Here is a 217,727-nt window from a genome sequence, read left to right as displayed (position 1 = left end):
CGAGGGGGTCGACTACGTCGTCACCGACGAGACGAGCGGCCGGGAGTACACCGCGGTCGCGACGTTCCCGCTGCCGACCGCCGCCGTCGAGCCGGTCCTCGACCGACTCCGGGAGGCCGGGATCGACGAGAGCACCTACACCGTCATCGTCGCGGCCGAGACGGTCATCTCGCGGCGGTTCGAGGCGCTCGAGGAGCAGTACGAAGAAGACGCCGACCGCGGCGGCGACCGGATCTCCCGCGAGGAGCTTCAGGCGAAGGCGGACGACCTCGCGTCCGGGCTCGGGACCTACGTGCTGATGACCGTCATCTCGGCGGTGATCGCCACGGCGGGGCTCCTGCTCGACTCCCCCGCGACCGTGGTCGGATCGATGGTGATCGCGCCGCTCATCGGGCCGGCGATGTCGGCCGCGATCGGCACCGTGGTCGACGACGAGGCGCTGTTCCGGCGGGGCGTGCGGATGCAGGTCGTCGGCGTCGCGGTCGCGGTCCTCGCGGCGACGCTGTTCGCGCTCGCGCTGCGCTCGCTCGCCTTGGTCCCGCCCGGGCTCGACCCGCTGGAGCTCGCGGAGGTGTCGGAGCGACTCGCGCCGAACGTCCTCGTGTTGGTCGTCGCGGTCGGCGCCGGGGTCGCGGGCATCGTCTCGCTGATGACCGGCGTCTCGGCGACGCTCGTCGGCGTGATGATCGCGGTGGCGCTCATCCCGCCCGCGGCCGCCGTCGGGATCGGGATCGCCTTCCGGATCCCGCGGCTCGTGCTCGGCGCGGGCGTCATCGTCGCCGTGAACGTCCTCTCGATCAACCTCTCGGCGCTCGTAATGTTGTGGTACGAGGGGTACCGCCCCCAGCGGTGGTTCCGCGAGGACGACGCGCGCTCGGCGTTCCTCAAGCGCGTCGCCGTGCTGGCGGTCGCCATCGCGCTGCTCTCGGTGTTCCTCGGCGGCGTCACCTACGAGTCGTACGTCGCCTCGACCACCGAGGCCGACATCCGCGCGGCCGCCACCGACGAGCTGACCGCGGTCGACTCCGAGTTCGAGCTCCTCGAACTGAGCGTCGAGCGGACGGGGACCGTCCCTCCGCTCGAAACGGACCGGGTGGTGGTCACCGTCGGCGTTCCGCCCGGCAGCACCGTCGCGGGGACCGCGCCGGCGCTCGACGACCGGATCGAGTCGGTCGTCGACCGCGAGGTCGACGTGGAGGTCCGCACGGTGACCGTGGAACGCGCCTGAGACCGGCGGCGCGCGGCGGGACGCCGCGGTGGGGCGAAGAGGAACTACTTTTTACGGGGGTGCCGTGAGACCCGCCAGTGACCGACTCACAGCAACCCGACGACGATTCCATGCGGGAGGTCGTCGAGCGGTCCCGGAGCGGGGCGCCCGCGGTCGGCGAGGCCGTCCGGGACCGCTTCTCCTCCGACGAGGTGTTCCAGCGGATCATCGCGGCCGCGGACGAGGAGGTGACCTCGGGGAGCCGTGAGCTGTTCTTCAGCGGGCTCGCCGCCGGGCTGGCGATCACGATCACGTTCATGCTGTACGCGTCGCTGACGGCGGCGACGGACTCGCACCCCATCCTGAGCGTCCTGCTGTACCCGCTCGGGTTCATCTACATCATCATCGGCGGCTACCAGCTGTACACCGAGAACACGCTGCCGCCGGTGGCGCTCACGCTCGAACGGCTCGCGAGCCTCCCGACCCTGCTTCGCCACTGGTCGATCGTCTTGGCGGGCAACTTCGTCGGCGGCGCGATCGGGGCCCTCGTCCTCTCGTACGGCGGCGTCTTCACCGGCGAGACCGTCGACGCGGCCCGGTACATCTCGCAGGGCGGCTTCGCCGTCGACTTCGTACCGCTGTTCTTCAAGGCCGCGATGGCCGGGCTCATCGTCGCCGGCGTCGTCTGGGTCGGCTTCGCCTCCACCGACTCCGTCAGCCGGATGCTCGTCGTCTACCTCGCGTTCCTCGCGATCCCGCTCGGCGACCTCTTCCACGTGGTCGTCTCCTTCACCGAGGTCCTCTTCCTGTTCTTCGAGGACGGTATCCCGCTGTACGGCGCCGAGATCAGCCTCCTCGCAGGGCTCGTCGGGTTCGTCCTCCCAGTGCTGCTCGGGAACACGATCGGCGGGGTCGTGCTCGTCACGCTCGTCAACTACTTCCAGACCAGCGAGGAGCGCCTCGAAGAGGCGCGCTTCGAGGGCATGAGCCGCCGCCTCACCGTCCCGGAGTGGGTGTTCGGCCGCGCGGCCGGGCGCTCGTACGTCCCCATCCTGGACGCGACCGAGGCCACGCTGTTCGCCGGCGAGGGGTACCGGATCATGGTGCCGATCACGAACCCCCGGACCGACGGGCCGATCGTCGAGCTCGCGGCGCGGCTCGCGAGCAGCCACGAGGACGGCGTGGTCCACATCGTCCACGTCGTCCAGGCGCCCGAGCGCATGTCGCTGTCCTCCGGCGACGCCGGGCGTCGCATCGCGGACGTCTCCGCGGAGGGGATGGGGAACCTCCGGTCGACCGCGGCCGACTACGACGTGGACGTGTCGACCTCGACGGTCGTCTCGCACCGCTCGTTCGAGGAGATGTTCAACATGGCGCGCCGGACCCGCCCCGACGCCGTGCTGATGGGCTGGGGCGACGACCAGCTGTGGAGCGCCGCCCGCGCCGAGCGGCCGATCGACGAGCTCACCAACCAGCTCCCCTGCGACTTCCTCATCCTCAACGAGCACGAGCTGGACACCTCGCGGATCCTCATCCCGACCTCCGGGGGCCCCGACTCGGCGCTCAGCGCCGAGGTGGCGCGGGTGCTCGCCGAGACGACCGGCGCCGAGGTGACGCTGCTCCACGTCGTCGACGACCCGAGCGACAGGGCGCGCGGCGAGGCGTTCCTCGCGGGCTGGGCCGACGAACACGGGCTCGACGACGCCGAACTCGTCGTCGACGACGGCGGCGACGTGGAGGACGGGATCTGCCGGGCCGCCGCCGACAAGACGCTCGTCATCATCGGCGCCACGGAGAAGGGGCTGCTCTCGCGGCTCGTCTCGAACTCCCTCCACCTCGACGTGATCCACGACGTCGACGCCTCGGTGCTGCTCACCGAGCGGCCGAGCAGCCGGTCGCTGCGCGAGCGCCTGTTCGGCTCCGGTCGCCGGGCCACCGACCTGTCTCCCGGGGTCGAGCGCGACCCGGAGCGGTCGGCGGGGACCGACGTGCGGTCGATCGAGGACCACGAGGCGGACGCCGGCGACCACGCGGACGCGACCGGGAACGGCGAGGCGGACGGCGCCCTCGCCGATGTCGGCGGGGCGTCCGCCGACGCCGACGGGGCGCCCGCCGACGCCGACGGGACCTCCGCCGCAGACGACGACGGCCCGGAGGACGAGCAGCCGCACCTCGACGACACGTTCGTCGCGGACCACGACGCGGCGGACGAGGAGGCCGCGGAGGAGGCGGACGCCGAGCGCGACGGCGACCGATAGGCAAAACGGCTCTTTGCGTTATCTGCGGTTTATACGTCGTCCGGGCGCGAACGGTCGCGTATGAACAGGCGACTGACGGCACTCATCGGCATCGCGGCGCTCGTCGCGCTGGCCGGCTGTGCGGGGTTCGCGGGCACCGCCACCCCGACCGGCGGCGACGACGCGCAACTGGAGCGGAGCATCGAGGTGACGGCCACCGGCGAGGCGGCGTCCGCCCCGGACCGCGCCACCCTCCGGATCGCGGTCACCGCGACCGGCGGCGACGCCGAGGCGGTCCGCGACGAGCTGGCCGCCGACGAGGCCGACCTCCGCGCGGCCCTGACCGACTGGGGGCTCGACGAGGAGGCGATTCGCACCGAGCGGTACGACGTGCGCGAGAGCTACGAGACCCGGGACGACCCGAACCGGACGCGCTACGAGGGCGTCCACCAGTACGCGATCGAACTCGACGAGGTCGACGCCGTCGGCGAGGTCATCGACGTCGCGATCGACGCGGGCGCCGACCAGGTCCAGCGGATCCGGTTCGGCCTCAGCGAGGAGCGCGAGCGCGAGCTCCGCGAGGAGGCGATCACGGCGGCGATGGCGAACGCCGACGACGACGCCGCCGTCCTCGCGAACGCGAGCGACCTCGAAGTAGTCGGCGTGTACGACGTCTCCACGGCGCAGTCCGGCTCGGCGCCGTTCGTCACGGAGCGGTACGCGGCCGCCGGCGGCGACGCCGGGGGCGCGTCCACGAGCGTCCAGACCGGCGACGTGACCGTGCGCGTCTCGGTGAACGTCGTCTACGAGGCCGTCCCGGCCTGACCGGTTGCGGGCTGCTTTTCAACCGTCCGTCGGAGAAGAGACCGGACTACTCGCCGTCTCGCGTCGGGAGGTCGGGCTCGTAGCCGACCGCGTCGACGGCCATGTCGAGGACGGCCTCGACGTTCTCATCCTCGGTGACGCTCATCGTCGCGTCGACGGACTCCGCCTTCACCGCCTCGAAGCGGTCGTGTTTGTTCGCCACCGTGAGCAGCGGCACGTCGGCGCCGAACAGCTCGCGGACCTCCTCGCGCAGCTCCAACTGGACGTCGAGGGGATAGCCGCAGTCGCCGGCGGGGTCGATGACGAAGACGACCGCGTCCGCGAGGTGTTCGAGGGCGCTCACCGCCTGCCGCTCGATGTCGTTGCGCTCGTCTTCCGGGCGGTCGAGCAGGCCGGGCGTGTCGACGATCTGGTACCGGACGTGGTTCCGGTCGAAGTGGCCGATCTGGACGCCCTTCGTGGTGAACGGGTACTCCGCGATCTGGTTCGACGCGCGGGTGACGCGGTTGACGAACGACGACTTCCCGACGTTCGGGTAGCCCGCGACGACGATGGCGGGCTCGTCGGGGTTAATCTCCGGGAGGACCTTCAGCTGGTCCCGGGAGTCGCCGATGTATCGCAGGTCGTCTTCGATCTGGTCCATTACGTCGGCCATGCGAGCGAACGCCTGCTTCCGGTGTTTCCGCGCGGTGTCGACGTCGGCGTCCCGGATCTTCGTCGTGTACTCGTCGCGGAGGTCCTCGATCTGGCGGCTGGCCCACATCACCTGCGAGAGCGCCTGCCGGAGGCGGTCCACGTCGACGATGGCGTCGGCGAGCTCGTAGTAGAACGGGTCCACGTCGAAGCCGAAGTCGGGCCACGAGGTGACGACGTTCTCTAAGTTGTCGGAGAGCACGTTGCCGGCGGTCCGTAGCATCGACTCCTGCGCCTCGTGGCCGCGCTTCGCGCGCCCGGCCCGCGACGCCCGCGAGAACGCCTTGTCGACGAGTTCCTCCGCGCGCGGAGTCGTCGGGAGGCCCTCAAATATCATTGTTACCCGCGTTTCACCGCCGACGCGTATAAGAGCGTCCGTTCGCGGACCGCCGCGACACGGCGGCACACGGGCGGACGCGGGGTCTGTGGGGACAGCGGGAGCGGCCGGCGCCGAGGGGCCGCGTCTGTGATGAACGATAGTTATCTTCTAAGCTCATATTTCGAGATATATTTATGCTTCAGAGAAATACAACCGCTCATGGCACGCTCGTTCACGCCGACGTCGTACGAGGACCTCGACCCCGACCGTCGCCCGAGCCTGGCGGCGGCGCTGGTCCCGGTCCTCGCCGTCGTGGCGTTCCTCGGAATCGGCTCGGCCCTCCTCGGCCTCGACCCGCACCCGCCGCTCATCTGGAGTATCGCCTTCGTCGGCGCCTTCGGCCTCTGGCTCGGCTACGACTGGGAGGACCTCTTCGACGGCATCGCCAACGGCCTCGTGATGGGCCTCCAGGCGCTGCTCATCATCTTCACCATCTACGGGCTGATCGCCACGTGGGTCAGCGCCGGCACGATCCCCAGCCTGATGTACTACGGGTTGGAGTTCCTCTCGCCGACGATATTCCTCCCCGCGGCCGCGGTGCTCGCCGCGGTCGTCGCGTTCGCGATCGGCTCCTCGTGGACCACGGTCGGGACGCTCGGCGTCGCCTTCGTCGGGATCGGCGCGGGGCTCGGCGTTCCCGCGCCGATGACGGTCGGCGCCGTCCTCTCGGGCGCGTACGCCGGCGACAAGCAGTCGCCGCTCTCCGACACGACGAACCTCGCGGCCGGCGTCACGAACACCGACCTGTACGCGCACATCCGCCGGATGCGGACCGGCACCGCGATCGCCTTCGGCCTCGCGGTCGTCGGCTTCGCCGCCCTCGGCCTCCGCACGAGCGGCGACATACCGACGGGCGAGATCGCGGCGATTCAGGGCGGACTCACGGAGGCGTACGCGATCACCGTCCTCGCGTTCGTCCCCCTCGTCGTCACCTTCGGGCTGGCGCTGCGCGGCTACGCCGCCCTCCCGACCCTCGTCGCCGGCGTGTTCGCCGGCGCGTTCACGACGATGCTCCTCCAGGGAACCGGCTTCGTCGCCGCGTGGGAGATATTCATGTACGGGACCGCGCCGGAGTCCGGGTCCCAGACGGTGAACGACCTCCTCGCCACCGGCGGGCTCACCGGCTCCGCGTGGACGATCACGGTCGTCGTCGCCGCCCTCTCGCTCGGCGGAATCTTAGAGCGGACCGGGGTCCTCGCGGTGATCGCCCACGCGTTCGTCTCCGGCGTGCGGAGCCCGGGCCTGCTCGTCGGGGGGACGGGCGTCTCCGCGATCTTCATCAACGCGCTCACCTCCCAGCAGTACATGAGCATCGTCCTCCCGGGCGTCACGCTCCGAAACGCGTACGACGAGTTCGGGCTCGACACCGACCAGCTCTCCCGCGCGGTCGAGGCCGCCGGCACGCCGACCGGCGCGCTGTTCCCGTGGCACGCCGGCGCCGTCTTCATGGCGAGCGCCACTGGCGTGCCGACGCTGGCGTACGCGCCGTACTACCTGTTCGCGTTCCTCTCGCCGCTCGTGCTGTTCGTCATGGCCGCGACGGGCTACACGCTCGACGCGAGCCCGGCCTCGGCCGACCCCGCCGCGACCGACGCGGCCGCCGCGCCGGGCAGCGACGACTGACTGACGCGCGCACCGACCGGCCCCGCGTTCGACACGTTTACGCGGCCGCCGCGCTGTCCGTCTCACATGAGCCTGGAGGTCGCCGTCGCCGCCCCGTTCAAAACCCGGGCACAGGACCGGCTCGGCCAGGGGGAGTTCGTCGTCGCGCTGTCCTTGGAGCGGGAGTGGTTCTCGCCCGACCAGGCGAAGCGGCTCGTCGACGTCGCCGTCGGTCGGGGGCTGCTGGCGTCCGAGGACGGCGACCTCGTCCCGCAGTTCGACCCGGCGGAGGTAACCGTCCCGGAGGGGTTCGTCCCCGACGAGTCCGTCCTCCGCGAGCAGTCCACCTTCGAGAGCGCGCTCGACGCCATCGTCGCCGCCGGCGTCGAGAAGCAGCGCGCGGTCGCCGCGATCAACGAGCGCCAGCGGGCGCTCGCGGTCACCATCGAGGCCGCCGCGGTCCTCTACGCCCGCGAGCAGGGCGCCGCGGTCGACCGGCTCGCGGCCGACGTGCGCGAGGCACTCGCCGCCGACGCGGGCGACGACGGGACCGCGGAGCCGACCGACGCCGACGACCCGGAGGTCGCGTGAGATGGTCGCCGACCGCCTCGACGACGGCGTCCGGATCGCGCAGCTGCTCGCCTCCGAGGTGACCGGCAACGAGAGTGGGCTCCGCGGGCTGACCGTCGCCGACGCCGACCGCGACGTCGAGCCGACGCCGGACGGCGCGCTGGCGTACCGGATCGCCCGCGAGGCCGGCGACCCCGTCGCCGAGGTGTACGTCCAGCCGGACCGCGCGCGGATCGAGGCGCTCGCGGCCCCGGACGCGGTCGCCGACGCCGCGGCGGCCGCGGGCCTCCGGGTCCGACCGAAGGCGGTCCGCCCGCCGCGGACGCTGGTGTTCGTCGAGGACGGCGCGGCCGTGAAGCGATCGCTCGCGGTCCTCGAAGCGCTTCGAACCGGGCCCGACGCCGAGTGATCCGCGCCGGGTGAGAAATTGTCGCCGACGGGCGGGGGAGCCCGTCTCGGGGGTCGCTACTCGGGCTGTCCGCCGTCGCCGACCGCGACGCTCGGGCCGGGCGCGGCGCCGGGGTCGGCCCCCTCGCCGGAGACGTCGAACTCGCGGACGAGCGCGCCGAGCCGCTCGGCCTGCTCCGCGAGCGACCCCGCCTCCCTCTTCGCCTCGCTCATCGCGCTCAGCTGCTCGTCCGCGGCCTCGGCGACCGCGTCGGCCTCGTCGGCCGTCGACCCGCTGATGTCGGCGACCTCCTCGGCCATCGAGACGGTCTCCTCCGTGCTGGCCGCTTGATCGTCGGTGGCGCGGCTGATCTCGCGGATCCCCTCGCCGGCCTCCGCGGCGTTGTCCGACACCCGCGCGAACGCGTTCGCGGCGTCGTCGACGGCGTCGGCGCCGGCGGCGATGTTCTTCTCGGCGCTCCGGACCGCCTCGACGGTCCCCTCGGTCTGCGACTGCGTGGCGCCGATCAGCTCCTCGATCTCCGTGGCCGCGTCCTGCGTCTCCTCGGCGAGCTGTTTCACCTCGTCGGCGACGACCGCGAAGCCGTCGCTCCCGCCCCCGCCGCCGCCGGCGCGGGCCGCCTCGATGTTCGCGTTCAGGGCGAGCAGGTTCGTCTGCTCGGCGATGTCGCCGATGAGGTCGACGATCTCGCCGATGTCCCCCATCCGCTCGTCGAGCTGCTGGACGGTGTCGGCCGCGCTGTCCAGCGCCTCGCGGGACTCCTCGACGCGCTCGATGGCGGCCTCGGCGGTCTCCTCGCCGTCGTCGGCGATGTCGGCCGTCTGCTCGGCGACGTCCACGACGGTCTCGGTCGAGGAGGCGACCTCCTCGATCGTCGCCGAGAGGTCGTTCATCTCGTCGGACACCTGCCGGAGCATCTCGCGCTGCTCGTCGGCGCCCTCGGCGATCTCCGTGACCGACTGGCTGACGACCTCGCTGCGGTCGGCCGCGGTCTCGACGCCGTCGACCGTGTTCGCGCTCGCGGTCGACACCTCCCCGGCGAACGAGCGGACCTCGCCCATCGCCTCGTCGATGTCGTCCATCATGCCGTTGAACGCCTCGCCGATCTGGGCCATCGCCTCGCTCTCGCTGTCCGCGTCGAGCCGGACGGTCAGGTCGCCGTCGGCCGCCCGGTCCATCGCGGCGCTGTACGCGTCGGCCTTCGTCTCCAGGTGGCTGTTCAGGCGTTCGACCTCCTCGCGGCGCTTCTCGACCTCGGCCTTCGCGGCCTCGACGTCCTGGATCTCGGACTGCTTCTGCTCCGCGAGTTCGAGCTGCTCTCGGGCCGCCTCGCGCGACTTCTCGATCGAGTACCAGTTGACCATCAGCGCGCCGACCAGCCCGAGCACGAAGAAGGCGTGAATGCCCCCCCAGATCACCGGGTTCTCGATCGCCGCGGTGTGGTTGTAGACGAGGCTCGAATCGATGAGGCTGAACGCGCCGTGGCCGACCGCCACGTACAGGACGCCGACGGCGAACGGGAGCCAGTCCTCGTACAGCGCGAGCACGCCGATGAACACGAAGAAGCTGAAGTGCGCCTCGATGTACCCGCCCGACAGCTTCACCATCGCCATCGAGACGGTCATCAGGCTGAACGCCGTGAGCACCGTCCGCTGGCGGCGGTCGAGCTGCGACAGGCTCGCCAGCCCGGCGGTGCCGAGGATGACGGCGACGAACCCGCCGAGCATCCACAGCGGCGTCGCGGGGATCTGCGCCCCGGTGATCGATTCGGTCCCGCTGTACAGCCCCATCGCGACCAGGAACGGCACCTGAATAACGGTGGCTATCAGGATGTTCCGGTGTCGTGGCTTCCACATCTCCGTCGGCATCGAAGTGCCGTCCGGGACGTAGCGGAGCACCTCGCGCACCTTCTCCGTCAGCCCGCCCGATCCCCCCGCGTCGACCCCCGTCGCAGTCTCTGCCATATCCGTCGGTTGTCGTATATCATAAAAGCACATCACCTCCAACTATTATCGCTGATATCGTCGTTTAGGCTCTGAGGGGCCGGAAATTAAGACAATTGGTGGTGTCTAGTTGACACCAGCTACCGGTCGCTATTGCCCCTTCTTCGGCGATAGTCGAACGTGTTCGCGGACGCGAGCGGTGTCGCCCCGGTCGCCTCGTCGCCCTCGGCCGGGTGACGCCGCCGCCGGCGCGGCCGACGGGTTTTACCTTCGGCCGGTCCGCGGTACGGTCGTGACGCTCGATCCGATCCACGTCGAGAACATCGCCCGGCTCGCGTACGGCATCGGCGGCGACGTGGACGCGACGGACCACGACGACCTCGCGGAGCGCGTGTGGCGCGAGTGGCTCCCGGAGCTCCGCGCCGACGGCCGGGTCGTCGTCGAGGCGCTCGGCGACCACGAGCGCCGGCGCGCCGCCATCGACGACGTGGCGCTCGCGGCGCGCCCGTACGAGACGGTCCACGGCCTCGACTCGGGGACGATCAACCCCACGACGTTCAAGAACGGGCTCGTCGTCGACGTCGCGCACGCGGCGATGGCGAGCTCGCCGACCGACCTGGACCTCCACCGCGACCGCACCATCGTCGCCACCGTCCACGCCGGCGACTCGACCGCCGGCTTCGACAGCGAGTGGACCCGCCGCGACGAGGGCCACACCCGCCAGCGCGTGTTTCACGTCCCGCGGGTGAACCGCTACGCGGAGCGGGTCGTCCACGCGCTGGCCCTGTACCTCGCCGAGGGGACCCACGCGCTCGACCACGCCGACGAGGTCGACGAGCTCCTCGTCCTCGACGGCCCCGTCTACCCGAAGGAGCTGTTCACCTGGGCCGACCGCGACCCGGAACTGGGCGCGCTCGCCCGCGAGGCGAAACCCCGCGCGGTGGTCGAGAAGTACGTCCGCCTCGTCGAGCGGTTCGTCGAGCGGGACGTGCCGCTGGCCGGCTTCGTCAAGAACCCCGCGAGCACCACCGCGGTCCGGGCGCTCGCGCGCGCCGGCGTCGAGTCGCCGTGGCCCGACGACACCGCGCTGTTCACCCGCCTGCTGGAGCGGCGCGAGCCGGACGGGGACGGCGTCGGCGGCGCGGGCGCCGCGGGCGACCGCGACGCGGACCGCGGCGCCCGCCTCGACGACGACCTCACCTTCACCACGTGGTTCCGCAGCCGCGGCGGCGCGGACGCGCCGATGGCCGCCGACGGCGACGCGCTCGGCGTCGAGCGCGAGCTCGACCCGGCGCTGTACGAGCCGACGTTCATGGTCGTCTACGACCCCCGGACAGACGTGACGTACAAGCTGGAGGCGCCGTACGCGTTCGCGCGCGATCCGGCGACCCGCGAGCGGCTCACCCGGCAGGTGATCGCGGAGGTGGCCGCGACGCGCGGCCCGCCGGAGCCGGTCGCGAAGGCCGACGAGCTGGCCCGGATCTCGGCCACCGAGAAGGCGGCGCTCCGCCGGAAGTTCGAGGAGCGGCTCGGCAGCGACCAGCAGGCGACCTACGACGACCTGCGCTGGGGGACGGACGGGTACTGAGACGCGGTCGACTTCGTTTAACGGGCTGACTCCGTGACGACGGCGAAACCTCCAAATCCCCAGCCGCGAGGCCGCCGCACACTCGCTGTGCTCCTCGCTCGTTCGCTTCGCTCACTCACTGCGGTGCTTGCGTCGTCTGCGACGGCCTCGCGGCTGCCCCTTTGAGTCCCGCCCCGCACTGCGCCGCACGGCGCCTCACGCCTCCCCAGCCTCGTCGCTGGCGGCGACCGCCGCCAGCGACTCCCTCGCGCGTGCTCCTCGCGGCCGCCGGTGGCGGCCGCTCGCAGGCACGCGCCACCGCGAAGGTGATAGGTGTCCGTAGAAACGTCGCTCCGGCCCTCAGAGCGCCTGCGCGAGCAGCACCACGTAGATGGCGGCGTTGTACACGCCGTGCGCTAACCCCGGGACCACGACGTTGTCCGTCCACTCGTAGAGCGCGCCGAGGACGGACCCGAGCACGACGACGACGCCCACGTACGCCCACCGCTCGGCCGGGGTGCCGGAGACCGAGGGGAGGTGGATCAGGCCGAACGCGAGGCTCGCGATGAGCACCGCGGGGACGGCGTCGAACGCGCGCCGGACGCCCCCTTGGACGACGCCCCGGAACAGCAGCTCCTCGACCGGGCCGACCACCGCGAGCGACACCGCGATCATCGCGAGGTAGTAGGTGACCGGGTCGCCCGCGGGGACGACCGCCTGGTTCTGTCCGGTCGAGAGCCCGACCTGATCGAGCGCGAACAGCGCGCCGTACTGGAACGCGAAGAGGACGGCCCCGCCGCCGACGACGATCGCCGCCTGGCGCGCGTCGGGCCGGGACGCGCGGGCGAGCTCCCACTCGCCCGTGATCGCGAGGTACCCGGCGACCGCGACCGCGAACCCGCCGAACTGGAGCACCGTCCGGAGCAGTTGGTAGCCGGTCGACCCCTCCGCGACCAGCCCGATCGAGACCGCCAACTCCGCCGCCGGGACCGTGATCGCGCTCGCGACGAGGAGGGCGAACACGATCGCGAACAGCGCGCTCGCGACCCGGAGCACTCGCTCGGCGACCGCCGAGCCGGGTGCGTCGTCGCTCATTGGAGGGCGTACGGCGCCCCGAGGCTTAGACGCACCGGATGTCGTTCGGCGGTCGCCGCGCGTCTGACTCGGGAGCGGGCGCGGAAGTCACTCGATCCGCAGTTCGCGCTTCTCGTCGACCGCCTCGGCCTCCGCGAAGTCGCCGCCGCCGAGGAGCCCGCGGGCCGCCTTCTTGCCCCACTCGACCGCGGGCTGCGTGAACGTCGAGACGCTCGCGAGCTCGCCGTACAGCACGCAGGCCGCCTCCATCCCGAACAGCAGCTCGCCGAGCGCGCGCTCGTCGACGCGGTCGACCTCAACGCGCACGTTTGGGACGCCGGCGGCCGCGAGGCTCGCCTCGGTCGCCTCGAACTCCGCGTCGAGCAGGTCGCCGAGCGACGAGCCGCCGAGGTACGCGAGCCCGTCGAGGTCGGTCTCCGGGATCGGCGCGTCGGCGCGCTCGGTCGGGCGCACGAGCGTCACCAGCTTGTCCGGCGGGCCGGCGCGGTACAGCTGGAGCTGGGAGTGCTGGTCGGTCGCGCCGAGCGCGCGGGCGGGCGTCTGCCCGAGCCCGTCCTTCCCGAGGCTCTCGGCCCACAGCTGGGCGAACCACTCCGCGAACGTCTCCAGCGACTCGGCGTACGGCATCACGGCGTTGGTGAGCGCGCCCCGATCCGCGAGCGCGTACGTCGCCGCCCCGTAGGCGTAGGCGGGCGACTCGTACAGCGACCCCGCGAGCGCGTCCATCCCGTCGCGGCCGCCAGCGAGGACGGCCTCCACGTCGTGGCCCTGGAGCGCGGCGACCGCGAGCCCGACCGTCGACAGCGCCGAGAACCGCCCGGGGACCCCGTCGGGGACCGGCAGCGAAGGCAGGTCGTGGCGGTCGGCCAGCTCTCGGAGGTTCCCCGCCTCGCCCGTGGTGACGAAGGTGCGCTCGGTCCAGTCGACGCCCGCGTCCGCCATCGCCTCGCGGACGACGAGGAAGTTCGCGAGCGTCTCCGCCGTCGTCCCCGACTTCGAGACGACGTTGACGACGGTGTCGCCGAGGGGGAGGTCGGCGAGCAGGCGCCGGGCGTCGTCGGGGTCGACGTTGTCGAGGACGTAGGCGTCCACGTCGCTCGCGAGGGCGTTCGACAGCGTCGCCGCGCCGAGCGCGCTCCCGCCGATGCCGACCGTCAGCACCGCCTCGGGCCGGTCGAACCCGTCGACCGCGGCGTAGATCGCGTCCGGGTCCGCTGTCTCGGGGAGGGTCAGGGCGGCGTACCCGAACTCGTCGTCGGCCATCCCGGTCGCGATCCGCTCGTGCGCGGCCGCGACGCGGTCGTCGAGCCTGTCCAACGTCTCCGTCGTGAGCCCCGGGGTCGTCTCCAGGGCGTTACCGAGGTCCACTCGCATACGTGTCCCACCGCGCGAGAGGGACTTAATAACCGCCGGCGGACGGCGGTCGCCCGTCGCCCCGCCGCCGGTCGGCGCGACGCGCGAGCGACGGGGCTCGGTCGGCCCCCGGTCGATCGGCGCTCGATCAGTCGGCGGCCGCGATCGGTTCCTCCTCCTCGCCGAGCGCGGGCCGACCGACCCAGCGGTCGAACGCCAGCGGACCGGAGCCGAGCGTGAACACCGCCGAGGCCATGCCGAACAGCGCCACGTGCGCGAGGACCGGGTCGTCGGGCAGCCCGAACAGCGTCGTCGTGAACAGGGCGAACGAGAGGGCGGCCGCGCCGCGGGTGAAGAAACCCGCGATCAGCGCGAGGCCGACGGCGACCTCGGTCACGCCGGCGCCGACGACCCACAGCCCCGCGTCGACCGGCACGACCGACGTGAGGTCGTACTTCTCGACGACCTGAAGCGCGCTCCCCGGGTCGGCCAGCTTCTGGATCAGCCCGAGGTAGACGAACGAGACGCCCATCCCGACGCGCAGCACGGTCGGCACGTAGCGCCGCAGCGGTCCGGTCGCCTCGTCGAGGAACGACTTCAGGTGGTGAACGGGGTCGACCCGACCGTAGTACGACCCGGGCGTGCTCGCGACCTCCAGGAGCATGTCGTCGGCGCTCGGCCGCCCGCCGCCGAGGATCCCCAGCGCGACGAACACCGGGACGTACTCCACCGCGAGGACGACGAGCGGGTCGACCGCGACGAGCACCCACGCGTACGTCAGCAGGCCGACCGCGGCGGCGATCCGGGTCGCGAGCCCGAAGAGAAGGGCGAAGCCGAGCCCGATGAACAGGAGCCGGAGGAGCGGGCTCGCCGCGGGGTCGAACGACAGCGTCGGCGCGAACAGGTACCCCTGGAAGCCGGCGCCGACGAGGGGGAGCCCGACGGCGAGCCGCAGCATCCACGGGACGAGGTCGCCGTACCCGGCGAGCTTCTCCCGGAGGACGACGACGTCGACGATGGTCGGGCGCACCCGGAGGTACGCGGCCAGCCCGGCGACCGCGACGAGCCCGGACCCGGCGAAGAGGGCCGCGTTGAACGGGTCCGAGAGCACCTCGGCGACGAACGCCGCCGCGTCGAGCGGGTCGCCCGAGTCCTCGGTGACGTAGTCGACGTGGGCGGCGACCGGCCGCGCGACGAGCGTCGCGAGCAGTGCGACCGCGGCGGCGGCGACCGATCGGTGACGAACGGACATGCCCGTGTTACGGGCCGGACGCACCTAACGCTATTTCTTCACGAACGTTTGTCAAAGGGGCTGAGACGGTCGGTTCGTCCCCTCGGCGGCGGGCGTTACGGCGCCCGCGCGACGACGCCGAACGTCTCTGTCCGCGTCGCCGCCGAGGCGACCTCGAAGCCCGCGGCCTCCAGCGCGGCGACCGCGTCGGCGGCGGCGAACCGCTCGTCGACGGGCGGGCCCCGCTCGCCGTCGCCGTCGGCCGACCAGTCGAACGTCGCGACGACGCCGCCCGAGCGCACGACGCGCGCGAGCTCCGCGACCGCCGCGTCGCTCGCGAACTCGTGGTACGTCATCGTCGAGACGGCTCCGTCGAGTTCGCCGTCCGCGAACGGGAGGTCCTCCACGTCGCTCGCGACGAGTTCGACGTTCTCCGGCGTCCCCTTCTCGCGGTACCGGTCGTGCATCTCGCGCTGGACGTCGACGCCGTAGACGGTCTCGACGTGCGGCGCCACGTCGTCCGTGTAGAAGCCGGTGCCGCTGCCGAGGTCGGCGACGACCGCGGCGCCGGCCTCGACCAGCGGCCCGACCAGCTCCTCCGCGGACACCCAGCGGTACCGCCCGGGGCGCTCCAGCCGGTCCGCCTGCTCGGCGTCGAACGTGTGGAATCCCATGCGCGGTCTTGTCCGCGGAGTACTAAAACGCGTCCGGTCGCGCGGTGCGGGACCGCCGGCTTCCGCCGCGACTCACCACTCCGATTCCAGCGCGTCAAGGAGCCGGTCGACCTCCGTCTCCGTCGAGACCGCGTGGACCGACACCCGGACCCCGTTCGGGTGCGGGAGCGAGCGGACGACGACGTCCTCCTCGCCGAGCCGCTCGACGGTCGCATCGGGGTCGTCGACGTCGATCGTGACGAGCCCCGACTCGTAGGCTCGCGGGCTGAGGAGCCGGTCGTCGGGCACGCCCGCCTTCAGTCGGTCGGTGAGCGACTCGATCCGCGACTCGATCGCGTCGAGCCCGACCGCGTCGATCGCGTCGAGCGCCTCGACGAGGCCGACGTGGGCCGCCGCCGTGGTCGTCCCGATCTCGAACCGCCCCGCCGCCGGCTTGAACTCGATCTCGTCGCCGGTCGGGTCCGCGACGCTCCGGTAGCCGACGGCGCGGGGCGCGAGGTCGGCCGCCGCGTCGCGGTCGACGTAGAGGAACCCGGCGCCCCACGGGCCGAGCGTCCACTTGTGGCCGGCGGCCGCGACCGCGTCGGCGCCCCACTCGTGTACGTCCATGCGCATCTGCCCGGGCGACTGGACCGCGTCGACGAGGGTGAACGCGCCGGCGTCGTTCGCGACCTCGACGAGGTCGGCGACCGGGAGTCGGGTGCCGTGCGTCCACGTGATCGCGCTGAAGCAGACGAGGCGGGCGTCCGCGACGGCCGCGGCGTACTCGTCGCGGTCGAGGCGACCGTCCTCCGTCTCCAGGACGCGCACCTCGACGCCCTCGCGTTCGAGACGCCGCCATGGGAGGACGCCGGCGGGGTGTTCGAGGTCGGTCCGGACGACCACGTCGCCCGGCTCCCAGTCGACCGCGCCGGCGACGCGGTTGATCCCGTCGGTCGTGCTTTCGGTGAGCGCTATCTCTTCGGGGTCGGCGCCGACGAACGCGGCGATCCGTTCGCGCACCCGGTCGTACGTTTCGAACGCGCGCTCGTAGGGGTCGGTCGTCGCGGAGCCGTACTCGTGGTCCTCGACGAACGAGGCCGCCGCCTCGACGACGTACTCCGGGCTCGGGCCGTGCGCGCCGAAGTTGAAGTACGCCGCGTCGCCGAGGGCCGGGACGTCCGCGCGGAGCTCTCTGGGGGTCATACCGTCGTCGTCGAGTCGAATCGTTCTCATGGTGTCGGTTTCGGCGACTCGGGCCGCGGCGGATCGGCCGCCGACCGCGCCCCGGCTGCTTCGGCGTGCTGCGCGTCCGGGACGGCTCAGGCGGCGTGCTTCTCGATCGCGTCGGTCAGGGCCTGCTCGGACTGCGCGCCGACCATCCGGTCGACGAGTTCGCCGTCCGCGAACACGAGCAGGGTCGGGATGCCCTGGACCCCGTACTTGCCGGCCAGCGCCTGGTGGACGTCGACGTCGACCTTCAGCACCGCCGCGTCGGTGTCCGCCGCGACCGCCTCGACGGCCGGTTCCATCATCTGACACGGGCCGCACCAGTCGGCGTAGAAGTCCACGAGGACGACATCGTTATCGGCGACGTGCGCCTCGAACGCGTCCGCGTCGGTCAGCTGGATCGGTTCCGCAGGGGCCGCTTCTGTCGAACTCATACCCACGCCTACGCGCCTCGACGTGATAATGGTTTTGGATAGAACTCACAATACTACGAGACACGACCCGCGTCGTCACTCCGGCCGGGTCGCGGTACGAGCCGGCCCGGCCGCTATCGGAGCCGGAAACGACGCTGACCGGGCGACCGCCCGAACGCGGCGCGTCGGAGTGCTGAGAGAGACTGAGAAATGCCGGTCGGCGGCGACGCGGCGCGCGCTTCGATTACTGGATGTGGCCTTCGCGGCGCAGCTGGTCGGCGTCCTCGTCCTCGTACCGCCACTCGACGTTCGCCTTCTCGTCCTGCCAGTCCCACGGCTCGGCGAGGACCACGTCGCCCTCGCTGATCCACGTGCGGTACTTCATGCGGCCGGGGATCCGACCGAGGCGCTCCACGCCGTCGGCGCAGCGCAGCTGAACGTGGTTGCCGCCGAGGTGTTCCGTCACCACGGCGAACACTTCGTCGTCGTTGGGCATGCGGAGGTTCTTCCGCCCGGATTCTTCGCTCATACCACCCGTAGTGCGCTCGCCCGTATAAGTGATGGGAGACGCGTGTGTACCCCCGTCATGCGGTCTGTTCACACGATTGCCGCGTCGCGGGCGGGGCCCTCACTCCGCGTCGGTGACCGCGGCCGAGCGGTCGTCGCCGGCGGCGGAGGCCTCCTCGCTCGGCGCGTCCTCGCCGGGCGCGCGGCCGCCGAACGCGGCGTCGACCTGCGCGAACGTCTCCGCCTGCGTCCCGGAGTTGTCGACGACCACGTGGTCGGTCGCGATCTCGTCGAACAGCTCCTTGAACCGGAGGTGGATGTCGAAGTCCGCGTCGCTGATCCCGTCGCGCCGCTCGATCCGTCGCTCGACGACGGCCTCGTCGCAGGCGACCTCGACCAGGTCGAACTCGGCGGCGGCCGCGGCGGCGGTCTCGCGGGCGTCCGCGCGGAACCGCGCGTCAGCGAACGTCGCGTCGAGGACGACGGCGTCGCCGGCGTCGACGTCGTCGCGGGCGCGCGAGAGGAGTTCGGCGTAGACGGCCGCGGTCTCCGCGTCGGTGTACTCGGGGTCGTCGAACAGCTCCTTGCGGATCACGTCGGTGCGGCGGATCCGGCCGTCGACGCGGTCGGCGACCCGCTCGGCGACGGTCGTCTTGCCGACGCCGGGGAGCCCGCAGACGACGACCAGCCGCCCGGACGGCGACCCGTCGTCGGTAACCGAAGCGGCCGCGGTCGACGCCTCCGAAGCGAGAGAATCGGACGCGTCACGCTTCGAAGTCGGCGATTCGCCCCGGTCCGGTCGTCGGCCGCCTCCGTCGCTCATCTACCCGTACCCTCCGGGGTGACGCTAAAGAAACTTCGCATCGCCCGCCCCCGCGAGCCCCGCCGCGCTCCGCTTCCGGTCCGTGCGGCGCGGCGCGCGCCGACCGCCCGAGCGGTCAGGCGTCCTCGTCGGACGGCGGCCGCTCCGAGAGCCGGTCGAACCGGTCCTGCGCCGCCTCCGAGCGCGCCTCCGTCCGCTCGGGATCGTAGGCGGCGGACTCGATGCGCTCGCCGTCGAGAGTCACCGAGAGGACGGCGTCGGCGCGTCGCCCGTCCGGCGGGAGCCGCGCGGCGTCCACCACCGCGTCTCCCACCTCCTCCCCGTCCCGCTCGAAGAACACGGTCGCGAGCCCGTCCTCGACGGCGTCGACGACCGCGGTGTACTCGCCGTCCGGGAGGTCGACGTCGCTCACTCGTAGCTCACCTCCAGCACGCGGTCCCCCTCGGCGTTCGAGAGTATCACGGTGTCGCCGGCGTTGTTCCAGACCGGCGACCCCGCCCCCCAGTACAGGTCCCTCTCTGTGTCCGCGCCGCTCCCGGTCCGCAGCGTGACCGTCTCCCCGGCGTCGAGCGCGAACCCCTCCGGGAACTCGTAGCTGTGGCCCGCCTCGTCCGCGACGGTCCACCCGGACATGTCGATCGGCTCCCCGCCCGTGTTCTCGAAGACCACGTACTCGTCGTTGAGGTTCTCCCCGTCGGCGCCCTCGGCGTCCGCGTTGATCGCGGCGACCGCCAGCGCGTCCGCGCCGGTCGCCGTCCCGTCGTCCCCGTCGTCGCCCCCGGTCTCGCTGTCGGTCCCGCCCGCGACCGGGTCGCCCCCGAGGCGAGCGCGCTCGACGACCTCGCCCCCCGCGCCGGGCTCGATCGGTTCGGCGTCGCGGAGCGCGAGCGGGTCGGTGGGGGCGTCGCGCTGCGTCCGCACGGAGACGCCGCTCCCGTCGCTCACGAGGACGACCTTCCCGTGCGTCGCGGTCCAGTACGTCGGGATCGACCGCTCCGCGAACCGCCGGAGCACCTCCTCGGTCGGGTGCCCGTACTGCGAGTCGTACGCGCTCGACACCACGACCGCCCGCGGCGCCACCGCGTCGACGAACGGGCCGCTCGACGAGCTCGACGAGCCGTGGTGGCCGGCCTTCAGCACGGTCGACCGCAGCTCCGCGCCGTACGTGTCGATCAGGTACGCTTCCTGGTCGTCTTCGGCGTCGCCGGAGAGCAGGAAGCTCGTCTCGCCGTGCGTGAGCTTCAGCACGATGCTGTTCTCGTTGCGCGCTTCGCCTTCGAGGTACGGCTCGGGCGGCCCGAGCACGTCGACGTCGACCGCGCCGAACGAGATCGCGTCGCCCTCGCGCGTCTCGTACAGCGTCACGTCGTGTTCCTCGACGGCGTCGAGGTACTCGGCGTACGTCTGCGTGCTCGCGGCGATCCCGGGGTCGTAGACGGCTCCGATCCCCTCGGCTTCCGTCTCGTAGTACTCGATGATCGCCGCGTTGCCGCCGATGTGGTCCGCGTCGTTGTGCGAGGTGACGAGGTGGTCGATCCGCGTGACGTCGTGTCGCCGGAGGTACTCCAGCACATACTCCCCGTCGTCGTTGTAATGTCCCGTGTCGACGAGCATCGTCTCGCCCCGCGGCCCGCGGATCAGCGTACTGACCGACTGTCCGACGTTGATGTAGTGGACCTCGACGGTCCCGTTCGCCGTCTCGGCCGCGGTCTCGTCGCCCGTGTCCGGCCCCATCGGCGACTGATCGCCGGGCGCCGCGCCGGCACAGCCCGCGAGGACGACGATCCCCACGATCAGGAGGACTTCGAGCGCACCCCCTGTTCGTTTCATATCTCCTTACTGCGCTACACAGGCAAAGAGGTACGTGTCCGGTACCGCTCCTGACCGGCCGGTCGACGGAGTCGGCGGTGCCGCCTTTCCGACAGTCTACTCGATCGACGGTTCGTGGATTTCATCGGTCGGTGGTCGATCACCGGTCGGTCGGCGGTCACCCCAGCGGTGCCCGTCGCCATCTGAGAACACAGTAATCCGAGTTCCTTCGACGGCACACACGTCTCTCGCCGTCGTGCGGTTTTCGTTTATAAGGGAGTGGGTTGGGGCAGATTTGAACTGCCGGCCTCCTCCATGTCAAGGAGGTGTCATAACCGGACTAGACTACCAACCCGCAGGGGCTTGCTGACACATCTCTTCGTTTCCGAGGGACGTAATTGAACCTTTCGTTTCCGCCCGCCCGCCGACGCGGATCCGAGCGCCGATCGGGAGACGGCGCGGCGACGATTCCAGGTTCGGCCGGGCTCATCCGGCGTCGTCTCGGGCCGTCCGGGGTCGAGCCCCACCGACCTCGCGCGGCGAGCTCTCGGCCGTCGGCGCGGTTCCGACCGGTTTTACCCGTTCGGCGAGAGTCCGTGGGTATGGTCGACCTTGACGCCCGCACGGAGAGGCTCGACGCGTACCTCGCCGAGCGCGGGCTCGAAGCGGTCTGGTTCGCGCGCCCGAACGGGTTCGCGTGGCTCACCGGCGGCGACAACGTCGTCGACGACGACGCGACGACTGGCGTCGCGGCCGCCGGTTACGACGGCGAGCTCCGCGTAATCTCCGACAACATCGAGGCGGAGCGGCTCGCCGCGGAGGAGCTTCCGGACGCGTTCGCGGTCGAGTCGTTCCCGTGGCACGCCGACTCCCTCCCGGAGGCGGTCGCCGAGCGCTCCCCCGCGCCCGCGGCCGCCGACTTCGACGTGCCGGGCTTCGAGGCCGTCGACGGGAGCCGGCTCAGACAGCCCCTCACCGACGACGACGTCGAGCGGTACCGCGAGCTCGGCCGCGAGGTCGCGGCCGCCGTCGAGACGGTCTGCCGGAACCTCGAACCCGAGGACCCCGAGTACGAGGTCGCGGCCGGCATCGACATCTCGCTCGCCTCCCGCGACGTGGACACGCCGGTCGTCCTCGTCGGCGGCGCGGAGCGGGCGCAGTCGTTCCGCCACTACACGCCGACGGACGCGGCGCTCGGCGACTACGCGCTCGTGTCCGTCACCGCCGAACGCGCCGGCCTGTACGCCTCGATGACGCGAACCGTCGCCTTCGACGCCCCGGACCGGTTCGAGGAGCGCCACCGCGCCGCGGCGCGCGTCGCGGCGACCGCGGTCCGCGCTACCGAGGCCGCGGCGGCCGGTGCCCTCTCCGGAGGCGACGAGGCTCCCGACACCGCCGGCGACGTCTTCGGCGTCATCCGGGACGCGTACGACGCGGTCGGCTTCGGCGACGAGTGGGAGAACCACCACCAGGGCGGCGCGGCCGGCTTCGCGGGCCGGGAGTGGTTCGCGACGCCCGGCGGCGACGAGCCGGTCCGGTGGCCGATGGGCTACGCGTGGAACCCGACGGTTCAGGGGACGAAAAGCGAGGACACGCACCTCGTCGCGCCGGAGCTGACCGAGCGGCTCACGAAGACCGGTCGGTGGCCGACCCACGAGGTCGAGCCGGTCGACGTCGGAGGACTCGACGGCGAGCCCGTCGAACTGGCGGCGCCGGTCATCCGATAACGGCGCCTCCAGCGAGGCGCTGGCTCTGGGTATCCCGCTCCGGACCGGGGTGCGCGCCGCGGGTCAGTAGACGTACTCGCTCTCGTCGATGCCGACGTAGTCGCCCTTCACCCGGCGCTTGTTCCACTTGTAGCCGAGCATCAGCTTCAGCGACTCCCAGCCGGACCGGTACGGCTGCGAGAGGAGGTTCCCGCCGGCCTCGGCGGCGAGCATCGCGTCGGCCGCCCCGATGACGCGGTTCCAGTCGTCCGGGCCGTAGTCGGCGACCATGTCGGCCATCGTCACGTTGCGGACGACCTCGTCGCCGATCGCCTCCTTCCAGCGGCGGTTGTAGGCGGCCAGGTCGCCCTCGGCGGCGAGTTCGCCCGCGATGGCGCCGGTGCGGACCGCCACGTGGTCGCCGCCCTCGTGGAACGCCGAGGTCGTCCCCATCGCGCCGCCCGCGACCGCGATGCCGGCGTCTACGGGCGAGTCGATCGGTCGCGTCGACGAGATCGGGTACGTCTCCGTCCCGTTCCGCTTTCCCGCCTCCTCGACCAGCGGGAAGTCCTCCTCGACGTCGTACTCGTCGCCGTACTGCCACTCCAGGAGGCGGCGGACGTACTCGCCGCCCTGCGGGATCGACTCGTCGTCCTCGCGGAGGAGGGCGTACTCCGAGGCGTCCACCTCGTCGATGTCGAGGCCGATCGGCATCGTCAGGCCGACGCGGCAGACCCGGTCCGCGTTCGGGAAGATCCACGGGTACGCGGTCTCTCCGGGCATCACGCCCCACCAGAAGACGATGGCGTCGTTCACCTCCTCGAACACCTCCTCGGGGACGCGCCGGTACTCCTGGTAGGCGATGTGGTTCGCCGTGCGGGAGGCCAACCGCTCGGAGGCCTGCGCGTCCGCCGGCAGGTACTCGTCGAGGACGCGGTTCGTCACCGTCCGCTGCGGGCCGTCGGCGAGGACGACGAAGTCGGCGCCGACGCTCCCCCCGTCCGCGAGGTCGAGCACGTGGCGCGGGCCGTCGTCGACGGGCGCAACCGAGAGGTCGGTGTCGACCCCGCGGACCGAGGTGCCGACGCGGTACTCGGCGCCCGCGTCCTCGGCGCGGTCGCGGAGCCAGTCGTCGAAGCGGGCGCGCTGGAAGGTGTAGCCGAACATGTCGTACGAGGACTCGATACCGGTCGAGGTCAGCGTCGCCGCCTCGTCGGGCCCGCGGAACTCCGCGCGGCTCAGCTCGCGCTGAACGACCCCGTCGTCGAACTCGTCGGGGTGGATCCCCATGATGTCCACCCAGTAGTCCAGGATGCCGGCCGCGTCGGTCGAGTCCGGACCGAGACGGTCGCGGTCGGCCCGTGGGACCCCCTTCTCTACGACCAGGGCGTCCGCGCCGCCGGTCGCGGCCGCGTGCGCCGCGGACGACCCGGCCGGCCCACCGCCCACGATCGCGACGTCTACGCGTTCCATACACCGAGAGGTTCCCGTCCGGCTATTAAATTCACGGTCCCCGGCGCGGCGCGAACCGGCTCGCCGTTCCTGCGCGGCCGCGCGGCGCCGTCCCCCCTCCGCCGACGCCGGTGACCGATTGATCATGTTCGATTATCGGTAGTAAGAGCGCCGGAGAGACACGTTTTTACGGGGGACGGGGATTCATCCGGCACACAAATGGCACGCGAGACGTGGGCGACGCGAGCGGGCTTCATCCTCGCCGCGGTCGGCAGCGCGGTCGGGTTGGGGAACGTCTGGCGGTTCCCGTTCATCACCGGCCAGTACGGCGGATCGTCGTTTCTGATCACCTACTTGGCGTTCGTCGCGCTGATCGGGTTCCCGGCGATCCTCGTGGAGTTCGTCATCGGGCGCCGGACCGACCGGAACCCGGTCGGCGCGCTGCGGGAACTCGGCAGCGGCGTCTGGGGGTCCGCCGGGTGGCTGTTCGTCGTCACCGGGTTCATCATCCTCTCGTACTACAGCGTCGTCGCCGGCTGGTTCCTGCGCTACACGCTCATCGGGATCACCGAGGGGTACACGCTGACCGACCCGGCCGAGGCCGAGGCGCTGTACCAGACGGTCTCGACGGGGCTCGACACGCTCGTCTTCCACGCCCTGTTCATGCTGCTCGTCGTCGGCATCATCGCCGCCGGCGTCAGGCGCGGGATCGAACTGAGCGTGAAGGTGATGATCCCCGCCATCCTCGTGCTCCTCGTCGGCCTGGCCGGATACGGGTTCACGCTCGACGGCGCGAGCGCGGCGTACGCCTACTACCTCTCGCCGGACTTCGGCACGATCGCCGCGAACTGGACGGAGATACTCCCCGCCGCGGCCGGACAGGCGTTCTTCACGCTCTCGCTCGGGATGGGCGTGATGATCACCTACGCCTCCTACCTCGGCGAGGACCGGAACCTCGCTGCCGACGCCGGGATCATCGCGACGATCGACACGCTCGTCGCCGTCCTCGTCGGCTTCGTCGTCTTCCCCGTCCTCTTCACGGTCGGGATCGAACCGGGCTCCGGCGGACCCGGCGCGATCTTCGTCAGTCTCACGGCCGCGTTCGCCGGGATCCCCGGCGGCCGGATCCTCGGGATCGTCTTCTTCGGCATGGTCGGGATCGCCGCGCTCTCGTCGGCGATCAGCATCCTCGAAGTGCTCGTCTCCTACCTCATCGACGAGGTCGGCGTCGCCCGCGTCCCGGCGTCGGCCGCGCTGGGCGCCGCGGTGTTCCTGCTCGGCGTTCCGGTGACGGTCGACTCGATCTTCCTCGGCCTGTACGACGGGCTCGCGTACGGCATCCTGCTCGTCCTCGGATCGCTGCTGCTCGCGCTGTTCGTCGGCTGGGTCGTGCCCGGCGTCGGCCGCGAGGAGCTCCGGAAGGGGATGGGCGACGCCGCCGGCTTCGACGGCGCGTGGATCTGGGTCGTTCGACTCCCCCTCGTCTTCGTCATCTTCGTCTCGTTAGTCCTCGGCGTCACCGACTACGTCGGCTTCCTCACCGGCGGCTTCGCCGACTGGCTGGCCGCGCGGTAACCGCGGGTCGCGGGGGTGTCGCCTTCCCGTCTTAGACGTGTTCCTCGCGCGGCTGGACCACGACGAAGCCGTCGGCGCCGTCGAAGCGCATCTGGTAGCGTTCGCCCGACTCCTGGCCGATCATGTCCGAGAGGCTTCGGTTGACCTCCACGTCCGGCGACGTGCCGCCCCACGCGACGGTCGCGCTCGGGTCGGTCGCCACCGGCGGTTCCAAGACGATCGGATCGCCGTGCGTCGTGATCGCGACGTAGCCCGGGCCTTCGAGGTAGACGTTGCTGAAGCCGCCGGCGAGCGCGCCGGCGAGGCTGTCGATGGTGTTGATCTCGTAGGAGAGCGACTCCTCGAACGCGAGCACGTCCTCGCCGTTGACCGTGATCGACTCGCCGGCGCCGAGTTCGATCACCTGGACCTTCTTGCCGTCGTCCGCGAAGTAGACGTGGCCCTGCCCCTCGACGGCCATGATCGGCGTCCCCTCGCCGGTCGCTGCCTGCTTGAGGAAGCCGGAGATACCGCCCTCCGCGGAGGCCTTCCCGGTGAACGACACGTCGCCGGTGAACGCCACCATCGAGCCGGCCTTCGCCATGACGGTGCCGTCGACGTCGACGTCTAAGGTGTAGCTGTTCTCGCGCTGGAAGGGTTCCGCGCTGTCCGTCGGTGCGTTCGCGGCGGTGAATTCGTCTAGGTTCATGGTACGGGGACCGAACCGCAGCGGTTCGGCTGTACGGGAATTCCGCGCTATCGGTTAAGAAGGTATGGGGCGGCGTGCGAGCGCCTCGCACGTGGCGCCCGCGACGCGCCCGGGCTCAGTACACGACCAGCGCGAGGTAGAGCTGTCCGATCCCCGCGACGACCATCACGGCGCCGGCGATCCGCTTCAGCAGGCCGGCGTGGGCCATCACCCGGTTCGCGTTGCTGACGAGGCCGACGCCGGTCGCGACGGTCGTCGCGGCCATCAGGACCGCGACGGTGCCGGCGTAGATGCCTACGAGCAGTACCGCCGTCTCCAGCGGGAGCGCGATGGCGCGGGCGACGACGCTGAGGAACACCGGCGCCACGCAGCCCGCGCCGGCGAGCGCGTACCCCGCGCCGAACACGCCGAATCCGAGTACGCTCGACCGCCGCTCCGGCAGCGGCACCGACACCGACGGCGCGCGCCCGGCGACCACGAGCAGGCCGAAAGCGATCAGTAGCGCTCCGACGAGCGTCTCGAACACGGTGATGTTCGACAGCGTCGAGTAGCCGACTCGGACAGTCGCGCCGGCGAGCAACGCGAACGTCGCGAGCACGCCGACGGCGGCAGCGATACCTCGAACTCCCGCCCCGACGACGGACGCGGAGTCGGCGTCGACGGAGTTTACGTAGAAGCCGACGTACCCGGGTAAGAGCGGGTATGCGCACGGCGAAAAGAACGTTGTTACGCCCGCAGCCACGGCCAGCGGGACGTTCGTCGCGAGCGAGACGCCGGTCATCGGCGGGCCCATCCGTTCATCGCCCGTCTCGCCCCGTCATCGGTCGATGGCCCGCCGGATCCCCTCAACGAACTCCTCGGTGGTGTGGGTCCCGGAAGTCGCCCAGCGGACGCGTCCGGAGGCGTCGATGGCACGCGCGCTCGGATACCCACCCACGCTGAGCCGCGCCGCGAGTTCCGCCGAGACGTCCGCGGCGACGAGCCAGTCGCCGTCGTTCTCGCGCCACCAGTCGACGACGGTCTCCTCGGAGACCGATCCTCCGACGTCCTCGGGAGTCACCGAGACGAACAGCACCTCGTCGCCGAGACGGTCGTGCGCCTCGTTCAGGTCCGGCATCTGCTCGACACAGGGGCTACACCACGTCGCGAAGAAGTCGACGAAGGTCGGCCGGTCCGGGGCCGGCAGTGTCACCTCACCATCGCGGCTACCCGGCGCGTCGACCGTGTCGAGCGTCACCGGCTCGACCCCGTCGCCGCCGCCGAGCGCGTCGGGTACCACACCCGTCGCGACGGCGCCCGCCCCGCCGAGCACGCCGACGCTCGCGAGCCCCGCCAGCAGGTGTCGTCGCCTCACGCCGTGACCACCCGCTGAACGTCGTCGACGAGCCGTTCGATGTCGGTCCGCGACCCCCTTGGGTACGCCCGCTCGACGATGCCTCGCTTGTTGGCGAGGAGGATGAGCCCGTAGTGCGGGAACGTGTACTCTAACCCCTCGTAGTCGCTGTTCTCGACCTTCTTGATCTTGAGGCCGAAGTGCTCGTCGTGTAACTCCTGCGCCCGCTCGTAGCTCTCCGGACGGAGGAAGTGCCAGTTGCCCGCGTCGAGGTCGACGCCCTGCTGGTCGGCGTACTCGCGGAGGACGTCGGCGGTGTCGCGCTCGGGGTCGAACGTGGTCGGCAGGAAGACGACCTCGTCACTGTATGCCTCCGGGCCGACGATGTCCCGAATCCGCGACGGGAGTATCGGATAGCGGGGGTTCGCCTCCGTCGGATCGGCGGCGACCTCTTGCGCACGCCGCAGTCGGAGGATCAGCGCAGGACAGATGCCGTCGGGACAGTTCGTGTAAAACGATGTCCACAGGACCGCGCGCTCCCCCTCGAACTCCGCCGTCGATATCTCCTCGCCCGCGATCGGATCGGGCACGGTGAACTCTGGCATCTCGTCGCCGTGGATCGGGTGAACCGGATCGCCGCGAGTCTGTTCCGGCGGTCCGAGAACTGTCCCGTCGTCGCCACCGGCGCCGAGGACGCCGGCGCAGCCAGCCGTGGCGGTCACGCCGGCGGCAGTCCCGGTGGCGGCGAGCGTACGGAGGAAGCGGCGGCGGTCCATGTCGTTGCCCGACCTACGTGGTCGCTCGTAAATGAACCCCGCGCCTGGTGGCGCGCGATGAACACGACCGATATCGCCCGGAAAGCGGTCCCAGCCGCCGTGAACGGCCGCTCCGGTGCGATCAGACCGGTGGACAAACGTCCGGAACCCCCGTGGTACCGTGACTCTCGCAAGGGTTATACCCCAACCGGCTGTACGTTTATTCGCAATGGCAAACGGTAAGGTTGATTTCTTCAACGACACTGGCGGCTACGGTTTCATCTCGACTGACGACGGCGACCTCGACGACGACGAAGACGTGTTCTTCCACATGGAAGACGTCGGCGGCCCGGACCTCGAGGAGGGGCAGGAAGTGGAGTTCGACATCGAGTCGTCCCCCAAGGGACCCCGCGCGACGAACCTCGTCCGCAACTAACCCTTCACACCGCGGACGACGCGTCCGCACGAACCACCGGATTTCGGCCGTCGCTCGACGCGATCGGCGCCGTCTCCGTTTCTCTCACACGTATCACGCCTCCGCGAGCGGCGGCTGATCGCTGCCGCGCGACGGCCGGCCCCCGCGGAGCGACGCGATCGACCGTTTAAATACGAGCGCGGGCCAAGTCGGGCCCAGTGAGCGATCCGATCCCGACCGGCTGCCGGCCGGTCGACGAGCTGTTGGGCGGCGGCTTCGAGCGCGGCGTCGTCACGCAGGTGTACGGCCCGCCGGCCGCGGGGAAGACGAACCTCGCGCTCGCCGCGGCGGTCGAGGTCGCGGCCGGCGGCGACCGAGCCCTCTACGTCGACACCGAGGGGCTCTCCATCGACCGGTTCGAGCAGATGGCCGCCGGCCGGCTCGACCGGGGCGACGGCGACGAGGACCTCGAAGCGCTCGCCGCGCGGCTGGTCATCTCGGAGGCGTACGACTTCGACGACCAGCGCGAGGCGGTCCGCGACGCCGAGGAGCTCGCCGAGGAGGTCGAGCTGATCGTGTTAGACTCCGCGACGGGCTTCTACCGGCTGGAGCGCGCCGGCGACACTCAGGGCGGCGAGTCGCTCCGGAAGGTCGCAAAGCAGGTGACCCATCTCCTCTCTCTCGCCCGGCGTCACGATGTCGCCGTGGTGATCACGAACCAGGTGTTCACCGACCCGGAGGGGGACCGGGACCGCGCGCTCGGCGGCAACACCCTCAACCACTGGACCGGCGCGATCCTCCGCGTCGACCGGTTCCGCGGCGGGAACCGCCGCGTGACCCTCGAAAAGCACCGGTCGAAGCCCGCGGGCGACACCGCGACCTTCCGCATCGTCGGCGACGGGCTCGCGGAGGGCGCGGACGGGTAGCCGACGCGGCGAACGGCCGCGGAAGGCGGAGAAGAAGAGGGCGGTCGGTGGACCGGACGGCGGCCTACCGGCTCACAGCTCGCCGAGCTTCCGGAGGAGCTGGCCGCGGTACTCCTCGTCGGCGTTGACGCCCTTGATCTCTAAGACATTCCGCTCTAGCTTGTCGAGCGCGACGTGGAAGGCGTGCTCGGCGCCGTACCCCTCGCCGGAGCCGCCGACCTGCCCCTCGTTGGTGCGGAGGCGGATCTGACACTGGATCAGGGGCGTGCCGCGGAGCTTCTCCTTGTGCGCGTGGAGCCGGACGTGCGCGTGGATGACCTGCATCTCCGCGTACTTGTCCGCGACCTGCTCGATGGACTCGACGATGTGTTCGCGGGAGGTCCCCTCCAGCAGGTCGACGTTCGTGATCTGGACGTCCATCGAGTCCTGCTCGGTGAACGTGAGCGCGCGCAGCACGTCGGTCTTCGTCACCATCCCGGCGACGGTGTCGGCGCCCTCGGGGGTGACGACCAGCCCGGAGACGTCGTTGTCGAACATGCGCTGGACGACCGTCTGCGCGGTCTCGTCGTTCGCCGCCGTGACGACGGGGCTCGACATGATGTCGTAGACGGGGATGTCGAGCATCCGGTCGATGTCGCCGGCGCGGTCGCCGCTGCCCTGCCGCTCCTGGTCGCGGACGACGAACTCCACGATGTCGTTCGTGGTGACGACGCCGACGAGGTCGCCCTCATCGTCGAGGACCGGGAGCCGGGAGACGCCGTTCTCCCGGAGGCGGTTGATCGCGCGGCCGACGCTCTCCGTCTCGCCGATGCCGATCACGTCCTCGGTGGCGATCTGGGCGACGGTGATCGCGTCGAGGCTGTCGATGACGGCCTCGAGGATCTGGTCGACGGTGACGATCCCGTAGAGCTTCTCCCCCTCGTAGACGGGCGCGATCTTCACGTCGCCCTCGACGAGGAGCCGAGCGGTCTCGCGTACGTCCTCGTGTCGGTCGACGGAGGGCGCGGGCTTCATCACCGCCGACACCTTCGTGTCGTCCTCCATGCGCGACCGCACCAGCTGTTTCTCGCCGACGACGCCGGCGTACTCGCCGTCCTCGACGACGACGATCCCCTTGGGGTTCTCTCGCTCGAAGATAGAACGGACCTTGGCGAGCCGCTCGTCGACGTCGACCTCCACGTATTCCGCGACCGCGATATCAGAGATGTTCATAGTCCACTCCGAGGGTTCGACGGGCCGGGTATTGAAAGTGCGGGAGTCGTCGCGCACGCCGACACGTCTCGCCCGTTCGCCGGAATCCGCCTGAAGGTATTTGCGTGTCGCCGACCAAGTCGTCGCGTGAAAATCTCGACCGCCCTGATCGCCGCCGGCGTCGCGCTGATCGTGATCCCGCTGCCGGTTCCGATCCCCTTCGTCGGCGTGATCGCCGGCGCGCTCGCGGTGCTGGGCGGGCTCTTCCTCCGCCTCTTCGGCGTGTGAGGCGCCGTCCACCCGGCGTGTGAAAGCTTTTTGCCCGTTACCCCCGCACGGGGATGCGTGTACGACGCCGTCGTCCTCGACAACGACGGGGTGTTGGTCGGACGGACGCCGTTCGACACGCTCCGCGAGGCCGCGTGGGACGCGTTCGTGAGCCTCGGCGTCGAGGATCCCGACCTCTCGCACGTCGACGACGTGGCCGTCGGCGTCGACCCCGCGACCCTGACCGACATCTGCGAGCGGTACGGGGTCGACCCGACGGAGTTCTGGCGGGTCAGGGACGAGACCGCCGCCGCGGCGCAGATCGACGCGGCCCGGAAAGGGCAGAAGACGCCGTACGACGACGTGGACGCGCTCCGCGCGCTCGACGCCTCGCTCGGCGTCGTCTCCTCGAACCAGCAGGAGACCGTCGACGCCCTCCTCGACCACTTCGGGCTGGCGGGCCACTTCGAAGTCGCGTACGGCCGCGAGCCCTCGGTGGCCAGCCTCTCGCGCAAGAAGCCCTCTCCCTACTACCTCGAACGCGCCCTCGAGGACATGGGCGCCGAGACGGCGCTGTTCGTCGGCGACAACGAGTCCGACGTGCGCGCGGCCGACAACGCGGGGATCGACTCCGCGTTCCTCCGCCGCCCGCACCGCCGGTCGACGGAGCTCGCCTGCCACCCGACCTACGAGATAGACGACCTCCACGACCTCGTCAGCATCTGCGGCCGCGCGCCGACCGACGGTCCGGCCTGACCGCCGGCCCTCGCGGACGACGCCGACCGACCGGGGCCCGACCGCAATCCTGAACTACGCGCCCGACGAGTCAGAGCCGTGTCCGCGCCCTCCGCACGCGTCGGGTCGCGCCGACGCACCGACCGAGACGCACTCGACGACGCGACCGCCCGCTACCGCCGCGCCGAGCGCGCGGTCAGTTGGACGCTCGCGCTGCTCGCCGCCGGCGCCGTCCTCGCGGCCGTCACCGCGCTCTCTCTCTGGCCCGGGGTGGCGGTCGCCGGCCTCCTCTTGCTCGCGCTCCGCGCGCCCGCGTTCCAGCGGCGCGGCACCGCGCGGCTCCGGACGGACGCCCCGCCCGCGACGGTCGTGCGCGAGTTCGCGTCCGGGAGACCGCCGATCCTCGCGTTCCAGTGGGCCGTCGCCGACGAGGTGCGCGAGGTCGACGACGGCCCGACCGACTCCGCCGACGAGGACGCGTCCGGAACGGCCGCGACGTACGAGTTCTCGTACCTCTTGGGACTCAAGACGGTCGAGCTCGACCTCTCCGTCGACGCGAGCGACGGGGACGCGCTCGGCGGCGCGGTCGACGGGGGCGAGCCTGAGCGCCGGCCGGTCGCGACGGTCGAAATCGAGGGGACTGCCGGCGGGAAGCCGTGGGCGTCGTACGCGGTCGCGGTCCGCGGGGCGGCCGACGGCGGGAGCGTGGTCGACGTCGAACTGCGGCCGACGCGGCGGTTCGACCTCCGCCGCCTCCCGCAGGGACGGGTCGCGGAGCGGTACTACGCCGACGTGCTCGCCGCGCAGGGATACGAGGTCGTCGAGCGGTCGGTGTCGATGACGCGGTGACTCACGCGACCGGTTCGGCCTTCGGCGCGTCGACGACGGTCCGGGAGACGCCCTCCGCGTCGGCCGTGCCGCGGACCTCGATCCCGCGCAGTCGGAAGGCCAGCGCCGCGTCGTTCCGGGCCGCTGGCGACCGGGGGCGAAGGACGGTCTCGCCCTCGTCGCCGTCGTCGTCGCGGACGACGACCACGTCGCCGTCCCTGAACGCGACGTACTGGACATCGCGGGTCGACACCTCGACGCGGGCGTTCTGGAGCGCCGTGACGCCGGTCCCGGCGAGCGCCGTCGCGAGCGCGAACCCGGCCACCTCGATCCCCTCCCCGGACCCGGCGGCCAGCTCGATCAGGGCCCCGAGGAGGGCGATCGCGCCCGCGACGGCCGACCAGCCAACCTCGCGTCCGACGGGCGGCGCTCGGCCGCTCGCGAGGCGCCTGACGGTCGTCTCGGCCACGCGAGCGAGCCCCTTCCGAACGCGGATCTCGTCGGGGGCGACCTCGACTCGTCCCACGGTCGTCGCGAACGACCACGTCCCGGTCCGGGTCACGCGGCGCGGGGATCGATCGGCGCTCGTTCGACGGGCGGCGCGGACGGAGCGGGTCCGGCGCGGGGGCCACGCGGAGGGCGGACTGACATCGTCGCCCCGGGCTACGAGCGCCGCCCACCTAAGTGATCCCGTGGCCTCCGGCGCCGCGTCGGATTGCGGTCGCCGACGTGACGGGAGGCTTTTGTCCGCGTCGCCCGGACGCCGGCGCATGGACCTCCCGCCGGTCGGCCTCGGAACGATGGGGATCGATGACCCGGACGCGGTCGCGACCGCGCTCTCGGTCGGCTACCGCCACCTCGACACCGCTCGGATCTACGACAACGAAGCTGTCGTCGGCGACGGGCTCGCCGCGGGGCTGACCGCCGTCGACCTCGATCGCGGCGACGTGACCGTCGCGACGAAGCTGTGGATCGACGACCTCCGGGGCGAGGCGGTCGCGCCCGCGGCCCGCGAGAGCGCGGAGCGACTGGGGGTCGACGCGATCGACCTGCTGTACGTCCACCGACCGCGCGGCGACTACGATCCCGAGACGACGCTGCCGGCGCTCGACCGACTGGTCGAGGAGGGCCTCGTGCGGAACGTCGGCGTCTCGAACTTCGAGCTCGCGGACCTCGACCGCGCGGTCGAGGTCCTCGGCCGCCCGCCCGCCGCCCACCAGACCGAGCTCCACCCGCTGTTCTACCGTCCGGAGCTGCTCGACCACGCCCGCGAGCACGGCTACCCCGTCGTCGCCTACTCGCCGCTCGCCGGCGGGCGGGTGCGCGAGGTCGACGCCGTAACCGAGGTCGCGGACGCGCACGGGACGACGCCCGAGGCGGTCGCGATCGCGTGGGCCACCGCCAAGGAGCCGGTCGTGACGATCCCGAAGGCGTCGAACGAGGCGCACCTCCGGGCGAACCTCGCCGCGGCCGACCTCGACCTCACCGACGCGGAGGTCGCCGCGATCGACGCCGTCGAGCGCGAGGAGGAGCTGTTCCCCGAATAGTCGATCCATAAATTCGGATCAGATCTGATTCAAATCGGGCTAGATACGCACGATCCCGGTTCACTTTTATCTCGGGACCGCCGACGGTCGCGTATGACCGAGATCATCGACGGCAAGTCGGTCGCGGCCGACGTGCGCGGCGCGGTCGCCGACGAGGTGACGCGGCTCTCCGACGCCGGCGCCGCGCCGGGACTCGCCACGGTGCTGATGAGCGACGACCCGGCCAGCGAGACGTACGTCTCGATGAAACAGCGCGACTGCGAGGAGGTCGGCATCGAGAGCTTCCACGTCGAGATCGACGCCGACGCCCCCGCGAGCGAGCTGTACGAGACGATCGACGACCTCAACGACCGCGACGACGTCCACGGGATCTTGGTCCAGCTCCCGCTCCCGGACCACGTGGACAAGCGGACGGTCCTCCGACGGATCGACCCGGAGAAGGACGTGGACGGCTTCCACCCGGAGAACGTCGGCCGCCTCGTCGCGGGCGACGCCCGGTTCAAGCCCTGCACCCCCCACGGCGTCCAGAAGCTGCTCGACGCCTACGACGTGGAGACGGAGGGCGCCGACGCCGTCGTCGTCGGCCGCTCCGACATCGTCGGCAAGCCGATGGCGAACCTGCTGATCCAGAAGTCGCCGACCGGCAACGCGACGACCACGGTCTGCCACTCCCGCACCGAGGACTTGGAGGGGAAGCTGGCGGGGGCCGACATCGTCGTCGCGGCCGCCGGGCTCCCCGAGTTCGTCGACGGCTCGATGCTTAAGGAGGGCGCGACCGTGATCGACGTGGGCATAAACCGGGTCGACGCGGACACCGAGAAGGGGTACGAACTCGTCGGCGACGTTGACTACGAGTCGGCCAGCGAGGTGGCGGGGGCGATCACCCCGGTACCCGGCGGCGTGGGACCGATGACGCGCGCGATGCTCCTCTACAACACGGTGAAGGCGGCCGGGCTCCGGCGCGATGTCGACGTGAACTTACCGTAGCGCTCGCCGCTCAGTCGTCGTCGGCCGCGGCGGCGCGGTTCCGGATCTCGATCCGGCCCTCGATCTCGGGGTCGATCCCCCGCTCGCGGGCGTAGTCGGCCAGCACCTCGTACTGGATGTCCGCCTCGTCGATCCGGTGGCGCTGGGCGAGCGTCGGGTACTCGTGTTCCGAGTGGAGCAGGTACTCGGAGACGGCGACCGTGTAGCGGGCGTCGGGGTCGATCGGCTCACCGCCGACGGTGGCCTCCAAGATCAGTTCCGCGTCGTCGTCCCAGACGACCCGGGCGTTCGAGACGTGGCCGTGCCACCAGTCGTCCTCGCCGAAGTCCACGTCGGGCGCGGCCATCTCGCGGAACACGTCGCCGAGCTCCGCGCCCGTGACCGAGGCGAGCGCGACGGGCTCCTCGAACGGGATCAGACTGATCAGGTCCGCCTTCGTCACGCCGCCAGTCCACGGGTCGCCCTGGCGGAGCCCGCCGGCGTTCGACAGGCCAACGTCGGCGTCGTGGACCCAGCGGAACGCGTCCGCGACGAAGTTGCCGACGCGACACTCCCCGCCGTGGACCACGTCGCCCGTCCGCTCGATCGGCTTCTCTACCGTGTCGACGACCTCGCCGAGGTCGGCCGCGGCCATCCGCTCCGCGAGCGCGGTTTCGAGGCCGGGCGCGGGGTCGGCCCCGTCCGGTTCGTGGAGCGTCGCGGTCGGGGGGTCGGCGTCGAGGTCGATCTCGGCCACCGTCTCCCCGTTGACGCCGGGCCGGACGAGCAGCGTGTCGTCGACGACCTCGTTCCGGCGACTGTGGACGTGGCCGCCGAGGACCGCGTCGACGTCGAGCCCGCGGGCGAGGTCGTCGTCGCCCGCGCCGAGGTGCGAGAGGACGACGACGCGATCGAGGGGGTCGGCGCCGGCGGCCGCGCCCCTCTCGCTCGCCGGCGCCCCCCGGTCCCGGCGCTCGGCGACCGCGGTCCGCATCTCCGCGAGCGCGTCGCGCGCCGCGGCGACGGGGTCGTCGAACGAGAGGTCGGCGGCCATCGGGTTCAGCGAGTCCGTCGCGGGGTCGGTGACGCCGACGAACCCCACCGTCTCGCCGTCGACCTCGCGCGTCGCCCACGGGACGACGCCCTCGGCGCGCCCGAACGGCTCGCCGTCCTCGTCGCGGACGTTCGCGGAGACGAACGTCGCCGGCGAGTCGGCGACGAGGTCGCGGAGCGGGTCGGGCCCGTAGTCGAACTCGTGGTTGCCGAACGTGTCGAGGACGGTGTCGGTCGCCTCGTAGAAGTCGAGGACCTGCCTGCCGGTCGCGACCAGCGAGAGGACGCCCGGCGCGGTCGTGTCGCCGGTGGCGACGACCGCGGCGTCGGGCCCCGAGAGCGCGCGGATCCGGCCGGCCAGGCGGGCCGCCCGCTCGGGGGCGTCGAAGACGTTCTCGATGTCGGAGTAGTGAACGAGGCGGACCATTCGATGTGGGACGGGAGGGGCGAGCGGGGCTTAAAAATCGCGGAGTCGGCCGGCGCCCGCGCGGTCGGGCCGGGGGCGGCTCGCGCGCCGTCCGTTCCCCCGCCCGCGGTTTCGCCCCGTGATCCCCGCTCGCACACGCGCAGGACATTGAAAGCGCTTTTATGGATGTCCGGACTACGACGGGGCACAGCCTCTGTGGGGTCGATGATGTGCCGTTCCGTTAGGGACCGACCACGGGACGGACACGCGAGCCTACACGGAGGATAGGTGAACAACATATGCCCGTTTACGTAGACTACGACACCCCGGCGGACCTCGCGGAGCGATCCCTCGAAGCGCTCGAGGTCGCCCGAGACACCGGCACCGTGAAGAAAGGAACCAACGAGACCACCAAGGCCGTCGAGCGCGGCAACGCCGACCTGGTCATCGTCGCGGAGGACGTCTCCCCCGAGGAGATCGTGATGCACCTCCCCGAGCTCGCCGAGGAGAAGGGGATCCCCGTCGCCTTCGTCGACACCCAGGACGAGGTCGGACAGGCCGCCGGCCTCGAGGTCGGCTCGGCCGCCGCCGCCGTCGTCGACGCCGGCGACGCCGACAACGACGTCGAGGACATCGGCGAGAAGGTCGCGGAGCTCCGATAACCTCCCATGAGCGCAGAAGAGGGCACCGGCGACTCGACGACCGCGGAGGTCATCGAGGTCGTCGGCAAGACCGGGATGCACGGCGAGGCCATGCAGGTCAAGTGCCGCATCCAGGAGGGATCGAACCAGGGCCGGATCATCACCCGGAACGTCCTGGGTCCCGTCCGTCTGGGCGACGTGCTCCAGCTGCGGGAGACCCAGCGCGACGCCGACTCCATCGGAGGCCGATAACCAATGGTCGAGACACGCACCTGCGATTACAGCGGTGAGGAGATCGAGCCCGGCACGGGCACGATGTTCGTCAAGAAGGACGGCACCGTCCTCCACTTCGTCGACTCGAAGGCGGAGAAGAACTACTTCCTCGGCCGCGAGGCGCGCGACGTCGAGTGGACCGAGGAGGGCCACCGAGCCGGAGGCGACGAGCAGTGAGCCACCACGACGAGCGCACGTTCGTGATGGTGAAGCCCGACGGCGTCCAGCGCGGCCTCATCGGCGAGATCGTCTCTCGCTTCGAGGAGCGCGGGCTCAAGCTCGTCGGCGGCAAGTTCGTTCAGCTCGACGAGGAGCTCGCGAAGGAGCACTACGGCGAGCACGAGGATAAGCCGTTCTTCGACGGCCTCGTCGAGTTCATCACCTCCGGCCCCGTCTTCGCGATGGTGTGGGAGGGCGCGGACGCGACCCGACAGGTCCGCGCGATGGTCGGCGAGACCGACCCGACCGAGTCCGCCCCGGGCACGATCCGCGGCGACTTCGGCTTAGACCTCGGCCACAACGTGATCCACGCGTCGGACCACGAGGACGAGGGCGCCAACGAGCGCGAGATCGACCTGTTCTTCGACGACGAGGAACTCGTCGACTACGACCTTGACACCTCGGCGTGGGTGTACGAGGAAGAGGACCACTGACGCCGCTCGCGGATTTCGCTTTTCGCCGCCGCCCCGCCTCCGGAGAGCCATCGCTCGCTCGACACACCGCGTTTCCGGTGAATTCTCCCGGAGAGTTCCGCTCTGTCGTCCGGTTTCTCCCGACGGACCGCACATAAACGACAGCGACGGTCCCCCGCCGGCTCAGGTGTCGACCGCGATCGCGGTCCCGTCGTCGGTGACCACGATCACTTCGTCGCCGCCGTCGCCCGTCACATCGGCGAACAGGGGCCCGCCGTAGACGACGACCTCGGCGGGGCCGCCCCGGGCGAGCACCTCGCCCTGCTGGGTCATCGCGAGCACCTCGCCGGCGCGGTTGACCACGACCGGCGCGCGCTCGCCGTTCCCGTCAACGTCGCCCATCCGCGGCTCGTTGATCCGGGTCGAGGCGCCGTACTGCTGTTTCCAGACCACTTCGCCGTCGAGGAGGTCGACGGCCCAGACGCTCCCGGAGCCGCCGACGTACACCCGACCGGGGTCGGCGTCCCCCACGGCGATCGGGCGGTCCTGGAGCTTCACCTCGTACCGGTCGGAGCCGTCGCTCGTCTCGACGGTCTCGATGTTCCCGTTCGCGCCGCCGAGCGCCAGCACCGGTCCGTCGCGACTGTCCGCCGCGTTCCAACTCAGCGGGTTCACGCTCGGCTCGGTCGTCCAGCGCGTCCCGCCGCTCGCGTCGAGCATGTGGACCGTCGCGGGGTCGCCGGCTGTCGTCAGCACCGCCAGCCCGCCCCGCTCGCCGGCCTCGGCGTCGGGCTCGGCGACGAGCGGTCGCCGGGTCACCTCGCCCGACAGCGAGGCCTCCGCGACCGCGTCGCCCTCGCCGTCGACGACGAGAACGCCCCCGTCGGCCGTGACCGCGGCCACCTCCGCGCTTCCGTCGCCGGTGAGGTCGCCGACGGCGGGGCGGATCCCCGATGGGCCGCCGAGGTCGACCGCGAACCGCCTCGCCCCGTCGGCCGCGTCGACGACGACGAGCCCGCCTGACGCCGTGGTGAGCGCGACGACCGGGTCGCCGCCGAGGGTGCCCGTCGCGAGGCCGCTGACGCCGACGGGACCGTCGCCCGAGCCGTCCCCGTCGTCGCCGCCGCGGCGCTCGGCGTCCGGCCCGGCTATCGGCACCGTCCACGGGGTCTCATCGGTCCCGACGATCGTCGCGCGGACGACCCGCGACCCGTTCTCGACCGCGGGCCGGAGGAGGAGCGGGTCGCCGTCGACGGTCGCGACCACGGCGCCGCTGCCGTCGTCGCCGGCCGCCGGTTCCGACTCCCACACGACCGTCGTCCCCGTGGTGGCGTCGTCGACGCCGACGAACGCGAACAGCGCCACGCCCACGCCGGTCGCCCCGCCGGCAAGCAGGATCAGCGTCGCGAACAGGACGCGTCGGTCCATTTGAACCCCATTCGGGCGTCGCCGTGAAACGGTTGTCGGATGCGGCCCCCCGGCCCGCGTCGCGGGGAGTACTGCCCGGATCCGGCCCTACCGTCCCAGCAGCGTCCCCACGTGGTCGGCGCGCTCCTCGCCGACGAGGTCGCGCAGCGCGGCGGGGTCGCGCTCGCCGTCGGCGTCGACGAGGTAGACGGCGCCGTCGCGGTCGCCGTACGCGCCGTGGAGGTCGTAGACGAAACCGTACACGGTCGCGTCCGCAGCCTCCTCCCGCCCGCGGGCGAACGCGACCTGCTCGTGGACGTTGTGCTCGACGAGGCGGTCGCGGAGCGAGGGGTCGGCGTCGTCGCCCCGGTACTCGCCCGCCGCGTCCCCGCCCGTCTCGTCGGTCGGCCCGCCGACGATCCGCGGATCGCTCAGCCCGTCCTCGACGATCGGCAGCAGCGCCTCGACGTCGGCGCGGACGCCCGGTTCGCTCGGGAACTCGCCCGTGCGGGCCGCCGTGAGCGCGGCGTCGACGGCGCCGCACCCGGTGTGGCCGACCACGACGAGCACCTCGGTGTGGGTGTGTCCGAGCGGATACGCCACGCTCCCGTCGAGGACCCGCTCGCCGTCGACGACGGCGCTGACGCTGTTGCCGATGGCGCCGGAGGTGAAGAGGTACCCCGGTTCGTCGACGGCGAACATCCCCTCCTGCGAGACGCGCGAGTCGGAACAGCAGACGGAGACCACGCCCGGCCGCTGTTCGTCGCGGTGCCGGTCGAAGGAGTCGGGCGACAGCGCAGCGACGTGGTCGTCGTTGCGGTCGAGGAGGTCGGCGAGTATCCGGCCGTCCATACCGTCCCGACCGCCCGCGGGAACAAAAAACGCCGTGCGCGGGGCCTCGCCGAAGCGGACCGCGCTCGCCGCGCGGGCGGCCCTCCTCAGGCGACGAGTCCGACGAGGGAGACCGCGATTCCGACGACGAACACCGCGAGGAGCGCGACCGTCGCGATCACGACCGCCGGGGCGAGGGCCTCCTCGTTCTCGTCGAGGACGATGTCTTCGAGGTTCTGCATGTTCGCCCCCTCGTCGCCGCGGGGTTTGAACGCTTCGACCGAGCCGCCGGACCGCGCGGCGTCGCCTCCGCCGACGTGTTTTAGTGCGTCCGGCGTGGCGGATACGCCAACACGATGCCACGCGAAGAGTACCAGACGAAGTTAGAGGGGCTCCGCGACGACGTACTCTACATGAGCGAAGTGGTCGCCGAGCGCCTCCGCAAGGCGCTCGACGCCCTCGAACGGCAGGACGAGGAGTTAGGCGAGGAAGTGATCGCCGGCGACGCCGAGATCAACGACCGCTACCTGGAGTTGGAGGGGCGGTGTACGGACCTCATCGCGTTACAGCAGCCGGTCGCGGGCGACCTGCGGTTCATCGCCGCCTCGTTCAAGATCATCACGGACCTCGAACGGATCGCGGACCTCGCGACGAACCTCGGGGAGTACGCGAAGCGGGCGGACCGCGAGGCGTTCCCCGACGTCGACGTTCAGCGCATCGGCGACGACACGCTGGCGATGCTGGAGGAGGCGATGGACGCCTACGCGGAGTCGGACCCCGAGCGCTGTTACGCGGTCGCCGAGGCGGACGACGACCTCGACGCCGCCTGCGAGGCCGCGAGCGACCTCGTCGTCCGCGACCTCATCAAGCGCGACGAACTCCACGAGGAGGAGGACGTGGAGGCGACGATGCGGAACGTCTCGCGCCTCCTGCTCACGATCCGCGACCTCGAACGCGTCGGCGACCACGCGGTCAACATCGCGGCCCGGTCGCTGTACATGATCGAGAACGACGACGCTCTGCTGTACTGACCGGCGCCCGGGCCCCTCCGATCTTCCGCCGCGTCGACGGTCCGGCCGCTGTCTCCGTCACCGACCCGGCACAGTCCGCGCCGCCGGCTCGGAACCTGTCACCGAGCCTGACGCTGCCCCCCTGTTATATCCGTCAGACCGGCGATGTCCGACGCATGGTTCTCGGAGCAATCGTCTCGTTCGTCGTCGCGCTGCTGGTCGGCGGCCTGGGCATCTACGTCAGCGGTCGGATCGTCGCGGGCGTCGACGACTACTCGCACGCCGTGGTCACGGCGCTGCTCGGCGCCCTCGCCTGGGCGCTCGGATCGCTGATCCCGCTGATCGGTCCGGTCGTCGCGCTGGTCGCGTGGGTGTGGGTGATCAACTGGCGGTACCCCGGCGGCTGGAGGGACGCGGCGGTCATGGGACTCGTCGCGTGGGCCGCCGCCCTGGTCGTCATCGCCGTGCTGAACGGCGTTCTCGGGCTCGGTATCAGCGCGTTCGGGGTGCCCGGCGTCTGAACCGGCTCTCCCCTTGCGAACGCCGACCCTGGTTCGGGAGGGGCGACCCGGCGTTCAGGTGACGATTTCGATGCGGGCGCCCCCCGCGGCCCCCTCGTCGATGCGTACGTCCCAGCCGTGCGCGTCGACGATGCGCTCGACGATGGCGAGGCCGAACCCGCTCCCGTCCTGTCCTCGTCGTGTGGCCCTTCTCGAAGACGCGCTCGCGCCCGCGCTGCGTCGGCCGGCCTCGATGCTCTCGCTCGCGACCCGATGAGCCGGCGCGGTCCCGGACCGAACGCCGGCCGGAACGGCCGCTCCGGGATCCGCGGAACTCAGTCGGCGGCGGCGGGCGCCGTCAGGGCCTCGGCGCGCGTCAGACCGCGGCCCACCACGCCACGACGACCGCGACGCCGCCGAGGATCGAGCTCAGGACGGCGTGGCGGCGGAGCCGGTCCCGGAGCCGGTGACCGTCGGCGTCGTGGTCCGCGGCGTCGACCGGGCACGTCTCGCTCCCGGTGGTACACTCCGGCAGCAGATCGACGGCGACGTGAAGGAACACGCCGGCGGCGATGCCGAACAGGAGCCCGCGAAGCCCGCTCTCCGGCGAAACCCCGGCGATGCCGACCGGGAGAGCCACGATGCCGACCGCTGCCGCGGGCAACAGCAGGGTGACGACCGACTGCCCCCGCTCGGCGAGGCGACGGGCCGCGGCGTACCCGGCGGGCGCTTTGTGCGAGACGAGCGCGATACCGAGAACGGAGGTGAGCGAGGGCATCGCCGCGTAGATCGCGCCGATGATCGCACCGGCCGAGAGCGCGTGAACCGTCAGTTCAGCCGTCGTTCGATCGACGGGCAGCTCCCGATGTGTGAACAGGTGTCCGACCGTGTGGCCGGCGTACCCGCCGAGGAAACCGATCGCGATGCCGAGGCTGCCGAGCCGGCCGTGCTGACCGAGTGCTTGGGGGATCAAGAAGAGCGCGGCGCTGGTCACCATCGCGCCGCTGGCCAGCCCGTACCCCCAGACCGGCTCCAAGGGGTTGCTGCTCCGCACCGCACGCGCTCCGAGCGGTGCGCCGACGGCCATCGCCGCGAACGCGGTCCAAGAGACCGCCACGAGCTTCCAGTTAACACCGTCGACTATCGCTGCCACCGACAGGAGTATGAGCGCCATTAGTCCCGTCGCTCCGACGGCTCGTTCCCGGACGGCCGTCGATCGATCCGTCGCAACTCGGGAGTGATGGTCTCCGGTCACTATTGTACAGTAATAACTAAACTACCTGAATTAATAAAACTTCGGGACACGTGTCTAAACCGGACGCGGACCCGCACCTACGGACCGCGGAACAGCCGTGATGATGGTTTGAACGGGGTTACACGGCGGATTACACCCAGAGGTAATCGGCGACGCACCCTCGCCGAGCGGGCCGTGATCTCAGTCGTCCGCCACGGCGGGGGCCGTGCTCGGTTCCGCGTCCGCTCCGGCCTCCTCGGGAGTCGGTTCCCACGTCAGTTCACCTTCGTACTCGAAGGCGCGGTGGTCCCGCGTCGGGTCGACGACCGTCAGCGACAGCCAGCCGTTGTCCAAGAGCCCCGCCACCGACTCGTTGTCGGCCAGGATCTCGGTGACGCGGTCGACCGGCGCGTGGACGACCGTCGAGAGCCGGAGAGGCAGGTGGTACGGCTCGTCGTCGGCGGCCATGACCGACTGGAGCGGGAGGCCGGTCATCAGGTCGCCCCCGTTGCCCTGGTAGACCCCGACGTTCCCGACGGGATTGTGCGTCACCTTCGACCCGCTGCCGTACGCCGCGTTGTCGACCGTCGAGAAGTAGTACTGCGCGTTGATCCACTGGGTGACGACCATCGGTCCGGCGAGGATCGCTTCGAGCGCGTCGCCGTCCGGGTCGGTCGCCCAGTCGTACGAGTGGAGGAAGGCGCGCCCGTCGAGGTCGAGGCCGTCCGTCAGATCGCGGGGTCCGACGACGAAGCCGGCGTTGCCGGCCAGCCCCCACTCGGGGCGCGTCTCGGCCCAGTCGCCGGCGCGGCGTTCGGTCTCGCGGACGCCCGCCCCCGCGGCGGCCCCGCCGGTGCGCTCGTCGGCGGCGCGCTCGCGGGCGGCGTCGAGGTCCGCGCGCAGCCGTTCGAGCTCGGCGGCGTGCGAGTCGGGCACGTCGCGGTCGTACAGCGTCACCTCGTCGGTCGTCGTGTTGTGTTCGGCGGCGAGGAAGACGGTGTCGTCGGGCACGTCGATCCCGCGCTCGCGCAGTCCGTCCCTGACCTCGGGGTCGTTACAGATCGCGGCGAGCACGCGGGCGCTCGGCCCGCCCGGGTTGCCGGCGCAGGCGCCGCAGTCGAGGCTGGAGTCGTAGGGGTTGTTCGCCGTCTCGGCCGCGTGGCCCGTGAAGACGACCAGGCGGCCGAACGACTCCCACCCCATCAGCTCGAACGCGGTCGCGGCGTACTCGACCCGCTCGTCGCGGGACAGCCCCGTCGGAAGCCCCTCGGCGTCGGCGTCGTGTCCGTGGACGCCCGGGTCGCAGAACTCGTGGTCGCCCGGAATCGCGCCGCCGGCGCCGCCGAGCAGGTCGCGCACCCGCCCGGGGACGAGCGTGCGCGCGGCGAGCGCGAGCCCGTACCCGCTCCCGGCGCCCTCGACGAAGCTGAACGCGGTGGCGGGGTTCGACCGCAGCGTCTCGACCACCTCGCCGGCGGCCTCCGCGAGGCCGCCCCAGCGGTCGCGGCTCCTGCGCGCGGCGCCGTCCGTCGGGACCTCCTCGACGCGGTGCTGCGGGTCGAGGATCGGCGGACAGGCGTCGACGGACACGTCGGCGCCGTAGCCGCTGTACTCCATCGGGACGCCGAAGAAGCCGGCGTACCCGTGCGTCTCGTAGTCGCCGGTCGCCTCGACGTGCCGGCGGATCACCTCCGAGCGCGTGTCGATACAGAAGACCAGCTGGGCGTCCGGGCGACCCGACGCGCCGCCGTCGGCGCGCGCGCCGCGCTCCTCCCCGCGGGCCTCGCTCTCGGCGGCGACGCGCTCGACGAGCCCGTCGCGGTACGTCGCCTCCCACGCGCTCAGGAACGCGTCGGCGATCTCGTCGCTCGGCTCGACCGCCGGCCCGTCGGTCTCGGGCGGCGAGAGGTCGACCTCGAGGGAGTCCGCCAGCGCGAGCCGCGCCGCGAGGTACCCCGTCAGCGTGATCGGGTACGCGGACTGCCACGCGCCGCCGTCGTCGGCGCGCCGCTTGAGCAGGCCGGTCCACCCGGGGAGCGCGGCGAACTGCGCCTCGAAGACGGCCTCCCACCGTTCGCGGGGATACGGCGCCAGCGCGGCCTCGATCGCCTCGGTCGGCGACGCCGGCAGGTCGGCGACGAGCCCGTCGTCGGGAATTTCGTCGTCGTGGCGGGCCACCGAGCGGAACGCGTCGTAGAACCCCGCCTCGCGGTTCGGCATCGGCCACTCGGCCTGCCCCTCGTCGAGGAACGCCGAGAGCCACTTCGTCAGCACGCGGTCGACGCGGTCGGCGCCCGCGTCCGAGCCGTCCGCCTCGCCGGCGCCGCTCGCCCCGTCCGCGTCCTCGGCCGCCGCCAGCCGCTCCAGCACGGCCTCCGGGTCCATCTCGTACCCCCGGTCGGTCAGCTCCGCGTCGAGGCGCTCCGGGTCGATCCGCCCCTCGTCGAGGGCCGCCCGGAACGTCTCCGCGCGCGGGTAGCCGCGGCCGCCGAGCAGGGTCGCCGCCCGGCTCACGGCCTCGTCGAACGGCAGGTCCTCGAAGCCGGCGAGGGGGTTCGCGGTCACGAACGAGTGGACCGGCCAGACCGAGCCCACCGCGGTCGCGGCCGCGTCGATCTCCGCTTCGATGCCGTCGGCGTCGTCGGTACCGGTCTCAGTTGTCATTGTACTCCTCCGTGGCGGTCAGAACGGTGTTCGAGGCCGGTTGGCCCGCGTTCAGCAGTGCGACGTAGAGGCGCTCGCTCCGCTCGTGGACGCCGGTCTCGACCGCGACGTACGCCGCGAGGAAGGCGACGGCGACGACGGCGTGGACCGCGGTCAGCTCGGTCGGCGCGGAGACGAGCGGGAGCCCGGAGAGGACCCCCGAGACGGCCCGATACGCGAGCGCGTACACGCCGATGGCCGGGAGCGCGACGAGCGGGACCGCCGCGTAGCGGGCCGCCGTCGAGAGGGCGGTCTGCCGGACGGCGCTCCGGGCCGCGTGGAGCGTCGTGAGCGTCACGAACCCGGCGAGCAGCAGCCCGGTGTCGACGCTCGTCCCCTTCCCCGTCAGGAGCGCGAACGTCGCGCCGCCCGCGAGCCCCGTCAGCAGGACGACGACCGCGCCGACGACGCCCGTACCGCCGGCGTCGTGGCCGGTCGCTCCCGGGGCCGCGCGCTCGACCTCGTCGCCCGCGCTCAGGAAGTGGTACGCCTTGTAGAAGCCGTGGAGGATGAGGTGCGTGACGGCGGCGCCGAAGAAGCCGAGCCCGGCCTGGACGATCATGAAGCCCATCTGCCCGACCGTCGAGCAGCCCAGTTCGCCCTTCACGTCGGAGCGAACGGTCTTGAGCAGCTTCCCGCCGAGGGCGCTCGCGGCGCCGACGACCACGATAGTGAGCATCAGCCCGGTCTCGACGGTCACGACGGGCGCGAAGCGGAGCAGCAGGATCCCGCCCGCGTTGACGAACCCGGCGTGCATCAGCGCCGAGGCGGGCGTGGGGGCGGTCATCGAGGAGAGCAGCCAGCCGTGGAACGGGATCAGCGCCGACTGGATCATCGCCGCGAGGACGAGCGCGGCGCCGGCGACGAGCCACGCGGGCCCGCCGAGGGCGTCGGCGCTCGCGGCGACGCCGGATATGGTCGTCTCGCCCGTCGTCCGCCACAGCGCCGTCAGCGCGACGCCGAGCAGCGCGCTGCTGGCGAGGAAGTGACGCCGGGCGACGCTCGCGGCGGCGCGGGCCTGCGGCCAGCCGTCGACCGTGCCGACGAGCCGGGCCATCAGGAGCCCCATCGCCAGCCAGCAGGTCCAGAACAGCGCGACGTGGTCGGCCGCGACGAGCGCCATCACGGCGAGCGTGAACCCGAAGACGCCGAGGAAGAAGTCGGTCTCGTGGGCGCTCCCGGCCATGTAGCGGCGCGAGTAGCTGTGGACGATCCCGCTGAAGAACGTGACCACCACCCACATCAGGACGGTCAGCCCGTCGACGGCGACCGCGCCGGGGACCTCCCACGGTCCGCCGAGTCGGAGTCGGGCGACGAGGACGGCGACGCTCGCGGCGAACAGCGTCCACGCGAGCCGTGTTAGTGCGACGGGAACGGGCGACGCGTTCGCCGTCTCCCGGAGCGCTCCGACCGTCCGTTTCGAGGTGCGTCCTGACATCGTTCGAGCCGTCACGCGACCGCCGCCGGAGTCCGGACCGCGCCCGGATCCGAATTCGGTCGCATCTACCTGCTTCAGAGAACGTAACGTCTATTAAAATTGTCTGTATTCACAATTCGTTCGCAGATCTCAAATTAAAGAACATTATGTTTATCGGCTCGCGACCGCACAGCGGACGAGCCCGGCCTTCGGCCGCGCTCGACTTTCGCCCGCCCGGCGTCGCCACTCAGGAAATCATAACGTCCCCCGGTCCGGAGGGGCGGTATGGAAGAACTCTCGGGGACCGTCCTCGCCGGCGAGTCGTTCGAGCCGGTCCGGGGACGGGTCGTCGTCGAGGACGGGCGGATTGCGGCGGTCGAGGAGACGGCCACGGAGTCGACTGACGTCGTGCTGCCGGCGTTCGTCAACGCGCACACCCACCTCGGGGACTCCGTCGCGAAGGAGGCGGCCGTCGGCCTCTCGCTCCACGAGGCCGTGGCGCCGCCGGACAGCCTGAAACACCGCCGGCTGGCGGCCGCCGACCGCGACGAACTGGTGTCGGCGATGCGCCGCACTCTCCGATACATGCGCCGGACGGGCACCGTCTCCGCGCTGGACTTCCGCGAGTCGGGTCTTCCGGGCGCGCGCGCACTCCGCGAGGCGGCCGAAGACACGGGCGTCGACCCGTTCATCTTCGGCAGCGGCGACCCGGCGGTGCTCGACGTGGCCGACGGCTACGGCGCCTCCGGCGCCAACGACGACGACTTCGCCGCCGAGCGCGCCGCCTGCGAGGAGCGCGGCGTCCCCTTCGCGATCCACGCCGGTGAGCCCGACGCGACCGACATCCACCCGGCGCTCGACCTGGACCCGGACCTGCTCGTCCACATGGTTCACGCCGAAGAGGAGCACCTCGAACGGGTCGCGGACCAGTCCGTTCCGGTCGCGGTCTGCCCGCGCGCGAACGCGGTCCTCGGCGTCGGGACGGCGCCGATGCGCGACCTGGTCGACCACGCGACCGTCGCGCTCGGCACGGACAACGTCATGCTGAACCAGCCGTCGATGTTCCGCGAGATGGCGACCGCCGCGAAGCGGTTCGACGTCACCGACCGGGAGGTGCTGCGGATGGCCACCGCCGCCGGCGCCGAGATCGCCGGACTCGACTGCGGCGTCGTCGAGCCCGGGCGGCGGGCGGCGCTGCTCGTCCTCGACGGCGACTCGGACAACATGTCCGGGACGGCCGACCCGGTCAGCGCGGTCGTTCGGCGCGCCACCGGGCTGGACGTGAAGCGGGTCGTCGGCTGACCGCCCCGGTCAGTCGCCCTCGTGCCGCTCCGCGTCGAACCGCCCGAATGGGGTCGTCTCGTGGGTCCGCACGAGCACCTCGTCGGCGACCGTGACGCCCATGTCGAGGAGCGCCTGCGCCACGGGCGTGATGTCGCTGTCCGATTCGCCGACCACCGTCACGAGCAGGTTCTGCTCGCCCGTCACGAGCTCCTGGACCGACACCACGCCGTCGATCTCCAGGATGTCGGGGATGAGCTCGCCGCGCTCCGGGATCGACGCGGTGCAGTAGAGCAGCATCCGGAGCGGGTACCCCGACCGCTGGTAGTCGACGCTGGCGCTGTACCCCTTGATCACGCCCTCCGACTCGAGCCGCTGGATGCGCTTGCGGACGGTGCTGTCCGAGGTGCCGGTCCGCTCCGCGATGTCCCCGGACGACGTGTTCCGGGCGTCGGCCTGGAGCGCGTAGAGGATCGCCCTGTCGACGTCGTCGATCGCGCCGTTGTCCATACCCCGCCGATAGGCGCGTGTCGTTTTATACGTTGGCGCGCGGCGTCCGGCGGCGCCTCGCTCGCGCCGATCCCGACGCCTACATACGGACTCCGCCAGTGGGTCGGGTATGGCGCCCTACACCGTGGACATCGACGTGCGGTTCCGCGACATCGACGCGCTGGGTCACGTCAACAACGCCGTCTACGCGACGTACGTCGAGCAGGCGCGGACGCGATACTTCCGCGACGTGCTCGACATCGACATCTCGCAGTCGTCGACCGTGCTGGCGTCGCTGTCGGTCGACTTCCGTCGCCCGATCGAGTTACCGGACGAAACCGTGACGGTCACCGTCGAACTGGCCGACTTGGGGCGGTCGAGCGCGACGATGACCCACGAGATCCGCGTCGGCGACGCGGTCGCCGCGGAGGCCGAGGCGACGGTCGTCGCGCTGGACCCGGAGACCGGAGAGCCGGCGCCGATCCCCGAGGAGCACCGGGCCGAGATGGAGTCGTACCACGACCTCTGAGGGGCTCGGGGGACCGGGTCCCGCCGGCCGATCCGCGCCGGACGCACACCTTCTTGACGCCGCGGACGGATCGATCGGTATGAGCGTTCGACTGTACGCCCTCGACGGGTGTCCCTGGTGCGAGACGGCGGCCGACGCCTTGGAGGAGGCTGGCGTCGACTACGAGACGGAGTGGGTGGAGGCGCTCCACTCGCGGCGGAACGAGGTCAGGCGCGTCAGCGGCCAGCGCGGCGTCCCGGTCCTCGTCGACGAGGAGCGCGGCGTGACGATGGCCGAGAGCGCGAACATCGTCGAGTACGTCGAGAGGACCCTCGCATGAGCATCTACACCGGCCGCGGCGACGAGGGCGAGACCGACCTCCGGGACATGAGCCGGGTGTCGAAGTCGAGCCACCGCATCGAGGCGTACGGCTCCGTCGACGAGGCGAACGCCCTCCTCGGCACGGTCCGGCCGACGGGCCACGACGACGTCGACGACCTGCTGGAGACGATACAGAACCACCTCCACATCGTCCAGGCGGACCTCGCGAACCCCGACCCCGACCCGGACGACCCGCAGGTGGAAAGCGATCACACCGCGGAGCTCGAGGACCGCATCGACGCGTTCGACGCGGAGCTGGAGCCGCTCCAGTCGTTCATCCTGCCGGGCGGCGGCGAGGCGGGGGCGGCGCTCCACCACGCGCGCGCCGTGGTGCGGCGCGCGGAGCGGCGCGTCGTCGACCTCGCGCGCTCGGAGCCGATAAACGAGGCCGTCGTCACCTACCTCAACCGGCTCTCCGACCTCCTCTTCACCCTCGGGCGGGTGGTCAACGCGCGCGACGGCGAGCCCGAGGAGTCGCCCACGTACTGAGTCGCCCCGAGCGCGCGATTTTTCCCCGTTCCTCGCGAGGTGGTGGTATGACGCTCGACAGCTACGCGGCGGCGGTTGACGGGCTCGACCCGGGCCCCGGCGAGGTCGAGACGGCGGAGCTACTGGTGACCGACGACGTGCTCGTGAAGGCGTTCGTCCTCGGCCCCGACGCGGCGGTCGACCCGCACGAACACGCCGACGCCACGAACGTGTTCCACGTGCTGGAGGGGGAGCCGACCGTGGTCCGCGACGGCGAGGAGGCGGCGCTCGCGGCGCCCGCGGTGGTGCCGAACGAGCGGGGCGCGGTCCACGGCGCCCGCAACGACACCGACGAGCGAGTCGTGCTCACGGCCAGCATCGCACCCCTCCCCTGATGGACGGCGAAATCGATCCCGAGGCGCTGTCGGCGCTGCTGGACGAGGGCGACGGCTCCCCCGACGAGTCGCTGCGTATCGTCGACATCCGCGATCGGCGCGCGTTCGACCGCGGCCACCTCCCCGACAGCGAGTGTATCCCCTTCCCGGAGCTGACGAGCCGGGTCGCGGAGCTGGAGGGGGCGGACCGGATCGTCACCGTCTGTCCCCACGGCGTCGCCAGCCAGCAGGCGGCCCAGCTCATCGGGACCTACGAGGGCACGCAGGACGCGCGCGTCGAGAGCCTCCGCGGCGGAATCGAGGGGTGGCAGGAAGCGGTCGGCGAGCTGACCGAGTCGCCGGCGCCCGAGGGGAACGACGGCGCCGACGAAGACCCAACGTCGCCCTTCTGACGCGGCCCGACCGCCCCGGGACCGGGCTTCTCAGACCGCGCGAACCCGAACCCGCCAGAAGTCGCGGAACGCGTCGTCGAGCGCCGCCTCCGGCTTCCCGGTGGCGTCGGAGACGTCGGTGACGTCGGCGCGGTCGCGCACCCGCCCGAGGACGCTGCGCTCGCCGACGGCGATCACGCGGTCGAGGTCGTTCGCGTCGGCGACCTCGGAGAGCGCCTCGGTCGCCCGGTCGAGGTGGTCGTCTATCTGTCCCTCGCGGCGGCGCTCGAAGCGCCCCTGCGAGAACCCACCCTTCGAGTGGGCCTCCTTCACGTCGCTGGCGAACCCCTCGAAGGCGACCCGATCGGCGCCCTCGTAGGTGCCCACGGCGAAGGTGTCCGAGCGGACCAGCGCGAACGCGAACCGGCCGGTCGGGCGGAACCACGACTCGTCGAGCCGGAAGCGGTCGCTCCACCGGTCGAACGGGTCGGGCGCTATCGGCGGGGTCAGGGCGACGCTCACCGCGCCGGTGTCGTCGGCGAGGACCACGGCCGGAGCCGCGCGCCGGACGAGCGCCGCGCGCTCGCCGAACCAGTCCGCGACGGTCGCCGGGACGGAGTCGGCGTCGGGGACGAACGCGGTCAACAGCCCCTCGGGGTCGTCGCTCTCGACGGCGCGGAAGCGGTCGAGCGCGTCGGTCAGCTTCGGTCCGCGCAGGTCGCTCACGCGCCGGAACTCGACGGACGCCTCGGTCCCCTCCGCGCGCTCCAGCCGCTCCTCTAGCGACTCGATCCGGTGTTCGAGCTCGTTGACGCGCTCCTCGGCGCGCTGGCGGTCGGCGACGGCGTCGGACCGGCGCTCCTCTTCGGCCTCCGCGCGCCGTTCGAGGTGCCGCTTCTCCTCCTCTAACTCCTCGATGCGCTCCTTCAGCTCGGCGCGCCCGAGCAGCCTGTCGATCATACCGAATCGGCGATCCCCTGCGACCTAAAAGGTGCGCCTGCGGCGGCACCTATTCGTAACCGAACGACGCCGTGGCGCGTGCCTGCGAGCGGCCGCCCTCGGCGGCCGCGAGTCGCACGCGCGAGGGAGTCGCTGGCGGCGCCAGCCGCCAGCGACGAGGCTGGGGAGGTGTGAGGCGCGGTTGCGGTGCCGTGCGGGGCGGGACTCAAAGGAGCAGCCGGGAGGCGGTGTTCACGGCCGAGCTGCTGACGCTTATTATAAGCGAGCGGTTGGTAATTTGGCGGTGTTCGCCGCTCTACCGTCAGCAGTCACTCATAGCTGAGCGGCCGAGGACTCGAGAACGTTCTCCACCCCTCTCTGACCGGCTAGTTATAAACAGCAGCTACGATCGACGGGAAATCCGGAGTCACTTCTCGCGTATCACGCGTTCACGAACGGCTCCCAGCCCTCCCAGCGCAGCAGCTTCTCGGCGCGGTCCGCGTCCGCCAACAGCACGTTCCGGCGGTCCGGGAGCGTCTCGTCGGCGAGCTCCCGGGGAATCGCGAGCGTCCCGCTCGGTACGTCGTCGTCGCCGGCGACCGGAATGTGGCCGCCGCCGACCTTCATGACGAGCGGGGCGTCGAGTCGCTCGACCCCCTCGCCGTCCGCGTACAGCTGCTCGTTGACGTGCTCGTGGTCCGCCCGCTGGATGACGGCGCGCTCGCCGCCGTGGGGTTCCACGTACAGTTCCCCCAGGTAGTAGCCGCTCGAGAATCGCTCGAACATACTATGCGTGCTACTCTCTGCCATGACGGGATATAAGCGTTTCCCGCGACTCGCGCGCGCTGAGATTCGGCGGTGGCGTCCGCTACGGAGCGAGCACGTCGCCGTCGTTCGCTCGGTAGTACGCGGCCAACGGCGTGCCGCGCCCGCGCTCGGCCTCGAACAGGTCGGCGAGCCACGCCACGGCGTCCGGGTCGTCGTTCGCGGCGTACCCGAGGAAGTTGCCCCTATCGCCGTGGATCGCGAGGTACGCCGTCGTCCGCCCCTCGACGGTGCTCAGGTACCACGCGAACGGGAGGTCGGTGACGACGCTCACCTCCACCCCGGCCTCGACGATGGAGCGCGCCTGCTCCGGGCTCTCCGCGGCCAGGTACTCCGCGACCGACTCCGTCAGGACGTACGACAGCTCCAGCGACCCCTCGACGACGGTGCGGCGGTACAGCGTCGAAACGAACCGCTCGTCGTTGGCGGCGATCGATGCCCCTCGGAGCCGGTCGGCCGCCTCGACGACGCGCTGAAGCCGGGACAGCACCGTCGCCGGCGGCGTCCCGGCTATCGTCACCACCTCGGCGTCCGCGAAGAACCGGTGGTTCCGCGGCGACGACGGGAGCTCGTTGAGGACGCCGTTCGCGGTCTCGACGGCCTCCGCGACCGCGACCGCCTCGTCGACGGTGTCTAGGAGGATCCGGCCGGCGTACGTCGCCTCGTAGCCGTCCGCGCCGCGCTCGACGAGCCCGTCCGCTTCGAGGGCCCGGACCGCGCGGTTGACCGTCGACCTGGAGTGCTCGAACGCGTCGACGAGGTCCCGGATCCGCGCGGGCCCGTCTGCGAGGCGGACGAGGTACTGCCGACGACTGAAGGCGAGGTCGAGCACGAGTGAACTATCGGACAGCCTTCAGTAATACGTGTCGTTCGAGGAAGAGGTCTCGCCGCGTGCGGGCACCGGCGCGCGGCGCGGCGCCGCGCGCGCCGGGACGGCTACGCGTCGTCGCGCCGCGCGACCTCGTGGCGGCCGAACCCGTACCGGAGGCGGTTCGCGAGCCGCCGGGAGAACCGCCCCTCGTTCCGCGAGTCGAACCGCTCCGCGAGCGCCTGGTAGATGATCGGGACGGGCACCTCCTGTTCGAGCGCCTCCTCGACCGTCCACGTCCCCGTCGAGCCACCGGCCACGTGGTCGGCCACGTCGCCGAGGTCGGAGCCCTCCTCGCGGAACGCCTCCTCGCAGAGCTCCAGCAGCCACGAGCGGATCACGGCGCCGTTGTTCCAGGTGCGGGCCACTGACTCCATGTCGAGGTCGTAGCGCCCGTCGGTGAGCAGTTCGAACCCCTCGCCGTACGCCTGCATCAGCGCGTACTCGACGCCGTTGTGGACCATCTTCACGTAGTGGCCCGAGCCGGACTCGCCCATGCGGTCGTGGCCGTCCGGGCCGGTGGCCACCGCGTCGAAGACCGGGACCATCGCCTCGTAGGCCCACTCCGGGCCGCCGATCATCAGGGAGAACCCGGCTTCCGCGCTCGCGGGGCCGCCGGAGGTCCCGCAGTCGAGGTAGGCGGCGTCCGTCGCCTCGGCGCGACGGACCGACGCCTCGAAGTGGGAGTTCCCGCCGTCGACGACGACGTCGTCGCCGTCGAGGTGGGGCTCTACGTCCGCCAGGGTGGCGTCGACGGCGTCGCCCGCGGGCACCATCAGCCAGATCCGCTTGCCGTCGGCCTCGCCCGACCCGTCCAGCCGCTCGCAGAGGTCCGCGACCGAGTCGGCCGGCTCCGCGCCGTTCGCCGCCGCCTCGGCGGTCGCCTCCGCCGAGAGGTCGAACGCGACCACGTCGTGGCCCGCCTCCAGCGACCGGTTCGCGACGATCTGCCCCATCCGACCGAGTCCGATGACCCCGAGTTCCATGCGCGAGGGGTGGCGACCGCCCGCCGTAGTGGTTCCGGTTCGGTTCCTCGCCCGTCTGCCCGCCGCGGCGCTATTCGCCCGCCTCGGCCTCTCGCTCCCCGAGGTGCGCGCGGAGCGCGTCCACGTCCTTGTTGCCCGCGCCGGTGTTCAGCAGGACGACGGTGTCGCCGGGGCCGAACTCGCCGGACTCGGCGAGCGCGAACGCCCCGGAGACCGCGGCCGCGCAGGTGGCGCCGACCTCCAGCCCCTCGCTCCGCGCGACCTCGATCGCGGCGTCGAGGATCTCGCGGTCGGTCGTCGCCACCGCCCCGCCGTCGGACTCGCGGACCGCGTCGAGGATCAGGTGGCTCGCGCCCGGGTCGGGGATCGCGATCCCGTTACAGGCCGTGTCGACCTCGTCGTCCGCGAGCGGCTCGTGGCGGTCCGCCCCCGACTCGTAGGCGCGGACGATCGGGGCACAGCCCGCGGCCTGCGCGGCGTACATCGGGACCAGCCCGTCGGTCCAGCCGAGGTCGCGCGCCTCGCGGGCCGCCTTGTGCATCCCCACCAGCCCGACGCCGCCGCCGGTCGGGTAGACGACTGCGTCGGGCGCCTCCCAGTCGAGCTGGGCCAACAGCTCCAGCGCCATCGTCTTCTTCCCCTCGTGGCGGTACGGCGTGACGAACGTCTTCGTCGAGTACCACTCGGGGTGCTCGTCCATCGCCTCGGCGTACGCCCGCCCCGCGTCGCCGATCTGCGAGTTGCCGTCGACGGGGTCGGTGACGGTGAGGTCCGCGCCGTGGACCTCCGTCATCGCCTTCTGGGTGAACCCCGCCCGGGAGGGGAGGAACACGTGCGCGTCGAGGTCCGCGCGGGCCGCGTACGCGGCGGCCGCCTGCCCCGCGTTGCCGGCGCTGTTCAGCGCGACCTCCGCCGCGCCGTGCTCGCGGGCCGCCGTCATCGCGGCCGCCTGCCCGCGGTCCTTGAACGTCCCCGTGGGGTTCGCGCCCTCGTCTTTCAGGAGGACGCGGCCGACCCCCATCGCGTCCGCCAGCGCCGGGCACTCGACGAGCGGCGTGGCGCCCTCGCCGAGCGACACCGCCGCCTCGGCCGGGAACGGGAGCAGTTCGTCGTAGCGCCACATCGACCCGTCCGGTCGGGCGTCGAGCGCCTCCGGCGTCAGGTCGATCCGGTCGTAGTCGTACTCGGGGTCGAGGATACCGTCGCAGTCGGGACAGCGGTGCGTCGCCGTCTCCGCGTCGAACGTCTCGCCGCAGTCGACGCAGGTCAGGCCGATGAACGCGTCTGTCGTCTTCATGCGCTGCGGCTCGCGTGCCGGGGACTTCGGTGCTGTGGTCGCGGCGCGATCCGAGGCATTCGGCGTCGCAGTCGCGGGTACTTATGCTCGAAACGAATGAAGGGGTACGCCGAGGGGGACCGTAGCCGTACCTCCACGGGAGATGCTCGCTCCAGCGACCGCGTTCGATCCGCCGCGGGAAGCGAGGTGGAACCGATGAGCCGAACGGAACTGCGGTTGGGCCTCCCGACCGGATCGTGGCTCGGGGACGTGTCCCGACGCGTCCCCGCGGCGACGCTCCGGGTCGCGGAGACGATCGCGGTCGACGGCTCGGCGGCGACCGACGACGACGGCCTGACGGCGACCGAGGAGGACCTGACGGCGGCCGCGACCGTCCGCGTCGGCGGCACCGACAGGGACCGCGTCGAGGCCGCGCTCCGCGAGCACGACCGGGTCGACCGCGCGACGGCGGTCGAGCGCCGAGGGGACGTTCGCACGCTCCGGGTCGTCGGCCGCGCGCCCGCGTACCTCCCCGCGGCGCGGGCGGTCGGCCTCCCGATAGCGGCGGCGGTCGAGGTCGTCGACGGCCGCGCGGCGGTGAGCGTCGTCGGCGACCGCGACCGGGTCGAGGCGTTCGGTCGACGGCTCGCGGCCGACGGCGTGACGGTCGGCGTCGCCGCCACCGGGAGCGACGAGCCGGAGCGCACGCTCACGGAGGCGCAGCGCGAGTTGGTCTTCGAGGCGGTCAAGAGCGGCTACTACGACACTCCGCGGCGGTGTACCCTCACCGAGCTGGCGGCGGCGAACGACATCGCGAAGTCGACCTGTAGCGAGACGCTCCACCGCGCGGAGGGGCGGGTGATGCGTCGGTTCGTCGACGGCGGAGGGCCGTTCTCGGCGTCGGAGGCCGGAGACGTCGACGGCGGGGCCGGCGAGAACGTTCCCACCGAGACGGCCGCGCTCGACGGCGAGGAGTCCGACGCGGCCGAGCGCGCCGGCGACGAACTCGACGGCGAGGAGTTCGACGCGGCCGAGCGCGCCGGCGACGAACTCGACGGCGAGGAGTTCGACGCGGCCGAGCGCGAGGAGCCGGTTCGGTCCGCGGCGACCGAGCCCTGAGCCCCGCGGTCGTCGCGTCGGTCGCGGCGACTACTCCCCGTCGAGTGCCTGCCACGACAGCCGCGGGTTCCGCGCGGCGCCGACCTGGTCGATCCGGCTCGCGGCGGTCCGGCTCGGCGCCGCGTCGAGCGCCTCGTCGGTGTCGGCGTACGCGAGGTTGAACGCCTCCGCGAGGTCGTCGAGGGAGGACTGCCCCTCTATCTCGGTCGGCTCGGTCAGCATCGCTTCCGGCACCATCTCCGGCCACTTCGTCGTCGGCGGGTGGACGCCGAAGTCGAGCATGCGCTTGGCCACGTCGGCGGCGTCGCGGTCTCCCGCCGTCGCCGCGAACTCGTGGTGGAACGGGCCGAAGGGCACGTCGAGGTCGATCCGCTCGGCGAGGTAGTTGGCGTTGAGGACGGCCTTCGCGGCCGCGTCCGCCAGCCCCTCGTCGCCGAGGCGCGCGATGTACGCGTACGCCTTGATCGCCACGAGCCAGTTCCCGGCGAAGCCGTGGACCTTCCCGATCGTGTGCTCGGGCTGGAACCGCTCGTACCCCTTCCCGCCGTTCGTCTCGCGCACCCGCGGGGCCGGGAGGAACGGCGCCAGCTCGTCGACGACGCCGACCGGCCCGGCGCCCGGGCCGCCGCCGCCGTGGGGGGTCGCGAACGTCTTGTGGACGTTGTAGTGCATCACGTCGAACCCCATGTCGCCGGGGCGGCCCCGCCCGAGCAGCGCGTTGAGGTTCGCGCCGTCGTAGTAGAGCAGCCCGCCGGCGTCGTGGACGATGTCGGCTATCTCCGCGATGTCGCGCTCGAAGAGCCCGACGGTGTTCGGGTTCGTCAGCATGAGCGCGGCGGTGTCCTCGCCGACCGCCGCCTCCAGCGCCTCCAGGTCGACGCGGCCGTCGTCGCCGGAGGGCAGCTCGACCACGTCGTAGCCCGCGGTCGCGGCCGTCGCGAAGTTCGTCCCGTGGGCTGACGCCGGGATCACGACCTCGGAGCGGTCGTTGCCGTGGTGCTCGTGGTACGCCTTCGCGACGAGGATGCCCGTGAGCTCGCCCGCGGCGCCCGCAGGGGGCTGGAGCGTCACGGCGTCCATTCCGCCGATCTCGGCGAGGGCCTCCTGGAGCCGGTACTGGAGCTCCAAGTTCCCCTGCGCGGAGCGCGCGGAGCGGTCGGGGTGGATCGCCGCGTTCGGGTCGGCCGCCACGTCCTCCGTGAACTTGGGGTTGTACTTCATCGTACAGCTCCCGAGCGGGTACGGCCCCGCGTCGATCGCCCAGTTCATCTGCGAGAGCCGGGTGTAGTGGCGCGCCGTCTCCGGCTCCGAGGGGTTCGGCAGCGTCAGCTCCTCGCGGGTGAGGTCGTCGGGGAGCGGGGAGTCCTCGCGCACGTCGACCGTCTCCTGGCCCTTCTCCGAGAGCAGCGGCTCGCGGACGCCCTCCCCCTCTCGCTCGTAGTTCGCCTGGTCGTGGATCATCAGAGCACCTCCTCGAAGGCCGCGACGAGCCCGTCCGTCCGCCCGGCGTTCAGGTCGGTGACGCACACCTGAAGCAGGTGGTCGCCGATCGCGTGGACCGCGAACCCCTCGGTCTCTAAGTCCTCGGCCACGGCCGGCGCCGGCTGGTCGACGCGCACCGCGAACTCCCGGAAGTGGTGGCGGTCGTGGACCGGCGCCTTCGCCCCGGAGAGGCCGTCGATCCGGTCCGCGAGGTCGGCGGCCTCGCGCACGCAGTCGTTCGCGAGGTTGACGAGCCCGTCGGGCCCGAGCGTCGCCGCGTGGATCGCCGCGCGGAGCGCGACCCACGCCTGGTTCGTACAGATGTTCGAGGTGGCCCGCTCCTTGCGGATGTGCTGTTCGCGGGTCTGGAGCGTCAGGGTGTACGCGCGGTCGCCGTCGGCGTCCTCGCTCGCGCCGACGAGCCGGCCGGGGACCTGCCGCAGGAAGTCGTCGCTACACGCGAAGATCCCCAGCCCCATGCCGTAGGCGGTCGGCAGCCCGAGCGACCCCGCCTCGCCGACGACGACGTCGGCGCCGACCGCGGCCGGCGACTCGAGGACCGACAGCGCGACCACGTCCGAGCCGAGGACGAACAGCGCGTCCGTCTCGTCGGCGAGGTCGCCGATCGCCGCGAGCCGCTCCTCGATACAGCCACGGACGGTCGGGCTCTCGGCGTACAGCATCGCCACGTCGTCGCCCGCGCGGTCCGCGAGGGCGTCGACGTCGGCGGTCCCGTCGGCCATCGGGTACGTCTCGACGGTCAGGTCGGCGCCGTCGCAGTAGTTCTCCAGCACCGCCCGCTTCCCGTCGCGGAGCTGTTCGGGGACGAGGACGGTGTCGCCCGAGGTCGACCGGACGCGGTCCGCGAGCGTCGCGGCCTCGCCGAGCGCGGTCGCGGCGTCGTACATCGAGCAGTTCGCGACGTCGAGGCCGGTCAGCTCGACCAGCATCGACTGGTACTCGAAGAGCGCCTGGAGGAACCCCTGGGACACCTCCGGCTGGTACTGGGTGTAGCTCGTGAGGAACTCGGCGCGGTCCGCGAGGTGGTCGACGACGCTCGGGACGTAGTGGCCGTAGTGTCCCCGGCCGAGGAACTCGGTCAGGTCGTCGTTCCGAGCGAACATCCGCGCGCACTCGTCGCGGATCTCGCGTTCCGTCCGGGGTTCGATGCCGAACTCGCCGTCGAAGCCGACGGCGTCGGGAATGTCGAACAGGGCCTCCTCGTCGTCGACGCCGATCTCGGCCAGCATCGCCGCGGTCTCTTCGTCGGTGTGGGGCGCGTACGGCGTGCCGTTCGCCCGGCTCATCGGTGCGTCTCGCCTCGTCCGCGGCGGTTCGGTCGTCCGTCGGCGGCCCGTCCGGGTTCGACTCGTCGGCTCGGGGGTGAAGTGAGGTCGGAAGGTGGCGTGGTCATATTCGTGTGTCGGATGGGTGTGTCGTCCGGTGTCCGCGGTCCGCGCTCCGGGGTGTCCCCGGCGTCACGCGATCTGGTCGTCGTACTCGTCGGCGTCGAGCAGGCCGTCGGCCTCGCCGTCCGCGGCGGGGGCGACCTCCAGCATCCACCCCTCGCCGTACGGGTCCTCGTTGACGAGTTCCGGGCGGTCGAACAGGGCCTCGTTGACCGCGACGACCTCGCCCGAGACGGGCGCGTACAGGTCGGAGACGGCCTTGATAGACTCGACGACGCCGAACGACTCGCCGGCGGCGACTTCGTCGCCGACGTCGGGGAGTTCGACGAACACCACGTCGCCCAGCTCGTCTTGCGCGAAGTCGGAGACGCCGATACGGACCGCGTCGCCGCCGGTCGTCGCCCACTCGTGCGATTCCAGGTACCGTCTGTCGTCGGGAACGTCGAAGCTCATTGGTCAGGGTCGCCGCGGTCCGCTCGGAGGCCTGGCCGCACGGGCGCCGGGCCGTCGGCGCCGTCGCCGGGGGCGACCCGTCGGTCGGCTGCGGGCGGCGTCCGCGATCGGATGGCGGTCCGCGACACGTGTGGATCACCCTTCCGGCGACGAGGAAATAAAAGGTGTGTTCGCGGCGGTCGAGCCGGGGATCGCCGGCCCGAGCCCGCGTCGCGCCGCCCCGTCAGGTCCAGCGGTCGAGCCCGGTCTGGACCTGCGACTCCGCGATGCGCTCGAACCCCCGCTCGACCTCGTCCGCGGCGACGCCCCACTCGTCGACGACGTACTCGCGGGCGGCCTCGACGTCCGGGTTCACGTCGGCGTCGACCGCGACGTCCTCGGCAGGGGGGTCCATGAACAGCTCTCGGACCGCCTCGGCGTTCTGGATCTCGGCGCCGCGCGCCTCCAGGACGCCCCACAGGTCGCCGTGTTCGCGGATCGACTCCACCGCCGTCTTCGGTCCGATCCCGCGGACCCCCTCGTTGAAATCGGTGCCGCAGAGCATCGCGGCGTCGACGAGCTCTTGGCGGTCCAGTCCGAGGTCGTCGAGCGTCGCCGCCAGGTCCATCAGCTCCGGGTCGCCCTTGCTCGTCAGCTGGCGGAGCGTCGTCGGCGCGCCGAACAGGAGGGTGTCGTAGTCCTCGCTGCCGGCGTGGTCGACGGTCCCGGTCGCGGCCATGTGCGCGCACTGCGCTTCCCCCTCCGCGGGCGCCTCGACGACCGGCACGTCGAGCAGTTCGAGCAGCTCGCGGGTCGTCTCCTGGATCGCGTCGGTGAGCCGCTGGGTGCGGGCCTCCAGGCGCGCCGCCTCCACGGCGTCGCCGCGCTCCGCGGCGGCGGCCCTGCGCTCCTCAGCCGCCTCGCGCTTCTCGCGCCGCTCGGCAACCTCGTCCGCCTTCAGGTCCGTGACGGCGCCGTCGAACACCATCACCGGGATCAGGTCGTGCTCGAAGAACTTCGGGAGCCCCTGGACGACCCCGATGAGGTTCGCGACCTCGACGCCGTCGGCCGTCGTGTACTTCTCGTCGCTCGTCCACTTGACCGTGGTCGTGAGGTAGCGGTACAGCCAGTTGTGCGCGTCGACGGCGACGACGCTCCCCTCGATGTCCGCGAAGGGGACGTCGCGGATCGACGCGAGGTCGCGCAGGTCGGCGTTTCCCATCGTCGGTCAGTGGGGCGCGCCGCTATTAAACGCCCTCCGGTCCCGGTCCCGCGCCGCCCGGTCCGTCTCCGCTGCCGTCCGGTCCGCCTTCCACCGGAACTCGCCTGCCGACTTCTGGGCAGTTTATGTGCGTCACGCGCGTACGAGCCCCTGACTGAATGGTCTCCCCGTTCGAGGTGTTGGAGGTCGACGAGGACGCCGACGACGACGCGATCGAACGGGCCTACCGCGAGCGCGTCAAGCGGGCGCACCCGGACCAGGGCGGATCGCTCGACGAGTTCCAGCTCGTGCGTCGCGCCTACCGAGAGCTGTCCGAGCGCGACGGGGACGGCGACGAGGGCGACGACCGGGCCGACCCGGCGGACGTGGACCTCACGAAGGGAGCCGACGCGCGCGAGCCCGCCTCGACCCGCGTCGAGTTCCTCGACTACGAGGCCGTCGTCGACTACGGTTGGTCGCTCGACGACGACGAGCTGTTCCGGAAGGCCGGCCACGCCGACCTCGCCCCCGACGCCCACGGTCGGTTGCTGGTCCACCCCGACGAGAGCCTGCTGGAGGCGGCCGAGCGGAGCGGCTTCGCGTGGCCCTTCTCCTGTCGCGGCGGCGCCTGCGCGAACTGCGCGGTGTACCTCGCGGAGGGCGAGCTCTCGCAGCCGACCGACCACATCATGCCCGACGACCTCGCCGAGCGCGGCTTCCGGCTCTCCTGTAACGGCTACCCGCTGACCGACGAGCTGTCGGTCGTGTTCAACGTGAAGCAGCGGCCGGAGCTCGACGACCTCATCCTCCCGCCCGGTCCGTTCACGCGCCGCTGAGCGCCTGCGGCGCGCCGCAAAAATCTCCGTGGTTGTCCCCGGAACGCCGAACGCCGGCGACCGCGGGCGACGCCCTCTCACTCACCCCAGCAGGTACCGGAGCGCCGGCGTGTTTCGAACCAGCTCCGTCTCCTCTAACGCCCGGTCGATCCCGACGATCCGGCCCGCGCCCCACGCGCCGAGGCCGAACAGGAGCAGCAGGTACACGAGCGAACTGTCGACGAAGTAGCCGTGCGCGACCGGGAACCCGTCCACGAGTCCGCCCTGCCACGCGGCGGTCCAGAACATCGACATCTGGATCGCGCCCATCAGCGCGGCGAACCGGAAGAAGACGCCGAACAGCAGCGCCAGCCCGATCAGGATCTGTCCGAACACGACCATCGGGTCGACGATAGCCGCGTAGTCCGCGAAGAAGAGGAACAGCCCCTGGAGCGGGTTGGCGTCGGCGACGGCGTTCTGGAGGAACCCGACCGAGCTCCACGCGAGCGGGTCGGCGAGGCCGCCCTCGAACAGCTTCGACAGCCCCGCCTGGAGGAACACCCACGCCATCACGACCCGGAGTCCGAGCATCGAGTACGCCAGCCAGGTCTCCGAGTAGTTGAAGTCCACGTTGCGGCCGAGCAGGTCCGCGCGAAGCGTCCGTTCCGACGGTTGTGTTGCCATTGTGTAACACCTCACGTGAGGAAGTTTCATACACCAGCAATAATCTACCGGCGGAGCCGATGCTCGTCGGTTCTACGCGAAGCGTAATTCAAAACCGCCGAACATATTCGCCTCGGGCTGACGGCCGAGAGCGGGGACGCCCGGACCGAACCGGCCCGGCGGCTCAGAACGACTCGGCGACGGCGGCGACGACGGCGTCCTCGACCGCGTCGCGCTCGCCGGAGAGGAACTCGATTTTGCCCTCGCGGACGCCGGCGGTCGCGATGTCGGCGTTCGGCGCGAGCTCGGCCGCGCGCTCGGCCACGTCGCGGACGGAGACGTCCGCGGTCGTGCGCACGTACAGCTCGTCGGTGCCGACGCCGACCGTCGCGAACGGTTCGCCGTCTGCGCGCCGCCGGTGGAGGTCGTCGAGCAGGAGCGGCGTCGGCGGGAAGTCGTAGCGGTGGGTGTAGCCGTCGGTGTCGAGCAGCGCGAACTCGACGCCGTCGACCGCCTCGGTCACGACGTTCGCGTCCGCGGTCTGGATCTCGGTCTCAAGCTTCTCGCGGAACTGCTCGGAGACGTGCGCCGCGAGGTCGCCGCCGTCCGAGAACAGGAGGTCGGCGATGAGCTCCCGCTTGTCCTGGTACGACTGGTAGTACGCCTCCAGCGCGACGGCCTCGCGGAGCTCCGCGACGCGCTCGGCGTCGTAGCCCGCGTCGCGGGCGAGATCGACGTAGCGGTCGGGGGCGTCCGCCCAGTAGCTCACGGCGGGCAGGTGCCGCAGGTCCTCGCGGACCTCGCCGTTGATCGCCGACGCCAGCGACGCGACGAGCGCGCCCGTCGAGAGCGTCTCGTCGCCGCCCACGTCGGACAGCTCCGGCGAGACGAGCGTGTCGACCGCGTCCCGGGTCTCCGGGTCCGCGACCGCGGCGTCGACGACGACCGCGTCGACCCCGTACACCGACAGCAGGTCGATGCCGTCGGCGGACTCGGTCGTCGAGCCCGCGCCGACGAGCAGGAACAGGGGGAGCTTCTCGTCGTGGCGGTCGCGGTCCTGGAGCATCCGCGTCGCGTCGTTGGTGGCCGCGTCCATCCCGTACACCGGCTCGTCGAGCGGGCGACGGGTGAAGTAGTGGTACTCGGCGTCGCTCTTCGCGTGCTCGTCGCGGATCAGCGGGAGCACGGCGCGCTCGACCGCGGCGCCCGCGACGTAGCCGTCGGCGGTGGCCGGGTGGCGGACGACGATCGGCCGCGATTCGAGGACCGCCCGGCGGACCGCCTCGGCCGCGTCGAGGAGGCCGTCGGCGAGTTCGGCGACCGTCTCGTCGCCGGCCAGCGGCTGGAGCCCCTCCGGCCGCGCCTCGTCCGTGAGCGCCTCGGCCAGGCGGCGGCGGACCGCCTCGGCCGCCTCGCCGTCGAGGAGGACGAGCGCCTCGGACTCGACCTGGATGTCGCCGCGGTGGCTCTCGACTTCCCCGTCGACCCGCACCGCGTCGCCGACCTCGACGTCCGGGTGCGCCCGGACGCCCGGCTCGACGAACGCCGCCACGTCGACGGCGCCGGTCTCGTCGCTTACCTCGAACACCGTCGGGCCGCCGGTCTGACGGACGCCGACGACCTCGCCCTCGATCCGGACCACGTCGCCGACGGCGTCCCCCAGCGTCTCGATCGACACGCGCTCCGGTTCCCCGTCGCCCTCGGCCTCCGGCGTCTCCTCGTCGCCGGTGGTCGCGACGTCGTCGGTCTCGGGCTCTGCGGATTCCGTCTCGCCCCCGGCGGGTTCCGTGTCAACCCCTGTCTCGTCGTCGGACTCCGCGGCCTCGTCCGACTCCGTCGCCTCGTCTTCGGGCGCCGCCGTCTTGGTGCCCGTGTCGGCCTCGGCGGGCTCTGCGTCGGTCTCGGCGGACTCCTCGGTCGTCGGCTCGTCGTCCGGGTCCTCGTCGGGGAGGTGTTCCCCGGAGGACTCCTGGACGAGGACGCCGCGGAACTCGCGGTCGGCCTGCCGGATCGACCAGGCGAGGTCGACGTTGCCGTTGTCGCGGACGCCCTTCACCTGGACGAACACGTCGTCGCCCGGCTCCCAGCTGAGGCTGTCGAGCCGGCGGTCGAGTTCGGAGCGGTGGAGCAGCCCGGTGACGCCCGGCGCGAGGTCGACGAACACGCCGAACTCGGCGTACCCGTCGACGACCCCCCGGTAGAACCGGCTCGGAACCAGGTCGTCGGGGGAGTCGCCGCGGAAATCGAACACGACGTCTTCCTGGTGCGAGTCGCAGACGCGACCGCCCCCGACGTCGGTGCCACAGATGATACAGGATCCCATTTGAGTACACCGAGAGTCTCGGGCCTAAAACGGTTGTCGAAAGCCCGCTGGCGGCGGCGCGAGCGCCCGGCGCGTCACGCGCCGAGCAGCGTTCGCGCGGCGGCCACGGCGCGGTAGCCGACCCCGTAGCCGAGCGCGGCCGGCGGCACCGCGGCGACGGCCGTCCGGAGCGGTCCCAGCCCGTGGACTTCGCGGAAGCCGACGAACAGAAGCACCGCCGCGTACGCGCCGCAGGCGACCCTGAGCTCCGGGATCGCTGGACCGGCCAGCGCCATCGGCGAGCTCGCGTACGCCACGGCCTGAACCGTCTCGCTCACGCCCCCGCGGTCCCGCAGGGAGAAATGTCCGTCGGCGATCTCGACGCTCGCGACGACGACGGCGACGGTCGCCGCCGCCGCGGTCAGGTGGAGGCCGACCGGCGCCGCCAGCGCGACCACGACGAGGAAGACCACGGCCTGCGAGAGCAGGGGCGAGGAGGGGACGACGACGGGCATCGCGGCGGGGTCCGACGCGATCCACCCGAGCGTGAACGCCGCGGCGACCGCCACCGCGAACGTCAGCGCGGGCGCCTGGTCGCCGGGCGTGATCCCGTTCGCGAACGCCCGCCGCGGCCGGACGAGCACCTCGGCCCACGTGCGCGCTATCCCCCGCGGGCCGCGAGGCCGACCGCCCGACGAACCGCTCATCCGAGAGGTCACGACGGCAGTTCGACCGCGCGGAATAACCCGTTTCCGGTTCGGTCCCGTCCGCGGAGTCGACCCGTGCGTTCGGGGAGGTCGCCTCCAGACTTATCAGCGCTGATACGCGGCGCGCAAACCCTTATAGCGGCCCCCGCTGACTGTCGCTCGAATGGCCGCGTTCAGCAACGACGAGCGAGGGTTCACCCCGCTGGCGGGGACGGGGCTGCTGGTCGGGGTCGTCGTGCTGCTGCTCGCTCTCGTCGGCGCGGCGGTGTTCGGGCTCATCGACGGCGTCGCCCCGCCGGACGCCGAGTTCGAGGGGCAACAGCAGAACGGCTCCCTCGTCGTCGTCGCGCTCGGCCCCGAGCCGGTGCCGGCCGAGGAGCTGTACGTCCGCGGCGAGGACCCGGACGGCAACGTCCAGTTCGGCGCGTGGCCCGGCGACGGGATCGTCAGACCGGGCGATCAGGTCGTCGTGCCCAACGCGACCGGCAACGAGAACTTCGAGGTCGTCTGGGAGCCCGTGGCGTTCGACACCCGCGAGACGCTCGGCAGCTACAACGGCGAGGACTCCGCGATAGAGGAGTGGAGCGAGGAGAACGGGGGCGCCGCCGCGGGCGGCGCCGTGGGCGTCTGAGGCCGGTCGGCGTTCGACCCCCGGGCGACGCCCGCCCGCGACCGCTCACTCGACCGCGACCCGCTCGCCGCGCTCGTCGGCGCGCTGGATCGCCGCGAGGACTTTCTGGACCTCGTAGCCGTCCTCGAACGACGGCTCGAACGACCGCCCCTCGGCGACCGCAGAGAGGAACTCGTAGCTCTCGTGGACGAACGTGTGCTCCCAGCCGATCACGTGTCCGGGGGGCCACCAGCGGTCGACGTACGGGTCCGACTCCTCGGTGACCAACACCGTCTCGTAGCCGCGGTTCCCCTCGCGGAGGACCTCAAGTTCGTTGAGTCGCTCCAAGGAGAACTTCAGACTCCCCTCCGTCCCGTGGACCGCGACCGTGTGGTCGTTCTTGTGGCCCGCGGCGACGCGGCTTGCCTCGAAGGTCCCGGTCGCGCCCGACTCGTAGCGGACCTGCGCGCCGTACGCGTCGTCGACGGTCACGTCGCGGTACTCGGTCACCTCGCCGTCCTCGTCGTAGACCGGGCGCTCGTCGACGAACGTCGTGAGCCGCCCCGACACGCGCTCGATTTCGCCGACGCGGCCGCCGACGAGGAAATCCGCGAGGTCGATGGTGTGCGCCCCGAGGTCGCCGAGCGCGCCCGACCCCGCCATCTCGGCGTCCATCCGCCACGCCCACGGCGCCTCGGGGTCGACGAGCCAGTCCTGGAGGTACCGCCCGCGGACCTGTCGGATCTCGCCGAGCTCGCCGTCCTCGATCAGCCCCTTCGCGTGCCGGATCGCGGGGACGAACCGGTAGTTGAACGCGGTCCCCGCGGTGACGCCCGTCGCCGCGGCGGCGTCGCGCATCGCCGCCGCCTCCTCGACCGTCGGCGCGAGCGGCTTCTCGCAGAGGACGGGGACCCCGGCTTCGAGGGCCGCGATCGACGGCTCCGCGTGGACGTGGTTCGGCCCGAGGTTGTAGAGGACGTCCACCTCGTCGATCACCGCCTCCCAGTCGGTCGCGGTGTTCGCGAAGCCGAACCGCCCCGCCGCCTCGGCCAGCGCTTCCTCGTCGCGCCCGACGAGCGCGTGCCGCTCGACCTCGGGCGCCTCCGGGAAGAACATCGGGAGCCGCGCCAGCGCGTTCGCGTGCGCCTTGCCCATGAATCGGTACCCCAGTACGCCGATCCGCAGTGGTTCGTCGGTCATTGTCGTGGATTCCTCGGTCGCCGCCTCACTCCGCCCAGTACGCGTCGCCCGGCTCCGTCTCGAAGACGGCGCGGTCGAGCACGTCGACCGCCTTCTCTAACCCCTCGCGCGCCGAGGTGAGCGAGTCCTCGTGTTCGATCGACAGCGCGCCCTCGTAGCCGACCATCCGCAGCGTCGAGACCACGTCCTTCCAGTGCTCCTCGCCGTGGCCGTAGCCGATCGAGCGGAACAGCCACGAGCGGTCGGCCTCCTCGGCGTAGCCCGTCGTGTCGAGGACGCCCTTCACGCGCGAGTTGGCCTCGTACACCCGCGTGTCCTTCGCGTGGACGTGGTGGATCGCGTCGCGCTCGCCTAGGAACCGGATCGCCTCCGTCACGTCGATCCCCTGCCAGTAGAGGTGCGAGGGGTCGAAGTTGGCGCCGATCCGCTCGTTGGTGGCCTCGCGCAGCGCGACCATTCCGGTCGGCTCGTAGACGAGCATGTTCGGGTGCATCTCGATCGCCACGTCGACGCCGTGATGCGCGGCGTGTTTCGCCAGGTCGCGCCAGTACGGGACCGCCGCCTCGTCCCACTGGTAGTCGAGCGCGTCGGCGTGCTCGGTCGGCCACGGCGCAGTCACCCAGTTCGGCGTCGAGTCGCCTGGCGCGCCCGCGGGGAGCCCGGAGAAGCAGGTCACCGTTTCGACGCCGAGCAGGTCGGCCAGCTCGATCGCCTCGCGCAGTTCGCGGTCGGCCGCCGCGGCCCGCTCCTCGTCGGGGTGGAGCGGGTTGTTGTGCGTCGCCAGCGCGGAGATCCGGAGCCCGTGCCCGTCGAGCAGGCCGCGCAGCTCGTCGCGCGCCTCCCCGTCGCCGAGGAGCCGCTCGCGGTCCGCGTGGTCCTCGCCGGGCCAGCCGCCGACGCCGAGTTCGACGGCGTCGACGCCGAGGCCGTCGAGGTACGCGGCCGCGTCTTCGATCGGTTCGCCGCCGAGGGGGACGGTCAGCACGCCGATGTCCATGCGCGAGCCTACACCGACGCCCCCGATAAGTGTTCAGGGGGCGCCGCCGGGCGGGGCCTCCTCCGGTCGACCGGCGGCCGCGCGGCCGTCTCCGTGACCGTGCGTTTCCGCCCCGCACCGCGTCGCTCCGCCGCGAACCGCATGAGGTTTTAACGGGTGGAACGCGTATGACGGGATATGGGAATCCTCTCGCGCGCCTCCTACGTCGTCCGCTCGAAGGTGAACGCCCTCCTCAACCGGGCCGAAGACCCGACGGAGTCGCTCGACTACTCCTACGAACAGATGCGCGACGAGCTCCAGGACGTCAAGCAGGGGATCGCCGACCTGACGACCCAGAAGAAGCGCCTGGAGATTCAAAAGCGCAAGCTCGAAGAGAACGTCGAGAAGCACAACCGCCAGGCCCGCGAGGCGGTCCAGCAGGACCGCGACGACCTCGCGCGGAAGGCCCTCGAGAAGAAGAAGTCGAAGATGAACCAGATCGAGGAGCTGGAGGGCCAGATCGCCGAGCTGAACAACACCCAGGAGCAGCTCGTCGAGAAGAAGAACAAGCTCCAGAACCGCATCGAGGAGTTCCGCACGAAGAAGGAGACGATGAAGGCGCGCTACGAGGCGGCCGAGGCCTCCTCCCGCGTCTCCGAGGCCATGACGGGCGTCGGCGACGAGATGGAGGACGTGAGCCGCTCCATCGAGCGCGCCGAGGAGCGCACCGAGGAGATGGAGGCGCGCGCCGAGGCGATGGACGAGCTGGAGGACTCCGGCGCCTTCGAGGACGCGCTCTCCGACAAGGACAGCATCGACCGCGAGCTGGAGGGCCTCTCGACGGACAGCGAGGTCGACGCCGAGCTGGAGACGCTCAAGGGCGAGCTCGGGAAGAGTGAATCGGCCGACGACGGCGACGCCGTCAGCGACGAGGACGTCGACGCCGAACTGGCGGACATCGAGTCGGAGATCGACGCGGACGAGTTAGAGAGCGATCTCGACGGCGATTCGAGCGCCGGTCTCGACGAGGAGCTCGACGTCGAGCTAGAGGAGTCGGAGTCCGACGCGGACGAGCAGCGGAACTGAGGTCCCGTCCCGCCCGCGGTCCCCGCCTCTCGGTTCTCGTTTCCAAGCCGTTCAGTCCGAGGCCAGGCGCGCGCCGGTCCCCGCGCGGTCCTGGTCCGCGAGTCGGATCTCGCCGTCAGCGAGGTCGACGCCCGCGTACGGGTCCTCGGCGAGCAGCAGCGATCCGTCGAGGTCGGCGTAATCGAGGAGCGGCGCGAGCTGCGCGGCGGCCGCGATGGACGCGTTCGACTCGATCATACAGCCGCACATCACCTCGAGGCCGTGGGCCCGCGCGGCGGCGATCAGTCGCCGGGCCTCCGGGAGGCCGCCGGCCTTCATCAGCTTCAGGTTCGCGATGTCGCAGCGGTCGGCGATCGCGGGCACGTCCGCCGCGGTGACGCAGGACTCGTCGGCGGCGACCGGGAGTTCGGACCGCTCGTAGACGTAGCGGAGCCCCTCGGGGTTCTCGGCGGGGACCGGCTGCTCGACGAACTCCACGTCGCGGTCGGCGAGCCACCCGCTCTTCGCGACCGCCTCCTTCGGCGTCCACGCCTCGTTGGCGTCGACGCGGAGCCGGGCCTCGGGCGCGGCGTCGCGGACCGCGTCGATAAGCTCGCGGTCGCGGTCCGTGCCGAGCTTGATCTTCAACACGTCGTACCCGGCCGCGACGGCGTCTGCCGCCTTCTCGCGCACGCGTTCTGTCTCGTCGAGCCCGACCGTGAACGAGGTCTTCGGCGCGTCGCTCGGGTCGAGGCCCCACAGGCGGTAGAGCGGGACGCCGAGCCGCTTCGCCGCCAGGTCGTGGACGGCGATCGAGACGGCGCAGCGGGCGGCGGGGTTGCCGTTCACCACCTGCCGGAGCTCGGCCTCGATCTCGCGGACCGCGTGGGGGTCGCCGACGCGCTCGACCGCGTCGAGGAGGGCCGGCAGCACCGCCGTCACGGTGTCGGCCGTCTCGCCGTAGTGCGCCGACGGCGCAGCCCCGCCGACCCCGCTCATCCCCGCGTCGTCCGTGATCCGCACGACCACGTTCTCCGCCTCGGTCTGCGTCCCGCGCGCGATGGTGAACGGGTCGTCGAGCGGCAGCGAGACCCGTTCGAACTCGGCGTCGAGGCTCATCGGCCGCCGACCCCCGCGTCGACGATTCCGTCCACGATTCGCTCCGCGCCGTCGCGGACGGGGTCGGCGGCCGGGACCCCGACCGCGTCGCCGAACTCGGTCACCGCCTCGGCGGCGGCCGCGTCGTCGCTCACGTCCTTCGTGTTGAGCGCGCCGGCGACGACCGCGGTCTCGCGGACGGGCGCCGCGAGGTCCTCGTAGAGGTCGACGTAGTCGGCCAGCGGCGGGAGGTCGAACGACTCGTAGCCGTGGACGACCTCGCGGCCCGCGGCGTGACACAGGACGAGGCCGTCCGCCATCGACCCGTGGAGGATGCCGCAGGTGACGGCCGAGTAGGCGGGGTGGACGATGCTCCCCTGTCCCTCGACGACGAGCAGGTCGTGGTCGTCGCCGACCGCGACGAGCATCTCCTCGACGGCGCCCGCGGTGAAGTCGGAGACGACGCGGTCGATGGGGTTCCCCCAGCCGGCGATCATGATCCCGGTCTGCCCGGTGGGGACGAACGCGGCGTCGATCCCGCGCTCGCGGGCGGCGGCGACGATCTCCAGCGAGGCGGTCATCTTCCCGACCGAGCAGTCGGTCCCGACCGTGAGCACCACGTCGGCGTCCACGTCGCCGGACGCCCCGGTCGCCACGCTGAGGTCGTCGTCGGGCCTCCGCACGTCGATCAGGTCGACGCCGTGCTCGGCGGCCAGCGCGGCCAGGTCCTCGTCGTCGTTCAGGAAGTAGTGGAGGCCGCTCACCACGTCGCAGCCGGCCTCGACCGCGGCCTCGACGTCCGCGCGCCACGACTCGTCGAAGCCGCCGCCGATCGGCGCGATGCCGATGTACAGCGCGTCGAGGTCCCCTTCGGCCGCGTCGTGCGCCTCCGCGAACGACGAGACGATCGGCGCGTCGGAGACGTCGGCGACGTGGTCCGCCACGCGGTCGCCGGCGCTGTCGCGGTCGAGGACGGCGCACACCTCCTGGTCGCCGTAGCGTAACACGCCGAGCGCGGTCTTCGCGCGGTCGGGGAACTTCTCGTGGGCGAGGACGGCGATCCGCTCGTGGTCCATGATGGGTCGCTCGCCCCGGGAGTTGTTAAAAGAGTCGAGGGTCGACCGGGCGATCGACTCGACCGCGCCGATTCCGTCCGACGAGATCCGAACGACGGCTGCGACACTTATAACCGAACTGCGGTGGCGCGTGCCGGCGAGCGCCCGGAGCGAAGCGGAGGCCGCGAGGAGCACGCGCGAGGGATGCGGTGAGCGCTCGAAGAGCGCGAACCGCGAGGCTGGGGAGGTGTGAGGCGCGATTGCGGTGCGGAGCGGGGCGGGACTCAAATGGCCCGCCTCCCGGCTGGGGATTTGGAGGCGTTCGCCGCCGATCTACTGCCAGTTACTTATAAACGACCGACCGGTGACTACTCAAAAAGAACGACAGCGGACTCAAAAAATCCGTATCAAGCGCTGCCGTCGACGAACTGCTCGGCGCCCTCGTAGAACCAGTAGCCGTTCTCGCGCATCGCGCGGCCGAGCTCCTGGTGGAACTCGACGAAGTCCGCGAACTCCTCCTTCTCGACGTGCTCGAAGATCTCCTCGACGGAGACGACCGTCTCGAAGTCGATCCGGATCGGGTGGTCGCCGTACTGCTCGACGTACTCCGCCGCCGTCAGCGGGAAGTCCTCCTCCTCGTCGATCTTCTTCGCGAGCACGGCGTGGCCGTACTGCCGCATGCCCTCGCTCCCCTGCTCGCCGTCGGGGTCGTGTGGCCAGTCCATGTGTTGAGGTTCGCCGGATCGGGGATAGTGGTTTCGGATGCGGCGGTGGCGGTCGGCCGCGCTCCGCGCGGCTCCACACCCCGACCGGGCGCATAAGACACTTCACCGCCCCCGGTGTGACTCGCGACATGCGCCGCAGAGCCCTCCTCGCGTCCGCGGCCGCCGCTTCGACCGCCTCCGTCGCGGGTTGTCCCACGCCGCCGTGGACCGACGACCCCACCGAAATCGACGGCGCCGACGTGACGTTCCGGCGCGAGCACGACGGGGAGATCGACGCTTCCGGCGGCGGGAACGACATCGCCGAGGTCCGCCGCCGCCTCGACGAAGACCCGCCGCGGCTGGTCGTGGCGGGCTCGCTCCTCGACGGCCCCCGGAGCTGCTACCGCGTCACGCTGTTTGAGGCCGCGCTCGACGAGGGGACGCTCCGCCTCCGGATCGTCGCCGAGGCCGACCCCGATTCGGACGTCGACCGCTGTTCGGACGTCGCCGAACCCCACCCGTACTCGGTCGCCGTCGCGTTCCCCGAGGCGCCCGTGCCGGAACGCGTCGTCGTCCGACACGGCGACGAGACGGTGCTGGAAGAGCGGGTCTGAAAACTCCGACCCCGCTCAGTCGTCGGCGGACGCGGCGCCGTCGCCCGCGGGCTCGATGTCGACCTCTATCTCCGCCGAGGCGGCCTTGTACTCCGGAATCTTGGCGCGCTCGTCGAGCACGTCGTTGGTGAGTCGGTTCGCGGAGGCGGCCGCGAAGTGCGGCGTGGTCCAGACGACGCCCTCCTTGATGTCCTCGGTCACGTCCGCGCGGACGGTGATCTCGCCGCGCCGGGACTTCAGCGTCACGTGGTCGCCGTCCTCGATGCCGTACCGCTCGGCGTCGTTCGGGTGGACGTCGACGAAGTTCTCCGGGTGCTGCTTCGAGAGCGTCGGCGACCGCCGGCTCATCGTCCCGGTGTTGTAGTGCTCTTCGAGCCGCGCGGTGGTCAACACGAGCGGGTACTCCTCGTCGGGGGTCTCCTTCGGCTCCTGGTGGACGACGCCCTCGATGCGGCCGAGGCCGTCGTCGGTCTCGAACGAGTCCGCGTAGAGGAACGAGTCGCCCTCGTCGCCCTCCTCGTAGCAGGGCCAGTGGATCCCGGTCTCGCCGAGCGCGTCGTAGGTCATCCCGTGCATGATCGGGCACACCTCGCGCAGCTCCTCGAACACGTCCTCGGGCCCCTCGAAGTCGAACTCGTCGCCGTCGAACAATCGCGTACCGACCTCACAGAGGATGTCGAGGTCGTGGCGCGTGTTCTCGTGGACCTTGTGGACGCCGCGCATGCGCTGGACGCGCCGGTCGGTGTTGGTGACGGTGCCGTCGCGCTCGGCCCACGTCGTCGCCGGGAGGACCACGTCCGCGAGCTCGGCGGTTTCGGTCATGAAGATGTCCTGGACCACCATGAAGCCGAGCTCCTCGCGGAACCGGCGCTCCGTCTCGTTGCCGTCGGGCTCGCTCATGATCGGGTTCTCGCCCATGACGTAGAGCCCGTGGACGGTGTCGCCGATCGCGTGGGAGATCTCGACGTTCGTCAGCCCGGGCGCTTCGGGGACCTCGAAGCCCCACACCTCCTCGACGCTCTCGCGCGCCTCGTCGTCGTCGACGAGTTGGTACCCCGGGAGGACGTTCGGCATCGCGCCCACGTCGCAGGTGCCCTGGACGTTGTTCTGCCCGCGCAGGGGGTTGACGCCGGTGCCGGGCCGGCCCAGGTTCCCCGTGACCAGCGCGAGGTTGATCTCGTTCTGGACGTTGTCGACGCCGCAGGTATGCTGGCTCATCCCCATCCCGGTAAAGATGGCGGCGTCGTTCGCCATCGCGTACTTCTCGGCGGCGAGTTCGATGTCCGCCAGCGGGACGCCGCACTCCTCGGCGGCCGCCTCCACGTCGAAGTCCGCCAGCGTCTCCTTCAGGTGGTCGATCCCCTTCGTGCGCTCCTCGACGAACGCCTCGTCGATCCAGCCCGCGTCAGGCTCCGCCTCGTGGCGCTCCAGGATCGTCTTGAGGACGACGTTCAGGAGCGGGATGTCGGTGCCGGGGTTCAGCTGGAGGTGCATGTGCCGGTCGGTCTCGTCGATCTCGAACGACCGGGTGGTCTTGTTCGCGTGCGGGTCGACCTGGATGACGGTCGCGCCCTCCAGGACGGCCTGCCGGAAGTACTGGCTGTTGGCGATCGGGTGCTGCTCGCCGGGGTTCGCGCCCTGGATCCACAGCACGTCCGCCGCGTCCTCCAGGTCGGCCATGCTGTTCGTCATCGCGCCCATGCCCAGGCTGGTGCGCAGCGCCCAGACGGTGGAGGCGTGACACATCCGCGTACAGTTGTCCACCTGGTTGGTGCCGTACCGGCGCGCCAGCTTCTGGATGAGGTAGTTCTCCTCGTTGAACGTCTTCGAGGAGCCGAAGAATCCCATCCCGTCCGGACCGTGCTCCTCGCGGATCGACCTCATCTCGTCGACGACGCGGCCGAGCGCCTCCTCCCAGGTCGCCTCGCGGAACTCGCCGTTTTCCTTGATCAGCGGCTCGGTCAGCCGGTCCTCATGGTCGACGACCTGCGTCGCCGCGCCGCCCTTGATACAGACGCTCCCCTCGTTCACCGGCGCGTCGCCCCACGGCATAAAGCGCATCTCGCCCGGCTCGTCGCCTTCGAGCACGCGGATCCCGCACCCCACGCCGCAGTACGGGCAGATCGTCTTCACCGCGTCGTCCGGTTCACTGGACATCCGTCTCACCGCCCCCGTGTGTGTTCATACCACACGATCTATCGTCGTCGTGCATGAGTGTATCGGTGGTCTGGAGCCCCAGCGTCGCCGAACGCGCGGAGTCCGGTCGCCGCGCCGTCGGCCTCTGCGCGTCCCTAATTAACATTAGTCGTTTCAAAATTGTTAAGCGTAATTATTATGGAAAAACATTTACTACGGATTGTTAACACGTTACAATTGGGATCAACATGAGAGCAGTTGTTTATCAAGGCCCGTACGAGGTGGCCGTCGAGGACGTGGACGAACCGGAGATCGAACACCCGAACGACGTCGTGGTCGACATCACGACCTCCTGTATCTGCGGGTCGGACCTCCACATGTACGAGGGGCGGACCGCGGCCGAAGAGGGGATCGTCTTCGGTCACGAGAACATGGGGACCGTCAGCGAGGTGGGCGACGCCGTATCGACGCTGGAGGAGGGCGACCGCGTCGTCATGCCGTTCAACGTCTCCTGCGGCTTCTGTCAGAACTGCGAGGAGGGGTATACCGGCTTCTGTACCAACGTCAATCCCGGCTTCGCGGGCGGCGCGTACGGCTACGTCGCCATGGGCCCGTACCCGGGCGGACAGGCCGAGAAGCTGCGCGTCCCGTACGCAGACCACAACGCCCTGAAGCTCCCCGAGGGGCGCGAACACGAGGACGCGTTCTCGCTGCTCGCGGACATCTTCCCGACGGGCTGGCACGGCACCGAACTGGCGAACCTCCAGCCCGGCGAGTCGGTCGCCATCTTCGGCGCCGGCCCCGTCGGGCTGATGGCCGCTTACAGCGCGAAGATCAAGGGCGCGGCCGAGATTTACGTCGTCGATCAGGTGCCGAGCCGACTGGAGCTCGCGGAGGAGCACTGCGACGCCCACGCCATCGACTTCTCGGAGGGCGACCCCGTCGACCAGATCATCGAGGAGCACGGCGGCATGGTCGACAAGGGGGTCGACGCAGTCGGCTACCAGGCGACGGACCCCGACGACGTCGACACTGAGACCGAGGACTACTCCTACCAGCCGGCCAAGGAGAATCCCGCAGTCGTGATCAACAACCTGATACGGGTGGTCCGGCCGACCGGCGAACTGGGGATTCCCGGCCTGTACGTCCCGGAGGACCCCGGTGCGCCCGACGACATGGCCGCGCAGGGGCGGCTCGGCATCGACTTCGGGAAGTTCTTCGAGAAGGGGCTCAAGTGCGGCACCGGCCAGTGTAACGTGAAGGAGTACAACCGGTACCTGCGCGACATGATCATCGAGGGCCGCGCCGACCCGAGCTGGGTCGTCTCCCACCGGGTCGACCTCGAGGACGCGCCGGAGATGTACGAGGCGTTCGACGCCCGCGAGGAGGGCGTCACGAAGGTCCTGTTAGAGCCCTGAGACCGAACGCGTCGCGCCCCGAGAACCGCTATTTTTTCGCGCCCGCCGTCACGCCCTGAGCCACGCCTTCGGGTGGTCGCTCCGGAGGTGCGCCTGGTACTCCCGGACGAGCGCCGGATACGAGTCCGCTACGCAGTGCCAGTCGCAGAGGTCGCACTCCCGTTCCACTCCGTCGTCGTCGCCGCGGACGTGGCCGCCGCGTCTGTAGGTCGGCATTTGATGCTCCGTCGGCTCGGGTCGCCTCGCGCCTGAGTCACATACGCACTCACCACGGTTCAGACTGTCGACGACCCGCGCGCGAGACGCGCCGCAGAGGGCGGCGACTGGTCCCGCCCGGCGAAACGGGTATGCTACTCCGGGACGTGGTGACGGCCATGTGTCAGTACTGTAACTGGGCATTCCACGACGGGTGGGGGGAGCTCCTGAAGTACGACGAGACGTACCAGTCGGCGGTCGGCGCGGAGACGGAGTCGACCCACGGGTTCCACGACGAGTGGGACGACCTCCGGAGCGAACTGGGGATCTAAATCGGGAACACCGCGTCGGGGTCCGCCGTCGCCTCGCCCTCGTCCGCCACGAGCCCGCCCAACTCCTCTCGGATCCGTTCCTCGTGGAGGTCCTCGCCGATGAACACCAGCCGCGTCCGCCGGTCGTCGTCGGGGCCCCACTCGCCGATCGGTCCGGCCTGGACCGACGGGCCGGCCTGGCTCACGCCGATCACCTCGTCGGTGTCGGCGACGCGGACCACGCCCTTCGCCCGGACGATCGACCCGTCCCAGTCGTCGAGCCACTCGGCGAGCGCGCCCGGGTCGAGGGGGTCGCTCGACCGGTAGACGAACGATCCGACCCCGTGGGCCGCGGCGGCGCCCTCGGAGTGGACGTGGTCGTGGCCGCCTCCGTCACCGTCATGACCTCCTCCTCCTCCTCCGTCCCCGTCGTGGTCATGGCCGTCCGCCTCCTCGTCGGCGATGGCGCGCTTCCAGCCCGCCGACCCCTTCGCCGCCGCGAAGTCGAACCGGCCGGTGTCGAGCACCTCGTCCGGGTCGACCGCGGAATAGGTGGTCCGGATCCGCTTCGCCCTCGGTCCCAGCCGCTCCGCGACCGACTCGATCCGGTCGAGCACGTCGTCGGGGACCATGTCGGTCTTGTTCACGAGGAGGACGTCGCAGAACTCGATCCCCTCGACGAGCACGTCCGCGAGCGGGCGGTCCGTCTCCGGCTGTGCGCCCCCCGGCAGCGTCTCGCCCGCGTCGAACTCCTTCCAGAAACCGTACGCGTCGAGGACGGTCACCATCGTGTCCAGCCGGAACCGCTCCCGCGGATCGACGTCGCTGTCGTCGGTCCCCTCGGTGAATGCCCGCGCGACCGGTACCGGCTCCGAGATGCCCGACGACTCCACGAGGAGGTAGTCGAACTCCCGGGAGTCGGCCAGCGCCGCGGCCTCCGAGAGGAGGTCGTCCTGGAGCCGACAGCAGATACAGCCGTTCGAGAGGTCGACGACCCCCTCCTCGTCGTTCTCGCGGGCGATCTTCTCGGCGTCGACGTTCACCTCGCCCATGTCGTTCAAGATGACGGCGAGCCGCCGGCCCCCCGGGTTCGAGAGGAGGTGGTTCACGAGCGTCGTCTTCCCGGCGCCGAGGTAACCGCTGAGGACGGTGACCGGGATGCGCGCGTTTGTCATGTATGATACCAATGACCACGTCTGTATGAAACGATCGATCGGGCGGATTAGAGAACGTTCATCCGTCTCACCGCCGTACCGCGAGGCGATGGACCTGAGCGAGTCGACCGTCCGGGACCGCGCCCGGGCGTACGCGGAGACGGAGCCGCTGTACGACGTGGAGCGCCAGCACGTCGAGACGATCCCGAAGACGTTCGCGGGCGACGAGTACGGGCGCCGCGACGCCCAGTGGATCGTCCGGTGGTACTTCCGGCGGTACCTCGGCGAGTATCCGGACCGGGAGCGACGAGAGCGCGAGGACGCCTTCCGCGACAACGACTTCGGCGACGTGATCGACGCGCTCGACGCCGCCGTCGACGCCCTCGGCGCCGGAGACCCCGAGGGAGACGCACACGCCGACGAGGGGCGCGACCTCGACGCTCCGACCGACGAGGACTGCGACCTCGACGCCGCCCTCTCGGCGCTCACCGCGCTCGACGGCGTCGACGTCGCGGTCGCGTCCGCCTTCTGTCAGTTCCTCGCGCCCTCGCGGTTCGTCGCGATCGACCGCCGGACCTGGGCGGTGCTGGCCGCGACCGGCGAGCTCGACGGCGACTATCCGGACCCGCCGTCGGCGGCCGACTACCGGCGGTTCGACGACGCCTGCCGGGCCGTGATGGCCCGGACCGGCGTCGACGCGTGGACGCTGTACCGGGCGCTGTGGCGGTCGTTCGAGGAGGTCTCCGGAGGGAGTCCGTAGCGTTACTCGACGACCTCGACGACCGGGTCGTCCGCGATCAGGCGCGCGAGGAGGACGCGCGGCACGTCGGCGCGGTGGAGGATCTCTCCGGCGACCGCCCGCGCCGCGGCGGCGTCCGCGTCGTCGTCGACCTTGTTCACGACCGGGATCGCGGTCGCGCCGCTCGGCGCGCCCTTCAGCCCGCCGGCCGGGCTCGCGAGGACGGTCGCCACGTCGGCCGGGCGGATCTCGTCGCCCGTCTCGCGGCCGGTGATCGCGGCGACCTCCTCCGGCCGGTGGACGAGGTCGTCGGTGAGCGGCTCGCCGACGACGTGCGCGCTCGCGATCGGGACGACGACGTCCGCGTTCGACGGGATCTGCGGCTCGCGCTCGCCGGGGGCCTTGAACTCGCGGAGGCGCGCCCCGTCGGCCTTCACGAGCGTCGCGCCGGGCGCGGCGTCGGCGACCTCCGCGACGGTCGCGGTGTCGTACCCGAGGTATCGGTCCGACCGATCGCGCTCGGGGACCAGCCCCAGCGGCCAGTCCCCCTCTCCGACCTCGTCGAGCGCGGCCACGGGGTCCTCGGTCACGCGCACCGCGGCGACGCGGTCGTCGAAGATCGGTATCCGGACGCTCGCGGTCACGACCGCCCGGTCGAGTCGGTCGGCGAGCGCGAACAGCGTCGACTTCTTGCCGCCCGCGCCGACGACGCAGACGGTCGCGTCGCGGGCGTCGAGCGCGGTCGTCAGGTCCATGCCCGGCCGTTCGGCCGCCGCCGGGGTCACTCTAACGGTGGGGCTAGCGGGAGGCGGTCGGGCGGGTCTCACCCCGCGCGGCGAACAGATTGATACGTCTCCGCCGCGCAGAGCGCCTGAATGAGTCGGAGCCGAACCCACGTCCTCCGGGTCGACCTCGACGCGGGCGAGACAGTCCGAGAGCGCGTCCCCGAGGGGTGGCGACGCGACTACGTCGGCGGGAAGGGGCTGGGGGCGCGCTACCTCTACGAGGAGCTGTCTCCGGGGACCGACCCGACCGCCCCGGGGAACGCCCTCGCGCTCTTCGTCGGGCCGCTCGCGGGCTACCTCCCCGGCGAGACGCGCTACGCCGCCGTGACGAAGTCGCCGCTCACCGGCGGCTTCCTCGACTCGTACGCCGGCGGCGACTTCGCCGACCGCCTCGCGGGGTCGCTCGGCGACTGTCTCGGCCTGCTCGTGACGGGCGCCGCGGACCGTCCGGTCCGGGTCGAGGTCGAGGGGGGTCGCGCCCGGATCGAGCCGAGCGACGCGTGGGGCGACGACGCCGCCGAGACGGCCGCGCGGTTCCCGGACGCCGGCGTCGCCTGCGTCGGCCCGGCGGGCGAGCGCGAGGCGGCCTACGCGACGGTCGCGAGCGACGGCGGCGACCACCAGGCCGGCCGCGGCGGCGCCGGCGCGGTGATGGGATCGAAGCGGCTGAAGGCGGTCGTCGCCCGCGGCTCGCCTCCGGCTGTCCCGGACGACCTCACCGCGCTCCGCGACCGCGACGCAGCGGCGTACGGCCGCGACCCGACCGGCGAGTGGCAGGCCGCTGGCGAGACGGTCGAGACAGTCGACTACGCCGACGAGGTGGGGATCCTCGCGGCGGAGGGGTGGACGGCGACCGGCTTCGACGGCGCCGACGACATCGGCGTCGAGGCCGCGCTGGAGCGCGCGACGGGACGCGAGGGCGAAGATCAGACCGTCCCCGGCGGCTTCCGGATCGACACCCCGGACGGCGAGGTGGTCCCGCGCGGCGCGGCGCCGATCACGCTCGGCGCCGGCCTCGGAATCGACGACTTCGACCGCGTCGTGGCGCTCTGCGGGGTCTGCGACCGGCTCGGCCTCGACGTGATCGGCGCGGGCAACGCGGTCGCGTGGGCGGTCCGCGCGGGCGAGGCGGGGGTCGTCGACTGTCCCGTCTCGTTCGGCGACGCCGACGGCGCGGAACGGCTGCTGGAGGCGATCGCGGCCCGCGAGCCGGTGCGCGGTCTCGCCGTCGACCCGGATCTGCCGGACGCGCTCGCCGACGGGATCGACGCCGCCGTCGACCGGTTCGGCGGCGCGGACCTCGTGCCCACGGTGAAGTCGATGGCGCTGCCGGGGTTCGACCCCCGCGCCGCCGTCGGGGTCGCGCTCGCGTACGCGACGAGCGACCGCGGCGCGTGCCACCGCCGCGCGCGGCCGCAGGACACCGAACCGCTCGCCCGCCCCGACCGCTCTCCCGCCGATCAGGTGCGAGACGTGGTCGGCGAGCAGAACGCCCGCTCCGTGCTGTGGAGCCTCGTCGTCGACGACTTCGTCGGCGAGGCGGTCGGAGCCGACCTCGGCGCGGAGTGGCTCGCAGCGGTCGACCACCCCGCGGTCGACCCCGCCGCGCGCGGCGACGACGCCGCGGACGGCCCTGTCGACGCGCTCGCGAGGACCGGCGAGCGGATCTGGACGCTCACGCGGCTGTTCAACGCCCGCGAGGGGCTCGACCGCGCGGACGACGCGCTCCCCGAGCCGCTCCGCACGCCGGCCGCGGACGGGACGCCCGGGGTCGACGCCGACGCCTTCGACCGCCTGCTGGACCGCTACTACGCCGCGCGGGGATGGGGCGAGCGCGGGCTCCCGACGCCCGAGACGCTCGCCCGCCTCGGCCTCGCGGGGATCGCCGACGACGCGACCCCGCTCGACGAGGGGCCGATCGACCCCGCGGCGGCCCGTTCGGACGACTAACCGGCGGAGGAGAGCGGGCACCGACCGCCGACCGCGGGCCCGGGCGGCTCAGTGACGCAGCCCGCCTTCCGACTTGATCCGCATGATGTGCCGGACGTTGAGGTATATCTCCTCGGGCGAGGTCTCCTCGCCCGAGTCGTACAGGTCCGAGACCCGGTAGATGATCGCCGAGAGCTGCTTGCTTTCGGAGCTGTCCCCGCGCACATCCTCGGCGACCTCGCGGAGGAACTCACGGACCTCCTCGTCCGCGGCGAACTCGCCGCCTCCGGCGTCGTCCGGCACGACCGGGTCGACCCCCGCGGCCGCGAGGGGGTCCTCGCGGTCGTCGCCGCTCGCGGCCCCGTCGTCCGCGCCGCCGCTTCCCTCGGCGTCGGGGGCGCCCTCGCCCGCGTCGGTCGTCTCGCCGTCCGCCGCGTCGGTCATCGGCCCTCGCTCACCCCGCGGCGGCGCACGACGCCGGCGTTGTTCGCGACGTTCTCGACGAGCACCTTGAACGCGTCCGCGGTCTCGCCGTCCTCCAAGACGACCGGCTCGCCGTCGTCGCCGCCGGTGCGCACGTCGGGGTCGAGCGGGATCCCGCCGAGGAACGGGAGGTCGTGCTCCTGCGCGAGCCCCTTCCCGCCGCCGGAGCCGAATATCTCGTGGAACCCGCCGCAGTCGGGACAGCGGAAGCCGGCCATGTTCTCCGCGATGCCGAGGACGTTCGTGTCGTGCTTGCCGAACATCCGGAGCCCTTTCACCGCGTCGTCGAGCGCCACGTCCTGCGGCGTCGTGACGATCACCGCCCCCGTCAGCGGCAGCGTCTGGAGGATGGTGAGCTGCGTGTCGCCGGTGCCCGGCGGGAGGTCCATCACGAGGTAGTCGAGGTCGCCCCACTCCACGTCCTCGACGAGTTGGGTGATGATCTTGTGGACCATCGGGCCGCGCCAGATGACGGGGTCGTCCTCGCCCGTGAGGAAGTCCATGCTCATCAGCTTCACCCCGAACCGCTCGGGGGGAACGATCGTCTCGCCGTCCGTCTCCGGCCGCTGTTCCGCCGACACCATCCGCGGCACGTTCGGCCCGTACACGTCGGCGTCGAACAGGCCGACGCGGGCGCCGAGCGCCGAGAGCCCGGCCGCGAGGTTCACCGCGACGGTCGACTTCCCGACGCCGCCCTTCCCCGAGGCGACCGCGATCACGTTCTGGACGCCCGGCAGGACCTGCTCGTCGGCCGAGAGGTCGTCGGGGATCGACGCCGACAGCTCCACGTCGAGGCCGGTGTCCGCGAGCGCGTCCCGCACGTCGTCGGCGATCGCCGACTCGGTCGGCGAGAAGGGGGCGCCGAGCGCGAGCGACACGCGGGCCGTCCCGTCCTCGACCGCGACGTCGTTCACCAGCCCGAGCGAGACGATGTCGCCGCCGAGGTCCGGGTCGCGCACGTCCGCGAGCCGCTCCCGCACGTCCGATTCGTTCATGCCCGAGGGGAGGGCCGTGGGTCGAATAAGGGTTCTGTACCCGGGCGCGCCGCCGTTCCCGGCGCGACCGCGGTCGACCGGTCAGTCGATCCGGGTCCCGGCGTCCTCCCCGCGCAGGAACGGCGCCAGCCCCTCCGCGCCGAACACGTGCGCCGGCGCGTCGAGCGCGAGCATCTCGCGCACCTTCGCGGCCATCCCCCCCGACACGTCGGTGGCGTCGCTCGCGCCGAGCGCGTCCGCGACCGCCTCGAACGCGTCGATCGCGTCGATCACGTCGCCGTCGCCGTCGAGGACGCCAGGGACCGTCGAGCAGACGCCGACCCGGCGCGCGCCGAGCCCCGCGGCGAGCTCGACGACCAGCTCGTCGCCCGAGACGACCGTCACCCCGTCGCCCGCCGTCGCCACGCCGTCGCCGTGGAGGACCGGGACGAACCCCTCGCCGAGCAGCGTCGCCGTCGACCCGAGCGGGAGGTTGAGGTTGCCGTCCGTGCCGTCGGACCGCGCCGCGAGCGACAGCGGGTGAACGGGCACCGCGGGCACGCCCCGCTCGCGGAGTCGGTCCAACACGTGCGCGTTCAGCCGCTTCATCGCGCCGTGGACCGCCGCCACCGCGTCCGCGTCGCGCGTGCCCGCCGTCGTCGACACGCCGCGTTCGCTGGCGTGGTGGTGCCCGAAGCTCCCGCCGCCGTGGACGACCGCGAGCCGGTCGACGTCGCCCGCCGCGAGCGCGTCGGCCACCGCGTCGCAGGCGGCGTCGAGCGCGTCGCCGTCGAGGGTCTCGGGCCGGTCCTTCTCGGTGATCAGGCTCCCGCCGAGCTTGAGGACGACCGGCGGCACGCCGGCGGCGGGGTCCGCAGCGCCGTCCGCGCCGTCGCCCGCCGCGCCGGGGCCCGTCACGGCTCCACCACCCGGACGCCCTCGGTCGCCAGCTCGGCGCGGAACGCCTCCTCGCAGCCCTGGGTGAACGAGAGCGCGGTCTCCGTCGCGTCGCTCTCGTCGAGCGCGACGATACAGCCGCCGCCGCCCGCGCCGGTGAGCTTCGCGCCGTGCGCGCCCGCGTCCCGCGCGGCCCACACCATGGCGTCGAGCGACCGGGCGGAGACCCCCAGCGCCGCGAGCAGCCCGTGGTTGAAGTCCATCAGCTCGCCGAGCGCCGCGAGCAGCTCCGGGTCGGGCTCGCTCCCGGGGTCGGCGTCGGCGAGGAGCCGCTCGCCCTCCCGGACCAGGTCGCCGACGGACTCGACGGTGTCGGCCGCGAACTCGTGTTCCGCGCGGAGCGCGCGGACGCCGGCGACCAGCTCGCCCGTGTCGCCCGCGCCGCCGTCGAAGCCGACGACGAACGGGAGGTTGGGGGCGTCGATCGGCTCGCAGTCGTCGCCCTCGACCCGGACCGCGCCGCCCATCGTCGAACAGAAGGTGTCCGCCCTGGAGGCCTGCCCGTCCTGGACCTCGAACTCGGCCTGATACGCCCGCTCGGCGAGTTCTCGGCGGTCGAGCGGCTCGCCGAGCGCGCGCGTCGCGGCGTCGATGCCGGCCACGACCACCGCCGCGGACGACCCCAGCCCCGCGCCCAGCGGGATGTCGCTCTCCACGGTGATGTCGAAGCCGGCGTCGGGGGCGTCGGCCGCGTCCCGCGCCTGCTCGACGGCGGCGTCGACGTACCCCATCGCGGCCTCGACGAGCGGCGTCGGCACGTCCACGTCCGGACGGTCGCTCGTCCCCCCGGAGTACTCCACGGTGAACCCGTCCAAGGAGAGGTCCTCCGCCTCGACGCGCACGTGGTCGTCCTCGCGCGGCTCGGCGGTCACCGCGGCGCGTCGCTCGATGGCCGCCGGCACGGCCGGCTCGCCGTAGACGACGGCGTGTTCGCCGAAGAGGTACACCTTCCCCGGCGCCTCGCAAACGGTCATACGACGACGGTCGCTCCGCGGGCTTACAGTCGTTGCGCTTGCCGGAGCGGCGCGTTCCGCGGTCGCACCCCTACTCCGCGTCGCGTACCGGCTCGCCGGACCGGACCGCCCGCCGGAGCCCGACCTCGGCGACGTCGCCGGCGCGCTCGGCGGTCCGTCGGAGCGCACGCGAGGCCCAACGCAGCTCCGCGGCGCTCGGGCCCGCCTCGTCCAACCACCGGTCGAACGAGTCGATCCGCTCGCGCGCCTCGCGGGCGGCGACGACCGCGTCCCGCGCGGCGGCGACGGGGTCGTCGCCGAGGGTCACGCCCACTCCGTCGACGACGACGTCGCGGACCGTTCGGCCGACCTCGCGGAACGCCTCCAGCGGCGGTCCGTCCGGCGGCTCGTCGAGCGCGGCGGCGGCGGCGCCGATCTCCGACGCGGCGTCCCCGAACCGGCGGAGCTCGCGCATCGCGGTCCACGACTCGAACAGCTCCGGCCGCGTCGCGCCGAGCGCGTCGACCTCGCTCAGGTCCGCCGCCCCCCGAGACACGGACCGCTCGATCATCGCCGCGAGGCGCTCGACCTGGTCGTCTCTGGAGCCGACCGGCGACTCGTCGGGCGCCGCCTCGAGCGACTCGACGGCGTCCGCGTGGATCGAGCGCGCGGTGAACGACAGCTGGCGGAGCGACTGGCTCACGGAGACCTCCTCAGAGTCTAACATGATCCGCACCGTCGTCTCGGTCTCGGACTCCGCGGCCACGGACATCCCGATCCGACCCCGAGCGGTCCGCTCGACGACGCGCCGCTGCGCCGGGGTGAGCGCCCCGTCGCACTCGATCGTGACCTCTCGAAGGCCGGCGGCGTAGGCCGCTCGCAGCGCCCGCGCGATCACCTCGGGCTCGGCCGACTCGATCCGGCCGGCGGCCGGCGCGTCGGCGTCGCAGCCCTCGGGCGTCTGGACCGCCAGCACGCCGTCGATGTGATCGTGGAGGCTGACGGTGTCGCCGGCGGTGACGCCCTGCGACTCGGCCCACTCTTTCGGCAGCGAGACGGTGTACGTTCCGTTTCCGACGGTCTGGACCTTGCGGGTTTCCATGCTCAGTAGAGTAGCTCCGGGTCGTTCTCGACCATGTACAGCGTTCGCGCCGCGATGTTCACCGCGTGGTCACCGACCCGCTCTAAGTCTCGCACGGTCAACAGCAGCCGAGACACGTCGTCCAACAGCCGCTCGGCGGCCCACCCGTCGTCGTCGGTCTCGGCGATCAGTTCGCGGGTGACGCTCTCGCTCGCGCGCTGGCAGAGCGCGTCCACCTCGTCGTCGTCGGCGGACACTGCCCGGCACGCCGCGGGGTCGCCGGTCTCGTACGCCGCGAGGCTCCGTTCGAGGAGGTCGAGCGACGCCGCGCCGATCGCGTCGACCGCCACCTCCGGGGCGACGGTCTCCCGCGCCGCCAGCGAGTAGTTCGCGAGGTTCACCGCGAGGTCGCCGATCCGCTCTAAGTCGGTGATGATCTTGAACGAGGCGGTGACGAACCGGAGGTCGCCGGCGACCGGCTGCTGAAGGGCGAAGAGGTCGACGCAGCGGTCCTCTAACTCGAGGTACGTCTCGTTGACCTCGTCGTCGCCGGCGGCGACCTCCCGCGCCAGCGACTCGTCCCGGTTCTCGACGGCCTCCAGGCTGTCTCCGAGCCGCTCCGTCACGAGGTCGCCCATCGCGAGCACCTCCGAGCGGAGCCCGTCGAGCGACTCCTGGTACCGTTCTCGGGGCACGGAATCACCCGAACTTGCCGGTGATGTAGTCCTCCACGCGCTCGCTGTTGGGGTCCTCGAACACCTGGTCCGTGTCGCCGTACTCGACCAGTTCGCCGCCCGTGAGGAACACCGCGGTCTGGTCGGAGATGCGGGCCGCCTGCTGCATGTTGTGCGTGACGATGATAACGGTGTACTCCTCCGCGAGGTCGTCGATCAGGTCCTCGATCTTCGCGGTGGCGATCGGGTCGAGCGCGGAGGCCGGCTCGTCCATCAGGATGACCTCGGGGTCGACGGAGAGACATCGGGCGATACACAGGCGCTGCTGTTGCCCGCCGGAGAGGCCGAGCGCGTTGTCGTCGAGCCGGTCGCTCACCTCGTCCCACAGCGCCGCGTCGCGGAGGCACCGCTCGACCAGCTCGTCGCGCTCCTCAGCGTCGCTCCGGTTCAGGAGCCGAGCGAGCAGGCCCGTGTCGAGGTCGCCGTGCTTCTCCGGGCCGTAGGCGATGTTCTCGCGGATCGACTTCGGGAACGGGTTCGGCGACTGGAACACCATCCCGACCCGCTTCCGGAGTTCGACGAGGTTGACCCCGTCTTGGTAGATCTCCTGGCCGTCGAGCCTCACTGAGCCGTCGATCCGGGCGGAGCTGACGCGGTCGTTCATCCGGTTCAGACACCGGAGGAACGTCGACTTCCCGCAGCCCGAGGGGCCGATCAGGGCGGTGACGCTCTTTTCGGGAATCTCCATCGAGACGCCCTTCAGCGCGTGGTCATCGCCGTAGTGGACGTGGAGGTCGTCCACGGACATCTTCGCTTCGCCCCGGAACTCGTAGTCGGTCCACTCGGACTGGGTCTGTTCGACAGTCTCGCCGGGAGTCGTCGTGAGCGGCTGGTCGCTGTCCGTCGTCGCGGTGTCGGTCTGAGTCTGTGGGTTGGTGTTTTCGCTCATTGGTAGTTACGTGTGCTTGAGGCGGCGCCGGAAGTAGTAACGCGTGACGATGCCGACCGCGTAGAACGAGAGGACGACGACGAGCAGCACGAACGCCGTCGCCCAGCGGAACTCGTCCGCGTTGCCGACGTTGCTGCTCGCGCCGACGCCGGCCGTGATGAGGGCGTACAGCTGGTACGGCAGCGCCGACGTCGCCTCCATCAGCGCCGGATTCGCCACGAACGGCGGCGCCGACGTGAACTGGAAGCTCCCGAGGACGTCGACCGTCTGTGAGCCGGGAATGAACGTCCCGCCGGCCATCGTCAACAGGATCGGCGCCGTCTCGCCGGCGATCCGGCCGACGCCGAGGATGACGCCGGTGACGACGCCCGGGAGCGCCGCCGGCAGCACGACGCTGCGGATCGTCTGCCACTTCGAGACGCCGAGGGCGGCGCTGGCGTCGCGGTACTCGTCGGGAACGGAGAGCATCGCCTCGCGCGACGTGATGACCACGAGCGGCAACAGCATGAAGCCGAGCGTGATCATCCCGGCGAGCAGCGACTTCCCGTTACCGAACCGTGGGATGAGGAACGCGAACCCGAACAGCCCGAAGACGATACTCGGGGTGCTCCACAGCCCGTTGGTGGCGACCTCGACGACCTGCGTGAACCGGCCGCGCTCGGCGTATTCGGTGAGGAACAGCGCCGCGCCGACGCCGAGCGGGACCGCCAGCACGACCGCGCCGATGACGAGCCAGACAGTGCCGACGATCGCCGGCAGCACACCCTGGAAGTCGTTGAACAGGGCGACGCCGTTCATCACGAACGGCACGGAGACCGGCAGCGCGACCGAAACGCCGAAGACCGACATCGTCGGCCCGCTGCCGAACCCGAACTCGGCGCCGTTCAACAGGCCGGGGATCCCCTGGACGACGACGAAGGCGACGAGGATGAAGAGGAACGCGACGATGGAGAGCGCGTTGAGGTAGACGAGCACGTACGCGCCCATGTGGCGCCCGCGAGCACCGAAGCCGCCGTACGCCTTCGCCGACGCCCAGCCGCCGTACAGGGAGGCGAACAGCGTGGACGCGGGGATGAGGAACTCGGCGGTGATGGCGGCCTGCTGGGCCCAGTCGAGCTCCCACGCCCACTCCGGACCGATGACGCCGGTCAGGAACACGAGCCCCGTCAGCGCGAGGAGGGCCCCGAGCGGGAGCGTCGAGCCGACGTCCTCCCGCGGGAGGACGGTGAGCGCGAACGCGAGGCCGCCGACCGCGACGCCGCCGAGGACGCCGACGGCGGTGCCGAGCCCGAGCGTCTGACTCACGACGCTGCCGCCGATGACGACCCACGGGACGGCGGCGCCGAAGCCCGCGATGAGCCCGGCGCTCGGGTCCGGGTCCGTCTCGACGTAGCCGAGCCGCGACCCGGCGCCGAAGGCGATCACCGCGACGCCGAGCGCGGTCAGGAGGCCGCCGAGCAGCGTCACGGTCTGGACGCCGAGCAGCGACCCGGTGAGGCTGACGCGCTCGAACAGCGCCGCCACGGCGAGCGCGAAGAGGGTCGCAGAGAGACCGACGGCCACGCCGGCGACGGCGTCCGTCTCGGTGGTCTCGGACTCGACGAGCTTCGCGTCGGTCTCGCTGGCACCGGCCATCAGACCTCACCTCCCAGCCGCTTGTACATGCGCCACTCGATGTACTGCGCGCCGATCGAGATGACGAGGACGGTGACGAACAGGATGACGCCCGCGACGAACAGGGCGTCCATCTGGAGCCCGTCCGCCTCGCCGTAGTTCCGCGCGATGATCGAGGTCAGCGTCTCCTGCCCGTAGAAGACGTTGACGAGCGGGTCCGTGAGCCGCGGCACGCCGCGAAGCATCACCGTGGCGGCCATCGTCTCGCCGATGGCGCGGCCGACGCCGAGCAGAACCGCGGCCGACACCCCCGAGAACGCCGCCGGGAGCGTGATCGAGGTCATCGTCTGCCAGTCGGTCGTGCCCATCGCCAGCGAGCCGCTCTTCATCGACTCGGGGACGCTGCTCAGCGCGTCCTCCGCCACGGAGACGACCGTCGGCAGCGCCATCAGGCCGACGACGATCCCGACGAACAGGTACGACCCCTGCCCGGTGGTCTGGAACTGGTCGGAGGCCCACGGGCCGAGCACGGTGAAGCCGATGAACCCGTAGACGATCGAGGGGATCCCGGCGAGGATCTCGACGCCGGGCTTGACGACCTCGCGGACGGTGGGCGGGGCGATCTCGGAGAGGAACAGCGCCGCCGAGACCCCGAGCGGCGCGGCGACGGCCGACGCGATGAGCGTCACCATCACCGTCCCGTGGATCATCGGTACCATCGAGTACCGGATCGGCGGCGAGACGGCGTCCCAGTTCGGCTGGATGAACATCCTGAGCCCGGGGACGGTGACGCCGAACACTGTCGCGCTCTCGTACTGGATGACCGGGACCGACTCCCGGAAGATGAACACGATGATGAGCCCGAGGATGAGAATCGTCGATATGGTCATCATCAGCGCGATGGTGTACGCCGTCTCCTCTTGGTACCGGAACCAGCCGATCCCCGCGGCGCCGAGGAAGACGACGAACGGAACGATCGTGAGGTCCGAGACGGCCAAGAACCCGACGAGCGTTCCGAGCAGCGACATCGCCATCACGAGTATGATCGCGAGCGCGGCCGGTTCCGTGTCCTCGACGAACTCGCGGGTCCGCCGGATCTGGGCGCTTACAGCGCTGTTTATTCGTCCGCTCTGAGGGTCTGTTACCTCTGCCATGAATCTGTTATGAGTGCCATTTGCGTCTTGCGTGTATTATAGAAGTGGTGTTTACGTCGAGAGGGGAGTTTGCGCGTCCCGGAGTCTGCGGACGACGGCCCGGGCGGGCCGCGCCGGATCACGTGGCAGCGCGTGACCGAGCGTCGAGGCGGAACCGGTCTACGGCATCAGCAGGTCTTCCGTGGCCACGGACGAGACCTGCTCTTTCATCGTTTCGAGGTCGCTGGTCGGGAGCGGGATGTAGTTGTTCCCCTCGACGAAGACGGTCTGTCCGAACTCGTTGAGGAACATGTTGACGAACGCCGCCTCGCGCGCGTCGTACCCGCCGCCGTTGGGGTTGTCTTCCTCGATGAGCGTGTACATGTGGAGGTCGCGGTTCAGCGGGTACTCGCTGTCGAAGATGGTGTTCTCCGCGTCCCGGCTGGTCTCGTACAGCGTGCCGTCGAAGTTGATCGCGATGGGCGTCACTTCCGGCCCCGTGAACGCGAGCGCCATGTACGCGATGGCGCCCTCGTTCTGGGCGACGGCCTGCGCGACCTGCTGGTTCTGCCCGAAGCGGGTGTCGACGCCGGACATCGAGGCGTCGGCGCTCCCGAGCATGTTCAGGCGGAACGAGGTGTCCGTCCCCGAGCCCTCGGCGCGGCCGATGGCGTAGATCTCCTGGTCGTAGTCGATGCCGTCGATCTCGCTCCAGTTGGTGATCTCGTCCTGGTAGATGCCGCGGATGACCTCGCCGGACAGCTGCGTGACGCCGGCGTCGGCCACGTCGGAGCTGACGACGACCGGCTGGCCGTCGCGGCCGACGACGTTGTCGACGACCGTGTTCTGGGCCTTCTCCTCGCTCCAGTCGAGCTCGGCCGTGATCGGGCCGGAGGAGTTCCCGATGTCGACGAGCCCCTCGGTGACGGCCTCACAGCCCGTCCCGGAGTGGCTCAGGCCGACCGTCGTCGGGAACGGCGGCGAGGAGCGCTGGTCTGTCGGCTCGAAGCCGAACTTCGCCGCGAAGTAGTCGGCGATCTTCATGTCGCCCGCGCCGTCGGACGAGAGCTGGTCCCAGCCGGGGACCGAGCCCTCGTCGTTCGACCCCCAGTACTCGCCGTCGCTCGGCGGCGCGTTGGAGTTCCAGTAGGAGCTCCCCGTGTTCGAGATGGGGTACACCGTCGAGGAGCCCTCGGCGTTGAGCAGCGCCGTGTTGAGACCGGAGCCGTCGTCGCCGCCGGACCCTCCGTCGCTTCCGTCGCTTCCGTCGCTTCCGTCGCTTCCGTCGCTTCCGTCGCCGCCGGAACCGCCCGAACCGCCGTCACCACCGTCGCTGCTGCCCCCGCAGCCCGCCAATCCGGCGGACCCGAGCGCTCCGGACGTGATGAGAACTTTCCGCCGCGACACGCCTCCGTCAACCCAGTTCCGGTCTGACATCGAGTGGTGACAGGCAGTAGTGTATTAAACTGGTTTATATTTCTGATATGTCGATATCCGTGGCCGGGTAGAGGCGTCTGTAGATCCCATATTAGTAATATTGGGTTCAATAGAATATATAGACAAATATAGCGCTCTGCTGGCCTCTATCGCATAAATACGTATCTGACCGAAGGTATTACTCCGCCGCGTCGAAAACGGACGGGCATGTCTCGACCCGCGACGGAAGACGTTTCAGTCGACGTACTTGTCGACGAGGTCTCCGATCGAGTCGACGCGGATCCGGAGTCGATCCGCCGTCGGCTCGACCCCGTCACCGACGACGGGACCGTGACGGCCGCTGCCTTCGAGTCGACCGTCACGGACGTGTCGCAGATCCTCGCCACCGCCGAGACCCGCGTCGACCTCGCGACGCGCGCTCACGAGGACGCGACCGCGGCCGCCGCCGACGCGCCCGACCTCGACGTCGTCGAGGTCCGCAGACGGGCGTTCGGGGCGCGGCTCGACGACCTCCGGGCGGAGGTCGAGGCGCTCGCCGACGACCTCGGGGCGGCCAGGGCGGACCCCGAGTCGCCGATGGACGTCTACCGCGCCGCGGTCGAGCTTCACGAGGTGACGACCGGCGCACAGGACGTGGTCCGCGTCGCCCACGACCTCGAAACCGAACTCGAGGCGTTCGAGGCGTGGCTCTCTTCCGCGAACCGCCGCCACGACGGGCTCGTCGACGAGGTCGAGGCCGCCGAGGAGTCCGCCGAGTCCTTCGCGGAGACCGTCGGGGCGCTCCGGGCCGCCGAGGAGCCCGACCCGGAGCGACGGTTCGAGGCCGGCGTCCAGGCGCGCGTCCTCGACCTCGTCGTCGCCGACCTCCGCGCCGAGGCCGAGGACCTCCGCGCGTGGGCCGAGCGCGACGGCGTCGCCTTCCCGGACGACGTCGACGCGCGGCTCGACGAGCTTGAGGCCGAGGTGGCCGCACACGGCGCGGCGCTCGCCGACGGCGCGGACCGGGATGACCGGTTCGGCGAGCGGCTCGACGCGCTCGACGCGGAGCTCGCGGCGATCGAGCCGCCCGTCGCGTGGGCGCGGGTGGACGAGACGGTCGCGGAGGCGCGGTCCGCGCTGTCCGACGACGGCGGCGCGCCCGCCGACCGGGCTCGCCAGTAGTTTGCCTACCGCGATGTCGCGAGGAGGCGACGCGTCGAAGCGGGCTCGCGCCGCGACCGCGGTCGCCCTCCTCCTCCTGCTCGCCGGCTGCGGCGGCGTCGTTCCGGGCGGGGCGGCACCGCCCGACGCCTCGCCGCCAGACTCGCCGCCGATCGACTCCGAGCCGAACGAGACCGCAGACGAGCGGCTCGCAGACGTCCCGTTTCCGGCGGGGTTCTCCCGGACGGGGATCGACATCGCGACGGCGCGCGAGCGGTCCGTGACCTTCCTCCGAACGGAGCCGGTGACAGGGGCCGCGGTCGAGCGCTTCCGCGCCGGGGCGTACGCCGACTACGAGTACGACGCAACCTCGGAGCGGACCCGGTTCCGACTCGACGTTCACAACGGGTACGTCGACGTCACGCGCAGCGAGGTGTACGTCGACGGGGGCGTCCGGTACAGCCGGAGCGCCCGGAACAGGGACGTCTCCTTCGAGGCGTCCAACGGCTCGCTGGCGGAGACGCGGTACCGCGCGGCCGACTCCATGTGGGCGGTCGCCTCCCGGATCCTGACCGTGGCGGACTTCCGCGCGGTCCGGACCGTCGACGAGGACGGCGAACGGCTGATCCGCTACGCGCCGACGGACGTCGCGGTCCGAAACGCGACCGACATCCGGGGCTACCTGACCGTCGACCGGAACGGCGTCGTCCGAGAGGCCGCCCTCGCGTACGACCGGGCGGGCGAGTCCAAGCGGTTCGAGTACGCGGTCGCTCCCCGCTCCGCCGACAGCGAGGTCGCGCCGCCCGCGTGGCTCCCCGCGGCGCGAGCGGACGCCTAGGCGCCGGGAAAGCGTTGATTCATCCGCAACGCGACTAAGGAACCGTGCCCCGCCGCACCCTCGCCCTCTGTTGCGTCCTCTTGATCGCGACCGCCGGCTGTACCGCGCCCGGCGGCTCCGCGGCCGACGCGACGGTCGAGAACGTCGAGTCGACGTCGTACCGGATGACCGCATACCTGATCGACGACCCGGTCGCCGCCGGTGACCTCACCGTCCGCGTGACGGACGGCGCCGGGACGCGGGAGACGATCGAACTCGTTCGGCTGGACGCCGCGGGACCGTACTACGACCTGTTGCTCGGTGCGGCGCGGAACGCGACGGTGCGCCGGCTGTCCGCGGAACTCGCTGAGCCACTCCTTCGTGTTTTCCGACGGCCCGGAGAACGGGTACCGGTCGACCTGCTCGTGACCGAGACGCCGCGACGGAACGCGAGCGACCGGTTTAAGTGGATCTGCTGACGGATCGGAACCGATGCCCTCCACGACTCGCCGCGCGTTCGCCGCCGGGCTGTCGACAGTCGTCGCCGCCGGGTGCGTCGGCCGCGACGACGCCGACGCCGCCCCCCACTGGGTGAGCGTCTACCTCGCCGACCGCGAGGCGACGCGCGACGTGACCGTGACGGTCCTCGACGCGAGCGGCGCGACGCTGTTCGAGGAGTCGTACCGGCTCTCCGACGACAACGAGGCCAAGGAGGACGCGACGTTCCCCGGGTCGGCCGAGCCGGAGACGGTCGTCGTGACCGTCGACGACGCCCGGTTCGAGCGCGACTGGCCCGGGTTCGAGCGGGCGTCCCTCCCCTGCGACGGGCCGAACAGAAGCGGCGTCGAGCTCTGGATCGAGTCCGCCCCGGACCAGGGCCCCGACCTGCGGCTGGAGGCCGACTGTCAGCACGTCACCGAGGCGTGAGCCGGGAGCGACGCCGGAGGAAACGGCTTCGGAACGTTATATATCGATATATATGGGTCTTAGCGGCGCTTAATAGGTGCTCAGCCGTATCGATGGGCAATGGGTCGCTTCCACCCGGACGTCGAACCGAACCACCTCGATATCGACATCGACGAGTACGAAGACGCGTACGTCGTCGGTGACGTTCACGGCTGTCCCGAGCCGCTCGACCGGCTGCTGTCGAAGCTACGCGTCACCGACGACGACCTCGTCGTGTTCGTGGGTGACCTGGTCCGGAAGGGCCCCGACAGCGCGGCGGTCGTCGAGCGCGTCCGCGAGGCGGACAACATGTTCACCGTCCGGGGGAACAACGAGGAGAAGCTGCTGCGCGGCGACAAGTCGCTCGACGCGCTGTCCGAAGCGGACCTCGAGTGGATGGCGTCGCTGCCGGTCGCGATCACGATCGGGGACAACCTGATCGTCCACGGCGGCGTCGACCCGCGCGAGCCGCTCGACGCGCACACGATCGATGACCTCCAGACCACCCGGTCGCTGGTCCCGGGCGGCAGCTACGACTCTCCGTACTGGTACGAGGAGTACGAGGGGCCGCCGCGCGTGTTCTTCGGTCATACCGTCCTCGACGACCCGGTCCTCACTGAGGGCGCGGTTGGCCTTGATACCGGCTGCGTCTACGGCGGGTCGCTCACGGCCTACGACCTGCGGAACGAGTCCGTGACCGCCGTACCCGCGCTCCGCGGCGGCGTTGAGCGCAGCGACGCCAAGATCGTCGACGTGGCCGAGCTGGGCTGAGCCGCTCGGCGCCCGCTCGGCCGGCAGCGACCGCGAGAGTCCTCCTCGGAACGCCGCGCTCTCGCCGATACGACGCGCTCGCTCCCGGCATCGACGACCGGCTGGCCGCACGCCTGTCACCTCGACACTCGCGTCGACGGCCGACTGACATGGGCGGCGGTCGACGGGCTCCCGCCGGGCGGCCCGCCCTCTCCCAAAGCTTATCTCTCAGCTACGAAACCAAACTCCTGCTATGTCAACACCAGCCACAGACACCGGGGACGGTCGCGTCGACGGCGACACGACGCTGGCGGCGCTCTCTCACGCGTCGGCGCTGTTCGCCTCCTTCCTCGGGCCGATCCTGTTCCTGATCCTCGCGGACGACGACGACGAACTCGTCACGCAGAACGCGAAGAACTCGCTGAACTTCCAGATCGTCGTCTTCGCCGCGCTCATGCTCGCCGCCGTGCTGAGCTTCGTGTTCGTCGGGCTTCTGCTGTTCCCGATCATCGCGGTTGTCGACCTGGTACTGGTGCTTCTCGCGACCGTGAAGGCCAACGACGGACAGGTCTACTCGTACCCGTTCACGCCGGACATCGTCTGAGGTCGTCGTCCCTTCAGCGCGATGCCGGCGGCTAGCGGGCGGTGACGGAACGAAACGGAAGTTGACTCGAAAACCGACCGCGTTAGAGTTCGTCCTCGAAGTCTTCGAGGGCGAACACGGTGTCGGCCCCGCGGCGGTCGAGCGTCTCGTTGGCGAGGAGCCAGTAGACGACCGACAGCGCGCGGCGGCCCTTGTTGTTCGTCGGGATGACGAGGTCGACGTTCGACAGCTGGTTGTTGGAGTCGCACATCGCGATGACCGGGATGCCGACGGTGATGGCCTCCTTGACGGCCTGCGCGTCACCGATCGGGTCGGTGACGACGACGACGTCCGGCTCGATGTAGCCGGCGTAGTCGGGGTTCGTCAGCGTGCCCGGGATGAAGCGCCCGGTGCGGGCGCGGGCGCCGATGGCGTCCGCGAACTTCTCGGCCGGGAACCGGCCGTACTGCCGCGAGGACGTGACCAGGATCTGCTCCGGGTCGTAGCTCTCGAGGAAGTCCGCGGCCGTGCGGATCCGCTCGTCGGTCAGGCTCACGTCGAGGACATACAGCCCGTCGTCGCGGACGCGGTGGATGAACCGCTCCATGTCCTTCGTCTTCTGCTGGGTCCCGATGTGGACACCGGCGGAGAGGTAGTCCTCGACGGGAATCAGCAGGTCGACGTCGTCGTCGGGCATGACGTCGTCGTCGAACGGGGAGGCCTCCTCTTCGGCCTCCTCTGCGGCCTCGCTCTCGGCGTCGGCAGACGCCCCAGTTTCGGCGTCGGCAGACGCCCCCTCGGCGCCCGCGTCGGCGGTCGGTTCCTCGGTCGTGTCGGCCTCCTCCTCGACCGCCGCGTCGACCGCCTCGGTCTCCGCGTCGTCGTCGAGTTCGACCGCGTCGTTGTCTTCGCTCATGCGTGGTGTGGGCCCGTCATACCGCGTCGTCCGCGATGCGGACCAGTTCGTTCAGCTTGGCGGTGCGCTCGCCGCCGACCGTGCCGGTCTTGATGTAGCCGGCGTCGGTCGCCACGGCGAGGTGTGCGATGGTTGCGTCCTCGGTCTCGCCCGAACGGTGGGAGATGACCGTCTCGTACCCGTTGCGGGCGGCGAGTTCGACCGCGTCGAACGCGTCCGACAGCGTTCCGATCTGGTTCGGCTTGATCAGGATGCTGTTGGCCGCGCCCGCGTCGATCCCGTCCTGAAGTCGCTCGACGTTGGTGACGAACAGGTCGTCGCCGCAGATCAGCGTCCGGTCGCCGACCCGCTCGGTCAGCTCCGCGAACGCCTCGTAGTCGTTCTCGTCGAGCGGGTCCTCGACGTACGCGAGGTCGTACTCGTCGACGAGGCCGGCGACGTACTCGATCTGCTCGTCGGCCGACTTCGTCTCGTCGCCGTAGACGTACGCCTCTCGGTCGTCGTCGTACAGCTCGGCGGCGGCCATGTCGAGCCCGAAGCGGATCTCAAAGCCGACCTCCTCCTCGACCCGGTCGACCGCCTCGTCGACGACCTCGAACGCCTCCGCGTCCGAGATCGGTGGCGCCCACGCGCCCTCGTCGCCCTTCGCCGCGGGCACGCCGCGCTCGTCGAGCACGTCCGCGACAGCCGCGTGGACCGCGGCGTTCGCGAAGACGGCCTCCGAGACGCTCGGCGCCCCGACGGGGGCCGCGAGGAACTCCTGGATGTGGGTCGCCTCCTTGGCGTGCTCCCCGCCGCCGACGACGTTGCCGAGCGGAATCGGGAAGTTCTCGCCGCGGAACGCGCCGCCGAGGTGCTGGTACAGCGGCGCGCCCAGCACGTCGGCCGCCGCCTTCGCCGCCGCCATCGAGATGGCGACCGCGCTGTTGGCGCCGATGGCGGAGAAGTCGTCCGTCCCGTCGGCGGCGCGCAAGGCGTTGTCGACCGCGCGCTGGTCGCCCGCGAAGACGCCTTCGAGGCGCGGCACCGCGTGCTCTCGGGCCTTCGCGATGGACTCGCTCGCGGGCAGTTCGATCGCCTCGTACTCGCCCGTCGAGGCCCCGCTGGGGGCCGCGCCGCGGCCGAAGCCGCCGGACTCGGTGAGCACGTCGGCCTCGACCGTCGGGTTCCCGCGCGAGTCGAGGACGCGGCGGAGCGAGACGCTGGTGATCCGCGTCATCAGCTCTCCCTCCGGACCGTGAACGGGAGCGCGCCCGCGTCGTACTCCTCCGCGGCGACGAGGATCGGCTCCGTCTGGTCGGTGTCGATCAGCACGGGCGCCCCGTAGGACACCTGTAGCGCTCGCGCGCCGAGGATGCGTGCCTTCTCGTATCGATTGTATCGCTGTCCTGACATGGTTACTGGTACGGCGAGACGACGTCGACCAGGTCGCGGTGGCTGACCAGCATGCGCCGGCAGCAGTGCCGGTCGACCCCGAGATCGTCGAGCACCTCGCCGGGGTCCTCGTCGCCCTCGCGAGCCCGCTCTTTGAACTCCTCCCAGTGTTCACCCACGACGTTGCCGCACGTGAAACACCGGACCGGGATCATCATGACTGGATCACCTCAGCGGTAGGACTTCTGGTAGCGAGCGCGCGCGCCGGGTCCGCCCCACTTCTTGGGTTCGGACTGGCGCACGTCGTTGACCAGCAGGGTGCGGTCGAAGTTCATGTACGCGTCGCGCAGCTCGGCGTCGCCGAGGTGCTGGACGAGGCCGCGGGCGATCGCGGTCCGGGCCGCGTCCGCCTGCCCGCTGAAGCCGCCGCCCTCGACGTCGATATCGATGTCGACGCCCTCGCGGAGCTCCTCGCCCGCGATGCGGAACGGCTCCAGCATCTTGAGCCGCGCCTGTTCCGGTTCGACCAGCTCGACTGGCTGGGAGTTGATGCGCACGCGGCCCTCGCCCTCGCGCACGGTGGCGCGGGCGACGGCCGTCTTCTTCTTGCCTGAGGTGTTCGTTACCATGTGACGTTGGCTCCCAGAGACTCGGAGATGTCCCCGAGCGTGGTGAATTTGATGTTCGAGAGGCGGTCGAGCGAGGTGCCGTCGAGGACGACGCTCTCGACGTCCTCGTCGCGCTCGTAGGGGTTCCCGACGTACACGCGCACGTTCGAGAACGCCTCGCGGCCGTCCTCCGACTTGTACGGCAGCATGCCGCGGATGGCGCGCTTGAAGATCCGGTCCGGGCGCTTGGGGTAGTAGGGCCCGCTGTCCGAGCCGAGCTCCGCGCGCTTGTGGTACGTCTCCATCGTCGACTCCTCGTTGCCGGTGATGACGGCGCGCTCGGCGTTGACGACGGCGACGGTCTCCCCGGCGAGGGCGCGCTGCGCGACCTCGGAGGAGACGCGACCGAGGATACAGTCGCGGGCGTCGACGACGACGTCCGCGTCGATCTTCGCGAGACTCATCGGATCACCCGCACGTCGCTCCCTTCGGGGTTCTGTTCGATGAACTGTTCCAGCGTCACCGCTTCGCCGGCCTGGTCGATCTTCGTCCGGGCGGTCCCGGAGAAGTCGACGGCGGCGACGGTGACGTTCGTTTCGAGCACACCGCTGCCCAGCACCTTGCCGGGGACGACGACCGTCTCGTCTTCCTGAGCGTACCGCTCGATGCGGCCCAGGTTGACCTCAGCGTGCGTGCGCCGTGGCTTCTCCAGTCGGTCGGCGACGTCCTGCCACACGTTGGCACCGGAGCCACGCGAGACCGACTTCAGATCGGCGATGAGGTTCTGTAGTTTCGGGTTCGTCTTGCTACTCATAGCTGTCCCTCCTGAACGGAGAGTTCGTGGAAAACGGAGTGCAGGGAGCAGGATTTGAACCTGCGGACCTCTACAGGACAGCGCCCTGAACGCTGCGCCGTTGGCCTGACTTGGCTATCCCTGCGTGCACTCCATCGTATTCCGGCTCCCTTCAAACCACTTTCGGTCCCGCCGTCCGCCGCGTCGGCCACGGGCGCTCCGGCGGTCGGAGCGGGGCCGCGGCTGTCGGCGGGGGCGACGGTCAGGGTGTTGGTTCGAAGGGCCGTCATTTCCTTAGACTGCGACTTTCGTCTGTAGTTCGTCCGCGCGCTCCTCGATGGAGTCGATGGCGCGGAGCAGCAGTTCCTCGACGTCGAACGAGCCGTCCGTCTCGATGTGGAAGACGAACGCGCCCGGCACGTCCTCGACCGCGACCTCCTTCCCGGGGAACCGTTCCGAGAGGTCGTTGTCGAACTCGTCCGTGAGCTCGATGTCGCCCTCGGGCGTCTCGATGACGCCGCGGAGGATGTTCGGCTCGTCGTCGTCGAACTCGCCCCGGTCGCCCTCGACCGTGACGCGCTGGAGGTGGCGGTAGCCGACGGAGACGCCGCCCTGGTGTTTGGCGTGCTCCTTGCCGGTGTCGAGGACCGCGTCGGCCTCGAACTCCAACCGCTGTCCCTCCTTCAGCTCGATGATCGGGACGTTCTCGTCGGCGACCTCGACGAGCGGGTCGCTGCTCTCGATGTCGCCGGAGTACGCCGTCGCCGGGCCTTCGACGTCGAGCGCGAGGGTGACCTCGTCGCCGAGTTCGAAGTCGTCGAGCGGCGTCGTCAGGGGCACGAGCCCCAGACGCAGGCCGATCATCTCGTCGAACATGACCGAGGAGTTCTCGACGAACCGAACGGTGTCGATCGAGAACGTCGGGACGTCGGCGATCATCGCGCGGCGGATGCCGTTTGCGAACGCCGGCGTGAGCCCGCGGATCAGCACCCGCGCGCTGCGTTCGTCCCGTTCGACGTACTGGACGTCGAATTCGTCTTCGGTCATGTCAGACTCGCTTGTTCTTCGGCGCCTTCGTCCCGTCGTGCGGGATCGGCGTGACGTCCTCGATGCGCCCGATCTCGACGCCCGCACGCGAGAGCGCGCGGATCGTCGCCTGCGCACCGGGACCGGTGGACTTGTTGAGGTTGCCGCCGGGGCCGCGCACGCGAACGTGCACGCCCTCCAGACCGGCGTCCTTGACGCGCTCGGCGACGACCTCCGCCATCTGCATGGCGGCGTACGGCGACGCCTCGTCGCGGTTCTGCTTCACCACGGTGCCGCCGGACGACTTGGCGATCGTCTCGGCGCCCGTCTCGTCGGTGACCGTGATGAGCGTGTTGTTGAACGACGCGTACACGTGGGCGATGCCCCACTTTCCGTCCTCGGATTCACTCATGGTTGGTTACTCCTGTGACTCCGCGCGCTCGGGGTGGAGATCGTCCGCGAGCGGGCTCGTCTCGTCGAAGGCGATGGCGCCTTCGTCGTCGACGTCCACCTTCACCGACGGGCGCGTGACGCGGGCGCCGTTGACGGTGATGTGGCCGTGGACGATGAACTGGCGGGCCTGCTGGGTCGAGGAGGCGAAGCCCTGTCGGTAGACGACCGTCTGGAGGCGACGCTCCAAGAGGTCGGTCACGTCGAGCGACAGGACCGTCGAGATGTCGTCGTTGTCGCCGAGGATGCCGATGCGGCGAAGTCGAGTGACGAACTCCGCGCCGGCGTCCTGGGCGGCCTCGACGTCGCCCTGCGCCTCGCCGAGCAGCCGTCGGGCCTCCCGACGCATGTTACGCAGCTCGGACTGGGCACGCCAGAACTCCTCTTTGTTCTTCAGGCCGTACCGCGAGAGGAGATCGGACTCCTCGGCGATGCGCTCGCCCTGGTACGGGTGGTTCGGCGTCTCGTAGCCCTTGGTGTTCTTTCCGGTGCTCATTCGTCGTCACCGCCTTCGTCGTCCGCCATCTCCTCGCGGATCTCCTCGACGTTGACCCCGATGGTCCCCTCCGAGCGACCCGTGGACTTGGTGCGCTGGCCGCGGACCTTCTGCCCGCGCTTATGGCGCACGCCTTTGTACGATTCGATGACCTTCATCCGGTTGATGTCGTGACGGCGCTTCTCGCTGACGTCGGTGCCGACGAGGTGCGTCGTCTCTCCGGTGAAGAAGTCGTTCTGTCGGTTCGTCATCCACGACGGGACGTGGTCTTCGAGGTTCTCGGCGATGTCGACCACCGCGTCGATGTCCTCCTCGTCGAGGAGCCCGAACGTGGCGTTGCGGTCCACGTCGGCCTTCTCGGCGACCAGCCGCGCCGTGCGCGTGCCGATGCCGTCGAGTTCGGACAGGCTTCGCTCGACCGTCTTCGTCCCGTCGAGGTCCGCGCCCCCGATCCGAACGAAGTACTGGAGGTCTTCCTCCTCCTCCGGCGAGTCGTCCTGTGATTCTTCCGTGCTCATGTGTTGGTTGTGGTGAGCCCTACCGACGCGAATCGGCGGTACTCGTCCGTTCGAGCGTTGCGGCGGGGATTCGAACCCCGGAGGCAGTGACGCCACAGAGTTAGCAACCCTGCGCCTTGGGCCAGGCTTGGCTACCGCAACCCGCGTTGTATCATCGCCCTTGCGGACTCGGGGCCCGACGCCCCTGCAGTTCGTGCGTTCGTATGCTCCCGCCTTCGGTACTTAAACATCACGAAACGGTCGAGTCGCTGTGGGGGTCTCGCACGGTCAGTTCGCGCGCAGTCCCGCGGGTTCGCGTCTCCGTTCGCGGGGCCGGTCCCCCGTTTCCGTGAGGCGTAGTGTTTAGTGGGTCCCGCGGGAGGGTCCGAGCATGAAGGCCGTTCAGTTCGCCGACCACGGCGACCGCGACGTGATCGAGTACGGCGAGTTCCCCGACCCCGAACCGGACCGCGGCGAGGTGCTCGTCGACGTGAAGGCGGGCGCGTTGAACCACCTCGACGTCTGGACGCGACGCGGGATGCCCGGCATCGACCTGGAGATGCCGCACGTTCCCGGCAGCGACGCCGCGGGCGTCGTCGAGGCCGTCGGCGACGGCGTGACGCGCTTCGAGCCGGGCGACCGCGTCGCCGTGAGCGCCGGCGTCTCCTGCGGGGACTGCGAGTTCTGTCGCAACGGCGAGGAGTCGCTGTGCGTCTCCTTCCACATCATCGGCGAGCACGTCCGCGGCGTCCACGCGGAGAAGGCGACGGTGCCCGCGGCGAACCTCGTCCCGGTCCCGTCCGGCGTCGACTGGGAGGTCGCCGGCTCCGCGTCGCTCGTCTTCCAGACCGCGTGGCGCATGCTCCAGACGCGCGCCGACATCGAGGCCGGCGAGAAGGTGCTCGTCCTCGGCGCCTCCGGCGGCGTCGGCCACGCCGCGGTCCAGATCGCCGACCACGCGGGCTGTGAGGTGTACGCGACCGCCTCCACCGAGGAGAAGCTCTCGCACGCCGAGGACTGCGGCGCAGACCACGTCATCGACTACGAGGCGAACGACTTCGCCGAAGAGGTCGCCGCGCTCACCGGCAAGCGCGGCGTCGACGTGGTCGTCGACCACGTCGGCGAGGCCACCTACCCGAACTCGCTGAAGTCGATGGCGAAGGGCGGCCGGCTCGTCACCTGCGGCGCCACGACCGGCCCGAACCCCGGCGCCGGGCTCAACCGCATCTTCTGGAACCAACTCTCCGTCATCGGCTCCACGATGGCGACGCCCGGCGAGGTCGACGACGTGCTGGAACTCGTCTGGGACGGCACCTTCGAGCCCCGCGTCCGCGAGGTCCTCCCGATGAGCGAGGCCGCGCGCGCACACGAGATGATCGAAAACCGTGAGGGCTTTGGCAAGGTGGTGCTAAAGCCGGACAGTGAGCTCTGAGACCGACAACGACGACGCGGACGCGACCGCCGACGGTACCACCGACGGCGGCTACGTCCACGTCCCGGGCACCGACGACGGCGCCGACGCGACCGACAGCGCCGGCGCCGGCGGCCCGACCGCCGCCGACGAGCCCGCCGCCGACGGCTTCGGCCGCAAGGGGTGGGCGCTGACGGCGGCGATATTCATCTGCGCGCTCGTCATCCCCGGGATCATCTACGTCTACCCGTACGCCGCGGGCTGGTTCGGTCTCCCCTTCTTCGCGACGTACCTCGCGCTCCCGCTCGTCCCCGCGCTCCTCCTCGGCCTCGTCGCGGTCTGGTCGATGACGGCCGCGACGGCCGACGACGAGCCCTGACCGAGCGGGGCCGGATTGCCCGCGAACGGACGGCCCCGCCGCGGCCGAACGACAACCGTTTTGAACGACACCCGCGCAGTGGTGATATGTTGATCACCGTCTCCGGCCCGCCCGGCAGCGGGAAGAGCACTAACGCCGTCCAACTGGCGGACGCGCTCGGCCTCGGACACGTCTCCGGCGGCGACATCTTCCGCGAGATGGCGGCCGAACGCGACATGACGCCCGTCGAGTTCAACGAGTTCGCCGAGGAGGACCCGCAGATCGACCGCGACCTCGACCGCCGGCTCCGCGAGATCGCCGTCGAGCGCGACGACGTGGTCCTCGAATCGCGGCTCGCCGGGTGGCTCGCGGCCGACCACGCCGACTTCCGGTTCTGGTTCGACGCGCCGCTGTCGGTCCGCGCCGAGCGGATCGCGGCGCGCGAGGCGAAGCCGGTCGACCGCGCGCGAACGGAGACGGAGCGCCGCGAGGCCTCCGAGCGCAAGCGGTACCGGGAGTACTACAACATCGACATCGAGGATCTCTCGATCTACGACGCCGCGTACAACACCGCCCGCTGGGGCCCCGAACCGTTCCTCGACGTCCTCGTCGCGACCGTCGAGGCGTACGACCCCGAGGACGACGAGGGGAAATCGCCCGTCGAGGGCGTCGCGTACGACTTCTGAGTCCCCAACCCGCCTCCACATGACAGACGCCTCAGACTCCGACGCCGACGCACTCGCCGACGGGGAGGACCCGCTCAGGGCGCCGCCGGGCGAGCGCTCGGTGCCGGAACTGCTCCGGTTCGGCGTCGTCAACCTCGACAAGCCCGCCGGCCCCTCATCGCATCAGGTGTCGGCGTGGGTGCGCGACGCGATAGACGAGACGCTCGCCGCGCTCGACCCGGCCGGTCCCCCCACCGGCGGCGTCGCCCACTCCGGCACGCTCGACCCGAAGGTCACCGGCTGCCTGCCCACGCTGACCGGCGACGCGACGCGCATGGCGCAGGTGTTCCTCGAAGGCGCGAAGGAGTACGTCGCGGTGCTGGAGCTCCACGGGGCCCCGCCGGCGGACTTCCGCGAGGTGGTCGCGGAGTTCGAGAGCGAGGTGTACCAGAAGCCGCCCCGAAAGAGCGCCGTGAGCCGTCGCCTCCGCACGCGGACGGTCCACGGCCTCGACGTGCTGGAGGTCGCCGACCGCCGGGCGCTCCTCCGGATCCGCTGCGAGTCGGGGACGTACGTCCGGAAGCTCTGTCACGACATCGGGCTCGCGACGGGGGTCGGCGCGCACATGGGCCACCTCCGCCGCACCGCCACCGACCCGTTCGACGACCGCGACCTCCGCCCGCTCCAGGACCTCGTGGACGCGCTCGCCTGGGCCGAGGAGGGCGACGACGCGCTCCTCCGCGAGGTGGTCCGTCCCGCCGAGGACGCCCTGACGCACCTCCCCGCGGTGGCGGTCGCGCGGTCGGCCGCCCGCAGCGTCGCGACCGGCGCGCCGGTGTACGCGCCCGGCGTGATCGACGCGGACGACGCGGCGGTCCCCGGAACGGTCAGCGGTCGGGAGCCCGACGCCGACGAGGGCGATCCGCCGCTCGTCGCGTGTTTCACCCCGGACGGCACCGCGGTCTGTCTGGGGCGAGTCGTCGGCGACCCGAGCGCGGACGGCGGGAAGGTCGTCGACTTGGAGCGCGTTCTTTTATAGGTCCGCCACCGCGTCGACGCCGGCGGTGCGTTCGACGAGAGCGACGCGCTCGCCGAGGCGGTCGACGCGGCGGGAACGTCACGCGCGACGGTCCGCGCCGAACATGACGGGTACGTCCTCGGCCGGTGCGAGGGGCTAGCCGTCTACGAGGGCGACCCGATCGGGAGTCTCGCCGTCCGGGACGGCGGCGACCCCGTGGCGTCGCGGGACGCCGCCGACGAGTGAAGCGAAGTCCTTAATTACCGGACCGCCGTTCGTCTGCGTGTAGTCAGGGACCGTGGGGTAGTGGTATCCTATGCGGATGGGGTCCGTATGACCTGAGTTCGACTCTCAGCGGTCCCATACGAAATTTTACACGAACCGTCCGAAACCGGCCAGATAGCCCGGTATGACGATGGTTTGGTGCGACAGTGACCTGCCCGGTTCACCCGTCAGTTACGCCCGTTGAGGACGCGGGAGACGACGTTCGGAGTCGGGTCAGACACGCGAGCAGTCAGGCGACCGAGCGCGTCTACGACCACCTCGGTCGAGCGTAACACCCGCTCTCGTCAGGGATCCATCGCACGTGCGGCGTCGAGATCTGGTGGTCCCCCGAGGCCATCGTCAGCTGTCGGCCGTCACGTCGGTCAGGTACCACGCGATAAGCCGCGCCTGTGCCCGGCGGACAATCCCCGACGCGGTCGACTTGTCCACGCCGACCACGTCGGCGAGGTCCGCGAGGGTACACTCTCGCGGGACCTCGAAGTATCCCTCTCTGAGCCCGGCGGCGAGGAGTTCCTCCTGTCGCCGTGTGAGGAGTCGGTCCGACCGCTTCTTTTCCACCTTCGAGAGGAGTTCGTACTCGGTCCCGCTCGATTCCAGCGCCTTCCGGAGCTGGTCGAACTCCTCGCGAGTACCGGTCAGGTCGAACTCGTAGAACCCGTTCCGAACTTCGATCGGAAACTCGGGCGGGAACCCTCCGGACTCGACGAAGGCGTAGAGGTCGACGTCGGTCGTCTCGTACGTCGCGAGGAGCCGGTCGTCGGTGCGTTCCAACACCTCGTACGCGTCGACCGCCCCGTGTTCGCGAAACGCTGCTGCGACCGACCCCGGGGTTCGAGTCAGCACCTCTCCGAGTTCCTTCGCGGTGGCGCCACTGCGGACGCCGGACAGCAGGCGAAAGGTCGCATCGGGGAACGCCTCCGACAGGTCGGCGATGTACAGGTCCGGCGGGAGGCGAATGCGGAATCGGGCGTCGATCATGCTGAGTACTGCCGCCTCGGACAGATACCAACACGTTGGGGTCATTCACACATGAATCGCCCGGCAACACTGTAGTATGAACTCCGAGTCGGCCGGTGCGGCCACGAGCGGACGGGCGACGCTGCGGACGATGGCACGGACGATCACCGGACCGATCGGAGAGCTGTGGCGCCGCGATCCGGTTTTGTCCGCCGTGGCTGCGATCAACGCCGTCCTGTTCGGTGCCTTCGCCGTCGGCACCGTCTTGGACCCAATGGTCGTCAACGGGGAACCGGCGTGGCTCAAGCCAGCGAAGTTCGCCGGCTCGATCGCGCTCGTGTGCGCGACGCTCGGCTGGCTCGGTGTTCACCTCCCGGTCGACCCGGACTTTCGCCGCCGTGTCTCCCGGATCGTCGGCGTCGGTCTCCTCATCGAAATCGTCCTTATCGGCGGACAGGCCGCGCGCGGCGTCGGTTCTCACTTCAATCGGGCGACGGTCATCGACGGGGCGATCGGAGGCGTCATGGGCGTTACAATCGTCATCGTCACCGTCGCGATCGCCGCGCTGGCCGTCCGGGCACGCGGCGACGAGTTCGACGTCCACCCGGCGTTCGCCGCGGGCATCCTCCTCGGGATCGGGTGGTTCGTCGTCGGCGCGTTCGAGGGGGCGGCGATGATCGCGATCCAGTCCCGGGTCGTTGAGACGACGGAGCCGACGGTCCCGGTCGTCGGCTGGCAGCTCGTCGGCGACTTCCGCCTGGCGCACTTCGTCGGCCTCCACGCCCTCCAGCTGTTGCCGCTGACCGGCTACCTCGCGGCAGTTGGACACCGTCGAGGCCTCGTCGACTATCCGCGACGCGTCGTATACCTCGTCGCTGCCGGATACGTCGCGGTCCTTCTCGTGACCGCCGCCCTCGGCGTCGCACCGGTCCTCATCTGACGAGCGATCTCACGAAGCGGGGGCGATAACGCTTACAGCAGCAGATATTGATACCTGAGTAGCAGCCACATCACCACGCGCCGAGAGGAACTGCGGCACATGACGATTTCACGCCAATCGAGACTGAACGTCTCTCCGACGAGATTTCGCGCCCGCGTGTGCGCCAGCCTCCCCACCCCCGCGGGAGATGGAGTCGAAATCCCTGCCGACCGAGGCGACACAAGATCAGTTCTGATTAGGGCCAGAGGGACCGGAGAATCAGATACCAGTTCTCAGAAGCTCGCCAGCGTTTCGTCTCTCGTCTCACCGAGATACTGCCGGATCGCTCCCTCGTCCCAACCGACCGCCGCCAACACGCTCTCGACGGCGCGGACAGCGCCGTCCTCGTACCACGCGGCGTCGTATCGTGGTATCTCTTCGAACTCCAATCTGACCCGCGACGCACCTCGTGCGTCGGCATCAACGACCACGTACCGGACGGTCTGTCCCGGGGCGAGCCCCGCGCCCTCGATTTGCGCCCGCTTCAGGGCCGCGACGGCGAGCGTCTCCATCGAGTACTCGTCTGGGTCCTTCGACACGCGATTGTCGACGACGAGCGCGTTCGGGTCGACGGTCCCCTCTCGTAGGTCCCCGAGGCGCCGCCGGAGTACGTCGCACACCGCCTCCGGAGAGCGCGTCTCGTCGAACACGCGGAGCGCCTCGCTCTGGACCGCTTCGACCCATTCCGGCGTCGAGCGCTGTCGCCCCTCGATGCCTCGCGTCTTGACCGCGTCGCCGAGCCCCGTCTCGGGGTAGTCGTCGCCGCGGCGCTTGCCGAAGTATCGAGTCAGAGCTCCCGACTCGGAGTTCCGCATCGGACAGAACGCGACCCACTCGAACGCGCATTCGTGCTCCAACTCGATGCCCGCCTCTTCGCTGATCTCGGCTGCGACTTCCTCCAAGGGGCGCTGCTCGCGACCGTCGGCCGGAGTCACCCAGATGGAGTCGACGATGCCGTGGACCACGCGCCAGCCGGCCGCTTCGAGCGCGGTCTTCGCGTCCAGGAGGAGTTCGCGGGCGTAGGCGTTGATCGCCTCGTGGCACTCGATGCGCCCGAACTTGGCGTTCGAGAAGCCCTGATACCCGAAGCAGGACACGAGAATCCACTTGATCGCGGAGGAGGCGGCCTCCAATCGCTCCCGTTCGTCGCCGGCGGCGTCGGGAATCCGTTCCTTGATCTCGCTCCGGGCGTCGATCAGCGGGCCGAGCACCTCCGGCAGGTAGCCGTCCCGGTCGCAAACGGAGTAGCCGAGACCCGGCACGTCGTCGGTGTCACAACACCCGCAGCGGACGGTCTCGGGCGAGATGTTCCGGGTCCTGATGACGTTGGGATACAGGGATGCGAAGTCGAGTTCGTGAACGTCCTCGTGGACGCCGACGTCGGGAGCGAACGTCGTGCCGCCGCGGTCGGCGTCGTCGAGCGTCGACGCCCGCTTGAACAGTTCCGGGCGCCACGCGCGCCACGGCACGAGCACGTCTCGGTCCCTCGCTTCGCGGATCTGCATCGCCGTCAGCACTCGCCCGATGGACGCCCACCCGAGTTCCTGTAGCGGGAGCCCGGAGCGCTCGACGAGGTCGAGACAGCCCTCCAGCCCGGACTCGTGGTAGAAGAACGAGTTTGACTCGTCGATGATGGCGCGTCCCGGGACCGAGTACCGAGCCGGCGAGTGCCCCACGTTGCCGTACGAGGCGTACGTCGACTCGCCGGCGAGCTCCGTGTAGCCGTCCCGCCGACCGAGTTCGAGATCGACGCCGTAGGCGTCGGCCGCCTCGAACAGCAGGGGCACGAGGTCCGCCGTCGAGACGACCAGGACGTCGGGATCGCGTTCGTCGAGCGCCGCTTGAACGCCGGCGACGGTCTCGGCGGGCGACGACCAGACTCGGTCACCGTCGACGGCGAGCTGCGGCAGCGACTCGATGCCCGACTCGTGCCGGGGTAAATCGAGGTGGAGCGTCCGCAGGTCGCGCACCGAGCGATCCGGAGCGGCCCGGGTATCTGTTTCGAGACAGAAGCGGAGCTGGCGGGTGAAATCGACGTTGTAGCAGGTGTAGGCGTCGGGCTGTCCGAACTGCTCGGTTCGGCTCGCAATCCTTCGGACCGCGTCGATCGAGGCGGCGTCGACGCGGAGCAGCGGCCGGGCGTCGGTCCGGAACGTCTGCCGGTGGGCCTCGACGCCGAGCCGCTCGACCGCGTCCTGTCCGTCGAGGAAGGACCAGAGATCGCGGAGCGCGTCCGAGAGCCCGTCGCGGGGCGGCGGCGTCGGATCCGGGCCGCCCGATCGACCGTAGAGATCCCCCGCTGAGTCACCGACGAAGAGCGTCGGGTGGTGGTCTTCGTGAACCTCGCGAGCGGCGCCGTCCGGAGTGAGCGTCCATCGGGCGACGCGGCCGTCACCGAGGTACTCCAGCGTGAGCGTCACGGGCTACGCCTCGGTGAGCGCCTCGACCTGGTCTTCCAGTTCGGCGATTCGGCGCTCCTGTTCGAGGGCGATCGCCATCCACATCGGTGCCAGCGGGTCGGCGGGGTTGAGGTTCCCCGCGGCGTCGGCGTGGTCGCGAGCGTACACGAACAGCCGGTCGAATCGAGACTTGTCCTGCCGGCGGAGGACGCGTCGGAACGAGCGCCAGTCGTCTTCGATCGCGCTCAACTGGTCACGGTACGTCGGGTTCGTCCGGCCCATTACCGGATGCTCGGCGCGGCCGCGGCGCGGTCGACGGTCGCTCCCTCGTACATCCGGGCCCGGTGTTCGAGGACCTCCTGCCAGTACGCGAGCGTCGTCTGGAGCCAGCCGTCGTCGGTGTGGTAGACGAGCGTCTCCGTGTCGCCGGCGGCGTCCTCGAAGCGCGGGCCGAAGGGCGTCTTCCGGCAGGTGAGGTGCGTCGCCGCGGCGCGGCGGAGGGGCTTCGAGAACTCGTCGTCGCGGCACCGCGTCACGAGGACCGGCACGTCGTGGACGCGAGCGACGCGGGCGACCGACGCGATCGCGCGGACGAACAGCCGCTCGGCGGTGTCGGCGTCGATGTCGGCGGCGCGGTACATGCCGTCGAGGCCGGTCGCGACGACGACCGAGGGCGACTCGCGGGCGGCGAGCCGCCCGGCCAATCGGTCGAGCAGCGAGGTGTGCTGGTGGGCGGTGAACCCGCGGGCGACCTCGATGCGGTCGAGGACGCGGTCGGCCGGGGCGAGCTCACGGAGGCGCGTCGTGTTGGCCCTGTTCGCGCCGTCGACCCAGAACGCCGGGCCGTCGGCGCCGAGGACGCGGTCGAGCAGGAGCGCCTGGACGGGCGTGACACCGAGTTCGTCGTCGACGTCGACGAGCGTGACGCCGGGCGCGAGCTCCGGGAGGTCGGCGGTCGGTCGTCGGGAACGAGTGGACATGGTAGGGCCGACGGGGAATTACGTAAAAGGGGTGAGCCATGGACGGGCGGTGAAAGTGGAAGTGATGGCGATAGCTGAACCCGTCGAACGCCGGGGACGAACGCGGGACGGATCTCGGGGTTGTACCGAGACAAAGTACCCGGCTGCGTTCCGGATCGCGGACCCGCGGAGCGGGAGGCGGGCCTGCTCGAATACTCCGTACCGACTACCGCTCACCCAGGAGTCAGTTTGCTCTGGAGGTCGGCGATCCCGCCCGCTCCGCAACCACTAAACGCGGCTCGCTCCTTGCTCCGGTAATGGCCGACTGGACGGAGAAGTACCGCCCGAGCACGCTCTCGGAGGTGCGCGGCAACGACAAGGCCCGCGACGCGTTCGCGGAGTGGGCCCGGTCGTGGGACGACCACCGCGAGGCGGTCGTCCTCCACGGGAGCCCGGGCGTCGGGAAGACGAGCGCGGCCCACGCGCTCGCGAACGACATGGGGTGGGAGACCGTGGAGCTCAACGCCTCCGACCAGCGCACCGCCGACGTCATCGAGCGGTTCGCGGGGCGCGCGGCGCGCAACGCCACCCTCGGCGGGAGCGCGGCCGGGGGCGGCGCGGCCGGCGGCGACACCGCCTCGCGCCAGCTCGTCGTCCTCGACGAGGCCGACAACATCCACGGCAACTACGACCGCGGCGGCGCCTCGGCGATCACGAAGCTGGTCAAGGAGTCTGGCCAGCCGATCGTGCTCATCGCCAACGACTACTACGACATGTCGCGCGGGCTCCGGAACGCGACCCAGGAGATCGAGTTCCGCGACGTCTCCGCGCGCTCCATCGTCCCCGTCCTGCGCGACGTCTGTCGCAAGGAGGGGATCGAGTTCGAGTCCGACGCCCTCCAGCGGATCGCGGAGGGGAACCGCGGCGACCTCCGCGGCGCGATAAATGACCTCCAGGCCGCGACGCAGGGACGCGACTCGGTCACGGTCGAGGACGTGGTCACCGGCGACCGGGACAAGGCGCTGGGCCTCTTCCCGTTCCTCGACGCGGTCCTCAAGGAGGAGTCCGCGGAGGAGGCGCTCCAGTCCGCGTACGCCGTCGACGAGACGCCGGACGACATCTCGCGCTGGATCGAGAACAACGTCCTCGACGTGTACGAGCCCGCGGAGGCGGTCCGCGCGTACGACTTCCTCGCGAACGCGGACGTGTGGCTCGGCCGCGTGCGCGCCACGCAGAACTACTCCTACTGGCGGTACGCGACCGACAACGCAGCCGCGGGCGTGGCGGCCGCCCGCGACGGCGAGAAGGGCGGGTGGACGCGGTACGGCCGCCCGCAGTTCTGGTCGTCGTCGGACGCGACCGCGGACGAGGTCGTCGGCAAGATCGCGGCCGCGAGCGGGTGTAGCGTCGCGACGGCTCGCCGCGAGGTGCTGCCGTTCCTCGAGGCCGTCACCCACCACTGTAAGCCCCGCGAGCTGACCGTCGCGGTGGCGGCCGCCTACGACCTCGACGAGGCGGGCGTCGCCTTCGTCACGGGCTCCGGCGAGTCGACGAACAAGGTGGCGTCGATCGTCGAGGACGCGCAGGCCCGCCGCGAGGAGCTGATCGAGGAACACGCCGACGGCGCCTTCGCGGTCGACGGCGCCCGCCGCGGCGACGAGGGCGACGCGGCCGCGGACCGCGACGGCGACGGTTCCGGATCGACTGACCCCGAGAGCGACCCGGCCGACTCGGGGGAGGAGCCGGCGGACGACGAGTCTCCGAACGAGAGCGACGACGACGATCAGGCGGGACTGACCGACTTCATGTGACCCGGCGGCGGTCGCTCACCGGCTCCCGCCGCCGCCGAGCCGGGGCGAGTTCGGATCCGCGTCGCTTCCGCTCGGCGTCGGGGGGTCGACCGCGTCCGCGCAGCGGAACTCGAACCGCGCGCCGCCCTCGCGGCTCTCGGTCACCGAGACGGTCCAGTCGTGCGCCGCCGCGATCCGCTCGACGATGGCCAGTCCGAAGCCGGTGCCGTCGGGGGCGGTCGTGTGGCCCGGCTCGAAGACGGCGTCCCGCTGGTCGGGGTCGATCCCCGGGCCGTCGTCCGCGACGTAGAATCCCCCGTCCGTCCGTCCGACGCGGACGCGGACCGCGGCGGCGTCGGGGTCGCTCGGGTCGGCGTCCGCCGATCCCGAACCCGTCGCGAACGTGCCCGGCGTGACTCCCCCGGCTGAGCCCGCTCCGTCGTTCCCGTGGGCGGGGGCGCCCGCGCCGGCTCTGTCGGGAGCGCCGTGTTCGATCGCGTTCCGGAAGAGGTTCTCGAGGCACTGCCGGAGCCGCTCCGAGTCGCCCGTCACGGTCGGGAGCGGTCCGTCCACGACGAGCGCGGCGTCGGCCGGCTCGCCGACGGTCCGCCACGCGCGGTCCACGACCGACCGCAGGTCGGTCGGCTCGGCGGTCCGGACCGTCTTCCCCTCCTTGGCCAGCGTCAGGAGGTCCGAGATGAGGTCGTCCATGCGGTCGAGCGCGTCGAGGGCGCGGTCCAGCCGCTCGCTCGACGCGTCCCCGTCGAGCTCGGCGGCCAGTTCGACGTTCCCGAACGCGACGGAGAGCGGGTTCCGGAGGTCGTGCGAGACGACGCTCGCGAACTCGTCGAGCCGCTCGCGCTGGCGTTCCAGCCGCTTCCGCCGCTCGACGCGCTCGTCCGCGGGGAACAGGTACCCGACCACGTCGCCGCCCTCCGTCGCCCGGCCGCGCTCGTGGACCCACTGCGGCTCGCCGCCGGAGACGACGCGGTACACCACGTCGACCGGGGCGGCGTCGAGCGCCTCGCGGAGCCGCTCGCGGTCCTCGTCGACCACGCAGTCGAGCCAGCCGCCCTCCGCGCGCTCCGGGACCTCGATCCGAGACTCCCCGGACGCCTCGATCACGAACCGCGACGGATCCCCCACAGGCCGGCGGTAGGCGATTCCGGGGCGTCGTTCCATCGCTGCGGACACGTGTCAACGAGGCTACTCGGCCAGTATAAACCTTACTCGCCTATCACTTGTCATACACTGAGATCAAGTCTGAAAAGTGCGAAAATAACAGGGCAGGCCCCCGCGACGCCGAGAGACCTTTGTCGCGGCCCCCGGTGGATCGCCGTATGCGCGCAGCGATCCTGCGAGAGTACGGCGAGCCGCTCGCGGTCCGCGACCTCCCCGACCCCGACCCCGGCCCGGACGGCGCCGTCGTCAGCGTCGACGCCTGCGGCGTCTGCCGCAGCGACTGGCACGCCTGGGCCGGCCACGGCGAGTGGGCGGCCGACCGCGTCGCGCGCGGCCAGGTCCTCGGCCACGAGCCGGCCGGTGAGGTGGTCGCCGTCGGCGGGGAGGTCGATCGGTTCGAACCTGGCGACCGCGTGGTCGTCCCCTTCTCGCTCGGCGACGGCACCTGCCCGCACTGCCGCCGCGGGGCCGGCAACGTCTGCGAGGACGGCCGGGCGCTGGGGTTCGAGGCCGCCGCGCCGGGCGCGTTCGCGGAGCGCGTGGCGGTTCCGGCGGCCGACTACAACCTCGTCGAGCGCCCCGAGTGGCTCGACGCGACCGCGGCCGCTGCGCTCGGCTGCCGCTACATGACCGCGTACCACGCCCTCGCCGAGCGGGCGACCGTCGGCGGGGGCGACGCCGTCGCGGTCCACGGCTGCGGGGGCGTCGGGCTCTCCGCGGTCCAGATCGCCGCCGCGCTGGGCGCCCGCGTGATCGCGGTCGACCTCGACCCCGACGCCCTCGCGCTCGCGGCCGAGTTCGGCGCGGCCGAGACCGTGAACGCGGGGTCGCTCCCGGGAGACGAGTCCGTCCCCGAGCGGGTCCGCGCCCTCTCCGAGGGCGGCGCCGACACCTCGCTCGACGCCCTGGGGATCGCGGAGACCTGCCGCAACTCCGTCCGGTCGCTGCGCCCGCGCGGCACGCACGTCCAGGTCGGGCTCACCACGGACGCGGAGCGGGGCGAGGTGTCGCTGCCGACCGACTGGATGACGCGCTGGGAGGTCTCCTTCCTCGGCTCCCGCGGGATGCCCCCGACGAGCTACGACGACCTGTTCGCGCTGATCGAGGCGACCGGGATCGACCCCGGCGCGCTGGTCGCCCGGGAGCTGTCGCTGTCGGAGGTGTCGGGCCGGCTCGCCGCCATGGAGGAGTACGACGTGCGGGGCGTCGAGGTTGTCACCGACTTCGAGGGGTGAGCGTCACCGCTCGCGGTCCGCCCCGAGCCCGGGGATCGCGACGCGCTCGTCGACGCGCTCCATGACCTTCGACGCCGTCAACACGAGCGCGAGGTACATCGCGCCGAGCACGAGGAAGACGGTGGTGTACCGGAAGGTGTCGCTCGCGACCTGGTTGGCCAGGTAGTACAGCTCCGGGACTGTGATGAAGCCCGCCAGCGACGAGTACTTGATCAGGTAGACGAACTCGTTCGTCCACGAGGGGATCGCGTAGCGGAGCGCCTGCGGGAGGACCACGTGGTATATCGACTCCAGCTTCGAGAGCCCGATCGCCCGCCCCGCGGTGATCTGGCCGTCGTCGACGCTCTCGACCGCGCCGCGGATGTACTCGGCCTGGTAGGCCGCCCCGTTGAGCGTGAACCCGAGGATCGCCACCCAGACCACCTCGCGCGGGAAGACGCCGGACAGCACCGCCGGGACCGACGCCGCCAGGTTCAGCCCGTAGTAGAGCACGAACAGCTGCGCGAGGAGCGGCGTGCCGCGCAACAGCTCGGTGTAGCCCAAGGAGAGCCACGCGGAGAACCGACCGTACACCCGCGCGACGGCCAGCGGCACGGCGATGAAGAAGCCGCAGACGAGGCTCACGCCGGTGATGACCACGGTGAGCCACGTCCCCTGCGCGAGGACCGGCGTGAGCTCGACCACGAACGCGGCGTCGGCCGCCACCCCGGCGAGCCCCGGCACGCCGGCGAGCGCGGCCTCGACGGCGTCCGGTGCGACGAGCGGCTCGCCGACCGGGGCGATCGCGCCGCCGAGCCACCGGTTGCCCCAGCTGACGACGAGCCAGCCCCAGAACAGCGCGCCGGCGGCGACCAGCAGTAGCCGGCCGGCGGACTCGTCCGCGTCGGCCACGCGCTCGCCGACCGTCCGCGGTCGCGTCGCCCCCGCCATCACTCGTGGCTCGCGATGCGGTCGAGGAACCGGGCGGTCCGGTCCCGCTCGGGTCGTTCGAACAGCTGTTCGGGCGGCCCGCGCTCGACGACCCGGCCGTCGTCCAGGAACACGACCTCGTCGGCGACGGCCCGCGCGAAGCTCATCTCGTGGGTGACGACGAGCATCGTCATCCCGTCGTCGACCAGCCCGCGCATCACTTCCAGCACCTCGCCGATGAGCTCCGGGTCGAGCGCGCTCGTCGGCTCGTCGAACAGCATGAGCTTCGGCTCCATCGCCAGCGCGCGGGCGATCCCGACGCGCTGCTGTTGCCCGCCCGACAGCTCCGCGGGGTACGAGTCCAGCTGGTCGGCCAGCCCGACGCGCTCCAGCTGGTCCGCCGCGCGGTCCCGGGCCGCGTCCTCGGAGAGCCCGAGCACGCGCCGGGGGCCGAGCGCGACGTTGCCGACCGCGGTGAGGTGCGCGAACAGGTTGAAGCTCTGGAACACCATCCCCACCTCGCGCCGGAGCTCGTCGACGTCGGTGTCGGGCGAGAGCACCTCCTCGCCGTCGAGCGTGATCGACCCCTCTTGGGCCTCCGCGAGCCGGTTGACGCAGCGGAGCATCGTCGACTTCCCGGAGCCGGACGGCCCGATCAGGACGGTCACGTCGCCGCGGTCCATCCCGAAGGAGACCTCGTCGAGCACCTGCTCGTCGCCGTACCACTTCGAGACCTCGCTCACGCGGAGGAAGCCGTCGTCAGTCACGCCGACTCACCCTCCGGGATCGCGTAGCGGGTGCCGAGGTAATCGAGCGCGCGGTTCGTCGTGAACGTGAGGACGAAGTAGATGGCACTGATGAACAGGATGACTTCGAGGACCGCGGTCGTCTGCTCCGTGAACAGGTCGTAGCCGCGGGTCAGAAGCTCCGCGAGGCCGATCGCGAAGACGATGCTCGTGTCCTTCAACACGATGGTGAACTCGTTTTGGAACCCCGGGATCGACCGGCGGAGCGCCTGCGGAACGACGACGTAGCGGATCGCCTCGAACCGGGAGAGACCGACGGCCCGCCCCGCCTCCAGTTGCCCGTCGTCGACGCTCGACAGGGACGCGCGGAAGATCTGCGACTGGTACGCCGCGCTCCGCAGTCCGAGCCCCAAGATCCCGGCCGAGATCGCCGGCGAGATCGATCCGACGCCGAGGTTCACCTGCGGGACGCCGAGGACGAAGTACATGACGAGGAGGATGACCACGATGGGGGTCCCGCGGAGGACGACGCCGGCCGTCTCCACGAGGCGCTTCGAGAGCCCGTCCCCGTACACCTCCACCGCGCCGGCCGGGAAGCCGACGAGGAAGCCGAGCAGGATCGACGCGACGGTGAGCCCGACGGTCAACAGGAGCCCGCCGCCGAGGTAGTCGGCGTTCCGGACGACGAACCACCAGTCCGCGGGGTCGCCGACGAGCCACCAGTCGATCGACTCGACGGCCGACAGGAGGGCGCCGCTCGCCGTCGGGTCCGGGGCCCCGAGGCTGGCGGCCGCGGCGAGCGCGAGCGACCCCGAGACCGACATCCTACTCCTGCCCGAACCAGGTGTTGGTGATCTCCTGGTACGTGCCGTCGTCGCGGACGGTCTGGAGGCCGTCGTTGAGCGCGGACTGGAGCTCCGACTCGTTCTGCCGGATGCCGAAGCCGAACTGCTCGCCGGTCTCCTCGACGAACGCGATCGTCACGTCGCGGTTCGCGGCGAAGGTCTCGGCGACGGGGTTGTCGACGACGACGGCGTCGATGTTGCCGTTCGCGAGGTCCTCGACGGCGAGGACGTAGCTGCCGTACGTCGAGAAGTTGTCCGACGAGATGATCCCCTCGTCGACGAGGTTCGTCTCCACCTGGTTCGCGCCGGTGGTGCCGGACTGCGCGCCGACCCGGGTGCCCTCGAAGTCGCTCCACCCGGACGGCTGGAAGTCGCCCCCCTCGCGCACGAGGATCGCCTGGTCGGACTCCCAGTAAGGGTCAGAGAAGGCGATCGTCTGCCGGCGCTCCTCGTTTATCGTCATCGCGGCGGCGATGACGTCGATCTCCTCGTTCTGCGTGAGCGCCGGGATGAGCCCCTCGAACTCGAAGGTCGCCCACTCGCCGATCTCGTAGTCGGTCTCGGCGACGACCGCTTCGAGCAGGTCGACGTCGAACCCGACCAGTTCGCCGTCCTGCCGCATCTCGAACGGCGGGAACCCGGGCGCGGTTCCGGGGGTGATCGTCGTGGCGCTCCCGCTGTCGCCGAGGCAGCCAGCGACGCCGGTCAGTCCGACGGCGGCCGATCCGCCGGTCAGCTTCAGGTACGTCCGACGGCTCACGTGGGAATCGGCGTGGTGTGTCATACCTGTGCGAGTGCGGCGATTGGTTTTAACCTTTCCTCCCGCGGACGGGGTGGTTTTCACGTATCGACGGGGAGACCGGGCTCGGACGGACGGATCTGGCAAAAACTGCGCCGCTCAGTCCCCGCCGATCGGCGCGGCGCCGTCGCGCATCTCGTCGGCCCCGCGGAGGGTCCACGCCGCGCCCGCGGCGAGCGCGACCGCGACGCCCAGCGCGACGAGGTTGACCTGCTGCCAGACGGCGGTGTACAGGACCAGGTCGCGGCCGAGCAGCAGCGTGCCCACGAGCGCGCCCATCGAGCCGACGGCGAGCGCGCGGACGGTCCCGGCGGTGCCGGCGTCGAGCCCGTCGTACCCGACGCGGACGGCCTCCGTGGCGTACGCGACCGTCGCGACGAGCCCGAGGTGACCGGCGAGGCCCGCGATGTAGAACGCCGCCTGCGCGGGCGGCGCGTAGGTGAGGAACGGCACCGCGCGCGAGAAGGCCGCGCTGGCGACGACGCCGGCGACCGCGATCCCCGCCGCCGCCCGGAGGAGCCGCGCGGTCCCGCGCCCGCCGCCCCAGATGGTCGCCAGTCCGAGCAGCGTGAAGATGGTCAGCGCGACGACTAGGTGCGCGGCGTGCGTCGACACCGTGTACCCGCCGGGCACGAGCCCGCTGAGGGTGACGGTGATCGCGCCGACGGTGATCTGGAGCGGGAGGATCGCGACCGCGAGCGTCGCCGCCAGCTTGGTCCGGCGCTCAAACCCCGAGCCGAGCCACGTCCACCCGGCGACCCCGATGATGAGGAAGCCGGTCACCATCGCCCACGCGCGGTGGAACCACTCGATGAAGTCGGGGTTGATCGTCAGCGCGGGGATGAGCTGGTCGGAACACAGCGGCCACTGGGCCTGGCACGCCAGCCCGGATCCCGTCGCCGCGGTGTAGACGCCGAGCGAGAAGAGGACGAGCGTCATCCCCGTCGTCGCCGCCGCGTATCGCCTGAACGTTAGCCACGCGGGCCGAAGACTCATTGGCTGGATTCGGGCGCGCGCGCACTTAGACCGTTCGGCCGCTCCTCGTCGCCGGGAAGCGCTCGCCGCGGGCCGCCGGCTTCCGAACGCTTTTGACTGACCAGTCAGTCAGTATCGGTGTAAACCGAATGGCAGACACGGACCGCCGGAGCCCCGATCCCCCGCACAGTCCCCTCCCCGAACGCGACGGCCCGACCCACGCGGAGGCGATCGCCTGATGGGCCTCCGCGACGCCGTCGGCTCGCTGTTCAAGGGCGCCGACGAGCTCGACCTCACCTCCGGCGACATCGGGTGGCCGCTGTTCTTCCTCTCCCTCCCGATCGTCGTCCAGAACCTCTTTCAGGTGCTGTACAACCTGGCCGACACCTTCTGGCTCGGGCGCTACAGCACCGAGGCGCTGTCCGCGATCACGTTCGCGTTCCCGATCGTCTTCCTGATGATCTCGCTGGCGCTCGGCGTCTCCGTCGCCGGGAGCGTCCTCGTCGCCCAACACACCGGCGCCGGCAACGAGGAGCGCGCCGCCTACGCCGCCTCGCAGACGATGGCGTACGCCGCCGTCATCTCCGTCGTCTTCGGCGTGCTGGGCTACGTCCTCGTCGACGACATCACGGCGCTCCTCGGCGTGAACGAGACCGTCGCGCCGCTCGTCGTCGAGTACATGCGCGTGTACGCGGTGGGCCTCTTCGCCGTGTTCGGCTTCGCGGTGTTCATGTCGCTGATGCGCGGCTACGGCGACACCGTGACGCCGATGTACGTCATGGCCGGCTCGGTCGTCCTCAACATCCTCCTGGACCCGATCTTCATCTTCGGGTTCGACGCTAACCCGCTGTTCGGCGCGCTCGGCCTCGGCGGCGTCGAGGCCGCCGCCCTCGACGCGACCGGGTTCACCGGGTGGGGCATCGGTGGCGCCGCGATCGCGACGGTCGGGTCCCGGGCGCTCGCGCTCCTCGTCGGACTCCGGATCATGGTCCGCGGGGACCGCGGGGTCCAGATCCGGCTCTCGGAGATGCTCCCCGACCCAGAGTTCGGGAAGACGATCCTCGGCATCGGGCTGCCGGCCTCCGCGGAGGGCGCCGCCCGCTCGGTCTCGATCACCGCGCTCCTCCTCGTCGTCGCCAACTTCCCGAACGCGGTGAGCGGGGCGTACGGCATCGGGACGCGGATCTTCTCGGTCATCTTCCTGCCGGCGCTCGCCGTCTCGCAGGGGATCGAGACGATGACGGGGCAGAACATCGGCGCCGGGGAGCCGGACCGCGCCGCCGAGACGAACCACTTCGGCGCCCGCGCCATGCTCGGGCTGCTCACGGTCGGCGGCGGGGTCATCGTCCTCGCCGCGCGGCCGATCGCGGGCGTGTTCTCCCCGGACCCCGCCGTCGTCGACCACGCGACGACGTTCCTCCGAGTGAGCGGTCTCTCCTTCGGGTTCATCGGCGCCATGCGCGCCTACACCGGCGGCTTCCGCGGCGCCGGCCACACGATGATCGCGGCCGTCGTCTCGCTGATCACGCTCGGCTTCGTCCGGCTCCCGGTCGCGTGGGTCGCGGCCGGCTCGCTCGGGGCGATGGGCCTCTGGATCGCGTTCCCGGTCTCCAACGTCGTCGGCGGCGTCGTCGCGTACCTCTGGTTCGAACGCGACACGTGGCGCGACGGGAACCTCACGGAGGACGGCGCGGCCGTCGACGAGATCGGCACCGACGTGACGTCGCCGGACGACGACTGACACCGTGAACTTTCGCGGGCGCGGACCCAGTGAGCGGGCGTGGCGTCGACGGGTCGACTTCGATCCGGTCGCTATCCGGACAGCTCCCGCTTCGCCTTTCGGGCCCGCTCGGACATCTCGCCGTTGCCGTCGACGTCCGCGAGCGTCTCGATCGCCTCCAGCTTGCGGACGGAGTCGTCGAGGAAGGAGAGCACGTCGCCGGTGTACGCGTACACCATGTAGTCGTCGGTCATCACGTCGACGATGGCCTGCGGCCCGAGCCCCTCGGCGCGCAGTTCGAGGACGTAGCGCATGAACTTCTCCTCGGGGCAGCCGCAGTAGGGGTTCGAATCGCAGTCGCAGTCGAGGAAGTCCTCCGCGAAGTCGAGCACGCGGTCGCGGGTCGTCTCGTCGAGCTTCGAGAGCCCGTCGCCGGTGAACAGCAGGTCGAGGGTGGCGCCGGCGAACGCCCCCTTCGGGATGTTCGCCTCCAGCTGGGAGGCGAGCTGCCGGTGGTTTTTCACGTAGATCTTGTCGGTGAAGGCCACGGGTACCCGTCGATACGCCGGCGCGCCTCAAAAGCGACGCGGTGACCGGGGCCGACGACGGCCCGCTCGGTCGTACCGCCTGGGGCGCCACTCGATGCCACGCCCGCCCGGGAGTCGTAACCGTTATTTACCGAAGCGAGGTACGTTTCGACGCGTGTCCGGGTTAGGGTAGTGGACTATCCTTCAGCCTTGTGGAGGCTGAGACGCGGGTTCAATTCTCGCACCCGGACCTTCTTTGAATCGGCGTAAGTCAGAGACCGGAGGTTCCGTCGACCGCGTCGGCGAGTCGATCCAGAAACCCCGCTTCATGTCGCTCGTCAACGTGCGCGATGTTCCACAGTCCCGAGTCGGTTATCTCGTTGCGAGGACTCTCTCGTCCTAACCACTCGTCGCTCCGGGGGTCGACGGAGTCTCGCTCGAAGTTGCTGACGAGCGCGATCGCGTTCCGTTCGACGTACGCGCGGTCGCTCTCGGGGCCCGGCTCGTCCCCGATGTGGACCCACAGAAACGGGAGGGCGCGAATATACTCGCTGACTCGGCGCTCGTGGGCCAGCTCCGCGAGGCGACGCTCGCGGTCGGCGGTCGACCCCTCGCCCCAGCGGGGGTACTCGTCGCCGAGCTCGTCCCGTTCGATCATGGCCCAGCCGACGTGCCTGCGGAACACCGAGCCGCGGTGATTCCCGCCGCCCTCGTAGCTCCCGCGGTTCGCTCCGCGGTGCGCCCGCAGCCGAGTCCACAGCGACGTTCCGGACCCCGTCGAGACGGCGTGCGTGCCGACGCGCGTGACTCGCAGCTGGTCTGTCGCCTCTCGGGCCCCTCCGCTCGCGAAAAAGAAGTAGACCCCTCGCTCGGGCCAGTCCATGCGCCCGGTACACTCCGCGAGACGCCGCTTCCCGCCGACGTTCGCTTCGAGACGATCGAGGAGGTCGTAGAACCGATCGAGGTCCGAAGCGCGGGACATACGACTGCGTACCGGGGTGACACACAAAACCGCCGGGGGTCCGCAGCGCGGGACGGCGTGGCGGTCAGAACCCGATCCGCTCCCCATCTTCCGGGACCAGCACGTCTTCGGTCGCCGCCCGGAGCTCCTCGCGCGAGAGCAGGCAGTGGTTGATCGCCTCCATGTGGACCACGGCGACCGCGGCGTCGGTCGCATCGCGCACGGCCCGCACGTCGTTGACGCCCATCGTGATCGGCTCGTCCCGATTGAACCGCGCCGCGCCGCCGTTGAGGACGACCGCGTCGGGCTCGACCCGCGCGAGCGTCTCCGCCACCGGCTCGTACCAGACCGTGTCGCCGGCGAGGTACAGCGTCTCCGTACCCTCGAAGACGAACCCGGAGACGGGGCCCATCGCCTCGGCCAGTTCCCCGTGTCCGTGGCGGCCGGGCGTCCGGCGGAGCGTGACGCCGTCGAACGACGCCGGCCCCTCGACCGGCCGCACGTCGGTGAAGCCGTCCTCGACGAACGCGTCCGCTTCGGCCGGCTGGCAGAACAGCGGCACGTCCGGGTCGAGCGCTTCGACCGCCGCCTCGTCGATGTGGTCCGGGTGGCGGTGGGTGACGGCCACCGCGTCGTGCGCGAGGTCGACGTCGGGCATCGGCACGAGCGGGTTGTTCCGTTTGTTCGGCGTGTCGTCGATCGGCGGCAGCGCGCCCCGCTCGGCGAACACCGGGTCGACGAGGAACGTCGTCTCGCCCACGGTCGCGAGGACCGTGGCGTTGCGGACGAGGGTGACGTCGAGGGCGGCGTCGGTCGACATACCGCCCCTTCGACGAGCGGCGTGTTGTGGATTGCGGCGGGACCGCCGCCGACCGCGGCGTCCGCGAGTTATTTGTCGGCCGCGGGTCAACCCCTGCGTCATGAACGGACGTGAGTCGACGTGAGCCCGCGCGGTCTGCGCTCCACGAGCGACGGGACCGGTGGCGACCGCGCGACGGGCGTCGGGTCGGGATGAGCGGGTCGTCCGAGGGGTCGTCGAGCGCGAGCGACGACGCGGACGCCGCCGACGCGGGCGAAACGGACACCGCCGACACGATGCGCGAGCGCGCCGGCGAGAACCGGGTGAAGCTCTGGCTGCTGTTGCGCGCGGACCGGCTCGTCGTCGCGGCGGTGCTGACGCTGGCCGTCTTCGTCGCGTTCGTCGCCGTCGCGGTCGCGCTCTCGCCGTCGCTCGCGACGAAGGTCGGATCGAGCGACCCCATCGAGACGCTGTTCGCGTCGATGATCACCGCGATCGTCACGGGGGCGACGCTCGTCGTCACGATCGGACAGCTCGTGCTCACGCAGGAGAACGGCCCGCTCGGCGACCAGCGGGACCGCATGGACGACACGCTCGCCGTCCGGGACGACATCGCGGACCTGACCGGCGGGCCGGCGCCCACGGACCCGGCCGCGTTCCTCGACGCGATCCTCGGCGCGGCGGCGGGGCGCGCTCGGGATCTCCGCGACTCGGTGGAGGGTCAGGGAGACGACGGCGACGGCTCCAGTCGGGACGCGCTCCGAGCGGAGGTCGACGACCTCGCGACCGGACTCACCGGGAACGCCGACGCCGTGCGCGGCCAGCTCGACGGCGCCGAGTTCGGTTCCTTCGACGTCGTCTTCGCCGCGCTCAACTTCGACTACGGGCCGAAGATCGGACAGATAGAGCGCATCGCCACCGAGCACGACGACGCCCTCACCGACGACGAGCGCGGGCTCCTCGGGGAACTGAAAGCGACCGTGTCGCTGTACGGGCCCGCCCGCGAGCACGTCAAGACGCTGTACTTCCAATGGGCGCTGATCGACCTCTCGCGCCTAATCTTGTACGCCGCGGTGCCGGCGCTGGCCGTCGCGGGCCTCATGGTCACGGTCGTCGACGCCGGCACGTTCCCGGGGAGCACGCTCGGCGTCGCCCACGTGACGCTCGCCGTCGGCGGCGCGTTCGCGGTCGCGCTCCTCCCGTTCTCGCTTTTCGTCTCCTACCTGCTCCGCGTGCTCACGCTCGCGAAGCGCACGCTCGCCATCGGGCCGCTGGTGCTGCGCGACTCCGAGTAGCGAGCGCGGTCGCTCTCGGGGAGACCGCGCGCTCGGCGGCGGAAGATGTCGCCCGCGACACTAACGACCGGTCTCATCTCCGGCGGCGTGCCGCGTCGACCGGGAAACCCTCGTGGCGGGCGGTCGCCTGCGCGGCGACGGGCGGGTCGCGTGTGCGACCGATGTCACGCGCCTGGGTTCTCCGCGCTGTCATCGCTCCCATCGGGGAGTACTCGGGCGGGGACTGATGGCGCGCGAGCCGACGTTGCGCCCGGAGGGGCTTAACGGCCCCGCTCGCCGCCGGCCTCGGGCGTCCGGCGGTATCGACGCCTATCCGAACGCACTTACGTCCCTGTCACGGACCCACGCGCAATGTCTGTCCGAGTCGGTATCCTCGGCGCCACCGGCGCCGTGGGCCAGCGATTCATCCAGCTGCTCGACGACCACCCGACCTTCGACCTCGCCGCGGTCACGGCGAGTTCGGAGAGCGCGGGCGAGACGTACCGCGAGGCGGCCAAGTGGCGCGTCGACACGCCGATCCCGGCGGACGCGGCCGAGATGGAAGTCGCGGAGACGACCCCGGAGGGGATCGCCGACGCCGACGTGGACCTCCTCTTCTCCTCGCTCCCCTCGGGCGTCGCCGCGGAGGTCGAGCCCGCGTTCCTGGAGGCCGGCTACGTCGTCTCCTCGAACTCCTCGAACGACCGCATGGCCGCGGACGTGCCGCTCACCATCCCCGAGATCAACCCGGACCACCTCGACCTGATCGAGGTCCAGCGCGACGAGCGCGGCTGGGACGGCGCCTTGGTGAAGAACCCCAACTGCTCGACGATCACGATGGTGCCGACGCTCGCGGCGATCGACGAGTTCGGCCTCGAAAGCGTCCGCGTCTCCACGCTCCAGGCCGTCTCCGGCGCCGGCTACTCCGGCGTCACCTCGATGGAGATCATCGACAACGCCATCCCGCACATCGGCGGCGAGGAGGAGAAGATGGAGACGGAGTCGCGCAAGCTGCTCGGCGAGTTCGACGGCGCCGAGGTCGCGCTCCACGACGCCGACGTGGCCGCCTCCTGTAACCGGATCCCGACGCTCGACGGCCACCTTGAGAACGTCTTCGCGGAGTTCGCCGAGGACCCTTCGGCCGCTGACCTCCGCGAGGCGATGCGCTCGTTCGAGGGCGTCGGCGACCTGCCGAGCTCGCCGGACCAGCTCATCAAGGTGTTCGGCGACGACGAGCCCGAGCGCCCGCAGCCCCGCCTCGACCGCACGTACGCCGACGGGATGGGGATCGTCGCCGGCGGCGTCCAGTCGACCGACGCCGGCGCGAAGTACAACTGCCTCGCGCACAACACGATCCGCGGCGCGGCGGGCGCCTCGCTGCTCAACGGCGAGCTGCTCGTCGAGGAAGGGTACGTCTGAGCGGTCGCCGTCGGATGCGGCGGGCGGCCTCAGCGAAGTATTGAACCGGCCGCCCTCACGTCTCGGATCCATGGTGGACAAAGAGACGGTACGCCGCGGGTACGACCGGCTCGCCGAGGCGTACGCAGCGGACCGCAACGAGACCGGCCGCGGACGCGAGGTGTTGGCCGACTTCCTCGGCGCGCTCCCCGCGTCGGCGCGCGTTCTCGACGCCGGGTGCGGACAGGGTACCCCCGTCCTCAGCGATCTGAGCGCGTCGGCGACCGCGACCGGACTCGACGTCTCCCGCCGGCAGCTGGAGCTGGCCGCGGACCGCGTCCCGGACGCGGCGCTCGCGCAGGGCGACATGGTTCGGCTGCCCTTCGGCGACGGCGCCTTCGACGCGGTGACGGCGTACCACTCGCTGATCCACGTTCCGGCCGAACAGCATCAGGCCGTGGTCGACGAGTTCGCGCGCGTCCTCGTCGACGGCGGGCGACTTCTCTGTTCCGAGGGACCGGAACCGTGGCACGGCGAGAACGCGGACTGGCTAGACACCGACGTCGAGATGCAGTGGGACATCGCGGGGGCGGAAGCGACCCGGCGACACCTCCGGAACGCCGGCTTCGTCGTCGAACGGGAGTCGAGGGCGGGAGACTCGCTCGCGGAGGGCGACGACGCGCGCTGGACGTTCTTCACGGCGCGGTTGGAGGGCTAGACCGCGGTCCGGTGGGAGACCCGCACCGCGGCCGGGTCCGTCGTTACTTCCCTTCGAACTCCGGCTCGCCGTCGCCCATGAACGCCGTGATGCCCTCCATGAGGTCGTCCGTGTTCATCACGTGGCCGAAGCCCATCGCCTCCACTTCGAGGCCGGCCTCGTTGTCGGTGCGACCGGCGTGGATCGCGCGCTTCGTGTACTTCTGGGCGATCGGCGGGCCGCCGGCCAGCTGCTCGGCCAGCTCCCGCGCGCGCTCGTCGAGCTCGTCGTCCGGGACGACCTCGTTGACGAAGTCGTACTCGGCCATCGTCTCGGCGTCGTAGCGGTCGGCGGTGAGGATGATCTCCTTCGCGCGCCCCTCGCCGACGATCCGCGCGAGCCGCTGCGTGCCGCCCCACCCCGGCAGCAGGCCGAGGTCGAGCTCGGGCTGGCCCAGCTCGGAGTGCTCGGAGGCGATCCGCATGTCCGCGGCGGTCGCGAGCTCCATCCCGCCGCCGAGGCAGTAGCCGTCGATGGCGGCGATCACGGGCTTGTCGGACGACTCCAGCTTGCCGAACGTCTGCTGGCCCTGTCGGGAGAGCTCGACCGCGTGGATCGGGTCCGCGCCGCCGGCGGCCATGCTCTGGACGTCGGCGCCCGCGGAGAAGGCGCGGTCGCCCGCGCCCGAGAGCAGGATCGCTCGGACCTCGTCGTCGTCGTCCAGCCGGTCGACCGCGTCGGCGAGCTCGTCGAGGACCTCGCCGCTGATCGTGTTCATCCGGTGCGGGCGGTCGATCTCGACGTGCCCGACCCGGCTCTCGGCGTCGACCTCGACGTTCAGCACCTCGTAGTCGGGGCCGTCGTCCGCGTCGGCGTCGCCGTCGCCGCGGAACCCGCCCTCCTCGGCCGCCTCGCGCAGGTAGTCGGTCGCCTCGTAGCGCGCCTCGCCGGTCTCCTCCGCGAGCGCGTCGAGCGTCTCCACGAGGGCGGCGAGCCCCTCCTCGTCCGCGAGCTTGGCCGGGCCGTCAGGGAAGCCGGCGCCCAGCTTCACCGCCTCGTCGATGTCGTCGGCGTCGGCCACGTCGTCGCCGATGAGGCCGGCCGTCTCGTTGGCCATCACCGCGAGCAGGCGGCGGCGGACGTCGGCGTCGACCGCGTCGGTCGGGATCTGGGCGCCGTCGCCGTCCTCGTAGTCGTAGAACCCCTTGCCGGTCTTCTTGCCGAGGTCCTCCGCCTCGACCTTCTCGCCGAGCAGCGGGCACGGGCGGTAGGCGTCGCCGAGGACCTCGTGCATGTACTCCAACACGTGGTAGCCCACGTCGATGCCGACCTGGTCGGCCAGCTCGAACGAGCCCATCGGGAGGCCCATGTCGAACTTCGTCGTGGAGTCGACGGCCTCCATCGTCGCGTCGCCGGACTCGACGATCCACGCCGCCTCGTTCATCAGCGGGACGAGGATGCGGTTGACAATGAAGCCGGGACTGTCCTTCCGGACGCGGACGGGGGTCTTCCCCATCGACTCCGCGAGCCCCTCGATCAGTTCCAGGGTGTCGTCGCTCGTGTGCTTCCCGGAGATGACCTCGACGAGGTCCATCCGCACCGGCGGGTTGAAGAAGTGCATGCCGCAGAAGCGCTCGGGCCGGTCGGTGACCTCGGACAGTTCGGTGATGGAGAGACTGGAGGTGTTGGTGACGAAGACGGCCTCTTCGGGGGCGTGCTCGACGACCTCGTCGTACACGTCCTTCTTGATCGCCATCTTCTCGGGGACGACCTCGACGACCACGTCGGCGCCGTCGAGCGCGTCTCCGAGGTCGACGAAGGCGTCGACGCGGTCGAGCGCCGCGTCGGCCTCGTCGTCGCCGATCCGGTCCTTCTCGGCGAGCTTGCCGAGCGACCACTCGATCTGGTCGTACCCCTTCTGGACGAGCTCGTCGTTGATGTCCCGGAGCGACACGTCGTAGCCGGCGAGGGCGGCCACTTCCGCGATGCCGTGTCCCATGTTCCCGGCGCCGAGCACTGCCACGCGCTGGACGTCTTCGAGTTGCATACTCGAACGGTCGGAACCGTCATGGTTGAACGTTTCCATCTTCCAAACGCCAAACTCGAAGTAAGTTTATTCGGGCGGGCCGCCCCCGCCGCGGCGGTCCGAACCGAATCGTACTCCCGCGTGCGTCCCCGGGTTCCGACATGGACGACCGAGTCGCGGCCACCCTGCGCGAGGACCCGACGATGGCCGCGCTGATCGACCGTCACGGCCCCCTCGACGTCGCGCCCGCGGGCGACGAGTTCGCGCGGCTCTGTGCCTCGATCGTGAACCAGCAGCTCTCGACCGCCTCCGCGGCGGCCATCCGCGAGCGGTTCGTGGACGCCCTCGGCGGCGACCCGACGCCCGACCGCGTCCTCGCGGCCGACGAGGCGGCGCTGCGCGAGGCCGGGCTCAGCGCCACGAAGGTCGAGTACCTGCGGAACGCCGCCGACGCGTTCCGCGACGGCGAGCGCGACCTCACCCGGGAGGGGCTGGCGGACCTGAGCGACGCGGCCGTCGTCGACCGGCTCACGGAGATCCGCGGGGTGGGCGAGTGGACGGCGCGGATGTACCTGATCTTCGCGCTCGGTCGCGAGGACGTGCTGCCGCTCGGCGACCTCGCGGTGCGGAAGGGAATCGAGCGGATCTACAACGACGGCGAGGAGCTGTCGCGCGCGGAGATGCGCGAAATCGGCGAGGCGTGGCGCCCCTACCGGAGCTACGGCACGCGGTACGTCTGGGCCGAGTACGAGTCGTGAGTCGGCGACGAGCCGGCGGCGGTCGAGCGCGGGGAGTCGGTCGTAGACGTGCGGCTCAGTTGGTCTCGCTGCCCTGTCGCGGGCGCCGCCCCTCGCCCTCGACCGGCGCTGGCTCGTCGCCGGCGGCGTCCTCGCGGTACAGCCGGAGCAGTTCTTCGAGGAGGACGGCGTGCCGGTCGCCCGGGACGTACTGGTGGTCGATGAAGTCCTCGGCGTCGCTGAACCGTCCGCGGAGCGCGAGCTTCCGGACGAACGCCACCGAGTCGAAGAACGGCGGCTCCCCAGTCTCGCCGTCGTCGCCGCCGAGCTTCCGCTCCGTCTCGGGGATCACCTCCGCCTCGATCGCGTCGTAGTCGATCGTCGACGGATCGTACTCGTCGAGCGTCCGCGAGAGCACGTAGTCGGCGGAGAACCGATAGAACTCGGACTTGCTCTCGAACTGCCCCTCGTCGACGAGCGACTCGATCTCCTCGACGACCGGCTCGGGGAATCGAACCGTGCTCTTCACCATATGCCGTCACATTGACACCCCCGGTCTTATACCTTCGCCAGACGGGCCCGACGCTCGAACCGGCGCCGTCCGGGCGGTCTACTCCTCTTCTTCGAGTATCTCGCCCGCCTCGCCGCGCTCGGCCTCGTCGGTGTCGGCGCGCCGGCGCACGTCGACCCGGTAGTCGGTGAGGATGTCGCGGCCGAGCAGCAGCGGGTACTCCATGTGGCCGCGGTCCTCGACGCTCGCGGTGACGGTGTGCTGGTTCCCGCCGATCCCGATGACGAGGTCGACGACCGGGCGGGCCTTGCCGCCCTTCACGCTGCCCGACTTGACGCGGGTCATGCTCTTGATCGGGCCGGCGCCGATCTCGGCGGCCAGCTGGGTGTCGATGCTCGTCCGAGTCGCGCCCGTGTCGGACTTCGCGAGCGCCTGCGTCGAGCCGGAGGTGCCGGTGACGACGACCTCCTCGATGTAGCCGATGTCGGGCTGCTCGGTCGTGCTCGGCTTCGGGGCGGGCGCGCAGGAGGGCCGCGAGTCGTCGAGCGTCGCGGCGACGCGCTCGACCGCCGCCTCGTCCACCTCGCCGCCGACCGTCTCGATCGCGTGCTTCGCGATGTACGGGGCCGGGCTCGTCCCGGTCGCCTCGAACAGGCCCTTGAACCCGGCGGTGGGGTTCACCTCGAGGACGTACCAGCCGTCGTACCCCTCGACGAGGTCGACGCCGGCGTAGTCGAGCCCCATCACCTCGGCGGCGTAGAGCGCGGTGTCGGCGGCCTCCTCTGGCATGTCGTCGGTGGCGTCCTCGACCGCGCCGCCGAGCGCGACGTTGGTGCGCCAGTCGCCCTCGGGCGCGTAACGGTACATCGACCCGACGATCTCGTCGCCGACGACGTACACGCGCAGGTCGCGGTGCTTCTCGTCGTCGCGGTCGATGAGCTTCTGGAGGAACGCCTGCCGGTTGCCGACCTTCGGGTTCACGCGCTCCGTGAGGTCCACCTTCCACGTCCCGCCGCCGTGGGTGCCGATCGCGGTCTTGTACACGCCCACGTCGCCGAACCGCTCGCGGCCCTCGTTGAGGCGGTCGTTCGACAGCGCCAGCAGCGCGTCGGGCACGCGGATGTTCCAGTCGGCGAGCGTCGCGGCCGTGGCGAACTTGTGGATCGACGCCAGCACCGCGTTCGGCTCGTTCAGCATCGGGCGGATGCGCTCGAACGTCGCCGCCAGCCCCAGCAGCTCCGCGGGCTGGTCGGTGTTCGACAGGAGGAGGCGGTTCGCGATCACGTCGACCGCGGGCTCGACGGAGACGTCGCCGTCCTCGACGCTGACCGCGGCGTTCTCCTCGCGGAGCCACACCGGCTCGTGGCCGAGGTCCTCGACCGCGTTACAGATCGCCTTCGTCTCCTTGCTGTTGTGTAGCGACAGGACTCCCACCCGAACCGGGTCCGAACTCATAGCGACTCCTGCGCGGGCGTGCCTAAAAGTTCGACCGATCGACTCGGCTGAGGGCCGCCCGGGGAGAGACGGGTCGCCATATATATAGCCCGCCCCCCGCTCCGCTCAGGCATGAGCGACGACCGGGCGTTCACGTACAACGGCGGGGCGGTGCCGCCCGGCGACACGCAGAACATCCGCTACGGCATCAGCGAGACGTACCTCGGCGACCCGGTGCGGATCCCCGTCACCATCGTCAACGGCGAGCGCGACGGGCCGACCGCGTTCCTCACCGCCGCGGCCCACGGCGACGAGCTGAACGGGATCGAGGTCGTCCGCGAGGTCGCCCACGAGTGGGACCTCTCCGAGCTGGCCGGCACCCTCGTCTGCCTGCCCGTGCTCAACGTCCCCGGGTTCCTCGCGCAGCAGCGGTACCTCCCCGTCTACGACCGGGACCTGAACCGGTCGTTCCCGGGGAAGCCCGAGTCGACCAGTTCGAAGCGCATGGCCCACCGGATCTACGAGAACTTCATCGCGCCGTGCGACTTCGGGCTCGACTTCCACACCTCCACGCGCGGCCGGACGAACATGCTCCACGTCCGCGCGGACATGACGGACGAGGCCGTCTACCGCCTCGCGATGGCGTTCGGCTCGAAGGTCGTCATCGACAGCGACGGGCCGAGCGGCACCCTCCGCGGCGAGGCGACCGACGACGGCATCCCCACGATCACGATCGAGATGGGGGAGGCCCACCGGTTCCAGCGCCCGCTCATCGACGACGCCCTCGACGGGGTGCGCTCCGTGTTCGCGGAGTACGGGCTCTTGGAGACCGACGCGGTGCGCTGGCCCGGCTGGCGCACCATCGTCGCCGGCGCGGGCGAGAAGACGTGGCTCCGCGCAGACTCCGGCGGCATCGTCGACACCCACTTCGAGAGCGGGTCGCTCGTCCGCGAGGGCGAGCGCATCGCGACGATCACCAACCCGTTCAAGGAGGACGCCGTCGGGGTCGAGGCCCCCTTCACCGGTCTCCTGATCGGCCTCCTGGAGAACCCGGTCGTCTACCCCGGCAACCCCCTGTGTCACCTCGTCGAGATCGGCGCGTCGACCCGCCGGGCGATCGAGGCCGGCGACGCGCCCAGCCCCGTCGGCCAGCCGACGCCCTCGGAGTGAGGGGTCGCGGCGGCGCGCCTCCCGTCACTCACCACCGAGCCGTCCACGGAGTCCGACCGCCGCGCCGGCGACGAGCGCCAGGAAGCCGATCAGGAACGCCGCCGGCTGGAGGAGGACGCGCTGCGCGACGACGGCGCCCGGCTCGCGCTCGACGGTCCGCGTCCAGAACTCGTACCGCTCGCCGTCGCGCTCGACGATCAGGATCCCGTCCCCGAGCGCCGGCTCCGTCGGGTACGACAGCGAGTCGACGCGCTCGGCGGGGTCCTCGACGCCGAAGCCCCCCTCGGGCGAGTCGCGAGCGCGGTCGAAGGCCTCTCGGGCGTCGGGCGGGAGGTCGGCGTACGCGACGACCGCGTCCGACGCGTCCGACCCGTTCCCCCCGCTCGCGGCCGGCGACTCGAAGCCCGCGACGGACCCCTCGGTCACCGGCTGGACGGTGTGCGTGTAGGCGGGGCTCGGCTCGCCGACGGCGACGGGGAGGTAGAGGGGATTCGCCATCAGGAGGACGCCGAGCGCGGCGAGCCCGGCGGCCGCGAGCGGGGTGCGCATACGCCGCGTTCGGCGGGCCGGGAGTTGAGCGTTCGGGGTCGCCGCCGCGCTACCGACCGATCGTCCCCTGCCGCGTCACGGGCGCGTCGGGGTCCACCAGGAACGCCACGACCGTCGCGCCCTCGTCGCCCGCGGTCGGCGGCGGTGGTGGAGTCCATTACCAACTTGTAAAACCACACGGTTAAAAAGCGGTCCGGTGGGGGCGACGCGCTCTTGTGTCCCGCGCACCTCGTTTCGATACCGTGACGACCGTCCTCTCGGAGCTCGACCGCCGCAAGCGCGACGACCGGCCGGACGGGACGTTCTACGACGATCCGCGGTTCGTCACCCACGCGGACGACGCGTTCCTCGCCCGGCTCACCGCGCTGTACGCCTCCGTCACCGAGCCCGGCGACCGCGTCCTCGACGCGATGAGCAGTTGGGTGTCGCACCTGCCCGAGACCGACTACGAGCGCGTCGTCGGCCACGGGCTCAACGAGGCCGAACTGGCCGCCAACGACCGCCTCGACGAGTTCGTCGTCAGCGACCTCAACGCCGACCCGTCGCTCCCGTTCGCCGACGGGTCCTTCGACGCCGTCTGCTGCGCGCTGTCGGTCCAGTACCTCCAGTACCCCGGCCAGGTGTTCGCGGAGTTCGCGCGCGTCCTCGCGCCCGGCGGGACGGTCGTCGTGAGCTTCTCGAACCGCATGTTCCCGACGAAGGCCGTCCGCGCGTGGCGCGCCGCCTCGATGGCCGAGCGCGCCGACCTCGTCGAGCGGTACCTCGACGCGGGCGGGTTCGCGGTCGCCGACCGGATCGCCGAGCGCCCGGGCGAGGACCCGTTCTACGCCCTGGTGGGGACGCTCCCGTGACGCCCCGCCGCGTCGCGGCCGGGGGCTTCGACCTCGCGCTCGCCCTGACGCTCGGCGCGGCCGCGCGGCTGGCGCACGTCCTCTGGTACCGCCTCTTCGAGACGAGCGTCGCCGTCGACCTCGCCGGCTCCGCCGCGCTCGGCGCCGTGTTCGGCCTCGGCCACGTCGTCGTCGCCTCCGGCGACCGCGTCCTCGGTCCGGCGGGGGACACCGCCGACTCGCGGGCGTGGCGCCCCCGACGCGTCGCCGCCGCGGGCGCGGTCGGCTTCCTGCTTCACGCGTCGATCGCCCCCGTGTTCACGCCGTTCGGGCTCGAACCGGTCGGCGTCAACGCGGTGCTGACCGCCGGCGGCGTCGCGGTCGGACTCTGGTCGTTCGCGGTCCGTCGGGCGACGCGGTAGGAGCCGGCGGAGGCGGTCGGAGCCGGCGCCCCCGGTAGGGGCCGGCGGGCGCGGTAGACGCCTGACGGCGGTCGCCCCCGCGCCGCTCGTCAGTCCGCCGTCGACGGGGCGGTCGACTCCAGCCCGGAGCCGCTGGGCGGTCGGAGGACGAACACCGCCGCTCCGGCGCCGAGCGCGAGCGCGCCGCCGAGGAGGAACGTCGGGTTCCAGCCGAGGCTCGCGACGAGGTAGCCGGCGACCGTCCCGGAGAAGACCCCGCCGCCGACCTTCGCGGTGTACAGGACGGCGTAGTTGCCGGATGAGTTGGCCGAGCCGTAGTAGTCGGCCAGTATCGACGGGAAGAAGACGTACAGCGGCGAGGAGAAGAACATCGCGCCGAGGACGAACGCGACGAAGACGGCGCCGTTGCCCGCCTCGCCGGCCGCCACCAGCCCGATCCGGAAGAGCCCGGCGAGGAGGAACGAGCCCGCCATCACGCGCTTGCGGCTGAAGCGGTCGGTCGCCTCGCCGAGGATCAACCGCGAGACGCCGGCGGCGACGGGGAGCAGCGTCGCGGAGAGCGTCGCGACGAGCGCCGCCAGCCCGAAGTTCTCCGCGAACCGGACCACGTTCGCGATGACGAGGAGGTCGGCGCTCGCCATCGCGATGAACATCGCGTACAGCAGCCAGAACTGCCAGGTCGAGAGCATCTCTCCCGTCGAGTAGTTGCGGCCGCGGATCGAGGCGGCCAGGCCGTCGGCCCCGCCGTCGCCGTCGTCGTCCCCGTCGCGGTCCAGCCAGTCCGTCGGGGGGTCCCGGAGGAGGAGCGAGCCGACGAGCGTGACGACCAAGATCCCGATCCCGATGTTGCGGAGCACGTCGCTGTACGCCGCCACGGTCGCGTTCGCCCGCACGTACGGGACCACGAGGGCGCTGCCGGCCGCGAACGCCATCGTCCCGACCCCGGTCGTCAGCCCGGTGCGGTCGGGGAACCACTTGACCGCGGTGTTGACGGCGACGGTGTAGACGATGCCGACGCCGACCGCGCCCAGCGAGTACAGCAGGTACAGCTGCCACAGGCTCGTCGCGTACGCGAGGCCGATGTAGCCGCCGCCGGCGAGCACCGCCGCGAGGAAGGTGAGCGCGCCCGGCCCCCGGCTGTCCCGCCACTTGCCCGCCGGGAACTGCGAGAGCGACTGGAACACGACGTAAAAGGAGAACACCGCGCCCAGCGCCGGGAGCGCGATGTCGAGGCCCTCGGAGAGCGCCGGCGAGATGGACGACCAGACGTACTGGTACGGGCTCACCGCGGCCATCATCCCGGCCGCGGCCGCGATCTGCCACCAGCGGGAGAAGCCGAGCGTGTCGGCGGCGCGCGCGGCGTAGTCGACACCGCCCGTCGACCCGTCGCCGCCGGCCGTCGCCTCTCCCTCCCCGTCGGCGCCTTCCGCCGTCGGTTCGCCATCACCCATCGTCGTCCGTCGTCCGCGTGGTGTCGGTCTGTGTCATGACGTGCGTGCCCTGTCGTTTCGCCTCTCGGCACCGGTCCCCCGGTTCGGGGAGGTCTCGTTTCCACCCACCGCGCTCGCCGACTAAAACTCGTCGTTGCGGTCGGTCCCCGCAAGCCGCTCGCCGGTCCGGAATCGCCCGCGGTCGTCCGGTGGTTGGTCGCCGCCCGACAACGGTCGGTCGCCGCCCGACAACGGTCGCGACCCGTCGCGCGCCGCCCCGGATAAATTATGATAATCGTCTATCCTGTCGAAAATTGTTAAGATGGAGCCTCTCGTAGCCGTATTCGAACACGGGGCGTCACAGGCCGACGCCCGAACCCACACCATGTCCACCGACACCGACGCCGCCGATCCGCGCGACGGAACCGCGAGCGCCTCCCGCGACGCCGACCGCGTCCCGCGGTCTCCCGGGCCGGGGCGCTTCGAACGCGTGCTGGTCGTCACGACCGACGACCCCGCGGGGCGGGCCGCGGCCTCGGCGGCCGTCGACCTCGCGGCGACGCACGGGGCGACCGTCGACGCGCTGTACGTCGTCGACACGACCGAGGGCTGGGACATGGTCGTCGAACGCCGCGAGCGGGCCGGCGAGGAGCTCGTTGAGGCCGCCGCGGCCCGGGGCGCCGCGGCCGGCGTCGAGGTCGAGAAGTGGTTCCGCTACGGCGCGCCGCACAGGGAGGCGGTCGACTTCGCTGCCGCGCACGACGCGGACCTCGTGGTGGTCGGCGCCGCCCGCCGGACCGGGCTCGACCGCCTGCTCCACCCTGACCCGGTCCCGGCCCGCGTCCGGCGCGGCGTCGACGTCCCGGTCATGGTCGTCGGCCCGGACGACGACTGACCCGCGCGGCGACCGGTTAAGTGGTCGCGGCCCCTACGATCGGTGTGACCCACGTAGGCATCGTCGGCGCGGGCGCGGGGGCGGCCGCGGCGGCGTTCGTCATCGACGGCGCGGTCCCGGACGCGGACGTGACGGTCTTCGAGAAGTCCGGCGGGCTCTGCGGGCGCGCGGCCACGCGGCGCCACGACGAGCTCACGTACGACTACGGTGCGAACTACCTGAAGAGCGACGACGACCGCGTCGTCGAGCTGATCACGGAGACGCTCGACGACGAGGGGCTCGTCGACGTGACGGAGCCGGTGTACACCTTCGAGGCGGACGAGACGGTGTCGCCGGGCCGGGACGCCGACGACCACAAGTGGAGCTATCGGCGGGGGCTCACGCAGATCGCGAAGCGCCTGTTCGGCCGCACCGACGCGACCGTCCACCGACGGACCCGGATCGAGACGGTCCGACGCCTGGACGGCGCGGCCGACGGCGACGGCCGCTGGGAGCTCGTCGACGCGGACGGCGCGGCGCGCGGGCCGTTCGACGCCCTCCTGCTGAACCCGCCGGCCCCGCAGACGAGGGACCTCCTCGCGACCGCCGAGTGGGACGACCCGCTCCGCGAGACGCTCGTCGAGGCGGTCGGCGAGGTCGAGTACGGCAGCGTCTGGACCGCGGTCCTCCGGTACCCGTTCGAACTCGACGTGCCCTACTACGCGCTCGTCAACACCGACAAGGAGCACGCCGTCGGCTGGATCTCCCGCGAGGAGTGTAAGCCCGGCCACGTCCCGGACGGCGAGACGCTGCTCGTCGTCCAGGCGAGCGACGCCTGGTCGACGGCGCGCTACGACGAGGACCCGAGCGAGAACGTCGCCGCGCTCGCGGAGCACACCGCCGACATCGTCGGCGACCAGCGGCTGGCCGACCCGACGTGGACCGACCACCAGGGGTGGCGCTACGCGCTGCCCGAGGGCGGCGTCGACCGCGGCCCGGTCGACTCGGCGCGCGATGCGGGGCTGTACCTGCTCGGCGACTGGGTCGCCGGCGAGGGGCGGCTCCACGCCGCGATCGCGAACGGGCTCGACGTCGGCGAGCGCGTCGCGTACGGGATCTGAGGGAGTCGGCGAAACGGGAACCCGCGGCGAGTCCGCGGCCGCCCGCGGCGTCGCCGCTGAGCGAGCGAGTCCCTTCGAAAAGCTGTTCTGCGGCGGTTCGGCCGCACGCCGGTCATTCGCGTCAGTTCGTCGTGATCCGGTACTCGAGGGTCCCCAGGCCGGGGAGCGTGAGCGTCCGGACGCGACCGCTGCGGCGGCGCAGGGTCCGCAGGGCGGACCGCGAGACGACGGCGAGCGCGACGGTGCCGGTCAGCAGCGCGACGGTCGCGACGGGGTACGCGAACGCGACGAACGGTGCGACGAGGAGCGCGAGGAACGCGAGCGTCCCCAGCGGCGAGCGGCTGCCCGGCGGCGAGTCGGCGCCGATCGGCCGGTGCGTCTCCGCCGAGGTGATAGAGCCTTGGTACATATCTCACCCTACACGCTCGGTCGACTAAAACCTTTCACTTTCCAAATAAGTTTTGAGAAACGGTACCACACAACACGCATTCAGAACATCTGAAACGGTTGTTAACGGGGTGTAAACAGTACCATGTTACTCGTTGGTATACCTCTCATATTTCTGTAACGTGTCGATAACGAGCGGCCGTTCGGCGCGGGTTCTCCTCCGTCGCCGGCCGGGGCGAACGGTCGCGGACGCCGCCGTCGCGTCGCGCGCCGTCGAGCGCGTCGACGGTGCGGGGATGCGCGTTCGGCGGTGCTTTTATTTCGTTACGACCGCTTCCGTAGATACGAACGGAGCCACACAATGACACTCGACACTCCCACCACCGATACAGCGGCCGTCGTCTCGGCGCCGGAGCGCAGGCGGGCGGTCGCCGGCCTCGCGGACGGCGCCGTCGAGACGGTCGCGGATCTGCGCGTTCGCGGGCGGGCCGACGAGATCGCCGCCGAACTCCGCGAGACGCACCTGCCGGCCTTAGAGGAGGCCGGCTACATCGAGTGGGACCGCGAGGCCGGGACCATCGAGCCCGGTCCCAACTTCGAGGAGGCCGCGAGCCACGTCGACGACCTCCCGATGCCGGGCGTCGAGGCCTCCGACGACTGACCGCCGCGAGCGGTCGATCGGGCGCGGAGCTCCGCCGCCGACGCGGCCCGGGACGTTTATCCCCGGGCGCGGGCGACACCCGACAGCGATGGCCGAGCCGATCCTGAAGTGGGCCGGCGGGAAGCGACAGCTGCTCGACGAGCTGTACGCCCGGTTCCCGGCCGAGTTCGGCCGGTACCACGAGCCGTTCGTCGGCGGCGGCGCCGTCTTCTTCGACCTCGAACCCGCCCGCGCGACGGTCAACGACGCGAACCCGCGGCTGGTGAACTTCTACGAGCAGGTCCGCGACCGCCCCGACGAGCTGATCTCGCGGCTCGCGTCGCTCGACGACCCCGAGAGCGACCCCGACCCGGCCCTCCCGTACGACGAGGAGACGCCCCGCGGCCGGGAGGTGGACGCCTACTACTACCAGCAGCGCGCGCGGTTCAACCGCCGCCCCTACGAGGGCTCGTTCGACCCCTTAGAGGAGGCCGCGCTCCTCCTGTATCTCAACCGGACCTGCTACAACGGGCTCTACCGCGAGAACGCGGACGGCGGGTTCAACGTCCCGATCGGTCGGTACGCCGACCCCGACTGGGTCCGGCGGGACCGGATCCGTCGGGCGAGCGACCTGCTCGCCGACGCGGAGATCCGCAACGGCGACTTCGCGTACGTCCTCGACGCGGCCGAGCCCGGCGACTTAGTCTACTTCGATCCCCCCTACGAGCCGATGAGCGCGACCGCGAACTTCAACGAGTACAGCGCGGACGGCTTCGACCGCGAGGACCAGCGCCGCCTGCTCGACGTCGCCGGCGAGCTCGACGACGCCGGGGTGTGGGTCGTCCTCTCGAACAGCGGCGTGATGTACGACGCGTACGCCGAGGCGGGGTTCCGCGTCGACCGCGAGGGCGCGACCCGCGCGATCAACAGCGACGCGGACAACCGGGACGCGGTCGACGAGATCGTCGCGACGAACGTCCCGCCAGCGAAGCGACGCGAAACGGCACAGAAGGACCTCTCGCAGTACTGAGGGACCGATCGCGGGACTGAAGTCGCGCGCGGCGAGGGCGGCACCGACTCCCGCCGCGCGTCGGGTCGCCCCTCACGCGCCCGGGCCGACGCCGAGCGCGACGAGCGCCCACGCGGCCGTCGTCGCGGCCGCCAGCGCGACCATCGTCGCCACCGCGGGCAGCGGCTCCTCCCGGCGCGTGAACCGCCGGTACCCCGGGGCGAGCCCGACCAGCGGGAGCAGCGTCGCCCCGGTCACGAGCGGCGGAAGCACTCGGCCGGCGAGGGCGGCGGCCGCGAGCGCGGCCGCGGCGCCCCCAAGCGCGTACGCGGCGCGGAGCCGGACCGCCGACCACCGCGCCGCGAGCGTCCGCTTCCCGACGGCGGCGTCCGCGCGGCGGTCGGGCCACGTCGTCTCCAAGAGGTTGACGAACACCACGACGGCGAAGGGGAGCGTCGCGAGCGCGGCCTCGGCGGTGACCGCACCGGCCGCGACCGCGAACCCGTACAGCGGGAGCGCGGCGCCGCCGAGGAGCGCGTTCGTCGCCGCTCCGAGCCCGTTCCACGCGAGCCGGAGCGGCCCGACCGAGTACTGCCAGCCGACGACGAGGATCCCCGCGAGGAGGACGGCGGCCGGCGGCGTCAGGAGCGGGCCGTCCGCGAGGCCGACCGCCGCGGCCGCAACGCCGAGGCCGACCGCGGCGAGCCCGAGGCCGCCGGCGGCGATTCCGGCCCGGAGCGCGACCGCCCGCGGGAGGTCGGTCTCGACCAGCGCGCCGCTCCCGCCGGAGAACCGTGTGCGGTCGGTGAGCGCGTCGGTCTCGACGTCGGCGTACTCGTTGGCGTAGTGGACGCTCGCGGCGACCGGTAGCAGCGCGGCGAGCCCGAAGCCGACCCGGACTGGGCCGGCCGTCGCGCCGTGCCCGCGGCCGTACGCCATCGCGACGCCGAGGGCGTACACGAGCGCGATCAGGCCGAGCTGGGACGGGCGCGAGAGCCGCCAGAGGGCGATGGGCGCGCGCCGCTCCATCGGTCAGTCGTCCCGGAGCGCGCGGACCTCGGCCAGCAGGTCGTCGGTCTCGGGCCGGTCGGCGGGCAGCCGCCCCTCGTACGCGTACGCGACGACCGGCTCGCCGGAGCGCACGTCGAGGACTATCGCCACCGGCATGCGCCCGACGAGGTCGTGTAGCGACCCGAGGACGCCGAACCGCACGGGCTGGTCGTACGCGTCGCTCACGTCCGCGTCGGGGTCCGCGAGCAGCGGGAACGGGAGGTCGTACGACTCCTGCCACGACCGCGCCCGGTCGACGGGTTCGGGCAGCACGGAGACCACCGTCGCGTTCAGCGCCGCGAACTCGTCGTACCGGTCGGCGATCGCTTGGACCTGCGTCCGGCAGTTCCCGCAGTGGTAGTCGCGCTGGAACAGGAGGACGACCGCGTCGGTGTCGGGGTCCGCGGCCGCGGCCGACAGCGCGAACGGGTCGGGACCGGCCGCGACGTTCGGGAGCTCGAAGTCGGGGACCGCCTCGGCGGACGTCCGGGTGTCGCTCATACGTCGCGTACGCGCTCGCGCCGGATAAATCGAGACCCGGTCTGGCGCCCGCCGCGCGGAACCGGGCCACATATAGGTCCGTGCGACTGTATCTCAGGCCATGGCACGGCCGGGGGCGACCGACGGGGGTGAGACCGCGGAGCGGCCCGCCGCGGACCGAGGTGAGGCGGCAGAGCCTCCGACCGCCGACTCGGGCTCGGGGGCCGCGCCGGTCGACGCCGCCCGCGGGTTCCTCCGCGCCGTCCGGACGGACGGGGCCGCCGACGCGGCCCGCGATCGGCTCGACGCGCTGTCGCCGACCGCGCTCGACGCCCTCTCGCCCGCCGAGCGGCTGGCGTTCTGGATCAACGTCTACAACGGCGCCACCGGCGACGCGCTCCTCGGCGACCCGACGCGCCTGTCGGACCGCCGCCGCTTCTTCGGGGCCCCGGTCGTCTCCGTGGCCGGCACCGACCTGAGCCTCGACGAGATCGAACACGGGATCCTGCGTCGCTCGCGGTGGAAGTACGGGCTGGGCTACCTGCCGAACCCGTTTCCGTCCGCGTTCGTCCGCCGGCACCGGGTCGCCGAGCCGGACCCGCGGATCCACTTCGCGGTCAACTGCGGCGCGGCCGCCTGCCCGGCTGTCTTCGCGTACGACCCGGCGACCGTCGACGAGCAGCTCGACCACGCGACCGAGACGTACCTGCGCGGCGAGACGGTCGTCGCGGACGGCACCGCCCGCGTGCCGCGGCTCATGCTCTGGTACCGCGGCGACTTCGGCGGGACGAGCGGGATCCGCGAGTGGCTGCGGCGCTACGGCGTGATCGACGCCGACGCGACGCCGCGGATCCGCTACCGCGAGTACGACTGGACGCCCTCGCTCGATCCCTTCCGCGGCCGGGACTGAGTCCGCTCGCCGGAGTCCGGACGCGCGGCCGCATTGGGCGGGCTTTTTGAACTCCCCCGACGAGGGACCGCGTATGACCGATCTCGACATCGACCTCGTCCTCGTGCCCGTCGACGGCAGCGAGGAGTCACACGAGGCGGTCGACTACGCCATCGCGCTCGCGGCGGAGTACGACGCGAGCGTCCACGCGCTGTACGTCCTCGACGAGGAGGTCGTCCGCGCCATCGACCACGGGGTGGTCGACGAGAGCGAGGTGGCCGACGACTCCGAGGCGTTCACCGACTCCGTCGCCCGCCGCGCGGACGCGGCCGGGGTGCCCCACAGCAACTCCATCGCCTACGGCTTCTCCACGTCGGTGAAGACGGTCCACCCCGGGAGCGTCGTCCTCGACACGGCCGAGGAGCTGGAGTCGGACTTCATCGTCGTCCCGCGCGAGCCCGTCTCCGGCGACCCCGGCGAGGTGCTGGGGAAGGCCGCCGAGTACGTGCTGCTGTACGCGAGCCAACCGGTCCTGTCCGTCTGATGGTCAGCGCCCTCCTCCCCGCGGGCACGACGCTGCCGCCCCTGCCGCACCTGGTCGTCCTCCTCCTCGCGACCGCGGGCGTCGTCGCCGCGCTCCGCCGCCGCCGTCCCGCGGTCACCGGGCGCCGCGTGCTCGCGCTCGCCCCGTGGATGGCGCTCGGCTCCGCGACCCACGTCCTCTACGTCGTCGACGCGCTCCCGCCGCTCCTCGCCCCGTTCGCGGGCTCGCCCGCCGTCTACCTCACCGTCGGGTCGCTCGCGGGCGCGGCGTGGCTCGCCGCCGCCGCCCGCCCGGACCGCGTCGCGGCGACGATCGCGGCCGCCGGCGCGCTCTGTCTCGTCCCGGTCGTCGCGGTCGCGGTCGGCACAGGGGTCTCCCCGGTCGGCGCGCGCTGGTCGACGCTCGCGCTCGCGCTCACCGTCCCTGTCGCCGGCGCCACTTGGGCCGGGCTGACGCGCGCGCGCCCCGAGACGGGGGTCACCGGCGGCGTCGGCGGGCTCGCGGTGTTCGGCCACGCGCTCGACGGCGTCTCGACCGCGGTCGGGACGACCCAGCTCGGCTTCGGCGAGCGCACGCCCCTCTCGCGGATCCTGCTTGAGGTCGGCGGGCTGCCGTCGCTCCCGGTGATCGGCGAGGGATGGCTGTTCCTCCTCGTGAAGCTCGCGGTCGCGAGCGCCGTCGTGTGGCTGTTCGCGGCGTACGTGCGCGAGGAGCCCGCGGAGGGGTACCTCCTCCTCGGGTTCGTCGCGGCGATGGGGCTCGGCCCGGCCGCGCACAACCTGCTCCTGTTCTCCGTGGCGGCGTGAGGTGGTCGGCTGACCGAGCGGTCGCCCCCGCCCGCGACCGACGCGATCGCCTCAGAGGAATACGGCGAGCGCGAACCCGACCGCGACGCCGGCGAGCATGACCGCCTGCACCGCGGAGCTCGCGAGGACGCCGACGACCGCGAACGCCGCCGTCCGGGCGGCCGCCCGCGGTTCGCCGTCGGCCGCGGCGAGCTCTTCGAGGAACACCGTCCCGCCGACGCCGACGACGAGCCCGATCGGTCCGAGCACGAACAGCAGCGCGACGCCGATCACCGTGCCGACGACGACGCTCCGTGTCGACGCCCCGCCGAGCTTCCCGGAGATCATCCCGGCGGCGAACTCGACGACGGACGCCAGCAGCGCGACCGCGACCAGCGCGACCAGCGCCACGGGGCCGGGCTCGGCGAACCCGGTGGTGTACGCGTAGCCGACGACGGTCAGGGCCGCGAGGACGCCGCTCGGCACGAAGGGGGCGAACGAGCTCGCCGTCCAGACGACGAGGAGGACGAGCGCCGCCTCGGCCGCGGGGAAGGCCATGGAGGTCGTAGGCGGCCGGAGGGCAAAAGCTCACTCGCCTGGCCGGCTCAGGCCGCCGCCGAATCGCCGTCCGCGCCGTTCGGGCCGCCGTCGAGCACGTCGAACGCGGGCTCGACGTCCCCGAGGACGAGCAGCGCGTAGTACCGGAGGAACGTCACGACCGGGACCCGCACGACGAGCGAGACGCAGAGGACGGCCAACGCGTACGCCGCCGCGACACCGACGACGACCGCGACCCCGACCGCCGACGACAGCGTCAGGGTCAGGTACGCGACGCCGGCGGCAACCAGCGCGGGGACGAGGAGCGCGACCGCCACGATCCCGACCGCGACCGCGGCGACGACGCCGGTCGCGGCCGTGAGCAGGAACGCGACGACGGCGTACGCGAGGTACTCCTTCCACGCCGACGCGACCGACCCCCAGAGGCGCCGCCACGCGGCGAGGACGCCGACGTCCGCCCGGATCATAATCGGCACGACGAACGCCGTCGTGAACGCCGCGACGACGCCGTACAGCAGGCCGCCGACGAACACCACGGGAGCGAGGGCGACGAACGCCGCGACGGGGATCCCCGGCCTGCCGCTCGCGGCCAGCGGGAGCACGAGCGCCGCGACCCACCCCACCACCAGCGTCAGGAACGGGAGACCGATCGCGACCCGGAACCCGAACAGCCGGAGCCCGCGGCGCCAGTGTCTGCTCCAGTAGCGCCGGACCGAGACGACGCCCTCCCGGAGCGACTCGACGAGGACGAACTCCATGACCGCGCCGATCAGCGCGAAGCCGGCGGCGAGCACCAGCCCGACCGCGACGACCGCGACGACGAGCGTCACGAGGTCGACCGGCGGATTGACCGGGAGGTCGCCGACGGGGACGTCGGCCGGTGCCGACGCGTTGAACTGCGCCGTCGGCAGGCCGACGCCCCCGCCGACGAACAGCGCGACGAGCGCGAGCCGCGCCCACGTGCCGCGCTCGAACGGTGTCAGGAACGATCTCGTGGCGTCGAACGCCGCTTCGACGTTGTCGACCGCGTGGAGGGACATACGTCGTGCTACTCTCAGGGAGGAAATAGCCCTTCTGGTGGTCGGTCGCCCGCGACCGACGGCCGGCGAGGCGCCGCGCGTACGTCGTCGAACGGCGGCTCGCGCCGAACGCGCCGGCAGCGTGCGCGCCGCCGCGACCGAGGCGGTATTTTCACCGCGGGCGGTCGCGACTTCACCACGGAGACGGCCCTCAGTCTCGTCCACGAGCACGAGATCGACCTCCCCGAGCGGTTCGACGGCGAGATCGAGGTGGCGCGGGAGTCAGCGGACGGCGCTCGCGACCGCGGCGAGGGGGCCGACGGGTACGGCGACGACCACGGCTACTGCGACGCGTCCGAGAGGGCGGGCTCGACGACCGCCGGCGAGCATCGCGGCCGGGGCGTTCCCCGACGGACGCTCACCCGCGTTCCTCTTCGACCGCCCGTTCCTCGTCGGCGCCCCGCTCGCCCGCGTCGTCGGTCGCTCGGGCGCGCTCTATCGTCGCCCTCGCGTCGCCGACGGACTCGGTCTCCAGCAGTCGCTCGACGCGGTCCTCGAACTCGTCGTCGGTCAACTCGCCGCGCGCGTACCGGTCGCGCAGCGTGTCGAGCGCCGTGTCGGTCTCGCTCCGTCCGCGTCCCGCGCGGTCGTCCGACTCCGCCTCCTTCGACTCGTACCACCGCGCCAGCCCGACGGCCAGGGGTAGCCCGCCGCCGAAGCCGATCGGGAACGCCACCCAAAAGAACGGGTACCCGAGTGCCAACAGTCCGAACGCGACGCCGAGCGTGACGAGCGTCACCGCTCCCGCCGCGATCTCCTGTAGCGGCGTGTCGTCGTCACCCCGCTCCGCCTCGGCCCGGTCGTCCGTCCCCGCGGCAGCCATAACCCGGCCTACTCCCGCCGTCGGTATATATCTGCGCGGTCGTCGCCCCGGCACCGACGCGAGTCGCTGACGCGGCCCCGGGCGACGACTCGGCCCGGTCCGTCCCGGACGGTCCGCCGCACGTTCGGCGCGTACCTCGTCCTCCGTCGCTCACCTCGGACTCCGCACACGTCTATGTGCCGCCGGATCGTACGCGGTCGCATGTCACGGGCGCGCCAGCGGACGAGCACGCACCGCCGGACGAGCGACGGTCGCACGGCGCCGCGAGAGGGACCGCATGCGTAGCTACGACCGCGTGGCCGGCCTCCCGGTCGCGGTGGCGGGCGCAGAGTTCGTCGGCCGGCGGACGGAGACCTCGTACGGGTTCACGCGGCCGACGACGGTGGTCCGACTGCGCGGCCCCCACGGCGCGGTGGGCGTCGGGGAGGACGTCACGACGGACCCGGGCGACCACGAGCGGTTTCAGGGCCTCGGCCTCCCGAACCTCGCCGGGACGTACGCCTTCGACGAGTTCGCCGACCGCGTCGCCGAGCTGGACGTCGTCGCGACGGACGGATAGGGTCCGGACTGGAACGAACCCGGTCGGGCGAGGCGGTGGGCCTTGGAGAGCGCGGCGCTTGACCTCGGGCTCCGTCAGGCCGGGCAGACGCTGGGCGAGCGGGTCGACCGGTCGTACGACCCGGTCCGGTTCGTGGTCAGCCTGCGGCTGTCGGAGCCGCCGCGACTCGACCTCCTAGAGGGCTGGCGGTCGATCGACCCGGCGCTCGAGTTCAAGCTGGACGTGGCGCCGGACTGGGACCCGGCGTTCGTCGACGACGTGGCCGAGGCGGCCGGCGACGCGGTCCGGATCCTCGATTTCAAGGCCTCGGACGGCGGCGACGACGACCGCGTGACGACCGACCCGGCGCTCTACCGCCGGACGGCCGCGGCCTTCCCCGACGCGACGCTCGAAGACCCCCTGCTCGACGGGCCGTGTTGGACGGCCGTCGCCGACGAACGTGCGCGCTGCTCGTTCGACGGCGCGATCACCGGCGTGGAGTCCGTCGAGGGGCTCCCGTTCGAACCCGGTCGGCTCAACGTCAAGCCCGCCCGGTTCGGGAGCGTCGAGTCCCTGTTCGACACGATCGATTACGCCCTCGACCGCGACGTGACCCTCTACGGCGGCGGGATGTTCGAGCTCGACCGCGGTCGGTCGCACCTCCACGCGCTGGCGTCCCTGTTCTACCCCGACGGTCCGAACGACGTGGCGCCACCGGTGTACAACGAGCCCGAACCGAGCGCCGACGCCCCGTCGAGCCCGCTGTCGCCGCCCGCCGCCCCGGCCGGACTGGGGTTCTGAGACGCGGCGGCGGCGGCCGGACCCGACGAGAACCGGCAACCTGTGCTGGGTACCGTCACGTCGTTTGATATACAATCGTATAGTAAGGCGTAAAACACGAAACGACGGGCGGCGACGGCGGAGAATCGTGGGCAGACGATCGGTCGGTGAAGGCGACGCTCGTCTACGCCGGCTCGCTGACGATCATGGCGGCGGCGATCATCTCGCCGGCGCTGCCGCGGATCCGGGAGGCGTTCGCCAGGACGCCGGACCTCTCGGTTCTGACCGGGCTCGTGTTGACGCTGCCGGCGCTGTTCATCGCGCTCGGCGCGCCGGTGGCGGGGGCGCTGGCCGACCGCGTCGGCCGGCTGCGCGTGCTGACCGGCGCCGCGCTCCTGTACGCCCTCGCTGGGGCGGCGCCGCTGGTACTCGACTCGCTGGCGGCCGTGTTGGCGAGTCGGGCGGTCCTCGGGCTGGCGGTCGCGGGGCTCTTCGTCGCCGGGACGAAGCTCGTCACCGACTACTACACCGGCGCGACGCGACAGCGGATGCTCGGGCTGCAGGGGTCGCTGGCGACCGCCAGCGGCGTCGTGTTCCTCCCGCTCGCGGGCCTGCTGGCGGGCGTGAGCTGGCGGGGGCCGTTCGTCCTCTACCTGGTCTCGCTGGGGTTGCTTCCGGCGGTCGCGCTCGTGCTGCGCGAGCCGTCGAGGTCGGCCGGCGGCGCCGGAACGCCGGCCGGGCTCGACGCCGGCGGCGCGGGCACGCGGGCCCTCGTCGGCGTCGTCGGGCTCGCGCTCGTCGGTATGCTGGCGTTCTACACCCTCCCCGTCCAGATTCCGTTCTACGTCGAGCGCGTAAGCGGCGGCGGGACGGCGATCGCCGGCGGGGTGCTGGCGGCGGCGATGCTCGCGGGCGGTGTCGTTGCGGCGGGCTACCGCACCGTCCGGGCTGCGCTCGGGGCCGAGTGGACCCTCGTCGCGACGTTCGTGACGATGGCGGCCGGGTTCGTCCTGCTGGGATCGGCGGGCTCGCTCCCGGCGCTGGTCGCCGGCGTGGTCGTGGTCGGCGGCGCGCAGGGCCTGCTCGTGCCGAACCTCAACGCGATCGCCGCGGCGACGGTCCCCGACGAACGCCGCGGCCGGGCGCTGTCGCTCGTCGTGACCGGGCTCTTCCTCGGTCAGTTCTGCTCGGCGCTCGCGTCCGGCGGCGCGGTCGCCGCCTTCGACATCCGGACTATGTACCTCGGGGCTGGCCTCCTGCTGGCGCTCGTTGCCGCGGTCTGCGGGTGGACGGCCGCGACCGCGTCCGTCACCGACGACCGACCGCCTGCCCCGGTCGTCGATGACGACTGAGGCGTCGCGGGGGCTCGCCGACGGGCGCGACCCGGTAGCGTTGAGTGTGCCGGCCGCGTGGGTGGACGTATGACCACGTCGCCCGGACGCGACCGCCCCGAGCCGCCGGCCGACACGCACGAAGAGCTGATGGAAGCGGGCTACGAGGCGCTCGTCGAGCACGGGTACGCCGGCTTGTCTATGCGGAAGATCGCCGAGCACTCCGAGAAGTCACACTCGCTGCTCCAGCACTACTACGGCACGAAGGACGGGGTGGTGCTGGCGGTGCTCGAGTACCTGATCGACGGCTACCTCGCGGACGTGCAGACGGCGTCGGTCGAGAGCCCCGTGGAGCAGCTCCGCTCGGACCTCGAACGGTCGCTGTTCGGGCCGTCGGACGAGGCGAGCGAACGGTTCTGGGCGTTCCAGACCGCGCTGTTCGAACTGCGGTTAGAGGCCCGCGAGAACGACGCCATCCGCGAGCAGTTCGCCCGCGGCGAGGCGCGCGTCGCCGACCGGTTCGCCGAAAGCGTCCGCGACGGCGTCGCGGCCGGCGCGTTCCGCGAGGTCGACCCCGAGCGGGTGGCGCTCGTCCTGCGCGACATCGTCGACACCGCCCGCCTGCGCCGCGTCGTTATGGACGAGCGGGAGGCGCCGGAGCGCGCCCTGTGGGCGTTCGAGACGTTCGTCCTCCCTGGCCTCAGAACGGAGGCCTGACGGCGCGGTCCCGGGGTCGCGGCGCGTTCAGAACAGTCCCGTCCCGAGGGCGAAGCCCCAGGTCAGGTCCCCGAGCGCGAGGAACACGAGCGCCGCGCCCAGCAGTTCGACGTTCTTCAGGAAGTTCGTCAGTTCGTCTTCCATCTCCGACTCGGGCGCGTTCCAGAAGTTGTGCATCGCCGGCGTGACCACGACGAAGAAGGTGGCGAGCACCCCCGCCGAGACCACCGGGTAGGCCCCGAGGACGATCCCGAGGCCGCCGAGGACCAGCATCGCCCCGGAGGTCGCGACCCCGAGCCCGGCGGCCGGGACCCCCTTCGCGGCGGCGTACTGCGTCATCTCCTCGCCGTTCATAAAGTGGTTGAGACCGGCGAACGCCAGGAACCCCCCGAACAGGACTCGGCCAGTCAACAGCAGGATCGCTCCGAGCCCGGCGTCCAGCGTCATGCGCCACCTCCGCGGCGCCGCGTCCGGGCATCGGTGACTTCGCTCGCGATACGGTCGATGCGGCCGGCGGTCTCGCCCCGGCCGCGAGCGTGCGTTGTGATCGTCATCCCTCGTCGGTTCGGAGGGGCGGGACGCCAATAAACATAAGCGAACTGAAAGGTAAGGGGCGGAGGCGCGGGTGGGACGCCTCGGTCCGCCTCAGTCGCTTACCGCGGCGTAAGCGGGTCAGTCGGCCTCGCAGCTCTCGTGGAGCGCGTCCAGCGCGTCCAAGACCGGCCACATCGCCGCGCCGGCCTCGGTGAACCGGTAGCGCGCGGGCGTCCCGGACCGCGAGAGGAGGTCCTCGTCGATCAGTCTCGCGAGGCACTCCTCGACGACGACGGTCGGCAGGTCGGTCTCGCGCGCCACCGTCGCGGCGGTCGCCGGGGCCTCGGTCCTGAGGGCCGCGACCACCTCGCGGTCCGGCGGCGTCGCGACCAGCCGCAGCAGATCGACCACCGCCGGCGGGAGCGCCGATGCGGGGGCGTCGGCGGGAGCGTCCTCGACCATGGCGTCCGCAGCTACTCGGCGCCCCGACATAACGCTACGCGAACGTCCGCGTGGGGCGCTCTCCTCCGGGTGGGTCGCTCTCCTCCGGGTGGGTCGCTTACCTCCGGGTCGACTCCTCGACGACCCGGTCCGCGTACAGCTCCGTCCACTCCGCGACCGCGTCGATGACCTCCTCGAGCGCCGCGCCGGTCTCGGTCAGCGAGTACTCCACTTTCACCGGTCGCGTCTCGATGACCTCCCGGCGGACGAGCCCGTGTTCCTCCAGGTCCCGGAGTGACTCCGACAGCACCTTGTCGGAGATCCCGTCGATCCGGTCCGCGAGCTCGCTGTACCGGAGCCGCTCCCCGGCCAGTAACTGTTCGACGATGGCGCGCGTCCACTTCCGGCTCGTGAGTTCGATGACGTCCGTCACCGGGTCGTCGCCGTCCCCGGAGGGGTCGAAGACGAACTCCCGCTCGTTGAGACTCATTCTATACAAGTGTATAACGCTCGAGTGTGAAATAGGTTGCCCGCGGCTGAAACGCTGTTTCGACCGGCTCTGCTGCCGTTTCGGTCGCTATCGAGTCGTTTCGGAGACTCACGGGGCGCCTCGACGGGTCCGGACGGGCGCGACGCGAGGGTCGCGGCCGAAAAGGGGAACGGAGCGGTGACGCGCTCGGAGCGGGCCGGTGTCGGTAGGGACCCGAGCGCCAGGCGGGTGCGCGCCGAGGTCAGTCCTCGGCGAACCGGCCGCGGACCGCGATCTCGTCGACGGGCTTCCGGCCGCTTGGAACCTCCCGCTCGCGCAGGGCCTCGGGAAGCGACTCGGCGTCACCGCGCTGCCCGACGGCGATCATCGCCTCGAGTTCGAACGTCTCCGGCACGGCGAGCGCCTCGCGGGCGGCCTCCTCGTCGTACCCCTCCATCGCGTGCACGACGAGGTCGCGCCGGGCGCCCTCGAGCGCGAGGTTCTGCCAGGCGGCGCCGGCGTCGAACGAGTGGGTCGGCGCCCGCTCGGTGCCCTCGCGTCCCTCTCGGATCGTCCGGGAGGCGACCGCGACGAGGACGCCGGCGTCTTTCGCCCACAGTTGGTTCTGGTCGTACAGCAGATTGAGGTACGTCTCCCAGTGGTCGCCGTCGCGGGGGGCGTACAGGAAGCGCCACCCCTGTGCGTTGTACGACGACGGCGCCCAACGGGCGGCCTCGAACAGGGCGTGGTAGTCCGACTCGTCGACCGGCTCGCCCGACATCGCCCGCGGCGACCAGCGCTCGACGAACAGCGGCGCGACCTCGTGGTCGGGGTCGCGGTGGGCCGCGACCTCCGGGTCCAACTGCAGGTCGGCCCGACTCATCGGTCAACCCCCGCGCGGCTCACCGTGCTGTGCGGTACGGTCTCGGGTCGTCGTGTCTCTCGGAGCACGCGATCTCACGTACGTCCGACAGCCGCATAAGTGAACGCAAACTGATAGGTAACCGACGGACCGGCGCCTCTGGAGCTGCGAGTTCCTCCGCGACTGTCGCGCCGGTCGGGGACTTTCCCGAGAGTGAGCGCTTCCCGTCGACCCGTCGCCGACCGGGACGCCGGTGCGTCGCCGACGCCGCGCGCGGTCGGAGCGATGGACCCGTCGGTCCGGAGCGTGCGGGTCACTCGACCAGCGCCGACGGCGGGCCGCCCGGGAGCGCGTCGCGGTCGTGTGGCGCGTCGAAGTCGAGCTCCGGGCCGGGCGCGACGATGCGGTTCGGGTTCACGTTGGGATGAGTGCGGTAGTAGTGGTCCCGGATGTGGTCTATGTTCACCGTCTCGGCGACGCCCGGCGTCTGGTAGAGGTCGCGCAGGTACGGCCAGAGGGCGTCGTACTCGTGAATCGCGCGTCGGTTACACTTGAAGTGGGTATGGTAGACGTGGTCGAAGCGGATCAGCGTCGTGAACATGGCGACGTCCGCCTCGGTGAGCCGGTCCCCGGCGAGGTAGCGCCGTTCGCTCAACACCTCGTCCCAGTGGTCCAACGCGTCGAACAGTTCCTCGACGGCTGCGTCGTAGGCCGCCTGCTCCTCGGCGAACCCGGCACGGTAGACGCCGTTGTTGATCGGCTCGTAAATGTCGTCGATGATCCGATCGACGTCTGCCCGGTAGCCCTTCGGATACAAGTCGACGCCGTTGCCCGCGAACGCGACGTCGAGCATCCGCATGATCTCGCGGGACTCGTTGTTCACGATCGTCTCCGTCTCCCGGTCCCACAGCACCGGCACCGTGACGTGCCCGGTGTACTCCGCGTCGGCGGCTGCGTACGCCTCGTGGAGGTAGTCGAACCCGTTCACCGTGTCCCGCGTGCAACCCTCCCGCTCGGGGCTGAACTGCCACCCCATCTCCCCGCGATAGGGGTCGAGCACGTCGACGCTCACCGCGGACTCCAATCCCCGCAGCGCGCGCGTGACGAGCGTCCGGTGCGCCCACGGACACGCGTAGCTCACGTACAGGTGGTACCGACCCGCCTCCGCGGGGAACCGCGCGTCCGCCGCGGGCTCGATCCGGTCGCGGAACTCGGTCGTCTCGCGCTCCACTTCGCCGTCCTCGCCGGTGAGATCGACCATCCCGGGCCGGAACTCGCCGTCGACGTACGCGCCGAACATACCGACCCACGGCGACCCACGGTCAAAGGCTCCCGCTTCCCTCGGAGAGAGCGACTCACCCGCGGGTAAGCGGCACACCGGCCCCTCGCCAACAAATGTGACAGTTAGATTATGCTTACGTGGGGCGGGGGCGTGGACACGAACGAGCATGCACGGTACCACGACGCCAGCGAACGGACTCCGAATCGGCGGTTCGTATCGGAGAATAAATACATGAGCGACGACGACGGGGAACGGCTGATCGACTTCGTCACCACCCACACCCGGGTGGTGCTGGCGATCGCGCTCGTCTCGACGCTCGTCGTCAGCGTCGGCGTCGCGGACCTCGACCGCGAGACATCGCTGGAGACGTTCCAGTCCGACGGGGTCGAGGCCGAGACGCTCGACTACCTCTCGCAGGAGTACGGGCTGGCGGCCCCGGACCAGTCCGTCGGCTTCGTCTTCTACCGCGACGACGACGTGCTCTCGAAGTCGTCGTACCTCCGCGTCCTCCGCTACCAACGGGCGCTCGTCGAGAACGAGACGGTCTCGCGGGCGCTCGTTGAGGGTCGGGCGACGGCGAGCACGGCGACGCTCGTCGCCACGGCGGCGATCCGCGCGGAGGCCGACGCGAGCGGCGACGCCGGTTACTTCGACCGCCCGACGCTCGCGGAGCAGATCGATCAGATCGAGTCGATGTCGCCGGCCGAAGTCGACCGGACGACGTCCCGCGTCCTCGCGGCCGACGCCCCTCGCCGGTCCCTGTTCTACCAGCCCACGGACTACGAGGCCGGCTCGACCGACGAGAACGCCACGATGGTCCTCGTGTTCGGGACCGGAGAGACCGGGCAGGTCAGCGGCGCCGCGAGCGACGATCTCGTCGCGAGCCAGCTGGCGATGAAATCGATCGCGAAAGAGCGGCTGGGCGCGGACTCGCTGTCGTTCGGTAGCGGCCTCGTCAAGGACGAACTGAGTCGGTCGGTCAACGACAGCCTCCAGCTCCTCGTGCCGTTCGTGTTGGCGTTCGTCGTCGGCGTGTTGGCGCTGGCGTACCGCGACCTCTTCGATCTGGCGCTGTCGCTCGTCGGTCTCGCGACGGTGCTCCTCTGGACCCTCGGGTTCATGGGATGGATGGGGATCTCGCTCATCCAGCTGTACGTCCCGGTGATCATCTTCCTCGTCGGGCTGGGGATCGACTTCGGGATCCACGTCGTGATGCGCCACCGCGAGACCAGCGACGGCGACGACCGACGGCGCGCGATGCGGACCGCGCTCGGCGGCGTGGGACTGGCGCTCGTGATGGTCGCGGTGACGACGGCGATCGGCTTCCTCTCGAACGGGATCAGCGACGTCGCCGCGATCCGGACCTTCGGCCTGATCGCGGCGTGGGGCGTGACGGCCGCGCTCCTCGTCTTCGGGGCGTTCGTCCCCGCGCTCAAACTCGAACTGGAGGCCGCGCTCGACCGCGACGTCGGCGGCGGCCGGTCGGCGTTCGGCACCGCGGGCGCCGTTTCGCGGGCGCTCTCGGGCGGCGCCGACCTGGCGCGCCGGGCCCCGGTGGCGGTCGTGATCGTCGCGGTCCTGCTCGCCGGCGCCGGCGGCGCCGCCGGGGCGACGATCGACACGACCTTCGAACAGACCGCGTTTATGGCGCAGGACCCGCCCGAGTGGACCGACTCGCTGCCGGGCCCGATGGCCACCGGCGAGTACGAGGTCCGCGACACCCTCCGGTACACGAACGAGCGGTTCATCCGCCACGACCTGCAGACGCAGATACTGATCGACGGAAACGTCACGCGAGACGACTCACTGGAGCGGCTCCACGACGCCAGACAGCGGGTGAACGCCCGCGAGAGCACCTACTACCTCGCGAACGGGGAGCCGGCCACGTCGAGCGCGCTGTCGGTGATGGACCAGGCCGCGGCGGCCAACGAGAGCTTCAACGCGACCGTCCAGGCGGCCGACACGGACGGGAACGGCATCCCGGATCGGAACGTGGAGCGCGTGCTCGACGAGATGTTCGAGATCCGGCCGGCGCTGTCGAGTAACGTCGTCCACCGCGAGGACGGTACGTACACCGACATGCGCCTGACGATCTCGTTAGTCGGCGGGACGAGCTCGTCGCAGGCGGCCGCCGAGGCCCGCGCGACAGCCCGCTCGCTCGACGGGAACGGCTTCGAGACCACCGCCACCGGGCGGCCGGTCCTCTTCGAGATCATCCAACAGGAGCTGTCAGCGACGATCGTCGAGGCGATGTCGATCACCTTCGGCCTGATCGTCGCGATCCTCGCGGTCATCTACCGGCGGCAGTACGGCAGCGCGACGCTGGGGCTGGTCGCGGCGGTGCCGGTGACCCTGTCGCTGGGCTGGCTGGTCGGCACGATGTGGCTCCTCGGGCTGTCGTTCAACGCCCTCACCGCCCTGATCACCTCTATCAGCGTCGGGCTGGGCGTCGACTACGCCATCCATATGGCCGACCGGTACGCGGACGAACTCGCGGCGCGCGGGCGCGTGACGGGGGCGATGGAGGCGTCGGTGCGCGGCACCGGCGGAGCGCTGTTGGGCAGCGCCGTGACGACGGCCGGCGGGTTCGGCGTGCTGGTGTTCGCCATCGTCCCACCGATCGCGCAGTTCGGCTTCGTCAGCGCCCTGTCGATCCTCTACGCGTTCCTCGCGACCGTGCTGGTGCTGCCGAGCCTGCTCGTGCTGTGGTCGCGGTACGCCCGCCCGGACGCTATCGGCGGCGACGCGACGGCGTTCGCGGCCGCGACCGACGACGACGACTGAGCGCCGCCGACGGGTCGCCTACCGCCTCCTCACTTCGGGACGCACACCGACGGCTCGCGTCGGTGGACGGCGTACGGCTCGGCGTGAGCGCCGAGAACGGGGCCCCGCGGCCGGGCGCCGGCCACCTCGCGGACGCGCTCGGACGACAGTGGACTCCCCCCGACCGAGACGAGTTCGAACCGGTCGGCGGACCGCTCGGACCCTTCGCCTCCGACCCGGGAGCGGCGGCCTCAGGCCATGCTCCGATCCGGGACGCGCGGCCCGTAGAACTGGCCGTGGAACCCGTACGGGAGCCGGTGTGGGAGCCGCGCCCGACCCAGCTCAGCGAGGGTCCCGGCGTCGAGACAGACGAGCGACGACCGGTCGGCCTCGGGGTCCAAGACCACGGAGAGCAGGACGCCGTCGTCCTCGTCGTCGCCGTCGGGCGCCGGCACGAACAGCGGCTCGCCGGGGTGCGTGCCCGACTCGCGCCACCGCTTCACCGTCCCCGTCTCCGCGTCCACCTTCGCGACGTCCGTCGGGAGGCTCGACCCGCCGTCGGTCTCGGCGAGGTAGACGTACCGGTGGCGCTCGCCGTTCACCGCGCGGTAGTTGATGACCGGGAACTCGACGGGGCCGCGGTGGAGCACCTCGCGCCCGGCCTCGCCGCCGTCCAAGGGCACGACGTAGCGGCACAGGTCGCCGCGCGGGAGGTCGGGGTCGTCGCGGCGGAGGTTCGACAGCTCCAGCCCGGTGACCGCGCGCTCGTCGTCGAACGCGACGAGGTCGACGACGACCTCGCCGTCGCGCTCGTACGCGTTCGCGTGGTGGTAGACGAACGCCGGCGGCGCCGTTGCCGTCGCCACGCGTTCGCCGGTCGACCGGTCGAGGACGAGGAACCGGAGGGGCGCGTCGAGCGGCCGGAACGCGTCGAGGAACGTCTCTCTCGTCACCGTTCCGCGGAGGAGGCGTCCCGCGTCGAGGCCGAACGCGTTCACCGTGACGACGACGTACCGGTCGGTCAGGGCGAACGAGTGCACGTACGGGGCCTCGTCGAACCGGAGGCGCGTCAGCGGCGTCGGCGCGCCGCCGTCCCTGGGCCGGGTGAACAGCGTGTACACCGTCTCGCGGCCGTACGACACCCCGAGGTTGAAGAACGCGTCCGCGTCGCGGTCGTAGTGGACGTGCGCCAGCGTGAGGTCGCTCTCGAGCCCCTCGGTGAGGTCGATCCGTCCCGTGGTCTCCAGCGTGTCGAGGTCGACGGTCAGCGCCGTCGGCGACTCGGTGATCGCCGCGACCTCGTCGCCGAACCGCTGGACGCCGATCACGGGGTTGTCCGGGAACGTACCGCTCAGGAGCTGTCGGACGCGGGTCCAGAGGGGTCGGTCCGGCGGCGTCCCCGGGAACGGCGTCCGAACGCCGCCGTGTTCGCGCGCGAACTCGTAGTCCCGGCTCTCGACGAACCGGTTCGCGTAGGTCACCGTCCCGTCCTCGATCCGGAACCGGCGGAGCATCGCGAACGGGTCGAACCAGTGGCGTAGCTCCGTCTCGCCGGCCTCGAACTGCCCCGGCCCGTTGCCGACGAGGTCGCCGGTCAGCCACGCCGGGAACGCGCCGTCGACCGGCAGTCGCTCGTTTTCGATCTCCTCGGTCTGCGTGCGGAAGCCGGCTCTGTAATCGGGGGAATCGGTCACGGCGATCGTTGGGGCCGACGCCGCCTATTACCACCGGTCGTTCGAACCGTCGCGGGCGGTGCTGTGACTCCGACGACGGACACGCCCGCGCTCGGTCGAGAAGGTCCGCGCTGACGCCGCCGGTCTCGGCCCGGCGCGCTCAGTCCTCTTCCTCGACGACTTCCGGGTCCTCGATGGCCGACTGGAGGGAGTCGAGCCCGTTGACCCACTCGGAGACGAGGCCGTACTCGAGGTCCTCGACGAGCTCGATGTCGAGCGCCTCGCCGTCGATGACGCGCGTGCCGGCCTGGACCACGTACCCGAGCGCGGCGTCGAGGTCGTCGCCCTCCTCGGCCTCGGCGGCCGCGCGCACGAACTCGCTCACGTCGCCGTCGACGACGCCGCCGACGACGTACTCCTCGGCCGCGTAGAAGACGGGGACGAGCGAGGTCTGGACGCCGTCGATCAGCATCACCTTGTCCTCGTCGTCGAACTCGACGTCGGCGAGGACGATCTCGCGGATGTCGCGGAGCTCCTCCACGGCGCGCTCCTCGCCGATGCGGTCGTCGTCGAACGCCGCGAGCACCTTCACCACGGCGATCGCCGCGTCGTCCTGGAGGTTGAGGAGGAGGCGCGCCGAGTCCTCGTTCTCGGGGTCGAGCTCCTCTTCGGCCAGCCTGTCGAGCCAGTTCTGCCAGCGTTCGTCGGTATAGAACGTTTCGACGGCGTCGTCGTCGGTCATGTGCCCTACGTCGCCCGGCCAACTCAAATGCCTTTCCTATCGATCGCCGCGCGAGACCGCGTCTCACCCGCGTGAATCCCGGATTCCCGGCGGCGCCCCCGTCCCGCGGTCGGACGCCTCCGTCCCGCGGTCGAGCGCCTCCGTCGCCCCTCCCGGACTCACGTCATCGGGTCGTCGCCGAGGTCGGGGTTCGCCCGCGCGAACGCGACGATCCGATCGACGTACGACTCGAACGGCGGGACGGAGACGTCGGTGTCCGCCAGCGCGTCGGTCGCGTTCGGGCAGCGGTAGCGGGTCGGGTGGTCGAAGTAGTCGATCGTCGCCGGCTCCACGTCGACGCCCCGGGCCGAGAGCACCCGCGCGGCCGCCTTCGCGACGGGCTTCGGCGTCGGGACCGTGACCGTCCGGCGCCCGGCGGCGTCGCTCATCGCGGCGACGAACGCCGGGACGGTGAGCGGGTCGGGGTCGCAGAGCTGGTACGTCTCGCCGACGGTCTCGGGGCGACCGCTCAGTTCGGCGATCGCGTCGACCACGTAGTCCCGGGGCACGACGTTCAGCTCCGTGTCCGCCGCGCCGGGGACCGAGAACGCGACCGCGAGCCGCCGCGGCTGGGCCAAGAGTAGCCGCAGGAGGTTGTAGGGCCCGTCGAGCTTGTCGGTCTCGCCCGTCTCGCTGTCGCCGACGGCGATCGCCGGCCGGTAGACGGTCGCCGGGAGCCCCTCGGCCATCCGCTCCCGCACCGCGACCTCGGCGCGGTATTTCGTCGCCTCGTAGTGGTTGTTGAACGACTGGCCCTCGCGGAGGTCCTCGGCGGTGAACACCCCGTCGTACCGGCCGCTGACGTAGCAGGTGCTGACGTAGTGGAGGCGGTCGACGCCGACGCGCTCGGCCGCGTCGAGGACGTGTTCCGTGCCGCGGACGTTCACCGCCTCCGCGAGGTCGGCGTCGACGCTTAAGTCGTACACCGCGGCGAGGTGATACACCTCCTCGACGCCGCCGAGCAGGTCGGGATCGTCGAGCGCCGCGCCGAGCCCGAGGTCCGGCTCAGTGACGTCGCCCTCGTAGAGGTGGACGGCCGCCCCGTCGCCGGCCTCGTCCCCGACGTCGGCGACGATGTCGCGGGCGCGCCGCGCCGCGAGGTCGCGGTACCGCGGCTGGACGAGGCAGGCGACCGGGCCGTCGCCGCGGGCGAGCACGCGCCGGAGCAGCGCCGAGCCGAGGAATCCGGGGAACCCGGTGAACAGGACCGCCGGCGGCCGCGAGGCCGTCGCCCCGCTCACGGTTCCTCACGCTCCAGCGTCGCCTCGGTGTCGATCCCGTACACGTCGCGCGGCGTCTCGACGTGCGCCCGACGGACCGCCCCCTCGTGGCCCTCCTCCAGCAGCCAGCGCACCCGCCGAGGGACGGTCTTCGGGCCGAGCACCATCCCCGGGCGGTCGGGGTCGTCGACGAAGTCCGTCTCCATCAGGAACGGCTCGCCCGCCTCGGCGGCGCGCTCCAGCCGCTCCTTGTCGCTCATCACGCTGGGCGTGACGCCCGCCAGCTCGCCCGCGGCGTAGTGTTTCACGACCTTCGAGGGGTCGAGTCCGACCTCCTCGGCGACCGCCGCGAGGTCGGTCAGGTCCTCGGTCGCCTCGGTGTGGAGCTGGACCGCGCAGCCGACCTCGGCGCCCAGCTCGAACGCCCGACGGGTGACCGCGTTCGACGCGTCCCACACAGCGTCGCTCACGTCGTAGTGGGGACGGCCGGACTTCAGCGCGAGCGCGTCGCCGTCCGCGACGTACTCGCTCGCGGCTTCGAGTCCGCCGCGCATGAGGTCGCGGGCCGCCTCGGGCGGGAAGCCGCGCTCGTCGACGAGCCGGCTGATCAGTCCGGGGTGGACGCCGAGGACGGGCCACGCGCGCCCCGGGAGCGCCTCGCTGGCGGCCGCGACCGTCTCTAACGTCTCCTCGAAGACGGCGCGGAAGTCGTCGGGCTCGTCGGGCTCGACGCCGAGCAGCCACGAGGGCTTGTTCACGACGAGCAGGTGGGTGCCGCCGAGCCGCGCGAACTCCTCGACGGCCTCGATCCCGCGGCCGTGTCGCGGGTCGAGGTGGAGGTGGTTGTCCAGCACGGGCGTGCCGAGGTCCTCGGTCATGGGCGTGGATTCGGCGGCGACGGATTAGAACGATCGGTCCGCGGCGTCGTCCGCGCCGTCCGCCTCGCCCGACGTCCGTGTCGGCCGCGATCAGTCGGCGCGGTGCGCCGCGAACTCGCCGTCGGCCCGCGGCACGGTCACGTCGACGAGGCCGGATTCGATCTCGTCGCGGCGGTCCTCGAACCGCCCGGGCAGCACCAGGCGCTCGCCGAGCGCGTCCAGCGGCTCGTCGCTCGCGTAGCCGGGGTCCGAGGTGGCGAGCTCGAAGAGCACGCCCGCGAACTCCCGGAAGTAGACGGAGCGGAACCAGTGCCGGTCGATCTGTTGCGTGGGGCGGAGCCCCATCGATGCGACCGCGTCGCGCATCCCCGCCTGGTCGTCGTCGGTCGGGGTCTGGAACGCGACGTGGTGGACCGTCCCGCGCCCGGAGCTCCCGCGCCGGTCGACCGCGACCACGTCGACGTACTTCCCGACCGGGCCGCTCGCCGCGAAGCGCGTGCGCTCGCCGCCCGTCGCCGCGTCCGTCGCGGTCGCCTCCGCCTCAAGCCCCATCGTCCGGAGGAGCCGTCGGGTGCGCTCCGGCTCGTCGATCCACAGCGTCACCGAGTGGAAGCCGCGGATCGCGGCCGACTCGGGGACGTGCGCCGTCCACGCGGTCGTCGGGTCGTCGGCCGGAACCTCGACCGCGACGAGCTCGACCGGGAGCCCGTCGGGGTCGCGGAACGGGAGCACCGTCTCGCCGAACCGCTCCTCCCGGTCGTCGTAGTCGACGCCGCGCTCGTCGAACCGGTCCTCCCAGTAGTCGAGGCTCCCCTCGGGGACGCGGAACGCGGTGCGGGAGACCTGCCCGGCGCCGACCTCGCCTTCGGGGAGGTCCGTCCACGGGAAGAACGTCACGCTCGTGCCGGGCGTCCCCTCGGCGTCCCCGTAGAAGAAGTGGTACGTGCCGGGGTCGTCCTGGTTGATCGACCGCTTCACGAGGCGGTGCCCGAGCGTCTCGACCCAGAAGTCGAGGTTGCGCTGCGGGTCGCCCGCCACGCAGGTCACGTGGTGGATCCCCGGCGTGGGCGTCGGGCCCTCGCCCGCGGCTCGGTCGGCGCCGTCGTCGGTGGCGTCTGTCATGTCCCGCACTACGTCGCGGAGGGACTTGAACCGGCGCGGACACGGGTGTTACCGGGTCCCGGCCGCGGCCGACGGGCGGCTCACCGCGTCCGCGCCATCGCCCGCTCGATCCGGTCGCGCAGCCGCTCCAGTCGGTCGCCGAGCGTCCCGACGGCGGCGAGGACCGGATACGAGGCGTCGAGGTCCTGATAGCAGTACGTCGCGAAGTCGATATCGTCCCCGATCGCGAGCCGGCGCTCGTGGTCGGCGAGCACGCGCTGGCGCCGCGCGGCGATCCGGTCGCAGTCCTCGACGAGCGCCTCTATCCGAGTCCGGCAGGCGTCGAGCGCGCCGAACCCGGCGGCCGCCGCCGCGGCGTCGCCGTCGCCGAGCTCGTCGTCGATGGCCGCGACCTCCGAGCGGACGGGGTCGAGCCGGGACCCGGCGCGCTCGACCGACTCGATCTCGGACTCCAAGGCGTCGAGGAACGCCTCGCGCTCCTGGACCGCGGTCTCGACGGCGCTCAGGAGCGAGCGCTTGTACGCCTCGTGGAAGCTGTCCGTCCGGGTGAGCGCGTACGCGATCTCGGGGCCGAACTCGGCCGCGACGCTCCGCTCGTAGGTGTCGTCGTACTCCGTCTCGTAGTGCGGCACGGACATCACCGTCGCCCGGTACGCGTCTCGGACCGCGACGAGGCCCGACCCGGGCGACGCCGCGCCGCCGGCGCCGTCGGGACTGCCCGCCGCCCCGCCGATCGCGCCGCCCGCGCCGCGCGTCGGATCCATCGCGGCGGGGCCCGCCGCGGTCGCGTTCCCGTCCTCGGTCGGGACCGACGAGACGCGGCCGCGGAACGCGCGGAGGGCCTCCCGCTCGTCGACGGTCCGGCGGCGCTCGACGCGGAGCGCGGCCCGCGCCGCCCGGATCGGATCGCTCCCCTCGTCCGCGTGGGTCGCTGCCATACGTCGCGGCACGCACAGTCCCCTCGTAAACGCTTATATGAGGGGTCCGGCGGTCGCCCGAGCGGTTTACACCGCTACCGAGTGCTATATATCTCCCACGCGCCCCGGACGGTCGCGGGCGCCGCTGCGACCGGGGTGAACAGCGACTTTACCGCTCCGGCCCCGACCGCCGGTATGGAGAAGGCGTCCCTCGCAGAGGCGTTCGGCTCGTTCGACGAGACGTGGTCGCCGCGGCTCGCGGCCGAGCTCAACGGACAGGCGGTCAAGCTCGTGAAGGCTGACGGGGAGTTCGTCTGGCACAGCCACGCGGACGCCGACGAGCTCTTTATCGTCCGCGACGGCCGGCTCCGGATCGAGTTCCGCGAGGCGGACGACGCGGTGCTGGAAGCCGGCGACTTCATCGCCGTCCCGCGCGGGACCGAACACCGCCCCGTCGCCGAGCCCGAGGCCGAGGTCCTGTTGTTCGAGCCGCGCGAGACGCGCAACACGGGCGACGTCGAGACCGACGAGACCGTCACCGACGTAGAGCGGCTGGACTGAGCGCCGGCCGCCGGAGCGCGTCAGGTCGCGACGGCCCGCGCGAGCGACCCGAACAGCGGCAGCGCCAGCCCCGCCCCGACCGCGACGTAGGTGATCGGCCGCATCCCCGGCACTGCCGCGGCCGCCGGGCCGAGCGAGACCGCGAACGCGGCGAGGGCGACGACGCCCGCCCCAAGCGCGTACGCGACGCCGCGGCGGACCGTCGGCGCGACGAGCGACGCGAGCGCGCCGGCCGCGATCAGCCCGAGCCAGTGGACCGACGCGAGCGCGACGCCGACTGCCACCGCGGCGACGAGGGCGGCGGCGTGGAGTCGCGGCTCCGTCCTGACCCGGCCCGAGAGGGATGTGGCGTCGCTCATTCCGATTCCCCCGTCGGCTCGAACCGCACCGCCGGGTCGCCGCCGGCCCCGAGCGGCATCGGGCGCTGGTCGTTTTCGAGCCAGCGCCGGAGCTGGTCGTCGTAGTGCTCTGAGAAGTAGTCGCCCGAGTTCCCGCCCGGGAGGACCGCGGTGGCGTCGGTCCCCGGGCGTACCACCATCCGCCAGCTCGACCCGACGGACGACTCGACGCGGTAGTTCTCCACGGTGGCGGGCGAGCCGTCCGCCGGGCGCTCCGCGTAGTTCAGGAACGGCGCCTCGCCGCCGAGCGGGTGGGTCATCGCCCGCGTGGTGTTGTAGTCGCCGTACCGCTCCCACCCGGCCTCGTCGACCTCGGCGAGCGCGTCGCCGAGGGCCGCGACCGCGAGGTCGGCCCGCGAGCGCCCGTCGAACAGCGGGTCGTCGTCGGGGAGCCGCGCGAGCGTCCAGTCGCTCGGGTAGTAGGAGTCGTCGAGGTCGGCCTCGCCGAACGCGGGGCCGAAGACGCGCTCGCGGAACGCCGGCAGGTAGCGGGCGAAGAGCAGCGCGCCGCGGGCGTCGCGCGCCATCCGGTAGTCCCACTCGTCGAGGGCGTCGGCCGCGTCGACGAGCGCCGGGCCTGGGTCGGACCGGTCGCGCACGGCGGCGACCAGTTCCGGGACGAGTTCCGGCGCGCGCCCGTCGCGCACGTCGCTCTGGAGCCCGCGGTGGAACTCGGGGTCGGTCGTCCCCCCGCCAGCCGTCCGCGCGTCCAACCGGTCGGCGATGCGCGCGCCGCGGTACGGGGTCGTGTAGTCGACGCCGACGTAGTGGATCGGGTCGTCGATCGGCCGCTGGTTCGCCGTCGAGAGCGCGTCGGGGTCGATCGCGTGCGGCTTCTCCTCGAAGGGGACGAACCCCTCCCACGAGGACTCGCCGAACGGCTCGAACCCCTCCCACTCGCCCTCGCCCGCGGAGCCGTCGAAGACCCGGTCGCCGTCGACGACCTCGCCGTCCGTCCGGCGGATCGGCAGCCGCCCGGTCGCGAAGTAGAGCGTCCGGCCGTCGGCGTCCGCGTACACGAGGTTCTGCGTCGGCAGGTCGAAGTCGCGCGTCGCGTCGATCAGGTCGTCTATCCCCCCGCTGCGCCCGTACGCCTCGATGGCGGTCGTGGTGCGCGTCGCCGTGTGGCCGGTCCACGCGACGCCGACCGTCCGCCCCTCGCGCTCGATCAGCGGGCCGTGGACGGTGCGGCGGACGCGAAGCTCCCGGTCCTCGCCGCCGGCGACCGGGATCGTCTCGCGCTCGTCGACCTCGAACGGGCGCCACTCGCCGTCGTACCGGTAGCGGTCGCCCGCCTCGTCGATCTCGTAGCGGTAGCAGTCGAGCACGTCGGCGCCGAGGTTCGTGAACGACCACGTCCCGCGGTCGTTCACGCCCGCGATGACGAACGGCACGCCCGAGAACGTCGCGCCCCGCACCGAGCGTTCGGGGGTGTCGACCGACTGCTCGTACCACAGCGGCGGCGCCTGAAGCGAGAGGTGCGGGTCGTACGCGACGGTCGGCGTCCCGCTCGCGGTGTGCTCGCCCGAGACGACCCAGCTGTTCGAGCCGACGCCGGTCGGCGACTCGAACCCGGAGAGCCAGTCGGTTAGGGCCGGGTCGACGGGGTCGACGGAGTCGCGCTCCGGGACGTTCGACCCCCGCTCGCCCGCGTCGGCCAGCGCGGACTCCCGCGCCCCGTCGAGCCGCGTCTCGGTCCCGTCGAGGATCGGGTCGTCGTGGTCGTACCGCGTCGGGAACAGGGTCGCCGCGCGCTCCGCGCTGAGGCGGTCGGCGACGAGCGCGCGGCGCAGCTCCGAGAAGCTGCCCGTGAGCGTCCACGATATCTGCTTCTCCATCAGCATCGAGTCGACCGGGGTCCACGGCTCGGGCTCGTAGCCGACCAGCTCGAACTCCAGCGGGAGCGGGAGGTCGTCCATCGCGGCGTTGACGCCGTCGGCGAACGCCTCGACGAGCGGGCCGGCGCGCGTCTCGGCGACCGCGTCCCAGGTGGCCGCGGCGGCGTCGGCGAAGCCCATCGCGACGTTGAACTCGTCGCTGTCGAGCGTCGCCTCGCCGATCACCTCCGAGAGGCGGCCGCGCATCACCCGGCGCTGGAGGTCCATCGCGAACAGGCGGTCGAACGCCTGGCAGTAGCCCACCGCGAAGTACGCCGCGGGCTCCGCGTCGGCCTCGACCTGCGGGACGCCGAACTCGTCGCGCGAGACGCTCGCCGCCCCGTGCGGGCTCTCGACCGTCTCGGGGAGCGACCGATCGGCTGCGTCCCACGCCCCGCCCGACAGCGGGGCGAACGAGTCGAGGAGGTCGGCCGCGTCGCTCGCCGCCAGTCCGGCGCTGCCGGCCGCGAGGACGCTCGCGAGGACCGCACGGCGTGTGGTGTCGCGTGTCACCTCCCGACCGAGGCCGCGGTCCCTCATTATTATTCGGGTCCGTCCGCGGCGGGAAACGCACATCCGTCGGCCGCTCGTACGCCGGTCCGATGGAGGTCGCGCTGATCACGGTCGGGGACGAACTGCTCTCGGGCGACACGGTGAACACCAACGCGAACTGGCTCGCCGCGGAGCTGAGCGAGCGCGGCGTCGCCGTGTCGCGGATCCTCTCGATCCCCGACGACAGGGCCGAGATCGCTGACCGGGTCAGCGAGTACGCGGGCGACTTCGACGCCGTGATCGTCACCGGCGGGATCGGCAGCACCCCGGACGACGTGACTATGGAGGCGGTCGCGGACGCGTTCGACCGCGAGATGGCCCCGACTGACCTCACGCGCGAGTCGGTCGAGCGGCGGCTGGCCGCGATCCGCGAGCGCGTCCCCGACCGCGAGTTCGACGTCGACGTCGCGGCCGAGGCGTCGGTCCCAGCGGGGAGCCGCCCGCTGGTGACCGAGGCCGGGCTCGCGCCGGGCTGCGTCGTCGAGAACGTCTACGTCATGCCCGGGATCCCGGACGAGCTGAAGGCGACGTTCGAGACCGTCGCCGACGAGTTCGCGGGCGACCGGCGCTCGCGGTTCCTCTACACCGTCGAGCCGGAGTCGAACATCGTCGACGCCCTGGAGGAGTCGACTGAGCGGTTCGATGTCGCCGTCGGCTGCTACCCGGACCGCGAGGCCGACCACAACCGGCTCAAGGTGACCGGGACCGACGACGACGCGCTCGACGCGGCCGCGGCGTGGCTGCTGGAGCGCGTCGACGCGAGCGAGACGCCGGTGTCCAGGGACTGGTGAGCACGGTGTCGCCCGCGGACCGGTTCGGGCCTCTCCCCCGCTGGTCCGATCGGACTTATGCCGGCGTCGGGCCTTCATCCGGTATGATCGAACTCACGCGGGCGGCGTACGACGACATCGTGTACCGGGCCTACGAGGGCGGCGAGGCCGAGGTCTGCGGCGTCCTCGCCGGCGACCGCGGGACGGACGGGGACCCCAGCGTGGTCACGGAGACCCATCCGGCCGAGAACGTCGCGGACACGCCCGAGATCCGCTACCGGATCGACCCCGAAGCGCAGCTCGACCTGATCGAGACCGTCGAGGCGGCGGGCCGCGACGTGGTCGGCTTCTACCACTCCCACCCCACCGGCCCGACCCACCCGAGCGAGACGGACGCCGCGCGGGCGACGTGGCCCGACCACTCGTACGTCATCTGCGCGCTCGACGGCTACCCGTTCGTCGGCTCGTGGCGCTGGCGCGACGGCGCGGACGAGTTCGAACAGGAGACGGTGACGGTCCGGAGCGAGCGGTAACGGCCCGCCCGGTGGCCGAAATTTGGGCTTTGGCGACCGACTCGGTGGGCTCGCGGAGTTGTGGCGCGGTTCTGGTCGGCCCGGGTGGTGACCTTTTGCGCCGGTGCTCTCGGTTGCGAGACGGACGACATGTGCGGGTAACTTTCGACACCTCCTTCACGAACGGGAGGAAAACGTATGGGTTGGGGCGGATTCGAACCGCCGGCCTGCTCCGTGTGAAGGAGCCGTCATAACCTGGCTAGACCACCAACCCGCTCACTCCGAGGTATCCGACGTCCGGACTTAAGAGTTACTTTACGCCGAAGCTTCATTTCGCGGCCGCCCGGATCCCTCGTCGTGACTCACGAACTCCGCTTCCTCGAACGGCTCCGCCAGGGCGTCGCGAGTCTCCTCCACGCGCCGCTGTCGCTCGTCGGCCTCTACGCCGAGCGAGAGACGCCACGAGAGCAGTACGCGCTTACGCTCCGCGAGCCGTACCCGGTCGTCGAGGCGCGGCTCCACCGGCTCGGGTTCGTTCGGAACCTCGTCTCCTCGCTCAAGTACCGCGACTACGAGACGCCCCCGCAGACGACCGTGGCCAGTTGGGTCCGGTACCCGGAGGGGCCGCTCGAAAGCGACGACCAGCTTCACCTCGCGCTGTACTCCGGGGCCGACCGTTCGACGACCGACGTGTACGCTCACTGGGAGCCGTCGTGGATCCGGCACCCGATCCGCCACTACCGCGCGACGGACGTCGACGCCGAGGAGGGGATCCGACGGGTGCGGTCGCTGTTCGAGGCGGCCGATATCGAGTACGCGGTGCTGCCCGCCGAACAGCGAATCGGCGGCGACGCGGCCGCGACGGCCGGCCCACCGCTGAAGTAACTCGGCGTACGCGATCGCGCCGAACGGAGCGCCGTTACTCCGCGGCGGTGTCCTTGCCGCGGTACTCCGCGACGCGCTTCCGAGCGGACGCGACCGCCTCGCGGGCCTCGCCCTCGGCGCGCTCTTCGAGCTCCTTCAGGTCCGCTTGGAGCTTGTCCAGCCGTGAGGGCTCCGGCTCCTCGTCGTCCTCCCGGCCCACGAGTTCTTTCACCCGTTCCTCGACGGGCGCTAACTCCTCTTTCACGCCCGCCTTCGCGTGGTCCGCCGCTCGACCGAGGTAGTACCGTGCGTCTTCGAAGTGCTTACTCATATCTGTCCCTTGGTGAAGGGCAGATATAACCTTTGTGGCGGCGCACCGAGGACAATATTCGTCGCGGCGCGACGCCCGATCCGAACGCCGAGCCCAACTCGGGAACGCCGAGACCACGCCGAGGGATTACTCTCGGGCGCCCGGCGGCAGCGGGTCTGCGTGGTCCGCGATCGCCTCGGCGACGCGGTGGGGGTGTTCGTGGACGACCCAGTGGCTCGCCTCGTCGATCACGAGCAGCCGGCCGTCGGCGCAGCGCTCGACGCTCTCGTGAGCCAGTCGGCGCGCGAGGAACCGGTCCTGTGCGCCCCAGACGACCAGCGTCGGCACCGTCACCTCCGTCGTCGCCGGCTCGGGGCGGTCGCGGACGATCGCGCGGTACCAGTTCACCATCGCCTCGAAGGCGCCGTCGCGGTCCCACGCGCGGCGATAGCGCCGCAGGTCTTCGTCGGTGAAGGTGCCCGGCGCGCTCGTGTCGCGTAACGCGTTCGCCGCGAGCCGCCAGTTCCCGGCGCTGGCGATCGCTTCGGGCAACCTGGGGAACTGGAACGCGAGCACGTACCAGCTCTTGAGCCGCTGGTCCCACGAGGTGCGGAGCGCGCGCTCGAAGACGCTCGGGTGCGGGACGTTGACGGCGACCAGCTCCGAGACGCGGTCCTCGTGGTGGAGCGCGAGCCACCACGCCACCGCAGCGCCCCAGTCGTGTCCCGCGACGGCCGCTGTCTCCCGATCGTACGCGTCGATCAGCCCGACCACGTCGCGCGCGAGTTCGTCGATCCGGTAGTCGCGCACGGCCGAGGGCTTCCCGGAGCAGTTGTAGCCGCGTTGGTCGGGGACGACGACGCGGTAGCCCGCGTTCGCGAGCGACGCGATCGCGTCGTGCCAGCCGTACCAGAACTCGGGGAAGCCGTGGAGCAGGACCAGCAGCTTCCCGTCCTCGGGACCGGCCTCGACGACGTGGAGCGGCACGCCGTTCGTCTCGACCGCGCGGGATCGGCCCGGAACCGACTCGGGAATCTCGTCGTCTGGGACCGACTCCGGCAACGCCCCGTCGTCGACCGGCCGGCCGGTTGGCGTCTCGTCCATGTCGACACGGTGTGCCGGCACCGGGAAATAGGTACGCTCGACGGGAGATGCCCGGGATCGAAATCCTCAAGCCGCTGGCTATCGCCGTTCCAGGTATATTCGCGGATCCCGAAGTCCGCCGCGGTGTGCGCGTTCTCCGGGGATTCGCACCGTACCCTATGACATCTGACTCGTCGACCCCTTCAGCCGCGGACGCGGACGCGTCGACCGACGACGCGCCCGTCTCCAACGTCGTCTTGGTCACGGTGGACTCGCTTCGCGCGGACGCCGTCTCCCCGTACGACGCCGAGCGCCGCTCGCCGGTGATCGACGACCTCGCCGACCGGGGGACGGTGTTCGACCGCGCGTTCGCGACCGGCAACTGGACGCCGTTCTCGTTCCCCGCCATCCTCGCCTCGGAGCCGGTGTTCGCGCGGACGGGCGACATCGGCGTCGACGAGTCGGTGACGCTTGCGGAGGCGGTCTCCGAGGCCGGGGTCGCGACCGGCGGCTTCAACGCCGCCAACGGGTTCCTCACCGAGCACTGGGGGTACCCCGACGGGTTCGACGAGTTCGAGCCGTTCGTCACGAGCGTCGGCTCCAGCGTCTACAGCCGGTACCTCGCCGCGCACCCGACCGTCGAGGCGTGGATCCAGCTCGCCACCTCGCCGATCCGCCGCCTCGGCTCGAAGCTCCGCGGCGACAGCGACGACCGCCCGTTCCTCGACGCCTCGCGCATGTTCGACGTCGAGGACGCCGCGACCGCGTTCGTCGACGACACCGAGGAACCGTTCTTCCTGTGGGTCCACTACATGGACACCCACACCCCGTACGTGCCCGCGCCGCGGTACATCCGCGAGGTGTCGGACGGCATCGTCGGCACCCACCAGATGCTCCACGCGCACGCCCGGACGAGCCTCGGCCTCGAAGTCGACGAACGAACCCTCACGGAGCTGCGGACCCTGTATCAGGCGACGGTGCGACAGGTCGACGCCAGCGTCGGCCGGCTGCTCGACGCGCTCGACGCGGGCGGCGTCCGCGACGACACGGCGGTCCTGCTCGCCGGCGACCACGGCGAGGAATTCCAGGAACACGGCCACCTCGCGCACTACCCGAAGCTGTACGACGAACTGATCCGCGTCCCGTTCGTGGCCGACGTCCCCGGGCTCGACGGCGGGCGCGTCGACGGCCGGGTCGGGCTGGACGCCATCCCGCCCACCGTGGCCGACCTCCTCGGCGTCGACGCGCCCGACGACTGGCACGGCGAGTCGCTCCTCCCGGCGCTGCGCGGCGACGGGACGCCCCCGGAGACAGACGAGGAGTCGGCGGCCGACCCGGTCGTCTCGGTGACCGTTCGCGGCGAGGACGTGACCCAGCAGCCGATCCCCCGGTCGCTGTCCGACGGCGACCTGTTCGTCAGCGCACGCGACGAGGACTGGACGTACATCGAGAACGTCGACGCCGGCGGGCGAGAGCTGTACCATCGCCCCTCCGACCCGACCCAGCAGACGAACCTCGCGGTCGACCCCGACGCGGAGGCGCAGGCGGTCATCGATCGGTTCGCGCCCGTCGTCGACGCCCACGCGGAACTGCTCCGCGAGCGCGGTGCGGCGGCGGCCGCGGCGGCCGCCGAGCGCGGCGAGGACGAGGGGGAGGTCGACGAGGACCTCGAAGCCCGCCTCGAAGCGCTCGGGTACAAATGATCAGAGCGGTCCTGCGCGACCTCGCGAGCGGACCGATCGCGGTCCAGATGCGCCGGTTCGTCGTCGTCGGCGCGCTCACCGCCGCGCTCCAGCTAGCGCTGCTCTGGCTGTTCGTCGACACCGCGGGACTGAACTACCTCGTCGGCGCGGCCGTCGCCATCGAGATCACGATCGTCTGCTCGTACGTCCTCAACAACGCGTGGACGTTCCGCGCGAGCCGCAACACGGGCGTCTCCGAGTACCTCACCGGACTGCTGAAGACGAACCTGGTCCGCGGCACCGCCATCCCGATCCAGCTGGGCGTCCTCGCCGCGCTCGTCGAGTGGGGCGGCGTGATGTATCTCGTCGCGAACGTGGTCGCGATCATCATCAGCGGCCTCTACCGCTTCGTGCTCGACGCGCAGTGGACGTGGGGGTAGCCCCGGAGTCGACCACCGCCGGATTGCTCGGCCCGCAACGCGCCGCGCGCCTCAGAACGGCAGCCGCGGCTCGACCCGTTCGACGAGGTCCCGGACCGCTTCCTGCTTGTAGTAGCCGACCGCTGACGCGGCGACGACCAGCCCGACCAGCGCCATCGCCGAGAGGAACCGCCCGCTGGCGAGCTCCCCGCCGGCGTACACCGTCAGCACGTACGCCGGGAGCCGCCCCACGGCGATGACGCCCATGAACGTCGGCAGCGACCACTTGGTGAGGCCGCTCAGGAAGCAGATGGCGTCGTCCGGGAGGCCGGGGATGATGACGAACGCGAACAGCCCGGGGACGCCGACGGTGTCGACGAACCCGTCGAACCGCTCGATCACGTCCTCGTGGATGACGTTCTCGACGAAGGAGCGCCCGTACCGCTTCGAGAGCGAGAAGGCGACCGCGCTGCCGATGAGCACGCCGGTGAGGCTGTACACGGTTCCCCAGAGCGAGCCGAAGAGGAAGCCCGCGACGAGGGCGACGACCTGTCCCGGAATCGGGGCGACGACGACCTGGAGGGCCTGGAGGCCGATGAACACGATGGGGGCGAAGACGCCGAACTGATCGAGCCACGTCCGGAGGGCCTCGGCGTTGGTGAGGAAGCCCGCGTAGCGGCTCACGAGGACGTAGAGCCCGACCGCGAGGACCGCGACGCCGACCGCGGCCGCGATCCCCCGCCGGCGGTCCGCCCGCGAGGAGAAGAGTTTCATTCGTGTCGTAGCGGGCGACAGAGGGACTTGAACCTTACCAACGTCTGAATCGGATCTCGCTCGTCTCCCCTGGGTACGTCGGCGGGCCCCGATCCCGGCCGCGCCTCACGCCAGCGGCTCCGCGCTCCAGTACGCCATCCGCATCGGGATCCCCTCGGCGTCGCGGTAGTCGGGGTCGCCCGGCAGGAATCGGAGTTCGTCGGCCGGCCGGCGCGCGACGGCGGCGAGCGCGAGCGCGTCGACCGCGTCGTCGACGGTCGCGTCCGCGGCCTCCGCGAGGTCGGGCGCGCCGTCGGCCAGCCCCCGACAGATCTCCCCGAGCGCGGCGCCCGGCTCGCCGAAGTGGTCGGCGAGCGCGTCCAGCCGCTCGCCGACGCCCGGCGCACCGGTCTTCGAGTGGTCGAGTGGCCGCCCGGCGAGGCCGCGGAAGCACACCTCCGGGTGCGCCTCCATCACCGCCTCGCGCGCCGCCTCGTCCTCTCGAAGGAACGCGTCAACCTCCCCGACCGCCGGCGCGATGTGGTACGACTGCCGGCTCAGTCCCTTGTCGAGGTCCCGTCGGTTCCGCTCGCTTACGGTCTCGTAGTCGCCCCCGTCCGCCGCCGCCTCGCACGCGCCCCGAGAGGGGACGGGGAAAACGCTGCTCGGTCGGCCGCTGGCCGACCGCGCGGCCGCGTCGACGGCCTCTCGGGCCGCCAGCGTCTCCGCGTCGTCCGGGAGCCCGATCGGCACGTCGACCAGGATCCGATCGACGCCGTCCGCCCACAGCGCTTCGAGGTCGCGTTCAAGGCGCGCGTCCGGCTCGCCGTCCCCGTCGATCACGACCGCGAGCCACGCGCCGCCCGCCCAGTCGACGCCCGCGACGGTGTCGGTTGGCATTACCGATCGGTTCCGGCTCTGGACACTCAATCGGTTCGGTGCGTCGGAAACCGACGGCCGTCGCTCGCCGAGGCGAACGGATGCGGGAGAAGTGGGCCGGCACGAATTTGAATCGTGGTTACGGCCACCCGAAGGCCGAAGGATACCAAGCTACCCCACCGGCCCGCACTCGACAGAAGGCCGCTCGTTCTTTTAATCCTTCCGAAAGGGGGGCGATCAGTGAGACACTGATGGAACGCGAATCGGGGAGGAACGAGCAAATTGATAGCAGCCGCCGACACCTCCAAAGCCCCAGCCTCGAGGCCACAGTACGCTCGTTGCGCGCTTCAGTCTCTCACTCCGTGCTCCTTCCGGTGCTTCCATCGCCGACTGTGGCCTCGCGGCTACCCGTTTGAGTCGCGCCCAAGACGGCACCGCACCTCACGCCTCCCCGGCCTCGCGGTTCGCGCTCTCCGAGCGCTCGCCGCTCCCTCGCGCGTGCTCACTCGCGGCCGCTGAGGGCGGCCACTCGCAGGCACGCGCTGCCGCCCCGCGTCATCGATTATAAATCGTCGTCGCCGTCCTCGTCGTGCGGACCCTCGCCCTCGAAGTACCGGTCCCGGTGCTTCCGACAGCCCGGGTTGAACGCGGCGCCGCAGACGGGGCAGGCGTCTTCGCCGGCGTTGAGGTATTCACGGGCGGTGAGCGTCGTCCGGCAGACGCCGCACAGCACCGCCGATTCATCGAAGCGCTCGCGGGGCCACGGGACCGCCTCGTGGTCGGTCGCCGCGTCGTGGCAGGCGTCGCAGGGGTAGTACGCCTCACAGCAGCCGAACCGGAGCGCGATCACGTCCACGGGGTCGTCCCAGTGCGCGCAGCGCGTCTCGGGGTCGACGTCGATTCCGCGGAGGGGGACCTCGAAGCGCGGGTCGGCGTCGGGCGCCGTCGTCGTCTCGCGGTCAGTACTCGGCGTAGCCATCGGTGTCGAGCCAGTTGTGGACCACGGTGACGGTGTGGTCGGCGTGGAGCAGTTCGGGACCGACGCGCAGCCGCCGCTCGGCGCGTTCGGCGACCACCTCCGCCTCGTCGGGCGCGAAGTCGTGGTGGTCCGAGAGCACGAACACGGGATCGCTCGGCGGCTCCGCGTCGACGAGCGGGTCGCCGTCCTCGTGGAGCTGGACGAGGGTCCCGTCGGGACCGCGGCCGTCGTCGCCGACGAGCCGGTCGAGGGTCGCTTCGAGTCCCATCCGGCGGAGTTCGACGCCGGGAGAGACGTCCGCGGGCATGTGCCCGATGGCGTCCGCCTTCGCGTCGAGCGCGTCGCGGATCCGCGCGGCGACGTTGCGCTCGTCGGGGTGGAGGTGGCGGACCGTGTCGGCGTCGACGGTGACGGCGAACTCGTCGGCGATCACGAGGTGGACCCGGACCGACTCGCGGATGCCGTGCGAGAGGAAGAGGCCCGCGCTCACGCACCGACAGGGGAGGTCGAGCCGCCCGGCCCCGGGGATGTCGGACAGCGAGATCGCGTCGGGGTCGGTGGGCACGTCGCGGCCGATGACGACGAACTGGCGCATGTGCGGGGCTCGCCCCCGATCCTGATAAGCCGTGCGACCCAACCGCCGCCGTGAGCCTCACCGGACTCTGCCAGGTCTGCGAGGCGGCGACCGCGAGTCACGCCTGCGACCGCTGCGGGCGCGCCGTCTGCGACGACCACTGGAACGAGACCGCCCGCGTTTGCTCGGGCTGCGCCGCCGGACGAGGGTAGCGCCGGCCGAGCCGACGCCCGCCGGAACGCCTCGCCGTCGGTGACCTATCGGTGGCGGTTCAGTCGCTTCTTGAGCCGCTTGGCCGCGTCGCCCGCGGCGCCGAAGTACGTCGCCTCGTCGTCGGGGCGGCTCGACTCCTCGCCGGCGAAGATGATACCCCGCGAGGAGTTCACGAGCCCGACGTCGACCGGGAGGTCGGGCCGGGACGCGAGCCCGTGTTCGACCGCGGCCTCCGCGTCGCCGCCCTGCGCGCCGACGCCGGGCACGAGGAACGGGACCTCGGGCACGATCTCGCGGACCGTCTCCAGCTCGTCGGGCGTCGTCGCGCCCACGACCAGGCCGACGTTGCCGTTCGCGTTCCAGGTGTCCGCGAGCGCGGCGACGCGCTCGTAGAGCGGCTCGCCGGAGGCGAGTTCGAGGTCTTGGAGGTCGGCCCCGCCGGGGTTCGACGTGCGACAGAGCGCGAACACGCCCTTGTCCGCGCGGTCGAGGAACGGCTGGAGCGAGTCGCGGCCGAGGTACGGGTTCACCGTGATCGCGTCGACGTGGTCGAGGATCCCGGCGTACTGGCGCGCGGTGTTCCCGATGTCGCCGCGCTTCGCGTCGAGCAGGACGGGGACGCCCTTCCCCTCGGCGTACGCCGCGGTCTCGCGGAGCGCGCGCCAGCCGTCCGGGTCCTCGTAGAAGGCCGCGTTCGGCTTGTAGCAGGCGGCGTGCTCGTGGGTCGCGTCGATGATCCGGCGGTTGAACGCCCACCGCGGGAGGTCGGCGTCGGTCACGGTCTCGGGGAGTCGGCTCGGGTCGGGGTCGAGCCCGACCGACACGACGCTGTCGACCGCGTCGATCCGGTCCGCGAGCGTCTCGAAGAAGCCCATACGCGCCCTGCGTCGGCGGGCGCACTAACCGTTGTGTTCCGCGGCCGCGGCCCGGGGCGCGCGCGCGAGCGTCCCCGCCGGCCGGGCCGACGTATGTGCCGACCCGGGGCCGCCGTAATAACAGGATACACCGGTCGGCCCCTCGTCGGTCGCCACACGCATGGCCGGTCGCACGGGCGGTAGGCTCGGGACGGCGGTCTCCGGACCCATCGTCAAGTACTACGTCTACAAGGCGACGAAGTCGGTCGAGTTCTACCGGCCGATCATGTACCTCTTCTTCCTGGCGCAGGGGCTCTCGTTCACGCAGATCGCCGTCCTGGAGGCGCTGTACAACCTGACGACCGTGTTCGGCGAGATCCCGACCGGATACGTCGGCGACCGCGTCGGGCGGCGAAACAGCCTCCTCATCGGGACGGCGCTCATCTCCGCGACGCTCCTCGGCATCGGCCTGTCGGACTCGTTCCTCCCGCTGGCGGGGCTGTACGTCTGCTGGTCGCTGGGCTACAACTTCCGCTCCGGAAGCGAGGACGCGTGGCTCTACGACACGCTCACCGACGACCTCTCCGAGGACGAGTTCGCGCGCGTTCGGGGGCGCGGCGAGTCCGCGGCGCTGGCCGCCGGCGCCGTCGCGGCGGTCCTCGGCGGGTACCTCGGCGGCGTCGACCTCTCGTACCCGTGGTTCGTCGCGGCCGGCGTGACGAGCCTCGGCGTCGCGGTGCTCCTCACCCTCGACGAACCGGAGACGTACAAGGAGGCCGACGCGGACGACCTGACCCTCCGCCGGACCGTCGGCATCGTGCGGGAGGTGCTCTCGCGCCGTCGGATGCGCTCGTTCCTGCTGTACTACTACGTCCTGTACGCCGCCGTCACGTACCTCGCGTTCGTCTTCCTCCAGCCGGTGTTCGAGACCGTCGTCCTCGACCTCGGGGTGGCGCGGTCGCGGGTCGAACCCCTCCTCGGGTGGTTCTACGCGGCGTACAGCCTCGTCGGCGCGGTCCTCACCTACTACACGGGGGCGATACGGGACCGGATCGGGCTGCGGGCGTGGTTCCTCGCGCTCCCGTTCGCCGTCGGCGGCGCGCTGCTCGGAATGTACTTCGTCCCGGTACTCGCGCTCCCGACGTTCCTCCTGATTCGGGGGGTGTCGGACGTCACGCGGTCGTTCGCCGGGCAGTACGTCAACGACCGCGCGGAGACGCTCGGCCGCGCCACCGTCCTGAGCGCGATGGCGATGGTGAGCGGGCTCGCGGTCGTCCCGTTCCAACTCGGCAGCGGCGTCATCTCCGACGCCGTCTCGCCGCTGTTCGCGCTCGGCGTCGGCGGCGGCGTCCTCGTCGTCGGGGCGACGGCCGTCCTCCTCTGGCGGGTCCCGGTCGGCGACGAGCCGGCCGACGGCTCGGGTGGTGAACGCCCGGACGGCTGAGGCGCTCGCTCGGCGCCGCCGCCCGCTAACAGGAGCAGTAGTACTCGCGGTCGACGAACTCCGTCTCGAACAGCTTCGCGGCCGGGCTCGGGTCGGAAGGCCGGTACACGCCGGTCGTCAGGTCCCCCTCGCGCTCGAACGCGCCGGAGACGAGCCGGCGCCAGTCGGCCGCCGACAGCTGGTCCCAGAAGGCGTCGTCGCCCGCCAGAAGCGAGAGGTAGTCGCGGAGGTACACCCACCGCGTCGGCTCGACGCCGTCGGACTCGTAGGTCGCGTCCGTGACAGCGGCGTAGGCGGCCATCGGGAGGTTCGCGCCCGCGGCGACCGGCATCGAGATCCACTTCCACGGACGGGTGTTGACGTCGAGCAGCAGGAACTCCTCGCGGTCGGCGTCGTAGACGAACTCCGACTCGCTGATCCCGTGGTACCCCGCGTCGCCGAGGACGGCGAGCGCGCGCTCCTCGATGGCGGGCTCGTCGGCCGTCTCCACGAGACAGGAGGTGCCGAAGTTGCGCGGGTACCGAACCGCGGCGTTGCCGACGACCGCGAGCGCGTCGCCGCTCCCGGACGGCGGGACGTAGGAGGCGAGCGAGTGGTCGCGCCCCGCCGCGATGTCGACTCGCTTCTGGGCCATCACCGCGATCCCCTCGTCGCTCGCGGCCGCGACGACGTCCGCGAACTCCCCGCGGTCCGCGACCTCGATCACGTTGGTGCCGAACGCCTCCTCGAAGTCGCGCTTGAGCTCGGGTTTCACCACCAGCGGGAAGCCGAGCGCGTCGGCCGCTTCCTCGACCGTCGCGTCGGGCTCGCGCGTCGCCGCCGCCGCGGTCTCCGCCAGCCGGTACGTCTCCGGGTAGGGGACGCCGAGCGCCTCGCAGGTCGCGTACAGCTCCGACTTGTTCAACACGTCGTCGAGCGTCTCGCTGCCGGCGAACGGGAGCCGGACGCCGTCGGGATCGGCCTCGGCGTACGACAGCGCCCACTCGTCCATACAGCCGAACGCGACCGCCTCGGTGCCCGCGGCGTCGGCGACCGCCTCCACGTCCTCGCGGAACCCGTCGAGGTCGTCGAGCGGGTACGTCACCGCCCCGGCGTAGTCGACCGCGTCGGACGGCGGCGCGAGCCCGTCGTGGGCGACGGCTCCGGCGTCGGCTCCCGCGTCGCCGCCCGCCCGGTCGAGCGCGATCACGGGCACGTCGTGGGCGTCGAGCGCGCGAGCGACGCCGAGCCCGGTGATGTGCGCGTTGCTGACGAGCGCCGGCGGCCGGTCGAACTCGGCGCCCGCGAGCGCGTCGATCAGTCCCTCCGTGGACCGGAACGTGTCTGCCATACCCCGCCTCGTCGGCGGACGCACAAAAGGGTCCCACGTGCCGGCCCGGAGTGCCCGTATCGAGGACGGAGCGGGGATCGTCCGCGTCGGCGGTCGCGGTTCGCGCGGGCGACGCGAGCGGCTTTTCAGGGCGCGTCGCCTCCGGATCGGTATGACCGAAACCGAAGACGAGGCCGACGCCGAGCGCGTCGACGACGCCGACGACGCCGCCACGGCCGACGAGCTCCCCGACCGGGTCCGGCGCGCGTTCGCGGCCCACGGCTCGTTCGAGCGCGAGGGCGACGCCTGGGTCTCGACGACCACCGCGTTCGACGGCCGCGTCCGCGCCGAGCCGGCGGCTGAGGGACGGATCGCGTTCGCGGTCACCGTCCGCGTGCCGACGCTGTCAGCCGTCACCGCCGACGAGGTGGCCGACGTGGTCGAGGACGGCTGGGCCGACACGTTCGAGCGCCGCGCGGTCGACGTGGGCGGCGTCACCCGGACGGACCGCGAGTTCGACCCCGTCGTCGAGCGCGAGGGCGACGAGATAACGGTCGCCTACGAGTTCGTCGACGTCAACGAGCGCCGCGGCGTCGACGACGCGGGCGCGCTGATCGACTTCGTCGAGGGGACGTACGTCCAGGGCGTCATCCCGGGCTACGAGTACACGGCGCCCGTCTCGGACCTGCTCTCGGCCGCGCGGCAGCAGGGCGGCGGCGGTCCCGTCTGAGGCCGATAGGGGGAAGTGTCGGCGGCCCGTACGGCGACCATGCTCGCGCTGTTCGGGTTCGGCAGCCTCCTCGCCTTGGTGGCGTTCCACACGTTCCTCGCCGGGGTCGCGACCCGGTTCTTCCGGATTCAGCTCTCCACGTCGTGGGGATCCGTCCTCTACACGCTCGTGTTGACCCCCCTGCTCCTGCTCGTCTCCACGCTCGTGTTTACCGGCGCGCTCGGCGTGGGAACCGGGATCGACGTGGGGAGTTCGACGATCCTGTTGGCGCTCCTGATCGCGCTCCCCTTGGCGCTCGGGGTCGCCATCGACTACCTCTACGTCCCGTCGCCCGACGACTACGAACTGCCGGACACGCGCTGACGGCGACCGCCGTCGCCCGCGGCTGCCCCGGCGGTCAGCGGTCGACCAAGCCGGCCACGATGTCCTCGACCCGAGCGACCACGTCCTCCGGCGCGCGCGTCGCGTCGACGCGATGGAACCGACCGGGGTCGGCGTCGATCAGCCGCTCGTAGTTGTCGCGCACGGCGGCGAGGTAGCCGTCGCGCTCGAACTTGTCGGTCCGGCCCGCCCGCTCGGCCGCGGTCTTCGGGTCCAAGTCGAGGTAGATCGTCGCGTCCGGCGGGCGCGAGAAGGCGGCGTGGATCCCGCGGACGTACTCAAGCGGTCGCTCGATCCCGGCGTCCGAGCGCGCGAGCGTCGCCCCCTGGTAGGCGAACCGCGAGTCGGAGTACCGGTCGGCGATCACGAGGCCGCCGTCCGCGAGCGCCGGACGCACCGTCTCCGAGAGGTGGTTCGCGTGGTCGGCGGTGTACAGAAACAGCTCCGCGAGCGGGTCGGCGTCCGGGTCGCCCATCGAGCGCCCGACCGCCTCGCCGTACCAGCTGTCGGTGGGCTCGCGGGTGAACGTCGCGTCGGGGTACACGTCATGTAGCGCCTCCCAGACCGTCGTCTTGCCGCTGCCGTCGAGCCCCTCCAGCGTGATCAGCATGGTCGCGTTCCGCCGCGGCGAGGAATAAACGGCCCGGGTCGGAACGGGGTCGCTCGGGGGCGTCGCGACGCGTTCGAGCGCGCTGGTCGACGGCGGCGAGAGCGACGCGAGCGTTTTTCACCCGCGGGCGCGACCGGGCGGATATGTTCGACCGGATCTGCGTCCCCACCGACGGCAGCGACGCGGCCGCGGCGGCGTTCGACCACGTCCTGGCGATCGCCGCCGACCACGGCGCGACCGTCCACGTCCTCCACGTCGCGGACACGACCCGCGACAGCGTAACGCGCATCGGCCGCGACGTGGTCGACGTGCTGGAGACGGAGGGCGAGTCGATCGTCGAGGCGACGGCCGCGCGCGCCGCGGAGCGCGGCGTCGACGCGGAGACGGCCGTCGAGCAGGGGGGCGTCCCCGAGACGGTCGTCGACTACGCGGACCGGACCGACGCCGACCTCGTCGCGATGTCCACGCGCGGGCGGCAGGGCGTCGAACGCCTCGTCGGCAGCACCACGGAACGCGTCGTCCGGCGTTCACCGGTGCCGGTGCTGGCCCTCCGGCCGGGCGACGAGGCCGTCCCGTACCCGTACGAGGACGTGCTGGTGCCCACCGACGGGAGCCCGGCCGCGACCGCCGCGCTCGACCGCGCACTCCCGGTCGCCGAACGGGCCGGGGCGACGGTCCACGTCCTCTCGGTCGTCGACACCGGCGGCATCGGCGTCGGGGACCACGTCGACGTCGACGTGCTCTCGGAGTACGCCGACGACGCGGTCGCGGCAGGCGTCGAACGCGCCGAGGCGGCCGGACTGGAGGCGGTCGGCGCCGTCGAGGTCGCCTCCTCGCCCGCCCGGGGGATCCTGTCGTACGTCGACGACCCCGGCGTCGATCTCGTGACGATGGGGACGCACGGGCGGACCGGCGTGGGCCGGTACCTGCTGGGCAGCGTCGCCGAGCGCACCCTCCGCAGCGCTCCCGTTCCGGTGCTGACGGTCCCGGTTCCGGACGAGGAGTGACCGCGACAAACGGGTCAACCGCCCTCGCCGCGGACCTCCCTGCCCCGGATCGCGCCGGCGTCCGCGAGCGTCTGACATCGCGGTAGGTTTACGGGCCTTCCACGCCTCGTGGCTCGCATGAAAGTGTTGGTAGCCGGGGGGACCGGATTCATCGGGTCGTACCTCTGTCGCTCGCTCGCCGACGACGGCCACGCCGTGACCGCGCTCTCCCGATCGCCCGAGGAGGCGCCGGAGGGCGTGACGGGCGTCAGCGGCGACGTGACCGACTACGACTCCATCGCCTCGGCCGTCGAGGGGCACGACGCGGTCGTGAACCTGGTCGCGCTCTCGCCGCTGTTCGAGCCCGACGGCGGCAACCGCATGCACGACCGGATCCACCGCGGCGGGACGGAGAACCTGGTCCGCGCGGCGGAGGACGGCGGCGTCGACGGGTTCGTCCAGCTCAGCGCGCTCGGCGCGGACCCGAACGGCGACACCGCCTACATCCGCGCGAAGGGCGAGGCGGAGGAAATCGTCCGGGACAGCGACCTCGACTGGACGGTCTTCCGCCCCTCCGTCGTCTTCGGCGAGGGCGGCGAGTTCGTCTCCTTCACCAAGCGGTTGAAGGGGATGTTCGCGCCGGGGGTCCCGCTGTACCCGCTCCCCGGCGGCGGGAAGACGCGGTTCCAGCCGATCCACGTCGAGGACCTCGTACCGATGATCGCCGCCGCGGTGACGGACGACGAGCACGCCGGCGAGACCTACGAGATCGGCGGCCCGGAGGTGCTCACGCTCCGGCAGGTGACGGACCTCGTCTACGAGGCGGAACGGAAGGGCGTCACCATCGTCCCGCTGCCGATGCCGCTCGCGAAGGTCGGCCTCTCGGTGCTCGGGGCGGTGCCCGGGTTCCCGATGGGGCCGGACCAGTACCGGTCGCTGAAGTTCGACAACACGACCGCCGACAGCGACGTCGGCGCCTTCGGCGTCGACCAGGCGGACCTGACGACGCTCGGCGAACACCTCGGGATCCGATGACCGGGGGACTGAACGTGTCAACTGTCCTAATCTCAACGCTGGTAACGGCAACCGAAGGCTTATATACGAGATCGCGTTCTGTTCAGTTCAAACGCGGAGGGAGCACACGATGAAACTCGCAATGATCGGATTCGGACAGGCGGGGGGTAAAGTCGTCGACAAGTTCTTGGAGTACGACAAGCGGACGGGCTCCGAGATCGTTCGAGCCGCGGCGGCCGTCAACACGGCGAAGGCGGACCTCATGGGGCTCGAACACATCGCCGAGGACCAGCGCGTCCTCATCGGCCAGTCGCGCGTGAAGGGCCACGGCGTCGGCGCGGACAACGAACTGGGCGCGGAGATCGCCGAGGAGGACATCGACGAGGTCCAGGGCGCCATCGACTCGATCCCGGTCCACGAGGTCGACGCCTTCCTCGTCGTCGCCGGCCTCGGCGGCGGGACGGGCTCCGGCGGCGCGCCGGTGCTCGCGAAGCACCTCAAGCGGATCTACACCGAGCCCGTCTACGGGCTCGGCATCCTGCCGGGCAGCGACGAGGGAGGTATCTACACCCTCAACGCGGCCCGCTCGTTCCAGACGTTCGTCCGCGAGGTGGACAACCTGATGGTGTTCGACAACGACGCCTGGCGGAAGACGGGCGAGTCCGTCCAAGGCGGCTACGAGGAGATCAACGAGGAGATCGTCCGGCGGTTCGGCATCCTCTTCGGCGCCGGCGAGATCCAGCAGGGTCAGGAGGTCGCCGAGAGCGTCGTCGACTCCTCGGAGATCATCAACACGCTCTCCGGCGGCGGCGTCTCCACGGTCGGCTACGCGGAGGAGGAGGTCGAGGAGCGTTCCTCGGGCGGCCTGCTCTCGCGGCTCCGCGACGACGGCAACGACGAGGAGCTCGACAGCGCCCACACCACCAACCGGATCACCAGCCTCGTCCGGAAGGCGGCGCTCGGCCGGCTCACGCTGCCCTGTGAGATCGAGGGCGCGGAGCGCGCGCTGCTCGTGCTCGCCGGGCCGCCGGAGTACCTCAACCGGAAGGGCATCGAGCGCGGCCGCAAGTGGCTCGAAGAGCAGACCGGCTCGATGGAGGTCCGGGGCGGGGACTACCCGTACCGCGGCGCCGGCTTCGTCGCGACCGTGATCCTGCTCGCGGGCGTCACGAACGTCCCGCGGATCAAGGAGCTCCAGCAGGTCGCCATCGAGGCGCAGGACAACCTCGACGAGATCCGCGAGGAGAGCGACGACAACCTCGACGAGCTCGTCAACGACGACAGCGACGAGCTGGAATCCCTGTTCTAAGACCTCCCACCGCCGCGATGGAGGTCATCGTTCCCTTCTCGACCGACCGTCCGAAGTCGCGACTCTCGGACGCCCTCTCCCCCGACGAGCGCTCGGCGTTCGCCCGCGCGATGCTCGACGACGTGCTGGACGCCGTCGCCGCCGCCGGCGGCGAGCCGCACGTCCTCGCCACCGACGCGGTCGACGCGGACCGCCCGGTCACCGTCGACGACCGCCCGCTGACCGCGGCCGTGAACGCGGCGCTGGACGCGCGACTGGGGGCTGACAGCGACGAGAGCGACGCCGACGGCCCCCCCGAACCGGTCGCCGTCGTGATGGCGGACCTCGCGCTGGCGACCCCCGACGCGGTCGAGCGCCTGTTCGCGGCCGGGCGCGACGCGGAAGTTGCCATGGTGCCGGGCCGCGGCGGCGGCACGAACGCCTTCGTCGCCTCGCACCCCGAGTTCCGGGTGGACTACCACGGCGCCTCCTACCTCGACCACCGCGACATCGCGGCCGAGGTCGGCGCGTCGTTCGCCGCGGTCGACTCGCACCGCCTCGGGACCGACGTCGACGAGCCGGACGACCTCGCCGAGGTGCTGATCCACGGCGAGGGCCGCGCGGCGGCGTGGCTCCGCGAGGCCGGCTTCGCGCTCGACGCGTCCGAGGGCCGCGTCGCTGTCGTTCGAGAGTGACCGAGACAGGGTCGCCGCGGTCGTTTTCTCCACCCATCGCCGCGGTCGTCTCCTCCGCCTGTCGCCGGGCGTAACCGGTTCCGGTGTCGTCGGGGGGATCCGCAACCGCGATTCTTTTTAAACGCCGACCGCGAGTGACGGCCGTGTTCGCCGGGGCCGACGAGTACGGGGTCGACGTGACTGTCGCCGACCGGGCGGTCGAGCGACTGCTCTCGGTCGGCCCGGACGACGTCGAGGCCGCCGACCGGCTGACCTTCGCGCGCAACGTCTTCATCCCGCTCACGACGGCGTGCCGGTACACCTGTACCTACTGTACCTATTACGACGTGCCCGGCGAGGCGTCGCTGCTGTCGCCCGCCGAGGTGCGCGAGCAGTGCCGCGTCGGCGCCGACGCTGGCTGTACGGAGGCGCTGTTCACGTTCGGCGACGATCCGGACGAGCGGTACACCGAGATCCACGAGACGCTCGCCGAGTGGGGGTTCGACTCGATCCACGAGTACCTCTACCGGGCCTGCGAGATCGCCCTGGAGGAGGGGCTGCTCCCCCACTCGAACCCGGGCGACCTGACCGAGGCGCAGTTCGCGGACCTCCGCGAGGTGAACGCGTCGATGGGCGTCATGCTGGAGACGACCGCGGACGTCGACGCGCACGCCGGGGGGCGCCGGAAGACGCCCGGCCAGCGGCTCAACACGATCCGCGCCGCCGGTCGACAGGGCGTCCCGTTCACGACCGGCGTCTTGGTCGGCATCGGCGAGGACTGGCGCGACCGCGCCGAGAGCCTGCTCGCGATCCGGGCCCTCCACGAGCGGTTCGGCCACGTCCAGGAGGTGATCGTCCAGAACGTCGTGCCCAACGAGCGCTCCGACTTCTCGAGGCCCGACCGCGACGTGATGCGCCGCGTCGTCGCGATGGCACGCGCGGCGCTGCCGCCCGAGGTCTCCGTTCAGGTCCCGCCGAACCTCTCGCCGGCGGCGGAGCTCGTCGACTGCGGGATCGACGACCTCGGGGGCGTCTCGCCGGTGACGGACGACTACATCAACCCGGCGTACGAGTGGCCCGACCTCCGCGGGCTCGAGGCCGTGGCGGACGCCGGCGGCGTGCCGCTCCGCGAGCGCCTCCCGACGTACGCCCGGTACCTCCCCGACGACATCCGGCCGCCGGGCGTCGACCGGGCCCCCGATCCCGACGGTCGCGAGGCGTGGATCCCTCCGGCGGTTCGCGAGCGGATGGCCGACGACGACGTCCACGGCCGTCGGCTGCGCGCGGTCGCTCGCGGCGACGGGCCGCTCGCGGTGCGGAGCGACTGACACGCCGCCGCGCCGGGCGAGCGCCTCCTCCGGCCGGGAGTAAACAAGCGCGCTGCCAGTAGCTTCTTTATATAGTCTCGCGAACGGGGTGACGATGCTCCCCTTACAGCTCGACGCGATCGCGAACGCGGTCGACGTGGCGGCGATCGCCGTGACGGTGGTCAGGTTCGTCGCCGGCTTCGTCGCCGTGTTGTTGCTCGGAAAGCTCGTCCTCATCCCGGGGCTGCGACGGGTCGTCAGGGCGCGCGGGTTCGACGAGGCGGTGTTGAGCCTCGGCACGAACGTCCTCAACGCCGTCGTCTGGGTGGCCGCGGTCGCGATCGGCTTCGCCGTCGCCGGCTACGGGAGCTTCCTCTCTGCGTTCGCCGTGTTCGGCGGCGCCATCGCGCTCGCGGTCGGCTTCGCCGCACAGGAGCTCCTCGGGAACTTCGTCGCCGGCGTGTTCATCCTCAAGGACAAGCCGTTCGAGGTCGGCGACTGGATCGAGTGGAACGGCAACTCGGGCCGCGTCGAGGAGATCGACCTCCGGGTCTCGCGGGTCCGGACGTTCGATAACGAACTGGTGACGGTGCCGAACGGCGACCTCGCGAACAGCGCGGTCACGAACCCCGTCGCCTACGACACGCTCAGACAGAAGTTCGTCTTCGGGATCGGCTACGACGACGACATCGACGAGGCGACCGACATCATCGTCGAGGAGGCCGAGGCCCACGAGGAGATCCTCGACGACCCCGGCGTCTCGGTCCGGCTCGTCGAGCTCGGCGACTCGGCCGTCGGGCTCCAGTCGCGGTGGTGGATCGCCGACCCCGACCGCGGCGACTTCGTCCGCGTTCGCTCCGAGTACGTCACCGCGGTGAAGGAGTCGTTCGACGACGCCGGCATCGACATGCCGTACGTCCACCGGCAGCTCACCGGCAGCGTCGAAGTGATCGAGGAGGTCGCCGCCGAGTAGGCCGCAGCCGCGTCCGCACCGCTATCCGACCTCTTCCTCCGCCTCGCCCGCGTCGGGCCGGTACTGCCGGCTGACCGCCTGCCACCGGTTCGAGCGGAACCGGTAGCCGTTCAACCCGGCCGGCACCAGCTTCTCAGCCACCAGCGCCGCGTAGAGCCCGCCGACGCCGAGCGGCGTGACGAGGCCGACCAGCGCGACCGGGAGCGCGAACGCGTACAGGCCGATCATCGACGCGAGGAAGGGCCAGCGCGTGTCGCCCGCGCCGCGAAGCGACCCCGTTATCGAGCCGTCCACGCCGAGCGGCAGCGCGCTCACCGCGGCGGCGACGACGAACGCCGCGGTGGCGCTCACCGCCGCCGGCTCGTCGACGAACACGCCCGCGATCGGCGTGGCGGCGGCGATCACCGCGGCCGACGCGAGGACGTAGACGACCGCCGACAGGGAGATCACGTCGCGGCCGTACGCCGTGGCGAGCGCCTCCTCGCCGGCGCCGAGCCGCTGGCCGACGAGCGTGCTCGCGGCGATGGAGAACCCCCAGCTGAAGCTGCCGAGCAGCGCCCTGACGCGGCGGCCGACCTCCAGGGCGGCGACGGTCGCCTGACCGAACGACGACGCGACCCACAGGAGCGGGAAGACGACGACGCCCTCGGCGACGCGGCGCGCGATCAGGGGCGACGAGACCCGGAGCAGCTGGCGCGTCAGCCCGGCGTCGAACCACGGGCCGGAGCGGCCGACCGGGACGGGGGAGGCGCCGCGGCCGAGGTACGACCGCCCGGTCATCCCCCACGCGAGGACGAGCCCGACGGCGGCGATGGAGACCGCGGTGCCGAGGCCGGCGCCGAACACGCCTAACCCCGCGCCGAGGACGAGCCAGACCGTGAGGACGACGTTCAGTATCGCACCGCCGGCGCGCGCGACCATCGGGGTGCGGGTGTCGCCGACGCCGGCGTACGTCCGGCTGGCGATCATGTTGAAGAACTCGAAGGCGAGCGCGGGCGCCGTGACCGCGAGGTAGGTGGTCCCCGCCGCCAGCGCAGCCCCCTCGCCGCCCACGAGCGAAATCAGCCGCTCCGCGCCGAGGACGTACCCCGCGACGATGGGCGCGACCAGCAGCGCGGCCACGATCAGCGACTGCTTGACCACGAGGCCGGCGCGCCCGCGCTCCTCGCCGCCGTAGTTCTGCGAGACGAGCGAGACGGTGCCGCCCGCGAGCCCGATGGAGACGAACTTCGCCAGCTGCCAGTACGCGAACGCGAACCCCATGCCCGCGACCGCCGACACCCCGACCGCGTACCCGATCACCGCGAGGTCGACGGTGTTCTTCGACATGATCGCGAACCCCGTCACGATCCGGGGCCACGCCAGCCCCATCGTCTCGTCCAGCCGCGACCGGTCGATGACGCCGGCCCGGTCGAGCGCGCCCGCGACCGCCTCGGCGACGCGCGCGGCGCCGTTCCGGAGCCGGGATAGCATTGGACTCCCGTACGGGTCGCGCCGGCTTGTGTCTGTCCGTCACGGCCCGCGACCGGGCCGCGCGGCCGCGGTCGGAGCGCAACCGTTTTGACGCGACCACTGGACTATACCACACGTGAATACCAGCGAGTGGCGGACGTACCTCGTCACGGCGGCAAGCCGCTCCGCGGGGCGCGCGACCCCCGAGGTAGTGGCGGCCGCGCTCGACGGGGGGCTCGACGTCGTCCAGCTCCGCGACAAGGCGGCGACCGACCGCGAGCGCTACGAGACGGGGCTCCGGCTCCGCGAGCTGACCGCCGAGGCCGGGGTCCCCCTGCTCGTCAACGACCGGATCGACCTCGCCGCCGCCGTCGACGCCGACGGCGTCCACCTCGGGCAGACGGACCTCCCGGTCGCGGTCGCCCGCGAGCGGCTGGGCGAGGACGCGGTCGTCGGCGTCTCGGCCTCGACGGTCGAGCAGGCCGAGGCGGCCGAGGCCGCGGGCGCGGACTACCTCGGCGTGGGGGCCGTCTACGGCACCGACTCGAAGGACGTCTCCGGCGACCGGGACGGGATCGGGGTCGAGCGGATCGCCGCGGTGGCCGACGCGGTCGACGTCCCCGTCTTCGGGATCGGCGGGATCGACGCGAGCAACGCCGCGCCCGTGGTCGAGGCGGGCGCGACCGGCGTCGCGGCGCTGTCGGCGATCACCGCCGCCGAGGACCCGGCGGCGGCGACCGCGGCGCTGCGCGAGGCCGTGACGGAGTGATCCGGCCCCGCCGGTGTGGCGTCGACCGCACCGGCGCGGTCACCAGTCGCGCTCGAACTCCGGGTCGAACAGCCGCGCCGACATCGGCGCCGGGTCGCCCTCTGTGAGGTTGTACGCCGAGAAGTCGGTGACGCCCGCGTCGCGGAGCAGTCCCTCGTCGTAGAAGCTGTTTCCCGTACACTCGGCCGGGTCGCGGGCGAGGATCTCGAGGACCGCGTCGGAGACGACCTCGGGGGTGCGCCAGTCGTCCTCGGTCCCGAGCCCGAAGTAGCGCGTCGCGCGGGTGTCGATGGTCGTCACCGGCCAGAACGTGTTACAGCCCACGTCGTCGCTCCCGAGCTCCTCTGCGAGCGAGAGGGTGACGAACGACATCCCGAGCTTCGACCACGCGTACGGCGCCTTGCCCGGCGAGCGGTCGGTCGTGACCGGCGGCGCGTTCGTCAGGAGCCACGCCTCGTCGAGCCCCGCGAGGTGGTCGGCGAAGGCGTGCGCGACGAGGTGAGTCCCGCGCACGTTCACGTCCGTCAGGAGGTCGAAGCGGTCGGCGGGCAGGTCGGCGACGTTCGCCAGCTGGATCGCGCTGGCGTTGTTGATCACGATGTCGACCTCGCCGAAGCGGTCGATCGCCTCCTCGACGACCGCCTCGACGCGGTCCTCGTCGCGGAGGTTCAGTTCGAGCGGGAGCGCCTCCGGCCCGCGCTCGCGCACCTCGCGGGCCGTCTGCTCGATCGACCCCTCCAGCTCGGAGTCGTCGTCGTCGGTCGTCTTGCCCGTCGAGACGACGTTACAGCCGCGGTCGGCGAGCGCGAGCGCGATCTGCTTGCCGATGCCGCGAGTCGTTCCGGTGATGAACGCCGTCGAGCCCGAGAGGTCGGGGTCCGCGAGTGGCATACCGCCCGTTCGACCGGCCGGGGGATAATTCTCGGTGGTCGATTCGCGGAATCGACGCGCGGCGGCGACAATTGGTAATAAGCGAACGATGCGGTGGCGCGTGCCTGCGAGCGGCCGACAGGCCGCGAAGCGGCACGCGCGAGGGAGTCAGGCGCCGCGAGGGCGACCGGAGGGAGCCCGTCAGACGCGTCTGACGAGGCTGGGGAGGCGTGAGGTGCGGTGCGGGGCGGGACTGGGGCTTTGGAGGTGGTTGTCACCGCCCCGTTATCGATTATTTACCAGCGAGCGGTCGGGGCCTTCGCGACCGCCAATCCGGACACAATCCACTCTTATCGCGTCGCGGACTTCCACTCCCGAAGGCCCAGCCGCCCGCCGTTCAGGTCCTCGGCGGGCGCTTCGGTGGCGGCCCAGACGAACAGCGGCGCGACGCTCTCCGGGTCGCGGGCGCGCTCCTTGCCCGTGAGGTCGGTGGCGACGAGGCCGGGGTCGACGACGCCGACGGTCGCGTCGAGGTCGGCGGCGAAGCCGCGCGCGACCGCCTCGGCGGCCGCCTTCGACACCGCGTACGCGCCCATCCCGGGCTTGGACTCGGCCGCGACCGCGCCCGACGGGACGACGACGCGCGCGCCGTCGGCCAGGTGGGGGACCGCCTCCGATATCGTCGCGAACACGCCGCGCGCGTTCGTCCGCATCGTGTCGTCGTAGTCGGCGTAGGTGACCTCGGTCGTCGGCCGCTCGCCCGGCGCGCCGTGGAACACGCCGGCGTTCGCGAACACCACGTCGATCGGGCCGGCCTCGCGGGCCGTCCGCTCGAAGAAGCGTTCGAGGTCGAACTCGTCGCGCACGTCGACGCGGTCGCCCCACGCGGCGCCGCGCTCGGCGGCGTCGTCGCTCCCGTCGTCGGCTTCGGTCCTCTCGTCCGCGTCGCCGCCCCCGCCGTTCAGCGCCGCGACGGTCCGATCGACGGCCTCGCCGTCGCGCCCGGAGACGGCGACGAACGCCCCTTCGTCGACGAACGCCTCGGCGACGGCTCGTCCGATCCCGCTCGTTGCTCCGGTGATCGCGACCGTCAGATCCATGTAAACACAGGTACGCGCGTCGGCGACTTAGTGGTATCCACTCGGGGCGAGACGACCGCCCCGTCTCGACGCGACGAGGTGCGATCCCCGACGCGTCTGGCCGGATTTATACCCCCGCCGCTCTTAGGATCGCGTATGGACGTGGTCCCGGACATCGACGGCGTGGCCGGCGAGTCCGTCGTCGTGATCGGCGGCGGATTCGGCGGCCTCTCGACGGCCTGTTACCTCGCGGACGCCGGCGCGGACGTCACGCTGCTGGAGAAGAACGAGCAGCTCGGCGGCCGGGCCAGCCGGCTCGAAGTCGACGGCTTCCGGTTCGACATGGGGCCGTCGTGGTACCTGATGCCGGACGTCTTCGAGCGGTTCTTCGGCCACTTCGGCCGGTCGCCCGACGAGTTCTACGAACTGGAGCGGCTCGACCCGCACTACCGCGTGTTCTGGAAGGACGGAGACAAGGTCGACGTGCTCCCGGACCGCGAGAAGAACAAGGAGATATTCGAGTCGTACGAGCCGGGCGCGGGCGAGGCGTTCGACGAGTACCTGGCCGAGTCCGAGCGGACCTACGAGATCGGGATGGAGCACTTCGTGTACGAGGACCGCCCGCGGCTGCGCGACTACGTGGACACGGACGTGATGCGCTACTCGTGGGGACTCTCGCTGCTGGGCAAGATGCAGGGCCACGTCGAGGACTACTTCGACCACCCGAAGCTCCAGCAGCTGATGCAGTACACGCTCGTGTTCCTCGGCGGCTCGCCGACGAACACGCCGGCGCTGTACAACCTGATGAGCCACGTCGACTACAACATGGGCGTCTACTACCCCGACGGCGGGATCGGCGCCGTCGTCGACGGCATCGTCGAGCTCGCCGACGACCTCGGCGTCGAGTTCGTCACCGACGCCGAGGTGACGGGGATCGAGGGCCGGTACGGCGCGTTCGCGGTCGACACCGAGGGCGGCGAGCGCTACCTCGCCGACCGCGTCGTCTCCGACGCCGACTACGCGCACACCGAGCAGGAGCTGCTCCCGGAGCACAAGCGGCAGTACACCGAGGAGTACTGGGAGTCGCGGACGTACGCCCCCTCCGCGTTCCTGCTGTACCTCGGCGTCGAGGGCGACGTGCCGGACCTCGAACACCACACGCTCGTCCTGCCGACCGACTGGGACGAGCACTTCGCGCAGATATTCGACGACCCCGAGTGGCCCGACGACCCCGCCTACTACCTCTGTGTCCCCTCCAAGACGGACGACACCGTCGCGCCCGAGGGGCACAGCAACCTCTTCGCGCTCGTGCCGATCGCGCCCGGGCTGGCCGACACCCCGGAGATCCGCAACCGCTACCGCGACCTCGTCATCGACGACATCGCGGAGAACACCGGCACGGACCTGCGCGGGCGCGTCGTCGTCGAGGAGACGTTCTCCGTCGACGACTTCGCGGACCGGTACAACAGCTACGCGGGCAGCGCGCTCGGCCTGGCGCACACCCTCACGCAGACCTCGCTGCTGCGCCCGTCGCACGTCTCGGACGCGGTCGACGGGCTCTACTTCACGGGATCGACGACGACGCCCGGCATCGGCGTCCCGATGTGCCTCATCAGCGGGGGGCTGACCGCGGAAGCGATGGCCGACGACGACGTGTGATCCCCGCCGTGAGCGACCAGAACCGATCCGCCGGAGAGGGCCAGCCCCGGTCCGTCGAGGACGAGCAGTCCCGGGCCGCCGGGGGCGGCGGCGAGGGGCTCCGCTACCTGCTGGTGCTGTCCCGGCCGCGCTTCTGGCTGTACCTCGCCGGGCCGGTCGCGGTCGGCGTCACTTACGGCATCGACGCCGTGAGCGGGCTGTTCACACCCGTCACCGTCGCGCTTGCCCTCTACTTCCTCGTTCCCGCGAACGTGTTCCTCTACGGCGTCAACGACGTGTTCGACGCCGACATCGACGAGCTGAACCCCAAGAAGGAGGGCCGCGAGGCGCGCTGGCAGGGGAGTCGGCCCGTGGTCGCCGCGGTCGCCGCGTCCGGCGCGCTGGGGCTCGCGACGCTCGCGGTCACGCCGCGGGTCGCGTGGCCGTACCTGCTCGGCTTCCTCGTCTTGGCCGTCGGGTACAGCGCGCCGCCCGTCCGCTTCAAGACGACGCCGTTCCTCGACTCGCTGTCGAACGGCCTGTACGCGCTCCCGGGCGCGGCGGCGTACGCGACGGTCGCGGGGGCGCACCCGCCGCTCGCGGCGCTCGCCGGCGCGTGGCTCTGGACGATGGGGATGCACACGTTCTCCGCCATCCCCGACATCGAACCGGACCGCGCGGCGGGGATCGACACGACCGCGACGCTGCTCGGCGAGGGGCGCACGTACGCCTACTGCTTCGCGGCGTGGACCGCGGCGGCCGCCGGGTTCTGGGCCGTCGACGCCCGGCTCGGCGCCCTGCTCGGCGTGTACCCCGTCTTCGTCGCGTGGGTCGCGCGCTCGTCGGTCTCCGTCGACCGCGCCTACTGGTGGTTCCCGGCGCTGAACACCGTCGTCGGCACGCTGCTGTCGATGGGCGGCCTCTGGCGGGTGTACCCGCTCTGGGAGGCGCTGCCGTGACCGACGGCTCGCCCGGCGGGACCTCGACCGCCGCCGGACTCGACGCGCTCCGCGAGCGCGCGCCGGACACGCGCCGCGAGGCCGAGGCGCTGCTCGACCGTCTCGTCCGCGAGAACCGGTTCACCATCGCGGTCGTCTTCCCGCTCGTGGGGGCGGTAGCGCTCGTCGGCAGCGCCGAGGGCTGGGTGCCAGAGCCGTTCGCGTTCCACCCGTGGTTCGTGCTGTTCGGCGTGATCGTGATGCGCTCGCCGCTGGTCGTCGGCGTGCTGCCGACGGTCGACCGCCGCGCGCTCGGCTGGATCGGCGTCCTGACCGCGTACACGTACCTCATCGAGTCGGTCGGCGTCGCGACCGGGTGGCCGTACGGGGAGTTCGCGTACACGGTCGACCTCGGGCCGATGCTCGCCGGCGTCCCGGTCGCGCTCCCCGTCTTCTTCATCCCGCTCGTGATGAACGCCTACCTGCTCTGCCTGCTCCTGCTCGGCCCGCGCGCCGACAGCGTGTGGGTCCGGTTGGCGACCGTGATCCCCGTCGTCGTCGCGATGGACGTGGTCTTGGACCCCGGCGCGGTGTCGCTCGGCTTCTGGGACTTCGGCGGCGGCGCGTTCTACGGCGTCCCGCTCTCGAACTACGCCGGCTGGGTGCTGTCGGCGGTCGTCGCCGTCGTCACGCTCGACCGCGCCTTCGCGGCGGTCGGCGTCCGCGAGCGGCTCCGCGACTGCGAGTTCATGCTCGACGACATGGTGAGCTTCGTGATCCTCTGGGGCGGGATCAACCTCTGGTTCGGGAACCTCCTGCCGGCGGCGGTCGCGGCCGCGTTCGGCGTCGGCCTCCTCCGCGCCGACCGGTTCGACACGCGGCTGTTCACCCAGTGGCGCGGGTCGTGAACGGCCGGCGTCGCCGCGGGCCGGGGTCGCGAGCCGCCCCGGGCCGACTCTGTTGCGCTTAAATACCGGTGTCCCATCTGGTCGAGCGTGATCGACGGCGGCAACAGCGGCGGACGACGGAACCGAGGGGCGCGAACGCGATGAACGACCTCGCCATCGACTACGGCGACCACGGGCGGGTGTGCGAGGTCGTCGACCGACTCACCTACTGCGCCGAGCACGTCGGCGTCGCCTTCGACGGGTGGGACGAACCCCACGTGAAGGGGCCGGGGCTCTACTTCGCCGTCATCGGCGACAGCGACTACGGGGCGTACGCGGACCCGATGGGCGACAACCGCTGGCCGCGGGACACCTGTCCGTCCGTCTTCGAGGAGGACGCACTCACGTCCGCGGCCGAGTCGGTGAGCGTCGCGCAGGACGGCGGCGTGGTGGTCGCGGTCGACGGCGGCATCGAGAGTCAGATGGTCCGGTTCCGCGACCTCGGCACCCGCGACGAGGAGGCCGACCTCGTCGACGACGTGAGCTACGAGCCGTGGATGGGGTCGCGCCACATGAGCGCCATCGAGACCTCCGTGCGCCCGGAGGTCGTCGCGACCGTGACGCTGAGCGAGGAGACCGGCCGCGTCAGCGTGTTCCGCGACGGCGAGGCGAACAGCATGCGGCGCGAGGAGATCGGCGGCCGCTGGCGCGGCGAGTAGCGCGACGCGGCCCCCGACCGCGGCGCGATCCCGGACGGCGACACCGAGGCCCCACCGTTAAGCCCCGGCCGGGCGAACGGCGACGCATGTACGACGACATTCTCGTGCCGACCGACGGGAGCGACGCCGTCGACCGCGCGCTCGACCACGCGATCCGACTCGCCACCGACCACGGCGCGACGCTCCACGCGCTGTACGTCGTCGACCAGCGGATCGCGGCCGCCAACTCCGGCGACCTCCACGACGACGTGGTCGAGGACCTCGAATCGCAGGGCGAGGCCGCGGTCGACGCGGTCGCCGAGGCGGCCGCGGAGGCCGGCCTCGACGCCGAGACCCACGTCGCGTACGGGACGCCGGACACGGAGATCGTCGACTACGCCGACGAGGCCGGGATCGACGTGATCGTGATGAGCCCGGAGGGGAAGTCCCCCCGCGAGCGGATCCAGTCCCTCGGCAGCGTCTCCGACCGCGTGGCCGACGACGCGTCGGTGCCGGTGTTCCTGATCAAGTGACCCCTCGACCGACCGCGACCGGCCGGGGCCGGTCGGCGCCCGTCCGAGCCAGTTAGGTGGGTGGCGCCGCGACCCGTCGGCATGGAACTCACCGTGCTCGGGTCCGGCAGCGCGATGCCGGTCCCCGACCGCGCGCAGGCCGGGTACCTCCTCGACGACGGCGACCGCTCGCTGCTCGTCGACTGCGGCAGCGGCGTCCTCGGGCGCCTCGCCGGCACCGACACCGGTTACGAGGGCGCCTCGACGGTCCTCCTCACGCACCACCACCTCGACCACGTCGCGGACCTCCTCCCGCTCGTGAAGGCGCGCTGGCTCGCCGGCGAGGAGCACCTCGAAGTCGTCGGCCCCGCGGGCACGAAGTCGCTCGTCGACGACCTGCTCGACGTCCACGACTACCTCGACGGGCGGATCGACCTCGCCGTCCGCGAGGTGTCCGCGGCGCGGTCGTTCACCGCCGGCGGGTTCGACGTGACCGCCCGCGAGACGCGCCACTCCATGGACGGGTTCGCCTACCGCTTCTCGCCGCCGAGTTCGGACGCCGCGCCCGGCGACGGCCCCCTCGCGCTCTCCGGCGACACCGAGGCGTTCGCGGGGATGGCGCGGTTCGCGGACGGCGCCGACTGCCTCGTCCACGATTGCTCGTTCCCGGACGACGTGGACGTGTCGAACCACCCGACGCCGACGAGCCTCGGCGAGTCGCTCGCAGGCGCGGCGGTCGGGACGCTCCTCCTCTCGCACCTCTACCCGCACACCGGCGGCCGCGAGCGCGAGATGGTGGAGGGCGTCCGCGACGCGGGCTTCGACGGCGAGGTGCGGGTCGCGGCGGACGGCCTGCGCGTGTCGCTTTGAGGCCGGAATCGTAACCGGCGATCGGCGGCGTCGCGGGCGCGACGTAACCGCGGAGTGTTACGCACCCGCACGTTCGACCCGGATATTTAAGCGCGCGTAGTGGCTCCCGTCCCTCATGGCCGGCCCACTCGCGGACGACTTCGGACGGGAGGTGACGGGGGTCCGTATCTCGCTCACCGACCGGTGTAACTTCGACTGCGTCTACTGTCACAACGAGGGGTTAGGCGACACGCGCGGGCCGATGGAGCCGAGCGAGTCGGAGATGAGCGCCGACGACGTGGTCCGCTTCCTGGAGGTCGTCGAGGGGTACGGCGTCGACGCCGTGAAGTTCACCGGCGGCGAGCCGATGCTCCGCCAGGATCTCGAAGAGATTATCGAGCGCACGCCCGACTCGATGGAGGTCTCGATGACGACGAACGGCACCTTTCTCCCCGGACGCGCGGCGGACCTGAAGGCCGCCGGGCTCGACCGCGTCAACGTCTCGCAGGACGCGCTCGACCCCGACGACTTCGCGGAGGTGACGAAGTCGGGCGCCTACGAGAAAGTCTTGGAGGGCGTCAAGGCCGCCGTCGACGCCGGGCTCGACCCCGTGAAGCTCAACATGGTCGTGTTCACGCACACCGCGGGCTACGTCGAGGAGATGGTCGAGCACGTCGCCGACAACGAGGGGCTCCAGCTCCAGCTCATCCAGTACATGCCGGAGCTGACCGGCAGGCCCGAGTGGAACGTCGACATCGGGCGCGTCCACGACTGGCTCGCCGGGAAGGCGGACCGCGTCGAGCACCGCGAGATGCACGACCGGAAGCGCTACTTCGTCGGCGAGGCGAGCGACGACGCGACGGGCGGGATGGTCGAGATCGTCGACCCCGTCGAGAACGAGGAGTTCTGCGCCAACTGCGGCCGCGTCCGCGTCACCCACGAGGGGTACCTGAAGGGGTGTCTCAACCGCAACGACGACCTCCGGTCGATGGGCGAGATGACCCGCGCGGAGATCGCCGAGACGTTCGAGGAGGTGGTGGCCAATCGGGTTCCGTACTACGGCGAGTACCTGATCGAGGGCGACGACGGCGAGTACGAGCTGAACGAGAAGTACCTCGGAACGCCGCCCGCGGCGGACTGAGGCGAAAGCCCGCGCTCCGCCCGGTGGCCGGTCACGCCCTTCGGCCTATCGCATTTCAAACCAGACGGCCACCGCCACCATCCCGCCAGCGAGCGCGAGGGTGATCGGAACGATCGGGACGTTGTACCCCAGATTCACGCCGAACGCCATCACCTGAACCGCGAGCAACAGCAGCATCGCCAGCGAGCCGACGATCCGCTCCCCGACGTCGGCATCGGTGATCTCGAACAGCAGGCTCATGAACACGACGACCGCGGGCATCGTCAGGATCGCGATCGGCTTCCCGACGACGCTGTCAGCGTTGCCGGCCGCGTTCCAGTGGATCGCCATCTGGTCCGGGAGCGCGCCGTACAGCGCGATCCCGAGCGCCAACAGCGCGGCGACGACGAGGCCGGCGACAGTCTTCTGACGGGCGAGGAACCTGGCTGGAGGGTTCATGTGAACAGGTGACGGCCGCACCGAATAAATACGTTATTCGCGCGAAACGAACGCCGCCTTCCGTCACTCGGCGCGCTTGATTCCGTTCAGCGATGTCACGAGCACGGTGGGATTCGAACTGAAATCAGACGTGCTCGCTCGCTTCGCTCGCTGCGCGCGACTGATAGCGTTCGAATTCCCTGCGTGCCGGTTCGCTCGTCGCTGTACGGGCACAGTGGGATTCGAACCCACGACCATCGGATTAGAAGTCCGACGCTCTATCCTGGCTGAGCTACGTGCCCCTATCGTCTCCTGATCCCCCGTGTCTAAAAAACGCCCGCGGTTCGCGCGGTCGGCGGGCCAACAGCAGACCTAAGTCCGCGAGCGGAGTAGCCGCCGGTAATGAACGTCATCGGAACCGTCGGCCTCCCCGGTAGCGGGAAGGGGGAGGCGGCGAACGTGGCCGAGGCGGCCGGCATCCCCGTCGTCGTCATGGGCGACGTGATCCGCGCCGAGTGCCGCCGCCGCGACCTCGACCCGGCGCAGCACCACGGGCGGATCGCGCAGGCGCTCCGCGAGGAGGAGGGCGACGACGCGATCGCCGCGCGGACGCTCCCGCGGATCCGGGAGGCGGCGACCGAGAGCGACCGCGACGAGACGGTCCTGATCGACGGGCTCCGCTCGACCGTCGAACTCGACCGCTTCCGCGAGGCGTTCGGCGACGACTTCACGCTCGTCGCGATCCGAGCGCCGTTCGAGCTCCGCGCCGAGCGGCTGGGCGAGCGCGGTCGCGACGACTCCGACGCCGACCTCTCGGCGTTGCGCGAGCGCGACGCCCGCGAGATCGACCTCGGGCTCGGCGAGACGCTCGAACGCGCCGACGTGGAGATCGACAACACCGACAGCCTCGCGGCGTTCCGCGAGCGCGTCCGCGAGGTGCTGGGCCTCGACGGCGGGGGGTCGGATCGCTCCGACGGCGGCGCCGAGGCGGCCGAGGCCGGAGGTGACGGCGCGTGATCTACAGCGTCGACGTCCGGATCGAGGCGCCGGTCCACGACACCGAGGTGACCGACCGGGTCGCGGACGCGGTCGCGAACGTCTTCCCGGACGCCGAGCCGGCCCACGAGGACGGGCGGCTCGTCGCCGAGACGCACAGCCTCGACGCGTTCTCCGACGTGCTCCACGAGCAGGAGATCCTCGACACGGCCCGCCGCGTCTTCCGGCAGAACCGCACAGACGAGGGGTTCGCCTTCTCGCTGAAGAAGCAGGCGGCGCTCGAGGGCGTCGTCAACTTCGCGGTCGGCGAGCCGGACGAGCTGGGCGAGATCGACGTGGAGGTCCGCGTCCGCGAGCCGGACGTGGAGTCGTTCATCGACTACGTCGCGCCCGAGACCGACGAGGGACAGCCCGTCGACCCCGTCCGCGAGTACGGCGACCGCTTCGACCCTGAGGACGAGGCGTACTGAGCGGTCGGCTCCGGGCCGGGCTCACTCGGCCGTCGCCCCGGCCGCCGCGCCGCCCACCGCGCCGAAGAGGGCCGGGTACACGATCCCCGCGAGCAGCACCGCCGTGACGAGCGTCGGGGCGACGCTCCCGCCGTCGCCGACGGCGTATCGGAACAGGAACGCGCCAATCAGCGCCAGCGGGAGGTAGCCGGCGGTCGCAAGCGCACCGAACCGCGCGCCGCCGACGGGCGTCGCCGCGCCCGCGGCGCGCGCAATCGCGACGCCCGAGACGAGCAGCAGCAGCGGCGGGACGACGTACAGGTACGTGAACCCGCCGTCGCTCTCGGCGATGAAGTTCACCGACTGCGCGGCGCCGATCAGCGACGGCACCTCCACGTCGACGAAGTGCGCGTTGTAGAACACCCAGCCGACGCCGCGCCAGACGGAGATGGTTTCGCCGCCGAACAGGTCGGCGAAGAAGTTGATCCCAGAGAGTCCTTCCTCGACCCGCCCGCTCTGCGTCACGTACGTGACCAGGTAGCCGAGGACGTAGGCCGCAGCGCCCGCGACCGCTCCGAAGACCGCCCCGCGTGCGAGGCTCTGTTCTCCGCCCGTCGCGCTCGTTCCGCCGGTGGATGCCGAAGACATGCGCCCGGTATCGTTTCGGGCGCGGTAAGTGTTTGTTGGGTCGGGCTGATCGAAGAAAAAACGGCGTTTCACGCGTTCTGTGTGTTATTTACGCCGAAATCTCAGGTCGAATCACGCGGTCGCCTCACGCCACTCCGCCTGCGAGATCGTGTACCGGACCTCGTCGTGGACGCTGCCGTCGGCGAAGGTGATGTGGTTGCGTAACAGCCCCTCGCGCCGCCCGCCGAGGCGGTCGACGTACCTCTCGATCGCCCGCTGCGACTGCTCGTTCTCGGGGAGGTGGCCGACAGCGACCACGTCGAGATCGAGGTCGTCGAACGCCACTTCGACGAGCGCGGCGGCGCGCTCGCCCGAGTAGCCGCGGCCCCAGAAGCGCTTGCGAAGCCACGTGCCGAGGTTCGCGGTCCGCTTCTCCCAGTCGACGTCGAAGCCGCCGAAGCCGGCGATCGCTCCGGCGCCGTCTTCGCCCTCGCGCGGGCGGATGACGTAGGTCGCGGCCTCGCCGTCCTCGAACCGTTCGCGGCCGCGTTCGAGGAACTCCAGCGTCTCCCGCTTCGTCTCGTGGGGGTCCCACGTGACGTACTCGGTCACCTCGTCGATGCCGGGGTCCGACGAACAGATCCGGTAGCACTCGTCGAGGTCGACCGCCTCGGGACGCCGCGCCTCCAAGCGAAGCCGGTCGGTTTCGATGGTCTCGGGGAACATACCGACGCCGACGGCGGCGAACGGATAAACTCCACCGGCGGCCTGCGACCGGTTGTCACGGTCGGCCGTCGTCAGGCGTCGAGCGCGTCGGCGAGGTCGGCGCCGACGTCCGCGATCGCGTCGCGGGCCCGGTCGACGTCTCGCATCGTCATGAACCCGTGGACCATCGCCGGGTAGTTCTCGTACCGCGTCGCGACGCCGTCCGCGACCAGCCGCTCCGCGTACGCCCTGCCGCCGTCGCGGAGCGGGTCGAAGCCCGCGGTGACGACGGTCGCGGGCGCGACGCCGGAGAGGTCCCCCGCGTTGATCGGGTCGGCGTACGGGTTCCGGCGGTGAATCTCGCTCCGGTAGTACGCGGCGGAGAACCACTCGATGTCCTCGCGAGAGAGGACGACGCCGGAGTGTTCGCTGACCGACTCCTGTTCCGGGTCGACGCCGATCCCGGGGTACAGGAGGACCTGGCGTTCGATCGCGGGCCCGTCCCGCTCGGCGGCCATGAGCGCCGTCACGGCGGCCAGGTTGCCGCCGGCCGAGTCGCCCGCGACCGCGATGTCGCCGGTGCCGCCGAGGGCCGCGGTCGACTCGGCGGCCCACTCGACGGCCGCGTACGCGTCCTCGACGGCGGCCGGGAACGGGTGCTCGGGCGCGAGCCGGTACTCGACTGACAGCACCGCGCATTCGCTCTCCCGTGTCAGGTGGCGGCAAAGCCAGTCGTGGGTCTCGACGCTCCCCAGCACGAACCCGCCGCCGTGGAAGAAGACGACGGTCGGATAGGGCGGGTCGCCCGCCGGGCGGTAGAGCCGCGCGTCGAGGTCGCCGGCGGGGCCGGGGATAGCCACCGACTCCGTCGCGCCGACGCTCGGCGGATTCAGGTTCTGAAGCCGCGACAGGGGGTCCGTCAGGAGCCGGAGCAGTTTCAGCTTGTAGCCTCCGTGCGGGAGGGGGATCCGCGACTGTCGCGTCGCCGCGCGCTTCGCCTGGGGATCGATCTGGTCGGCGCTCACGACGCGGGAGTCGTCGGGCCGTCGACAAGACGGTTGCGGCGGGGGCGGCGGGATCCCAGGGGCGTCGACCCGCCTACCCGATCACGCCGGCGGCCCGCAGCTCCTCGCGGAGCGCGTCGCGTTTCACCAGCGCGAAGCCGACGCAGATGACGAGGAAGCCGGCGACCGTCGTGGCGGTGATCCCCTCGTCGAGGACGAGCCATCCGACGAGGGCCGCGAACACCGGCGCGACGTAGGAGACGAGGTTGATCTCGATCGGCCCGAGCCGGTCGAGCAGGTGGAAGTAGATGAGGAAGCCGATACCGCTGGCGACGACCGAGAGGTACGCGAGCGCGAGCAGCGACTCCGTCGTCCAGACCGCGTCGGCGACCGACTCGCCGAGCGCGACCGAGACGAGGTGGGTGAGTCCCGCGCCGAGCAGCATCGACCACGCCTCCATCGTCTCGATGGCGATGTCGGCCTCGGAGGCCCGGGAGAGCACCGAGCCGAGCGCGAAGGAGGCGGCCGCGAGCAGGACGAGCAGCTTCGCGACCGTGCCGCCGCTCGTCAGGTTCGCGGGGTCGGGGTTCGCGAGGACGACCGCGCCGACGAGTCCGATCGCGAGGCCGAGCGCCCCGACGGCGGTCAGCCGCTCCGCGGGCAGGACGGCGCGGGCGAAGACTGTGGTCAAAAGCGGCGAGAGGCTGACGATGACGGCCGCGACGGCGCTCGTCACCGCCGGGTCCGTCTCGCCGACGAACAGGAAGGAGTGGTAGGCGGCGATGATGAACACGGCGCCGGAAACCACTTCCAGCCACGCGTCGCGGCCGCGCGGGACGGGGTCGTCGACCGCGTACGCGGCGTACGCGAGCATCACGACGCCCGCCACGTCGTACCGGAACGCCGCGAACAGCACCGGCGGGAAGTACGCCAACCCCGCCTTGATCGCGACGAACGCCGAGCCCCAAACGGCGGCGAGGACGAGGAACAGCGAGAGGTTTCTGAGACGGCTCACGTCGGCCCTCTTCCCGGACCGGGCCAAAAGCTTCCGGAAGCGGTCCGGTTCGCTGGCTCGGACGACGCGATGGCTCGGACGACGCGATGGCTCGGACGACCAATGGCGAGCACGACGCGGCGGCAGCCGAGGTTCGGGGGACGGCCGACCGTCAGCGCACTCGGTACCCGTCTGCGTCGCGGGCGATGACCCCCACGTCGGAGAGCCGTCGGAGGGCGCTCTCGACCGTCGACTCCCGTGCGCCGACCTCGTCGGCCACCGCCGCGGGGGTGCCGTCGGTCTCGACGACCGCGGCGATGACGGCCGCGAAGAAGCGGCTGTCGGCCTGCCCGCCGAGCCGCTCGTCGATCTCGGCGAGGGCGTCCTCCACGCGTCCCTGGACCCACCGCTGGGCGAGCGAGAGCTCGCGGTCGAGGTCCTGGAGGCGCGCGAACTCCTCCGCGAGCTCCGCGAGGTCGCTGGTCGAGCCGGACCCGTCCGGCGCCTCGATCGAGAGGTGGGGACAGCGCCCGGACATGTCGAGGCTGTTCTTCGCCGGGTACGCGCTCTTCGCGCCGAAGCCGTACGGCGAGACGCTCACCTCCAGGCGGAGGCTGCGCGCGATCCGGAAGTACTTCCGCCGCTGGTCGTCCGTGGTCGACTCGACGACGCCGGCCTCCTCCAGCTTCCGCAGGTGGTCGATCACCGCCTTCGGGCTCACGTCCAGGTACTCCGAGATCTCCGTGACGTAGCAGGGCTTGGTGGCGAGAAGCCGGAGGATGCGCCGGCGGTTCTCGTTACCGAGGAGATCGAGCAGTACCGCGGAGTCCATTAACGTGTGGTTAGCGTCGGGCGGATAAAAGGTTGACTTCCGGTGACGGGCGCGCCGGGCGCGGATCGACCGAGGGAGCGGCCCCGCCGGGAGCGCGGCGAGACGCCGCCCACCGAAGGGTAGTTACCCCGCGGGCGGCACGCGGGAGTATGGAGACGGCACTCGTTATCCTCGACGGCTGGGGGCTCGGCGACCACGACCGCCGCGACGCGGTGAAGGCGGCCGACACGCCGACGTTCGACGCGGCGACGGAGCGCGGGGCGGACGGCCGCCTCGTCGTCCACGGGCGCCGCGTGGGGCTCCCCGAGGGACAGATGGGCAACTCGGAAGTGGGCCACCTCAACATCGGCGCCGGGCGAGTGGTGAAGCAGGCGTACACGCGGATCACGGACGCGCTCGCCGAGGGGTCGCTCTCGGACAACGACGCGATCGCGGACGCGCTCGATCACGCCGACTCGACCGGCGGCCGGGTCCACTTCATGGGGCTGGTCTCCGACGGCGGCGTCCACTCCGACGTGGAGCACCTGCTCGCGCTGATCGACGCCGCCGCCGACGCGGGCGTGCCGGCGACGAGCCACGCGTTCACCGACGGGCGCGACACGGCCCCGGAGATCGCCGACGGGTTCCTCGCCGACGTGACCGCGAAGGCGGACGAGCGCGGGACCGGCCACGTCGCGACCGTGACGGGGCGGTACCACGCGATGGACCGCGACGAGAACTGGGGACGCACGAGGAAGGCGTACGACGCCATCGTCTCCCGCGCGGCGCCCCACGAGGCCGAGAGCGCCGTCGCGGCCGCGAAGGAGGCCCACGCCCGCGGCGAGACGGACGAGTTCGTCGAGCCGACGCTGGTCGCCGGCGAGCCCGCCCTCGAAGACGGGGACGCGGTGATCTTCTTCAATTTCCGCGCGGACCGCGCGCGGCAGCTGGTCCGGATGCTGACTGGGGTCCGGCCCGCGTGGGGATTCGACCTCGATCAGCCCGACGTCCGCATGACGACGATGACCGAGTACGACGAGACGTTCGAGTTCCCGGTCGCGTTCCCGCCGCAGATCCCCGAGAACACCATCGGCGAGGTCGTCGCCGACGCGGGCGGCACCCAGCTGCGCATCGCGGAGTCGGAGAAGTATCCCCACGTCACCTACTTCCTCAACGGCGGCCGCGAGGTGGAGTTCCCCGGCGAGATCCGCACCATCGTCGAGAGCCCGGACGTGCCCACCTACGACCGTCAGCCCGAGATGTCCGCCCCCGAGGTGACCGACGAGGCCGTCGAGACCATCGCCTCGGAGGACCCCGACCTGCTCGTCCTCAACTACGCGAACCCGGACATGGTGGGCCACACCGGCGACTTCGACGCGGCGGTCGAGGCCGTCGAGGCCGTCGACGAACAGCTCGACCGGCTGCTCGACGCCGTCGACGACGCCGGCGCGCACGCGGTCGTCACCGCCGACCACGGCAACGCCGACGACATGGGCACGGCCGACGACCCGCACACCGCGCACACGTACAACCCGGTCCCGTTCGTCTACCTGACGCCCGACGGCGACGACGGGGGACGCAGAGTCCGCGAGGACGGCTCGCTCTGCGACATCGCGCCGACGCTCCTCGACCTGATGGACCGCGACCAACCCGCGGAGATGACCGGCGAGAGCCTGCTCGCGAATAAACGATAAACTTCGGAGCGATTCCCGCCCGTTCCACGGCGTTTTAATACGGCGTCTGTCCTGCTATCTTTCATGACAGACGAGACCACGCCGGTGATCGCGGCCGCCTACCGAACGCCGCAGGGGAAAGACGGCGGCGTCTACGAGGACGTCCGCAGCGAGGACCTCTCGACGACGCTGATCGACCACGCGCTCGGCGAGACCGGGCTGACCAGCGACCACGTCGACGACCTGATGTGGGGCGTCGCGCAGCAGCGGACCGAGCAAGACAACAACGTCGCGCGCGTCATCGCCCTCCTCTCGGAGCTGGGCGAGTCGGTGCCCGCCACCACGATCAACCGCTGGTGCGCCTCCTCGATGCAGGCGGTCATCTCGGCGTCGGACGCGATCGCCGCGGGCAACCGCGACTGCATCATCGCCGGCGGCGTCGAGAACATGAGCCGCGTCCCGATGGACGGCGATTCCTACCAGCACCTCCACCCCGAGCTCTCGGAGCGGTACAACCTCTTCCAGCTCCAGATGGGGATGACCGCCGAGAAGGTCGCCGAGGAGTACGACGTGAGCCGCGAGGCGCAAGACGAGTACGCGGCCCGCAGCCACCAGCGCGCCGCCGAGGCGACCGAGTCCGGCCGCTTCGACGACGAGATCGTCCCCGTCGAGACCGAGGACGGGCTCGTCGAGGAGGACGAGGGGATCCGCCCGGACACCACCGCCGAGAAGCTCGCCGACCTGCCGCCCGCGTTCACCGGCGACGGCAGCGTCACCGCCGGGAACTCCTCGCAGATCTCCGACGGCGCGTCGCTCACGGTCGTCACGAGCAGGGCCTTCGCCGAGGAGCACGGGCTCGACGTGCTCGCCGAGGTCGGCACCAACGCGGTCGCCGGCGTCGACCCTACGGTGATGGGGATCGGCCCGGTCCCCGCCACCCGCGGCCTGCTCGAACGCGCCGGCACGGACATCGACGACTACGACCTGGTCGAACTCAACGAGGCGTTCGCCTCGCAGTGCGAGTACTCGCGGCGCGAGCTCGGCGTCGACGAGGACAAGTACAACGTCAACGGCGGCGCCATCGCTATCGGCCACCCGCTCGGCGCCTCGGGCGCGCGCCTCCCCGTCACGCTGCTCCACGAGATGCAGAAGCGCGACGCCGAGCGCGGCCTCGCGACGCTCTGCGTCGGCTTCGGGCAGGGCGCCGCGATCGAGTTCATCCGGTAGACGACCCGCGAGACGGATTTTCCGCCGCGGCGCGCCTGCGAGCGGCCGCCCCCGGCGGCCGCGAGCCAGCCCGCGAGGGTGTCGCGAGCGGTGCGAGCGAAGCGAGCACCTCGATTGCGAGCGGTGGAACCGCGAGCAGCGAGCGACGAGGCTGGGGAGGCGTGAGGTGTGGTCGCGGTGCGGTGCGCGGCGGGAATCGAAGGCGCGGCACGCGGACGGAGCTTCGAAGACGTTCGCCGTCAGTCGGCAGCCGGTTTCTTATAGGAAAGCAGCCGGCACCTCGGTGTCTTACTCCTCGGCGTGCGTGAAGCCGCGGTCGGGTAGCGGATCGCCGTCGACCGTGACCCGCGGCGCCTCCTCGGGCTCTTCGACCACACGTCCGATCCGCGTCAGGCCGACCGGACACGCCTCCGCGGCCATCTCGAAATCCTCGTCCGGCACCGCACACAGCAGTTCGAAGTCCTCGCCGAAGTGCGCGGCGAGTTCGAACCGCTCCGCCGACCCCCCGGCCACCTCTTCGACGGCGGGATGGACCGGCACCGCGTCCCGCTCGATCTCGATCCCGACCTCGCTCGCCTCCGCGAGCTGGTGACACGAGCGGGCCAGCCCGTCCGAGGAGTCCATCATCGCGGTCGCGGTGCCCGCGAGCGCGAGCCCGTCAGCGACCCGCGGCGTGAACCGGAACAGCTCGTTCGCGCGCTCGACCGCCGCGTCGTCCCCCTCTTCGAACAGGCGCAGCGCGGCCGCGGACCGTCCCCACTCGCCGGTGACGCAGAGCGCGTCGCCCGGCCGCGCCCCCGACCTGGTGACGGGGCCGGCCTCGGTCACGTCGCCGACCGCGGTGGTCGCCGTCGTGAACTCGGCGTGCTCGTCGAGGTCGCCGCCGACGTACTCGGCGTCGACCGCCTCGCAGACGTCGACCGCGCCGGCGACGAACGAATTGAGCTCGTCCCGGTCGAACGCCTCGTCGGCGTAGACGGCGACAGCAGCGCGCGCGGCCGCGCCGGTCGCGGCCACGTCCGACAGCGACGCGCCGACGGCGCGCCAGCCGGCGGTGTACCGCGTCGTCCCGGGCGGGAAGTCGGTCCGCTCGTGGAGCATGTCCGTCGTGATGACCGTTCCGTCGACGACGGCGGCGTCGTCGCCCGCGTGCGGGAGGTCGGCCGCGAGGGCCCGGAGGGCGTCGCGTTCGTTCACTACCGACGCTCGGCGCGGCGAGGGCAATAAGCGATCGGTCCGGGCGGCGGGACCGCCGACCGCCGCTCAGCGCCGACGCCGGGGGGCGTGCGGTCGGGCCGTTCGCCGCGTCTGTGGTCCGTGTTGTCATGGAACATTTAATCGGGTAAAACAACATAACGAATATTATCATTATCAATCATTACGTTTATTATGCCCTGTCGAGTCGTTCCAGTCGCAATGGCAGTATCCGTACGCGGACACGCAGCGACCCGACGCACCGAGTCGATCACCAGACGACCGCCCCAACCGCCCACACGACCCGATGACGACGCCTAACGACACGCCCGACGACACGACCCGACGCACCGACAGCACGACCGACGCGGACTCGACGACCCGTACCGACCGCCGGACGGAGTCGAGTACGACGACACCTTCTCCCCGGACGATCCCCGGTCGCACCCCGCTAACCGAGGAGGCCGGCGCGCCGCTGGTCCCGACGATCACGACCCGACGAGCCACCGAGACGCGGTCTCCCGGCTCGCCCCCGGCGACCGAGGCCCGCCGGCCGACCCGCCCGCCGACCGACGACGAGCGCGACGCGCCGCTCGTTCCCGACCTGCGTCCCGCCTCGCGGACGCGGACGGACGGGGGGTCGCGATGACGGCGAACGCCGCGCGTCGCTCCCGCGACCCCTCGACCGGATCGCCCGCCGAGGGCTCGTTCCGCCGCGCCGTCCCGATGACCGGGACCGGCGACGGCCCCCGACCCGATCCCACGACGTTCGCGCCGAGCGCTCGCCGCGACGGCGAGGGCCGCGGCGACCGACGCGCCGCCGCCGACCGACGCCCGACCGACGGCCGCCGCGCCGGCGAGCGACGGGCGACGACGAACCGCACCGCAGCCGACGACTCCACGCAGTAACCCGATGAATCCCAACGAACTCGACGACGACGTCTTCACCAGAGATATCGACAACCCGGCCGGCCGCCGACTCCGCGAGCTGTTCGACGAGCAGGAGTACACGTTCGCGCCCGGGATCTACCACGCCCTCGACGCCCGCCTCGCGGAGATGGCTGGGCTCGACGCGGCCTACATGAGCGGCTACTCGACCGTCCTCGGCCAGTTCGGCTTCCCCGACCTGGAGATGGTCACGATGAGCGAGATGGTCGAGAACGCAAAGCGCATGGTCGAGGCGACGAACCTCCCCGTCATCGCCGACTGCGACACCGGCTACGGCGGCGTCCACAACGTCCGCCGCGCGGTCCGCGAGTACGAGAAGGCCGGCGTCGCCGCCGTCCACATCGAGGACCAGACCTCGCCGAAGCGCTGCGGCCACATCGCCGGCAAGCAGATCGTCTCCCGCGAGCAGGCCCGTTCGCGCTTCGAGGCCGCGGTCGACGCCAAGCAGAGCGAGGACACCGTCATCATCGCCCGCACCGACGCGTACGGCTCCGCCAACGGCGACTGGGAGGAGCACCTCGAACGCGGCCGGATCTACGCCGACGCCGGCGTCGACCTCGTCTGGCCCGAGATGCCCGACCCGTCCCGCGAGGACGCGGTCGAGTACGCCGAGACGATCCACGAGACCCACCCGGACCTCGATCTCGCCTTCAACTACTCCTCGTCGTTCGAGTGGGGCGCCCAGGAGGATCCGCTCACCTTCGAGGAGCTGGGCGACCTGGGCTACCAGTACATCTTCATCACGCTGTACGGACTCCACTCCGGTGCGCACGCCGCATACGAGGACTTCGCGAACATCGCCGAGAACGACGAGGCGGCGCAGTTCGACCTCGAAGAGCGGTATATCGGCCACGAGACGGAGAGCCACCACGAGCTCTCCTTCGTCCCGCGGTACCAGGAGGTCGAGGCCGAGTTCGACCCCGAGGCCCGGCGGCGCCAGGAGGAGTCGGCCGGCTTCACCGAAGAGGAGAGCGACCCGATCACGGCCTCGGAGGGCGACGACTGATGGGCGGACCGGACGACGTGACGCTCCGGCGGAGCCAGCTCGCCACCCCCGGCTCCGACCCGAAGATGATCGAGCGGGCGCCCGACTCCGGCGCCGACGAGGCGTTCCTCGACCTGGAGGACTCCGTCGCGCCCGCGGCGAAGGTCGACGCCCGCGAGAACGTCATCGAGGGCCTGATCGAGTACGACTGGTCCGACACCCGGCCCTGTTACCGGATGAACGGCGTCGACACCCGCTGGTTCTACGACGACGTGATCGAGGTCGTCGGCCGGGCCGGCGAGTACCTCGACACGATCATGGTGCCGATGGCGAACAACCCGGAGACGGTCGCCACCGTCGACAACCTCCTGACGCAGGTCGAGGCGAACAACGACCTCCCCGTCGGCGAGATCGGGCTCCAGGCGCAGATCGAGTCCCCGGAGGCGATGACGAAGGCCGCGGACATCGCCCGCGCCAGCGACCGCCTGGAGTCGCTCGTGTTCGGTCCCGGCGACTACACCGCCAACGTCGGCGCCGCCGGCCTCACGATCGGCTCCGGCGGCGGCTACCCCGGCCACTACTGGCACTACCAGCTCGCGCGCATCGCCCACGCGGCGAAGGCGCAGGGGCTCCAGGTGATCGACGGGCCGTACGCCGAGATCGAGGACGCGGAGGGGTTCCGCGGCTCCTGCCGCTGGGCGAGCCAGCTGGGCTGTGACGGCAAGTGGGCGATCCACCCGAGCCAGATCGAGCCCGCGAACGAGACGTTCGCGCCCTCTCCCGAGGAGGCCGAGAAGGCGCGCCGGATCGTCGACGCCTACGCCGAGGCGAAGGAACAGGGGAAAGGCGCCGTCTCGGTCGACGGCGAGATGGTCGACGAGGCGACCGACAAGATGGCCCGCGGCATCGTCGCGCGCGCCGAGCAGGCCGGGATCCTCTGAGCCCCCGGCGCGCGCCGCTCACTCCTCGTCCGCGATCGCGCCGAGATCGCGGAGCTCGTCGATGTCGCCCTCGCCGTAGCCGTACTCGCGCAGCACCGACTCCGTGTGTTCGCCGAGCGCCGGCGGGTGGCGGCGGACCGTCGTCGGCGTCCGCGAGAAGTGCATCGGCGACCCGGGGAACCGCACCGTGCCCGCGGTCGGGTGCTCCGCCTCGGCGAGCATCCCGCGCGCCTCGATCTGCGGGTCGTCGAACACCTCGCCCACGTCGCGGACGCGGCTCGCGGGCACGTCGTGCGCTTCCAGCCGCTCGACCGCTTCGTCGGTCGTCATCGCCGCGAACGTCTCCTCTAACTCGCGTTCCAGCTCGTCGCGGTTCCGGACGCGCCCCTCGTTCTCCTCGTAGCGCTCGTCGGCGAGCAGGTCGGGGCGGTCGATCGCCTCGCACAGCGGCGGCCAGAACCGGTCCGACGAGCAGGCGACGACGACGTAGCCGTCCGCCGTCTCGTACGCCCGGTAGGGGACGATGTTCGGATGCTTGCTCCCCATGCGTCCCGGCGGCTCGCCGCTGGCGAAGTAGTTCGTCGCCATGTAGCTGGTCCAGGCGGCCTGCCCGTCGAGCAGGCTCACGTCGATCTTCTGTCCGCGGCCGTCGCCGAGCTCGCGTTCGAGCAGCGCAGCGAGGATCGCCTGCGTCGCGTACATCCCGGCGCCCACGTCGGCGAGCGCGACCCCGATCCGGACCGGCGGGCCGCCCTCGACGCCAGTGAACGACATGAACCCGCCCCGCGCCTGCATCATGATGTCGTAGGCGGGCTTGTCGCGGTCCGGCCCCCACTCGCCGTACCCGGAGATGCCGCAGTAGACGAGCCCCGGGTTCTCCTCGACGAGGTCGCCGTAGTCGAGGCCCCACTCGGCGGTCTTGCCGACGCGGAAGTTCTCGACGAGCACGTCGGCCTCGCGCGCGAGGTCGCGGACGACCGCCCGGCCCGCCTCGGTCGTCAGGTCCAGCTGGATCGACCGCTTGTTTCGGTTGACGCTGACGTAGTAGGCGCTCTCCGCGCCCTCGTCGCTCTCGCCGTCCCCCTCGCTGAACGCCGGGGGGACCCACGTCCGGGTCTGGTCGCCCGGGCCCGGCCGCTCGACCTTGATGACCTCCGCGCCGAGGTCGCCGAGCTGCATCGTACAGAACGGGCCGACGAGGACGCGCGAGAGGTCCAACACGGTGAGCCCGTCGAGCGGCCCCGCGTCGCCCTCGGGCTCTCGCGCCTCACCGACCACGCGGTCTCGCCTCCGTCGACCGCCGCCGTGTCCGGTTCATGCGATCCGGCACAGCCGCCGGGGTACTGAGTGTTGCGGCGTCGCCGCGGCCGACGGAAAACGAGCGTCGCCTCAGGCCGCGAGCGTGTCGATACCGTCGATCTCGACGTAGCCGTAGCCGCAGTCGGGACACCGCCACTTCGTCTTCTCGCCGAGGTGGAGCGTCATCGCCGCGGTCCGGTAGAACGAGCGAGTCTCGCCGCACGCGGGACAGTCCACGTCCTTTTCGAGCGCCATGTGCGCCGATCGATCCGGGCCGGTGTTGAACCTACTGATCCGACCGCCGCCGTCGCGCGCGGTCGGTCGCCGCGGTCCGCACCTCGTCGAGTCCGCCCGCGACGACGCTCTCACCGCGCCCTCACCACACCGGCGCGAGCAGCAGCGCGACCGTCGCCGAGATGAAGACGAGCTTGAGGGCGGTGTTGACGACGATCACCTTCGTGCCGAACGAGGGGCCCCAGATCCCGTACTGGAAGGGGATCGAGCGCCGGAAGGTCGAGACGGCGAACGAGAGGATGCTCCCGATGAGCAGCGACGCGACCGCGGTGCGGGTGGTGAAGACGCCGGCCTCGGTCCCGGCGAGCGTCGCCGCGCCCGCGGTCGTGTCGAGCGTGAACACCGCGATGACCGGGACCGCGGCGCCCGGCAGCCCCAGCACGCCCGTGATCGGCTCGGCGACGCTCGTCAGCGCCCGTACGTCGTAGGTGGTGACGATCCAGATGACGAGCGTGTAGACGACCGCGAGCCGCGGGACGATCCGGCGGAGCGTCCCCCACGACTTCTCGGCGGCGTCGCGGACGCGCTCGCGGCCGTCCCGGTCGTCCGCCTCGGGGCCGGTCGCGTCGACCTCGCCGAGCGCGGACCGGTCGACGTTCGACTCCGAGAGGAGGAGCCCGCCCGCGACGACGCCCGTGACCGAGATCAGCAGCGCGATGCCGGCGCGCGCGCCGACGTAGACGGCCCCCGTGGTGACGCCCAGGATCGGGATCAACACCGGCACGTAGTAGGTGAACACGTGCTGGACGAACCCGAAGAACGTGTTCATCACCACGGCGACGAGCGTCGCCCGGTCGTCGAGCAGGCCCGCCTCGCGGTACTCCGCGAGCGTCGCGTAGCCCGCGGTCGTCGACGCGGCGGTCGTGAGGATCGCCGTGCCGACCTCGTCCGGGAGGTTCGCGGGCCGGGTGAGCCACCCCGCGACCCCGGCGACGTACCGGACCAGCCCGAACGCGACGGCGACGTTGGCGGCGAAGACGCCGCCCGCGATGAACGCCGTGATCCGCGCCAGCCGTGGGACCACCTCCGCGAGCAGGACCGAGAGGTCGGCGGCGACTGACTGCACGGACCGACGTACGCGAGGGGCGCTCAAATGGGCGTCGGAACGCGCGCTCGTTCCCGCCGCGTCGGAACGCCGACCCGGCGTCGACGCGGGGAGCGAGAGCGGCGGCGCGCGGAGCAAGAGCGGCGGCGCGCGGGGCTTATGTCCCGCCGCGGAGAACGGGGGGCCGATGGCTCCCGCCGAGGACGACATCTCGATCGACGAAAAGCGCGTGTACGCGGGCAGCGCCGGCCGCACCGACGCCTACGTCGCGACGGGATCCGGGATCGTCCGCGTCTCGCTGTCGGCCGACAAGGTCGGCGCGTTCGACATGGTCGCGCGCGACCCGGCCCGCGACGTGGCCGTCCTCGCGCGCGGCGACGGCGCCGCCGACCTCGTCGCCGCGGCGACGCCCGACGGGCTCTCGGTCGCGGCGGTCGACGACGATCCGGAGTTCGAATCGGTCGACGACGACCCAGCCGTCGCGGTCGGCGCGGCGAGCGGGCGCGGCGACGCGACGGGAGCGCGCGACGGCGCGCTCCTCGTCGCCCGCGAGAGCGGCGCGGTCGAGCGCGTCGCGTTCGAGGCGGGCGGGACGGCGGTCGCCGCGACGACGCGGCTCGGAACCGTCTCGGCGCCGCGCGCCGTCGACGGGGCGCTCGTCGCGGGCGCGGAGGGGGTGTTTCGCGTCGCCGACGACGGGCTCACCGACGTCGGACTCGACGACGCCCGCGACGTGGCCGGCGCCGGGATGCCGCTCGCCGCGACCGGCGCGGGACTGTACTGGCTCGGCAACGGCTGGATGACGGTGCGGGAGGGGTCTGCGGACGCGGTCGCGGCCGACGGCGACGGCCACGCCACGGCGGTCGTCGACGGCGACCTGCTGGTTCACGCCGACGCGGGCGGCGAGTGGGGCGACGAGGCGTGGGAGACCGCCGAGCTCCCGGTGGACGAGGCGGTCGTCGCGCTCGGCTACGGCCCCGGCCTCTCGGTCGCGGTCACGACGGCGGGCACGCTCTGCGTCGACGCCGGCGACGGCTGGCGCCACCAGGTGGTCGGCGTTCGGGACGTGGAAGGCGTGGCGCTCGCGGTCGTGGAATAAGACGAGCGATATGCGGAACCGTTCGGTTGCTCCTCCGCTGCCGCTGGCGCGATGAAGACCGCCGAAGCCCCGGTCGCGAGGCGGGCGCACGCTCGGTGCGCTCCTCGCTTGCTCACTCCGTTCGCTCGCTGCGGTGCTTCCGTCGCCTGCGCCCGCCTCGCGACCGGGGCTTCGAGTCCCGCCCACACAGCCCCGCACCTCACCCCTCCCCAGCCTCGTCGGCGGTTCTCCGCTTCGCTCCGAACCACCGAACTCCCTCGCGCGTGCGACTCGCGCCCTGCGGGCGCTCGTCGGCACGCGCCACCGCCTCGGTTATTTATAACCAACTAGTTAGATTCCCGCCTGAGGCCGTTTTACGTGCTCGGCAGGTCGATCGGCTCGCCGTCGGCGTAGACGGTCGGGTCCCGGATGATCCCGTCGAGGTGGAGCGGCGCGTCGATCTCGCCGCCGATCCCGGCGTTGTCGCCGATCGCGATGTGGACCGTGCCGCCCGCCTTTTCGTCTAACAGGACCGAGCCGACCAGTTCCGCGACGCCGCCGTTCGTGCCGATCCCCAGCTCCGCGAGGTTGTACGCCGCGTCGCCGACGTCCTCGGCCGCCGACTCCACGTCGGCGCGGATCGCGTCGTCGGCGACGTCGGTGACGAACCCGTCCTCGACCTCGAACGCGAGCGTCTGCCCCTCGTCGAGCAGGCCGTGGGGCATCATCGTCCCGTCGACGACGAACGTGCCGGTCGCTGTCTCGGGCGCGACGAACACCTCGCCGGCGGGGAGGTTCGAGAAGTCGCCCGGCTCGCGGACCATGCCCGTGTCGGCGAGCCACTCGCGGCCGCCGATACCGAACGTGATGTCCGTGCCGGCGGGCGCGGTGACGCGGACTTCGTCGGCGTCGGCCACCTGGTCGAGCACGTCGTCGCAGGCGGCGTCGATGGCGGCGTAGTCGGCGTCGAGCCCGGTCGTGAACACGTCTTCGGTGATCCCCGGGAGCGTCGCGCCGCGCGCGCCGGCGTCGCAGGCGGCGCCGCGGGCGCGGGTGTGACTCAGGCTCTTCGTCGTCGGCGCGAGGAAGACGTCGGCCTCCCGCATCGCGGCCGCGACCGGCGCCGGCGGCTCCGTCCCGTGCTGGTCCGCGGGCGGGTACCGGAGGACCGTCGCGTCGTCGGTGACGGCGCTCGCGGCCGCGTAGAGCGCCTCGCCGATCGGCTCGCGCTCGTCGTCGGTGACGACGACGACGGACTCGTCGGAGGCGACGTTCAGACACTGTTCGACCGCGGTCGCCGCGGCGTCGGAGAGGTCGGCAGCCATGCCCGCGTCTCCGTCCGCCCGGGCGTTAGGCCTTGTCATCGGCGATTTTACTCTATTCCGTAATTGAATTATTTACGTCCGGTGCCGATCGGCGTCGAATTAACCGATCGATTACTCGTGGGGTAGTTAATTTCAATTTGCGAACCTCGAAAAGATTATACCGGTCCCCGAGCGAGGGACGCACATGATACGCGTGGGCGTCAACGGCTACGGCACGATCGGCAAGCGGGTCGCGGACGCCGTCGCGGCCCAGGCCGACATGGAGCTGGTCGGCGTGACCAAGGCGTCGCCGGACTACGGCGTCGAGACCGCGTCCCGCCGCGGATACGACCTCTACGCGGCGGTCGAGGACCGCACCGACCGGTTCGCGGCCGCCGGCGTCGACCTGGCGGGGACCCTCGGCGACCTGCTCGACGCCGTCGACGTGATCGTCGACTGCGCCCCCTCCGGCGTCGGCGAGCGCAACGCGCCGGTCTACGAGGCCCACGACACGCCGGCGGTCTTTCAGGGCGGCGAGGACGCGGCCGTCGCCGACGCCTCGTTCAACGCCCGCGGCCGCTTCGAGGCCGCCCGCGGCGCCGACTCCGTCCGTGTCGTCTCCTGTAACACGACCGCGCTCTCGCGGCTGCTCGCGCCGCTCGACGAGACCTTCGGCGTCGAGAAGGCGCGCGTCACGCTCGTGCGCCGCGGCGGCGACCCGAACGAGACCGACCGCGGCCCGATAAACGACATCGTCCCCGACCCGGCGACGGTCCCCTCCCACCACGGCCCCGACGTGAACGAGATCCTCCCCGACGTGGCCGTCGACACCGCGGCGCTGAAGGCGCCGGTCACCGCGATGCACACCCACAGCGTCAACGTCACGCTGGCGACCGAGCCGGACCCGGCGGCCGTCCGCGACCTGCTCGCCGGCGAGAGCCGGATCTTCCTCATCCCCGAGGCCGCCGGCATCGACGGGGCCGGAGCGCTGAAAGACTACGCCGCCGACGCGGGCCGGCCCCGCGGCGACCTCTGGGAGAACTGCGTCTGGGAGGAGTCGATAAGCGTCACCGGCCGGGACCTCTACCTGTTCCAGAACGTCCATCAAGAGGCCGACGTGGTCCCCGAGAACGTGGACGCGGTCCGCGCGCTCGCGACCGACGTCGACGCGGCCGAGTCGGTCGCGCGGACGAACGAGACGCTCGGCGTCGGTCTCGACGGCCGGCTCGGGGACGGCGAACTGCCCCGCACGGAACTCCCCGCCGACGACTGACGGGAGCGGGCGCTGAGTTCTTCTTTACCGAAATACGAGGCGAAAGCCTCGCCCTTCAGGGCGGGGATGAAGCCGACCAACAGTATTCAATCGCCGTCGATGGCATAGACGGGGTTCTAACGCAGTCTTTAATCCGTCCGACTGTGATAGTATGTATAGATGGTGAAGAGTACCCGTCACGCGAAATACGAACTCTACTATCACATAGTGTTCGTGCCGAAATACCGGCGTTCGTACCTGACGGGGAAGACGAGGGAACGTCTCGAAGCCATCTTCACGGAAATCTGTGAGGACAAGGGCCTCGAACTGGCCGAGTCCGAGGTCATGCCCGACCACGTACACCTGTTCATCGGGAGTCCACCCAAGAACACCCCGTCACTCATCGTCAACTGGATCAAGGGGATCTCTGCCCGCAAGTACAACCAGAGATACGACGACCGCGTGAAGTGGACTCGTTCGTACTACGTCGGTACCGCGGGGAGCGCCTCGAAGGGCGC

General features: G+C 71.5%; 232 protein-coding genes, 8 tRNA genes and 4 pseudogenes (1 of these 244 running past the window's edge). 107 read left to right on the top strand and 137 right to left on the bottom strand.

What is annotated here, in order from left to right:
* The 3 genes from DVK06_RS06735 to DVK06_RS06725 form a co-directional block, all read left to right on the top strand.
* On the top strand, positions 1 to 1,228 hold the 3' portion of the coding sequence (locus DVK06_RS06735; RefSeq protein WP_053771484.1) for a TIGR00341 family protein. 47 nt of this gene lie to the left of the window's left edge; only the last 1,228 of its 1,275 coding nucleotides appear in the window; its start codon lies beyond the left edge, outside the window; the stop codon is at positions 1,226 to 1,228.
* 77 nt (positions 1,229 to 1,305) lie between these two features.
* Positions 1,306 to 3,465 carry a formate/nitrite transporter family protein gene (locus DVK06_RS06730; protein ID WP_121599751.1) on the top strand — a complete coding sequence of 720 codons (2,160 nt, stop codon included), beginning with the start codon at positions 1,306 to 1,308 and terminating at the stop codon, positions 3,463 to 3,465.
* A gap of 60 nt (positions 3,466 to 3,525) precedes the next feature.
* The gene (locus DVK06_RS06725) at positions 3,526 to 4,269 is read left to right on the top strand and encodes an SIMPL domain-containing protein (RefSeq protein WP_121599750.1); all 744 of its coding nucleotides are present in this window, start codon (positions 3,526 to 3,528) and stop codon (positions 4,267 to 4,269) included.
* A gap of 46 nt (positions 4,270 to 4,315) precedes the next feature.
* Here DVK06_RS06725 and DVK06_RS06720 read toward each other — a convergent pair whose 3' ends face one another.
* Positions 4,316 to 5,299, bottom strand: coding sequence for an NOG1 family protein (locus DVK06_RS06720; RefSeq protein WP_121599749.1), 984 nt, complete (start codon positions 5,297 to 5,299; stop codon positions 4,316 to 4,318).
* Positions 5,300 to 5,500: 201 nt separating this feature from the next.
* On the opposite strand from DVK06_RS06720, the gene DVK06_RS06715 reads away from it, so the two are divergent.
* The 3 genes from DVK06_RS06715 (at position 5,501) to DVK06_RS06705 (ending at position 7,922) form a co-directional block, all read left to right on the top strand.
* Positions 5,501 to 6,964 carry a Na+/H+ antiporter NhaC family protein gene (locus DVK06_RS06715; RefSeq protein WP_053771012.1) on the top strand — a complete coding sequence of 488 codons (1,464 nt, stop codon included), beginning with the start codon at positions 5,501 to 5,503 and terminating at the stop codon, positions 6,962 to 6,964.
* 66 nt (positions 6,965 to 7,030) lie between these two features.
* Positions 7,031 to 7,534, top strand: coding sequence for a DUF2240 family protein (locus DVK06_RS06710; RefSeq protein ID WP_199236369.1), 504 nt, complete (start codon positions 7,031 to 7,033; stop codon positions 7,532 to 7,534).
* A 1-nt stretch (position 7,535) separates the two neighbouring features.
* Positions 7,536 to 7,922 carry a hypothetical protein gene (locus DVK06_RS06705; RefSeq protein ID WP_121599748.1) on the top strand — a complete coding sequence of 129 codons (387 nt, stop codon included), beginning with the start codon at positions 7,536 to 7,538 and terminating at the stop codon, positions 7,920 to 7,922.
* Positions 7,923 to 7,978: 56 nt separating this feature from the next.
* Here the strand turns inward: DVK06_RS06705 and DVK06_RS06700 are convergent, their stop codons facing one another.
* Positions 7,979 to 9,886: a methyl-accepting chemotaxis protein gene (locus DVK06_RS06700; RefSeq protein WP_121599747.1), complete on the bottom strand. Its 1,908-nt coding sequence runs from the start codon at positions 9,884 to 9,886 to the stop codon at positions 7,979 to 7,981.
* Positions 9,887 to 10,157: 271 nt separating this feature from the next.
* Here DVK06_RS06700 and DVK06_RS06695 point away from each other — a divergent pair, with 271 nt between their 5' ends.
* Entirely contained in the window at positions 10,158 to 11,453 is a 1,296-nt protein-coding gene (locus DVK06_RS06695; RefSeq protein WP_121599746.1) for a DNA double-strand break repair nuclease NurA, read from the top strand.
* A gap of 339 nt (positions 11,454 to 11,792) precedes the next feature.
* Here the strand turns inward: DVK06_RS06695 and DVK06_RS06690 are convergent, their stop codons facing one another.
* The 11 genes from DVK06_RS06690 to DVK06_RS06640 form a co-directional block, all read right to left on the bottom strand.
* On the bottom strand, positions 11,793 to 12,527 hold the full coding sequence (locus DVK06_RS06690; RefSeq protein WP_121599745.1) for a CPBP family intramembrane glutamic endopeptidase: 735 nt from the start codon (positions 12,525 to 12,527) through the stop codon (positions 11,793 to 11,795).
* Positions 12,528 to 12,614: 87 nt separating this feature from the next.
* The gene (locus DVK06_RS06685; RefSeq protein ID WP_121599744.1) at positions 12,615 to 13,901 is read right to left on the bottom strand and encodes a glucose-6-phosphate isomerase; all 1,287 of its coding nucleotides are present in this window, start codon (positions 13,899 to 13,901) and stop codon (positions 12,615 to 12,617) included.
* 127 nt (positions 13,902 to 14,028) lie between these two features.
* Positions 14,029 to 15,132 carry a DoxX family protein gene (locus DVK06_RS06680; RefSeq protein ID WP_053771018.1) on the bottom strand — a complete coding sequence of 368 codons (1,104 nt, stop codon included), beginning with the start codon at positions 15,130 to 15,132 and terminating at the stop codon, positions 14,029 to 14,031.
* Between the two features lie 95 nt (positions 15,133 to 15,227).
* Positions 15,228 to 15,785, bottom strand: a complete 558-nt coding sequence (locus DVK06_RS06675; protein ID WP_121599743.1) for a class I SAM-dependent methyltransferase — start codon at positions 15,783 to 15,785, stop codon at positions 15,228 to 15,230.
* Positions 15,786 to 15,857: 72 nt separating this feature from the next.
* Positions 15,858 to 17,000, bottom strand: coding sequence for an aminotransferase class V-fold PLP-dependent enzyme (locus DVK06_RS06670; protein WP_121599742.1), 1,143 nt, complete (start codon positions 16,998 to 17,000; stop codon positions 15,858 to 15,860).
* An 86-nt stretch (positions 17,001 to 17,086) separates the two neighbouring features.
* A complete protein-coding gene (trxA, locus tag DVK06_RS06665; protein ID WP_121599741.1) occupies positions 17,087 to 17,428 on the bottom strand; it encodes a thioredoxin in 342 nt (113 codons plus the stop codon).
* Positions 17,429 to 17,651: 223 nt separating this feature from the next.
* Positions 17,652 to 17,936, bottom strand: coding sequence for a translation initiation factor eIF-1A (locus DVK06_RS06660; RefSeq protein ID WP_006628131.1), 285 nt, complete (start codon positions 17,934 to 17,936; stop codon positions 17,652 to 17,654).
* A 99-nt stretch (positions 17,937 to 18,035) separates the two neighbouring features.
* Positions 18,036 to 18,737: an AAA family ATPase gene (locus DVK06_RS06655; protein ID WP_121599740.1), complete on the bottom strand. Its 702-nt coding sequence runs from the start codon at positions 18,735 to 18,737 to the stop codon at positions 18,036 to 18,038.
* A gap of 115 nt (positions 18,738 to 18,852) precedes the next feature.
* Entirely contained in the window at positions 18,853 to 19,149 is a 297-nt protein-coding gene (locus tag DVK06_RS06650; RefSeq protein WP_121599739.1) for a DUF3006 family protein, read from the bottom strand.
* Positions 19,146 to 20,567: a lamin tail domain-containing protein gene (locus tag DVK06_RS06645; protein ID WP_199718595.1), complete on the bottom strand. Its 1,422-nt coding sequence runs from the start codon at positions 20,565 to 20,567 to the stop codon at positions 19,146 to 19,148. Before DVK06_RS06645 ends, DVK06_RS06650 begins: the two co-directional genes overlap by 4 nt.
* Before the next feature lie 259 nt (positions 20,568 to 20,826).
* Positions 20,827 to 20,901, bottom strand: a tRNA-Val gene (locus tag DVK06_RS06640).
* 247 nt (positions 20,902 to 21,148) lie between these two features.
* Here DVK06_RS06640 and DVK06_RS06635 point away from each other — a divergent pair.
* Entirely contained in the window at positions 21,149 to 22,273 is a 1,125-nt protein-coding gene (locus DVK06_RS06635) for a Xaa-Pro peptidase family protein (protein WP_121599738.1), read from the top strand.
* A 63-nt stretch (positions 22,274 to 22,336) separates the two neighbouring features.
* Here DVK06_RS06635 and DVK06_RS06630 read toward each other — a convergent pair whose 3' ends face one another.
* Positions 22,337 to 23,725, bottom strand: coding sequence for an NAD(P)/FAD-dependent oxidoreductase (locus DVK06_RS06630; RefSeq protein WP_121599737.1), 1,389 nt, complete (start codon positions 23,723 to 23,725; stop codon positions 22,337 to 22,339).
* Positions 23,726 to 23,923: 198 nt separating this feature from the next.
* On the opposite strand from DVK06_RS06630, the gene DVK06_RS06625 reads away from it, so the two are divergent.
* Positions 23,924 to 25,279: a sodium-dependent transporter gene (locus tag DVK06_RS06625; RefSeq protein ID WP_121599736.1), complete on the top strand. Its 1,356-nt coding sequence runs from the start codon at positions 23,924 to 23,926 to the stop codon at positions 25,277 to 25,279.
* Positions 25,280 to 25,310: 31 nt separating this feature from the next.
* Here the strand turns inward: DVK06_RS06625 and DVK06_RS06620 are convergent, their stop codons facing one another.
* From DVK06_RS06620 to DVK06_RS06605, 4 genes are all read right to left on the bottom strand, one after another.
* The gene (locus tag DVK06_RS06620) at positions 25,311 to 25,967 is read right to left on the bottom strand and encodes an AIM24 family protein (protein WP_121599735.1); all 657 of its coding nucleotides are present in this window, start codon (positions 25,965 to 25,967) and stop codon (positions 25,311 to 25,313) included.
* Positions 25,968 to 26,082: 115 nt separating this feature from the next.
* A complete protein-coding gene (locus DVK06_RS06615; protein ID WP_121599838.1) occupies positions 26,083 to 26,748 on the bottom strand; it encodes a cytochrome c biogenesis protein CcdA in 666 nt (221 codons plus the stop codon).
* Positions 26,749 to 26,784: 36 nt separating this feature from the next.
* Positions 26,785 to 27,321 (bottom strand): TlpA disulfide reductase family protein, encoded by a 537-nt coding sequence (locus DVK06_RS06610; protein WP_121599734.1) that lies wholly within the window; start codon positions 27,319 to 27,321, stop codon positions 26,785 to 26,787.
* Positions 27,318 to 28,076 carry an SCO family protein gene (locus tag DVK06_RS06605; protein WP_121599733.1) on the bottom strand — a complete coding sequence of 253 codons (759 nt, stop codon included), beginning with the start codon at positions 28,074 to 28,076 and terminating at the stop codon, positions 27,318 to 27,320. The genes DVK06_RS06610 and DVK06_RS06605 overlap by 4 nt, the downstream gene beginning before the upstream one ends.
* Positions 28,077 to 28,284: 208 nt before the next feature.
* Between DVK06_RS06605 and DVK06_RS06600 the strand changes: the two genes are divergently transcribed.
* Together DVK06_RS06600 and radB are read left to right on the top strand one after the other, a co-directional pair.
* Positions 28,285 to 28,491, top strand: a complete 207-nt coding sequence (locus DVK06_RS06600) for a cold-shock protein (protein ID WP_004595330.1) — start codon at positions 28,285 to 28,287, stop codon at positions 28,489 to 28,491.
* A gap of 197 nt (positions 28,492 to 28,688) precedes the next feature.
* On the top strand, positions 28,689 to 29,396 hold the full coding sequence (gene radB, locus DVK06_RS06595; protein WP_121599732.1) for a DNA repair and recombination protein RadB: 708 nt from the start codon (positions 28,689 to 28,691) through the stop codon (positions 29,394 to 29,396).
* 72 nt (positions 29,397 to 29,468) lie between these two features.
* On the opposite strand, the gene DVK06_RS06590 is transcribed toward radB, so the two are convergent.
* Positions 29,469 to 30,608, bottom strand: coding sequence for a CBS domain-containing protein (locus tag DVK06_RS06590; RefSeq protein ID WP_121599731.1), 1,140 nt, complete (start codon positions 30,606 to 30,608; stop codon positions 29,469 to 29,471).
* A 126-nt stretch (positions 30,609 to 30,734) separates the two neighbouring features.
* On the opposite strand from DVK06_RS06590, the gene DVK06_RS18915 reads away from it, so the two are divergent.
* The 3 genes from DVK06_RS18915 (at position 30,735) to DVK06_RS06580 (ending at position 32,438) form a co-directional block, all read left to right on the top strand.
* The gene (locus tag DVK06_RS18915; RefSeq protein WP_167551893.1) at positions 30,735 to 30,875 is read left to right on the top strand and encodes a hypothetical protein; all 141 of its coding nucleotides are present in this window, start codon (positions 30,735 to 30,737) and stop codon (positions 30,873 to 30,875) included.
* A gap of 57 nt (positions 30,876 to 30,932) precedes the next feature.
* Complete coding sequence (locus DVK06_RS06585; RefSeq protein ID WP_053771033.1) at positions 30,933 to 31,610, top strand: HAD family hydrolase; 678 nt, start codon at positions 30,933 to 30,935, stop codon at positions 31,608 to 31,610.
* Between the two features lie 78 nt (positions 31,611 to 31,688).
* Positions 31,689 to 32,438, top strand: a complete 750-nt coding sequence (locus DVK06_RS06580; RefSeq protein ID WP_121599730.1) for a hypothetical protein — start codon at positions 31,689 to 31,691, stop codon at positions 32,436 to 32,438.
* Position 32,439: 1 nt separating this feature from the next.
* Here DVK06_RS06580 and DVK06_RS06575 read toward each other — a convergent pair whose 3' ends face one another.
* Positions 32,440 to 32,943 carry a hypothetical protein gene (locus tag DVK06_RS06575; protein WP_158600065.1) on the bottom strand — a complete coding sequence of 168 codons (504 nt, stop codon included), beginning with the start codon at positions 32,941 to 32,943 and terminating at the stop codon, positions 32,440 to 32,442.
* 244 nt (positions 32,944 to 33,187) lie between these two features.
* On the opposite strand from DVK06_RS06575, the gene DVK06_RS06570 reads away from it, so the two are divergent.
* The gene (locus DVK06_RS06570; RefSeq protein ID WP_121599728.1) at positions 33,188 to 33,964 is read left to right on the top strand and encodes an aldo/keto reductase; all 777 of its coding nucleotides are present in this window, start codon (positions 33,188 to 33,190) and stop codon (positions 33,962 to 33,964) included.
* Between the two features lie 93 nt (positions 33,965 to 34,057).
* Complete coding sequence (locus DVK06_RS06565; RefSeq protein WP_121599727.1) at positions 34,058 to 34,951, top strand: bifunctional methylenetetrahydrofolate dehydrogenase/methenyltetrahydrofolate cyclohydrolase; 894 nt, start codon at positions 34,058 to 34,060, stop codon at positions 34,949 to 34,951.
* A gap of 10 nt (positions 34,952 to 34,961) precedes the next feature.
* On the opposite strand, the gene DVK06_RS06560 is transcribed toward DVK06_RS06565, so the two are convergent.
* Entirely contained in the window at positions 34,962 to 36,410 is a 1,449-nt protein-coding gene (locus tag DVK06_RS06560) for a bifunctional UDP-sugar hydrolase/5'-nucleotidase (RefSeq protein ID WP_053771038.1), read from the bottom strand.
* Positions 36,411 to 36,688: 278 nt separating this feature from the next.
* Here DVK06_RS06560 and rpl7ae point away from each other — a divergent pair, with 278 nt between their 5' ends.
* From rpl7ae to ndk, 4 genes are read left to right on the top strand one after another with little or no spacing between them, the layout of a single operon-like run.
* Positions 36,689 to 37,051: a 50S ribosomal protein L7Ae gene (rpl7ae, locus tag DVK06_RS06555; RefSeq protein ID WP_121599726.1), complete on the top strand. Its 363-nt coding sequence runs from the start codon at positions 36,689 to 36,691 to the stop codon at positions 37,049 to 37,051.
* A 6-nt stretch (positions 37,052 to 37,057) separates the two neighbouring features.
* Complete coding sequence (locus tag DVK06_RS06550; RefSeq protein WP_004595321.1) at positions 37,058 to 37,282, top strand: 30S ribosomal protein S28e; 225 nt, start codon at positions 37,058 to 37,060, stop codon at positions 37,280 to 37,282.
* Positions 37,283 to 37,285: 3 nt separating this feature from the next.
* Positions 37,286 to 37,480 carry a 50S ribosomal protein L24e gene (locus DVK06_RS06545; RefSeq protein ID WP_004595320.1) on the top strand — a complete coding sequence of 65 codons (195 nt, stop codon included), beginning with the start codon at positions 37,286 to 37,288 and terminating at the stop codon, positions 37,478 to 37,480.
* Positions 37,477 to 37,956: a nucleoside-diphosphate kinase gene (gene ndk, locus DVK06_RS06540; protein WP_053771039.1), complete on the top strand. Its 480-nt coding sequence runs from the start codon at positions 37,477 to 37,479 to the stop codon at positions 37,954 to 37,956. Before DVK06_RS06545 ends, ndk begins: the two co-directional genes overlap by 4 nt.
* A 162-nt stretch (positions 37,957 to 38,118) precedes the next feature.
* On the opposite strand, the gene DVK06_RS06535 is transcribed toward ndk, so the two are convergent.
* The 3 genes from DVK06_RS06535 to DVK06_RS19570 form a co-directional block, all read right to left on the bottom strand.
* Positions 38,119 to 39,363, bottom strand: a complete 1,245-nt coding sequence (locus DVK06_RS06535) for a PQQ-binding-like beta-propeller repeat protein (RefSeq protein ID WP_121599725.1) — start codon at positions 39,361 to 39,363, stop codon at positions 38,119 to 38,121.
* An 87-nt stretch (positions 39,364 to 39,450) separates the two neighbouring features.
* Positions 39,451 to 40,194, bottom strand: coding sequence for a carbonic anhydrase (locus DVK06_RS06530; protein ID WP_121599724.1), 744 nt, complete (start codon positions 40,192 to 40,194; stop codon positions 39,451 to 39,453).
* Positions 40,195 to 40,280: 86 nt separating this feature from the next.
* Positions 40,281 to 40,415, bottom strand: coding sequence for a hypothetical protein (locus DVK06_RS19570; protein ID WP_255409701.1), 135 nt, complete (start codon positions 40,413 to 40,415; stop codon positions 40,281 to 40,283).
* 114 nt (positions 40,416 to 40,529) lie between these two features.
* Between DVK06_RS19570 and phoU (DVK06_RS06525) the strand changes: the two genes are divergently transcribed.
* Both phoU (DVK06_RS06525) and DVK06_RS06520 read left to right on the top strand, forming a co-directional pair.
* Positions 40,530 to 41,204, top strand: coding sequence for a phosphate signaling complex protein PhoU (gene phoU / locus DVK06_RS06525; protein WP_121599723.1), 675 nt, complete (start codon positions 40,530 to 40,532; stop codon positions 41,202 to 41,204).
* A 155-nt stretch (positions 41,205 to 41,359) separates the two neighbouring features.
* Positions 41,360 to 41,704, top strand: coding sequence for a hypothetical protein (locus DVK06_RS06520; RefSeq protein WP_121599722.1), 345 nt, complete (start codon positions 41,360 to 41,362; stop codon positions 41,702 to 41,704).
* 54 nt (positions 41,705 to 41,758) lie between these two features.
* Here the strand turns inward: DVK06_RS06520 and DVK06_RS19715 are convergent, their stop codons facing one another.
* From DVK06_RS19715 to DVK06_RS06500, 4 genes are all read right to left on the bottom strand, one after another.
* Complete coding sequence (locus tag DVK06_RS19715; protein ID WP_342764964.1) at positions 41,759 to 41,848, bottom strand: hypothetical protein; 90 nt, start codon at positions 41,846 to 41,848, stop codon at positions 41,759 to 41,761.
* A gap of 211 nt (positions 41,849 to 42,059) precedes the next feature.
* Positions 42,060 to 42,857: a ZIP family metal transporter gene (locus tag DVK06_RS06510; RefSeq protein ID WP_121599721.1), complete on the bottom strand. Its 798-nt coding sequence runs from the start codon at positions 42,855 to 42,857 to the stop codon at positions 42,060 to 42,062.
* Between the two features lie 261 nt (positions 42,858 to 43,118).
* Complete coding sequence (locus DVK06_RS06505) at positions 43,119 to 45,581, bottom strand: DUF2309 domain-containing protein (RefSeq protein ID WP_121599720.1); 2,463 nt, start codon at positions 45,579 to 45,581, stop codon at positions 43,119 to 43,121.
* The gene (locus DVK06_RS06500) at positions 45,571 to 47,058 is read right to left on the bottom strand and encodes a proton-conducting transporter membrane subunit (RefSeq protein WP_053771046.1); all 1,488 of its coding nucleotides are present in this window, start codon (positions 47,056 to 47,058) and stop codon (positions 45,571 to 45,573) included. Before DVK06_RS06500 ends, DVK06_RS06505 begins: the two co-directional genes overlap by 11 nt.
* 264 nt (positions 47,059 to 47,322) lie before the next feature.
* Between DVK06_RS06500 and DVK06_RS06495 the strand changes: the two genes are divergently transcribed.
* Complete coding sequence (locus DVK06_RS06495) at positions 47,323 to 48,339, top strand: amidohydrolase family protein (RefSeq protein WP_121599719.1); 1,017 nt, start codon at positions 47,323 to 47,325, stop codon at positions 48,337 to 48,339.
* Between the two features lie 9 nt (positions 48,340 to 48,348).
* On the opposite strand, the gene DVK06_RS06490 is transcribed toward DVK06_RS06495, so the two are convergent.
* The gene (locus DVK06_RS06490) at positions 48,349 to 48,828 is read right to left on the bottom strand and encodes an Lrp/AsnC family transcriptional regulator (RefSeq protein ID WP_053771048.1); all 480 of its coding nucleotides are present in this window, start codon (positions 48,826 to 48,828) and stop codon (positions 48,349 to 48,351) included.
* A gap of 109 nt (positions 48,829 to 48,937) precedes the next feature.
* Here DVK06_RS06490 and DVK06_RS06485 point away from each other — a divergent pair, with 109 nt between their 5' ends.
* The 5 genes from DVK06_RS06485 (at position 48,938) to DVK06_RS06465 (ending at position 50,951) form a co-directional block, all read left to right on the top strand.
* Positions 48,938 to 49,336 (top strand): thioesterase family protein, encoded by a 399-nt coding sequence (locus tag DVK06_RS06485; protein ID WP_121599718.1) that lies wholly within the window; start codon positions 48,938 to 48,940, stop codon positions 49,334 to 49,336.
* A gap of 79 nt (positions 49,337 to 49,415) precedes the next feature.
* Positions 49,416 to 49,655 carry a glutathione S-transferase N-terminal domain-containing protein gene (locus tag DVK06_RS06480; protein ID WP_121599717.1) on the top strand — a complete coding sequence of 80 codons (240 nt, stop codon included), beginning with the start codon at positions 49,416 to 49,418 and terminating at the stop codon, positions 49,653 to 49,655.
* Complete coding sequence (locus DVK06_RS06475) at positions 49,652 to 50,185, top strand: cob(I)yrinic acid a,c-diamide adenosyltransferase (protein WP_121599716.1); 534 nt, start codon at positions 49,652 to 49,654, stop codon at positions 50,183 to 50,185. Before DVK06_RS06480 ends, DVK06_RS06475 begins: the two co-directional genes overlap by 4 nt.
* Before the next feature lie 47 nt (positions 50,186 to 50,232).
* Positions 50,233 to 50,559: a cupin domain-containing protein gene (locus tag DVK06_RS06470; protein WP_121599715.1), complete on the top strand. Its 327-nt coding sequence runs from the start codon at positions 50,233 to 50,235 to the stop codon at positions 50,557 to 50,559.
* Positions 50,559 to 50,951 (top strand): rhodanese-like domain-containing protein, encoded by a 393-nt coding sequence (locus DVK06_RS06465; protein WP_121599714.1) that lies wholly within the window; start codon positions 50,559 to 50,561, stop codon positions 50,949 to 50,951. Before DVK06_RS06470 ends, DVK06_RS06465 begins: the two co-directional genes overlap by 1 nt.
* 30 nt (positions 50,952 to 50,981) lie before the next feature.
* Here the strand turns inward: DVK06_RS06465 and DVK06_RS06460 are convergent, their stop codons facing one another.
* The 5 genes and pseudogenes from DVK06_RS06460 to DVK06_RS06440 form a co-directional block, all read right to left on the bottom strand.
* A complete protein-coding gene (locus tag DVK06_RS06460; protein ID WP_053771054.1) occupies positions 50,982 to 51,890 on the bottom strand; it encodes a Vms1/Ankzf1 family peptidyl-tRNA hydrolase in 909 nt (302 codons plus the stop codon).
* A gap of 420 nt (positions 51,891 to 52,310) precedes the next feature.
* Positions 52,311 to 52,655, bottom strand: coding sequence for a DUF5802 family protein (locus tag DVK06_RS06455; protein WP_053771055.1), 345 nt, complete (start codon positions 52,653 to 52,655; stop codon positions 52,311 to 52,313).
* A gap of 82 nt (positions 52,656 to 52,737) precedes the next feature.
* Positions 52,738 to 53,526 carry a winged helix-turn-helix domain-containing protein gene (locus DVK06_RS06450; protein WP_121599713.1) on the bottom strand — a complete coding sequence of 263 codons (789 nt, stop codon included), beginning with the start codon at positions 53,524 to 53,526 and terminating at the stop codon, positions 52,738 to 52,740.
* 104 nt (positions 53,527 to 53,630) lie between these two features.
* A pseudogene (locus tag DVK06_RS06445) lies at positions 53,631 to 54,590 on the bottom strand (NADP-dependent phosphogluconate dehydrogenase); the annotation flags it as partial.
* A gap of 28 nt (positions 54,591 to 54,618) precedes the next feature.
* On the bottom strand, positions 54,619 to 55,845 hold the full coding sequence (locus DVK06_RS06440) for a threonine synthase (RefSeq protein WP_121599711.1): 1,227 nt from the start codon (positions 55,843 to 55,845) through the stop codon (positions 54,619 to 54,621).
* Between the two features lie 195 nt (positions 55,846 to 56,040).
* Between DVK06_RS06440 and DVK06_RS06435 the strand changes: the two genes are divergently transcribed.
* On the top strand, positions 56,041 to 56,943 hold the full coding sequence (locus DVK06_RS06435; RefSeq protein WP_121599710.1) for a helix-turn-helix domain-containing protein: 903 nt from the start codon (positions 56,041 to 56,043) through the stop codon (positions 56,941 to 56,943).
* A 30-nt stretch (positions 56,944 to 56,973) separates the two neighbouring features.
* Here DVK06_RS06435 and gcvPB read toward each other — a convergent pair whose 3' ends face one another.
* The 4 genes from gcvPB to fen all read right to left on the bottom strand — a co-directional run bounded on the left by gcvPB (position 56,974) and on the right by fen (position 61,488).
* Positions 56,974 to 58,404 carry an aminomethyl-transferring glycine dehydrogenase subunit GcvPB gene (gcvPB, locus tag DVK06_RS06430; protein ID WP_121599709.1) on the bottom strand — a complete coding sequence of 477 codons (1,431 nt, stop codon included), beginning with the start codon at positions 58,402 to 58,404 and terminating at the stop codon, positions 56,974 to 56,976.
* Positions 58,404 to 59,732: an aminomethyl-transferring glycine dehydrogenase subunit GcvPA gene (gcvPA, locus tag DVK06_RS06425; RefSeq protein ID WP_121599708.1), complete on the bottom strand. Its 1,329-nt coding sequence runs from the start codon at positions 59,730 to 59,732 to the stop codon at positions 58,404 to 58,406. Before gcvPA ends, gcvPB begins: the two co-directional genes overlap by 1 nt.
* Positions 59,733 to 59,903: 171 nt before the next feature.
* Positions 59,904 to 60,287: a glycine cleavage system protein GcvH gene (gene gcvH, locus DVK06_RS06420; protein WP_053771062.1), complete on the bottom strand. Its 384-nt coding sequence runs from the start codon at positions 60,285 to 60,287 to the stop codon at positions 59,904 to 59,906.
* Positions 60,288 to 60,510: 223 nt separating this feature from the next.
* Entirely contained in the window at positions 60,511 to 61,488 is a 978-nt protein-coding gene (gene fen / locus DVK06_RS06415; protein WP_053771063.1) for a flap endonuclease-1, read from the bottom strand.
* Between the two features lie 158 nt (positions 61,489 to 61,646).
* On the opposite strand from fen, the gene fer reads away from it, so the two are divergent.
* Entirely contained in the window at positions 61,647 to 62,303 is a 657-nt protein-coding gene (fer, locus tag DVK06_RS06410; RefSeq protein WP_053771064.1) for a ferredoxin Fer, read from the top strand.
* 81 nt (positions 62,304 to 62,384) lie between these two features.
* Here the strand turns inward: fer and DVK06_RS06405 are convergent, their stop codons facing one another.
* The 3 genes from DVK06_RS06405 to DVK06_RS06395 all read right to left on the bottom strand — a co-directional run bounded on the left by DVK06_RS06405 (position 62,385) and on the right by DVK06_RS06395 (position 65,954).
* Positions 62,385 to 62,966: a DoxX family protein gene (locus DVK06_RS06405; protein WP_053771065.1), complete on the bottom strand. Its 582-nt coding sequence runs from the start codon at positions 62,964 to 62,966 to the stop codon at positions 62,385 to 62,387.
* A gap of 163 nt (positions 62,967 to 63,129) precedes the next feature.
* Complete coding sequence (locus DVK06_RS06400) at positions 63,130 to 65,268, bottom strand: OB-fold nucleic acid binding domain-containing protein (protein WP_121599707.1); 2,139 nt, start codon at positions 65,266 to 65,268, stop codon at positions 63,130 to 63,132.
* A gap of 74 nt (positions 65,269 to 65,342) precedes the next feature.
* The gene (locus DVK06_RS06395) at positions 65,343 to 65,954 is read right to left on the bottom strand and encodes a YIP1 family protein (RefSeq protein WP_077152253.1); all 612 of its coding nucleotides are present in this window, start codon (positions 65,952 to 65,954) and stop codon (positions 65,343 to 65,345) included.
* A 163-nt stretch (positions 65,955 to 66,117) separates the two neighbouring features.
* Between DVK06_RS06395 and DVK06_RS06390 the strand changes: the two genes are divergently transcribed.
* Positions 66,118 to 66,585: a type IV pilin gene (locus DVK06_RS06390; protein ID WP_053771068.1), complete on the top strand. Its 468-nt coding sequence runs from the start codon at positions 66,118 to 66,120 to the stop codon at positions 66,583 to 66,585.
* Between the two features lie 45 nt (positions 66,586 to 66,630).
* Here DVK06_RS06390 and DVK06_RS06385 read toward each other — a convergent pair whose 3' ends face one another.
* Positions 66,631 to 67,764 carry a Gfo/Idh/MocA family protein gene (locus tag DVK06_RS06385; RefSeq protein WP_121599706.1) on the bottom strand — a complete coding sequence of 378 codons (1,134 nt, stop codon included), beginning with the start codon at positions 67,762 to 67,764 and terminating at the stop codon, positions 66,631 to 66,633.
* A gap of 25 nt (positions 67,765 to 67,789) precedes the next feature.
* Positions 67,790 to 68,761 (bottom strand): sugar phosphate isomerase/epimerase, encoded by a 972-nt coding sequence (locus DVK06_RS06380; RefSeq protein WP_121599705.1) that lies wholly within the window; start codon positions 68,759 to 68,761, stop codon positions 67,790 to 67,792.
* A 177-nt stretch (positions 68,762 to 68,938) separates the two neighbouring features.
* On the opposite strand from DVK06_RS06380, the gene DVK06_RS06375 reads away from it, so the two are divergent.
* The gene (locus DVK06_RS06375; protein WP_121599704.1) at positions 68,939 to 69,826 is read left to right on the top strand and encodes a PspA/IM30 family protein; all 888 of its coding nucleotides are present in this window, start codon (positions 68,939 to 68,941) and stop codon (positions 69,824 to 69,826) included.
* Positions 69,827 to 69,877: 51 nt separating this feature from the next.
* Here the strand turns inward: DVK06_RS06375 and DVK06_RS06370 are convergent, their stop codons facing one another.
* The 3 genes from DVK06_RS06370 to DVK06_RS06355 all read right to left on the bottom strand — a co-directional run bounded on the left by DVK06_RS06370 (position 69,878) and on the right by DVK06_RS06355 (position 72,683).
* The gene (locus DVK06_RS06370; RefSeq protein WP_121599703.1) at positions 69,878 to 70,924 is read right to left on the bottom strand and encodes a dipeptide epimerase; all 1,047 of its coding nucleotides are present in this window, start codon (positions 70,922 to 70,924) and stop codon (positions 69,878 to 69,880) included.
* Complete coding sequence (locus DVK06_RS06365) at positions 70,921 to 71,979, bottom strand: DUF1611 domain-containing protein (protein ID WP_121599702.1); 1,059 nt, start codon at positions 71,977 to 71,979, stop codon at positions 70,921 to 70,923. The genes DVK06_RS06370 and DVK06_RS06365 overlap by 4 nt, the downstream gene beginning before the upstream one ends.
* Before the next feature lie 386 nt (positions 71,980 to 72,365).
* The gene (locus DVK06_RS06355; RefSeq protein ID WP_053771075.1) at positions 72,366 to 72,683 is read right to left on the bottom strand and encodes a DUF5785 family protein; all 318 of its coding nucleotides are present in this window, start codon (positions 72,681 to 72,683) and stop codon (positions 72,366 to 72,368) included.
* A gap of 128 nt (positions 72,684 to 72,811) precedes the next feature.
* On the opposite strand from DVK06_RS06355, the gene DVK06_RS06350 reads away from it, so the two are divergent.
* Positions 72,812 to 73,276 (top strand): hypothetical protein, encoded by a 465-nt coding sequence (locus DVK06_RS06350; protein ID WP_121599700.1) that lies wholly within the window; start codon positions 72,812 to 72,814, stop codon positions 73,274 to 73,276.
* Positions 73,277 to 73,291: 15 nt separating this feature from the next.
* On the opposite strand, the gene fdhF is transcribed toward DVK06_RS06350, so the two are convergent.
* The gene (gene fdhF / locus DVK06_RS06345; RefSeq protein WP_121599699.1) at positions 73,292 to 75,433 is read right to left on the bottom strand and encodes a formate dehydrogenase subunit alpha; all 2,142 of its coding nucleotides are present in this window, start codon (positions 75,431 to 75,433) and stop codon (positions 73,292 to 73,294) included.
* 227 nt (positions 75,434 to 75,660) lie between these two features.
* Between fdhF and DVK06_RS06340 the strand changes: the two genes are divergently transcribed.
* Positions 75,661 to 76,830, top strand: a complete 1,170-nt coding sequence (locus DVK06_RS06340; protein ID WP_121599698.1) for a glutathione-independent formaldehyde dehydrogenase — start codon at positions 75,661 to 75,663, stop codon at positions 76,828 to 76,830.
* Between the two features lie 48 nt (positions 76,831 to 76,878).
* Here DVK06_RS06340 and DVK06_RS18910 read toward each other — a convergent pair whose 3' ends face one another.
* Positions 76,879 to 77,046 carry a hypothetical protein gene (locus DVK06_RS18910; RefSeq protein WP_173230192.1) on the bottom strand — a complete coding sequence of 56 codons (168 nt, stop codon included), beginning with the start codon at positions 77,044 to 77,046 and terminating at the stop codon, positions 76,879 to 76,881.
* 131 nt (positions 77,047 to 77,177) lie between these two features.
* On the opposite strand from DVK06_RS18910, the gene DVK06_RS18195 reads away from it, so the two are divergent.
* A complete protein-coding gene (locus DVK06_RS18195; protein ID WP_137707173.1) occupies positions 77,178 to 77,357 on the top strand; it encodes a hypothetical protein in 180 nt (59 codons plus the stop codon).
* Here DVK06_RS18195 and DVK06_RS06335 read toward each other — a convergent pair.
* On the bottom strand, positions 77,354 to 78,511 hold the full coding sequence (locus DVK06_RS06335; RefSeq protein WP_121599697.1) for a GTP-binding protein: 1,158 nt from the start codon (positions 78,509 to 78,511) through the stop codon (positions 77,354 to 77,356). The two genes, DVK06_RS18195 and DVK06_RS06335, sit on opposite strands and share 4 nt — an antisense overlap.
* 88 nt (positions 78,512 to 78,599) lie before the next feature.
* Between DVK06_RS06335 and DVK06_RS06330 the strand changes: the two genes are divergently transcribed.
* A complete protein-coding gene (locus DVK06_RS06330) occupies positions 78,600 to 79,250 on the top strand; it encodes a hypothetical protein (RefSeq protein ID WP_121599696.1) in 651 nt (216 codons plus the stop codon).
* A gap of 2 nt (positions 79,251 to 79,252) precedes the next feature.
* Here the strand turns inward: DVK06_RS06330 and yqeC are convergent, their stop codons facing one another.
* Complete coding sequence (gene yqeC / locus DVK06_RS06325) at positions 79,253 to 79,984, bottom strand: selenium cofactor biosynthesis protein YqeC (RefSeq protein ID WP_121599695.1); 732 nt, start codon at positions 79,982 to 79,984, stop codon at positions 79,253 to 79,255.
* Between the two features lie 120 nt (positions 79,985 to 80,104).
* Between yqeC and DVK06_RS06320 the strand changes: the two genes are divergently transcribed.
* Positions 80,105 to 81,964, top strand: coding sequence for an aldehyde ferredoxin oxidoreductase family protein (locus DVK06_RS06320; protein ID WP_121599694.1), 1,860 nt, complete (start codon positions 80,105 to 80,107; stop codon positions 81,962 to 81,964).
* 48 nt (positions 81,965 to 82,012) lie between these two features.
* Here the strand turns inward: DVK06_RS06320 and DVK06_RS06315 are convergent, their stop codons facing one another.
* The 10 genes from DVK06_RS06315 to DVK06_RS06270 form a co-directional block, all read right to left on the bottom strand.
* Complete coding sequence (locus tag DVK06_RS06315; protein ID WP_121599693.1) at positions 82,013 to 82,387, bottom strand: hypothetical protein; 375 nt, start codon at positions 82,385 to 82,387, stop codon at positions 82,013 to 82,015.
* On the bottom strand, positions 82,384 to 83,421 hold the full coding sequence (locus DVK06_RS06310; protein ID WP_121599692.1) for an Mrp/NBP35 family ATP-binding protein: 1,038 nt from the start codon (positions 83,419 to 83,421) through the stop codon (positions 82,384 to 82,386). The genes DVK06_RS06315 and DVK06_RS06310 overlap by 4 nt, the downstream gene beginning before the upstream one ends.
* Before the next feature lie 81 nt (positions 83,422 to 83,502).
* On the bottom strand, positions 83,503 to 84,318 hold the full coding sequence (locus tag DVK06_RS06305; RefSeq protein ID WP_121599691.1) for an isopentenyl phosphate kinase: 816 nt from the start codon (positions 84,316 to 84,318) through the stop codon (positions 83,503 to 83,505).
* Positions 84,315 to 85,331: a mevalonate kinase gene (gene mvk, locus DVK06_RS06300; RefSeq protein WP_053771086.1), complete on the bottom strand. Its 1,017-nt coding sequence runs from the start codon at positions 85,329 to 85,331 to the stop codon at positions 84,315 to 84,317. The genes DVK06_RS06305 and mvk overlap by 4 nt, the downstream gene beginning before the upstream one ends.
* A gap of 70 nt (positions 85,332 to 85,401) precedes the next feature.
* Positions 85,402 to 86,412 carry an AbrB/MazE/SpoVT family DNA-binding domain-containing protein gene (locus DVK06_RS06295; RefSeq protein ID WP_121599690.1) on the bottom strand — a complete coding sequence of 337 codons (1,011 nt, stop codon included), beginning with the start codon at positions 86,410 to 86,412 and terminating at the stop codon, positions 85,402 to 85,404.
* A 2-nt stretch (positions 86,413 to 86,414) separates the two neighbouring features.
* Positions 86,415 to 87,086 (bottom strand): phosphate signaling complex protein PhoU, encoded by a 672-nt coding sequence (gene phoU, locus DVK06_RS06290; protein WP_053771088.1) that lies wholly within the window; start codon positions 87,084 to 87,086, stop codon positions 86,415 to 86,417.
* A gap of 4 nt (positions 87,087 to 87,090) precedes the next feature.
* Positions 87,091 to 88,014 carry a phosphate ABC transporter ATP-binding protein PstB gene (gene pstB, locus DVK06_RS06285; RefSeq protein ID WP_053771089.1) on the bottom strand — a complete coding sequence of 308 codons (924 nt, stop codon included), beginning with the start codon at positions 88,012 to 88,014 and terminating at the stop codon, positions 87,091 to 87,093.
* A 6-nt stretch (positions 88,015 to 88,020) separates the two neighbouring features.
* Positions 88,021 to 89,649, bottom strand: coding sequence for a phosphate ABC transporter permease PstA (gene pstA / locus DVK06_RS06280; protein WP_121599689.1), 1,629 nt, complete (start codon positions 89,647 to 89,649; stop codon positions 88,021 to 88,023).
* Positions 89,649 to 90,782: a phosphate ABC transporter permease subunit PstC gene (pstC, locus tag DVK06_RS06275; RefSeq protein WP_121599688.1), complete on the bottom strand. Its 1,134-nt coding sequence runs from the start codon at positions 90,780 to 90,782 to the stop codon at positions 89,649 to 89,651. Before pstC ends, pstA begins: the two co-directional genes overlap by 1 nt.
* Before the next feature lie 159 nt (positions 90,783 to 90,941).
* The gene (locus tag DVK06_RS06270; protein ID WP_121599687.1) at positions 90,942 to 92,198 is read right to left on the bottom strand and encodes a PstS family phosphate ABC transporter substrate-binding protein; all 1,257 of its coding nucleotides are present in this window, start codon (positions 92,196 to 92,198) and stop codon (positions 90,942 to 90,944) included.
* 207 nt (positions 92,199 to 92,405) lie between these two features.
* Between DVK06_RS06270 and DVK06_RS06265 the strand changes: the two genes are divergently transcribed.
* The 6 genes from DVK06_RS06265 to DVK06_RS06240 all read left to right on the top strand — a co-directional run bounded on the left by DVK06_RS06265 (position 92,406) and on the right by DVK06_RS06240 (position 96,454).
* A complete protein-coding gene (locus DVK06_RS06265; RefSeq protein WP_121599686.1) occupies positions 92,406 to 93,359 on the top strand; it encodes a halo transducer protein in 954 nt (317 codons plus the stop codon).
* A gap of 13 nt (positions 93,360 to 93,372) precedes the next feature.
* Positions 93,373 to 94,176 (top strand): hypothetical protein, encoded by an 804-nt coding sequence (locus tag DVK06_RS06260; protein ID WP_121599685.1) that lies wholly within the window; start codon positions 93,373 to 93,375, stop codon positions 94,174 to 94,176.
* A 44-nt stretch (positions 94,177 to 94,220) separates the two neighbouring features.
* Entirely contained in the window at positions 94,221 to 94,634 is a 414-nt protein-coding gene (locus tag DVK06_RS06255) for a hypothetical protein (RefSeq protein ID WP_121599684.1), read from the top strand.
* Positions 94,635 to 94,647: 13 nt separating this feature from the next.
* Positions 94,648 to 95,082 (top strand): hypothetical protein, encoded by a 435-nt coding sequence (locus DVK06_RS06250; protein WP_121599683.1) that lies wholly within the window; start codon positions 94,648 to 94,650, stop codon positions 95,080 to 95,082.
* Positions 95,083 to 95,181: 99 nt separating this feature from the next.
* Complete coding sequence (locus tag DVK06_RS06245; protein ID WP_121599682.1) at positions 95,182 to 95,871, top strand: metallophosphoesterase family protein; 690 nt, start codon at positions 95,182 to 95,184, stop codon at positions 95,869 to 95,871.
* Between the two features lie 232 nt (positions 95,872 to 96,103).
* A complete protein-coding gene (locus DVK06_RS06240; protein ID WP_121599681.1) occupies positions 96,104 to 96,454 on the top strand; it encodes a DUF4870 domain-containing protein in 351 nt (116 codons plus the stop codon).
* An 82-nt stretch (positions 96,455 to 96,536) separates the two neighbouring features.
* Here DVK06_RS06240 and rpsB read toward each other — a convergent pair whose 3' ends face one another.
* From rpsB to DVK06_RS06175, 13 genes are all read right to left on the bottom strand, one after another.
* Positions 96,537 to 97,349 carry a 30S ribosomal protein S2 gene (gene rpsB / locus DVK06_RS06235; protein ID WP_053771099.1) on the bottom strand — a complete coding sequence of 271 codons (813 nt, stop codon included), beginning with the start codon at positions 97,347 to 97,349 and terminating at the stop codon, positions 96,537 to 96,539.
* A gap of 16 nt (positions 97,350 to 97,365) precedes the next feature.
* Positions 97,366 to 98,568, bottom strand: coding sequence for a phosphopyruvate hydratase (gene eno / locus DVK06_RS06230; RefSeq protein WP_053771100.1), 1,203 nt, complete (start codon positions 98,566 to 98,568; stop codon positions 97,366 to 97,368).
* Positions 98,568 to 98,744 (bottom strand): DNA-directed RNA polymerase subunit K, encoded by a 177-nt coding sequence (locus DVK06_RS06225; protein ID WP_006628057.1) that lies wholly within the window; start codon positions 98,742 to 98,744, stop codon positions 98,568 to 98,570. The genes eno and DVK06_RS06225 overlap by 1 nt, the downstream gene beginning before the upstream one ends.
* A gap of 2 nt (positions 98,745 to 98,746) precedes the next feature.
* Positions 98,747 to 98,941, bottom strand: a complete 195-nt coding sequence (locus DVK06_RS06220) for a DNA-directed RNA polymerase subunit N (protein ID WP_006628058.1) — start codon at positions 98,939 to 98,941, stop codon at positions 98,747 to 98,749.
* Positions 98,942 to 98,953: 12 nt separating this feature from the next.
* Entirely contained in the window at positions 98,954 to 99,352 is a 399-nt protein-coding gene (locus DVK06_RS06215) for a 30S ribosomal protein S9 (protein WP_053771101.1), read from the bottom strand.
* Entirely contained in the window at positions 99,346 to 99,795 is a 450-nt protein-coding gene (locus DVK06_RS06210) for a 50S ribosomal protein L13 (RefSeq protein WP_053771102.1), read from the bottom strand. The genes DVK06_RS06215 and DVK06_RS06210 overlap by 7 nt, the downstream gene beginning before the upstream one ends.
* Complete coding sequence (locus DVK06_RS06205) at positions 99,792 to 100,145, bottom strand: 50S ribosomal protein L18e (protein ID WP_053771103.1); 354 nt, start codon at positions 100,143 to 100,145, stop codon at positions 99,792 to 99,794. Before DVK06_RS06205 ends, DVK06_RS06210 begins: the two co-directional genes overlap by 4 nt.
* A 39-nt stretch (positions 100,146 to 100,184) precedes the next feature.
* A tRNA-Leu gene (locus tag DVK06_RS06200) sits at positions 100,185 to 100,269 on the bottom strand.
* Between the two features lie 149 nt (positions 100,270 to 100,418).
* Positions 100,419 to 101,171 (bottom strand): DNA-directed RNA polymerase subunit D, encoded by a 753-nt coding sequence (locus DVK06_RS06195; RefSeq protein WP_053771104.1) that lies wholly within the window; start codon positions 101,169 to 101,171, stop codon positions 100,419 to 100,421.
* Position 101,172: 1 nt separating this feature from the next.
* Positions 101,173 to 101,562, bottom strand: a complete 390-nt coding sequence (locus DVK06_RS06190) for a 30S ribosomal protein S11 (protein WP_004046448.1) — start codon at positions 101,560 to 101,562, stop codon at positions 101,173 to 101,175.
* A 6-nt stretch (positions 101,563 to 101,568) separates the two neighbouring features.
* Positions 101,569 to 102,096, bottom strand: a complete 528-nt coding sequence (locus DVK06_RS06185) for a 30S ribosomal protein S4 (protein WP_121562527.1) — start codon at positions 102,094 to 102,096, stop codon at positions 101,569 to 101,571.
* Positions 102,093 to 102,614: a 30S ribosomal protein S13 gene (locus DVK06_RS06180; protein WP_053771106.1), complete on the bottom strand. Its 522-nt coding sequence runs from the start codon at positions 102,612 to 102,614 to the stop codon at positions 102,093 to 102,095. Before DVK06_RS06180 ends, DVK06_RS06185 begins: the two co-directional genes overlap by 4 nt.
* A 55-nt stretch (positions 102,615 to 102,669) precedes the next feature.
* Positions 102,670 to 102,755 (bottom strand) — tRNA-Ser (locus DVK06_RS06175).
* 229 nt (positions 102,756 to 102,984) lie between these two features.
* Here DVK06_RS06175 and DVK06_RS06170 point away from each other — a divergent pair.
* The 6 genes and pseudogenes from DVK06_RS06170 (at position 102,985) to DVK06_RS06145 (ending at position 106,408) form a co-directional block, all read left to right on the top strand.
* The gene (locus DVK06_RS06170; protein ID WP_053771107.1) at positions 102,985 to 104,025 is read left to right on the top strand and encodes a zinc-binding dehydrogenase; all 1,041 of its coding nucleotides are present in this window, start codon (positions 102,985 to 102,987) and stop codon (positions 104,023 to 104,025) included.
* Positions 104,015 to 104,383, top strand: coding sequence for a hypothetical protein (locus DVK06_RS06165; RefSeq protein ID WP_053771108.1), 369 nt, complete (start codon positions 104,015 to 104,017; stop codon positions 104,381 to 104,383). Before DVK06_RS06170 ends, DVK06_RS06165 begins: the two co-directional genes overlap by 11 nt.
* Before the next feature lie 86 nt (positions 104,384 to 104,469).
* Complete coding sequence (cmk, locus tag DVK06_RS06160) at positions 104,470 to 105,048, top strand: (d)CMP kinase (protein ID WP_053771109.1); 579 nt, start codon at positions 104,470 to 104,472, stop codon at positions 105,046 to 105,048.
* Positions 105,049 to 105,067: 19 nt separating this feature from the next.
* Positions 105,068 to 106,066, top strand: a complete 999-nt coding sequence (locus tag DVK06_RS06155; RefSeq protein WP_121599680.1) for an RNA-guided pseudouridylation complex pseudouridine synthase subunit Cbf5 — start codon at positions 105,068 to 105,070, stop codon at positions 106,064 to 106,066.
* Positions 106,067 to 106,291, top strand: a pseudogene (locus DVK06_RS19235) (deacylase); the annotation flags it as partial. It lies immediately after the preceding gene.
* 46 nt (positions 106,292 to 106,337) lie between these two features.
* Positions 106,338 to 106,408, top strand: a tRNA-Pro gene (locus DVK06_RS06145).
* 261 nt (positions 106,409 to 106,669) lie between these two features.
* Here DVK06_RS06145 and DVK06_RS06140 read toward each other — a convergent pair.
* Complete coding sequence (locus DVK06_RS06140) at positions 106,670 to 107,308, bottom strand: helix-turn-helix domain-containing protein (RefSeq protein ID WP_121599679.1); 639 nt, start codon at positions 107,306 to 107,308, stop codon at positions 106,670 to 106,672.
* Between the two features lie 76 nt (positions 107,309 to 107,384).
* Here DVK06_RS06140 and DVK06_RS06135 point away from each other — a divergent pair, with 76 nt between their 5' ends.
* Entirely contained in the window at positions 107,385 to 108,227 is an 843-nt protein-coding gene (locus DVK06_RS06135) for a hypothetical protein (RefSeq protein WP_233561627.1), read from the top strand.
* Positions 108,228 to 108,499: 272 nt separating this feature from the next.
* On the opposite strand, the gene DVK06_RS06130 is transcribed toward DVK06_RS06135, so the two are convergent.
* Genes DVK06_RS06130 through DVK06_RS06120 form a run of 3 tightly spaced genes read right to left on the bottom strand, consistent with a single transcriptional unit; the run spans position 108,500 to position 111,645 of the window.
* Entirely contained in the window at positions 108,500 to 110,686 is a 2,187-nt protein-coding gene (locus DVK06_RS06130) for a type B DNA-directed DNA polymerase (protein WP_121599678.1), read from the bottom strand.
* A gap of 3 nt (positions 110,687 to 110,689) precedes the next feature.
* Positions 110,690 to 110,947: a hypothetical protein gene (locus tag DVK06_RS06125; RefSeq protein WP_121599677.1), complete on the bottom strand. Its 258-nt coding sequence runs from the start codon at positions 110,945 to 110,947 to the stop codon at positions 110,690 to 110,692.
* A complete protein-coding gene (locus tag DVK06_RS06120) occupies positions 110,947 to 111,645 on the bottom strand; it encodes a hypothetical protein (protein WP_121599676.1) in 699 nt (232 codons plus the stop codon). The genes DVK06_RS06125 and DVK06_RS06120 overlap by 1 nt, the downstream gene beginning before the upstream one ends.
* 296 nt (positions 111,646 to 111,941) lie before the next feature.
* On the opposite strand from DVK06_RS06120, the gene DVK06_RS06115 reads away from it, so the two are divergent.
* Entirely contained in the window at positions 111,942 to 113,435 is a 1,494-nt protein-coding gene (locus tag DVK06_RS06115; RefSeq protein ID WP_121599675.1) for a replication factor C large subunit, read from the top strand.
* A gap of 15 nt (positions 113,436 to 113,450) precedes the next feature.
* On the opposite strand, the gene DVK06_RS06110 is transcribed toward DVK06_RS06115, so the two are convergent.
* Positions 113,451 to 114,596, bottom strand: a complete 1,146-nt coding sequence (locus DVK06_RS06110; RefSeq protein ID WP_199718600.1) for a PAS domain-containing sensor histidine kinase — start codon at positions 114,594 to 114,596, stop codon at positions 113,451 to 113,453.
* Positions 114,597 to 114,754: 158 nt separating this feature from the next.
* Here DVK06_RS06110 and DVK06_RS06105 point away from each other — a divergent pair, with 158 nt between their 5' ends.
* On the top strand, positions 114,755 to 115,831 hold the full coding sequence (locus DVK06_RS06105; protein ID WP_121599673.1) for a zinc-binding dehydrogenase: 1,077 nt from the start codon (positions 114,755 to 114,757) through the stop codon (positions 115,829 to 115,831).
* 3 nt (positions 115,832 to 115,834) lie between these two features.
* On the opposite strand, the gene DVK06_RS06100 is transcribed toward DVK06_RS06105, so the two are convergent.
* From DVK06_RS06100 to DVK06_RS06080, 5 genes are all read right to left on the bottom strand, one after another.
* Positions 115,835 to 116,761, bottom strand: coding sequence for an amino acid ABC transporter permease (locus DVK06_RS06100; RefSeq protein WP_053772779.1), 927 nt, complete (start codon positions 116,759 to 116,761; stop codon positions 115,835 to 115,837).
* The gene (locus DVK06_RS06095; RefSeq protein WP_053772778.1) at positions 116,761 to 117,507 is read right to left on the bottom strand and encodes an amino acid ABC transporter ATP-binding protein; all 747 of its coding nucleotides are present in this window, start codon (positions 117,505 to 117,507) and stop codon (positions 116,761 to 116,763) included. Before DVK06_RS06095 ends, DVK06_RS06100 begins: the two co-directional genes overlap by 1 nt.
* The gene (locus DVK06_RS06090; protein ID WP_053772777.1) at positions 117,504 to 118,310 is read right to left on the bottom strand and encodes an amino acid ABC transporter permease; all 807 of its coding nucleotides are present in this window, start codon (positions 118,308 to 118,310) and stop codon (positions 117,504 to 117,506) included. The genes DVK06_RS06095 and DVK06_RS06090 overlap by 4 nt, the downstream gene beginning before the upstream one ends.
* A gap of 1 nt (position 118,311) precedes the next feature.
* Positions 118,312 to 119,115: a basic amino acid ABC transporter substrate-binding protein gene (locus DVK06_RS06085; RefSeq protein ID WP_121599672.1), complete on the bottom strand. Its 804-nt coding sequence runs from the start codon at positions 119,113 to 119,115 to the stop codon at positions 118,312 to 118,314.
* 114 nt (positions 119,116 to 119,229) lie between these two features.
* Positions 119,230 to 120,069 (bottom strand): COX15/CtaA family protein, encoded by an 840-nt coding sequence (locus tag DVK06_RS06080; protein ID WP_121599671.1) that lies wholly within the window; start codon positions 120,067 to 120,069, stop codon positions 119,230 to 119,232.
* Between the two features lie 274 nt (positions 120,070 to 120,343).
* On the opposite strand from DVK06_RS06080, the gene DVK06_RS06075 reads away from it, so the two are divergent.
* Positions 120,344 to 121,846: an MATE family efflux transporter gene (locus tag DVK06_RS06075; RefSeq protein WP_121599670.1), complete on the top strand. Its 1,503-nt coding sequence runs from the start codon at positions 120,344 to 120,346 to the stop codon at positions 121,844 to 121,846.
* Positions 121,847 to 121,917: 71 nt separating this feature from the next.
* Here DVK06_RS06075 and DVK06_RS06070 read toward each other — a convergent pair whose 3' ends face one another.
* Positions 121,918 to 122,373 carry a DUF5814 domain-containing protein gene (locus DVK06_RS06070; protein WP_053772773.1) on the bottom strand — a complete coding sequence of 152 codons (456 nt, stop codon included), beginning with the start codon at positions 122,371 to 122,373 and terminating at the stop codon, positions 121,918 to 121,920.
* Positions 122,374 to 122,530: 157 nt separating this feature from the next.
* Here DVK06_RS06070 and DVK06_RS06065 point away from each other — a divergent pair.
* A tRNA-His gene (locus DVK06_RS06065) sits at positions 122,531 to 122,603 on the top strand.
* A gap of 20 nt (positions 122,604 to 122,623) precedes the next feature.
* On the opposite strand, the gene DVK06_RS06060 is transcribed toward DVK06_RS06065, so the two are convergent.
* Both DVK06_RS06060 and DVK06_RS06055 read right to left on the bottom strand, forming a co-directional pair.
* On the bottom strand, positions 122,624 to 123,334 hold the full coding sequence (locus DVK06_RS06060; RefSeq protein ID WP_121599669.1) for a hypothetical protein: 711 nt from the start codon (positions 123,332 to 123,334) through the stop codon (positions 122,624 to 122,626).
* Positions 123,335 to 123,398: 64 nt separating this feature from the next.
* Entirely contained in the window at positions 123,399 to 124,133 is a 735-nt protein-coding gene (locus tag DVK06_RS06055; protein ID WP_121599668.1) for an MBL fold metallo-hydrolase, read from the bottom strand.
* 191 nt (positions 124,134 to 124,324) lie between these two features.
* Between DVK06_RS06055 and DVK06_RS06050 the strand changes: the two genes are divergently transcribed.
* From DVK06_RS06050 to DVK06_RS06040, 3 genes are all read left to right on the top strand, one after another.
* Positions 124,325 to 125,407, top strand: coding sequence for a hypothetical protein (locus DVK06_RS06050; protein WP_053772795.1), 1,083 nt, complete (start codon positions 124,325 to 124,327; stop codon positions 125,405 to 125,407).
* Positions 125,408 to 125,758: 351 nt separating this feature from the next.
* Complete coding sequence (asd, locus tag DVK06_RS06045) at positions 125,759 to 126,805, top strand: aspartate-semialdehyde dehydrogenase (RefSeq protein ID WP_053772769.1); 1,047 nt, start codon at positions 125,759 to 125,761, stop codon at positions 126,803 to 126,805.
* Between the two features lie 70 nt (positions 126,806 to 126,875).
* Positions 126,876 to 127,502 (top strand): class I SAM-dependent methyltransferase, encoded by a 627-nt coding sequence (locus DVK06_RS06040; protein WP_121599667.1) that lies wholly within the window; start codon positions 126,876 to 126,878, stop codon positions 127,500 to 127,502.
* A 43-nt stretch (positions 127,503 to 127,545) separates the two neighbouring features.
* Here DVK06_RS06040 and DVK06_RS06035 read toward each other — a convergent pair whose 3' ends face one another.
* Positions 127,546 to 129,528, bottom strand: a complete 1,983-nt coding sequence (locus tag DVK06_RS06035; protein ID WP_121599666.1) for a 3-hydroxyacyl-CoA dehydrogenase/enoyl-CoA hydratase family protein — start codon at positions 129,526 to 129,528, stop codon at positions 127,546 to 127,548.
* 140 nt (positions 129,529 to 129,668) lie between these two features.
* On the opposite strand from DVK06_RS06035, the gene DVK06_RS06030 reads away from it, so the two are divergent.
* A complete protein-coding gene (locus tag DVK06_RS06030) occupies positions 129,669 to 130,265 on the top strand; it encodes a DNA-3-methyladenine glycosylase (RefSeq protein ID WP_053772766.1) in 597 nt (198 codons plus the stop codon).
* Positions 130,266 to 130,320: 55 nt separating this feature from the next.
* On the opposite strand, the gene DVK06_RS06025 is transcribed toward DVK06_RS06030, so the two are convergent.
* Together DVK06_RS06025 and DVK06_RS06020 are read right to left on the bottom strand one after the other, a co-directional pair.
* Positions 130,321 to 130,776 (bottom strand): hypothetical protein, encoded by a 456-nt coding sequence (locus DVK06_RS06025; RefSeq protein WP_121599665.1) that lies wholly within the window; start codon positions 130,774 to 130,776, stop codon positions 130,321 to 130,323.
* A 78-nt stretch (positions 130,777 to 130,854) separates the two neighbouring features.
* Complete coding sequence (locus DVK06_RS06020; protein ID WP_053772764.1) at positions 130,855 to 132,210, bottom strand: RimK/LysX family protein; 1,356 nt, start codon at positions 132,208 to 132,210, stop codon at positions 130,855 to 130,857.
* Positions 132,211 to 132,321: 111 nt separating this feature from the next.
* Between DVK06_RS06020 and DVK06_RS06015 the strand changes: the two genes are divergently transcribed.
* On the top strand, positions 132,322 to 133,359 hold the full coding sequence (locus DVK06_RS06015; protein ID WP_121599664.1) for a succinylglutamate desuccinylase/aspartoacylase family protein: 1,038 nt from the start codon (positions 132,322 to 132,324) through the stop codon (positions 133,357 to 133,359).
* Between the two features lie 24 nt (positions 133,360 to 133,383).
* Here the strand turns inward: DVK06_RS06015 and DVK06_RS06010 are convergent, their stop codons facing one another.
* Both DVK06_RS06010 and DVK06_RS06005 read right to left on the bottom strand, forming a co-directional pair.
* The gene (locus tag DVK06_RS06010; protein ID WP_053772762.1) at positions 133,384 to 133,908 is read right to left on the bottom strand and encodes a hypothetical protein; all 525 of its coding nucleotides are present in this window, start codon (positions 133,906 to 133,908) and stop codon (positions 133,384 to 133,386) included.
* 49 nt (positions 133,909 to 133,957) lie between these two features.
* Positions 133,958 to 134,035, bottom strand: a pseudogene (locus tag DVK06_RS06005) (pirin family protein); the annotation flags it as partial.
* A 115-nt stretch (positions 134,036 to 134,150) separates the two neighbouring features.
* On the opposite strand from DVK06_RS06005, the gene DVK06_RS06000 reads away from it, so the two are divergent.
* Both DVK06_RS06000 and DVK06_RS05995 read left to right on the top strand, forming a co-directional pair.
* A complete protein-coding gene (locus tag DVK06_RS06000) occupies positions 134,151 to 134,759 on the top strand; it encodes a class I SAM-dependent methyltransferase (protein ID WP_121599663.1) in 609 nt (202 codons plus the stop codon).
* Positions 134,756 to 135,160, top strand: coding sequence for a hypothetical protein (locus DVK06_RS05995; protein WP_121599662.1), 405 nt, complete (start codon positions 134,756 to 134,758; stop codon positions 135,158 to 135,160). The genes DVK06_RS06000 and DVK06_RS05995 overlap by 4 nt, the downstream gene beginning before the upstream one ends.
* Positions 135,161 to 135,249: 89 nt before the next feature.
* On the opposite strand, the gene DVK06_RS05990 is transcribed toward DVK06_RS05995, so the two are convergent.
* Positions 135,250 to 136,611, bottom strand: coding sequence for an OFA family MFS transporter (locus DVK06_RS05990; protein ID WP_121599661.1), 1,362 nt, complete (start codon positions 136,609 to 136,611; stop codon positions 135,250 to 135,252).
* Positions 136,612 to 136,975: 364 nt separating this feature from the next.
* On the opposite strand from DVK06_RS05990, the gene DVK06_RS05985 reads away from it, so the two are divergent.
* Both DVK06_RS05985 and DVK06_RS05980 read left to right on the top strand, forming a co-directional pair.
* A complete protein-coding gene (locus tag DVK06_RS05985) occupies positions 136,976 to 137,485 on the top strand; it encodes a universal stress protein (protein ID WP_121599660.1) in 510 nt (169 codons plus the stop codon).
* Between the two features lie 44 nt (positions 137,486 to 137,529).
* Positions 137,530 to 138,585 (top strand): NAD(P)/FAD-dependent oxidoreductase, encoded by a 1,056-nt coding sequence (locus tag DVK06_RS05980; RefSeq protein ID WP_121599659.1) that lies wholly within the window; start codon positions 137,530 to 137,532, stop codon positions 138,583 to 138,585.
* A gap of 121 nt (positions 138,586 to 138,706) precedes the next feature.
* On the opposite strand, the gene DVK06_RS05975 is transcribed toward DVK06_RS05980, so the two are convergent.
* Positions 138,707 to 138,994 carry a hypothetical protein gene (locus DVK06_RS05975; protein WP_121599658.1) on the bottom strand — a complete coding sequence of 96 codons (288 nt, stop codon included), beginning with the start codon at positions 138,992 to 138,994 and terminating at the stop codon, positions 138,707 to 138,709.
* Between the two features lie 339 nt (positions 138,995 to 139,333).
* Here DVK06_RS05975 and DVK06_RS05970 point away from each other — a divergent pair, with 339 nt between their 5' ends.
* Entirely contained in the window at positions 139,334 to 139,633 is a 300-nt protein-coding gene (locus DVK06_RS05970; protein ID WP_121599657.1) for a hypothetical protein, read from the top strand.
* Between the two features lie 88 nt (positions 139,634 to 139,721).
* Positions 139,722 to 140,642: a Dam family site-specific DNA-(adenine-N6)-methyltransferase gene (locus DVK06_RS05965; protein WP_121599656.1), complete on the top strand. Its 921-nt coding sequence runs from the start codon at positions 139,722 to 139,724 to the stop codon at positions 140,640 to 140,642.
* Between the two features lie 72 nt (positions 140,643 to 140,714).
* Here DVK06_RS05965 and DVK06_RS05960 read toward each other — a convergent pair whose 3' ends face one another.
* Both DVK06_RS05960 and DVK06_RS05955 read right to left on the bottom strand, forming a co-directional pair.
* Positions 140,715 to 141,650 (bottom strand): prenyltransferase, encoded by a 936-nt coding sequence (locus DVK06_RS05960; RefSeq protein WP_121599655.1) that lies wholly within the window; start codon positions 141,648 to 141,650, stop codon positions 140,715 to 140,717.
* A 3-nt stretch (positions 141,651 to 141,653) separates the two neighbouring features.
* Positions 141,654 to 142,172, bottom strand: a complete 519-nt coding sequence (locus DVK06_RS05955) for a peroxiredoxin (RefSeq protein ID WP_121599654.1) — start codon at positions 142,170 to 142,172, stop codon at positions 141,654 to 141,656.
* A 100-nt stretch (positions 142,173 to 142,272) separates the two neighbouring features.
* On the opposite strand from DVK06_RS05955, the gene DVK06_RS05950 reads away from it, so the two are divergent.
* The 3 genes from DVK06_RS05950 (at position 142,273) to DVK06_RS05940 (ending at position 144,390) form a co-directional block, all read left to right on the top strand.
* Positions 142,273 to 143,061 carry a DUF547 domain-containing protein gene (locus DVK06_RS05950; RefSeq protein ID WP_233561625.1) on the top strand — a complete coding sequence of 263 codons (789 nt, stop codon included), beginning with the start codon at positions 142,273 to 142,275 and terminating at the stop codon, positions 143,059 to 143,061.
* Between the two features lie 73 nt (positions 143,062 to 143,134).
* A complete protein-coding gene (locus DVK06_RS05945; RefSeq protein ID WP_053772750.1) occupies positions 143,135 to 143,584 on the top strand; it encodes a universal stress protein in 450 nt (149 codons plus the stop codon).
* On the top strand, positions 143,584 to 144,390 hold the full coding sequence (locus tag DVK06_RS05940; protein WP_121599653.1) for a DUF63 family protein: 807 nt from the start codon (positions 143,584 to 143,586) through the stop codon (positions 144,388 to 144,390). Before DVK06_RS05945 ends, DVK06_RS05940 begins: the two co-directional genes overlap by 1 nt.
* Before the next feature lie 51 nt (positions 144,391 to 144,441).
* On the opposite strand, the gene DVK06_RS05935 is transcribed toward DVK06_RS05940, so the two are convergent.
* The 3 genes from DVK06_RS05935 to DVK06_RS05925 all read right to left on the bottom strand — a co-directional run bounded on the left by DVK06_RS05935 (position 144,442) and on the right by DVK06_RS05925 (position 146,829).
* Positions 144,442 to 144,927, bottom strand: coding sequence for a DUF456 family protein (locus DVK06_RS05935; protein ID WP_121599652.1), 486 nt, complete (start codon positions 144,925 to 144,927; stop codon positions 144,442 to 144,444).
* A 47-nt stretch (positions 144,928 to 144,974) separates the two neighbouring features.
* Positions 144,975 to 145,967, bottom strand: coding sequence for a hypothetical protein (locus DVK06_RS05930; RefSeq protein WP_121599651.1), 993 nt, complete (start codon positions 145,965 to 145,967; stop codon positions 144,975 to 144,977).
* Positions 145,968 to 146,364: 397 nt separating this feature from the next.
* Complete coding sequence (locus DVK06_RS05925; protein ID WP_121599650.1) at positions 146,365 to 146,829, bottom strand: SHOCT domain-containing protein; 465 nt, start codon at positions 146,827 to 146,829, stop codon at positions 146,365 to 146,367.
* A 277-nt stretch (positions 146,830 to 147,106) separates the two neighbouring features.
* Between DVK06_RS05925 and DVK06_RS05920 the strand changes: the two are divergent.
* The 3 genes and pseudogenes from DVK06_RS05920 (at position 147,107) to DVK06_RS05910 (ending at position 150,195) form a co-directional block, all read left to right on the top strand.
* A pseudogene (locus DVK06_RS05920) lies at positions 147,107 to 148,168 on the top strand (hypothetical protein).
* 146 nt (positions 148,169 to 148,314) lie between these two features.
* On the top strand, positions 148,315 to 149,499 hold the full coding sequence (locus DVK06_RS05915) for an MFS transporter (protein ID WP_121599649.1): 1,185 nt from the start codon (positions 148,315 to 148,317) through the stop codon (positions 149,497 to 149,499).
* 69 nt (positions 149,500 to 149,568) lie between these two features.
* Positions 149,569 to 150,195: a TetR/AcrR family transcriptional regulator gene (locus DVK06_RS05910; protein WP_121599648.1), complete on the top strand. Its 627-nt coding sequence runs from the start codon at positions 149,569 to 149,571 to the stop codon at positions 150,193 to 150,195.
* A gap of 27 nt (positions 150,196 to 150,222) precedes the next feature.
* Here DVK06_RS05910 and DVK06_RS05905 read toward each other — a convergent pair whose 3' ends face one another.
* The 5 genes from DVK06_RS05905 to DVK06_RS05885 all read right to left on the bottom strand — a co-directional run bounded on the left by DVK06_RS05905 (position 150,223) and on the right by DVK06_RS05885 (position 153,801).
* Positions 150,223 to 150,642: a DoxX family protein gene (locus DVK06_RS05905; RefSeq protein WP_121599647.1), complete on the bottom strand. Its 420-nt coding sequence runs from the start codon at positions 150,640 to 150,642 to the stop codon at positions 150,223 to 150,225.
* Positions 150,643 to 150,867: 225 nt separating this feature from the next.
* Positions 150,868 to 151,191, bottom strand: a complete 324-nt coding sequence (locus DVK06_RS05900) for a winged helix DNA-binding protein (protein WP_158600064.1) — start codon at positions 151,189 to 151,191, stop codon at positions 150,868 to 150,870.
* 97 nt (positions 151,192 to 151,288) lie between these two features.
* Positions 151,289 to 151,660 (bottom strand): helix-turn-helix domain-containing protein, encoded by a 372-nt coding sequence (locus tag DVK06_RS05895; RefSeq protein ID WP_121599645.1) that lies wholly within the window; start codon positions 151,658 to 151,660, stop codon positions 151,289 to 151,291.
* Positions 151,661 to 151,901: 241 nt separating this feature from the next.
* Entirely contained in the window at positions 151,902 to 152,522 is a 621-nt protein-coding gene (locus DVK06_RS05890; protein ID WP_121599644.1) for a nitroreductase family protein, read from the bottom strand.
* A gap of 292 nt (positions 152,523 to 152,814) precedes the next feature.
* Complete coding sequence (locus DVK06_RS05885) at positions 152,815 to 153,801, bottom strand: glutathione S-transferase family protein (protein WP_121599643.1); 987 nt, start codon at positions 153,799 to 153,801, stop codon at positions 152,815 to 152,817.
* A 213-nt stretch (positions 153,802 to 154,014) separates the two neighbouring features.
* Here DVK06_RS05885 and DVK06_RS05880 point away from each other — a divergent pair, with 213 nt between their 5' ends.
* Positions 154,015 to 156,567: an RND family transporter gene (locus tag DVK06_RS05880; protein ID WP_121599642.1), complete on the top strand. Its 2,553-nt coding sequence runs from the start codon at positions 154,015 to 154,017 to the stop codon at positions 156,565 to 156,567.
* A gap of 230 nt (positions 156,568 to 156,797) precedes the next feature.
* Here the strand turns inward: DVK06_RS05880 and DVK06_RS05875 are convergent, their stop codons facing one another.
* The 6 genes from DVK06_RS05875 to DVK06_RS05850 all read right to left on the bottom strand — a co-directional run bounded on the left by DVK06_RS05875 (position 156,798) and on the right by DVK06_RS05850 (position 163,158).
* Positions 156,798 to 158,240: a carotenoid oxygenase family protein gene (locus tag DVK06_RS05875; RefSeq protein ID WP_121599641.1), complete on the bottom strand. Its 1,443-nt coding sequence runs from the start codon at positions 158,238 to 158,240 to the stop codon at positions 156,798 to 156,800.
* 139 nt (positions 158,241 to 158,379) lie between these two features.
* The gene (locus tag DVK06_RS05870) at positions 158,380 to 158,961 is read right to left on the bottom strand and encodes a DUF2150 family protein (protein WP_053772747.1); all 582 of its coding nucleotides are present in this window, start codon (positions 158,959 to 158,961) and stop codon (positions 158,380 to 158,382) included.
* A 158-nt stretch (positions 158,962 to 159,119) separates the two neighbouring features.
* Complete coding sequence (locus DVK06_RS05865; protein WP_121599640.1) at positions 159,120 to 160,241, bottom strand: SDR family oxidoreductase; 1,122 nt, start codon at positions 160,239 to 160,241, stop codon at positions 159,120 to 159,122.
* Positions 160,238 to 161,098: a TatD family hydrolase gene (locus DVK06_RS05860; RefSeq protein ID WP_121599639.1), complete on the bottom strand. Its 861-nt coding sequence runs from the start codon at positions 161,096 to 161,098 to the stop codon at positions 160,238 to 160,240. The genes DVK06_RS05865 and DVK06_RS05860 overlap by 4 nt, the downstream gene beginning before the upstream one ends.
* Before the next feature lie 90 nt (positions 161,099 to 161,188).
* Positions 161,189 to 162,220, bottom strand: coding sequence for a VOC family protein (locus DVK06_RS05855; RefSeq protein WP_121599638.1), 1,032 nt, complete (start codon positions 162,218 to 162,220; stop codon positions 161,189 to 161,191).
* Between the two features lie 80 nt (positions 162,221 to 162,300).
* Complete coding sequence (locus tag DVK06_RS05850; protein WP_121599637.1) at positions 162,301 to 163,158, bottom strand: hypothetical protein; 858 nt, start codon at positions 163,156 to 163,158, stop codon at positions 162,301 to 162,303.
* A 174-nt stretch (positions 163,159 to 163,332) separates the two neighbouring features.
* Between DVK06_RS05850 and DVK06_RS05845 the strand changes: the two genes are divergently transcribed.
* Entirely contained in the window at positions 163,333 to 163,698 is a 366-nt protein-coding gene (locus tag DVK06_RS05845; protein WP_053772742.1) for a cupin domain-containing protein, read from the top strand.
* Positions 163,699 to 163,718: 20 nt separating this feature from the next.
* Here DVK06_RS05845 and DVK06_RS05840 read toward each other — a convergent pair whose 3' ends face one another.
* Positions 163,719 to 164,057, bottom strand: a complete 339-nt coding sequence (locus DVK06_RS05840; protein ID WP_121599636.1) for a hypothetical protein — start codon at positions 164,055 to 164,057, stop codon at positions 163,719 to 163,721.
* On the bottom strand, positions 164,054 to 166,486 hold the full coding sequence (locus DVK06_RS05835) for a penicillin acylase family protein (RefSeq protein ID WP_121599835.1): 2,433 nt from the start codon (positions 166,484 to 166,486) through the stop codon (positions 164,054 to 164,056). Before DVK06_RS05835 ends, DVK06_RS05840 begins: the two co-directional genes overlap by 4 nt.
* A gap of 89 nt (positions 166,487 to 166,575) precedes the next feature.
* On the opposite strand from DVK06_RS05835, the gene DVK06_RS05830 reads away from it, so the two are divergent.
* Complete coding sequence (locus DVK06_RS05830) at positions 166,576 to 167,316, top strand: molybdopterin-binding protein (protein WP_053772740.1); 741 nt, start codon at positions 166,576 to 166,578, stop codon at positions 167,314 to 167,316.
* Between the two features lie 83 nt (positions 167,317 to 167,399).
* Positions 167,400 to 167,828: a desampylase gene (locus tag DVK06_RS05825; RefSeq protein WP_053772739.1), complete on the top strand. Its 429-nt coding sequence runs from the start codon at positions 167,400 to 167,402 to the stop codon at positions 167,826 to 167,828.
* 178 nt (positions 167,829 to 168,006) lie between these two features.
* Here DVK06_RS05825 and DVK06_RS05820 read toward each other — a convergent pair.
* Positions 168,007 to 168,081, bottom strand: a tRNA-Val gene (locus DVK06_RS05820).
* Between the two features lie 83 nt (positions 168,082 to 168,164).
* On the opposite strand from DVK06_RS05820, the gene DVK06_RS05815 reads away from it, so the two are divergent.
* Positions 168,165 to 168,692: a hypothetical protein gene (locus DVK06_RS05815; RefSeq protein WP_121599635.1), complete on the top strand. Its 528-nt coding sequence runs from the start codon at positions 168,165 to 168,167 to the stop codon at positions 168,690 to 168,692.
* A 34-nt stretch (positions 168,693 to 168,726) separates the two neighbouring features.
* On the opposite strand, the gene DVK06_RS05810 is transcribed toward DVK06_RS05815, so the two are convergent.
* Together DVK06_RS05810 and DVK06_RS05805 are read right to left on the bottom strand one after the other, a co-directional pair.
* Positions 168,727 to 169,002 carry a hypothetical protein gene (locus DVK06_RS05810; protein WP_053772737.1) on the bottom strand — a complete coding sequence of 92 codons (276 nt, stop codon included), beginning with the start codon at positions 169,000 to 169,002 and terminating at the stop codon, positions 168,727 to 168,729.
* A gap of 126 nt (positions 169,003 to 169,128) precedes the next feature.
* A complete protein-coding gene (locus DVK06_RS05805; protein WP_121599634.1) occupies positions 169,129 to 170,085 on the bottom strand; it encodes an alpha/beta fold hydrolase in 957 nt (318 codons plus the stop codon).
* A 158-nt stretch (positions 170,086 to 170,243) separates the two neighbouring features.
* On the opposite strand from DVK06_RS05805, the gene DVK06_RS05800 reads away from it, so the two are divergent.
* Positions 170,244 to 171,767 carry a sulfatase-like hydrolase/transferase gene (locus tag DVK06_RS05800; RefSeq protein ID WP_121599633.1) on the top strand — a complete coding sequence of 508 codons (1,524 nt, stop codon included), beginning with the start codon at positions 170,244 to 170,246 and terminating at the stop codon, positions 171,765 to 171,767.
* Positions 171,764 to 172,186 (top strand): GtrA family protein, encoded by a 423-nt coding sequence (locus tag DVK06_RS05795; protein WP_053772734.1) that lies wholly within the window; start codon positions 171,764 to 171,766, stop codon positions 172,184 to 172,186. Before DVK06_RS05800 ends, DVK06_RS05795 begins: the two co-directional genes overlap by 4 nt.
* A gap of 51 nt (positions 172,187 to 172,237) precedes the next feature.
* On the opposite strand, the gene DVK06_RS05790 is transcribed toward DVK06_RS05795, so the two are convergent.
* The 5 genes from DVK06_RS05790 to trmY form a co-directional block, all read right to left on the bottom strand.
* Positions 172,238 to 172,939 carry a TVP38/TMEM64 family protein gene (locus DVK06_RS05790; RefSeq protein WP_053772733.1) on the bottom strand — a complete coding sequence of 234 codons (702 nt, stop codon included), beginning with the start codon at positions 172,937 to 172,939 and terminating at the stop codon, positions 172,238 to 172,240.
* A 105-nt stretch (positions 172,940 to 173,044) separates the two neighbouring features.
* The gene (locus DVK06_RS05785; protein ID WP_121599632.1) at positions 173,045 to 173,818 is read right to left on the bottom strand and encodes a DUF429 domain-containing protein; all 774 of its coding nucleotides are present in this window, start codon (positions 173,816 to 173,818) and stop codon (positions 173,045 to 173,047) included.
* Positions 173,819 to 173,910: 92 nt separating this feature from the next.
* Positions 173,911 to 173,983, bottom strand: a tRNA-Pro gene (locus DVK06_RS05780).
* 376 nt (positions 173,984 to 174,359) lie between these two features.
* The gene (locus DVK06_RS05775) at positions 174,360 to 174,776 is read right to left on the bottom strand and encodes a CHY zinc finger protein (protein ID WP_082356887.1); all 417 of its coding nucleotides are present in this window, start codon (positions 174,774 to 174,776) and stop codon (positions 174,360 to 174,362) included.
* Positions 174,757 to 175,371 carry a tRNA (pseudouridine(54)-N(1))-methyltransferase TrmY gene (gene trmY / locus DVK06_RS05770; protein ID WP_121599631.1) on the bottom strand — a complete coding sequence of 205 codons (615 nt, stop codon included), beginning with the start codon at positions 175,369 to 175,371 and terminating at the stop codon, positions 174,757 to 174,759. The genes DVK06_RS05775 and trmY overlap by 20 nt, the downstream gene beginning before the upstream one ends.
* Positions 175,372 to 175,421: 50 nt before the next feature.
* Between trmY and DVK06_RS18905 the strand changes: the two genes are divergently transcribed.
* Positions 175,422 to 175,562 carry a hypothetical protein gene (locus tag DVK06_RS18905; RefSeq protein ID WP_199236363.1) on the top strand — a complete coding sequence of 47 codons (141 nt, stop codon included), beginning with the start codon at positions 175,422 to 175,424 and terminating at the stop codon, positions 175,560 to 175,562.
* A gap of 45 nt (positions 175,563 to 175,607) precedes the next feature.
* Here DVK06_RS18905 and pyrF read toward each other — a convergent pair whose 3' ends face one another.
* Positions 175,608 to 176,438 carry an orotidine-5'-phosphate decarboxylase gene (gene pyrF / locus DVK06_RS05765; protein ID WP_121599630.1) on the bottom strand — a complete coding sequence of 277 codons (831 nt, stop codon included), beginning with the start codon at positions 176,436 to 176,438 and terminating at the stop codon, positions 175,608 to 175,610.
* A gap of 160 nt (positions 176,439 to 176,598) precedes the next feature.
* On the opposite strand from pyrF, the gene DVK06_RS05760 reads away from it, so the two are divergent.
* On the top strand, positions 176,599 to 177,861 hold the full coding sequence (locus DVK06_RS05760; RefSeq protein ID WP_121599629.1) for an MFS transporter: 1,263 nt from the start codon (positions 176,599 to 176,601) through the stop codon (positions 177,859 to 177,861).
* 25 nt (positions 177,862 to 177,886) lie between these two features.
* Here DVK06_RS05760 and DVK06_RS05755 read toward each other — a convergent pair whose 3' ends face one another.
* Positions 177,887 to 179,191, bottom strand: coding sequence for a carboxylate--amine ligase (locus DVK06_RS05755; RefSeq protein WP_121599628.1), 1,305 nt, complete (start codon positions 179,189 to 179,191; stop codon positions 177,887 to 177,889).
* A 151-nt stretch (positions 179,192 to 179,342) separates the two neighbouring features.
* Between DVK06_RS05755 and DVK06_RS05750 the strand changes: the two genes are divergently transcribed.
* Together DVK06_RS05750 and DVK06_RS05745 are read left to right on the top strand one after the other, a co-directional pair.
* Positions 179,343 to 179,900 carry a DUF5813 family protein gene (locus tag DVK06_RS05750; protein WP_121599627.1) on the top strand — a complete coding sequence of 186 codons (558 nt, stop codon included), beginning with the start codon at positions 179,343 to 179,345 and terminating at the stop codon, positions 179,898 to 179,900.
* Positions 179,901 to 179,939: 39 nt separating this feature from the next.
* Positions 179,940 to 180,263 carry a hypothetical protein gene (locus tag DVK06_RS05745; protein ID WP_053772725.1) on the top strand — a complete coding sequence of 108 codons (324 nt, stop codon included), beginning with the start codon at positions 179,940 to 179,942 and terminating at the stop codon, positions 180,261 to 180,263.
* A 34-nt stretch (positions 180,264 to 180,297) separates the two neighbouring features.
* Here DVK06_RS05745 and tmk read toward each other — a convergent pair whose 3' ends face one another.
* On the bottom strand, positions 180,298 to 180,891 hold the full coding sequence (tmk, locus tag DVK06_RS05740) for a dTMP kinase (protein ID WP_053772724.1): 594 nt from the start codon (positions 180,889 to 180,891) through the stop codon (positions 180,298 to 180,300).
* Positions 180,892 to 181,034: 143 nt separating this feature from the next.
* Here tmk and DVK06_RS05735 point away from each other — a divergent pair, with 143 nt between their 5' ends.
* The 6 genes from DVK06_RS05735 (at position 181,035) to DVK06_RS05710 (ending at position 187,133) form a co-directional block, all read left to right on the top strand.
* Positions 181,035 to 181,898, top strand: a complete 864-nt coding sequence (locus DVK06_RS05735) for a universal stress protein (protein ID WP_121599626.1) — start codon at positions 181,035 to 181,037, stop codon at positions 181,896 to 181,898.
* A gap of 117 nt (positions 181,899 to 182,015) precedes the next feature.
* On the top strand, positions 182,016 to 182,912 hold the full coding sequence (locus DVK06_RS05730) for a complex I NDUFA9 subunit family protein (protein WP_121599625.1): 897 nt from the start codon (positions 182,016 to 182,018) through the stop codon (positions 182,910 to 182,912).
* Positions 182,913 to 183,021: 109 nt separating this feature from the next.
* Complete coding sequence (locus tag DVK06_RS05725) at positions 183,022 to 184,200, top strand: tubulin/FtsZ family protein (RefSeq protein WP_173230323.1); 1,179 nt, start codon at positions 183,022 to 183,024, stop codon at positions 184,198 to 184,200.
* A 17-nt stretch (positions 184,201 to 184,217) separates the two neighbouring features.
* On the top strand, positions 184,218 to 184,874 hold the full coding sequence (cofC, locus tag DVK06_RS05720) for a 2-phospho-L-lactate guanylyltransferase (RefSeq protein ID WP_121599624.1): 657 nt from the start codon (positions 184,218 to 184,220) through the stop codon (positions 184,872 to 184,874).
* Positions 184,875 to 185,017: 143 nt separating this feature from the next.
* On the top strand, positions 185,018 to 186,181 hold the full coding sequence (cofG, locus tag DVK06_RS05715) for a 7,8-didemethyl-8-hydroxy-5-deazariboflavin synthase subunit CofG (RefSeq protein WP_121599623.1): 1,164 nt from the start codon (positions 185,018 to 185,020) through the stop codon (positions 186,179 to 186,181).
* A gap of 94 nt (positions 186,182 to 186,275) precedes the next feature.
* Complete coding sequence (locus DVK06_RS05710; RefSeq protein WP_053772718.1) at positions 186,276 to 187,133, top strand: mechanosensitive ion channel family protein; 858 nt, start codon at positions 186,276 to 186,278, stop codon at positions 187,131 to 187,133.
* Positions 187,134 to 187,154: 21 nt separating this feature from the next.
* On the opposite strand, the gene DVK06_RS05705 is transcribed toward DVK06_RS05710, so the two are convergent.
* Positions 187,155 to 188,606 (bottom strand): MATE family efflux transporter, encoded by a 1,452-nt coding sequence (locus DVK06_RS05705; protein WP_121599622.1) that lies wholly within the window; start codon positions 188,604 to 188,606, stop codon positions 187,155 to 187,157.
* Positions 188,607 to 188,721: 115 nt separating this feature from the next.
* Between DVK06_RS05705 and thiE the strand changes: the two genes are divergently transcribed.
* Complete coding sequence (gene thiE, locus DVK06_RS05700) at positions 188,722 to 189,354, top strand: thiamine phosphate synthase (protein ID WP_121599621.1); 633 nt, start codon at positions 188,722 to 188,724, stop codon at positions 189,352 to 189,354.
* 39 nt (positions 189,355 to 189,393) lie between these two features.
* On the opposite strand, the gene DVK06_RS05695 is transcribed toward thiE, so the two are convergent.
* Entirely contained in the window at positions 189,394 to 190,245 is an 852-nt protein-coding gene (locus tag DVK06_RS05695; protein WP_121599620.1) for an NAD(P)-dependent oxidoreductase, read from the bottom strand.
* Between the two features lie 329 nt (positions 190,246 to 190,574).
* Positions 190,575 to 191,324: an SDR family oxidoreductase gene (locus tag DVK06_RS05690; protein WP_053772714.1), complete on the bottom strand. Its 750-nt coding sequence runs from the start codon at positions 191,322 to 191,324 to the stop codon at positions 190,575 to 190,577.
* 135 nt (positions 191,325 to 191,459) lie between these two features.
* On the opposite strand from DVK06_RS05690, the gene DVK06_RS05685 reads away from it, so the two are divergent.
* The 7 genes from DVK06_RS05685 (at position 191,460) to moaA (ending at position 197,966) form a co-directional block, all read left to right on the top strand.
* A complete protein-coding gene (locus DVK06_RS05685) occupies positions 191,460 to 192,962 on the top strand; it encodes an NAD(P)/FAD-dependent oxidoreductase (RefSeq protein WP_053772713.1) in 1,503 nt (500 codons plus the stop codon).
* Positions 192,959 to 193,900, top strand: coding sequence for a prenyltransferase (locus tag DVK06_RS05680; protein ID WP_121599619.1), 942 nt, complete (start codon positions 192,959 to 192,961; stop codon positions 193,898 to 193,900). Before DVK06_RS05685 ends, DVK06_RS05680 begins: the two co-directional genes overlap by 4 nt.
* Complete coding sequence (cruF, locus tag DVK06_RS05675) at positions 193,897 to 194,787, top strand: bisanhydrobacterioruberin hydratase (protein WP_053772711.1); 891 nt, start codon at positions 193,897 to 193,899, stop codon at positions 194,785 to 194,787. Before DVK06_RS05680 ends, cruF begins: the two co-directional genes overlap by 4 nt.
* A 140-nt stretch (positions 194,788 to 194,927) precedes the next feature.
* Entirely contained in the window at positions 194,928 to 195,485 is a 558-nt protein-coding gene (locus DVK06_RS05670) for a diadenylate cyclase (RefSeq protein WP_053772710.1), read from the top strand.
* Between the two features lie 86 nt (positions 195,486 to 195,571).
* Positions 195,572 to 195,997 (top strand): universal stress protein, encoded by a 426-nt coding sequence (locus DVK06_RS05665; protein ID WP_121563996.1) that lies wholly within the window; start codon positions 195,572 to 195,574, stop codon positions 195,995 to 195,997.
* A gap of 81 nt (positions 195,998 to 196,078) precedes the next feature.
* Positions 196,079 to 196,846, top strand: a complete 768-nt coding sequence (locus DVK06_RS05660) for an MBL fold metallo-hydrolase (protein WP_121599618.1) — start codon at positions 196,079 to 196,081, stop codon at positions 196,844 to 196,846.
* Between the two features lie 115 nt (positions 196,847 to 196,961).
* The gene (moaA, locus tag DVK06_RS05655) at positions 196,962 to 197,966 is read left to right on the top strand and encodes a GTP 3',8-cyclase MoaA (protein WP_121599617.1); all 1,005 of its coding nucleotides are present in this window, start codon (positions 196,962 to 196,964) and stop codon (positions 197,964 to 197,966) included.
* A gap of 45 nt (positions 197,967 to 198,011) precedes the next feature.
* Here moaA and DVK06_RS05650 read toward each other — a convergent pair whose 3' ends face one another.
* A complete protein-coding gene (locus tag DVK06_RS05650; RefSeq protein ID WP_053772706.1) occupies positions 198,012 to 198,404 on the bottom strand; it encodes a DUF1648 domain-containing protein in 393 nt (130 codons plus the stop codon).
* Between the two features lie 206 nt (positions 198,405 to 198,610).
* Positions 198,611 to 198,685, bottom strand: a tRNA-Arg gene (locus DVK06_RS05645).
* 100 nt (positions 198,686 to 198,785) lie between these two features.
* Here DVK06_RS05645 and DVK06_RS05640 point away from each other — a divergent pair.
* Together DVK06_RS05640 and DVK06_RS05635 are read left to right on the top strand one after the other, a co-directional pair.
* Complete coding sequence (locus DVK06_RS05640; protein ID WP_121599616.1) at positions 198,786 to 199,400, top strand: AAA family ATPase; 615 nt, start codon at positions 198,786 to 198,788, stop codon at positions 199,398 to 199,400.
* Entirely contained in the window at positions 199,397 to 199,849 is a 453-nt protein-coding gene (locus tag DVK06_RS05635; protein WP_053772703.1) for an RNA-binding domain-containing protein, read from the top strand. Before DVK06_RS05640 ends, DVK06_RS05635 begins: the two co-directional genes overlap by 4 nt.
* A 21-nt stretch (positions 199,850 to 199,870) precedes the next feature.
* Here DVK06_RS05635 and DVK06_RS05630 read toward each other — a convergent pair whose 3' ends face one another.
* The 5 genes from DVK06_RS05630 to DVK06_RS05610 form a co-directional block, all read right to left on the bottom strand.
* A complete protein-coding gene (locus DVK06_RS05630; RefSeq protein ID WP_053772702.1) occupies positions 199,871 to 200,476 on the bottom strand; it encodes a hypothetical protein in 606 nt (201 codons plus the stop codon).
* 111 nt (positions 200,477 to 200,587) lie between these two features.
* Complete coding sequence (locus DVK06_RS05625; RefSeq protein WP_053772701.1) at positions 200,588 to 201,181, bottom strand: GNAT family N-acetyltransferase; 594 nt, start codon at positions 201,179 to 201,181, stop codon at positions 200,588 to 200,590.
* 71 nt (positions 201,182 to 201,252) lie between these two features.
* A complete protein-coding gene (locus DVK06_RS05620) occupies positions 201,253 to 202,185 on the bottom strand; it encodes an alpha/beta hydrolase (protein WP_121599615.1) in 933 nt (310 codons plus the stop codon).
* A gap of 73 nt (positions 202,186 to 202,258) precedes the next feature.
* Positions 202,259 to 203,179, bottom strand: coding sequence for a DMT family transporter (locus DVK06_RS05615; protein WP_053772699.1), 921 nt, complete (start codon positions 203,177 to 203,179; stop codon positions 202,259 to 202,261).
* 151 nt (positions 203,180 to 203,330) lie between these two features.
* Positions 203,331 to 203,990 (bottom strand): ArsR family transcriptional regulator, encoded by a 660-nt coding sequence (locus DVK06_RS05610; RefSeq protein ID WP_053772698.1) that lies wholly within the window; start codon positions 203,988 to 203,990, stop codon positions 203,331 to 203,333.
* 149 nt (positions 203,991 to 204,139) lie between these two features.
* Between DVK06_RS05610 and gpmI the strand changes: the two genes are divergently transcribed.
* Together gpmI and DVK06_RS05600 are read left to right on the top strand one after the other, a co-directional pair.
* Positions 204,140 to 205,663: a 2,3-bisphosphoglycerate-independent phosphoglycerate mutase gene (gene gpmI / locus DVK06_RS05605; RefSeq protein ID WP_121599614.1), complete on the top strand. Its 1,524-nt coding sequence runs from the start codon at positions 204,140 to 204,142 to the stop codon at positions 205,661 to 205,663.
* Positions 205,664 to 205,726: 63 nt separating this feature from the next.
* Positions 205,727 to 206,869 carry a thiolase family protein gene (locus DVK06_RS05600; RefSeq protein ID WP_121599613.1) on the top strand — a complete coding sequence of 381 codons (1,143 nt, stop codon included), beginning with the start codon at positions 205,727 to 205,729 and terminating at the stop codon, positions 206,867 to 206,869.
* 288 nt (positions 206,870 to 207,157) lie between these two features.
* Here the strand turns inward: DVK06_RS05600 and thiL are convergent, their stop codons facing one another.
* The gene (thiL, locus tag DVK06_RS05595) at positions 207,158 to 208,066 is read right to left on the bottom strand and encodes a thiamine-phosphate kinase (protein WP_121599612.1); all 909 of its coding nucleotides are present in this window, start codon (positions 208,064 to 208,066) and stop codon (positions 207,158 to 207,160) included.
* Positions 208,067 to 208,370: 304 nt separating this feature from the next.
* On the opposite strand from thiL, the gene DVK06_RS05590 reads away from it, so the two are divergent.
* From DVK06_RS05590 to DVK06_RS05575, 4 genes are read left to right on the top strand one after another with little or no spacing between them, the layout of a single operon-like run.
* Entirely contained in the window at positions 208,371 to 208,712 is a 342-nt protein-coding gene (locus DVK06_RS05590; protein ID WP_053772694.1) for a hypothetical protein, read from the top strand.
* Positions 208,709 to 208,972 (top strand): hypothetical protein, encoded by a 264-nt coding sequence (locus DVK06_RS05585; RefSeq protein WP_199241371.1) that lies wholly within the window; start codon positions 208,709 to 208,711, stop codon positions 208,970 to 208,972. Before DVK06_RS05590 ends, DVK06_RS05585 begins: the two co-directional genes overlap by 4 nt.
* Positions 208,973 to 208,976: 4 nt before the next feature.
* Positions 208,977 to 210,017, top strand: a complete 1,041-nt coding sequence (aceA, locus tag DVK06_RS05580; protein ID WP_053772693.1) for an isocitrate lyase — start codon at positions 208,977 to 208,979, stop codon at positions 210,015 to 210,017.
* On the top strand, positions 210,017 to 210,937 hold the full coding sequence (locus DVK06_RS05575) for a CoA ester lyase (protein WP_121599611.1): 921 nt from the start codon (positions 210,017 to 210,019) through the stop codon (positions 210,935 to 210,937). Before aceA ends, DVK06_RS05575 begins: the two co-directional genes overlap by 1 nt.
* A gap of 18 nt (positions 210,938 to 210,955) precedes the next feature.
* Here the strand turns inward: DVK06_RS05575 and DVK06_RS05570 are convergent, their stop codons facing one another.
* The 3 genes from DVK06_RS05570 to DVK06_RS05565 form a co-directional block, all read right to left on the bottom strand.
* Positions 210,956 to 212,215 (bottom strand): CaiB/BaiF CoA-transferase family protein, encoded by a 1,260-nt coding sequence (locus tag DVK06_RS05570; RefSeq protein WP_121599610.1) that lies wholly within the window; start codon positions 212,213 to 212,215, stop codon positions 210,956 to 210,958.
* Positions 212,216 to 212,326: 111 nt separating this feature from the next.
* The gene (locus DVK06_RS18900) at positions 212,327 to 212,491 is read right to left on the bottom strand and encodes a hypothetical protein (protein WP_167551924.1); all 165 of its coding nucleotides are present in this window, start codon (positions 212,489 to 212,491) and stop codon (positions 212,327 to 212,329) included.
* A 121-nt stretch (positions 212,492 to 212,612) separates the two neighbouring features.
* The gene (locus DVK06_RS05565; protein ID WP_053772690.1) at positions 212,613 to 213,596 is read right to left on the bottom strand and encodes a nucleoside recognition protein; all 984 of its coding nucleotides are present in this window, start codon (positions 213,594 to 213,596) and stop codon (positions 212,613 to 212,615) included.
* Between the two features lie 166 nt (positions 213,597 to 213,762).
* Between DVK06_RS05565 and DVK06_RS05560 the strand changes: the two genes are divergently transcribed.
* Positions 213,763 to 214,674: a hypothetical protein gene (locus DVK06_RS05560; protein WP_121599609.1), complete on the top strand. Its 912-nt coding sequence runs from the start codon at positions 213,763 to 213,765 to the stop codon at positions 214,672 to 214,674.
* A 353-nt stretch (positions 214,675 to 215,027) separates the two neighbouring features.
* Here DVK06_RS05560 and DVK06_RS05555 read toward each other — a convergent pair whose 3' ends face one another.
* On the bottom strand, positions 215,028 to 215,978 hold the full coding sequence (locus DVK06_RS05555; protein WP_121599608.1) for an aminopeptidase: 951 nt from the start codon (positions 215,976 to 215,978) through the stop codon (positions 215,028 to 215,030).
* 184 nt (positions 215,979 to 216,162) lie between these two features.
* Between DVK06_RS05555 and DVK06_RS05550 the strand changes: the two genes are divergently transcribed.
* Positions 216,163 to 217,230 (top strand): type II glyceraldehyde-3-phosphate dehydrogenase, encoded by a 1,068-nt coding sequence (locus DVK06_RS05550; RefSeq protein WP_053772687.1) that lies wholly within the window; start codon positions 216,163 to 216,165, stop codon positions 217,228 to 217,230.
* A 159-nt stretch (positions 217,231 to 217,389) separates the two neighbouring features.
* Positions 217,390 to 217,727: IS200/IS605 family transposase (tnpA, locus tag DVK06_RS05545; protein WP_121599607.1), on the top strand; the 338-nt coding region annotated here is incomplete at its 3' end.

Source organism: Halorubrum sp. Atlit-28R (assembly GCF_003665955.1).
In the GTDB taxonomy this organism is placed as follows: domain Archaea; phylum Halobacteriota; class Halobacteria; order Halobacteriales; family Haloferacaceae; genus Halorubrum; species Halorubrum tropicale.
The sequence above is the reverse complement of the archived record's forward strand: the minus strand, read 5'-3'. Positions and strand labels throughout refer to the sequence as shown.

Coding starts and splice junctions, on each gene's coding strand:
- DVK06_RS05845 (WP_053772742.1), top strand. CDS start 163,333: ATGGAGAAGGCGTCCCTCGCAGAGGCGTTCGGCTCGTTCGACGAGACG.
- trxA (WP_121599741.1), bottom strand. CDS start 17,428: ATGAGTTCGACAGAAGCGGCCCCTGCGGAACCGATCCAGCTGACCGAC.
- DVK06_RS06245 (WP_121599682.1), top strand. CDS start 95,182: ATGGGTCGCTTCCACCCGGACGTCGAACCGAACCACCTCGATATCGAC.
- pstA (WP_121599689.1), bottom strand. CDS start 89,649: ATGGCCGGTGCCAGCGAGACCGACGCGAAGCTCGTCGAGTCCGAGACC.
- DVK06_RS18910 (WP_173230192.1), bottom strand. CDS start 77,046: ATGCCGACCTACAGACGCGGCGGCCACGTCCGCGGCGACGACGACGGA.
- DVK06_RS06190 (WP_004046448.1), bottom strand. CDS start 101,562: ATGAGTGAATCCGAGGACGGAAAGTGGGGCATCGCCCACGTGTACGCG.
- DVK06_RS06390 (WP_053771068.1), top strand. CDS start 66,118: ATGGCCGCGTTCAGCAACGACGAGCGAGGGTTCACCCCGCTGGCGGGG.
- DVK06_RS06615 (WP_121599838.1), bottom strand. CDS start 26,748: ATGACCGGCGTCTCGCTCGCGACGAACGTCCCGCTGGCCGTGGCTGCG.
- DVK06_RS05660 (WP_121599618.1), top strand. CDS start 196,079: ATGGAACTCACCGTGCTCGGGTCCGGCAGCGCGATGCCGGTCCCCGAC.
- DVK06_RS06605 (WP_121599733.1), bottom strand. CDS start 28,076: ATGGACCGCCGCCGCTTCCTCCGTACGCTCGCCGCCACCGGGACTGCC.
- DVK06_RS05730 (WP_121599625.1), top strand. CDS start 182,016: ATGAAAGTGTTGGTAGCCGGGGGGACCGGATTCATCGGGTCGTACCTC.
- DVK06_RS06685 (WP_121599744.1), bottom strand. CDS start 13,901: ATGCGAGTGGACCTCGGTAACGCCCTGGAGACGACCCCGGGGCTCACG.
- DVK06_RS05775 (WP_082356887.1), bottom strand. CDS start 174,776: ATGGCTACGCCGAGTACTGACCGCGAGACGACGACGGCGCCCGACGCC.
- DVK06_RS06195 (WP_053771104.1), bottom strand. CDS start 101,171: ATGACCGAAGACGAATTCGACGTCCAGTACGTCGAACGGGACGAACGC.
- rpsB (WP_053771099.1), bottom strand. CDS start 97,349: ATGAGCGAAGACAACGACGCGGTCGAACTCGACGACGACGCGGAGACC.
- DVK06_RS05970 (WP_121599657.1), top strand. CDS start 139,334: ATGACACTCGACACTCCCACCACCGATACAGCGGCCGTCGTCTCGGCG.
- gpmI (WP_121599614.1), top strand. CDS start 204,140: ATGGAGACGGCACTCGTTATCCTCGACGGCTGGGGGCTCGGCGACCAC.
- pstC (WP_121599688.1), bottom strand. CDS start 90,782: ATGGCAGAGGTAACAGACCCTCAGAGCGGACGAATAAACAGCGCTGTA.
- DVK06_RS05795 (WP_053772734.1), top strand. CDS start 171,764: ATGATCAGAGCGGTCCTGCGCGACCTCGCGAGCGGACCGATCGCGGTC.
- DVK06_RS06205 (WP_053771103.1), bottom strand. CDS start 100,145: ATGAGTAGCAAGACGAACCCGAAACTACAGAACCTCATCGCCGATCTG.
- DVK06_RS06315 (WP_121599693.1), bottom strand. CDS start 82,387: ATGACCGACGCGGCGGACGGCGAGACGACCGACGCGGGCGAGGGCGCC.
- DVK06_RS06405 (WP_053771065.1), bottom strand. CDS start 62,966: ATGGCAACACAACCGTCGGAACGGACGCTTCGCGCGGACCTGCTCGGC.
- DVK06_RS05885 (WP_121599643.1), bottom strand. CDS start 153,801: ATGTTCGGCGCGTACGTCGACGGCGAGTTCCGGCCCGGGATGGTCGAT.
- DVK06_RS06110 (WP_199718600.1), bottom strand. CDS start 114,596: ATGGAACGACGCCCCGGAATCGCCTACCGCCGGCCTGTGGGGGATCCG.
- gcvH (WP_053771062.1), bottom strand. CDS start 60,287: ATGAGCTTCGACGTTCCCGACGACAGACGGTACCTGGAATCGCACGAG.
- DVK06_RS06080 (WP_121599671.1), bottom strand. CDS start 120,069: ATGACGCTCGTCCTCTTCTCGCTCGGCGTCTACACCGCGGCGACGGGA.
- cmk (WP_053771109.1), top strand. CDS start 104,470: ATGTTGATCACCGTCTCCGGCCCGCCCGGCAGCGGGAAGAGCACTAAC.
- DVK06_RS06010 (WP_053772762.1), bottom strand. CDS start 133,908: ATGCGCACCCCGCTCGCGGCCGCCGGGCTCGCCGCGCTCGGCGTCCTC.
- DVK06_RS06180 (WP_053771106.1), bottom strand. CDS start 102,614: ATGAGCACGGAAGAATCACAGGACGACTCGCCGGAGGAGGAGGAAGAC.
- DVK06_RS05590 (WP_053772694.1), top strand. CDS start 208,371: ATGACGACGCCTAACGACACGCCCGACGACACGACCCGACGCACCGAC.
- DVK06_RS05825 (WP_053772739.1), top strand. CDS start 167,400: ATGATCGAACTCACGCGGGCGGCGTACGACGACATCGTGTACCGGGCC.
- fdhF (WP_121599699.1), bottom strand. CDS start 75,433: ATGTCCAGTGAACCGGACGACGCGGTGAAGACGATCTGCCCGTACTGC.
- DVK06_RS06510 (WP_121599721.1), bottom strand. CDS start 42,857: ATGGCGCTCATACTCCTGTCGGTGGCAGCGATAGTCGACGGTGTTAAC.
- DVK06_RS06075 (WP_121599670.1), top strand. CDS start 120,344: ATGGGCCTCCGCGACGCCGTCGGCTCGCTGTTCAAGGGCGCCGACGAG.
- DVK06_RS06485 (WP_121599718.1), top strand. CDS start 48,938: ATGGCGCCCTACACCGTGGACATCGACGTGCGGTTCCGCGACATCGAC.
- DVK06_RS05550 (WP_053772687.1), top strand. CDS start 216,163: ATGATACGCGTGGGCGTCAACGGCTACGGCACGATCGGCAAGCGGGTC.
- DVK06_RS06100 (WP_053772779.1), bottom strand. CDS start 116,761: ATGGCGGGGGCGACGCGACCGCGGACGGTCGGCGAGCGCGTGGCCGAC.
- DVK06_RS05600 (WP_121599613.1), top strand. CDS start 205,727: ATGACAGACGAGACCACGCCGGTGATCGCGGCCGCCTACCGAACGCCG.
- DVK06_RS06040 (WP_121599667.1), top strand. CDS start 126,876: ATGGTGGACAAAGAGACGGTACGCCGCGGGTACGACCGGCTCGCCGAG.
- DVK06_RS05735 (WP_121599626.1), top strand. CDS start 181,035: ATGTTCGACCGGATCTGCGTCCCCACCGACGGCAGCGACGCGGCCGCG.
- DVK06_RS06050 (WP_053772795.1), top strand. CDS start 124,325: ATGAGCGGGTCGTCCGAGGGGTCGTCGAGCGCGAGCGACGACGCGGAC.
- DVK06_RS05745 (WP_053772725.1), top strand. CDS start 179,940: ATGCTCGCGCTGTTCGGGTTCGGCAGCCTCCTCGCCTTGGTGGCGTTC.
- DVK06_RS05840 (WP_121599636.1), bottom strand. CDS start 164,057: ATGAGCGACGCCACATCCCTCTCGGGCCGGGTCAGGACGGAGCCGCGA.
- DVK06_RS05855 (WP_121599638.1), bottom strand. CDS start 162,220: ATGACAGACGCCACCGACGACGGCGCCGACCGAGCCGCGGGCGAGGGC.
- DVK06_RS06125 (WP_121599677.1), bottom strand. CDS start 110,947: ATGGGCCGGACGAACCCGACGTACCGTGACCAGTTGAGCGCGATCGAA.
- DVK06_RS06435 (WP_121599710.1), top strand. CDS start 56,041: ATGAGCCGAACGGAACTGCGGTTGGGCCTCCCGACCGGATCGTGGCTC.
- DVK06_RS05925 (WP_121599650.1), bottom strand. CDS start 146,829: ATGGCTGCCGCGGGGACGGACGACCGGGCCGAGGCGGAGCGGGGTGAC.
- DVK06_RS06645 (WP_199718595.1), bottom strand. CDS start 20,567: ATGAAACGAACAGGGGGTGCGCTCGAAGTCCTCCTGATCGTGGGGATC.
- DVK06_RS05710 (WP_053772718.1), top strand. CDS start 186,276: ATGCTCCCCTTACAGCTCGACGCGATCGCGAACGCGGTCGACGTGGCG.
- DVK06_RS05705 (WP_121599622.1), bottom strand. CDS start 188,606: ATGCTATCCCGGCTCCGGAACGGCGCCGCGCGCGTCGCCGAGGCGGTC.
- DVK06_RS05560 (WP_121599609.1), top strand. CDS start 213,763: ATGGCTCCCGCCGAGGACGACATCTCGATCGACGAAAAGCGCGTGTAC.
- DVK06_RS05960 (WP_121599655.1), bottom strand. CDS start 141,650: ATGGAGCGGCGCGCGCCCATCGCCCTCTGGCGGCTCTCGCGCCCGTCC.
- DVK06_RS05950 (WP_233561625.1), top strand. CDS start 142,273: ATGGCACGGCCGGGGGCGACCGACGGGGGTGAGACCGCGGAGCGGCCC.
- DVK06_RS05910 (WP_121599648.1), top strand. CDS start 149,569: ATGACCACGTCGCCCGGACGCGACCGCCCCGAGCCGCCGGCCGACACG.
- DVK06_RS05665 (WP_121563996.1), top strand. CDS start 195,572: ATGTACGACGACATTCTCGTGCCGACCGACGGGAGCGACGCCGTCGAC.
- DVK06_RS05670 (WP_053772710.1), top strand. CDS start 194,928: ATGAACGACCTCGCCATCGACTACGGCGACCACGGGCGGGTGTGCGAG.
- DVK06_RS05625 (WP_053772701.1), bottom strand. CDS start 201,181: ATGTTCCCCGAGACCATCGAAACCGACCGGCTTCGCTTGGAGGCGCGG.
- DVK06_RS06660 (WP_006628131.1), bottom strand. CDS start 17,936: ATGAGCGAAGAATCCGGGCGGAAGAACCTCCGCATGCCCAACGACGAC.
- DVK06_RS05905 (WP_121599647.1), bottom strand. CDS start 150,642: ATGACGCTGGACGCCGGGCTCGGAGCGATCCTGCTGTTGACTGGCCGA.
- DVK06_RS06210 (WP_053771102.1), bottom strand. CDS start 99,795: ATGAGTCTCGCGAAGATCGACGCGGACGTCGTCGTCGACGCCCGCGAC.
- DVK06_RS06630 (WP_121599737.1), bottom strand. CDS start 23,725: ATGGAACGCGTAGACGTCGCGATCGTGGGCGGTGGGCCGGCCGGGTCG.
- DVK06_RS06380 (WP_121599705.1), bottom strand. CDS start 68,761: ATGGACATCGGCGTGCTGACCGTCCCCCTCGGCGGCGAACCGATCGAA.
- DVK06_RS05935 (WP_121599652.1), bottom strand. CDS start 144,927: ATGGCCTTCCCCGCGGCCGAGGCGGCGCTCGTCCTCCTCGTCGTCTGG.
- DVK06_RS05725 (WP_173230323.1), top strand. CDS start 183,022: ATGAAACTCGCAATGATCGGATTCGGACAGGCGGGGGGTAAAGTCGTC.
- DVK06_RS06340 (WP_121599698.1), top strand. CDS start 75,661: ATGAGAGCAGTTGTTTATCAAGGCCCGTACGAGGTGGCCGTCGAGGAC.
- DVK06_RS06705 (WP_121599748.1), top strand. CDS start 7,536: ATGGTCGCCGACCGCCTCGACGACGGCGTCCGGATCGCGCAGCTGCTC.
- fer (WP_053771064.1), top strand. CDS start 61,647: ATGGTCTCCCCGTTCGAGGTGTTGGAGGTCGACGAGGACGCCGACGAC.
- DVK06_RS05895 (WP_121599645.1), bottom strand. CDS start 151,660: ATGAGTCTCAACGAGCGGGAGTTCGTCTTCGACCCCTCCGGGGACGGC.
- DVK06_RS05630 (WP_053772702.1), bottom strand. CDS start 200,476: ATGTCTTCGGCATCCACCGGCGGAACGAGCGCGACGGGCGGAGAACAG.
- DVK06_RS06725 (WP_121599750.1), top strand. CDS start 3,526: ATGAACAGGCGACTGACGGCACTCATCGGCATCGCGGCGCTCGTCGCG.
- DVK06_RS06350 (WP_121599700.1), top strand. CDS start 72,812: ATGCGCCGCAGAGCCCTCCTCGCGTCCGCGGCCGCCGCTTCGACCGCC.
- DVK06_RS05985 (WP_121599660.1), top strand. CDS start 136,976: ATGTCCACCGACACCGACGCCGCCGATCCGCGCGACGGAACCGCGAGC.
- DVK06_RS05690 (WP_053772714.1), bottom strand. CDS start 191,324: ATGGATCTGACGGTCGCGATCACCGGAGCAACGAGCGGGATCGGACGA.
- DVK06_RS06690 (WP_121599745.1), bottom strand. CDS start 12,527: ATGAGCGACGACGCACCCGGCTCGGCGGTCGCCGAGCGAGTGCTCCGG.
- DVK06_RS06370 (WP_121599703.1), bottom strand. CDS start 70,924: ATGAGCCTCGACGCCGAGTTCGAACGGGTCTCGCTGCCGCTCGACGAC.
- DVK06_RS06505 (WP_121599720.1), bottom strand. CDS start 45,581: ATGACAACTGAGACCGGTACCGACGACGCCGACGGCATCGAAGCGGAG.
- DVK06_RS06320 (WP_121599694.1), top strand. CDS start 80,105: ATGAGTCGGAGCCGAACCCACGTCCTCCGGGTCGACCTCGACGCGGGC.
- pyrF (WP_121599630.1), bottom strand. CDS start 176,438: ATGGGCTTCTTCGAGACGCTCGCGGACCGGATCGACGCGGTCGACAGC.
- DVK06_RS05965 (WP_121599656.1), top strand. CDS start 139,722: ATGGCCGAGCCGATCCTGAAGTGGGCCGGCGGGAAGCGACAGCTGCTC.
- DVK06_RS06530 (WP_121599724.1), bottom strand. CDS start 40,194: ATGGACGGCCGGATACTCGCCGACCTCCTCGACCGCAACGACGACCAC.
- DVK06_RS06520 (WP_121599722.1), top strand. CDS start 41,360: ATGGTTCTCGGAGCAATCGTCTCGTTCGTCGTCGCGCTGCTGGTCGGC.
- DVK06_RS06470 (WP_121599715.1), top strand. CDS start 50,233: ATGACGCTCGACAGCTACGCGGCGGCGGTTGACGGGCTCGACCCGGGC.
- DVK06_RS05760 (WP_121599629.1), top strand. CDS start 176,599: ATGGCCGGTCGCACGGGCGGTAGGCTCGGGACGGCGGTCTCCGGACCC.
- DVK06_RS05850 (WP_121599637.1), bottom strand. CDS start 163,158: ATGGCAGCGACCCACGCGGACGAGGGGAGCGATCCGATCCGGGCGGCG.
- DVK06_RS06250 (WP_121599683.1), top strand. CDS start 94,648: ATGCCCTCCACGACTCGCCGCGCGTTCGCCGCCGGGCTGTCGACAGTC.
- trmY (WP_121599631.1), bottom strand. CDS start 175,371: ATGCGCCAGTTCGTCGTCATCGGCCGCGACGTGCCCACCGACCCCGAC.
- DVK06_RS06700 (WP_121599747.1), bottom strand. CDS start 9,886: ATGGCAGAGACTGCGACGGGGGTCGACGCGGGGGGATCGGGCGGGCTG.
- DVK06_RS06330 (WP_121599696.1), top strand. CDS start 78,600: ATGGACCTGAGCGAGTCGACCGTCCGGGACCGCGCCCGGGCGTACGCG.
- DVK06_RS06295 (WP_121599690.1), bottom strand. CDS start 86,412: ATGGAAACCCGCAAGGTCCAGACCGTCGGAAACGGAACGTACACCGTC.
- DVK06_RS06085 (WP_121599672.1), bottom strand. CDS start 119,115: ATGACACACCACGCCGATTCCCACGTGAGCCGTCGGACGTACCTGAAG.
- moaA (WP_121599617.1), top strand. CDS start 196,962: ATGGCCGGCCCACTCGCGGACGACTTCGGACGGGAGGTGACGGGGGTC.
- fen (WP_053771063.1), bottom strand. CDS start 61,488: ATGGGAAACGCCGACCTGCGCGACCTCGCGTCGATCCGCGACGTCCCC.
- DVK06_RS18195 (WP_137707173.1), top strand. CDS start 77,178: ATGCTACTCCGGGACGTGGTGACGGCCATGTGTCAGTACTGTAACTGG.
- DVK06_RS06215 (WP_053771101.1), bottom strand. CDS start 99,352: ATGGTAACGAACACCTCAGGCAAGAAGAAGACGGCCGTCGCCCGCGCC.
- DVK06_RS06680 (WP_053771018.1), bottom strand. CDS start 15,132: ATGTCCGTTCGTCACCGATCGGTCGCCGCCGCCGCGGTCGCACTGCTC.
- yqeC (WP_121599695.1), bottom strand. CDS start 79,984: ATGGACCTGACGACCGCGCTCGACGCCCGCGACGCGACCGTCTGCGTC.
- aceA (WP_053772693.1), top strand. CDS start 208,977: ATGAATCCCAACGAACTCGACGACGACGTCTTCACCAGAGATATCGAC.
- DVK06_RS06240 (WP_121599681.1), top strand. CDS start 96,104: ATGTCAACACCAGCCACAGACACCGGGGACGGTCGCGTCGACGGCGAC.
- DVK06_RS06060 (WP_121599669.1), bottom strand. CDS start 123,334: ATGTCCCGCGCTTCGGACCTCGATCGGTTCTACGACCTCCTCGATCGT.
- DVK06_RS05685 (WP_053772713.1), top strand. CDS start 191,460: ATGGACGTGGTCCCGGACATCGACGGCGTGGCCGGCGAGTCCGTCGTC.
- DVK06_RS05805 (WP_121599634.1), bottom strand. CDS start 170,085: ATGGACGAGACGCCAACCGGCCGGCCGGTCGACGACGGGGCGTTGCCG.
- DVK06_RS05975 (WP_121599658.1), bottom strand. CDS start 138,994: ATGTACCAAGGCTCTATCACCTCGGCGGAGACGCACCGGCCGATCGGC.
- DVK06_RS05810 (WP_053772737.1), bottom strand. CDS start 169,002: ATGAGTAAGCACTTCGAAGACGCACGGTACTACCTCGGTCGAGCGGCG.
- DVK06_RS06115 (WP_121599675.1), top strand. CDS start 111,942: ATGGCCGACTGGACGGAGAAGTACCGCCCGAGCACGCTCTCGGAGGTG.
- DVK06_RS06715 (WP_053771012.1), top strand. CDS start 5,501: ATGGCACGCTCGTTCACGCCGACGTCGTACGAGGACCTCGACCCCGAC.
- DVK06_RS05785 (WP_121599632.1), bottom strand. CDS start 173,818: ATGCCAACCGACACCGTCGCGGGCGTCGACTGGGCGGGCGGCGCGTGG.
- DVK06_RS06310 (WP_121599692.1), bottom strand. CDS start 83,421: ATGAACGAATCGGACGTGCGGGAGCGGCTCGCGGACGTGCGCGACCCG.
- DVK06_RS06550 (WP_004595321.1), top strand. CDS start 37,058: ATGAGCGCAGAAGAGGGCACCGGCGACTCGACGACCGCGGAGGTCATC.
- DVK06_RS06655 (WP_121599740.1), bottom strand. CDS start 18,737: ATGAGCGACGGAGGCGGCCGACGACCGGACCGGGGCGAATCGCCGACT.
- DVK06_RS06670 (WP_121599742.1), bottom strand. CDS start 17,000: ATGAGAACGATTCGACTCGACGACGACGGTATGACCCCCAGAGAGCTC.
- DVK06_RS05990 (WP_121599661.1), bottom strand. CDS start 136,611: ATGGGTGATGGCGAACCGACGGCGGAAGGCGCCGACGGGGAGGGAGAG.
- DVK06_RS05930 (WP_121599651.1), bottom strand. CDS start 145,967: ATGTCCCTCCACGCGGTCGACAACGTCGAAGCGGCGTTCGACGCCACG.
- DVK06_RS06365 (WP_121599702.1), bottom strand. CDS start 71,979: ATGGACCACGAGCGGATCGCCGTCCTCGCCCACGAGAAGTTCCCCGAC.
- gcvPA (WP_121599708.1), bottom strand. CDS start 59,732: ATGAGCCGGGCGAACGGCACGCCGTACGCGCCCCACACCGACGAAGAG.
- DVK06_RS06490 (WP_053771048.1), bottom strand. CDS start 48,828: ATGGACAACGGCGCGATCGACGACGTCGACAGGGCGATCCTCTACGCG.
- DVK06_RS06015 (WP_121599664.1), top strand. CDS start 132,322: ATGAGCGACGACCGGGCGTTCACGTACAACGGCGGGGCGGTGCCGCCC.
- DVK06_RS05755 (WP_121599628.1), bottom strand. CDS start 179,191: ATGGCAGACACGTTCCGGTCCACGGAGGGACTGATCGACGCGCTCGCG.
- pstB (WP_053771089.1), bottom strand. CDS start 88,014: ATGAGCGAAAACACCAACCCACAGACTCAGACCGACACCGCGACGACG.
- DVK06_RS06260 (WP_121599685.1), top strand. CDS start 93,373: ATGTCGCGAGGAGGCGACGCGTCGAAGCGGGCTCGCGCCGCGACCGCG.
- asd (WP_053772769.1), top strand. CDS start 125,759: ATGTCTGTCCGAGTCGGTATCCTCGGCGCCACCGGCGCCGTGGGCCAG.
- mvk (WP_053771086.1), bottom strand. CDS start 85,331: ATGACCGTTTGCGAGGCGCCGGGGAAGGTGTACCTCTTCGGCGAACAC.
- DVK06_RS06545 (WP_004595320.1), top strand. CDS start 37,286: ATGGTCGAGACACGCACCTGCGATTACAGCGGTGAGGAGATCGAGCCC.
- DVK06_RS05650 (WP_053772706.1), bottom strand. CDS start 198,404: ATGAACCCTCCAGCCAGGTTCCTCGCCCGTCAGAAGACTGTCGCCGGC.
- DVK06_RS05940 (WP_121599653.1), top strand. CDS start 143,584: ATGGTCAGCGCCCTCCTCCCCGCGGGCACGACGCTGCCGCCCCTGCCG.
- DVK06_RS05695 (WP_121599620.1), bottom strand. CDS start 190,245: ATGCCACTCGCGGACCCCGACCTCTCGGGCTCGACGGCGTTCATCACC.
- DVK06_RS06600 (WP_004595330.1), top strand. CDS start 28,285: ATGGCAAACGGTAAGGTTGATTTCTTCAACGACACTGGCGGCTACGGT.
- DVK06_RS06675 (WP_121599743.1), bottom strand. CDS start 15,785: ATGGGATTCCACACGTTCGACGCCGAGCAGGCGGACCGGCTGGAGCGC.
- phoU (WP_121599723.1), top strand. CDS start 40,530: ATGCCACGCGAAGAGTACCAGACGAAGTTAGAGGGGCTCCGCGACGAC.
- DVK06_RS05790 (WP_053772733.1), bottom strand. CDS start 172,939: ATGAAACTCTTCTCCTCGCGGGCGGACCGCCGGCGGGGGATCGCGGCC.
- DVK06_RS18900 (WP_167551924.1), bottom strand. CDS start 212,491: ATGGCGCTCGAAAAGGACGTGGACTGTCCCGCGTGCGGCGAGACTCGC.
- DVK06_RS06385 (WP_121599706.1), bottom strand. CDS start 67,764: ATGACCGACGAACCACTGCGGATCGGCGTACTGGGGTACCGATTCATG.
- DVK06_RS05880 (WP_121599642.1), top strand. CDS start 154,015: ATGAGCGACGACGACGGGGAACGGCTGATCGACTTCGTCACCACCCAC.
- eno (WP_053771100.1), bottom strand. CDS start 98,568: ATGACGCGGATCACCAGCGTCTCGCTCCGCCGCGTCCTCGACTCGCGC.
- DVK06_RS06265 (WP_121599686.1), top strand. CDS start 92,406: ATGTCTCGACCCGCGACGGAAGACGTTTCAGTCGACGTACTTGTCGAC.
- DVK06_RS06620 (WP_121599735.1), bottom strand. CDS start 25,967: ATGAACCTAGACGAATTCACCGCCGCGAACGCACCGACGGACAGCGCG.
- DVK06_RS06105 (WP_121599673.1), top strand. CDS start 114,755: ATGCGCGCAGCGATCCTGCGAGAGTACGGCGAGCCGCTCGCGGTCCGC.
- DVK06_RS06475 (WP_121599716.1), top strand. CDS start 49,652: ATGAGCATCTACACCGGCCGCGGCGACGAGGGCGAGACCGACCTCCGG.
- DVK06_RS06155 (WP_121599680.1), top strand. CDS start 105,068: ATGACAGACGCCTCAGACTCCGACGCCGACGCACTCGCCGACGGGGAG.
- DVK06_RS06560 (WP_053771038.1), bottom strand. CDS start 36,410: ATGGTCCGCCTCGTTCACTACTCCGACATCGAGAACGTCTTCGACGCC.
- DVK06_RS06220 (WP_006628058.1), bottom strand. CDS start 98,941: ATGATGATCCCGGTCCGGTGTTTCACGTGCGGCAACGTCGTGGGTGAA.
- DVK06_RS05890 (WP_121599644.1), bottom strand. CDS start 152,522: ATGAGTCGGGCCGACCTGCAGTTGGACCCGGAGGTCGCGGCCCACCGC.
- tmk (WP_053772724.1), bottom strand. CDS start 180,891: ATGCTGATCACGCTGGAGGGGCTCGACGGCAGCGGCAAGACGACGGTC.
- DVK06_RS05800 (WP_121599633.1), top strand. CDS start 170,244: ATGACATCTGACTCGTCGACCCCTTCAGCCGCGGACGCGGACGCGTCG.
- DVK06_RS06140 (WP_121599679.1), bottom strand. CDS start 107,308: ATGATCGACGCCCGATTCCGCATTCGCCTCCCGCCGGACCTGTACATC.
- DVK06_RS05945 (WP_053772750.1), top strand. CDS start 143,135: ATGACCGATCTCGACATCGACCTCGTCCTCGTGCCCGTCGACGGCAGC.
- DVK06_RS06135 (WP_233561627.1), top strand. CDS start 107,385: ATGAACTCCGAGTCGGCCGGTGCGGCCACGAGCGGACGGGCGACGCTG.
- DVK06_RS06710 (WP_199236369.1), top strand. CDS start 7,031: ATGAGCCTGGAGGTCGCCGTCGCCGCCCCGTTCAAAACCCGGGCACAG.
- DVK06_RS05870 (WP_053772747.1), bottom strand. CDS start 158,961: ATGACCGACGACGACGCCGTCGAAACGTTCTATACCGACGAACGCTGG.
- rpl7ae (WP_121599726.1), top strand. CDS start 36,689: ATGCCCGTTTACGTAGACTACGACACCCCGGCGGACCTCGCGGAGCGA.
- DVK06_RS06465 (WP_121599714.1), top strand. CDS start 50,559: ATGGACGGCGAAATCGATCCCGAGGCGCTGTCGGCGCTGCTGGACGAG.
- DVK06_RS06055 (WP_121599668.1), bottom strand. CDS start 124,133: ATGTCGACCGACGCCGCCCTCGACGTCACCCTCGTCCGCAACGCCACG.
- DVK06_RS06025 (WP_121599665.1), bottom strand. CDS start 130,776: ATGGTGAAGAGCACGGTTCGATTCCCCGAGCCGGTCGTCGAGGAGATC.
- DVK06_RS06570 (WP_121599728.1), top strand. CDS start 33,188: ATGGACCTCCCGCCGGTCGGCCTCGGAACGATGGGGATCGATGACCCG.
- DVK06_RS06565 (WP_121599727.1), top strand. CDS start 34,058: ATGACCGAGATCATCGACGGCAAGTCGGTCGCGGCCGACGTGCGCGGC.
- DVK06_RS06375 (WP_121599704.1), top strand. CDS start 68,939: ATGGGAATCCTCTCGCGCGCCTCCTACGTCGTCCGCTCGAAGGTGAAC.
- DVK06_RS06270 (WP_121599687.1), bottom strand. CDS start 92,198: ATGTCAGACCGGAACTGGGTTGACGGAGGCGTGTCGCGGCGGAAAGTT.
- DVK06_RS06460 (WP_053771054.1), bottom strand. CDS start 51,890: ATGATCGACAGGCTGCTCGGGCGCGCCGAGCTGAAGGAGCGCATCGAG.
- DVK06_RS06440 (WP_121599711.1), bottom strand. CDS start 55,845: ATGAAGACGACAGACGCGTTCATCGGCCTGACCTGCGTCGACTGCGGC.
- DVK06_RS06495 (WP_121599719.1), top strand. CDS start 47,323: ATGGAAGAACTCTCGGGGACCGTCCTCGCCGGCGAGTCGTTCGAGCCG.
- DVK06_RS06120 (WP_121599676.1), bottom strand. CDS start 111,645: ATGTCCACTCGTTCCCGACGACCGACCGCCGACCTCCCGGAGCTCGCG.
- DVK06_RS05610 (WP_053772698.1), bottom strand. CDS start 203,990: ATGGACTCCGCGGTACTGCTCGATCTCCTCGGTAACGAGAACCGCCGG.
- DVK06_RS05750 (WP_121599627.1), top strand. CDS start 179,343: ATGACCGAAACCGAAGACGAGGCCGACGCCGAGCGCGTCGACGACGCC.
- DVK06_RS06035 (WP_121599666.1), bottom strand. CDS start 129,528: ATGCAACTCGAAGACGTCCAGCGCGTGGCAGTGCTCGGCGCCGGGAAC.
- DVK06_RS06090 (WP_053772777.1), bottom strand. CDS start 118,310: ATGTCGGTCTCGGGGTCGCTCGCGCTCGCCGCGGCCGCCAGCCTCGGG.
- DVK06_RS06185 (WP_121562527.1), bottom strand. CDS start 102,096: ATGAGCACCGGAAAGAACACCAAGGGCTACGAGACGCCGAACCACCCG.
- cofC (WP_121599624.1), top strand. CDS start 184,218: ATGGAGGTCATCGTTCCCTTCTCGACCGACCGTCCGAAGTCGCGACTC.
- DVK06_RS05955 (WP_121599654.1), bottom strand. CDS start 142,172: ATGAGCGACACCCGGACGTCCGCCGAGGCGGTCCCCGACTTCGAGCTC.
- DVK06_RS06030 (WP_053772766.1), top strand. CDS start 129,669: ATGGACGACCGAGTCGCGGCCACCCTGCGCGAGGACCCGACGATGGCC.
- DVK06_RS05900 (WP_158600064.1), bottom strand. CDS start 151,191: ATGGTCGAGGACGCTCCCGCCGACGCCCCCGCATCGGCGCTCCCGCCG.
- DVK06_RS06635 (WP_121599738.1), top strand. CDS start 21,149: ATGGTCGACCTTGACGCCCGCACGGAGAGGCTCGACGCGTACCTCGCC.
- DVK06_RS06225 (WP_006628057.1), bottom strand. CDS start 98,744: ATGTCAGGACAGCGATACAATCGATACGAGAAGGCACGCATCCTCGGC.
- DVK06_RS05585 (WP_199241371.1), top strand. CDS start 208,709: ATGACGGCGAACGCCGCGCGTCGCTCCCGCGACCCCTCGACCGGATCG.
- DVK06_RS06395 (WP_077152253.1), bottom strand. CDS start 65,954: ATGAGCGGTTCGTCGGGCGGTCGGCCTCGCGGCCCGCGGGGGATAGCG.
- DVK06_RS06455 (WP_053771055.1), bottom strand. CDS start 52,655: ATGTTCGAGCGATTCTCGAGCGGCTACTACCTGGGGGAACTGTACGTG.
- DVK06_RS05555 (WP_121599608.1), bottom strand. CDS start 215,978: ATGGCTGCCGACCTCTCCGACGCCGCGGCGACCGCGGTCGAACAGTGT.
- DVK06_RS06335 (WP_121599697.1), bottom strand. CDS start 78,511: ATGACAAACGCGCGCATCCCGGTCACCGTCCTCAGCGGTTACCTCGGC.
- DVK06_RS06170 (WP_053771107.1), top strand. CDS start 102,985: ATGAAGGCCGTTCAGTTCGCCGACCACGGCGACCGCGACGTGATCGAG.
- DVK06_RS06480 (WP_121599717.1), top strand. CDS start 49,416: ATGAGCGTTCGACTGTACGCCCTCGACGGGTGTCCCTGGTGCGAGACG.
- DVK06_RS05860 (WP_121599639.1), bottom strand. CDS start 161,098: ATGACCGAGGACCTCGGCACGCCCGTGCTGGACAACCACCTCCACCTC.
- DVK06_RS06625 (WP_121599736.1), top strand. CDS start 23,924: ATGGCACGCGAGACGTGGGCGACGCGAGCGGGCTTCATCCTCGCCGCG.
- DVK06_RS06355 (WP_053771075.1), bottom strand. CDS start 72,683: ATGGACTGGCCACACGACCCCGACGGCGAGCAGGGGAGCGAGGGCATG.
- gcvPB (WP_121599709.1), bottom strand. CDS start 58,404: ATGATCCACGACCAGGCGAACTACGAGCGAGAGGGGGAGGGCGTCCGC.
- DVK06_RS06535 (WP_121599725.1), bottom strand. CDS start 39,363: ATGGACCGACGCGTCCTGTTCGCGACGCTGATCCTGCTTGCCGGCGGG.
- DVK06_RS05830 (WP_053772740.1), top strand. CDS start 166,576: ATGGAGGTCGCGCTGATCACGGTCGGGGACGAACTGCTCTCGGGCGAC.
- DVK06_RS05640 (WP_121599616.1), top strand. CDS start 198,786: ATGAACGTCATCGGAACCGTCGGCCTCCCCGGTAGCGGGAAGGGGGAG.
- DVK06_RS06590 (WP_121599731.1), bottom strand. CDS start 30,608: ATGAACATCTCTGATATCGCGGTCGCGGAATACGTGGAGGTCGACGTC.
- DVK06_RS19570 (WP_255409701.1), bottom strand. CDS start 40,415: ATGCAGAACCTCGAAGACATCGTCCTCGACGAGAACGAGGAGGCCCTC.
- DVK06_RS05575 (WP_121599611.1), top strand. CDS start 210,017: ATGGGCGGACCGGACGACGTGACGCTCCGGCGGAGCCAGCTCGCCACC.
- DVK06_RS06400 (WP_121599707.1), bottom strand. CDS start 65,268: ATGGGATCCTGTATCATCTGTGGCACCGACGTCGGGGGCGGTCGCGTC.
- DVK06_RS06720 (WP_121599749.1), bottom strand. CDS start 5,299: ATGATATTTGAGGGCCTCCCGACGACTCCGCGCGCGGAGGAACTCGTC.
- DVK06_RS06500 (WP_053771046.1), bottom strand. CDS start 47,058: ATGTCAGGACGCACCTCGAAACGGACGGTCGGAGCGCTCCGGGAGACG.
- DVK06_RS06020 (WP_053772764.1), bottom strand. CDS start 132,210: ATGAGTTCGGACCCGGTTCGGGTGGGAGTCCTGTCGCTACACAACAGC.